Origin of the sequence: Streptococcus parasanguinis (assembly GCF_040908565.1) — a bacterium.
Lineage (GTDB): Bacteria > Bacillota > Bacilli > Lactobacillales > Streptococcaceae > Streptococcus > Streptococcus parasanguinis_AC.
Genome location: NZ_JBDGEA010000001.1, coordinates 1 through 208,569, shown reverse-complemented (window position 1 = coordinate 208,569; position 208,569 = coordinate 1). Strand labels below are relative to the sequence as shown.

The 208,569-nt window shown below is 40.2% G+C and carries 223 protein-coding genes, 4 tRNA genes, 4 pseudogenes and 2 riboswitches; of the genes and pseudogenes, 34 read left to right on the top strand and 197 right to left on the bottom strand.

The window, feature by feature from the left end:
• Nucleotides 1-16: 16 nt before the first annotated feature.
• Nucleotides 17-601, bottom strand: a complete 585-nt coding sequence (locus AB5Y61_RS01150; protein WP_070674102.1) for a thymidine kinase — start codon at nt 599-601, stop codon at nt 17-19.
• A 114-nt stretch (nt 602-715) separates the two neighbouring features.
• Here AB5Y61_RS01150 and AB5Y61_RS01145 point away from each other — a divergent pair, with 114 nt between their 5' ends.
• Entirely contained in the window at nt 716-898 is a 183-nt protein-coding gene (locus AB5Y61_RS01145; protein ID WP_001117401.1) for a 4-oxalocrotonate tautomerase, read from the top strand.
• A 177-nt stretch (nt 899-1,075) separates the two neighbouring features.
• Here the strand turns inward: AB5Y61_RS01145 and AB5Y61_RS01140 are convergent, their stop codons facing one another.
• From AB5Y61_RS01140 to nox, 17 genes are all read right to left on the bottom strand, one after another.
• Nucleotides 1,076-2,422: an MATE family efflux transporter gene (locus AB5Y61_RS01140; protein ID WP_368402723.1), complete on the bottom strand. Its 1,347-nt coding sequence runs from the start codon at nt 2,420-2,422 to the stop codon at nt 1,076-1,078.
• A gap of 113 nt (nt 2,423-2,535) precedes the next feature.
• The gene (locus AB5Y61_RS01135) at nt 2,536-3,795 is read right to left on the bottom strand and encodes a nucleobase:cation symporter-2 family protein (RefSeq protein ID WP_368402721.1); all 1,260 of its coding nucleotides are present in this window, start codon (nt 3,793-3,795) and stop codon (nt 2,536-2,538) included.
• A complete protein-coding gene (locus AB5Y61_RS01130) occupies nt 3,795-4,376 on the bottom strand; it encodes a xanthine phosphoribosyltransferase (RefSeq protein ID WP_049497932.1) in 582 nt (193 codons plus the stop codon). The genes AB5Y61_RS01135 and AB5Y61_RS01130 overlap by 1 nt, the downstream gene beginning before the upstream one ends.
• An 89-nt stretch (nt 4,377-4,465) precedes the next feature.
• Nucleotides 4,466-4,561: riboswitch (purine riboswitch) on the bottom strand.
• On the bottom strand, nt 4,551-5,534 hold the full coding sequence (gene guaC / locus AB5Y61_RS01125; RefSeq protein ID WP_368402719.1) for a GMP reductase: 984 nt from the start codon (nt 5,532-5,534) through the stop codon (nt 4,551-4,553). (Overlaps the previous riboswitch by 11 nt.)
• A 182-nt stretch (nt 5,535-5,716) precedes the next feature.
• Nucleotides 5,717-6,442 (bottom strand): alpha/beta fold hydrolase, encoded by a 726-nt coding sequence (locus tag AB5Y61_RS01120; RefSeq protein WP_368402717.1) that lies wholly within the window; start codon nt 6,440-6,442, stop codon nt 5,717-5,719.
• Nucleotides 6,443-6,474: 32 nt separating this feature from the next.
• Entirely contained in the window at nt 6,475-7,410 is a 936-nt protein-coding gene (locus AB5Y61_RS01115; RefSeq protein ID WP_368402715.1) for a hypothetical protein, read from the bottom strand.
• A 78-nt stretch (nt 7,411-7,488) separates the two neighbouring features.
• Nucleotides 7,489-8,133, bottom strand: a complete 645-nt coding sequence (locus AB5Y61_RS01110) for a DUF6572 domain-containing protein (protein WP_368402713.1) — start codon at nt 8,131-8,133, stop codon at nt 7,489-7,491.
• A gap of 65 nt (nt 8,134-8,198) precedes the next feature.
• Nucleotides 8,199-8,420, bottom strand: coding sequence for a hypothetical protein (locus tag AB5Y61_RS01105; protein ID WP_368402711.1), 222 nt, complete (start codon nt 8,418-8,420; stop codon nt 8,199-8,201).
• Nucleotides 8,420-8,926 carry a hypothetical protein gene (locus AB5Y61_RS01100; RefSeq protein ID WP_368402709.1) on the bottom strand — a complete coding sequence of 169 codons (507 nt, stop codon included), beginning with the start codon at nt 8,924-8,926 and terminating at the stop codon, nt 8,420-8,422. The genes AB5Y61_RS01105 and AB5Y61_RS01100 overlap by 1 nt, the downstream gene beginning before the upstream one ends.
• A 43-nt stretch (nt 8,927-8,969) precedes the next feature.
• Complete coding sequence (locus AB5Y61_RS01095) at nt 8,970-9,890, bottom strand: hypothetical protein (protein WP_368402708.1); 921 nt, start codon at nt 9,888-9,890, stop codon at nt 8,970-8,972.
• Between the two features lie 420 nt (nt 9,891-10,310).
• Complete coding sequence (locus AB5Y61_RS01090; RefSeq protein WP_368402707.1) at nt 10,311-10,508, bottom strand: twin-arginine translocase TatA/TatE family subunit; 198 nt, start codon at nt 10,506-10,508, stop codon at nt 10,311-10,313.
• Nucleotides 10,508-11,227, bottom strand: a complete 720-nt coding sequence (gene tatC, locus AB5Y61_RS01085; RefSeq protein ID WP_368402706.1) for a twin-arginine translocase subunit TatC — start codon at nt 11,225-11,227, stop codon at nt 10,508-10,510. Before tatC ends, AB5Y61_RS01090 begins: the two co-directional genes overlap by 1 nt.
• A complete protein-coding gene (locus AB5Y61_RS01080; RefSeq protein ID WP_368402705.1) occupies nt 11,214-12,899 on the bottom strand; it encodes an FTR1 family protein in 1,686 nt (561 codons plus the stop codon). The genes tatC and AB5Y61_RS01080 overlap by 14 nt, the downstream gene beginning before the upstream one ends.
• Nucleotides 12,877-14,082: an iron uptake transporter deferrochelatase/peroxidase subunit gene (gene efeB / locus AB5Y61_RS01075; protein ID WP_368402704.1), complete on the bottom strand. Its 1,206-nt coding sequence runs from the start codon at nt 14,080-14,082 to the stop codon at nt 12,877-12,879. Before efeB ends, AB5Y61_RS01080 begins: the two co-directional genes overlap by 23 nt.
• A 5-nt stretch (nt 14,083-14,087) precedes the next feature.
• The gene (gene efeO, locus AB5Y61_RS01070) at nt 14,088-14,960 is read right to left on the bottom strand and encodes an iron uptake system protein EfeO (RefSeq protein WP_368402702.1); all 873 of its coding nucleotides are present in this window, start codon (nt 14,958-14,960) and stop codon (nt 14,088-14,090) included.
• Between the two features lie 110 nt (nt 14,961-15,070).
• Entirely contained in the window at nt 15,071-16,618 is a 1,548-nt protein-coding gene (locus tag AB5Y61_RS01065; RefSeq protein ID WP_368402701.1) for a ClC family H(+)/Cl(-) exchange transporter, read from the bottom strand.
• Nucleotides 16,619-16,976: 358 nt separating this feature from the next.
• Nucleotides 16,977-18,353 carry a H2O-forming NADH oxidase gene (gene nox, locus AB5Y61_RS01060; protein WP_368402699.1) on the bottom strand — a complete coding sequence of 459 codons (1,377 nt, stop codon included), beginning with the start codon at nt 18,351-18,353 and terminating at the stop codon, nt 16,977-16,979.
• A gap of 224 nt (nt 18,354-18,577) precedes the next feature.
• Here nox and AB5Y61_RS01055 point away from each other — a divergent pair, with 224 nt between their 5' ends.
• Genes AB5Y61_RS01055 through AB5Y61_RS01045 form a run of 3 tightly spaced genes read left to right on the top strand, consistent with a single transcriptional unit; the run spans nt 18,578 to nt 21,397 of the window.
• On the top strand, nt 18,578-19,501 hold the full coding sequence (locus AB5Y61_RS01055; protein WP_301362322.1) for an FAD:protein FMN transferase: 924 nt from the start codon (nt 18,578-18,580) through the stop codon (nt 19,499-19,501).
• 24 nt (nt 19,502-19,525) lie between these two features.
• A complete protein-coding gene (locus AB5Y61_RS01050) occupies nt 19,526-20,131 on the top strand; it encodes an NADPH-dependent FMN reductase (protein ID WP_195487201.1) in 606 nt (201 codons plus the stop codon).
• A gap of 18 nt (nt 20,132-20,149) precedes the next feature.
• A complete protein-coding gene (locus AB5Y61_RS01045; RefSeq protein ID WP_368402696.1) occupies nt 20,150-21,397 on the top strand; it encodes an NAD(P)H-dependent oxidoreductase in 1,248 nt (415 codons plus the stop codon).
• A gap of 29 nt (nt 21,398-21,426) precedes the next feature.
• Here the strand turns inward: AB5Y61_RS01045 and AB5Y61_RS01040 are convergent, their stop codons facing one another.
• The 3 genes from AB5Y61_RS01040 to brnQ form a co-directional block, all read right to left on the bottom strand.
• Nucleotides 21,427-21,999, bottom strand: coding sequence for a TlpA family protein disulfide reductase (locus AB5Y61_RS01040; protein WP_368402694.1), 573 nt, complete (start codon nt 21,997-21,999; stop codon nt 21,427-21,429).
• A 22-nt stretch (nt 22,000-22,021) separates the two neighbouring features.
• Nucleotides 22,022-22,729 (bottom strand): thiol-disulfide oxidoreductase-associated membrane protein CcdA2, encoded by a 708-nt coding sequence (gene ccdA2, locus AB5Y61_RS01035; RefSeq protein ID WP_368402692.1) that lies wholly within the window; start codon nt 22,727-22,729, stop codon nt 22,022-22,024.
• Between the two features lie 156 nt (nt 22,730-22,885).
• Nucleotides 22,886-24,205, bottom strand: a complete 1,320-nt coding sequence (gene brnQ, locus AB5Y61_RS01030; RefSeq protein ID WP_368402690.1) for a branched-chain amino acid transport system II carrier protein — start codon at nt 24,203-24,205, stop codon at nt 22,886-22,888.
• A gap of 195 nt (nt 24,206-24,400) precedes the next feature.
• On the opposite strand from brnQ, the gene AB5Y61_RS01025 reads away from it, so the two are divergent.
• On the top strand, nt 24,401-25,423 hold the full coding sequence (locus AB5Y61_RS01025; protein WP_368402689.1) for a YdcF family protein: 1,023 nt from the start codon (nt 24,401-24,403) through the stop codon (nt 25,421-25,423).
• Nucleotides 25,424-25,470: 47 nt separating this feature from the next.
• Here the strand turns inward: AB5Y61_RS01025 and AB5Y61_RS01020 are convergent, their stop codons facing one another.
• Nucleotides 25,471-26,025, bottom strand: a complete 555-nt coding sequence (locus AB5Y61_RS01020) for a GNAT family N-acetyltransferase (RefSeq protein ID WP_049497917.1) — start codon at nt 26,023-26,025, stop codon at nt 25,471-25,473.
• A 95-nt stretch (nt 26,026-26,120) separates the two neighbouring features.
• On the opposite strand from AB5Y61_RS01020, the gene AB5Y61_RS01015 reads away from it, so the two are divergent.
• Nucleotides 26,121-27,464, top strand: coding sequence for an MATE family efflux transporter (locus tag AB5Y61_RS01015; RefSeq protein WP_368402687.1), 1,344 nt, complete (start codon nt 26,121-26,123; stop codon nt 27,462-27,464).
• 72 nt (nt 27,465-27,536) lie between these two features.
• Here the strand turns inward: AB5Y61_RS01015 and AB5Y61_RS01010 are convergent, their stop codons facing one another.
• Nucleotides 27,537-29,207: a formate--tetrahydrofolate ligase gene (locus AB5Y61_RS01010; protein ID WP_368402685.1), complete on the bottom strand. Its 1,671-nt coding sequence runs from the start codon at nt 29,205-29,207 to the stop codon at nt 27,537-27,539.
• A 273-nt stretch (nt 29,208-29,480) separates the two neighbouring features.
• Here AB5Y61_RS01010 and AB5Y61_RS01005 point away from each other — a divergent pair, with 273 nt between their 5' ends.
• The 5 genes from AB5Y61_RS01005 (at nt 29,481) to AB5Y61_RS00985 (ending at nt 33,586) form a co-directional block, all read left to right on the top strand.
• On the top strand, nt 29,481-30,158 hold the full coding sequence (locus AB5Y61_RS01005) for a phosphopantothenate--cysteine ligase (protein WP_368402683.1): 678 nt from the start codon (nt 29,481-29,483) through the stop codon (nt 30,156-30,158).
• A 10-nt stretch (nt 30,159-30,168) separates the two neighbouring features.
• On the top strand, nt 30,169-30,708 hold the full coding sequence (gene coaC, locus AB5Y61_RS01000) for a phosphopantothenoylcysteine decarboxylase (protein ID WP_368402681.1): 540 nt from the start codon (nt 30,169-30,171) through the stop codon (nt 30,706-30,708).
• The gene (locus AB5Y61_RS00995; RefSeq protein WP_368402679.1) at nt 30,705-31,265 is read left to right on the top strand and encodes an ECF transporter S component; all 561 of its coding nucleotides are present in this window, start codon (nt 30,705-30,707) and stop codon (nt 31,263-31,265) included. Before coaC ends, AB5Y61_RS00995 begins: the two co-directional genes overlap by 4 nt.
• A 148-nt stretch (nt 31,266-31,413) precedes the next feature.
• Nucleotides 31,414-33,129, top strand: coding sequence for a phospho-sugar mutase (locus tag AB5Y61_RS00990; protein ID WP_368402677.1), 1,716 nt, complete (start codon nt 31,414-31,416; stop codon nt 33,127-33,129).
• Between the two features lie 109 nt (nt 33,130-33,238).
• Nucleotides 33,239-33,586, top strand: coding sequence for a thioredoxin (locus AB5Y61_RS00985; RefSeq protein WP_368402675.1), 348 nt, complete (start codon nt 33,239-33,241; stop codon nt 33,584-33,586).
• 27 nt (nt 33,587-33,613) lie between these two features.
• Here AB5Y61_RS00985 and mutY read toward each other — a convergent pair whose 3' ends face one another.
• From mutY to AB5Y61_RS00960, 5 genes are all read right to left on the bottom strand, one after another.
• Nucleotides 33,614-34,768 (bottom strand): A/G-specific adenine glycosylase, encoded by a 1,155-nt coding sequence (gene mutY / locus AB5Y61_RS00980; protein WP_368402673.1) that lies wholly within the window; start codon nt 34,766-34,768, stop codon nt 33,614-33,616.
• A gap of 92 nt (nt 34,769-34,860) precedes the next feature.
• Nucleotides 34,861-35,835 (bottom strand): phosphate acetyltransferase, encoded by a 975-nt coding sequence (gene pta / locus AB5Y61_RS00975; protein ID WP_368402672.1) that lies wholly within the window; start codon nt 35,833-35,835, stop codon nt 34,861-34,863.
• Nucleotides 35,836-35,856: 21 nt separating this feature from the next.
• On the bottom strand, nt 35,857-36,750 hold the full coding sequence (locus AB5Y61_RS00970; RefSeq protein WP_368402671.1) for an RluA family pseudouridine synthase: 894 nt from the start codon (nt 36,748-36,750) through the stop codon (nt 35,857-35,859).
• Complete coding sequence (locus AB5Y61_RS00965) at nt 36,747-37,565, bottom strand: NAD kinase (protein ID WP_368402730.1); 819 nt, start codon at nt 37,563-37,565, stop codon at nt 36,747-36,749. Before AB5Y61_RS00965 ends, AB5Y61_RS00970 begins: the two co-directional genes overlap by 4 nt.
• The gene (locus tag AB5Y61_RS00960) at nt 37,549-38,220 is read right to left on the bottom strand and encodes a GTP pyrophosphokinase (RefSeq protein WP_023918039.1); all 672 of its coding nucleotides are present in this window, start codon (nt 38,218-38,220) and stop codon (nt 37,549-37,551) included. The genes AB5Y61_RS00965 and AB5Y61_RS00960 overlap by 17 nt, the downstream gene beginning before the upstream one ends.
• Nucleotides 38,221-38,315: 95 nt before the next feature.
• Between AB5Y61_RS00960 and AB5Y61_RS00955 the strand changes: the two genes are divergently transcribed.
• The 6 genes from AB5Y61_RS00955 (at nt 38,316) to AB5Y61_RS00930 (ending at nt 42,375) form a co-directional block, all read left to right on the top strand.
• Nucleotides 38,316-38,873 (top strand): CYTH domain-containing protein, encoded by a 558-nt coding sequence (locus AB5Y61_RS00955; RefSeq protein WP_155124926.1) that lies wholly within the window; start codon nt 38,316-38,318, stop codon nt 38,871-38,873.
• A 72-nt stretch (nt 38,874-38,945) separates the two neighbouring features.
• A complete protein-coding gene (locus AB5Y61_RS00950) occupies nt 38,946-39,902 on the top strand; it encodes a ribose-phosphate diphosphokinase (protein ID WP_070661397.1) in 957 nt (318 codons plus the stop codon).
• 9 nt (nt 39,903-39,911) lie between these two features.
• Nucleotides 39,912-41,024 carry a cysteine desulfurase family protein gene (locus AB5Y61_RS00945; RefSeq protein WP_368402670.1) on the top strand — a complete coding sequence of 371 codons (1,113 nt, stop codon included), beginning with the start codon at nt 39,912-39,914 and terminating at the stop codon, nt 41,022-41,024.
• A gap of 9 nt (nt 41,025-41,033) precedes the next feature.
• A complete protein-coding gene (locus AB5Y61_RS00940) occupies nt 41,034-41,381 on the top strand; it encodes a DUF1831 domain-containing protein (RefSeq protein WP_368402669.1) in 348 nt (115 codons plus the stop codon).
• 1 nt (nt 41,382) lies between these two features.
• Nucleotides 41,383-41,598, top strand: coding sequence for a DUF4649 family protein (locus AB5Y61_RS00935; protein WP_298617545.1), 216 nt, complete (start codon nt 41,383-41,385; stop codon nt 41,596-41,598).
• Between the two features lie 129 nt (nt 41,599-41,727).
• Nucleotides 41,728-42,375, top strand: a complete 648-nt coding sequence (locus AB5Y61_RS00930) for a redox-sensing transcriptional repressor Rex (protein ID WP_003015147.1) — start codon at nt 41,728-41,730, stop codon at nt 42,373-42,375.
• 52 nt (nt 42,376-42,427) lie between these two features.
• Here AB5Y61_RS00930 and radC read toward each other — a convergent pair whose 3' ends face one another.
• The 4 genes from radC to gyrA form a co-directional block, all read right to left on the bottom strand.
• Nucleotides 42,428-43,111, bottom strand: coding sequence for a RadC family protein (gene radC / locus AB5Y61_RS00925; RefSeq protein ID WP_368402668.1), 684 nt, complete (start codon nt 43,109-43,111; stop codon nt 42,428-42,430).
• 51 nt (nt 43,112-43,162) lie between these two features.
• A complete protein-coding gene (locus tag AB5Y61_RS00920) occupies nt 43,163-43,444 on the bottom strand; it encodes a porphobilinogen deaminase (RefSeq protein ID WP_368402667.1) in 282 nt (93 codons plus the stop codon).
• A 170-nt stretch (nt 43,445-43,614) separates the two neighbouring features.
• Entirely contained in the window at nt 43,615-44,358 is a 744-nt protein-coding gene (locus AB5Y61_RS00915; protein WP_368402665.1) for a class A sortase, read from the bottom strand.
• 13 nt (nt 44,359-44,371) lie between these two features.
• Nucleotides 44,372-46,828: a DNA gyrase subunit A gene (gyrA, locus tag AB5Y61_RS00910; RefSeq protein WP_368402663.1), complete on the bottom strand. Its 2,457-nt coding sequence runs from the start codon at nt 46,826-46,828 to the stop codon at nt 44,372-44,374.
• A 197-nt stretch (nt 46,829-47,025) separates the two neighbouring features.
• Here gyrA and AB5Y61_RS00905 point away from each other — a divergent pair, with 197 nt between their 5' ends.
• Entirely contained in the window at nt 47,026-48,012 is a 987-nt protein-coding gene (locus tag AB5Y61_RS00905) for an L-lactate dehydrogenase (RefSeq protein WP_368402662.1), read from the top strand.
• Between the two features lie 44 nt (nt 48,013-48,056).
• Here AB5Y61_RS00905 and AB5Y61_RS00900 read toward each other — a convergent pair.
• The 13 genes and pseudogenes from AB5Y61_RS00900 to parE all read right to left on the bottom strand — a co-directional run bounded on the left by AB5Y61_RS00900 (nt 48,057) and on the right by parE (nt 59,310).
• A pseudogene (locus tag AB5Y61_RS00900) lies at nt 48,057-48,451 on the bottom strand (NUDIX hydrolase).
• A gap of 56 nt (nt 48,452-48,507) precedes the next feature.
• A tRNA-Arg gene (locus AB5Y61_RS00895) sits at nt 48,508-48,579 on the bottom strand.
• Between the two features lie 76 nt (nt 48,580-48,655).
• Nucleotides 48,656-49,855, bottom strand: a complete 1,200-nt coding sequence (rpsA, locus tag AB5Y61_RS00890; RefSeq protein ID WP_009730966.1) for a 30S ribosomal protein S1 — start codon at nt 49,853-49,855, stop codon at nt 48,656-48,658.
• Between the two features lie 168 nt (nt 49,856-50,023).
• A tRNA-Gln gene (locus AB5Y61_RS00885) sits at nt 50,024-50,095 on the bottom strand.
• Between the two features lie 9 nt (nt 50,096-50,104).
• Nucleotides 50,105-50,185 (bottom strand) — tRNA-Tyr (locus AB5Y61_RS00880).
• A 52-nt stretch (nt 50,186-50,237) separates the two neighbouring features.
• Nucleotides 50,238-50,468 carry a DUF2969 domain-containing protein gene (locus tag AB5Y61_RS00875; RefSeq protein ID WP_003003589.1) on the bottom strand — a complete coding sequence of 77 codons (231 nt, stop codon included), beginning with the start codon at nt 50,466-50,468 and terminating at the stop codon, nt 50,238-50,240.
• A 169-nt stretch (nt 50,469-50,637) separates the two neighbouring features.
• Nucleotides 50,638-51,660: a branched-chain amino acid aminotransferase gene (locus AB5Y61_RS00870; protein ID WP_368402660.1), complete on the bottom strand. Its 1,023-nt coding sequence runs from the start codon at nt 51,658-51,660 to the stop codon at nt 50,638-50,640.
• 175 nt (nt 51,661-51,835) lie between these two features.
• Nucleotides 51,836-54,289 (bottom strand): DNA topoisomerase IV subunit A, encoded by a 2,454-nt coding sequence (gene parC, locus AB5Y61_RS00865; protein WP_368402658.1) that lies wholly within the window; start codon nt 54,287-54,289, stop codon nt 51,836-51,838.
• Between the two features lie 239 nt (nt 54,290-54,528).
• Nucleotides 54,529-55,029: a hypothetical protein gene (locus AB5Y61_RS00860; RefSeq protein WP_368402657.1), complete on the bottom strand. Its 501-nt coding sequence runs from the start codon at nt 55,027-55,029 to the stop codon at nt 54,529-54,531.
• Nucleotide 55,030: 1 nt separating this feature from the next.
• Nucleotides 55,031-55,843: an aminoglycoside 6-adenylyltransferase gene (locus tag AB5Y61_RS00855; protein ID WP_368402655.1), complete on the bottom strand. Its 813-nt coding sequence runs from the start codon at nt 55,841-55,843 to the stop codon at nt 55,031-55,033.
• Nucleotides 55,833-56,345 (bottom strand): hypothetical protein, encoded by a 513-nt coding sequence (locus tag AB5Y61_RS00850; protein WP_368402653.1) that lies wholly within the window; start codon nt 56,343-56,345, stop codon nt 55,833-55,835. Before AB5Y61_RS00850 ends, AB5Y61_RS00855 begins: the two co-directional genes overlap by 11 nt.
• A 1-nt stretch (nt 56,346) precedes the next feature.
• Nucleotides 56,347-56,847 carry a hypothetical protein gene (locus AB5Y61_RS00845; protein ID WP_368402652.1) on the bottom strand — a complete coding sequence of 167 codons (501 nt, stop codon included), beginning with the start codon at nt 56,845-56,847 and terminating at the stop codon, nt 56,347-56,349.
• A 513-nt stretch (nt 56,848-57,360) separates the two neighbouring features.
• Nucleotides 57,361-59,310, bottom strand: coding sequence for a DNA topoisomerase IV subunit B (parE, locus tag AB5Y61_RS00840; RefSeq protein WP_368402650.1), 1,950 nt, complete (start codon nt 59,308-59,310; stop codon nt 57,361-57,363).
• A 187-nt stretch (nt 59,311-59,497) separates the two neighbouring features.
• Between parE and plsY the strand changes: the two genes are divergently transcribed.
• Nucleotides 59,498-60,142 (top strand): glycerol-3-phosphate 1-O-acyltransferase PlsY, encoded by a 645-nt coding sequence (gene plsY / locus AB5Y61_RS00835; RefSeq protein ID WP_049474895.1) that lies wholly within the window; start codon nt 59,498-59,500, stop codon nt 60,140-60,142.
• Nucleotides 60,143-60,199: 57 nt separating this feature from the next.
• Here the strand turns inward: plsY and AB5Y61_RS00830 are convergent, their stop codons facing one another.
• The 22 genes from AB5Y61_RS00830 to AB5Y61_RS00725 form a co-directional block, all read right to left on the bottom strand.
• Nucleotides 60,200-60,571 (bottom strand): hypothetical protein, encoded by a 372-nt coding sequence (locus AB5Y61_RS00830; protein WP_368402649.1) that lies wholly within the window; start codon nt 60,569-60,571, stop codon nt 60,200-60,202.
• A gap of 98 nt (nt 60,572-60,669) precedes the next feature.
• Nucleotides 60,670-61,455, bottom strand: coding sequence for an L-threonylcarbamoyladenylate synthase (locus AB5Y61_RS00825; protein WP_368402647.1), 786 nt, complete (start codon nt 61,453-61,455; stop codon nt 60,670-60,672).
• A 99-nt stretch (nt 61,456-61,554) separates the two neighbouring features.
• Complete coding sequence (leuD, locus tag AB5Y61_RS00820) at nt 61,555-62,145, bottom strand: 3-isopropylmalate dehydratase small subunit (RefSeq protein WP_368402646.1); 591 nt, start codon at nt 62,143-62,145, stop codon at nt 61,555-61,557.
• An 11-nt stretch (nt 62,146-62,156) separates the two neighbouring features.
• Nucleotides 62,157-63,539: a 3-isopropylmalate dehydratase large subunit gene (gene leuC, locus AB5Y61_RS00815; protein ID WP_368402644.1), complete on the bottom strand. Its 1,383-nt coding sequence runs from the start codon at nt 63,537-63,539 to the stop codon at nt 62,157-62,159.
• A gap of 24 nt (nt 63,540-63,563) precedes the next feature.
• Nucleotides 63,564-63,842, bottom strand: coding sequence for a DUF1294 domain-containing protein (locus AB5Y61_RS00810; RefSeq protein ID WP_070505613.1), 279 nt, complete (start codon nt 63,840-63,842; stop codon nt 63,564-63,566).
• A 1-nt stretch (nt 63,843) separates the two neighbouring features.
• Nucleotides 63,844-64,881, bottom strand: coding sequence for a 3-isopropylmalate dehydrogenase (gene leuB, locus AB5Y61_RS00805; RefSeq protein ID WP_368402643.1), 1,038 nt, complete (start codon nt 64,879-64,881; stop codon nt 63,844-63,846).
• A gap of 12 nt (nt 64,882-64,893) precedes the next feature.
• Complete coding sequence (locus tag AB5Y61_RS00800; RefSeq protein WP_368402642.1) at nt 64,894-66,456, bottom strand: 2-isopropylmalate synthase; 1,563 nt, start codon at nt 66,454-66,456, stop codon at nt 64,894-64,896.
• A 509-nt stretch (nt 66,457-66,965) separates the two neighbouring features.
• Nucleotides 66,966-67,598 (bottom strand): YpmS family protein, encoded by a 633-nt coding sequence (locus AB5Y61_RS00795; RefSeq protein WP_134974481.1) that lies wholly within the window; start codon nt 67,596-67,598, stop codon nt 66,966-66,968.
• The gene (locus AB5Y61_RS00790; protein ID WP_368402641.1) at nt 67,567-68,409 is read right to left on the bottom strand and encodes an SGNH/GDSL hydrolase family protein; all 843 of its coding nucleotides are present in this window, start codon (nt 68,407-68,409) and stop codon (nt 67,567-67,569) included. The genes AB5Y61_RS00795 and AB5Y61_RS00790 overlap by 32 nt, the downstream gene beginning before the upstream one ends.
• Nucleotides 68,410-68,423: 14 nt before the next feature.
• Nucleotides 68,424-69,692, bottom strand: a complete 1,269-nt coding sequence (locus AB5Y61_RS00785) for a dihydroorotase (RefSeq protein WP_368402640.1) — start codon at nt 69,690-69,692, stop codon at nt 68,424-68,426.
• Nucleotides 69,693-69,703: 11 nt separating this feature from the next.
• Nucleotides 69,704-70,168, bottom strand: coding sequence for an NUDIX hydrolase (locus AB5Y61_RS00780; protein ID WP_368402639.1), 465 nt, complete (start codon nt 70,166-70,168; stop codon nt 69,704-69,706).
• Nucleotides 70,169-70,177: 9 nt separating this feature from the next.
• On the bottom strand, nt 70,178-70,831 hold the full coding sequence (locus tag AB5Y61_RS00775; RefSeq protein WP_009730942.1) for a uracil-DNA glycosylase: 654 nt from the start codon (nt 70,829-70,831) through the stop codon (nt 70,178-70,180).
• Nucleotides 70,832-70,961: 130 nt separating this feature from the next.
• Nucleotides 70,962-72,467 (bottom strand): glycosyltransferase family 39 protein, encoded by a 1,506-nt coding sequence (locus AB5Y61_RS00770; RefSeq protein ID WP_368402638.1) that lies wholly within the window; start codon nt 72,465-72,467, stop codon nt 70,962-70,964.
• A gap of 108 nt (nt 72,468-72,575) precedes the next feature.
• Nucleotides 72,576-73,547 carry a hypothetical protein gene (locus tag AB5Y61_RS00765; protein ID WP_368402637.1) on the bottom strand — a complete coding sequence of 324 codons (972 nt, stop codon included), beginning with the start codon at nt 73,545-73,547 and terminating at the stop codon, nt 72,576-72,578.
• A gap of 245 nt (nt 73,548-73,792) precedes the next feature.
• Entirely contained in the window at nt 73,793-74,290 is a 498-nt protein-coding gene (locus AB5Y61_RS00760) for a hypothetical protein (RefSeq protein WP_368402636.1), read from the bottom strand.
• Between the two features lie 25 nt (nt 74,291-74,315).
• A complete protein-coding gene (locus AB5Y61_RS00755) occupies nt 74,316-74,855 on the bottom strand; it encodes a hypothetical protein (protein WP_368402635.1) in 540 nt (179 codons plus the stop codon).
• A 46-nt stretch (nt 74,856-74,901) separates the two neighbouring features.
• Nucleotides 74,902-75,501, bottom strand: a complete 600-nt coding sequence (locus AB5Y61_RS00750; protein ID WP_368402634.1) for a hypothetical protein — start codon at nt 75,499-75,501, stop codon at nt 74,902-74,904.
• A gap of 298 nt (nt 75,502-75,799) precedes the next feature.
• Nucleotides 75,800-76,432, bottom strand: a complete 633-nt coding sequence (gene pyrE / locus AB5Y61_RS00745) for an orotate phosphoribosyltransferase (protein ID WP_003014772.1) — start codon at nt 76,430-76,432, stop codon at nt 75,800-75,802.
• Between the two features lie 509 nt (nt 76,433-76,941).
• Nucleotides 76,942-77,634: an orotidine-5'-phosphate decarboxylase gene (gene pyrF / locus AB5Y61_RS00740; RefSeq protein WP_003011715.1), complete on the bottom strand. Its 693-nt coding sequence runs from the start codon at nt 77,632-77,634 to the stop codon at nt 76,942-76,944.
• 179 nt (nt 77,635-77,813) lie between these two features.
• The gene (locus AB5Y61_RS00735; RefSeq protein ID WP_368402632.1) at nt 77,814-78,752 is read right to left on the bottom strand and encodes a dihydroorotate dehydrogenase; all 939 of its coding nucleotides are present in this window, start codon (nt 78,750-78,752) and stop codon (nt 77,814-77,816) included.
• 9 nt (nt 78,753-78,761) lie between these two features.
• The gene (locus AB5Y61_RS00730) at nt 78,762-79,568 is read right to left on the bottom strand and encodes a dihydroorotate dehydrogenase electron transfer subunit (protein WP_368402631.1); all 807 of its coding nucleotides are present in this window, start codon (nt 79,566-79,568) and stop codon (nt 78,762-78,764) included.
• Between the two features lie 185 nt (nt 79,569-79,753).
• Nucleotides 79,754-81,190 (bottom strand): DUF6688 domain-containing protein, encoded by a 1,437-nt coding sequence (locus AB5Y61_RS00725; protein ID WP_368402630.1) that lies wholly within the window; start codon nt 81,188-81,190, stop codon nt 79,754-79,756.
• A gap of 242 nt (nt 81,191-81,432) precedes the next feature.
• Between AB5Y61_RS00725 and AB5Y61_RS00720 the strand changes: the two genes are divergently transcribed.
• Nucleotides 81,433-82,341 carry a LysR family transcriptional regulator gene (locus AB5Y61_RS00720; RefSeq protein ID WP_003003594.1) on the top strand — a complete coding sequence of 303 codons (909 nt, stop codon included), beginning with the start codon at nt 81,433-81,435 and terminating at the stop codon, nt 82,339-82,341.
• Nucleotides 82,342-82,350: 9 nt separating this feature from the next.
• The gene (locus AB5Y61_RS00715; protein ID WP_368402628.1) at nt 82,351-83,292 is read left to right on the top strand and encodes a hypothetical protein; all 942 of its coding nucleotides are present in this window, start codon (nt 82,351-82,353) and stop codon (nt 83,290-83,292) included.
• 42 nt (nt 83,293-83,334) lie between these two features.
• Here AB5Y61_RS00715 and AB5Y61_RS00710 read toward each other — a convergent pair whose 3' ends face one another.
• Both AB5Y61_RS00710 and AB5Y61_RS00705 read right to left on the bottom strand, forming a co-directional pair.
• Nucleotides 83,335-84,285, bottom strand: coding sequence for a hypothetical protein (locus tag AB5Y61_RS00710; protein ID WP_368402626.1), 951 nt, complete (start codon nt 84,283-84,285; stop codon nt 83,335-83,337).
• Between the two features lie 212 nt (nt 84,286-84,497).
• Entirely contained in the window at nt 84,498-85,463 is a 966-nt protein-coding gene (locus AB5Y61_RS00705; protein ID WP_368402624.1) for a hypothetical protein, read from the bottom strand.
• A 273-nt stretch (nt 85,464-85,736) separates the two neighbouring features.
• Here AB5Y61_RS00705 and AB5Y61_RS00700 point away from each other — a divergent pair, with 273 nt between their 5' ends.
• A complete protein-coding gene (locus AB5Y61_RS00700; RefSeq protein WP_368402623.1) occupies nt 85,737-86,681 on the top strand; it encodes a hypothetical protein in 945 nt (314 codons plus the stop codon).
• Nucleotides 86,682-86,700: 19 nt separating this feature from the next.
• Here the strand turns inward: AB5Y61_RS00700 and AB5Y61_RS00695 are convergent, their stop codons facing one another.
• The 11 genes from AB5Y61_RS00695 to rpiA form a co-directional block, all read right to left on the bottom strand.
• Complete coding sequence (locus AB5Y61_RS00695; protein ID WP_368402621.1) at nt 86,701-87,657, bottom strand: hypothetical protein; 957 nt, start codon at nt 87,655-87,657, stop codon at nt 86,701-86,703.
• A gap of 50 nt (nt 87,658-87,707) precedes the next feature.
• The gene (locus tag AB5Y61_RS00690) at nt 87,708-88,721 is read right to left on the bottom strand and encodes a hypothetical protein (protein ID WP_368402619.1); all 1,014 of its coding nucleotides are present in this window, start codon (nt 88,719-88,721) and stop codon (nt 87,708-87,710) included.
• A gap of 123 nt (nt 88,722-88,844) precedes the next feature.
• Entirely contained in the window at nt 88,845-89,576 is a 732-nt protein-coding gene (locus tag AB5Y61_RS00685) for an NAD-dependent protein deacylase (RefSeq protein ID WP_368402617.1), read from the bottom strand.
• Nucleotides 89,577-90,344, bottom strand: a complete 768-nt coding sequence (locus AB5Y61_RS00680; protein WP_368402615.1) for a hypothetical protein — start codon at nt 90,342-90,344, stop codon at nt 89,577-89,579.
• Nucleotides 90,344-91,054 (bottom strand): purine-nucleoside phosphorylase, encoded by a 711-nt coding sequence (gene deoD, locus AB5Y61_RS00675; protein ID WP_134974493.1) that lies wholly within the window; start codon nt 91,052-91,054, stop codon nt 90,344-90,346. Before deoD ends, AB5Y61_RS00680 begins: the two co-directional genes overlap by 1 nt.
• Before the next feature lie 462 nt (nt 91,055-91,516).
• Nucleotides 91,517-92,230: a type 1 glutamine amidotransferase gene (locus AB5Y61_RS00670; RefSeq protein WP_368402613.1), complete on the bottom strand. Its 714-nt coding sequence runs from the start codon at nt 92,228-92,230 to the stop codon at nt 91,517-91,519.
• Nucleotides 92,227-93,459, bottom strand: a complete 1,233-nt coding sequence (locus AB5Y61_RS00665; protein WP_368402611.1) for a chloride channel protein — start codon at nt 93,457-93,459, stop codon at nt 92,227-92,229. The genes AB5Y61_RS00670 and AB5Y61_RS00665 overlap by 4 nt, the downstream gene beginning before the upstream one ends.
• A gap of 4 nt (nt 93,460-93,463) precedes the next feature.
• Nucleotides 93,464-94,273 carry a purine-nucleoside phosphorylase gene (locus AB5Y61_RS00660; RefSeq protein WP_368402609.1) on the bottom strand — a complete coding sequence of 270 codons (810 nt, stop codon included), beginning with the start codon at nt 94,271-94,273 and terminating at the stop codon, nt 93,464-93,466.
• A 12-nt stretch (nt 94,274-94,285) separates the two neighbouring features.
• Nucleotides 94,286-94,831: a DUF1697 domain-containing protein gene (locus AB5Y61_RS00655; protein WP_368402607.1), complete on the bottom strand. Its 546-nt coding sequence runs from the start codon at nt 94,829-94,831 to the stop codon at nt 94,286-94,288.
• 1 nt (nt 94,832) lies between these two features.
• A complete protein-coding gene (locus AB5Y61_RS00650) occupies nt 94,833-96,044 on the bottom strand; it encodes a phosphopentomutase (protein ID WP_368402605.1) in 1,212 nt (403 codons plus the stop codon).
• A gap of 93 nt (nt 96,045-96,137) precedes the next feature.
• A complete protein-coding gene (gene rpiA, locus AB5Y61_RS00645) occupies nt 96,138-96,809 on the bottom strand; it encodes a ribose-5-phosphate isomerase RpiA (protein ID WP_049472022.1) in 672 nt (223 codons plus the stop codon).
• Nucleotides 96,810-96,971: 162 nt separating this feature from the next.
• Between rpiA and mnmE the strand changes: the two genes are divergently transcribed.
• Nucleotides 96,972-98,345, top strand: coding sequence for a tRNA uridine-5-carboxymethylaminomethyl(34) synthesis GTPase MnmE (gene mnmE, locus AB5Y61_RS00640; protein WP_368402602.1), 1,374 nt, complete (start codon nt 96,972-96,974; stop codon nt 98,343-98,345).
• A gap of 295 nt (nt 98,346-98,640) precedes the next feature.
• On the opposite strand, the gene AB5Y61_RS00635 is transcribed toward mnmE, so the two are convergent.
• From AB5Y61_RS00635 to AB5Y61_RS00565, 15 genes are all read right to left on the bottom strand, one after another.
• The gene (locus tag AB5Y61_RS00635; protein WP_368402600.1) at nt 98,641-99,453 is read right to left on the bottom strand and encodes a PrsW family glutamic-type intramembrane protease; all 813 of its coding nucleotides are present in this window, start codon (nt 99,451-99,453) and stop codon (nt 98,641-98,643) included.
• Between the two features lie 115 nt (nt 99,454-99,568).
• Nucleotides 99,569-100,537, bottom strand: coding sequence for a DUF6287 domain-containing protein (locus AB5Y61_RS00630; protein WP_368402598.1), 969 nt, complete (start codon nt 100,535-100,537; stop codon nt 99,569-99,571).
• Between the two features lie 272 nt (nt 100,538-100,809).
• Nucleotides 100,810-101,097 carry a hypothetical protein gene (locus tag AB5Y61_RS00625; RefSeq protein WP_241672467.1) on the bottom strand — a complete coding sequence of 96 codons (288 nt, stop codon included), beginning with the start codon at nt 101,095-101,097 and terminating at the stop codon, nt 100,810-100,812.
• A 344-nt stretch (nt 101,098-101,441) separates the two neighbouring features.
• On the bottom strand, nt 101,442-102,155 hold the full coding sequence (locus AB5Y61_RS00620) for a DUF6572 domain-containing protein (protein WP_223324793.1): 714 nt from the start codon (nt 102,153-102,155) through the stop codon (nt 101,442-101,444).
• 174 nt (nt 102,156-102,329) lie between these two features.
• On the bottom strand, nt 102,330-102,752 hold the full coding sequence (locus AB5Y61_RS00615; RefSeq protein ID WP_223324781.1) for a hypothetical protein: 423 nt from the start codon (nt 102,750-102,752) through the stop codon (nt 102,330-102,332).
• A 69-nt stretch (nt 102,753-102,821) separates the two neighbouring features.
• Complete coding sequence (locus tag AB5Y61_RS00610; RefSeq protein ID WP_070505644.1) at nt 102,822-103,376, bottom strand: hypothetical protein; 555 nt, start codon at nt 103,374-103,376, stop codon at nt 102,822-102,824.
• A 20-nt stretch (nt 103,377-103,396) separates the two neighbouring features.
• Entirely contained in the window at nt 103,397-103,630 is a 234-nt protein-coding gene (locus tag AB5Y61_RS00605; protein WP_155167766.1) for an Imm74 family immunity protein, read from the bottom strand.
• 206 nt (nt 103,631-103,836) lie between these two features.
• Nucleotides 103,837-103,908: transfer RNA gene (locus AB5Y61_RS00600), tRNA-Arg, on the bottom strand.
• Between the two features lie 43 nt (nt 103,909-103,951).
• Nucleotides 103,952-104,299, bottom strand: coding sequence for a 50S ribosomal protein L19 (gene rplS / locus AB5Y61_RS00595; protein WP_021153086.1), 348 nt, complete (start codon nt 104,297-104,299; stop codon nt 103,952-103,954).
• Between the two features lie 123 nt (nt 104,300-104,422).
• Nucleotides 104,423-105,586, bottom strand: coding sequence for a chloride channel protein (locus tag AB5Y61_RS00590; RefSeq protein ID WP_368402727.1), 1,164 nt, complete (start codon nt 105,584-105,586; stop codon nt 104,423-104,425).
• A 46-nt stretch (nt 105,587-105,632) separates the two neighbouring features.
• Nucleotides 105,633-105,905, bottom strand: a complete 273-nt coding sequence (locus tag AB5Y61_RS00585) for a chorismate mutase (RefSeq protein ID WP_368402595.1) — start codon at nt 105,903-105,905, stop codon at nt 105,633-105,635.
• A gap of 63 nt (nt 105,906-105,968) precedes the next feature.
• Nucleotides 105,969-106,412: a flavodoxin gene (locus tag AB5Y61_RS00580; RefSeq protein WP_023917941.1), complete on the bottom strand. Its 444-nt coding sequence runs from the start codon at nt 106,410-106,412 to the stop codon at nt 105,969-105,971.
• A 163-nt stretch (nt 106,413-106,575) separates the two neighbouring features.
• Nucleotides 106,576-107,274: a hypothetical protein gene (locus AB5Y61_RS00575; protein WP_368402593.1), complete on the bottom strand. Its 699-nt coding sequence runs from the start codon at nt 107,272-107,274 to the stop codon at nt 106,576-106,578.
• A 97-nt stretch (nt 107,275-107,371) separates the two neighbouring features.
• The gene (locus AB5Y61_RS00570) at nt 107,372-108,076 is read right to left on the bottom strand and encodes a hypothetical protein (RefSeq protein WP_368402591.1); all 705 of its coding nucleotides are present in this window, start codon (nt 108,074-108,076) and stop codon (nt 107,372-107,374) included.
• A 13-nt stretch (nt 108,077-108,089) separates the two neighbouring features.
• Complete coding sequence (locus AB5Y61_RS00565) at nt 108,090-108,776, bottom strand: hypothetical protein (RefSeq protein WP_368402589.1); 687 nt, start codon at nt 108,774-108,776, stop codon at nt 108,090-108,092.
• Nucleotides 108,777-108,903: 127 nt separating this feature from the next.
• Here AB5Y61_RS00565 and AB5Y61_RS00560 point away from each other — a divergent pair, with 127 nt between their 5' ends.
• The 3 genes from AB5Y61_RS00560 to AB5Y61_RS00550 all read left to right on the top strand — a co-directional run bounded on the left by AB5Y61_RS00560 (nt 108,904) and on the right by AB5Y61_RS00550 (nt 110,931).
• The gene (locus AB5Y61_RS00560; protein WP_368402587.1) at nt 108,904-109,848 is read left to right on the top strand and encodes a bifunctional oligoribonuclease/PAP phosphatase NrnA; all 945 of its coding nucleotides are present in this window, start codon (nt 108,904-108,906) and stop codon (nt 109,846-109,848) included.
• Between the two features lie 94 nt (nt 109,849-109,942).
• Nucleotides 109,943-110,527, top strand: a complete 585-nt coding sequence (locus AB5Y61_RS00555; protein WP_049472034.1) for a DUF5336 domain-containing protein — start codon at nt 109,943-109,945, stop codon at nt 110,525-110,527.
• A 161-nt stretch (nt 110,528-110,688) separates the two neighbouring features.
• Nucleotides 110,689-110,931 (top strand): type B 50S ribosomal protein L31, encoded by a 243-nt coding sequence (locus tag AB5Y61_RS00550; protein ID WP_021153079.1) that lies wholly within the window; start codon nt 110,689-110,691, stop codon nt 110,929-110,931.
• 104 nt (nt 110,932-111,035) lie between these two features.
• Here AB5Y61_RS00550 and AB5Y61_RS00545 read toward each other — a convergent pair whose 3' ends face one another.
• Nucleotides 111,036-112,196 carry a tyrosine-type recombinase/integrase gene (locus AB5Y61_RS00545; protein ID WP_368402585.1) on the bottom strand — a complete coding sequence of 387 codons (1,161 nt, stop codon included), beginning with the start codon at nt 112,194-112,196 and terminating at the stop codon, nt 111,036-111,038.
• Nucleotides 112,197-112,259: 63 nt separating this feature from the next.
• Nucleotides 112,260-112,829 carry a helix-turn-helix domain-containing protein gene (locus tag AB5Y61_RS00540; RefSeq protein ID WP_368402584.1) on the bottom strand — a complete coding sequence of 190 codons (570 nt, stop codon included), beginning with the start codon at nt 112,827-112,829 and terminating at the stop codon, nt 112,260-112,262.
• Nucleotides 112,830-112,981: 152 nt separating this feature from the next.
• On the opposite strand from AB5Y61_RS00540, the gene AB5Y61_RS00535 reads away from it, so the two are divergent.
• The 6 genes from AB5Y61_RS00535 to AB5Y61_RS00510 all read left to right on the top strand — a co-directional run bounded on the left by AB5Y61_RS00535 (nt 112,982) and on the right by AB5Y61_RS00510 (nt 116,660).
• Nucleotides 112,982-113,260, top strand: coding sequence for a DNA-binding protein (locus AB5Y61_RS00535; protein ID WP_195189796.1), 279 nt, complete (start codon nt 112,982-112,984; stop codon nt 113,258-113,260).
• Between the two features lie 9 nt (nt 113,261-113,269).
• Complete coding sequence (locus AB5Y61_RS00530) at nt 113,270-114,094, top strand: phage replisome organizer N-terminal domain-containing protein (protein ID WP_368402582.1); 825 nt, start codon at nt 113,270-113,272, stop codon at nt 114,092-114,094.
• Between the two features lie 4 nt (nt 114,095-114,098).
• On the top strand, nt 114,099-114,581 hold the full coding sequence (locus tag AB5Y61_RS00525; protein WP_368402580.1) for a hypothetical protein: 483 nt from the start codon (nt 114,099-114,101) through the stop codon (nt 114,579-114,581).
• Between the two features lie 174 nt (nt 114,582-114,755).
• Nucleotides 114,756-115,937, top strand: coding sequence for a MobV family relaxase (mobV, locus tag AB5Y61_RS00520; RefSeq protein ID WP_368402579.1), 1,182 nt, complete (start codon nt 114,756-114,758; stop codon nt 115,935-115,937).
• A 10-nt stretch (nt 115,938-115,947) separates the two neighbouring features.
• Nucleotides 115,948-116,397 carry a hypothetical protein gene (locus AB5Y61_RS00515; protein WP_368402578.1) on the top strand — a complete coding sequence of 150 codons (450 nt, stop codon included), beginning with the start codon at nt 115,948-115,950 and terminating at the stop codon, nt 116,395-116,397.
• An 83-nt stretch (nt 116,398-116,480) separates the two neighbouring features.
• Nucleotides 116,481-116,660 (top strand): hypothetical protein, encoded by a 180-nt coding sequence (locus tag AB5Y61_RS00510; RefSeq protein ID WP_368402576.1) that lies wholly within the window; start codon nt 116,481-116,483, stop codon nt 116,658-116,660.
• A gap of 140 nt (nt 116,661-116,800) precedes the next feature.
• Here AB5Y61_RS00510 and AB5Y61_RS00505 read toward each other — a convergent pair whose 3' ends face one another.
• Both AB5Y61_RS00505 and AB5Y61_RS00500 read right to left on the bottom strand, forming a co-directional pair.
• The gene (locus tag AB5Y61_RS00505) at nt 116,801-117,679 is read right to left on the bottom strand and encodes a hypothetical protein (RefSeq protein ID WP_368402574.1); all 879 of its coding nucleotides are present in this window, start codon (nt 117,677-117,679) and stop codon (nt 116,801-116,803) included.
• A complete protein-coding gene (locus AB5Y61_RS00500; protein ID WP_368402573.1) occupies nt 117,679-119,286 on the bottom strand; it encodes an AAA family ATPase in 1,608 nt (535 codons plus the stop codon). The genes AB5Y61_RS00505 and AB5Y61_RS00500 overlap by 1 nt, the downstream gene beginning before the upstream one ends.
• Nucleotides 119,287-119,770: 484 nt before the next feature.
• On the opposite strand from AB5Y61_RS00500, the gene AB5Y61_RS00495 reads away from it, so the two are divergent.
• Nucleotides 119,771-120,697 (top strand): hypothetical protein, encoded by a 927-nt coding sequence (locus AB5Y61_RS00495; protein WP_368402571.1) that lies wholly within the window; start codon nt 119,771-119,773, stop codon nt 120,695-120,697.
• A 31-nt stretch (nt 120,698-120,728) separates the two neighbouring features.
• Here AB5Y61_RS00495 and AB5Y61_RS00490 read toward each other — a convergent pair whose 3' ends face one another.
• The 73 genes from AB5Y61_RS00490 to AB5Y61_RS00130 all read right to left on the bottom strand — a co-directional run bounded on the left by AB5Y61_RS00490 (nt 120,729) and on the right by AB5Y61_RS00130 (nt 185,507).
• On the bottom strand, nt 120,729-121,301 hold the full coding sequence (locus AB5Y61_RS00490) for a flavin reductase family protein (protein ID WP_368402569.1): 573 nt from the start codon (nt 121,299-121,301) through the stop codon (nt 120,729-120,731).
• A 39-nt stretch (nt 121,302-121,340) separates the two neighbouring features.
• Complete coding sequence (locus AB5Y61_RS00485; RefSeq protein ID WP_368402568.1) at nt 121,341-121,997, bottom strand: ABC transporter ATP-binding protein; 657 nt, start codon at nt 121,995-121,997, stop codon at nt 121,341-121,343.
• Complete coding sequence (locus tag AB5Y61_RS00480) at nt 121,984-122,775, bottom strand: ATP-binding cassette domain-containing protein (protein ID WP_368402567.1); 792 nt, start codon at nt 122,773-122,775, stop codon at nt 121,984-121,986. The genes AB5Y61_RS00485 and AB5Y61_RS00480 overlap by 14 nt, the downstream gene beginning before the upstream one ends.
• A complete protein-coding gene (locus AB5Y61_RS00475; protein ID WP_006596236.1) occupies nt 122,756-123,565 on the bottom strand; it encodes an ABC transporter permease in 810 nt (269 codons plus the stop codon). Before AB5Y61_RS00475 ends, AB5Y61_RS00480 begins: the two co-directional genes overlap by 20 nt.
• On the bottom strand, nt 123,562-124,500 hold the full coding sequence (locus AB5Y61_RS00470; RefSeq protein ID WP_368402565.1) for an ABC transporter permease: 939 nt from the start codon (nt 124,498-124,500) through the stop codon (nt 123,562-123,564). The genes AB5Y61_RS00475 and AB5Y61_RS00470 overlap by 4 nt, the downstream gene beginning before the upstream one ends.
• Before the next feature lie 143 nt (nt 124,501-124,643).
• Nucleotides 124,644-126,257: a nickel ABC transporter substrate-binding protein gene (gene nikA / locus AB5Y61_RS00465; protein ID WP_368402563.1), complete on the bottom strand. Its 1,614-nt coding sequence runs from the start codon at nt 126,255-126,257 to the stop codon at nt 124,644-124,646.
• Between the two features lie 10 nt (nt 126,258-126,267).
• On the bottom strand, nt 126,268-127,083 hold the full coding sequence (locus tag AB5Y61_RS00460; RefSeq protein ID WP_368402561.1) for an ABC transporter permease: 816 nt from the start codon (nt 127,081-127,083) through the stop codon (nt 126,268-126,270).
• Nucleotides 127,083-128,075: an ABC transporter permease gene (locus tag AB5Y61_RS00455; RefSeq protein WP_368402559.1), complete on the bottom strand. Its 993-nt coding sequence runs from the start codon at nt 128,073-128,075 to the stop codon at nt 127,083-127,085. The genes AB5Y61_RS00460 and AB5Y61_RS00455 overlap by 1 nt, the downstream gene beginning before the upstream one ends.
• Nucleotides 128,072-128,842, bottom strand: coding sequence for an ABC transporter ATP-binding protein (locus AB5Y61_RS00450; protein WP_368402558.1), 771 nt, complete (start codon nt 128,840-128,842; stop codon nt 128,072-128,074). The genes AB5Y61_RS00455 and AB5Y61_RS00450 overlap by 4 nt, the downstream gene beginning before the upstream one ends.
• Nucleotides 128,843-128,855: 13 nt before the next feature.
• Nucleotides 128,856-129,617 (bottom strand): ATP-binding cassette domain-containing protein, encoded by a 762-nt coding sequence (locus AB5Y61_RS00445; protein ID WP_368402556.1) that lies wholly within the window; start codon nt 129,615-129,617, stop codon nt 128,856-128,858.
• A gap of 4 nt (nt 129,618-129,621) precedes the next feature.
• The gene (locus tag AB5Y61_RS00440) at nt 129,622-131,157 is read right to left on the bottom strand and encodes an ABC transporter substrate-binding protein (protein WP_439145103.1); all 1,536 of its coding nucleotides are present in this window, start codon (nt 131,155-131,157) and stop codon (nt 129,622-129,624) included.
• A gap of 95 nt (nt 131,158-131,252) precedes the next feature.
• Nucleotides 131,253-131,864 carry a histidine phosphatase family protein gene (locus tag AB5Y61_RS00435; protein WP_368402555.1) on the bottom strand — a complete coding sequence of 204 codons (612 nt, stop codon included), beginning with the start codon at nt 131,862-131,864 and terminating at the stop codon, nt 131,253-131,255.
• Nucleotides 131,861-132,583, bottom strand: coding sequence for an adenosylcobinamide-GDP ribazoletransferase (cobS, locus tag AB5Y61_RS00430; RefSeq protein WP_368402553.1), 723 nt, complete (start codon nt 132,581-132,583; stop codon nt 131,861-131,863). Before cobS ends, AB5Y61_RS00435 begins: the two co-directional genes overlap by 4 nt.
• A complete protein-coding gene (gene cobU / locus AB5Y61_RS00425) occupies nt 132,580-133,164 on the bottom strand; it encodes a bifunctional adenosylcobinamide kinase/adenosylcobinamide-phosphate guanylyltransferase (RefSeq protein ID WP_368402552.1) in 585 nt (194 codons plus the stop codon). Before cobU ends, cobS begins: the two co-directional genes overlap by 4 nt.
• 10 nt (nt 133,165-133,174) lie before the next feature.
• Nucleotides 133,175-134,458, bottom strand: a complete 1,284-nt coding sequence (hemL, locus tag AB5Y61_RS00420) for a glutamate-1-semialdehyde 2,1-aminomutase (RefSeq protein ID WP_368402550.1) — start codon at nt 134,456-134,458, stop codon at nt 133,175-133,177.
• Between the two features lie 8 nt (nt 134,459-134,466).
• Nucleotides 134,467-135,435 carry a porphobilinogen synthase gene (hemB, locus tag AB5Y61_RS00415; protein WP_368402549.1) on the bottom strand — a complete coding sequence of 323 codons (969 nt, stop codon included), beginning with the start codon at nt 135,433-135,435 and terminating at the stop codon, nt 134,467-134,469.
• The gene (locus AB5Y61_RS00410; RefSeq protein WP_368402548.1) at nt 135,425-136,150 is read right to left on the bottom strand and encodes a uroporphyrinogen-III synthase; all 726 of its coding nucleotides are present in this window, start codon (nt 136,148-136,150) and stop codon (nt 135,425-135,427) included. The genes hemB and AB5Y61_RS00410 overlap by 11 nt, the downstream gene beginning before the upstream one ends.
• Nucleotides 136,135-137,058, bottom strand: a complete 924-nt coding sequence (hemC, locus tag AB5Y61_RS00405; RefSeq protein ID WP_368402546.1) for a hydroxymethylbilane synthase — start codon at nt 137,056-137,058, stop codon at nt 136,135-136,137. The genes AB5Y61_RS00410 and hemC overlap by 16 nt, the downstream gene beginning before the upstream one ends.
• The gene (gene hemA, locus AB5Y61_RS00400; RefSeq protein ID WP_368402545.1) at nt 137,045-138,301 is read right to left on the bottom strand and encodes a glutamyl-tRNA reductase; all 1,257 of its coding nucleotides are present in this window, start codon (nt 138,299-138,301) and stop codon (nt 137,045-137,047) included. Before hemA ends, hemC begins: the two co-directional genes overlap by 14 nt.
• 16 nt (nt 138,302-138,317) lie before the next feature.
• Nucleotides 138,318-138,749 carry a bifunctional precorrin-2 dehydrogenase/sirohydrochlorin ferrochelatase gene (locus AB5Y61_RS00395; protein ID WP_368402543.1) on the bottom strand — a complete coding sequence of 144 codons (432 nt, stop codon included), beginning with the start codon at nt 138,747-138,749 and terminating at the stop codon, nt 138,318-138,320.
• A 2-nt stretch (nt 138,750-138,751) separates the two neighbouring features.
• Complete coding sequence (locus AB5Y61_RS00390; RefSeq protein WP_368402541.1) at nt 138,752-139,336, bottom strand: cob(I)yrinic acid a,c-diamide adenosyltransferase; 585 nt, start codon at nt 139,334-139,336, stop codon at nt 138,752-138,754.
• On the bottom strand, nt 139,336-140,835 hold the full coding sequence (locus AB5Y61_RS00385) for a cobyric acid synthase (RefSeq protein ID WP_368402539.1): 1,500 nt from the start codon (nt 140,833-140,835) through the stop codon (nt 139,336-139,338). The genes AB5Y61_RS00390 and AB5Y61_RS00385 overlap by 1 nt, the downstream gene beginning before the upstream one ends.
• Complete coding sequence (locus AB5Y61_RS00380) at nt 140,820-141,635, bottom strand: energy-coupling factor ABC transporter ATP-binding protein (protein WP_368402537.1); 816 nt, start codon at nt 141,633-141,635, stop codon at nt 140,820-140,822. The genes AB5Y61_RS00385 and AB5Y61_RS00380 overlap by 16 nt, the downstream gene beginning before the upstream one ends.
• Nucleotides 141,636-141,639: 4 nt before the next feature.
• A complete protein-coding gene (locus tag AB5Y61_RS00375) occupies nt 141,640-142,329 on the bottom strand; it encodes a CbiQ family ECF transporter T component (protein ID WP_195347878.1) in 690 nt (229 codons plus the stop codon).
• A gap of 34 nt (nt 142,330-142,363) precedes the next feature.
• Nucleotides 142,364-142,648 (bottom strand): energy-coupling factor ABC transporter substrate-binding protein, encoded by a 285-nt coding sequence (locus tag AB5Y61_RS00370; protein ID WP_205011896.1) that lies wholly within the window; start codon nt 142,646-142,648, stop codon nt 142,364-142,366.
• Nucleotides 142,645-143,373, bottom strand: a complete 729-nt coding sequence (locus AB5Y61_RS00365) for an energy-coupling factor ABC transporter permease (RefSeq protein WP_368402535.1) — start codon at nt 143,371-143,373, stop codon at nt 142,645-142,647. Before AB5Y61_RS00365 ends, AB5Y61_RS00370 begins: the two co-directional genes overlap by 4 nt.
• A gap of 18 nt (nt 143,374-143,391) precedes the next feature.
• Nucleotides 143,392-144,096 carry a cobalt-factor II C(20)-methyltransferase gene (locus AB5Y61_RS00360; RefSeq protein WP_368402533.1) on the bottom strand — a complete coding sequence of 235 codons (705 nt, stop codon included), beginning with the start codon at nt 144,094-144,096 and terminating at the stop codon, nt 143,392-143,394.
• Between the two features lie 10 nt (nt 144,097-144,106).
• Entirely contained in the window at nt 144,107-144,874 is a 768-nt protein-coding gene (locus tag AB5Y61_RS00355; protein WP_368402532.1) for a sirohydrochlorin cobaltochelatase, read from the bottom strand.
• Complete coding sequence (gene cobA / locus AB5Y61_RS00350) at nt 144,867-146,327, bottom strand: uroporphyrinogen-III C-methyltransferase (RefSeq protein ID WP_368402530.1); 1,461 nt, start codon at nt 146,325-146,327, stop codon at nt 144,867-144,869. Before cobA ends, AB5Y61_RS00355 begins: the two co-directional genes overlap by 8 nt.
• Nucleotides 146,324-147,085, bottom strand: a complete 762-nt coding sequence (gene cobK, locus AB5Y61_RS00345) for a precorrin-6A reductase (protein ID WP_368402528.1) — start codon at nt 147,083-147,085, stop codon at nt 146,324-146,326. The genes cobA and cobK overlap by 4 nt, the downstream gene beginning before the upstream one ends.
• A complete protein-coding gene (gene cobJ, locus AB5Y61_RS00340) occupies nt 147,082-147,807 on the bottom strand; it encodes a precorrin-3B C(17)-methyltransferase (RefSeq protein ID WP_118094983.1) in 726 nt (241 codons plus the stop codon). The genes cobK and cobJ overlap by 4 nt, the downstream gene beginning before the upstream one ends.
• 26 nt (nt 147,808-147,833) lie before the next feature.
• Nucleotides 147,834-148,892, bottom strand: a complete 1,059-nt coding sequence (locus AB5Y61_RS00335) for a cobalt-precorrin 5A hydrolase (RefSeq protein WP_368402527.1) — start codon at nt 148,890-148,892, stop codon at nt 147,834-147,836.
• Complete coding sequence (locus AB5Y61_RS00330; protein ID WP_049472811.1) at nt 148,882-149,655, bottom strand: cobalt-precorrin-4 methyltransferase; 774 nt, start codon at nt 149,653-149,655, stop codon at nt 148,882-148,884. The genes AB5Y61_RS00335 and AB5Y61_RS00330 overlap by 11 nt, the downstream gene beginning before the upstream one ends.
• A gap of 4 nt (nt 149,656-149,659) precedes the next feature.
• Nucleotides 149,660-150,223, bottom strand: a complete 564-nt coding sequence (locus AB5Y61_RS00325; RefSeq protein WP_368402525.1) for a decarboxylating cobalt-precorrin-6B (C(15))-methyltransferase — start codon at nt 150,221-150,223, stop codon at nt 149,660-149,662.
• Complete coding sequence (locus AB5Y61_RS00320) at nt 150,201-150,827, bottom strand: cobalt-precorrin-7 (C(5))-methyltransferase (RefSeq protein WP_368402524.1); 627 nt, start codon at nt 150,825-150,827, stop codon at nt 150,201-150,203. The genes AB5Y61_RS00325 and AB5Y61_RS00320 overlap by 23 nt, the downstream gene beginning before the upstream one ends.
• The gene (gene cbiD / locus AB5Y61_RS00315) at nt 150,818-151,942 is read right to left on the bottom strand and encodes a cobalt-precorrin-5B (C(1))-methyltransferase CbiD (RefSeq protein WP_368402522.1); all 1,125 of its coding nucleotides are present in this window, start codon (nt 151,940-151,942) and stop codon (nt 150,818-150,820) included. The genes AB5Y61_RS00320 and cbiD overlap by 10 nt, the downstream gene beginning before the upstream one ends.
• A gap of 19 nt (nt 151,943-151,961) precedes the next feature.
• Nucleotides 151,962-152,639 (bottom strand): cobalt-precorrin-8 methylmutase, encoded by a 678-nt coding sequence (locus AB5Y61_RS00310; protein ID WP_368402520.1) that lies wholly within the window; start codon nt 152,637-152,639, stop codon nt 151,962-151,964.
• 7 nt (nt 152,640-152,646) lie between these two features.
• Entirely contained in the window at nt 152,647-153,339 is a 693-nt protein-coding gene (locus tag AB5Y61_RS00305; protein WP_368402518.1) for a cobalt-precorrin-8 methylmutase, read from the bottom strand.
• 13 nt (nt 153,340-153,352) lie between these two features.
• Entirely contained in the window at nt 153,353-154,300 is a 948-nt protein-coding gene (gene cbiB / locus AB5Y61_RS00300; protein WP_368402517.1) for an adenosylcobinamide-phosphate synthase CbiB, read from the bottom strand.
• Complete coding sequence (locus AB5Y61_RS00295) at nt 154,297-155,658, bottom strand: cobyrinate a,c-diamide synthase (protein WP_368402515.1); 1,362 nt, start codon at nt 155,656-155,658, stop codon at nt 154,297-154,299. The genes cbiB and AB5Y61_RS00295 overlap by 4 nt, the downstream gene beginning before the upstream one ends.
• A 234-nt stretch (nt 155,659-155,892) precedes the next feature.
• Nucleotides 155,893-156,339 (bottom strand): cupin domain-containing protein, encoded by a 447-nt coding sequence (locus tag AB5Y61_RS00290; RefSeq protein ID WP_368402513.1) that lies wholly within the window; start codon nt 156,337-156,339, stop codon nt 155,893-155,895.
• A 16-nt stretch (nt 156,340-156,355) separates the two neighbouring features.
• Nucleotides 156,356-157,450, bottom strand: a complete 1,095-nt coding sequence (locus tag AB5Y61_RS00285) for an ethanolamine utilization protein EutH (RefSeq protein ID WP_368402511.1) — start codon at nt 157,448-157,450, stop codon at nt 156,356-156,358.
• 16 nt (nt 157,451-157,466) lie between these two features.
• On the bottom strand, nt 157,467-157,745 hold the full coding sequence (locus tag AB5Y61_RS00280) for a EutN/CcmL family microcompartment protein (protein ID WP_003006905.1): 279 nt from the start codon (nt 157,743-157,745) through the stop codon (nt 157,467-157,469).
• 11 nt (nt 157,746-157,756) lie between these two features.
• Nucleotides 157,757-158,398: an ethanolamine utilization protein gene (locus AB5Y61_RS00275; protein WP_195347889.1), complete on the bottom strand. Its 642-nt coding sequence runs from the start codon at nt 158,396-158,398 to the stop codon at nt 157,757-157,759.
• A gap of 26 nt (nt 158,399-158,424) precedes the next feature.
• The gene (gene eutD, locus AB5Y61_RS00270) at nt 158,425-159,051 is read right to left on the bottom strand and encodes an ethanolamine utilization phosphate acetyltransferase EutD (RefSeq protein WP_023023508.1); all 627 of its coding nucleotides are present in this window, start codon (nt 159,049-159,051) and stop codon (nt 158,425-158,427) included.
• Nucleotides 159,052-159,067: 16 nt separating this feature from the next.
• Entirely contained in the window at nt 159,068-159,709 is a 642-nt protein-coding gene (locus tag AB5Y61_RS00265) for a hypothetical protein (protein ID WP_368402510.1), read from the bottom strand.
• 167 nt (nt 159,710-159,876) lie between these two features.
• Nucleotides 159,877-160,158, bottom strand: coding sequence for a BMC domain-containing protein (locus AB5Y61_RS00260; RefSeq protein ID WP_006596190.1), 282 nt, complete (start codon nt 160,156-160,158; stop codon nt 159,877-159,879).
• A 28-nt stretch (nt 160,159-160,186) separates the two neighbouring features.
• Nucleotides 160,187-160,474 (bottom strand): BMC domain-containing protein, encoded by a 288-nt coding sequence (locus tag AB5Y61_RS00255; protein WP_195487148.1) that lies wholly within the window; start codon nt 160,472-160,474, stop codon nt 160,187-160,189.
• A 31-nt stretch (nt 160,475-160,505) separates the two neighbouring features.
• On the bottom strand, nt 160,506-161,990 hold the full coding sequence (locus AB5Y61_RS00250; RefSeq protein ID WP_195347892.1) for an acetaldehyde dehydrogenase (acetylating): 1,485 nt from the start codon (nt 161,988-161,990) through the stop codon (nt 160,506-160,508).
• A gap of 11 nt (nt 161,991-162,001) precedes the next feature.
• A complete protein-coding gene (locus AB5Y61_RS00245) occupies nt 162,002-162,658 on the bottom strand; it encodes a BMC domain-containing protein (RefSeq protein WP_368402507.1) in 657 nt (218 codons plus the stop codon).
• 14 nt (nt 162,659-162,672) lie between these two features.
• Entirely contained in the window at nt 162,673-163,326 is a 654-nt protein-coding gene (gene eutL, locus AB5Y61_RS00240) for an ethanolamine utilization microcompartment protein EutL (protein WP_368402505.1), read from the bottom strand.
• A gap of 16 nt (nt 163,327-163,342) precedes the next feature.
• Entirely contained in the window at nt 163,343-164,266 is a 924-nt protein-coding gene (eutC, locus tag AB5Y61_RS00235; protein ID WP_049515131.1) for an ethanolamine ammonia-lyase subunit EutC, read from the bottom strand.
• A gap of 16 nt (nt 164,267-164,282) precedes the next feature.
• Nucleotides 164,283-165,653, bottom strand: a complete 1,371-nt coding sequence (locus tag AB5Y61_RS00230; protein WP_368402503.1) for an ethanolamine ammonia-lyase subunit EutB — start codon at nt 165,651-165,653, stop codon at nt 164,283-164,285.
• 26 nt (nt 165,654-165,679) lie between these two features.
• Nucleotides 165,680-167,110, bottom strand: coding sequence for an ethanolamine ammonia-lyase reactivating factor EutA (gene eutA / locus AB5Y61_RS00225; protein WP_368402502.1), 1,431 nt, complete (start codon nt 167,108-167,110; stop codon nt 165,680-165,682).
• A 107-nt stretch (nt 167,111-167,217) separates the two neighbouring features.
• Entirely contained in the window at nt 167,218-168,654 is a 1,437-nt protein-coding gene (locus AB5Y61_RS00220; RefSeq protein ID WP_368402500.1) for a sensor histidine kinase, read from the bottom strand.
• A complete protein-coding gene (locus AB5Y61_RS00215) occupies nt 168,641-169,219 on the bottom strand; it encodes an ANTAR domain-containing response regulator (RefSeq protein ID WP_368402499.1) in 579 nt (192 codons plus the stop codon). Before AB5Y61_RS00215 ends, AB5Y61_RS00220 begins: the two co-directional genes overlap by 14 nt.
• A 22-nt stretch (nt 169,220-169,241) precedes the next feature.
• Nucleotides 169,242-169,586 (bottom strand): BMC domain-containing protein, encoded by a 345-nt coding sequence (locus AB5Y61_RS00210; RefSeq protein ID WP_368402497.1) that lies wholly within the window; start codon nt 169,584-169,586, stop codon nt 169,242-169,244.
• A gap of 126 nt (nt 169,587-169,712) precedes the next feature.
• Nucleotides 169,713-170,912, bottom strand: coding sequence for an acetate/propionate family kinase (locus AB5Y61_RS00205; RefSeq protein WP_368402496.1), 1,200 nt, complete (start codon nt 170,910-170,912; stop codon nt 169,713-169,715).
• 141 nt (nt 170,913-171,053) lie between these two features.
• Nucleotides 171,054-171,767 carry an MIP/aquaporin family protein gene (locus AB5Y61_RS00200; RefSeq protein ID WP_368402494.1) on the bottom strand — a complete coding sequence of 238 codons (714 nt, stop codon included), beginning with the start codon at nt 171,765-171,767 and terminating at the stop codon, nt 171,054-171,056.
• Nucleotides 171,768-171,784: 17 nt separating this feature from the next.
• On the bottom strand, nt 171,785-172,276 hold the full coding sequence (locus AB5Y61_RS00195) for a heme-binding protein (RefSeq protein ID WP_368402493.1): 492 nt from the start codon (nt 172,274-172,276) through the stop codon (nt 171,785-171,787).
• A 26-nt stretch (nt 172,277-172,302) separates the two neighbouring features.
• The gene (locus AB5Y61_RS00190; protein ID WP_368402492.1) at nt 172,303-172,683 is read right to left on the bottom strand and encodes a glycerol dehydratase reactivase beta/small subunit family protein; all 381 of its coding nucleotides are present in this window, start codon (nt 172,681-172,683) and stop codon (nt 172,303-172,305) included.
• On the bottom strand, nt 172,664-174,523 hold the full coding sequence (locus AB5Y61_RS00185) for a diol dehydratase reactivase subunit alpha (protein WP_368402491.1): 1,860 nt from the start codon (nt 174,521-174,523) through the stop codon (nt 172,664-172,666). Before AB5Y61_RS00185 ends, AB5Y61_RS00190 begins: the two co-directional genes overlap by 20 nt.
• 26 nt (nt 174,524-174,549) lie before the next feature.
• Complete coding sequence (locus tag AB5Y61_RS00180) at nt 174,550-175,059, bottom strand: diol dehydratase small subunit (protein ID WP_368402489.1); 510 nt, start codon at nt 175,057-175,059, stop codon at nt 174,550-174,552.
• A gap of 15 nt (nt 175,060-175,074) precedes the next feature.
• Complete coding sequence (locus tag AB5Y61_RS00175) at nt 175,075-175,746, bottom strand: propanediol/glycerol family dehydratase medium subunit (RefSeq protein WP_368402488.1); 672 nt, start codon at nt 175,744-175,746, stop codon at nt 175,075-175,077.
• A gap of 12 nt (nt 175,747-175,758) precedes the next feature.
• Nucleotides 175,759-177,423 carry a propanediol/glycerol family dehydratase large subunit gene (locus AB5Y61_RS00170; RefSeq protein WP_368402486.1) on the bottom strand — a complete coding sequence of 555 codons (1,665 nt, stop codon included), beginning with the start codon at nt 177,421-177,423 and terminating at the stop codon, nt 175,759-175,761.
• Between the two features lie 18 nt (nt 177,424-177,441).
• Nucleotides 177,442-178,146 carry a propanediol utilization microcompartment protein PduB gene (gene pduB / locus AB5Y61_RS00165; protein ID WP_368402484.1) on the bottom strand — a complete coding sequence of 235 codons (705 nt, stop codon included), beginning with the start codon at nt 178,144-178,146 and terminating at the stop codon, nt 177,442-177,444.
• A 44-nt stretch (nt 178,147-178,190) separates the two neighbouring features.
• On the bottom strand, nt 178,191-179,333 hold the full coding sequence (locus AB5Y61_RS00160; RefSeq protein WP_368402482.1) for a 1-propanol dehydrogenase PduQ: 1,143 nt from the start codon (nt 179,331-179,333) through the stop codon (nt 178,191-178,193).
• 285 nt (nt 179,334-179,618) lie between these two features.
• Nucleotides 179,619-179,764, top strand: a riboswitch (adenosylcobalamin (AdoCbl) riboswitch).
• A gap of 290 nt (nt 179,765-180,054) precedes the next feature.
• Nucleotides 180,055-180,657, bottom strand: a complete 603-nt coding sequence (locus AB5Y61_RS00155; RefSeq protein ID WP_368402480.1) for a cob(I)yrinic acid a,c-diamide adenosyltransferase — start codon at nt 180,655-180,657, stop codon at nt 180,055-180,057.
• Nucleotides 180,658-180,678: 21 nt separating this feature from the next.
• A complete protein-coding gene (cobT, locus tag AB5Y61_RS00150; RefSeq protein WP_368402479.1) occupies nt 180,679-181,743 on the bottom strand; it encodes a nicotinate-nucleotide--dimethylbenzimidazole phosphoribosyltransferase in 1,065 nt (354 codons plus the stop codon).
• The gene (locus tag AB5Y61_RS00145; RefSeq protein WP_368402477.1) at nt 181,736-182,608 is read right to left on the bottom strand and encodes a GHMP family kinase ATP-binding protein; all 873 of its coding nucleotides are present in this window, start codon (nt 182,606-182,608) and stop codon (nt 181,736-181,738) included. Before AB5Y61_RS00145 ends, cobT begins: the two co-directional genes overlap by 8 nt.
• Nucleotides 182,608-183,693: a threonine-phosphate decarboxylase CobD gene (gene cobD, locus AB5Y61_RS00140; RefSeq protein ID WP_368402475.1), complete on the bottom strand. Its 1,086-nt coding sequence runs from the start codon at nt 183,691-183,693 to the stop codon at nt 182,608-182,610. The genes AB5Y61_RS00145 and cobD overlap by 1 nt, the downstream gene beginning before the upstream one ends.
• Before the next feature lie 50 nt (nt 183,694-183,743).
• Complete coding sequence (locus tag AB5Y61_RS00135) at nt 183,744-184,178, bottom strand: EutP/PduV family microcompartment system protein (protein ID WP_023023536.1); 435 nt, start codon at nt 184,176-184,178, stop codon at nt 183,744-183,746.
• Between the two features lie 9 nt (nt 184,179-184,187).
• Complete coding sequence (locus tag AB5Y61_RS00130; protein ID WP_368402473.1) at nt 184,188-185,507, bottom strand: haloacid dehalogenase-like hydrolase; 1,320 nt, start codon at nt 185,505-185,507, stop codon at nt 184,188-184,190.
• A 348-nt stretch (nt 185,508-185,855) separates the two neighbouring features.
• Here AB5Y61_RS00130 and AB5Y61_RS00125 point away from each other — a divergent pair, with 348 nt between their 5' ends.
• Nucleotides 185,856-186,275 carry an SP_0198 family lipoprotein gene (locus AB5Y61_RS00125; protein ID WP_368402472.1) on the top strand — a complete coding sequence of 140 codons (420 nt, stop codon included), beginning with the start codon at nt 185,856-185,858 and terminating at the stop codon, nt 186,273-186,275.
• 48 nt (nt 186,276-186,323) lie between these two features.
• Here the strand turns inward: AB5Y61_RS00125 and AB5Y61_RS00120 are convergent, their stop codons facing one another.
• The 25 genes and pseudogenes from AB5Y61_RS00120 to AB5Y61_RS00005 all read right to left on the bottom strand — a co-directional run.
• Nucleotides 186,324-187,088 carry a (S)-acetoin forming diacetyl reductase gene (locus tag AB5Y61_RS00120; RefSeq protein WP_368402471.1) on the bottom strand — a complete coding sequence of 255 codons (765 nt, stop codon included), beginning with the start codon at nt 187,086-187,088 and terminating at the stop codon, nt 186,324-186,326.
• 481 nt (nt 187,089-187,569) lie between these two features.
• A complete protein-coding gene (gene glpK / locus AB5Y61_RS00115; protein WP_368402469.1) occupies nt 187,570-189,081 on the bottom strand; it encodes a glycerol kinase GlpK in 1,512 nt (503 codons plus the stop codon).
• Between the two features lie 338 nt (nt 189,082-189,419).
• Nucleotides 189,420-190,215, bottom strand: a pseudogene (locus AB5Y61_RS00110) (CPBP family glutamic-type intramembrane protease).
• Nucleotides 190,216-190,276: 61 nt separating this feature from the next.
• On the bottom strand, nt 190,277-191,128 hold the full coding sequence (locus AB5Y61_RS00105; protein WP_368402466.1) for a CbrC family protein: 852 nt from the start codon (nt 191,126-191,128) through the stop codon (nt 190,277-190,279).
• A gap of 67 nt (nt 191,129-191,195) precedes the next feature.
• The gene (locus tag AB5Y61_RS00100) at nt 191,196-191,609 is read right to left on the bottom strand and encodes a hypothetical protein (protein WP_368402465.1); all 414 of its coding nucleotides are present in this window, start codon (nt 191,607-191,609) and stop codon (nt 191,196-191,198) included.
• Between the two features lie 3 nt (nt 191,610-191,612).
• Nucleotides 191,613-192,500: a DUF4300 family protein gene (locus tag AB5Y61_RS00095; protein WP_368402463.1), complete on the bottom strand. Its 888-nt coding sequence runs from the start codon at nt 192,498-192,500 to the stop codon at nt 191,613-191,615.
• Between the two features lie 209 nt (nt 192,501-192,709).
• Nucleotides 192,710-193,525 (bottom strand): Ltp family lipoprotein, encoded by an 816-nt coding sequence (locus tag AB5Y61_RS00090; RefSeq protein WP_368402462.1) that lies wholly within the window; start codon nt 193,523-193,525, stop codon nt 192,710-192,712.
• Between the two features lie 153 nt (nt 193,526-193,678).
• A complete protein-coding gene (locus AB5Y61_RS00085; RefSeq protein WP_368402460.1) occupies nt 193,679-193,990 on the bottom strand; it encodes a hypothetical protein in 312 nt (103 codons plus the stop codon).
• 281 nt (nt 193,991-194,271) lie between these two features.
• Nucleotides 194,272-194,715: an 8-oxo-dGTP diphosphatase gene (locus tag AB5Y61_RS00080; RefSeq protein WP_368402459.1), complete on the bottom strand. Its 444-nt coding sequence runs from the start codon at nt 194,713-194,715 to the stop codon at nt 194,272-194,274.
• Nucleotides 194,716-194,775: 60 nt separating this feature from the next.
• On the bottom strand, nt 194,776-195,315 hold the full coding sequence (locus AB5Y61_RS00075) for an RDD family protein (RefSeq protein ID WP_368402457.1): 540 nt from the start codon (nt 195,313-195,315) through the stop codon (nt 194,776-194,778).
• A gap of 86 nt (nt 195,316-195,401) precedes the next feature.
• Nucleotides 195,402-197,150, bottom strand: a complete 1,749-nt coding sequence (locus AB5Y61_RS00070; protein ID WP_368402455.1) for a glycoside hydrolase family 13 protein — start codon at nt 197,148-197,150, stop codon at nt 195,402-195,404.
• Nucleotides 197,151-197,353: 203 nt separating this feature from the next.
• Nucleotides 197,354-198,280 (bottom strand): DNA/RNA non-specific endonuclease, encoded by a 927-nt coding sequence (locus AB5Y61_RS00065; protein WP_439145104.1) that lies wholly within the window; start codon nt 198,278-198,280, stop codon nt 197,354-197,356.
• 248 nt (nt 198,281-198,528) lie between these two features.
• Nucleotides 198,529-198,996 (bottom strand): DUF6892 domain-containing protein, encoded by a 468-nt coding sequence (locus tag AB5Y61_RS00060; RefSeq protein ID WP_368402454.1) that lies wholly within the window; start codon nt 198,994-198,996, stop codon nt 198,529-198,531.
• Nucleotides 198,997-199,093: 97 nt separating this feature from the next.
• Entirely contained in the window at nt 199,094-199,534 is a 441-nt protein-coding gene (locus AB5Y61_RS00055) for a hypothetical protein (protein WP_368402452.1), read from the bottom strand.
• A 14-nt stretch (nt 199,535-199,548) separates the two neighbouring features.
• Nucleotides 199,549-199,887: a type II toxin-antitoxin system RelE/ParE family toxin gene (locus AB5Y61_RS00050; protein ID WP_368402450.1), complete on the bottom strand. Its 339-nt coding sequence runs from the start codon at nt 199,885-199,887 to the stop codon at nt 199,549-199,551.
• Entirely contained in the window at nt 199,880-200,173 is a 294-nt protein-coding gene (gene relB, locus AB5Y61_RS00045) for a type II toxin-antitoxin system RelB/ParD family antitoxin (RefSeq protein WP_368402449.1), read from the bottom strand. Before relB ends, AB5Y61_RS00050 begins: the two co-directional genes overlap by 8 nt.
• A 263-nt stretch (nt 200,174-200,436) precedes the next feature.
• Complete coding sequence (aguB, locus tag AB5Y61_RS00040) at nt 200,437-201,312, bottom strand: N-carbamoylputrescine amidase (RefSeq protein WP_368402448.1); 876 nt, start codon at nt 201,310-201,312, stop codon at nt 200,437-200,439.
• Nucleotides 201,313-201,321: 9 nt separating this feature from the next.
• Entirely contained in the window at nt 201,322-202,407 is a 1,086-nt protein-coding gene (gene aguA / locus AB5Y61_RS00035) for an agmatine deiminase (protein WP_368402447.1), read from the bottom strand.
• Entirely contained in the window at nt 202,404-203,531 is a 1,128-nt protein-coding gene (nspC, locus tag AB5Y61_RS00030; RefSeq protein WP_368402445.1) for a carboxynorspermidine decarboxylase, read from the bottom strand. Before nspC ends, aguA begins: the two co-directional genes overlap by 4 nt.
• On the bottom strand, nt 203,531-204,790 hold the full coding sequence (locus tag AB5Y61_RS00025) for a saccharopine dehydrogenase family protein (protein WP_368402443.1): 1,260 nt from the start codon (nt 204,788-204,790) through the stop codon (nt 203,531-203,533). Before AB5Y61_RS00025 ends, nspC begins: the two co-directional genes overlap by 1 nt.
• Nucleotides 204,787-205,647, bottom strand: coding sequence for a polyamine aminopropyltransferase (gene speE, locus AB5Y61_RS00020; RefSeq protein WP_006596119.1), 861 nt, complete (start codon nt 205,645-205,647; stop codon nt 204,787-204,789). The genes AB5Y61_RS00025 and speE overlap by 4 nt, the downstream gene beginning before the upstream one ends.
• Nucleotides 205,648-207,102 carry an aminotransferase class I/II-fold pyridoxal phosphate-dependent enzyme gene (locus tag AB5Y61_RS00015; protein ID WP_368402440.1) on the bottom strand — a complete coding sequence of 485 codons (1,455 nt, stop codon included), beginning with the start codon at nt 207,100-207,102 and terminating at the stop codon, nt 205,648-205,650.
• A gap of 599 nt (nt 207,103-207,701) precedes the next feature.
• Nucleotides 207,702-207,923, bottom strand: a pseudogene (locus tag AB5Y61_RS10600) (hypothetical protein); the annotation flags it as partial.
• Nucleotides 207,905-208,105, bottom strand: a pseudogene (locus AB5Y61_RS00010) (hypothetical protein); the annotation flags it as partial. The pseudogenes AB5Y61_RS10600 and AB5Y61_RS00010, both read right to left, overlap by 19 nt.
• A gap of 46 nt (nt 208,106-208,151) precedes the next feature.
• Nucleotides 208,152-208,569, bottom strand: a 418-nt coding sequence (locus tag AB5Y61_RS00005; protein ID WP_368402438.1) for an ADP-ribosylglycohydrolase family protein, incomplete at its 5' end; no start/stop codon positions are given.

The following is a 208,569-nucleotide window of genomic DNA, read 5'->3' as shown; positions in this document are numbered from 1 at the left end:
TCCTCTCTAAAACGTTCTAGACGCTTTCAGTTGGTATGTCCGGATTAAAATAATGCTTGCGGCAAACCGAGATATAGGTCTCGTGTCCACCAATCTGGATCTGCTCTCCGTCGTAGACAGGTTTGCCCGCTTGGGTGCGCAAGACCATGGTCGCCTTGCGGGAACAGTATTGGCAGATGGTTTTGATCTCCTCGATCTTGTCCGCTAACAAGAGGAGGTGTTTGGAACCTTCAAAGAGTTCATTTCGGAAATCATTTTTGAGGCCAAAAGCCATGACCGGCACATCCAGTTCATCCACGACCCTTGCCAAATCATAGACATGGTGGCGTTTCAAAAACTGAGCTTCATCGATTAAGACACAGTAAGGTTTGATTGCTTGGTTTTTAATAAAGCCAAAGATATCGGTTTCGTCTTCGATCGCAACGGCTTCCCGTTTCATACCAATCCGGCTAGAAACCACTCCAAATCCATCGCGCGTATCGATTGCTGAGGTCATGATGACGACGCTCTTACCTTGCTCTTCATAATTATGGGCCACCTTCAAAATCTCAATGGTTTTCCCCGAGTTCATGGTCCCATATTTATAATATAATTGTGCCATTTTCCTTCTGTTCTCTCTAAAATGTGTTTCATTATCATTTTACCATAATTTTGCTAAGCTTTGTATCCCAAAATGTGATAAAATAGTCCTATAAAAAATTTAGGAGGTGGCCCTATGCCATTTGTACGAATTGATCTATTTGAAGGACGCACTTTGGAACAAAAGAAAGCCCTCGCTAAAGAAGTAACGGAGGCTGTTGTCCGCAATACTGGCGCTCCTCAATCTGCTGTTCACGTTATCATTAACGATATGCCTGAAGGAACCTACTTCCCTCAAGGTGAAATGCGCACTAAATAAGAGAGTGGGACAGAAATCGGTCATTCGTTAGAATTCGATTTCGTCGTCCCACCTCCGCACAGTTGAGTAGGGCTGTAAAAGCTGATGAAATCAGCGTAGTAGAGCCCACTCAACCACTGCGTTTTGCTCGATAATCCAAAGACAATTGAGAGGCTAGGACTTTTGTCCCAGCCTCTTTTAGGATACCTGGTATTTTTTTTGAATCTGCCATAGTCGCATCTGGTAGCAAATACCGCTCACGACAAGGCTAGAAATTAGGCCAATCCAATAGGCATAGGGACCAAGGTTGGTCGCATGATCAAGGAAAAGCCCTAAAGGAATAGAAATACACCAATAGCTAAAAACTCCTAATAAGAATGGAACGGTTGTATCCTTGTAACCCCGCAAAATCCCTTGAAGTGGTGCCGCAAAAGTATCAGCTACTTGGAAAAAGAGACTGTAGGTCATGAAAATAGCAGTTTGCTGCACAAAGACTGGATCCTTGCCGTATAGCCCCGCCAATTGAAAGCGGAATGTATAAAGAAAGACGAGGGTGACAATCGCAAAACCAAAGGCTGTCAACCGTCCCAAACGGCAATATTGTTTGACCACTTCTGGTCTTCCTGCTCCCAGTTCGTAAGATACGATAATAGCCATGGTGCTCGAGATACTAACCGGGAAAGCATACATCAGGGTAGAAAAATTCATGGCCGATTGGTGACTAGCGATGGTGAGTGATGGGAATTTTGCCATTAACAGGCCAACTAGCGAGAAGATGATGACTTCTGCAAAAACAATTCCACCGATTGGAAGCCCAAGGCGTAATACTTCTTTCATCCCTTTAAAATCATAAGGTTGCGGCTTCCACAATTGGAAAGATGCTACCTTAGGGTGCTTGCACAAGATCAAAACTGCAATAGCCAGCAAGACCCAGTAGGCCAGAGAGGTTCCAAGACCTGCTCCTGCTCCTCCCATCTCAGGAAAGCCAAAAGCCCCATAGATCAAGATATAGTTAAAACAAGCATTCAAAGGCAAGAGCAAGAGCATCAAGTACATGGATAAACGCGTCATTCCCAACGTATCAAGGAAGGTCCTCACGATACTAAAGAGCAACAAGGGTAAGATTCCTAGAGAAAGGAAATATAAGTAGCGAATGGCTATTTGAGCAACAACATTTTCTAAGCCGATCTGCTTGAGAATCATGGGCGCAATCCCCCAGACAAAGCCTATTAAGAGAATGGCCATGCCAAATGACATATAGAGGAATTGGTAAAAATCGCCAGCAATCCGCTCTTTATTTCCCTTGCCTAAGTGGTGCCCGACAATCGGTGTCAGAGCAGAGACAATCCCGGTCAGGAAAGTAAAAAATGGATTCCACAGACTGGTAGCTGTAGAAACCCCAGCCAAATCAAGGGTCCGGTACTGACCGGTCATGGCTGTATCGACAAAGCTGGCTGAATAATTGGCCAATTGGTAGATCAAAATCGGCAAAAACAGACTCAAAAACAAGCGCAAGCGTTCTTTAAAGTGATAGGTTAAATACATGATTCTAACTCTCTTCTCATCAAATAAGATTTTCTCCTCTTCCACTCTACTATATGTTTTCTTAAAAGTCAAAAAAACCTAAGATCCAAGGACCTCCGGTAAATTTGAGATAATTATTTATTGCGGTTTAAAATCGCATTGAGAACGATCGCTAAGACACTGGCGACGACAATTCCGTTAGCAAAGAACATTTGGAATCCTGTTGGAAGGCCATTAAAGAGGGTACTGTTATTCAAGCCAACCCCTGCTGCAATCGATACAGCTGCGATGAGGAAATTGTGCTCATTGTGTTCAAAATCAACACGCGCAAGGATCTGCATCCCCTGAATAGATACGAAACCAAACATGACCAGCATCGCTCCACCAAGAACTGGGCTAGGGATGATTTGTGCTAAAGCTCCAAACTTTGGAAGGAGACCGAGTAGAACAAGGAAACCAGCCGCATAATAGATTGGAAGACGAGTCTTGATACCAGACAATTTCACTAAACCAACGTTTTGTGAGAATCCAGTGTAAGGGAAGGTATTGAAGATACCACCGAGAAGAACGGCCAACCCTTCAGCACGATAGCCATTACGGAGGCGCGTGCTATCAATCGGATCTTTGGTAATATCTGAAAGTGCAAGATAAACACCTGTTGATTCCACCATAGAAACCGTCGCGATGATACACATCATTAAGATTGAAGTGATTTCAAACTTAGGAGCTCCAAAGAAGAATGGTGTTGGAACGTGAACCACTGGTGCTTGCGATACAGGTGTGAAATCCACCAAGCCCATAGAAGCCGCAATAGCAGTTCCTACAATCAATCCAATCAAGATAGAGATAGACTTGATAAAGCCAGTCGTATAGATATTGACCACCAGAATGATGAGAATGGTGATCACGGCTAAAATCAGACTTTGCACCGTTGGTTTGGCTGCGTTATTCCCCATGTTCCCAATCGCTACTGGAATCAAGGTCAAACCAATGGTCGTAATGACAGATCCTGTCACAATGGATGGGAAGAGGTTGGCGATTTTCGAGAAGAATCCTGAGACCATAACCACGTAAATCCCTGAAACAATCAAGGCACCAAACATGGCCCCACTACCATGGCTAGCCCCAATCATGCTAAGAGGTGCCACGGACTGGAAGGCAACCCCAAGGACGACCGGAAGACCGATCCCAAAGTATTTATTGAGCTGCACTTGAAGGAAAGTTGCTACCCCACACATGAAGATATCTGTAGAGATGAGGTAAGTTAGCTGATGAGCATTGTAGCCCAAAGCTCCCGCGATCATGATTGGCACCAAAATAGATCCCGAATACATGGCCAATAAGTGCTGCAAGCCTAGAACAGCGGCCTGTGAATGGCTTTCTTGTTTTTGCATTAGATGTCTGCCTCCTTAAATACAACTTGACCATTTTCAAAACGGTCCAAACGCGCGAGGGATACAACTGGATATCCCAACTCTTCTAATAATCCCCGTCCATCTTGGAAGGATTTTTCAATGACGATCCCAACGGCTTCCACTTGAGCACCAGCTTGTTCGATGATCTGAATCAAGCCCTTAGCTGCCTGGCCATTTGCTAGGAAATCATCAATAATCAAAACCTTATCTGCTGGATCTAAGAATTTACCAGCAATTGAAACCGTACTGGTGACTTGCTTGGTGAAGGAATAAACCTCAGCTGTCAAAATCCCCTCATTCATGGTGATGTTTTTCGCTTTCTTCGCAAAAATCATAGGAACATCTAGTGCTTCTGCTACATAAAGGGCTGGCGCGATCCCAGATGCTTCAATGGTGACGACTTTGGTAATACCTGCATCTTTGAACCGGTCCGCAAAGGTCTGGCCAATTTCTTTCATGAGTTTGAAATCCACTTGGTGGGTCAAAAAGGAGTCCACCTTGAGGATATTTTCACCTAAAACGTTGCCATCTTTTAAGATGCGTTCTTCCAGTAATTTCATACTTCCTCCTACTTTCTATAAAATCCGTTACTTCTTCACAAAACACAAAAAGGCCTACAAAGCAAGCCTTGAATATCCTCTAACAAAAGGATTTATCTCGACTTACTTATTGTTAGGTGTTCCGGCACCTTGTAGAAACATCACGCCCATTCGTGAAATAAATAAGTAATTCAATTAGTGTGCATCGCCATTCCAGATGGAATTCTTAACGATCACATAGTCAACATGTTTCAAATCTGCTAATCTCCGGCCTCCAGCATAAGAGATCGAACTTTGCAAATCTTGTTCCATTTCTGTCAAGGTGTCTTGCAAATGACCCTTGGCAGGCAATAAAATCTTCTTGCCTTCGACGTTCTTATAAGCGCCTTTTTGGTACTCTGAAGCAGATCCATAGTACTCTTTGAAAGACTCTCCGTCGATTTCTACTGTTTTACCAGGACTTTCGATATGACCTGCAAAGAGGGAACCGATCATGACCATAGACGCCCCGAAACGAATCGATTTGGCAATATCACCATGAGTACGAATCCCACCGTCCGCAATAATTGGCTTACGCGCTGCTTTTGAGCACCAGCGAAGGGCAGCCAATTGCCAACCACCTGTACCAAATCCGGTCTTAACTTTGGTGATACAAACCTTACCAGGGCCGATCCCGACCTTGGTCGCATCAGCTCCCGCATTTTCTAATTCACGAACAGCTTCAGGTGTTCCAACATTTCCAGCAATGACAAAGGTATCTGGTAATTCCTTCTTGATGTGTTGAATCATCCGAATGACACCATCCGCATGACCATGTGCGATATCAATGGTAATGTACTCAGGTGCATCTGCCTTCAGTTGACTCACAAAGTCATATTCGTATTCCTTAACACCAACCGAAATCGAAGCGATCAAACCTTGATCATGCATGCGTTTGACAAAAGGAATCCGTCCCGCTTCATCAAAACGGTGCATGATGTAGAAGTATCCACCACGCGCCAACTGCTCTGCTACATTCTCATCCAAGATCGTCTGCATATTAGCTGGAACAACTGGTAGCTTGAAGGTATGTTTCCCGAATTGAATGGACGTGTCTGCTTCAGACCGGCTATTGATGATACATTTGTTGGGAATCAACTGGATATCTTCATAGTCGAAAATAGGAAATTCATTTAACATCGATTGTAAAATCTCTTTTCTAAAAACTGACCTACCTATGCGCAAGCGCATCGCTACGTCTCTTGACGTTTCCTTGATAGATTATACCAAAGATACGGACCTAATGCAATGGGAATGATTTTATAGGAAATAACGTTCGGAAATTACAAGACAAAAACCCGTTTCAAAAAGAGAAACAGGTTTTATTTATGAACATTTTGGAGCCAATTGTTCACTTCTCTAGCTACAATTTCAGGCGCCTCTGTATACAGTTCGTGCCCCAAACCATCTAGCAAGACTTGCTCGATCTGGGGATCTAGTTGCTTCAGAGCTTCTTTTCTCCATTCAGGCTCTTCTTGGTATCGAGGGCCAATAAAGAGGACAGACTGGTCCGTAAGTGGAATTTGGTAAGTCTTGATCTGACGCCGTAGACGCAATAAGGCCAAGACTTTTTCTAGATCTATATTTAATTCATATTGTTCACTCGCTGGATTCCAGCGATAGCTAGCCTCTACTGCTTTTCGCGCTATAGGCGTAGGATCTGCTCCATCACCGAATTCTGCTAACACGGCTTCTTCCAATGTCGAAAAGACTTGCTGCTGCATGAAGGACGACGTTCCTTCTAGTTCTTCTTCAAGAGGCAGGATCTTTTCCATATCCAGATAGCCCCCATCCAAGAGAATCAGAACTTGGATCTGACGGAACGCTGCAGCCAGATAACGAGCCAAATCTCCACCCAAGGAATGCCCCAATAAACAGATCTCTTCCGCCTGGTCAATCTGACCTTGAAACCAAGCACGAAGATCTTTTTCTGTCTGAATCATTTCCCTGTAGGGATCTAAAAAGGTTACCGGAAAGCCGAGCTCATTGCTAAGTGGTGCCAGATGGTAGCAATTGCCACCTAAACCGCCAATAAAATAATATTGCATGTGTTTTGTCCTAACTGTTAAAATTCTAAAAACTATAAGTGATCTCGATGTTTTTCGTACCACTCTCTGTATTCTTGATACGTATGGATCGGAGTTTGCTCATTTGTCTTTGGATCTGTCGCAATAACATCTAATATATCCTGACCAACTGGCGCAAACCAATGGCGCATATCTTGGAAAATAGCTTCCGGATCATTGTAGTCTCCTTTGCGAACTACAATCCGTCCTCCTTTTTCTAATTTATCAAAGATTTCTGGAAACTCTTTGATGAAATTGAAAGAGTCATTCTTCAATCCGTTTTTATTTTTATTATAGCTTAGATAAAACGACCCCGTAATTCCGTTTTTTTCTAAAATATCATCTAAATTAGTGTAAAAGAAAGAAAAAACTTTATTACTACTTTTTGCTTGTTCTTTTAACTTGTCTTCAGGAAGTGCCACTCCTATCTGCTCTGTATCAATATCTAAAGCAATCTCTTTCTTATCATCCTTGTTTTCCTTATTCGTTATGGAAAAAACTAAATAATCTATCCCGTTAACTGTATAATCTCTTGTCGAGTAAAAATCCAATTTATAATCCTGATTATATTTTTGTATAAGTTTAACAACATCAATTCTCTTCGGAGGATTGTTTATATGATTGAGATCATAGACGTTTACGGATAATTCAACTAACCGACTGTTCCCTATGCCAACAAATTTTGCATCATTTGTGACAAAGTGATTGGATAAAACATCTGCCGGAATTGAGTTCTTTGTTTTATAGTATACATAGCGATTCTGAGATCCAAAAGTTTCGATTCTTTCCACCTTTGTTTTAACAACTTGTACTTCGTGGTCTTCCTTCCACTGAACATATTTAGGCCAGGCGTAGGAATAAGCTGAGTAGGCAAAGAGAGCTAACAAAGCCAAACCTATAATCACCTTAGTTCGAAAGCTGAGGGCCTTTAGATATTTCATTCGATTCATATACTCCTATCTATTTTTAGCGATCAATCAATTCTTAGTTTTTTACACAAACTACTTCGATTAAACGAGAGTTTAATATTACTCCGGTAATTCTATCTTCAAGCTCATATCCGTCGGTTGCAATACTTTCTGAACAATTGTTAGAAAGGCTAAACCGTTGTCAGATGGAGAAGACTGGAAAGTGATATGGATGACTTTTTTATCAAAACTATCGTCATATCTATCCACATACTGCTTGCTTTCGAGGAAGTGAATATAATTGTTAATTTTTTCTTGTAGCATTTCCAGATGGAGTGCTTCTATCTCTTTCTCCCAGCCAACTGGATCCACCAGAAGAAGTTCTAAATGATTTTCAACTACACCAATAGAATCGAGTTCTGTTGGGGTTAGTTTTTCTGATATAGCCTTATATAACAATTCTTCAAATTCTTTATCAGAGAATAGCTCTTTAATAGACGACGGATTTACTAAAATACGAACAGGTGACGACCTAAAATAATTTTGTCTAGCTACATCCTTGCTTTTCTTTGTTACCCATTCTCCAGTCGCTAAGAATAGTTCTACCTCATAAGCATCCTGTTCTGACTTCAAAGCCTTATCTACCAACTCTTTACTAACTGGATAACTAACTTCTCTATCTTGCAAACCTCCTGTCATCCAGGACATCGTATAATTGCCATTTTCTTCAGTAATAATAAATCCATTTTCTTTTATTTGATTCATTTGATAACTAGCCCTTTTCCTTGGTATTAATAACTTCAATAAAAATATATTGCTACCTTTATATTCTATTCATTTTGTTTTATTATTTCACTTGAAATCTCAAATTCGATCATCCGATCATGATCACTCATGATAACACCATTGAAAAATAGAACCAGATAAAGCACAATCGGAACAATTAAGAATAGCCTCAATTGGACAAAATAAGCAAATAAGAATATTGGAAGAATGAAAACAAGGAATAATATTCCATAACCCAAGCCTTTTTGAAAAATTCGTTTCTTCATTACCAAAAATCCACTCCTTCTTTCGTTACTTTTAATGGGGTCAGTGTTTTAACTCTACCAATATACTTTAAGTCTGCCTTTTTCCCTTTAAGAAAGGCTTTTAATTTCATTTTCCTAAACACAGCAACAAACATAAATGCGAAAGTCACCGCAAAAGCCAAAGATAGTAAATGTACCATGCCTTGAAGATAGTTTGTCGCTTTAATGGTAGGGCCTAACCATAATTGATACGGAGTAAGTAAACGAATGAGTGCAGCGATCACAACAGTTGCTCCAAGGTATGATAGACCCTTACTGCTTTTTACATTTTGGTTATGTGTATGTTTGATAAATGAATAGTTTGTTTGATAAATGGCAAAAGATCTCTTTGTAGAAAGGCTGCAATTCCTTTTCACTAAGTATTCTTGATTTTGGTCTGTCACAATCAAATACCATCCTTTTTGAAGCGTCTGCTCATTTAAAGAGATATTGTAAACACGACCATTAATTTTTTGTTTACGAACCATAAAAACAACCATTCGAAGCTATTAAAACAATGATTGAGTCTACCTAATTTAAAACTTTGTTACCTTCTGGTATAAGTGGGGATAAATGATCAAGAATTTCTTTTGGGCTACGATCACTATTAAAAGTTGGATAATAAGCACTGTCCTTTTCTTTTAAAATTTTGTAAGCCTTTGGATATTCTTTCTGAATTGGTAGGTCTTTACTTTGTCCAAGTAATTCTTTTTTGATGTTTACAGTATTATAGTTTAAACCAAGACCATAATGTAATAATTTATCTCCTGGTAAAGAATCCCCTTGGTAATTTTCATTGATTGAATAATATAACCCCTCTATTTTTTTGCTGTCCTTCTGATAGTCAATGAATTTGCCCGTTTCCAAATCTAAATAAAATGGTTTAATCTCTGTCTTAGAAACCGGAGTACCATTCATCTTTTTTTCTGTATTCTTTTGAATATTGACTGACAACACTTCTTTTCCGCTAGGTAGTGTATTTAAATACGGACCAACTGTACTTAATCCCCAGCCATCACCTTTTTCGCGAAGCCATTTTAATACATCCACCTCCTTCTTTTTTAAAGTTTGATCTTTTGTATCATAGATTATTAAACGATAGGTACTTCCACCTTTTTTGCGAGACATCGTTTTAATATTCTCTCTAATGATAAAACGTTTACCAGCGATTATAACATCATTGTTATGATATTCGACTTTACTTTGTGGATCGTTCTTAAGGTGTTTACGAATTTGTTTATCTTCTTCCGGATCTTTACTAATCCACTTTGCTACGATGCCGTTATTTCCTAGAAATTCATAATCACCGATTTCGTAGTCACCACTATAAGTGTACACATTATTGTAATAATCTTCTTTTTCTTGTTTATCTTGGTAGTATTTCCAGACAAAAAATCCCAAAATTGCAACAAAAATCGCAGAAAATATTGCAATCTTTTTAAATTTCTTCATTCCTTCTCCTTGTTATCTACAGCCCCGTGTATATTACTCAGTCAGGCCTCACAAATGAACTTTCGTTCTACTCCCTACTATCATACCGAAATACAGTTTGAAGATCAAGTTCGTCACTAGTTAGCGGAATTAGATACACAAAAAAGAGCCCACAGGGTCTCTATCTGAATAAACAGGATAGAAAAAAATCCACTCACTTGTTGTGAAATGGATTGTTTCTTCATTAACGGTTCAACAAGAAATTGAACAATTTTTCGACAATTTTTACGACCAACCAGCATAAGAATCCGATATAGGTAAAATAGAAAATGAGTGACAAAATCGTAATAATCATGGTTTCCTCCTTCATCGATTGCAAGTCCTTGTCTTATTATACCTTTTTATGCAATCGAACTCAATAGAATTTTGAAAATTGTCTGATTATTCTTTTTCTTTCTTATCTTCTTTTACGTCTTGGTCAGCTTCTTCACTGCCTTTATTGACAGCTGTCTTAAATTCAGCAAACATTTTGCCGATAGACTGGCCCAACTCAGGCAGGCGTTTTGGTCCAAAAATCAAGAGGGCACCCAGGATGATGATGATCAAACCTGGTGCTCCAATATCACGTAAAATTCCCATTAGTTTCTCCTTTTTCTCGAATAGATGACTTTACTGATGGCGACACTCACTTCAAATAAGAGGATCAAAGGGAGTGTCATGGCCAAGTCACTGATAAAGTCTGCTGGGGTAAGCACGACGGCTAAGACCAGCAGGACAAAGTAAGCGTAACGACGATAGGTGATTAAAAACTGTGGTGTCAAAAGCCCAATCGAGGTCATAAAAGCGACCAAAACTGGTAACTCGAACAAAACCCCTAGAGGTAAGGTGGTGTGCCATAAAAAGGTTAAATAATTTTGCGCCGTCAATTGGGTATCAAACAGTCCTTCTCCCAAGCGCATCAAGACCTCTAAAATCGCTGGGCTGACAAAGAAATAACCAAATGCTAGCCCCAGCACAAAGCAAATAAAGCTAGCTGGGATGTAGGCAAAGACTGCACGCGCCTCCTTCTCCCTCAAAGCCGGTCTCACAAATTGCCAAATCTGGTAGACAATAAAGGGCAGTGTCAGACTAAAGGCTGTGAGATTGGCCAGCGATACATAGATCCAGAGGATATCATTTGGCCCCAATACCAGCAATTTTTGATGCAGGCTAGCGGTCAAGATCTGGTAGAGTTCTCCCCCAAATACAAAGGCTACGATGAAGACGATAATATAACACAAGACCACAGCGATCAATCGTTTTCGAAATTCGACCAAGTGCTCGACAATGGTCATTTTATCTGCTCTACTCTTTGCCATGTTGTCTCACCGTGATAAGGGCGATCAGGGCCACAAAAAGTAGTTGGGGAAGAAGAACTTCCCAGCTTGGATAGATCCCCGCCCAATCAATGGTAGGAAGTCCATTGACCAAATGACTCGGTAGGATATTGGTCAACTGAAGTGCGTGGATGCTGACACCAAGCATCTTGAAGGCCAAGGCGTAAATCAACCACGTCAGAATAAAAAAGATCCGATGAGGTTGGATGGCTTGACTGGCCTTGGTCATCGCCACTGCAATGATGATGAGAACGGCTATGGCAAGCCCGATTCCTAATAAGAAATTCGTGGTTGTAATCCGTGGAATGATTCCAACATAGAAGAGAATAGTCTCAGCCCCTTCACGAAAGACTGCTAAGAAACTGAGGGCAAACATAGAGACAAAACTTCCTGTAGCCGTCACCGTCTTCATCTGACGGTCCATGAAGGCATTCCACTGTTTGACAGAGGACTTGCTGTGTAGCCAAATTCCTACGAGGATCATCATGACCACAGCGAAAATCCCAACGCCACCTTCAATGATTTCCCGGTTAGACCCCGAAGTAACGGCTGGAAAAGCTACTTGCAGAACAAGAGCGATCGCTGCACTGGCAAGAACACCAGCAAGAGCTCCACCGTAGACCCATTTGAGTCCTTTCCTCATCTTAGCGGCCTTAAGGGTCGTCACAAGCGCCATGACGATCAGAAGCGCTTCTACTCCTTCACGCAGAAGAATCAACATAGCATCAAAAGCGTTGTAAGAAGCTGTCGTATCAATCGCAGACAGGTCCCTGATCAAGGCTTGTAATTTCTCTTGATAGGTCTTTTCTTTCCCCTTAACCATAATGACCGGGGATTCACTCTCTACGCGCGTGTAGAGACTTGGATTGGTCGTGCTGACATCCCCCTCAATGGTTGGCCAGATGGTGATGAACTGCTTCATAGTTGCTGCAGCAGATTTATCGTCGCCAGATTGGAATTGGCTTTGCGCCTTCTCCAAAAGCTTGATCCCATCTTTCAGTGTCAAATCCGTACTAGCACTGCTAATCGCTTCTCCTTTTACAAAGGCATCAATCCCATTTTTGAGGTCATCATAGGAGGACTGGATGCTGGTGAAGTCGGTAGGCTCTGTTTCAATGCTACTACGTAAGAGCGAAATGGCCGTCTCGATTTTGCCATAGTAGGCTGTGCTATGATCCCTTACCACTGCTTCATTTCGTGTCCAGGTATTATTGAGATCTGCATAGGTTTGACGGGTTTTCCCCAGATCCTTAGCTGTAATGGCATCTTGTAAGTTCTTAAAATAAGGAGCGAGGCGACTCACGAGTTTGTCTTTTTCCGCCTCTAAATCGACCGGATTTTGCTCTTTTTCAAAAGCTAGCAAGGCTGATGAGATCTTGGTGAGATCCTCTTTGGTTACCTCCCCTTTTATAGCTAGAGCTTGGCTAACTTTTTTTCCTGCCTTGGAATCATGGTGATCTTTGGATTCAAAATTATCCTGAATCTCAGCGATCAATTCCTTGGCCTTATCCTGGTTCTTATTTTCTACAGCGGTTGTTGCATCTGTGATCTTGATAAAGAGATCGCTATAAGATTCCGCAGCCACTGGATAAATCCAGAACAAGGCAAGAATGCCTAACAAGATCAAGAGTTTATTCAAAGAGTGCTTGACCAAGGTAGCCTCCTTTCTCTACGCCTGCAAAACAAGCAAAGAGTCCACTTCCGATATGGGTGATGTACTCGTTCATTTTATCCACCGCACCCAAGTTGGTTTGGATTTTGACAAAGCTGTTCGGATCCTTTTGAAAGGCGATAAAGATCAAGCCAGCATCAAATTGCCCAGTCTGTTCATTGATGCCATCCGAATAGGAATATGACCGCCGTAAAATCGGACGATCCACTTCTTTGGCCAAACGGACATGTGAATCAACTGGTAGTTTAGATAAATCTACTTCATCAAATTCGTTGGTTTTCCCAAATGGAGCACCGGACTCCTTGTAGCGACCAAAGGTATTTTCCTGCTCCTGCAAATTGGTCCGGTCCCAAGTTTCCAAGTGCATTTGGACTAGGCGAAGAGCCATGTAGGAACCACCCTTCATCCAGTCCTTGCTGTTAGTCCAGACGACTTTATCAAAGTCCTTCTCCGTCGTGACATTTGCTGTTCCGTCTTTGAAGCCAAAAAGGTTACGCGGTGTTTCTTTTCTGTCACCAATCGCCGCAAAACCGGACTTGCTCCACTTCATGGTGATGGTATTGCGACCTTTGCGGATGAGGTTTCGGACCGCATGAAAGGCTACTTGCTCATCGTCAGCACAGGCCTGAATGACGATATCGCCACCAGTGTATTTGTCCTGCAACTGCTCCTTTGGAAATGGAGGCAAATCACGAAAGAGCTTGGGACGTTTAGATTCCAAACCCAATTTCTTGAGAAAGCTGGCAGAGACACCAAACGTCAGACTTAAGCGATAGGGGTTGAGTCCCACTGTTTCACCTGTATCTGTCGGCGGCAAGAGGGCATTGGCGCCATCTTTTTTAACCAACTGCCCTTCGACTAATTTACTACTGTAATCGGTCCAGTTTTTAAAGAGCTGGATGACTTCTTTTTTGTCCGTCGTGTGAAGATCCAGCACCACCAAGTAGCAAGCCTTCTGCATGACCGTCGTAATCCCGGCTTGGTGCTTGCCATAAAAAGAGATATTTTCATCTCCATCATAGGCTTTTTTACTGGAACTGTCTTGATTAGCGAAAAAAGCAGATGCACCAGAGAGGCCTAGCGCTAGACCGGCCCCTCCAATACCTGCTTTTTTAAGAAATTCACGACGGTCCATTTTTTTATCTAAAAATTTTTCGTCAGCCATTTTTCTTATTTCCCATCTAAAATCACACCCATTTGAGACAAAGGTTCACCAAGTTTGGTCACAGCTTCAGCCAATTCCTTAGTATCTTCCTTGGTCAAATCTGTGTAAGACTTGTAATTTGTTTCATCAGTCATGTGTTTGTCCAATAAATCATTGACATTTTTGAATTCTGCTCCCAAGGTTTTAACCAACTTGGCATCTTTTTTCTCAATCAAAGGTTTAAAGAGAGAGAAAATCTTTTCAGCTCCTTCAATATTGGCACGGAAGTCGTACAGATCTGTATGAGAGAAGACTTCTTCTTCACCCGTGATCTTTTGCGTTGCCACTTCATTTAGCAGATCAACAGCCCCAGTTAGCATCACATCAGGAGTCACATCAACGGTTGCGATCTTAGCTTTCAACTCCTTGATATCGTTCACCAGTTGGTCAGCGTATTTGTCTGTTCCATCTGTGGTATTGTTTTCCCAAAGGATACGCTCAATCCGGTGGAAACCTGACCAGCCATCTTCTGATTTATTTTCATCCACATAATCCACCAAACGGTAGTCGATTTTGACATCCGATTCTCCGAAGGTTTCAGCAATCGGTTCTGAGCGTTCATAGGCCATGCGGATCAAGGGATATTGTTTTTTAGCTTCTTCCAAATTCCCAGCTTTTAGGGTATCTCGGAAACCTTCTGTATCCTTGAGCAATTGATCAATTTGCATTTCGACAAAGTCTTTGTATTCAGCTGTCGCATTGTCCAAGGTCTTCTGGTCAGCCTTTGACAACTTCACTGTCGAGGTGGTTTGCGTCTTTTGACTCGACTGTTTGCTACTGGAATTCGCACACCCTGCTAAAAGAGCAACACTCAATAAGAGTAGACTATATTTTTTCATGAAAGACTTCTCCTCTATTGTTCTTGGACTTATTTTACCAGAAGTTTTCTCATTTTTCAACAATTGTCTGAAAATTTAATAATAGAAAAACTTTTTAGAGAATCGGTCTTTTACAAAAGAATATCCTTGACCCGTCCGATTTCGGATTCTTTCACCACAACAAAGATGCTATCCCCTAGATACAAGCGGGTTGCACCATTGACCGTATAGCTCTTACCGCTTCGCATTTGCGTAGTAATCAAAATATCTTGGGGGAGTTCGAGTTCATGAACTTGTTTTCCTGCAATCTTTTCGGATACAGGAATCTCAATTAAGGTCAGTCCTCCTTCTTCTTCTTGCGCCTTATCTGGCAAGAGTTGCTCCAGCATGGCTTCATAGACTGGCGCACCATGGAAGAGATCCATAATCATATAAGCAACCAAGGTGACCATCCCTAGTGGCATTAAACTTCGAATATCGCCTACCATCTCTGTCACTAAGATCATCGCTGTTAAAGGAGCTTTCGAAATGGCCCCAAAATACCCACTCATTCCTAAAATAATGAAGAGAGGAAGCTGATTTTGAGAGATAAAGCCAATGTTTTGAAGGAAAGTTCCAACGATGGCCCCTAACAGCGATCCTAATGCTAGTATAGGCAGGAAGATTCCGCCAGGTAGACCACTACCATAGCTCAACATACTCCAGATAAAACGGATCGTAAAATAGAGAAGGATGGTCAGCACTGGATACGGTACTCGAGCTAAATCCAAAACCAATTGGTTCCCGCCACCAAGAATTTGTGGAAGGAAATAGCCGATTGGAAGAATCGAGACAAAGGCAAATAAGGAAGAGTAATGAGAGGGAACATGAAAAATCTTCTCAAGTAAACGATACAGGCGACCGATATTGAGGACCACTATTTCATAGACATACCCTGCTGCCCCTAAAAAGACACCAAGAAAAAGATAAATCCAGTACTGAGACAGATGGAGTGGCGGAATATTTTGCGGCATATGAAGTACGGGTGTTTGACCAAAGACATTGAGTGAAATAAAATTAGCCGTCAAACTAGCGGCCAAGGTCGAAATCCAAAAGAATCGAGAAAAATGATGGTAGACTTCTTCCACGACAAATAAAAGTCCTGCTATAGGTGCATTAAAGGCGGCTGCAAGGCCTGCAGCCGCTCCACTTGCAATCAAAGACCGCTCCTCAACTGGGCTGACCTTCAAATGATGGGCCACTCCTTTTCCACCCATAGCCCCTAATTGAATACTAGGACCTTCACGACCAAGCATCAAGCCACTTCCGATGGCCAAGACACCTAAAATATACTTCTTCCACAAGGTATCCCACCAGCTCACCGCCAAAAGACCCTTGAGCTCTGCTTCGACTTGCGGAATTCCCGATCCCTTGATATCCCGATTGGTGCTTATGAGACGACCAGCAATCAGTACGATCACCCCATACCCCAACAGCATCGCCAGCAAATAAAGTGGTTGACCAGACATCTCCTTGTAGACGCCTTGAACAAAATGAAAAATATGTTCGATTAAAAAGCGAAAACTAGAGACGACACAGCCCACAACGATCCCAACCAGAACACCTCTGACAATATGGGCCACAATCGAACTAGAGGCAAAACGAAATTCATTTTTTAAGGCTTCTTCTTTTTCAGACATTCCCTAACTCCTTCAAACTCTTATCCTATTCATTATACCTTATTTCACTGCCTCTGAATACATGAAAAAGCAGAAAAAAACAAAACTACCCTTGTTAGTTTTGTTTAGAATGTAGACAAACCATTTTATCAAGTAAAATAAGTTAAGAAATTCTACAAAGAAATATAAGTACATTCTATTTATGGAACGAATAAGGAAAAGTCGAAACTTTCCGCTGTGAGAAAAGAGCCTGAAACAATACAGTTTCAGGCTCTCGGAATTATTGAGACCTTAGGCTCAATAATTAGTCATGGAACTTCTACGAAGTTCGCTGACGTCCGTACTCACCTAAGGAAAGTTTTAATATAAACTTTAGCTATTATTCAGCAGTTAAAGCTGCCATTGTGATGTAGTTGTAAGGTTTGTTGAAGTGTGGCAAGAAGAACAAGTCTGTCAAGGCTAACTTATCAATCGTCACGTGTTCTTGAATCGCAAGTGAGAACATGTGGATGGCCATAGAGATGGAAATATCACGGGATACCATTTGAGCACCAAGAATTTTACGAGTGTCTTTATCATACACAATCTTAATAGCAACTTCATGGTTATCATGTTTAATAAATTCAGGTTTTTGAAGGTCGTTAAAACCAGTTTCTCCAGCATTGAAGCCAGCAGCTTTTGCTTTTTCAAGTGTCAAACCAGTTGAAACCATGTGAAGGCCGTAGATAGAGATACCGTTAGAACCTTGAACACCGATTCCTTCCAATTCATGACCGGTCGCATTGTAGGCACCAACAATACCTGAACGAACTGCATTGGATGCAAGAGCGATATAGCTCATTTCATCACGGGCATTGTCATAAATTGTTGCACAGTCACCAACAGCAAATACGCCTGGAATTGATGTTTCTTGTTTCTTGTCAACAAGGAAGGCACCGTTGCGGAAGAGTTCAATCTTACCATCTGCAAGAGCTGTATTTGGACGGAAACCAACAGCCAAGATGACCATGTCTACATCGAAGGTTTCTTTATCAGTTACAAGACGTTCTACCTTACCATCTCCTTCAACTGCTTGAACAGTTTGTCCAAGAGCCAAACGGATGTTGTGGTCTTCTAAGTTTTTCGCCATGATGTCTGTAAAGTCTTTGTCATAGTAGCCGTTTAAGACAGTGTCTACGATATCCACCAAGACAACGTCTTTACCAAGACGTTCGAAGGCTTCAGCAAGTTCTACACCGATGTAACCACCACCAACTACGGCGATACGGTTCAAGTGTTTGCTGTTGTCTTTCAATTTTTCGATCACTTCTTCAGCGTTTTGGTACAATTTAACGAATTGAAGATTTTCAAGAGTTGCTTTGAATTCGCGGTTACCAGGAACGATTTCAACTCCTTTAATTGGAGGAATGATTGGTGTTGAACCAGTCGCAAAGATCAATTTATCATATGTTTCTTTGTGTTCTTTACCATCTACTTCTGCTGTTACGACTTTTTTATCATAATCAATCGAAAGTACAGGTGAATTCATATAAACACGAGCACCTTTTGCTTCCAATTTTTCTTTATCTGAGTAGAAGAGACCTTCGGGACCATCGATTTGCTCACCGATCCAAAGTGCCATACCACATCCTAGGAAAGAAATGTTTGAGTTTTGGTCAAAAACTACAATTTGGTTTTCATTTCCAAAATTATCTAGCATTGTGTTGATACAAGCTGTTCCGGCATGGTTTGCCCCTACAACAACGATTTTACTCATAGAATAAATCCTACCTTTAATTTAATTTACCCCTTGAGTATATCATAAACTTGGTATCGTTTACAATGGATTTGCTCAGTATTTGTGATTTTTTTTTCAATTTTTTGAAATCAAATTTTCACATTCTTCAATAAATGTCAAATAATTTGCTTGAAAAGGATTGTGAAAACGGTCTCTTTCTGATATACTATAAGTAAGTGAAAATTGGAAAGGATAGATTTTTAGTGAACCTAAGCAGTCGATCCGAACGTCTGATGGGAACCACCATCACCGTTTCGATCTTTCACCCGCAAGCGGATGAAATTTTAGCACAATGCTTTGAACTTCTCCGTACCTATGAACATCGCTTTAGTGCAAATGATACTAGTTCCGAACTGATGGTGGTCAATCATCAGGCTGGTATTAGACCTGTTCAGGTCCATCCAGAACTTTTTGAACTGATTACATTAGGAACGATACATAGCCAAGCGAAAGATAGCCATATGAACATCGCGATCGGTCCTCTTGTACAGACCTGGCGGATAGGATTTTCTGACGCCAGACGGCCTGAATCAGAAGAAATCGAGCAAGCTCTCTTAACAATTGATCCCGAACAGATCCAACTAGACCAAGAAAGCCAAACAGTTTTTCTAAAGCGTCCTGGAATGAAGATCGATTTAGGTGCTTTAGCAAAAGGCTATAGTGCTGATTTGATTGCTACTTTTCTAAGAGAGAAAGGTATCTGTGATGCTTTGATTGATTTAGGTGGCAATATCCTTACACTAGGTCAACACCCTATTAAACAACAGCCTTGGCGGATTGGTATTCAAAACCCTGTTGAATCGAGAGGTCAGCATCTACTGGTTCTATCGATTGAAAACAAGTCTGTGGTTACCTCAGGGATCTATGAGCGCCATTTAGAAGTCGATGGTCAGTCATTTCACCATATTTTTGATAGTCAGACAGGCTATCCAGTCGAGACAGATTTGGCCAGTATCACTATCATTTCCGATCGATCTGTAGACGGAGAAATCTGGACCACACGGCTGTTTGGGGAAGCACCAGCTTCCATTTTAGACATTGTTAACTCACTGCCTGGTATCGATGCTCTTTTGGTATCGCAATCAGGCAAGATTGCCTATACCAATGGGCTTCAAACTTATTTATAATTTCGCTATCAGAAAGGATCTTCCATGACTAAACTTATTGCGATCGTTGGAACAAACTCAAAACGTTCTACAAACCGTAAACTACTTCAATATATGCAAAAACATTTTGCTGATAAAGCTGAGATTGAATTAGTTGAAATCAAAGATATTCCTGTCTTTAATAAACCAGCTGACAAACAAGTTCCTGAAGCTGTTTTGGAAATTGTTGCCAAAATCGAGGAGGCTGATGGAGTGATTATTGGTACTCCAGAATATGACCACTCTATTCCAGCAGTCTTGATGAGTGCTCTAGCATGGCTTTCTTACGGAGTCTTTCCATTGTTAAACAAACCGGTTATGATCACTGGTGCATCATATGGTACTTTAGGATCATCACGCGCCCAACTACAACTTCGTCAAATCTTAAATGCTCCAGAAATTAAAGCAAACGTCCTTCCTGACGAATTCTTACTTTCACATTCTTTGCAAGCATTTGACAACTATGGAGATTTGGTAGATTTGGACATCATTCAGAAATTAGATGCCATCTTTGATGATTTCCGTCTGTTTGTAAGGATTACAGACAAACTGCGTAATGCTCATGAATTACTTCGCAAAGATGCTGAAGAATTTAACTGGGAAAACTTGTAAGATAGGAGACTGAAAAGAATGAAATTTGTTGGACTTGTAGGATCAAACTATGATCAATCTTATAACCGTAAACTCTTGGAATTCATTCAACGCAAATTTAAACTCAAATTTGAATTGGAAGTTCTAGAAATCGACGAAGTTCCAATGTTTAACCAAGATGAAAAATGGGACGAAAGTTTCCAATTGCGTCTCTTATACAATAAAATTAATCGTGCAGACGGGGTTATTATTGCAACTCCTGAGCATAACCATACGATTTCTGCAGCGCTCAAGTCTGTCCTTGAATGGCTCTCTTTCGAGGTACATCCATTTGAAAACAAACCAGTCATGATTGTCGGTGCTTCTTACTATGACCAAGGTACTTCACGTGCTCAGGTTCACCTTCGTAAGATCTTAGATGCTCCAGGTGTGAATGCCTATACTCTTCCAGGCAATGAATTCCTCCTTGGAAAAGCGAAAGAAGCTTTTGATGCAGAAGGTAATATCATTAACGAAGGAACAGTTAAATTCCTTGAAACTTGCTTGGATAATTTTATTAAATACGTTGAGGTTGTGTCCAAATTGAAAAAACCAAAACCAATTGAACCAGAAGACTTGGATTGTAATCAACCAATTTCTACTACTGTCACTGAGGTTGATCCTGATGATCCAGATTGGGTTGAAAAAGTTGCAGAAATCACAGGAGCTGTGTCTGGTGATACCTATGTGAAACTAGACCATGGTATTCTAACGGTTAATCAAATTGATATGTTCTTGAAAGCTATGCCTTTTGAGTTAACCTACGCAGATGATAACAACCAATTCCTTTACTATAACAATGCCCATCAAGATCCAGATAGTATGTTTGCAAAACGCATTCCACCTCAATCAGGTAGCCGGATGTCAACTGTCCACGGATCACTTCCGCCAGCACGTATGAAAAACGTTGAATGGGTTATTGGTACTCTTCGCAATGGAAACCAAGAATATGTTCGGACCATTGTTCCAGGTTCACCTGAAGGGGTCATCAATACGCACAACTACCAAGCTATGTATTACGAAGATGGTTCATACGCTGGTATCAATGAGATTGTCTTCAACTTCAAACCATGGTTGGACTGGTATCTTCAAACAACTGGCCAACGCCTTGTAGGTGGTAGCGGACCATTTGCTCCTGCTGCTGGTGGACATGGGGATGCAGATGCAACTTCTGGTGCTTCTGATGCTGGAGGACATGGCGACGGAGGCCACGGAGATGCAGATGCAACTTCTGGTGCAAGTAACTAACAAAAAATGAAGCTTTATGCTTCATTTTTTTATTTTAAGTCTTTGATAATCTTCTTAGCATCTTCGTTTGAGATAGCCCCTAATTGAACATGTCCAATTTTTCCTTGGCTATCGATAAAGACTTCCGTAGGAATCGAACGAACTTGATAATTCATAAAAGCAGATCCATCTGGATTGTACAAAACAGGAACCGATTGATAGTCTTGTTGGGCAAACCATTTGACGAACTCTTCTTCTGTTTTTTCACCTTGCATCCCCGGTGCCATAACAGTGAGAATCTCAAAGTCCCTATCCTTTTCTTCGACCAGTTTATTCAATTCAGGCATACTTTGCCGGCAAGGGCCACACCAGGTTGCCCAGAATTTCAAATATACCTTCTTCCCTCTGTAGTCTGAAAGTTTAACCGTATTCCCCTTCATATCCTTTAGCTCAAAGTCACTGGCTTCTTTTCCTACCAAGGGATGTTTACTAGCGGTTGTGTTGGTCATTGGTTGATTATCCATGGATTGATTGTTCATGCCACTTTCGGACTGATTCATAGAGCAAGCAGTCAGGATGGATAGAGAAAGAAGCGAAAAACAGGCGTATTTAATAACTTTCATAATGAGTAAACCTCCATTTGATTTATGAAAAGATAGCAGACAAGCTATTCAATTGTCCCAAAAGTAACAAAATCCCCATAATGATGATGATCAAGCCACCTATCTTCTTTAGTAACAAGAGATGGGGTTTTAGACGATTAAAGTATGGGAGAACGATCCCAGATGCTAGAGCTAGGAGTAAAAATGGAATGGCCATCCCTAATGTATAAATGAAAAGGTAAACGGCTCCCATGAGGGCATCTTGACCATTAGATGCTGCTAAAGCAAGTACAGAGCCAAGAACCGGACCGATACATGGCGTCCAGCCAAAGCTAAAACCAAGCCCAAGAAGAAAGGCGGAAAATAACTCATTCTTCTGTTTGTTGGCTCCGAAATTCATTGTTTTTGGCTTTTCTAAGAAGCTAAAGTGAAAGACTTCCATCTGATGAAGGCCAAGAATAATGATCAGCGCTCCCATCAGGTATCGGAACCAGTTGGTGTACATGATTTGACCAAGCAAACCTGCCCCGAAACCAATAATGAGGAAAATAACAGAAATCCCTGCGATGAAACACAAGGTCTTTACAAGACCATGCCAGCGAATCTTCTTCCCAAAAATCTGAATGGATTTTTCCTGATCACTTCCTAGTAATACCCCGATGTATACCGGAAGCAAAGGAAAGACACAGGGAGAAAAAAAGGAGAGAATCCCTGCCAGAAAGACAGTGAAAGAGAAAATGATTTGATTCATAAAATGCTCCGTATATTGATATGTTAGAAATAGTATAACATGCCCTTCCTTAAATTAAAAATTTTTGCTACAGTTTGTATTTAAAGAAACTATTTAGGTACTAGTTTCAAAATAAAAAAACTCTAAAGCGGCGAACTTTAGAGTTTCTAGTAAATCTTATTCTTCTTCTGCACTTTGTTTATTGGGCAAGAACAGAGCAAGGACAATACCAACGACTGCTGGTAGTAACCATGGGAGGGATTGGGCAGCAAATGGTAAAGTTTTAATGATGTTTGCCAGTCCTGTAAGTTTAAAGGTACTTGCAAGAACATCTGCAATCGCCACCAAGCTAACTAAGAAAATAGTCAGTTGCATTCCTGGTTTTGATAGTTGAGTAAATTTGTTTACAATCACAATCAACACAATAGTAATAGTAATTGGATAGAGGATCATCAAGACAGGTAATGAATAGGCAATAATGGCGCTCAAGCCAAGATTGGCAATGGAGAATCCAATCAAAGTAAAGACTGTCGCATAAACCTTGTAAGAAATTTTAGGGAAAGTATTATGGAAGAATTCCCCTGTTGACACGATCAAACCGGCAGTTGTTGTAAAACAAGTCACCGTCACCATACCTGCAAGGAAGATTTGAGCAGCTGGGCCAAAGATAGCCTTGGTCGCTTCTGAAAGGACATAGACCCCTTTATTGGCATTAGATGCCATTACTTTTGCTGGAATTGGGAAATGATTTCCAAGGTAACCCAAGCCGATGTATAAAATACTGAAGCCAATAGCTACAACGATCCCAACGATCCAGATGGTTTTAATGTATTCCTTCTTGCTGGTGAAACCAAGTTGATTGAGGGTTGTTACCGCAATCACACTAAAGGCCACTGAAGCAAGGGCATCCAAGGTATTGTACCCTTCGAGGAAACCTTGCCCAAAGGCAGATGCTTGGTAGGCTTCTGTTGCCACTTGTGGCACGTGTCCGCTGTACTTGACAGCACCAAGGACAACCAGTACAACGATCAAAATTGCAAAGATCGGTGTTAAAATCCGACCAATACTATCTAAGATTTTAGAAGGATAGAGGGCAATCAAATAGGCTAAACAGAAATAAACCAAGGTGAAAATGAAGAGACCAAGTCCTCCATTGGCATTTCCTAACAAGGGAGCAATCCCAACTTCGTAGGAAACGGTAGCCGTTCTTGGAATGGCAAAAAAGGGACCAATAGAGAGGTACAAGGCTACCAGATAAACGATGGCAAACCAAGGCGCGATTTTACGCGAAATCTCGTGGATATACCCTTTAGGATTGAGTGTCCCAATAATCAAGGTGATAATCGCAATTCCTACTCCTGATAAGACAAATCCAGCAATAGCTGGCCAAAAATGGCTACCCGACTGGGCACCTAGCGCAGGTGGAAAGATCAAATTCCCTGCACCGAAGAAAATACCAAATAACAGCAAACCTGTTAAGGAACCTTTTCGTAACATGTGTTCTCCTTTACATTTTTCAATCTTATCCAGTATAACAGCTTTTATCCACCACGGCAATTCTTTTTATCTGGATTTATTGCTTTTCTCAAATGGCAGTTAAGGCTTTTAACAACATTGAACGATTGAGGAGTTCATAAGCACATTTTAGCCAATTGTGTTACAATTGAACTACTACTATATTTAGGAGTCATCATGTTTCTCTATCTATTCTGGTTGGTTCCAGCTACTATTTTTTTATTTTTCTTTATGAACGACCGCAGACGACTGATCAATGCTTACTTCTTTTCAATAAGTTTCGGCCTTTTCCTCCTAATTTCTGCCCTTCTACTAGTTGTTCGTACGGAGCTCTGGTTTAACCAAAAGGTTGCCATCATTATCTTTTCAGTACTTGCTATCCTTGTTTTACTCAGCATTATTTTCTCAACTGTTTTTCTTCTTTTTAACGGCCGTCAAATGATGTCTTTTGAAGGTAAAAGGTTGGCTAACCTCCTCTCACTCCTATATGGGATTTTTATTATCGGCACCTTGGCGCTTCATTTTCTTCCTGATTTACCAGGAAAAGATCTCTTGATTTATCCAACAGACTTTGCTCTCTTTTACTCGACTTTTCTTTATCTTTCTTATGTTTTATATGGGACTTTTTGCAATTACTTCCCCGTTCGTAAAGAGCCGGATGCTATCATTGTCCTTGGCTCCGGTCTAATTGGGGATAAAGTACCACCACTTTTGGCCCAGCGTCTCACTAAAGGAAAGGCTATCTATGAGCAGTTCGAGGGGCGACCAAAACTGATTGTTTCTGGTGGACAAGGTGCTGATGAGTTAACCTCAGAAGCGGAAGCTATGGCAAAGTACCTGATGGAACAGGGGGTACCACAGGAAGACATTTTGATTGAGAATCGTTCTCGAACGACTTTTGAGAATCTGACATTTAGTAAGGCTATTCTTGAAGCTCAGAGACTAGGAAAGAATGTCCTTGTGGTGACCAATTCTTTTCACGCTCTTCGGGCTGGTATCTTTATGAGACAATTAAAAATCCCTGGACGCAGTGTCGGTTCAAAAACAGCTTTTTATTATCTCCCATCGGCTTGGATCCGAGAAACTGTTGGGCTAGTTTCTCTCTATTGGAAATGGCATGCTGCTTTCTTAGCTTTTCTGTTTCTGCCTTGGTTCTTTTCACAAATCATGAATATCATAAACTATTTCTTTATTTACTAACCAAAAAAGTTCTCTGCAAATTAGCTGAGAACTTTTTTATATCATGTCTAATGATCACTAAAGCGTCGGTATTCAATACGGAAATCAAAGTAATTCTCTGCCTGCAGTTTATGGAAGATGTCCCGATAAGCCTCTTCATCAAATTGATCGCCTCGATAGAGAATTTCAAAGCTAAGTCCGTCGTATTCTAAAAAGGCATTAGCAGTTTTAAATCCATTTCGCTTATAGAAATCCATCCGAGACTGACGTTGCTCTATATTGTCGCATTCTTCATCTAAACGTTCCACTTCAAGAATCATGGTCCTTTGGTAAAATTCCACCAATTTTTCAATGATTTCTTGACCATATCCGTGGCTTCTTAAATGTGGCATAATGGCAAAAAAACTGACATAAAAAGCTTTCTGATTATAGATTGAAAAAGCAAATCCGACAAATTCTTCCTCGTTATAAAAAGCAAAGAAATTGGCATCGTCATTGTCCGTATAGCGTAAAAATTCTGACAAAGGAACACGCTCTTCTTCTGGAAATGCTTCGATATTCAGCCTTTCAACCTTATCCAGATCTGGAAACGTTTCAGTGATTAATTGGCTCGTTAAGCTCATATGGCCTCCTTTTCTGACACGATTATATCAAAAAATGTAAGGGGATTCAACAATCGATGCTTGTCGCCAGTTACTGAAGTTGGTATAATGGCACTATGAAAAGAATTCAACGTGTGGACCTCATAGATGGTCCTATTTTACCCGCTCTTTTAAGTTTTGCCTTTCCTATTCTTTTGTCCAATATATTTCAACAACTCTACAATACCTCGGATGTTATGATTGTGGGGCGTTTTCTAGGTCAAAAATCATTGGCTGCCGTTGGAGCAACCTCTGCTATTTTTGATTTGATCGTTGGTTTTGCTATCGGTGTTGGAAATGGAATGGGCATTATTATTGCGAGAAATTATGGAGCCAAAAACGAAGACCAATTACGAAAATCAGTTGCAGCAACTGCTGTTATTGGCGGCATCCTCAGTCTCCTTGTGATCTTCATTGGTGCTGTCGGACTTTATCCGCTGCTCCAGTTTTTAGGGACCCCATCAGCTATTCTAGCTCAGTCCTATCTTTATATTTCCACCATTGTTAATGGTGTGGCTGTGACCTTTGCCTATAATCTTTGCGCCGGACTTCTGAGAGCGGTTGGCGATAGCTTAGCGGCACTCTACTTCCTGATTATCGCTGCCATTCTCAATATTCTTCTCGATCTATATTTTATTACCCAACTCCATCTCGGAGTCCAATCTGCTGGAATTGCGACTATTATTGCTCAAAGCTTCTCTGCACTTCTTTGTTTCTTTTATATCCGCAAAAAGGTCCCTTTTCTTTTACCAAGTCGAAAAGATTTTGTCTGGGATCAAAGGCTGTATCAGGATTTGATTAGCCAAGGACTGACAATGGGTCTCATGTCTTCGATTGTCTCTATTGGAACCGTCATCTTACAATCAGCTATCAACAAGCTTGGAATGACCATCATTAGTGCTCAAATCTCAGCCCGCCGGATCATGTCCTTTGCCCTTCTGCCAATGGCTGCTATTTCTACAAGTATGACGACCTTTACCTCTCAAAACTTTGGTGCCAAACAATTCCGACGCATTCAAAAAGGTGTTAAACAAGCTTGTCTCATCTCTCTTATTTGGTCCATTTTTGTTGCAGTTTTCCTCTTCTTTACAAGCCCCTTCTTTACAAGCCTCATATCTGGATCTAGCGATCCTAAATTAATCGCAAATGCCAGTCTTTATCTGCAGATCAGCTCCTGCTTCTATCCGGTCTTAGGATGCCTCTTGATTTTAGGGAATTCCCTCCAAGGTATCGGCCGAAAATTGACCCCTTTGATTTCTAGCTTTATCGAGTTAACAGGAAAAATTCTCTTTGTTCTCCTGATTATTCCCTATACAGGCTATATAGGAGTCATTCTTTGCGAACCCTTGATTTGGGTTCCAATGACCCTTCAACTTTGGTTTACCTACCACAAAGCCAGTCATCAGCTTCTTGCATCATAACATGTTACGAGTACATAATAAAACAACTTCTGCTCTTTTGAACAGAAGTTGTTTTTTGTCATCAGGCGTCTATTAGAACAAGCCGATCGCTGTACCATCAGCAGCCACATCCATATTCAGAGCAGCTGGACGTTTTGGTAAACCGGGCATGGTCATCACATCCCCAGTCAAAGCGACAATAAAGCCTGCCCCCAACTTTGGAACCACTTCACGGATAGTGATTTCAAAGTTTTCCGGAGCTCCCAAGGCGTTTGGATTATCGGAGAAGCTATATTGTGTTTTGGCCATACAGATTGGCAACTTATCCCAACCATTTTTCACGATTTGGGCAATTTGTGTCTTAGCTTTCTTCTCAAAGTTTACCTTGCTACCACGGTAAATTTCCGTCACAATTTTTTCAATTTTTTCTTCTACAGAAAGGTTGTTATCATACAAGCGTGTGTAGGTAGCTGGACTTGTTTCGATGGTTTGAACCAAGGTTTCAGCAAGGTCAACTCCACCGTCCGCACCATTCGCCCATACACTTGCAAGCTCCACTGGTACCTCAATTTCAGCACACAATTCTTTCAAAGCAGCAATTTCTGCTTCTGTATCTGTGATAAATTCATTGATGGCAACCACTGCTGGAATACCAAACTTACGGATATTTTCAACGTGACGTTTCAAGTTGGCAAAACCAGCACGAACAGCTTCTACATTTTCTTCAGTCAATGCATCCTTAGCTACTCCACCATTCATCTTAAGAGCACGAAGGGTTGCAACAATCACTACTGCGTCTGGAGATGTTGGCAAGTTTGGAGTCTTGATATCAAGGAATTTCTCAGCACCAAGGTCTGCACCAAAGCCTGCCTCAGTTACTGTATAATCAGCTAAGTGAAGTGCTGTCGTCGTTGCTAGTACAGAGTTACATCCATGGGCAATATTGGCAAATGGACCACCGTGAACAAAGGCAGGCGTTCCATAGATGGTTTGAACCAAGTTTGGCTTGATCGCATCTTTGAGGATCAAGGCAAGAGCCCCTTCCACTTCTAAATCACGGACATAGACTGGACTACGGTCATAGCGGTAACCAATCACGATATTGGCTAAGCGACGTTTCAAATCTTCAATATCTGTCGCCAAGCAAAGGATGGCCATAATCTCGGAAGCAACCGTAATATCAAAACCATCTTCGCGCGGAATTCCGTTTAAAGGACCGCCAAGACCGACAGAAACATGACGAAGAGCGCGGTCGTTCAAATCCACTACCCGTTTCCAGATAATGCGACGTTGGTCAATACCGAGCTCATTTCCTTGATGCAAATGATTGTCAATCAAAGCGGAAAGAGCATTATTAGCCGTTGTGATGGCATGCATATCCCCTGTGAAATGAAGGTTGATGTCTTCCATCGGTAAAACTTGGGCATAACCTCCTCCCGCAGCACCGCCTTTAATCCCCATAACTGGGCCTAAAGATGGTTCGCGAATCGCAATCATCGTTTTTTTACCGATCTTATTTAAAGCATCTGCTAGACCAATGGTAATGGTGGATTTCCCTTCTCCAGCTGGAGTTGGGTTAATCGCAGTAACTAAGATGAGCTTCCCTACAGGATTTTTCTCAACTTCACGAATTTTATCGAAACTTAATTTCGCCTTATATTTTCCATACAATTCAAGATCATCGTTGTCCAAACCGATCTTCTTCACAACGTCCACAATCGGTTGAAGTTCAATACTTTGAGCAATTTCGATATCTGTTTTCATAAGGGAACACTCCTTTATATTTGATATGTCTATTATACTCAAAATTCGCTAAAATAGCACTGTTTTAGCATATATTTCTTTCAACGTTCGTCTTTCATGTACCTTTTTAAGAAATCATCTATTTTAAATCAAAACACCAAGCCAAATCAATAGTGGTGGCGGGAAGCTCTGTTTTTGGCTTCACAAAAATAAAACGATATCATTTGTATTAGACACCACCTTTTAATCCTTTCAAACCTTTACTTATGTATTTTTTTTTTGTAAAATAAGCGTATGCATATTTTAATTACATCCGGTGGTACTAGCGAAGCAATCGATCGGGTTCGCTCCATCACCAATCATTCAACTGGAAGTCTTGGAAAAATCCTTACAGAAACTGCTCTGGCCAAAGGTCACCAAGTCACTCTGATTTCAACTCCTTCTGCTCTGAAACCAGAAGCGCATCCCCAACTTCGGCTTATTTTGATCAACAATGTTGAGGAACTTCTCTCTCAAATGAAAAAGGAAGTTCCTTGTCACCAGGTATTAATCCATGCTATGGCCGTCTCAGACTACACACCTGTTTACATGACAGGCCTTGATGAAGTTGAGAACGCTCAGGATCTTCATACCTTTTTCCATCGCGAAAATCACGAAACCAAAATCTCTTCGAAAGAAGAATATCAGGTGCTCTTCTTAAAGAAAAATCCTAAGATTATATCGCTCGTCAAAGAATGGAATTCTGCGATTCAACTGATCGGCTTTAAGCTTTTAGTCGACGTTTCTTCTGAAGAGTTGATCCAGGTAGCACGTGAAAGCCTGGTTAAAAATCATGCCAGCATGATCGTTGCTAACGATCTGACCAAGATTCAAAACGGTCAGCATCAAGCCTATCTAGTGACAGACGATCAGGTCCTAGAAGCTTCTACGAAAACAGAAATTGCAGAGGCTATCCTACGTTATATCAAATAAAAAGGTACATATGACACAAATTACTTTAGCTGTTACCGGTAGTATTTCCGCCTATAAGGCTGCTGATATTACCAGCCAACTAACCAAATTGGGATTTGAAGTGAAGATCCTCATGACTCCTTCAGCCCAAAAATTTATCACCCCTTTAACCTTGCAAGTTCTTTCAAAAAATCCAGTAGGGCTAGATGTTATGGTGGAAGACGATCCACAGCGGATCGAGCACATCGACATTGGGAAAGAAACTGACCTCTTTCTTGTCGCACCGGCTAGTGCCAATACGATTGCTAAATTGGCCATAGGACTTGCAGATAATATGGTCACAAGCACAGCTCTAGCCTTGCCTCAGACCACAAAAAAATTACTAGCCCCCGCTATGAATACAAAAATGCTGGAACACCCAGCTACCCAACGAAATCTAAAACTCTTACAAGACTATGGTTACCAGATTATCCAACCTCGTGAAGCTCTACTTGCTTGTGGGTACAAAGGGTCTGGAGCTCTAGCGTCTGTAGAAACTATTGTAGAAACTGTTAAGGAGCATTGTTTATGAGAAAATCATCTTCTATTTCACGAATTGCCATCTTTTTTGCGGTTATGATCACTATTCACTTTGTGACGTCCTTCATTCTGCAATTTGTTCCATCAGGTATTCAACCAACCTTGGTTCATATTCCTGTTGTGATTGCCTCCATTATTTACGGGCCACGAATTGGAGCCACTTTAGGATTACTTATGGGACTCTTTAGCCTCACCATGAATACACTGGTTTTAACCCCAGCAAGCTATCTCTTTAGTCCCTTTGTCCCTCACGGAAATCTCTACTCCCTTCTCATTGCTTTAGTACCGCGTATTCTCATCGGGGTAACCCCTTACTTCGTCTATCGCTGGATCCACAATCGTACAGGACTTATGGTAGCTGGGATGATCGGTTCTATGACCAATACTGTATTCGTTTTAAGCGGAATCTACTTCTTCTTTGGTAACAGTTTTGGAGGGGGAATTCGAAATTTCCTTGGCTTGATTGTGTCTACTAACTCACTCATCGAAGTCATTGCAACAGTACTCATTACCAGTGCAGTCGTTCCATCTCTTGAAAAATTAAAATAATCTTCCAAGTCAAGACAGATTCGTCTTGGCTTTTTTAATGGTTAAATGTTTATTATTTTTGAAAAGATTTACAATTATAGCTAGAATTTTCTGAAAAAATCTGCTATAATGAAAGCGATTAAATATAACGCAAAAAGGAGACGCTTGCATGACCTATCAAGAAAACTACCAAAAATGGCTCGACTTTGCTGAATTACCAGCTTACCTTCGTGATGAGTTGGTCGCAATGGATGAAAAAACAAAAGAGGATGCCTTCTATACCAATCTTGAATTCGGTACAGCTGGTATGCGTGGGTTAATCGGTGCTGGTACCAACCGTATTAATATCTATGTTGTTCGCCAAGCCACTGAAGGATTGGCCCAATTGATCGAATCAAAAGGGGAAGAAGCTAAAAAACGTGGAGTTGCCATTGCTTATGACAGCCGTCACTTCTCTCCTGAGTTCGCTTTTGAATCTGCTCAAGTTTTGGCTGCTCATGGGATCAAATCGTATGTATTTGAAAGCCTACGTCCAACACCTGAATTGTCATTTGCTGTTCGTCACCTCCACACATTTGCTGGGATCATGGTAACAGCTAGCCACAACCCTGCTCCATTTAACGGATACAAAGTATACGGTGAAGACGGTGGACAAATGCCACCTGCAGATGCGGATGCATTGACAGATTACATCCGTGCGATCGAAAATCCATTTACTGTTCAATTGGCTGATCTTGAAGAAAGCAAAGCTAACGGCTTGATTGAAGTTATCGGTGAAAACGTCGACGCTGAATATTTGAAAGAAGTGAAAGGCGTTAACATCAACCAAAACTTGATCAATGAGTATGGTCGTGATATGAAGATTGTCTACACGCCACTTCATGGTACAGGTGAAATGTTGGCTCGTCGTGCTCTTGCACAAGCTGGATTTGAAGCAGTTCAAGTTGTTGAAGCTCAAGCAATTCCTGATGCAGACTTCTCAACTGTTAAATCTCCTAACCCAGAAAGTCAAGCAGCCTTTGCTCTTGCTGAAGAACTTGGCCGCAAAGTAGACGCTGATGTATTGGTTGCAACTGACCCAGATGCTGACCGTCTTGGTGTTGAAATCCGCCAACCAGACGGTTCTTACCTCAACCTTTCTGGTAACCAAATCGGAGCGATTATTGCTAAATATATTCTTGAAGCTCACAAAACAGCTGGTACGCTTCCTGAAAATGCTGCCCTCTGCAAATCCATCGTATCCACTGAGTTGGTGACTAAGATTGCAGAAAGCTACGGCGCAACGATGTTTAACGTCTTGACTGGTTTCAAATTTATCGGTGAAAAGATTCATGAATTTGAAACACAACATAATCATACTTACATGCTTGGTTTTGAAGAAAGCTTCGGTTACCTCATCAAACCATTCGTACGTGACAAAGATGCTATCCAAGCCGTTCTTATCGTTGCTGAAATCGCAGCTTACTACCGCTCACGTGGTATGACTTTGGCAGATGGTATCGAAGAAATCTATAAACAGTACGGCTACTTCGCAGAAAAGACTATCTCTGTTACCCTTTCAGGTGTGGATGGGGCTGCTGAAATCAAGAAAATCATGGATAAATTCCGTGGCAATGCTCCTAAACAATTCAATAACACAGACATTGCTAAGACAGAAGACTTCTTGGAACAAACTGCTACTACTGCTGACGGCGTTGAAAAATTAACAACTCCTCCAAGTAACGTATTGAAATACATCTTGGCTGACGATTCATGGTTTGCTGTTCGTCCTTCAGGTACAGAACCAAAAATCAAATTCTACATCGCTACAGTTGGTGAATCTGAAGCAGATGCTAAAGAAAAAATTGCGAATATCGAAGCTGAAATCAATGCCTTTGTAAAATAAGCAACTACAAAAGATGAGATCGACCAATCTCATCTTTTTTTCGTATCAAAATACAGCATTTTTTCGCCCTTTATGGCATACTAGATTTATAAGAAAGCGAGGTAATCTCATGGAACAATTTTTAGAAGATATTAAAGATCTTGAAGTAACCACTGTTGCGCGTGCGCAAGAAGCCATCGACCAAAAAGAAACAGCAACCTTCTTTATTGGACGCAAAACTTGTCCTTACTGTCGTAAATTCGCTGCTAAATTAGCAACTGTCGTTGCTGAAACAAAAGCTCATATCTATTTTATTAATAGTGAAGAAACAAATCAGCTAGACGCATTACAAGCCTTCCGCTCAACTTACGGTATCCCAACTGTTCCTGGATTTTTACATGTTGAATCCGGAGAAGTCAGTGTTCGTTGCGACTCATCCATGTCCGAAGAAGAAATCAAAGCATTCGCTCATTTATAAAAAAATTAGCTAGAGATCATTCTCTAGCTAATTTTCATTTTCCGTAAAAGTTGTCCAAATCTTCTGCTGAGGTTTAGCAAAAGGATAGTCCGAAAATTCTTCTGGTGTTAACCAAACAGTCGATTCGCTTGTTGGTTGCTCTCCTTCTTTTACTAGGCCGTATCGAATCTGAACCTGCCACTTGCGATGTGAAAAGACATGCTGGACAATAGGATACGATCTGTCCTGCCAATCAATGACCAAATCATAGTCCTGTTCAAAGGAAAGAGTTTCTGGGTTGACTTCTGCATGCCCCTGCCCATCCAATAGAGATAATTGGCCTAGGTTCTCAGATAGGCTTTCCACTTCGATCAAAGGAAAATGCCAGAAACCTGATAAAAGCCCTTCTCGCTCATTTTTCTCCAGTAAGTAGCGCCCTTGACTATCCTTAATAATAAAGGCTGTAAGATAGACAGGTACCGGTTTCTTCTTTGGAGTCTTGATGGGATAACGATCCATGGTCCCATGTTGATAGGCCGCGCTAAAATCCTTGACAGGACTCTCTTCCGGCCGCGGGTTGACTGGGGATTCAATATCTGATCCCAAATCCATCAAAGCCTGATTGAAATCACCAGGACGATCTGGATCAATCAAGATCTCCATCATGGCTTGGAAAATCTTGCGATTGGTCGGGACTCCAATATCGTAGTCCACCTCAAACAAGCGGGCTAGAACACGCATGACATTGCCATCCACAGCCGGCTCTGGCAAACCAAAAGCAATACTCGCAATGGCACCAGCAGTATAAGGCCCAATTCCCTTCAGTTGAGAGATAGCCTCATAACTTGATGGAAACACTCCTCCGTGGTTATCCATGATCTGCTGGGCAGCTTTCTGCATATTGCGGACACGTGAGTAATACCCCAAGCCTTCCCAAGCTTTTAAGAGCCTTTCTTCAGGAGCTTGAACCAAATCAGCGACCGTCGGAAACCAGTCTAAAAAACGCTCATAATAAGGAATAACCGTATCGACACGTGTCTGCTGGAGCATAATTTCTGAGATCCATATTTTATAAGGATCTTGCGTCCTTCTCCAGGGGAGATCCCGTTTATTGGCATCATACCAGGCTAATAACTTTTCTCGGAAAGAAGCAATTTTTTCCTCCTCCCACATGATAATCCCGTAATCTTTTAAATCTAACATATTCCTAGTATACCATAGAACGGCTTAGAGTTTAGAAATTCTGATTTTATAAAGAAAAAGGCTCAAGATCATCCTGAGCCTTTCAATCACTCTTATTGTTCTACTGCTTGTGCTGCTGTAATCAAGGTCAATTTGTACACGTCATCTGAATTACATCCACGAGAGAGGTCGTTCACTGGTTTGTTCAACCCTTGCAAGACAGGACCTACCGCTGCAAAGCCACCCAAACGTTCAGCCATCTTGTATCCAATGTTACCTGCTTCAATACCCGGGAAGATAAAGACATTGGCTTGCCCTGCCACCTTGCTTCCTGGAGCTTTCAGGGCTGCAGTTGCTGGGACAAAGGCTGCATCAAATTGCAATTCTCCATCAATTTCAAGGTCTGGACGAAGTTCATGCGCAAGCTTAGTTGCTTCCACTACTTTATCAACACTTTCACCGAAACCAGAACCTTTGGTTGAATAGCTCAACATGGCAATTTTTGGATCAATTCCAAACATCTTGGCTGTGATAGCAGAGTTGATGGCAATTTCAGCCAAGCCTTCAGCGTCTGGATTGATATTGATGGCACAGTCCCCAAACAAGTAGCGTTCAGTTCCGCGTACCATGAGGAAGGCACCTGAGGTTCGTTTGACATTTGGACGAGTTTTGATGATTTGGAGGGCAGGACGAACAGTTGCAGCTGTTGAGTGAATGGCACCTGACACCATCCCATCAACGATTCCCAAATGTACCAACATGACACCAAAGTAGTTGACATCGTCTTTCAAAATTTGACGTGCCTCTTCATCTGTCATTTTACCCTTACGGCGCTCAACTAAGGAAGCTACCATCTCTTCAAAACCTGAGTAAGAATGCGGGTCGATGACTTCGTATCCATCCAAGACTCCTTCAATTTCAAGATAAATACGAATCTTATCTGGATTACCAAGCAAGACAGGTGTTACGTCTGTTTCTTTAACAATGCGTTTCGCTGCTTGCAGAATACGAGGTTCTTCCCCTTCTGGTAACACAATACGAGCATTCTTACCAACGAGGTTGGCTTTGAGATTTTCAAAAACTTCCATGAGTTTTACTCCTTTTAATAATTAATAACTTGTTTGAAGCTGAGTTAATACAGCTTGAAAATCTGGAGGCAGTGGACTTTCTATGACCAACTCTTCCTCTAGAAATGGGTGATAATAGGATAGACGGTGGCAATGGAGTGCTTGACGTTCAATGCCATCTTCTAGACTTCCGCCATAGAGATCATCTCCCAAAAGTGGAAAACCAATATAGGAAAAATGAACGCGGATCTGATGAGTCCGACCTGTGTGTAACTGAATATCCACAAGGTGAATATCACCAAAAGATTGAACAACCTGGTAGCTAGTATGAGCATACTTGCCACCCTTAGCGACCTTTCGAGTAATGATCGACTCTTCATCACGCGCAATCGGAGCAATAATTTCTCCGACAGGATCAAGCTTCCCAGATCCCTTGACCAAGGCGTAATAGCGTTTCTGAATCGTTTTGGATTGCAATTGCTTATCTAAACGGGCATGGGCATAGCCATGTTTGGCAAAGAGCATAACGCCACTAGTATCCTTATCCAGGCGAGTGACAATGTGGACCTGCTGGTTCTCATAGCCTTGCTTCACATAATAGCCTTTTACAAAATTTGCCAAGGTATTAGAATGAATCGCACTTGGAATCGAGGCGATGCCAAAAGGTTTGTTTAAGACCAAAAAATGATCATCTTCGAACAAAATATCCAAAGGTCGATCGATAGGTTTTAGGGTTTCAAAACCTTCTTCTGCTGGAATGTCTATGACCAAGTGATCCCCAATATCCAACAAATAAACTGCATTCTCCGGACGTCCATTGACAAGGATCTGGCCACCACGAAACTTGATCTTTGCTAAGAGGCCCTTAGAAACCTCATGCTTTTTCAGGAAGGTCTTAACCTTGACATGCTCATCGACAATGAATTCAAATCTCATTCCCTATCATCTCCGATAAAGGCATCCTTGACCCGATTCCAGAAACTGGTATGACTGGAACTTGCCACAAAATGAATCTTATGGTTGTCAATCTGGTACTCCACCTTTGCAATGTTGCGATAGGAATAAGTTGAATTGTCAACAGAGATAATGTGGAAGCCAGGTCTCGTCGGTGTAATCTCGATCTTATCCTTTTTAGGGACAATGACAGAAGAACCCAAAGTCCGATAGACACGATTGTTGAGACTAGCAATCTCCGCAATCTGCAACGCCTCAATGGTCGGGTGAAGAACGGCTCCTCCCAAGGATTTGTTATAAGCCGTACTTCCTGTAGGAGTCGAAACAGTAATCCCGTCTCCTCTGAAGCGCTCAAAATCCACTCCATTGATGGTAAGATCGGCAACCATGGTCCGGTCGCTTCTCTTAATCGTTGCTTCGTTCAAGGCTCTCATGGTACGGGTTTCCCCATTGTCAAAAGTAATCTTGGCATTCAAAATAGGGTAGGAAACTTTAGCCCCTGTATCATACTTTAAATTCTCAACTAGCTTATCAATTTCACTATCCAAGTAATCCGTATAGAATCCTAAGTGTCCGGTATGGACGCCAACAAATCGTACCCGATCCAACTGGTGTTCATACTTGTGAAAGGCTGATAGCAACATCCCATCACCACCAATGGAAATCACAATATCCGGGTGCTTCTCCGTCAAAATAAAATTATTTTTCCGAAGTTTGTAGCGCAATTGCTGAAAAACCTCTTCACTTTGACGCTTTCGATTGCGAATAATGGATACTTTTTTACCTGTAGTCTTCATCTGTGTCATCACTATTTCCAACGCCATCATTTAACTTACGATGAAGTGGATCAAACAGGGCTTGAGCCTCCTGAATCGCATCCCGAATTGCCCCCATCTCTTCATCCAAGAGATAGGCCAGGTTTGCTGTCGTCTCTAAGCGTTTTTTGATCTCGTCTGGAAAGTCTCCTTTATATTTATAATTAAGCGAGTGTTCAATGGTTGCCCAAAAATTCATGGACAAGGTCCGAATTTGAATCTCTGCTAAGATCGTTTCATTTCCATCAATGGTATCGACCGGGTACTCGACCACAACGTGGTAACTCCGGTAGCCACTTGATTTCTTGTGGCGGATGTAATCTCGCTCTTGGACCACGCGCATATCCTGCCGTTGTCTCAGAACCTCTAGGATCTCTTCGACGTCATCCACAAACTGGACCATGATGCGAAGACCAGCAATATCTTGCATATCCTGAGCCAGATTTTCTTCAGAAATATTTCTTCGGATCATCTTTTCACGGATGCTCTCAATCGGTTTGACCCGTCCTGTGACAAACTCAATTGGAGAATGCTTTTGCTGTTTACGATATTGCTTACGAATCCCACGCAGTTTGATTTTTAATTCCCCAACTGCTTGGATATATGGATCTAAGAAGTTTTCCCAATCAATTGCCATCCTACCACCTTGTAATCTGAACCATTTTTGTATACAATAAACACATCTCCTATTATATCATGAATCGCTTTCGAAAAAAAGCAAAGGACTACAAAATGAACCATTTAGAAATTGAATACAAAACCTTGCTAGACAAGGAGGAATACCAATCCCTCCTTCCACTTTTTGCTGATACAGAATTGGTTGTCCAAACCAATCACTATATCGATACCCCCGACCAGCTCATGCGTAAGGAAAAAATGGCTTTGCGGGTGCGTACTTTCACAGATCAGGCTGAATTGACTCTCAAGGTTCCTGAAGCAGTTGGCCATTTCGAGTACAATCAAAACCTCAGCCCAGAAGAAACTGACGCGATCCTTCAACACCAACAGTTTCCTGACGGAGAAATCAAAAACCTCTTGATCTCTAAAGAAATCCCCGTTGAGCATCTCGCTGTCTGGGGAAGCCTTACAACAGAACGCTTCGAAAAAGAAACAGCTGCAGGCTTGGTGGCACTAGACCACAGTCTCTATCTAGACACTGAAGATTATGAATTAGAAATCGAGGTCGAAACTGCTGAACAGGAAGAAAATTTCCATCAGTTCATCAAAGAGCATGGAATCGTCTACAAAGCAGCAAAAAATAAAATCGCCAGATTGGCTGAAAGATTGTAAAATAGCTGAAATTATCGCAAATTTTTGCTAAAATAGTGCTAAGATCAAAAATCTAAATGAGGTTGGAATCACATGTCAGATAAAAAAAATATGAAGCTCTTCTCTCTCAATTCAAATCCAGAGATTGCGCAAAAAATCGCGGATCATGCTGGGGTTCCACTTGGGAAAATTTCATCCCGTCAATTCTCAGATGGTGAAATCCAAGTCAATATTGAGGAAAGTGTTCGTGGATATGATATTTATATCATTCAATCAACCAGTTTCCCTGTCAACAATCACTTGATGGAACTCTTAATTATGGTGGATGCTTGCCAACGGGCCAGCGCAAATACTGTCAATGTGGTCATGCCTTACTTCGGTTATGCCCGCCAAGACCGGACTGCTGCTCCTCGCGAACCAATTACTGCTAAGCTTGTCGCAAATATGTTGGTCAAAGCTGGGGTGGATCGTGTCGTCACTCTGGATCTCCATGCAGTGCAAGTCCAAGGTTTCTTCGATATTGCCGTGGATAACCTCTTTACCATTCCTCTTTTTGCAGAACACTACATCAACAAAGGTCTAACTGGTCCTGATGTTGTAGTCGTCAGCCCTAAAAACTCAGGTGTTAAACGGGCTCGTAGTTTAGCTGAATATCTTGATGCACCGATTGCGATCATCGATTACGAGCAAGATGATGCGAACCGTGATTATGGCTATATTATCGGCGATGTCAAAGATAAGAAAGCGATCTTGATTGACGATATCCTCAATACTGGTAAGACATTCTCAGAAGCTGCGAAAATCGTTGAACGCGAAGGAGCTACTGAAATTTATGCTGTTTCAAGCCATGGTTTATTTGTTAAAGGTGCTGTTGAATTATTAGATCAAGCTCCGATCAAAGAAATCTTAGTAACCGATTCTGTTGCTCCAAAAGGACCAACACCAAAAAATATTAACTATCTGACAGCTAGCGAACTGATCGCTGAAGCTATTGTTCGCATTCAAGAAAGAAAACCTGTTAGTCCTCTATTTGCCTACCATAAGAAATAAGGTCTTAATGTGATATATTTTGATAATGCCGCAACAACTCCCCTTCTACCTGAAGTCATTGATAAAATGTCTGAAACTATGAAGACCACTTTTGGAAATCCATCGAGCCTTCATGCTCATGGACGGATGGCTAGTAAACTTCTCCGAGAATCTCGCGAGCAAATTGCTCAGTCTCTCCATACTCTTCCAAATCGTATTTTCTTCACTTCAGGTGGATCAGAAAGTAATAATACCGTTATAAAAGGCTACTGCTTGAAACACCAAGCAGATGGCAAACACATCATTACGACCGCTTTGGAACACCATGCGGTTCTTGAACCCATCGAATATCTTGTAGAACGTTTCGGATTTGAAGTTACGATCGTCCAACCAAGAGATGGACGCATTCAGGCTAGTGATATCAAGGCGGCTCTTAGACCGGATACCATTCTTGTCTCTACCATGTTTGCCAATAACGAGACAGGCGATCTTCTACCGATTAAAGAAATCGGAGAACTCTTAAAAGATCATCCAGCTGCCTTTCACGTTGATGCGGTCCAAGCAATCGGAAAGGTCCCTGTCTATCCCGAAGAGTTGGGAATTGATTTTCTCAGTGCTTCTGCCCACAAATTCCACGGACCAAAGGGAGTCGGCTTCCTTTATGCAGCCGTACCAGATTTTGATAATCTCATCCATGGTGGGGATCAGGAAAGTAAGATGAGAGCCAGCACGGAAAATCTCATTTCAATTGTAGGGATGGCAACCGCGCTTCAGCAAGCTACACTTCATCAAGAAGAAAATTTCAACCAGGTTCAAAAACTCGGTCAAGAACTAGTTAATGGTTTAGCAGCCTACGACTACTACGTAAATGCGAGTGACGATCATCTTCCATTTGTTTGGAATCTTGGCTTCCCAGGCGTCCAAAACGATGTCTTGCTGATGAGACTGGACCTAGCTGGAATATCTGTCTCTACAGGATCTGCTTGTACCGCTGGTACAGTTCAACCCAGCCATGTCCTAGAGGCACTCTATGGAAAAGATAGCTCACGCTTGAAAGAATCCCTTCGAATTAGTTTTTCAGAACTCAATACCGTAGAGGAGGTTCAAGACTTCCTCGCAAAACTTAAAGAAATTTTATCATAGGAGAACAATATGGCTTTTGAAACAAGTGTTTCATTGAAAGACTGCAAATATACCTATAGTCTACACCCAAATGTTAAAAAATATACCTTACGTGACAATACATTTGCTGTCACAAAAGTTGGAAATTACGAGTTAAATCGTTTGCTCGAAGCTGTTCCAAATAGCGGTGAAGGCTTCTTGCTTAAAATTATTTTCAACAAAGACCTTACAGGTTTTAAAATCAATATTACAGACAAGTCTGGACTTCGTCTGGTTAATATCTTTAAAAATTCAGAAAATGACATTATCCAACAAAAATTTTATTTCCTAATGGATAGTCTTGTCGAAAGAGAAATTTTCAACAAAACAGAGGTCTAATATGGTAACCCTAACTTATATCGACGCTTACCAAGTAGAGCGAACGACTACTTATCCCGACCTCGCAGCCTGCATCCTAGCCTTTTCAGGCTGTGTAACCCTGCCTGACTCTTACTCAATTGTTTCCATTGAATACAAGGGTGAAAAACTCCCCTATAAGGGGAGGGTCGATGGACTCTATGCTTTTTTGAAAAAGGTAGAGCAAGCTGAAAACTAAGCTGATGCTGATGGAACTCTCCATCGCCATCAGCTTTTTCTTTAGACAAAAATATTTTTGAAAAAGCGTTCTAGATAGTTGATTTTTTCACAATCTTCCTATACAATAAGAGGGAAAGGTTGTGATATTGTGAAACATGATAAAAATACTCCAATTCCACGCGCAACAGCAAAACGCTTATCGCTATACTACCGCATTTTTAAACGCTTTAACTCTGAAAAAATAGAGCGCGCCAATTCCAAGCAAATTGCGGATGCAATTGGGATTGACTCTGCTACTGTTCGCCGAGATTTTTCTTATTTTGGTGAATTAGGAAGACGTGGATTTGGTTATGATGTAAAAAAACTGATGAACTTCTTTGCAGATCTTTTAAATGATAATGCTATTACTAATGTCGCTATTGTTGGGATCGGAAATATGGGAAGTGCCCTCCTCAACTATCGCTTCCATGAACGCAATAAGATGAAAATTGTCATGGCGTTTGATCTAGACGATCACGAACTGGTCAATACTAAAAGTAAAGACGGAATTCCTATTTACGGTATTTCATCTATTAAAGAGAAACTCAAACAAGAAGGCATTCAAACAGCCATTCTAACTGTTCCAAGTGTTAAGGCTCAAGAAGTTGCTAGCCTCTTGGTAGATGCTGGTGTCAAGGGAATTCTCAGTTTCTCGCCAGTGCATCTGACAGTCCCTAAGGATGTCGTCGTCCAATATGTCGATCTTACTAGTGAATTGCAAACACTCCTTTATTTTATGCGTAAAAACGAAGAATAAAGACTTATACTTCAACAACAAAAAGGTTGGAACAAGAAGGTTCCAACCTTTTTTATACCAAATAATCCGTTTCTTCTCGATAACTATAGTAGTTTTCTTCGGATACAATCAAATGATCCAATAGGGTCAACCCCATTACTTCACAGGCCTCTAAGACTCGCTGAGTGACTTCATCATCATTTTTACTGGGGAATACGGCACCAGATGGATGATTGTGAGCCAAGATAATGGAGGTTGCCATGTGCTTCAGTGCATAATGCAGGATTTCACGCGGCTCCGCGATACTTCGATTCACTGTTCCAATAAATATCGTCTGTTGATGAATAATTTCATTCTGTGTATTCAAATAGAGGGCAACCAGGTGCTCCTGTTTTTTATGGCCAATTTCCTGTTGTATTTTATGAGCCAATTTCTGACTACTCATGATTTGTTCAGAACTCATTAATTCATCTTTATGAATCCTTCGCCCAAACTCAATCACAGCCTGAAGTTCGATGGCCTTAACCCGACCAATCCCAGAGATTTCCTGAAGCTCCTCTATCGTTAATTGTCCTAACTCCTTTAAACTATTCACCGAGCTCAAAAGGCTTTGTGCGATCTCATAAACGCTATTCTTCTTATTGCCTGTTCGTAAGAGAATGGCTAACAATTCTTGATGACTCAGCTTGTCCACCCCTTCAGAAACCAAGCGTTCTCTAGGAAGCAAGGATGGTCCGATAAATGATATGTCGTACATAATTTCCTCCTCACTTATTAATTCGTAATAAAGTGATAAAATGAGGAAATTTTATATTTTACAAGCGATTTCTTGCCTCAAATCTTCTAACACCAAAACTTCATCTTTATTAAAGCGGATCTGATAACCTGTTTGAACTTGTTCAAGCTCCTTTAAAAACTGTTGAATTTCACAGCGGATCAAGTACTCCTGACTCTGAGGAATGGCTTCTAAGGTTTGGTAGACTTGCTCTACTTCGTAGATTCCTTTCGTAATTAATCCATTTCGTGGAAAATCATTTATTAAGAGATTATAGAAATGATGCAAGAGATGATAAATTCGCTCTTTTGTCACTATTCTACCTCCTTATCATACTCTTTCTCCTCTTATTATATACTGAATTTCCCTCAATATTATGACAAGTTCCTTACATTATATTACCAATCTCTTACAATTTTACAAGAATTTCTCCTAGCTTCCTACATAGAAAAAGCCCAAACATTTCTGTCTCGGGCTTTATTTTCTTAAAGTTGCATTTGATTATAAGACTTGCTGAATGAATCCAGGATGTCTTTTGGAGCCTTGTCATAGTCAACAGAGGTTTCCAAATTTCCTTTTACAATCGTACGGTAAGTCGCTGCAGCATCCTCACAAGTCACCAAGGTGATCTCATTGACACCTTCACGATCTTGAATGACATCTACACGGTCTGGAGTCACTGTCTCAACAGACGAGATGACATAAGTATAGATTTTTTCTTTATCCGTGATGTAGATCTTCATACCCGCCTTGGCTTTCTCTAATGGTGAGAATAACATGGCATTTGCTCCAGTTAGACCAAACACGTGGTGACTAGCAAGAGAATAATTGCCTTGCCCCATGATTTGGTTTTCCTTCATGGTCCCTGCTCCGTAGTAAAGGGTTACATTTTCAAGTCCCTTAAAGATCGGAAGGTTCATGTTTAATTCAGGAATCGAAATCCCCCCAATTACTGGTAGTTTTTGAGCTTGCCATTGGGCATTGATGACTGCTTCCGTCGAAAGTGACTGGACATGTTGAAAATCAAAGCTCGTCTTCACTTCTTTATTCTTGTCAATGGTTTTTTTATCGACCTTGCTAACCTGGTATTGGTTGGTATGCCAAACCATGATCATATTGCGGATCGGAGCATTGAAAATTAAGAGAAGCGAGAGAATAATCAAAAGTGTTGCAACGATGTTGATAAGAGTATTACGTAAACTCTTTTTCTTTTTTCTTTTGCGTGACATGCTGTCCCCTTATCTATTCGTTTTCTTCCACTACTTCTTCATCTTTTTCATCAGGTTGTACAGTTGTAAAGGTCACAATTTTCGCATCCTGATCCAGTCTCATGACTTTCACACCCTGAGTCGAACGACCCGTTTGAGAAATGTCAGCCACACCTGTCCGGATCATAATTCCGGTATCGGTAATGATCATCAGATCTTCATCCCCTTTAACGGTTAAAAGACCAGCTAACGGACCATTTTTCTCTGTAATATTGGCTGTTTTGATTCCTTTACCACCACGGCCCTTGGTTGGGTATTCGCCAGCTATCGTCCGCTTACCATACCCTTTTTCAGTAATGACCAATACTTCGTCCTGGTCGGTAATAACACTTGCCCCAACAACCTTGTCTCCATCACGGAGATTCACACCACGTACACCTGTAGCAGAACGTCCCATATTCCGAACTACTGCCTCATTAAAGCGGACTGAATATCCATATTTGGTACCGATAATGACATCAGTATTGCCATCTGTAAGGAAGACATTGATCAATTCATCCTCATCACGTAAGTTCAGGGCTTTCAAACCGTTCTGACGGATATTTGAAAATTCTGCTACATTAGTGCGCTTGACCAAACCTTGTCGCGTCGTAAAGAAGAGATAAGCCTCATCACTGCGATCTTGCTCCACATTGATAATGGTTTGAATCGATTCACCTTCGTCCAATTTTAGGAGATTGACAATTGGCAATCCTTTAGCTGTCCGGCCATATTCAGGAATCTCATAGCCTTTTAGACGATAGACACGCCCCTTATTGGTAAAGAAGAGCAAATGATCATGGGTGCTCGTAGAAACCAATTCACGAACAAAGTCATCATCTTTGACACCAGTTCCTTGAACCCCACGTCCACCACGTTTTTGAGCCGTAAATTCAGCTTGATCCAAGCGTTTGATGTATCCTTTATTAGAAAGGGTAATTAAGACATCTGTTTCTTCAATCAAGTCCTCATCTTCAAGAGAAAGAACTTCCCCTACCATCAACTCAGTTCGACGAGCATCGCCAAACTTGCGTTTGACTTCTTCCAATTCTTCCTTGATGATGGTCGCCACACGTCCTGGTTTCGCCAAAATATCAGCCAAATCAGCAATCAAGGCAACCAAATCATCGTATTCACTTTGGATCTTGTCTCGTTCCAAACCGGTCAAACGACGAAGACGCATATCCAAAATGGCTTGACTTTGACGTTCAGAGAGCTTAAACTTAGACATCAATTCAGCTTGTGCTTCAGCGTCTGTCTGACTATTGCGGATGATTCGGATTACTTCATCAATGTGATCCAAAGCAATAAGCAAGCCTTCTAAAATATGGGCACGAGCTTCCGCTTTTTCTTTATCAAAGATGGTCCGGCGAGTCACCACTTCTTTTTGGTGCTCAATATAAGAACTTAAAATCTGGCGAAGAGAAAGAATTTTTGGAACACCATTTTGAATCGCCAACATATTGAAACCAAAGTTGGTTTGCATTTGTGTCATCTTAAAGAGGTTGTTCAAAATAACGTTAGCCGAAGCATCCCGTCTTACTTCGATGACAAATCGAACTCCTTCACGGTTAGACTCATCACGTACGGCTGTAATGCCATCAATCCGTTTTTCTTGGACCAAGCGAACGATATGCTCGTGAACCTTGGTTTTATTGACCATATAAGGGAACTCAGTAACGACAATCCGTTCACGGCCACTCTTTGTTTCCTCAATTTCGGTACGAGAACGAAGAACGATCGAACCTTTACCCGTTTCATAGGCTTTATGGATCCCTGATTTCCCCATAACGAGAGCACCTGTCGGGAAATCTGGCCCTGGAAGGACCTCCATGAGTTCACGAGTTGTTACCTCAGGATTATCCATCATGAGCTTCACTGCATCAATGGTTTCTCCCAGATTATGTGGTGGAATATTGGTTGCCATCCCAACGGCAATCCCAGTAGCACCATTGACCAGAAGATTAGGGAAACGTGCAGGTAAGACCAAAGGTTCACGCTCGCTAGCATCATAGTTATCAGCGAAATCAACTGTATTTTTGTTGATATCCCGCAACATTTCAAGAGCAATCTTACTCATACGAGCTTCGGTATACCGTTGTGCAGCGGCGCCATCACCGTCCATAGAACCAAAGTTACCATGGCCATCCACTAACATGTAACGGTAACTCCACCATTGCGCCATCCGAACCATGGCTTCATAAATTGAGGAGTCCCCGTGTGGGTGGTATTTACCCATAACATCCCCTGTGATACGGGCTGACTTTTTATGCGGTTTATCAGGCGTGACACCCAATTCATTCATACCGTACAAAATACGTCGGTGAACGGGTTTTAAGCCATCACGAACATCAGGGAGGGCACGAGCAACGATAACACTCATGGCATAATCGATAAAACTCGTCTTCATTTCTGATGTTAAATTCACATCAATTAGATTCTTATCCTGCATTCAAAAAATGCCTCTCTTTACTTAATTCACCATACTATTATAACACATTTTAGCCTATTTTTCTTCTTAGGAACACAAACGTAAAAACGTTTACATCGCTGATTCTTACTGTATCAGATGACAAAGATCTATAAAAGTGGTAAAATGAATACGAATGAGAGATGATCTCAAAAAAAATGAAGGAGATGTTTAGATTCATGACTGCAACTAAACAACACAAAAAAGTTATCCTTGTCGGTGACGGTGCCGTAGGTTCATCTTACGCTTTTGCACTTGTCAACCAAGGAATTGCACAAGAGCTTGGAATTATCGAAATTCCTCAATTGCACGAAAAAGCTGTCGGAGATGCGCTTGACCTTAGCCACGCCCTTGCCTTCACTTCACCTAAGAAGATTTATGCGGCTGAGTACGCTGACTGTGCAGACGCTGACCTTGTTGTAATTACTGCCGGTGCTCCTCAAAAACCAGGTGAAACTCGCCTTGATCTTGTTGGTAAAAACCTTGCCATTAACAAATCAATCGTAACACAAGTTATTGAATCAGGATTTAACGGTATCTTCCTTGTAGCTGCTAACCCAGTTGACGTTTTGACATACTCTACATGGAAATTCTCAGGATTCCCTAAAGAACGCGTTATCGGTTCTGGTACTTCTCTTGACTCAGCTCGTTTCCGTCAAGCCCTTGCTGAAAAATTGGACGTTGATGCTCGTTCAGTGCACGCATACATCATGGGTGAACATGGAGACTCAGAATTCGCTGTATGGTCACACGCTAACATCGCTGGTGTAAACCTTGAAGAATTCCTTAAAGATACTCAAAACGTTCAAGAAACTGAATTGATCGAATTGTTCGAAGGTGTTCGTGATGCTGCTTACACCATCATCAACAAAAAAGGTGCTACATACTACGGTATCGCTGTTGCCCTTGCTCGTATCACTAAAGCAATCCTTGATGATGAAAATGCAGTACTTCCACTTTCTGTATTCCAAGAAGGTCAATATGGTGTTAGCAACGTCTTTATCGGTCAACCTGCCATCGTAGGTGCACACGGTATTGTACGTCCAGTGAATATCCCATTGAACGATGCGGAACAACAAAAAATGAAAGCTTCTGCTGATGAATTTCAAGCAATCATTGATGAAGCATGGAAAAACCCTGAATTCCAAGAAGCTTCTAAAAACTAAGAAAAAAACATCTCCTTATTAAAAGGGGATGTTTTTTAGTTGCTTTATTTGGATTTGTCAGCGAGAATTTCAAGCAAATAAGGCACAACGAGATTGCTCTCTATGTAAAGTCAGTATGCTCTTCTGGATCTAATATAAAATCACGCTCTTCCAAAATCTCGCCAGCATAAACTAGGCGTGTAAAGACAGTATCTTTGTTAGCATCAAATTGACTATCTTCGTGGATAATCTTATTAATCCGAAGCTTTGGATTAACCTCCTCCATAGCCTCACGTAGAGCAGCCTCTCTGGGCAATTCATTCTCTTCTACACTTCCACCTGGAATATCCCAATAAGATGGATAGACATTAGGGAGACCTCGCTTTATTTTCGAGCGTTTGATAAGGAGATACTTCCCGTCTTTCTCAATCAAGGTATGGGCGATTAATTTTACTGTCATTGCATGCTCCTCCAAGAAAGAGAAAAAAAGGCTCCTAGGAGCCTCGTTATGAATCATCCACCCTGAGGGAATCGAACCCCCATCTCAAGAACCGGAATCTTACGTGATATCCATTACACTAAGGGTGGCAACTGTTATAGTATATCAAATTTTTAAGTATATTACAAGTAAAAAAAGCTTACCAAAAGGTAAGCTTTAAAAATATTATAATTCGATATCACCAAACAAGTCAGCCATTGAGAATCCAGTTTGAGTTTCTGGAAGATCAAAGTCACGTTTTTCTTGTTTTGGACGACGTGGACGTTGTTGACGTTTTTCTTGTTTTTCGCCTTCTTCTTGAGCTGGACGTTCTTCAAGAGCTTTGATAGAAAGTGATACACGTTCATCTGCAGCATTTACTTCAAGAACTTTAACAGTAACTTCTTGTCCAACTTTAAGAACATCTTTTGGATTTTCAACACGTTTGTGTGAAATTTGTGAGATGTGTACAAGTCCGTCGATACCTGGCAACACTTCAACGAATGCACCGAAGTCAGTCAAACGTTTAACAGTTCCTTCGATGACATCACCAGCAGCTAATTTTTGTTCAACGCCATCCCATGGTCCAGGTGTTGTAGCTTTCAATGAAAGTGAAACACGACCTTCTTCTTCGTTCAAGTCAAGAACTTTCACTTCGATTTCTTCACCAACCGTTACAACTGATTTAGGTGATACGTTACGTTCGTGTGACAATTCTGTCAAGTGAACCAATCCATCAACACCACCAAGGTCGATGAAAGCACCGAAGCTTGTGATACGTGCAACTTTACCAGTTACAACATCACCAACGTTCAATTTTCCAAACACTTCTGCGCGAGCTGCAGCTGATGCAGCTTCAACAACTTCACGACGTGAAAGGATAAAGCGGTTTTCTTTTGGATCTACTTCTTTGATTTTAGCATCAAATTCTTGACCTACGAAACGTTCAGTGTTACGTACAAAACGAGTATCAAGCATTGAAGCTGGAATAAATCCACGAAGTCCTTCAAATTCTACTGAAAGTCCGCCTTTAACAGCGCGAGTTCCTTTAACAGTAACAACTTCTTCTTCACGTCCGACCAATTTGTCCCATGCTTTGCGAGCTTCCAAACGTTTTTTAGATACAAGGTAAGTTACTGTATCAGTATCTTTACCAACTACTTGACGAAGAACAAGCAATTCAAGTGTTTCACCTGGTTTTACCAAGTCGTTGATGTCCGCATCACGATCGTTTGTCAATTCGCGAAGAGTCAAGACACCTTCGACACCAGTTCCAGATATTGCAACGTTAGCTTGGTTTGCGTCAACTGTCAATACTTCGGCAGTAACAACATCACCTGGTTCAACTTGGCTAACACTGTTTAGCAAATCTTCAAATTCATTCATCTAAAAAATCCTCCAACAATCAAGTTTTCTAAAACTTGACATACTTATAATTATTTTTCCTAAGCAAGCACTCGCAATGAGATCAACTACAATCTTTAACGACTCATCCTATAAAGAAATAAAATACCTAGATAGATATTTTATCACTTATCTGATATTACCTAAGAACTGGGGTAGCTGGATTCGAACCAACGCATGAGGGAGTCAAAGTCCCTTGCCTTACCGCTTGGCTATACCCCATGAATAAAATGGAGAGAGAGGGATTCGAACCCCCGAACCCGAAGGAGCGGATTTACAGTCCGCCGCGTTTAGCCTCTTCGCTATCTCTCCATATAAATCAACAGGATCTATTATACCATTGATTTACTATGATTGCAAGCCCTTATTTGTTCAAATTATAATTTTCTATTAAAATTTCAACGGCTTTTTCAAGTTTTTTGTAAAGAGAATCCACATTTCCATTTTTGATAATGGCAAACTGACCCGCCATGTCTGCAATCTCACCAATCGTTTTCTTTCCAATGGACAAAGTGAATCCATCAAAAGTGTCTTTTCCGACAGTTACCTTACTATCAACGATTTGAATCTCAATTTTCTTATCTTTTTTACTCATTTCAACCCTCTTTTCACTTTTACTATTTTACAAAAATTCTTTTGATGACGCAAGAGAAAAGAGAGTGGGACAAAAAGAAATTAAATAATAATTCCTTCATTGTCCCACTCTCTGGAAAGGGCCATTCCCCTACAAGCTTATAAAGCGAATAAAGATATCCGTTCTTATTTTAATCGACTTTGACAATCCATCCTTCTGGCGCTTCAACATCGCCAAATTGGATACCTGTCAACTCATCATAGAGTTTCCGTGTGACAGGACCTACTTCTGTTTCAGAATAGAAGACATGGAAGTCATCCCCGTGTTGAACACCTCCGATTGGAGAGATTACAGCTGCGGTACCACAAGCTCCTGCTTCTACAAAGCGATCCAAGTCATTGATAAAGACATCCCCTTCAATTGGTGTCATACCAAGACGGTGTTCTGCCAAGTAGAGCAAAGAATACTTGGTGATAGATGGCAAAATAGACGGACTCAATGGCGTCACAAATTCGTTATTAGAAGTGATACCAAAGAAGTTTGCAGAACCAACTTCTTCAATCTTGGTGTGAGTCGCTGGATCAAGGTAAATCACGTCTGAGAAGTTACGATCATGGGCGATCTTCCCTGGTAACATACTAGCTGCATAGTTCCCACCAACTTTAGCTGCCCCTGTACCATGTGGTGCCGCACGGTCATACTCATCTTGAATCAAGAAGTTCGTTGGGACTAAACCACCTTTAAAGTAGTTACCGACGGGCATGGCAAAAATGGTAAAGATATACTCATCTGCTGGTTTTACTCCGATAATATCTCCAACCCCAATCAATAGAGGACGTAGATAGAGAGTTCCACCTGTTCCATATGGTGGGACATATTCTTCATTGGCACGAACTACTGCCTTACAAGCATCCACAAACATATCGGTCGGAACTTGAGGCATGAGCAAGCGATCAGCCGTCCGTTGCAAGCGTTTAGCGTTTTCATCTGGACGGAACAATTGGACGCTTTCATCTTTTGTACGGTAGGCTTTCAACCCTTCAAAGGCTTGCTGACCGTAATGCAAACTTGGAGAAGATTCGGACAAATGCAAAGTCGCATCTTCTGTCAATTCCCCTTTTTCCCAAGCTCCATTGCGATAATGTGCCAAATAGCGATAGGGTAATTTCATGTATGAAAAGCCAAGGTTTTCCCAATCAAGTGATACTGTCATGATAGTGCTCCTTTTAATTATTTCTATTCCTAGTCGATCCGATGCAGGTCGATTCAGTTTCTCAATCTATGTAGACTATTGTACACCATTTCATGAGAATTTCAAGCGAAATTTTCAATTTTCAGAAAATTTATTTTCAAAGAAAGTCAGTCCTATAATGGACCGACGTTTTCTTTTATTTGATAGTAGCTGAAAAAACTTCTTGATCCGAAATGGTATCATTGACAAAGGATCCATTGCTTGTTCTTTCAGAAATGCTTAATTGTGTCAAATCAACTTCTGTCACCTGACCTGTTGTGGAAGTGATCTGAAGAATTTGATCCTGTTCTGCCACTTCTTCTTGGCTAGTAAAGAGATCAAAATCTCCCTGGTCAGTGAAGACTGGCCCTGCCTTGAAGACACGGTGTGGTTTATTTTTCAACTCACGCAAGACCTGCAGTCCCCGTTTTGCCCGACTGGTCACAGGAATATCATCCTGGGACATCCGTTTAAGACTACCCCTCTGAGTCAAAATGTACATGCTTGGCGTCGTTGACTTAAAGACGGCTACCACTTGATCTCCATCTTTCAGATTAATAGCTTTGACCCCTGCTGCTTTAGCCCCAACTACTGGAACCTCTTCAATATTGAAGCGCAGACCATAGCCATTTTTGGTAATGATCATGATGTCCTCGAGGACAACTGGTGCAACAGCAACAATACGGTCCTCTTGGTCTTTCAATTTAGCATATTTAGTTGACTTAGAACGATAGGTCCGCCATGGGCTCAATTCCTTGCGTTCAAAGCGTTTGATTTGGCCTTGTTGAGTTGCTGCAAAGTAGGTCACGCCCTCAAACTGATCCACAATCTCCGCAAAGAGAATTTCTTCCTCTTGCTCAAAATTGGTCAAGGTTTGACTGAGGTGCTCTCCGATATCCTTCCACTTGGTATCTGTCAATTCATGAATTGGTCGATAAATGGCATTTCCAAAGTTGGTAAAGAGTAAAAGATGCTGGGTGGTCTTAGCAGGCTCTACGAAAATCAATTCATCGTCGTCCCGCTTACCGACTTCTTCCAGTGTTGAGGCATTGAAGGAACGAGGAGAGGTCCGTTTGATATAACCAGCACGGGTCACGCTAACAAAGGTTTCTTCTTCGACAATGAGACTAGCTGTATCAATCTCAATTGTTTTAGCAGTATCTTGCAGCTCACTACGACGCGGATTGCCAAATAGCTTCTTGACTTCACGCAATTCCTTCTTCATGAGATTGAACATGGTCCGTTCATCCCCTATGATAGCAGCCAAGGTCGCGATTTGCTCCTTGAGGTTAGCATGCTCTTCTTCCAAGGTGACGATATCTGTATTGGTCAAACGGTACAATTGCAAGGTGACAATGGCTTCTACTTGCTCTTCTGTGAAATCGTAGCTGACCTTGAGGTTTTCCTTGGCATCTGATTTGTTATCAGAAGCACGGATCAGAGCGATGACTTCATCAAGGATGGAAATGACGCGGATCAATCCCTCTACGATGTGGAGCCTTCGTTCAGCCTTTTCCTTGTCAAAGCGCGAGCGAGCGACAATGATATCTCGACGGTGAGCAATGTAGCTTGATAAAATCGGTACAATCCCAACTTGACGAGGGGTATAGTTGTCAATTGCCACCATATTGAAGTTGTAGTTGACTTGCAAGTCTGTATACTTGAACAAGTAATTCAAGATCAAATCTGCATTGGCATCTTTCTTGAGCTCAATGGCAATGCGAAGACCATCTCGGTCAGACTCATCCCGAACTTCGGCAATACCGGCTACCTTGTTATTGACACGAACATCGTCAATTTTCTTGACCAAGACAGCCTTGTTGATCTCATAAGGAATCTCAGTGACGACAATTTGTTGCTTGCCGCCTTTGAGTTGCTCGATTTCTGTCTTAGAGCGGACAACCACCCGTCCCTTACCAGTTTCATAGGCTTTCTTGATCTCATCGCGCCCTTGGATAATGGCACCGGTCGGGAAATCAGGTCCAGGAAGAAACTCCATGAGTTTGTCTACCTTAGCAGAAGGATGGTCGATCATATAGACCACCGCATCGATGACTTCAGCAAGGTTATGGGGCGGAATATCTGTCGCATAACCAGCAGAAATACCAGTTGCTCCATTGACCAAGAGGTTTGGAAAGGCTGCTGGCAAAACAGTTGGCTCTTTTTCTGTATCGTCAAAGTTCCAGGCAAATGGCACTGTGTTCTTTTCAATATCTTGAAGGAGATAACCAGCAATTTCAGATAGACGGGCTTCCGTATAACGCATGGCAGCCGGTGGATCACCGTCCATGGAACCATTGTTTCCGTGCATCTCAACAAGAATCTCACGATTCTTCCAGTCTTGAGACATGCGGACCATGGCATCATAGATCGAACTATCCCCGTGAGGGTGGAAATTCCCCATGATATTTCCGACAGACTTGGCCGACTTGCGGTAGCCCTTGTCATGGGTATTCCCATCCTTATTCATAGAATAAAGGATCCGGCGCTGAACAGGTTTCAAGCCATCCCGAATATCAGGAAGGGCCCGTTCTTGAATAATGTATTTGGAGTAGCGACCAAAGCGCTCTCCCATGATGTCCTCTAAGGACATATTTTGGATATTACTCATATAGGATACAAAGCCCGAAAAATACAAAGTGAAAATAGGAAATTCTTGCAGTGAGCGATGCTCACAAGAGAATTTATCTTTTTCACACAGTATTTAGGGCGTGTTCAACTCCTTTCAAAGAATGTAGAGTAGATTTTATAGAAAAGGATTTCAGTTACTTTATAGAACCAAACTATCCTCTCTGTAGTTTAAAGTTTTGAAAATTTTTATCAGGTAAAAACACTTTAGGTTGCTGAAATTTAGCTAGTAGGCACTTGTTCAACTTTTCTTTGTACAAAAAATAAATATATGGAAGGAAGAAATGAAATAACAGCGGTCCCAATAAGCAAAGCATTAAATACATTTTGATGTCCATGAAAAACTTCATTCCAATACACAGTATTAACAATATGGAAGGATAAACCAATTAAATAGCAGAGACTAATAACTATAATTTTCCACTTTAATAAAGAATAGATATTAGTTAATCGAATAGCCTGATAAACTACTGCTGTGATGAGCATTGGAAAACAAAAAGAAATTAGAAACAATTGGAATCTTAAAGCATCATCAAACAGCTCTGTTCGATCAATTGAAATAAGCCAACTATTACACATGACCATAATGATCGGGAAAAATAATCCATACACCCTTTTATGTAATTTATTTTTATGAAGAGCTAAAAAGATTGAAGACACCAATAGCAAAATTTGTATTCCTGGAAATCCCATAAAAAATAGTGCAAATACATTCCCTAACATATTAGTTCAACCTTTCCTCAGCATAAGCCATCATTTTCTCAGCTACTTCCCTATCATAGTTAAAGCCCATCTTTTGAGCAAGATATTGAGCTTCTTGGTGGAAAAGTTGTATGGTTGCTAATAAAGACTGAGTGATTTTCTCTATACTTGAAAAATCAAGGAGAGCAGAGAATTCCTTCTCTTTCTCTGTAGGTAAATACTGGAAAAGATACTTGTAGTTCTTTCCGATATCAACTGCTCCCCTATCGCTTGTCACCTGCCAAGCTAAGACCTTGAAAAGTTCTTGCTGACAAATGCCATAGAGGTGATCGGTCGCATAAATAAGCTGATTTCTTCGAATCCCTTTGACGACATAAGCCGATACCCACCAAAATTCATTGCAGGATGCTGCAAATTCCTCTTCAGTAGGTGGAGCGGTCCAATAGCGCTTAGAAATAGGTTGATAGGCTTCAAACAAGCCATTGTCGTCTTTTATAACTTCAAAATTTGCTTCGCTCTCCACCCACTCTTGGATATACTCCTTGGGGCAGAGGCTTAAATCAATACGATTCCCATCTTCAAAGAGCATGAGGTAAAGACGACGGTGTCCAAGGACATTGTGCTGTTCAATCAGCCGTATTCCAAACTGGTCTAGCCAAGATAAATCAGATATCAAGTCCTCCAGATTCTCAACAATATAGACCACATCATAATCTTGAAACTGATCTCTTAGAGAGTGGATATCGGCCCGCGAACCGGATAAGGCCACTGCTTCCACTTGCAAGGACTCAGCTATCTGCAAGATCAGGTCCATCATTTCTGTCTCAGTTCTCATCTTTTACTCCTTCATGGCTATGAGATACTTGGAATTGATGGTCTTTGTCTAAATATAGATAAAGAGATGGGAGAAAGAAACCAATCAATATAGCTACTTCTAGCAGTCGCAGGCCACTCAAATTAGTCATAAAGTGCTCACTAGGAATACAAAAAGCAACCCAACTGGCAATTAGATAATAGGAGACAATGCCAATTACTTTCCACACTCTATCCTTATAGACAAGATAGAGACGAATTCCACTATAAAGAAGCGCTATAAGCAACAAGGGATAACAAAAAAATAAGAGAACAAATCCAACTTTTAAACTGGTCTCAGTACCATGAAATTTTATTAAGCCATGTTCATATATCGTCAGACATAGCATAATAGGAAAAAAGAGACCAAAAAATGGTTGTTTTCTTTTATCTAATCGCCTTTCAATCAACACAGAAATAGCCAAAGCAATGACTGGGAGCATGAAACCAAGGGGCATACTAAGCATAAATAATAAATCGTTCATTTCATACCTTCCTGCGATTCTGGCTAATGATTAAAAATATGGCTGGCAGATAAGATAGAACAAGAGATAGGAACATTAACCCGATCATCTTGCTTCGGTTTTGCAAAAACTCTTCCGGTATACTAGCCATAACCCGGTAAAAAAGGACTGCACTTGCTAGATAAGTGAAGATGATCAGGATGATTTTCCATCCATATTTAGGAAAAACGGAAAATAATCGAATAACGTGATAAATCAAGGCAATCACGACCAAAGAAACACCTAGAACTATTACCATTAGTTGAACACCAACGGCAATTAGCATGAATGGAAGGAATCTCTCCGGAACGTCAAACGAATCAAATTGTACGACACAATAAGTCATGACTGTCAAACAGATTGGATAGTACAAGCCATAAAAATTTTTCTTTTTCCAATTCAGCCAAAAGGCAATGAAGATAGATAGAAACAAGACGATATACAATTGGTAAAACTGATTGAATGTAGAAATCAAAAAATCCATAATTTTTCCCTTCCTAGCTAAGTGCTACTGATCTCGCTCAAAATGATAGAGATAAAGAGGAGGAAGATAGGAAACTAGAATCATCAAAATAATGACTATGAATACGAACTGATGAATCTGAAATGTCATTACCACACACAAGCTAAGAAGAGCAATTAATAGGGGGCCTAAGATATAGGATAAGAAAATCAAAAGTCCCTTCCGCAGACTCTTCCTATAAACGAAACACAAACGAATCAGTGTGTAGACTAAGGCTCCTATTATCAAAGGAAAGCCAAATAAAAACATGATAAAGGTCGCCCCTAATGCAGCGGATTCTGAGCCCTCTAAATTAAAAATAAGCATCAAGATCATGAACAAAGTAAACACGATCGGTGCATAGAGTCCTAGTAAACTTTTTTTCCGATGATTCATAAAGAATGCAAAAATAGCTGAGGGCGATGAGACTAGGAGAATAAAACCTAAGTAAGTCCAAATAATCGAATGTCCTGAACTATCCATCACTCACACTCCTTAAAACGCAGTCGTTTCTTCCAGCGTAAACTTAACATTGTCTTCAATCCATTGTCGACGTGGTGCAGCCTTATCCCCCATGAGGACGGAGACACGGCGTTCTGCACGAGCTAGATCATCAATGGTGACACGGATCAAGGTACGGGTCTCTGGATTCATGGTGGTTTCCCAAAGCTGATCCGCATTCATTTCCCCCAACCCTTTGTAACGTTGGAGGGTTGCTCCACGGCCAAAGGTCCGACGCAACTCCTCTAATTCGCTATCTGTCCAAGCATAGGCCACTTCTTCTTTCTTGCCTTTGCCTTTGGACATCTTATAAAGAGGAGGAAGCGCAATGTAGACATGTCCAGCTTCTACCAAAGGTCGCATATAGCGATAGAAGAAGGTTAAGAGAAGAGTTTGAATGTGGGCACCATCTGTATCCGCATCGGTCATGATAATGATCTTATCGTAGTTGGCATCTTCCACAGAGAAATCTGCCCCAACTCCTGCACCAATGGTGTAGATCATAGTGTTGATTTCCTCGTTCTTGAGGATATCACTCATATTGGCTTTCTCAGTATTGAGAACCTTCCCACGAAGGGGGAGAATCGCTTGGAACTTACGGTCCCGTCCTTGTTTGGCAGAACCGCCAGCAGAGTCTCCTTCGACTAGATAGAGTTCATTTTTCTTAGGATTTTTAGACTGGGCTGGTGTCAATTTACCAGATAAAAGTCCTTTGTCCTTTTTGCTCTTCTTGCCATTTCGGCTTTCATCCCGCGCTTTTCGAGCTGCTTCACGCGCATCCCGGGCCTTAATAGCCTTACGAATGAGATTAGAAGCCAACTCTCCATTTTCCATGAGGAAGAAGGTCAATTTATCAGAAACAATGCTATCAACGACTGGACGAGCCAAGGGGCTTCCTAATTTATCTTTGGTTTGTCCTTCAAATTGCAAATGGGCTTCTGGGACCAAGATTGAAAGAACGGCAGACAAACCTTCGCGGTAGTCTGATCCTTCCAGATTTTTGTCTTTTTCCTTGAGAAGTCCTGTCTTTCTTGCATAGTCGTTCATGGCCTTGGTAATGGCTGTCTTCAGACCTGTCTCGTGGGTTCCCCCATCTTTGGTCCGGACATTATTTACAAAGGATAAGATATTATCTGAGTAACCATCATTGTATTGCATGGCTACTTCTACCTGAAAACCATCTGATTCTCCACTAAAGTAGAGAACAGGTGTCAAAGTTTCCTTATCTTCGTTCAAGTACTCTACAAAATCTTGGACACCATTTTCATAGTGGAAGGCCACATGGTTGTCTTCTTCTTTACGGAGGTCGGTCAGCGTCAGCGTCACGTCCTTAAGCAAGAAGGCTGATTCTTTGATCCGTTCCGCAATGGTATTAAATTTGAAATCCGTCGTTGAAAAGATGGTTGGATCCGGCATGAAGGTGACCTTGGTCCCTGTCTTAGACTTGGGAGCCGTTCCTATCTTCTCAAGAGTATTGACAGGCTTCCCGCCATCTTCAAAGCGTTGCTTGTAGACAGCTCCATCACGGGTAATTTCTACCTCAAGCCAACTAGAAAGGGCATTGACGACAGAAGATCCTACTCCGTGAAGACCTCCAGATGTCTTATAACCTCCTTGACCAAACTTCCCTCCGGCGTGGAGGACCGTAAAAATCACTTCAACGGTTGGTTTGCCCATAGCATGCATCCCTGTCGGCATTCCACGTCCCTGGTCTTCTACCGATAGAGAACCATCTTTATTAATCGTGACATCGATTTGTGATCCAAAGCCAGACAAGGCTTCATCGACCGCATTGTCAACGATCTCCCAGACCATGTGATGCAAGCCGTTTCCATCGGTCGATCCGATGTACATCCCTGGACGTTTACGGACTGCATCCAACCCTTCTAGTACCTGAATGGCATCGTCATTATAATTATTAATATTGATTTCCTTTTTTGCCACAAGGAACCTCCTGTTTGTTCATCTTTTCTATATTACAGTTTTTTAGGAAATTTTGCAAAATTTTTTCTCTTTATATGGAGATTTCTATATCTCAGTATAAAATACTGGCTGAGCACTTTCTTCAGATGTCACACTTGAACTCAAAAAATTGCTTTTTCTATTGATGGCTTTTTGTTATAATGAAAGTATGATAAAAGAAATAAGTGTTTTAATTTTAGCCTATCTATTAGGCTCCATTCCTTCGGGATTATGGATTGGGAAAATCTTTTTCCATATTAATTTACGGGAACATGGCTCGGGCAATACAGGAACGACCAATACCTTTCGGATTTTAGGGAAGAAAGCTGGGATCATCGTCTTTGCGATTGATTTCTTAAAAGGGACTTTAGCCGTTCTCCTTCCGACTTTCTTCGGAATTCAAGGGATCTCACCGATGGTCTTTGGTCTCTTAGCTGTTTTAGGTCACACTTTTCCAATTTTTGCTGGATTCAAGGGGGGGAAAGCAGTGGCGACAAGTGCTGGTGTCTTACTTGGCTTCTCGCCTATCCTACTACTAATTTTAGCTGTGTATTTTGTAGCCAGCCTGTATTTAACCAGTATGATCTCGTTTTCGAGTGTTACCGTTGCGCTACTCGCCATTCTATCTGTCCTCCTTCTCCCATTGACTGGATGGATCTTGCACGGTTATGATCCGCTTTTTACAGTCATTGTCTTGGCCTTAGCGACCTTGATCATTCTTCGTCACAAAGACAATATCCAACGGATCAAAGAGAAAAAAGAAAATCTCATCCCTTGGGGAAAGAACATTACCCACCAACAACCAAAAAACTAGAGCCTACGCTCTAGTTTTTTTGATTGGATTCTCCTTATACTTTTGAACAGATCCTCATTATAGAGCATCAACCAAGTCCATCAGTATTTCCATAGGAGTTTTTTTCTTCCGACCATTAACAGTTTCGATCATGTGATAAACTTTTAAACGATTGTCATTGCTAAAGACAAACTCAAACCGGAATTCGCGACCGTTGCATGCACCTACATAAAATCCAGTCTGATACTTCCTCTCGTCCTCTAGACCTTGCATTCTCCGGCCTTCTATCTCCCTACAAAGTGAAAGAAACAGCTGATAGAGTTGCTCCTCAGAGAGCCTTTTTTTCCAAACCAATACCTTGAAGTCTTTATACCACCACCATGGGATTTGGATGTTGAAGGAAAAACCTTCCTGATTTACTTTATCGATAAATGCTTTTCTGGAGATCATACCAATTCCCTTTCTATTGGAACATCGTTTGCCTCTATTATACCATCTTTTATCCATTAACAAAAAAGCACCCCAAATGGAATGCTTTTTTCGGTTTCTTAATAGTATTCCCCTTGGCGGTAGTTCCAAGAGTTGAAATGATCGGATAAGTGCATCATGATCTTATCGATATCCAATCCTTTACGGATCACGACTGGACAAGTATTGACAGAACGGCTGCCTGCTCCTTGTTCTGGGATGAGGGTTCCTTCTGCATCCACCATAGAAACCATCACACCTTGTTCATAGCGCGTTTCAATGGTCTTATCTGGTTGGATAGAAGCTACATAATCATCAGCTTCGATAACCAAGTCCACGGCACCTTCGATCCGCTCACCGATTCCTTCGACCTTACCTCGGTTTCCTTTACCAGATGGGTTAGCAGATGATGCGTAAACCATCTTGCCTTCTTTTTCCCACATTTCTTTGGCGATTTGCTCCCCAGCTTTACCAAATTTGATGACAAAACAGCTAGTTCCACGAACGTCTGTCATGAGTTCTTCACGTCCATCTCCGAAAGCTTGCAATTTTGCATAAGCATCTTCGCGCCAAGGAAGGATACAACCAAGCAAGATATCTTCATCCCAATGTTTTTGGTAGAAGGCTTCGATTTCAGGATTCAATTGAGCAAGAGCGCGGAGTTCATCCATGCTTCCACAAAGAACAACACCTGGTTTGTTGCGGTTGCGTTCTTTGGCTTCGAACTTCCGTTCCAATCCAGCCTTGTCGCTGGTCATGATGATGTAGCCAACTTTTGTAGGGCAGACGATACAGCCACCCTCTCCTTTCAAAATATCAAATCCTTCTTGTGAAAGTTGTCCGTCCCATTGAATGTGTTTTGTCATAAGTCTCTTTCCTTTTCTATTCTTTTTAGTATTGTATCAAAAACTAGTCTCAATTTCAATATATTTTCAGAAAATTCGTAATTAAGTATACAATTTTTATCATTGCCAGTAGGTTGGCCGATTCTTCTCATATGCTGCGATCAAGTCTTCGTACTGAAGTGTAATCCCAATATCATCCAAACCATTGAGCAATTTGTGCTTCCAATCCCCATCGATCTCAAAGCTAAACTCTCCTACAGGCGAGATGATCTTCTGCTCTTCCAAATCCACCGTCACTGGATCTGTCGGCTTCAAGCTTGCTAGTTTTTGACGAACCTCAAGCGGTTGTACAATAGGCAGCATACCATTATTGAGCTCATTATTGTAATGAATATCTCCGAAAGAGCCGGCGATAACGACTTTAAAACCATAGTCAGCTAAAGCCCAGGCTGCGTGCTCCCGAGAGGAACCAGCCCCAAAATTGTCACCAGTGATCAAAATGGTTGCCTTGCGGTATTCTGGCTTGTTAAAGATAAATTCTGGATCCTCAGTATATTGGTCATCCAAATAGCGCCAAGCATACATGAGGTATTTCCCAAAACCTTTTTTATCAATCAGCTTTAAGAATTGCTTGGGGAGGATCTGGTCGGTATCGATATTATCGTTCATCAAAGGAACTGTTGTTCCTGTATAAATGGTAAATTTCTCCATGCTTCCTCCTTTTACTTGACTTCTGGCATTTGGCGCACGTCGACAAAGCGACCAGCTATTGCTGCTGCAGCGGCCATTGCTGGGCTACAGAGATGGGTTTTAGCCCCAAATCCTTGGCGGTCTTCAAAGTTCCGGTTGCTAGTAGAGGCACAGTGGACCCCATCTGGAACCTTGTCTGGGTTCATTCCTAGACACATGGAGCAGCCTGGATCACGCCATTCAAAGCCTGCATCCATAAAGATCTTGTCTAAGCCTAATTTTTCAGCGGCTTGCTTAACTGGACGAGAGCCAGGTACCACAATAGCAGTTAAGTTTGGCGCAATTTTTTTGCCTTTCACAAACTTAGCTGCCAACTCCAAATCGCTGAGACGCGCATTGGTACAAGAACCGATAAAGATATAGCCTAATTCAATGTCTGCTGGTTTTTGGCCAGGTTCTAGATCCATATAATGATAAGCCCGTTCATCATTCATGTCGCGAATCTCTGGAAAAGGAGTCTCAAAGTCCACTCCCATAGAAGGATTGGTCCCCCAAGTCACCATGGGAGCAAGATCAGATACATCCATACGGATGACCTTATCATAAACGGCGTCATCATCACTAACCAGAGTCTTCCAATCTGCTACTGCAGCCTCAAAATCTTCCGGCACACATTCACGTCCTCGGAGGTAGTCAAAGGTCGTCTCATCTGGATTCATGATCCCCATTTTAGACCCGAACTCGATCGACATGTTACAGATGGTCATGCGTTCTTCCATGGTCAAGCGATCAATTGCTTCTCCCCGATACTCTACGACATAGCCAACTCCACAAGCAACACCGTAGCGCGCTATCAAAGCTAGGATGTAATCCTTTGAATAGATCCCTTTTTGTGGGGTTCCGGTGAATTCAACCAACATTTTCTTTGGTTTGACTTGCCAGATGGTTTGGGTGGCAAAGACATGCTCCACTTCACTGGTTCCAATCCCAAAGGCAATGGCACCAAAGGCTCCGTGGGTTGCGGTATGGCTGTCTCCACAGACAATAAATTTTCCTGGCTGGGTCCGACCAGTTTCTGGGCCTATCATATGCACGATTCCTTGCTTAGCAGAACCGTGACCTGCATGATCAATCCCAAAGTCCACTACATTTTCAGCTAATTTATCAATCTGGGCTTTTGAAATGACATCTCGGATATCAAAAATATTGACCGTTGGAACATTGTGATCAAAGGTTCCAAAGGTTAAATCGGGTCGTCGAACCTTGCGTCCTGCATCCCGTAATCCTTGAAAGGCTTGGGGACTCGTCACTTCGTGGATATAGTGTTGGTCTACATACATGAGTTGGGGTTGCCCTTCCACTCCTGTAATCACGTGGCGGTCCCAAAGTTTATCAAAGATAGATTTTCCACTCATCGTCTTTCTCCATTTATCTTCTTGTTAGGAAATCCATTGAAGGATTAGAAAGAGGACACCTGCTAAGAGAAGGCTACTCATCCACCAGGTGGCTTGGAAATACCATTTCCGTACCTTGTGGTGAAAGAGATGCCCACCTAGAAGAGCTCCAAATCCACCAAGTAACCAGCTCTCGAGCAAGAGGACCTTTTCAGGAATCCGCCATCTGTTTTGGATGGCTTTTCGCTTATCTAAGCCATAGGTCAGAAAGACCATACCATTCCAAAGAGCAATGACCATTAAACAGCGATCTCTCCAAGTCATCTTAGAGATTCCTTATGATAGCTGCTGTCATCTCTGCAGTCGAAGCCTGACCACCTAGATCTCGGGTTAAAATCCCCTGATTCAAGGTTTGATTGACCGCTTCTTCAATCATTTCTGCACCTGCTGTTTCTCCAAAACTGCCTCGGAGCATCATGGAAACAGAGAGGATCATGGAAATCGGATTGGCAATACCCTGACCAGCAATATCTGGTGCTGAACCATGAATCGGTTCGTACATACTTGGTCCTTGGTCAGAATGACTGGCAGACGGCATAACGCCGAGTGTTCCAGGAAGGACACTCGATTCGTCCGATAAGATATCTCCAAATAGATTTTCTGTTACGACGACATCAAAGCGAGCTGGATTGGTGATCATGATCATGGCTGCACTGTCTACAAGCTGGTGCTTTAAGGTCACATCTGGAAATTCTTTGGCGACTTCTTCTGCTACTTGGCGCCACAATTTAGACGTTGCAAGGACATTTTGCTTATCGATACTGGTCACTTTCTTGCCACGTCCTTGCGCAATCTTGAAGGCTTGGCGCATAATCCGACGGATTTCTTCTGCGCTGTAATCATTGATATCGCGCGCTGTATCTTCTTTCAAAATATGCTCTCCAAAGTAAATCCCACCTGTCAATTCACGCACAACCACGAAATCGACACCCTCGATACGCTCTGGTTTCAAAGGAGAAAGGTGTTTCAAGGCGTCAAAAATCCGTACAGGTCGAATATTTGCAAAAAGATTTAATTCCTTGCGAATAGCGAGCAAGCCTTGTTCTGGACGAACAGGAGCATGGTCATACTCAGGACTACCGATAGCTGCGAGAAGAATAGCATCCGCTCCTTTAGCTGCTTCTAGAGTATCTTGGGGAAGTGGGTGACCAGCAGCATCAATCCCAGCACCCCCAAAAGGTTTGTCTTCTAGGCTATAATCGAAGCCAATTTTTGGAGCAACGGCTGCGAGGACCTCTAGTCCAGCTGCCATGATCTCAGGGCCAATCCCATCTCCTGCAAGTGTTACAATTTTCTTTGTCATGTTTATTTCCTCTTAGGCTTGTGGAAGATCACGGTAAGAGACAGCTCGTCCCATTTCACCCGCATTCTCTTTTTGAACCAGCGTGTTGGCATTGATATAAGCGATGGCAGAGGCTTTTAATACGTCGAAGTCCAAACCAGAAGCATTGAAAATCGTATCTGTGTCGACATTTTCCACGGATACCAAGACACGGGCTTGAGCATCGATCCCATCTGTCACCGCATCGATATTATAAGAGGTCAAGCGAACAGTTTGGTTGAAGAATTTATCAATCGCATTAAAGATGGCTTCAACCGACCCTTGACCATTGGCAAGGAACTCAAGCACTTCCCCTTCTTCATTGCTGAGGCTAACTGCTGCTGTAATTGTTTCGTCTGCATTGGTGCTCAAGCGGAGGTCATTAAATTGGAATCCTTCTGGATTTTCCACTGCAGTACCGGCAACAAGGGCGCGGATATCGGCATCTGTGATTTCGTGTTTCTTGTCTGCCAAAGATTTGAATTTAGCAAATAATTGCTTGATGTCTTCTTCTGTGAATTCAAGTCCCAACTCATGCAATTTTTCGACAAAGGCATGGCGACCGGACAATTTTCCAAGAGGGAGGCTATTGCTCTTGACACCCACCAACTCAGGCGTGATGATTTCATAGGTAAGCGGGTTTTTAAGGACCCCATCTTGGTGAATCCCAGACTCGTGTGAGAAGGCATTGCCACCAACAACCGCCTTGTTTTTAGGAATTGGAATCCCAGAGTAACGAGAAACCAACTCAGAAGTATTGATGGTTTCATTGAGCACAATCGGACTCTCCACCTGGTAATAGTCTTCGCGAATATTAAGAGCGACCGCTACTTCTTCAAGCGCTGCATTTCCAGCCCGTTCACCAATCCCATTGATGGTCCCTTCCACACGGCGGGCCCCATTTTTGACAGCAGCGAGGCTATTCGCTACTGCCATTCCTAGATCATCATGGCAATGAGGTGAATAGATAATCTTGCGGTCCGTCTTGACATGGTCGATCAAGTATTTGAAAATCGCGCCATACTCTGCTGGTGTTGTGAAACCGACTGTATCAGGAATATTGATGTAGCTAGCCCCCGCATCGACCGCAGTCTGAACGACTTGCAAGAGGAAATCCAATTCGGTTCGTGTCGCATCTTCTGGTGAGAACTCCACAACCTCAAACTTTGAACGCGCATATGAAACGTGCTCTTTAATGGCTTCAAGAATTTCTTCCTTGGTCTTGTTGAGTTTAAACTCACGGTGAATAGGACTGGTTGCGATAAAGACGTGAACTTGCGGATACTTGGCATCCTTTAAGGCTTCATAACAAGCATCAATATCTGATTTGACAGAACGAGCTAGGCCAGTTACAGCTGTCTTGGTTAAGACCTTTGCAATTTCCTGTACAGCTGTGAAGGAATCCGGACTTGCTGCAGGAAAACCTGCTTCAATAGCAGAAATACCCCATTTTTCCAATTGTTTTGCAATGGCAATCTTTTCTTTGATAGAGAAATTAACTCCCGGAGTCTGTTCGCCATCCCGAAGGCTGGTATCTAAAAATTCAACTTTACGCATAGGGTCTCCTCATTTCTATGTAGTGGATATAAAGAAAAACATCTCACTCGGTCAACCAAGCGAGATGTTTTTGCCCGCTTGGTAAGCCAAACAGGACTAATGCTTCTGCACTAGCCCTTATACCTCAACAACAAAGCAAATTGAATAAACTTAGCTGTTTTCATGTTTGACTTTCTCCTTTGTTCAATGTCTTGTTTAGTATTTTAGCATAGGGAAAAAACAATGTCAAGAATTTTCTGTAATATTCTGAATTTTTTGAATAGAAACAAAATAAAGTTTTCAATTCTAATTAGACTATAGACAGCCTGTTTTTGTATAAGAAAACCTAGGTGCTATTAAAAAATTTATAATGACATATACTATTATGCTCACTCAAACACATCATGTAATGAAACTTTCCGCCGTGAGAAAAGTGCTAGAAACACGGTTGTTTCTAGCACTCGGAATTATTGAACCTAAGGAAATTTTTTAAGATGATTGTGAATTCAATTTGAATAGCCTCTTTCGCCCTACTTCTTCTGATACAAATCAAAAACGATCTTGTCATTATAGAGATCGATGGTATTGGCCTTGACATAGATTCCAAAGTCATTGTCAATTTCTGGCAATACAATGGTGATGGTAGACTGCTTGGGTGAGATCTGAACAAATTTTGGGATATTTTTATTTTTACTCAAGAGCTGCAAGACCATCCTTTGTGGAATTTGAAAGGTTCCAACTGAAAAATCCTTCACCGTCAAGAGAATATTCCCATTTTCCAATTTGGATGGTTGAAAGTAAATGTATAAGGGATAATCCTTCCCCAAGAGACTCAACTGCCCTTCTAATAGGATTTGCTGATTGTCTGCATAGACCTTGTAGTCGGACAGCTTATATTTTTTCAGAAGCGATTTGATGGTATCATTGAGTTGATCACGAGTCGTTGTCATAGTTCCAACTTTGACATCTTTGGTGCCAGCTGTTTGATGAAGCTGACTAACATCTTCTCTTGGCATCGCTAAGCGTCCTTGCACAACTATAGCGAAGGCTAAGAGAAGGCTGACCAAGCCTAAAAACAACCATTTCCAAATATTGATTTTTTGAAGGAAGGGGACCTTCTCTTTGATGGGATTATTTTTGACTCCAAGTTTTCTTCGTGGCATTGATTTTCTCCAATATTGCTTGTTTCATCTTTTCATAGCCCGTATTGTTAGGGTGGAAACTATCCTCTTCATACAGGGCATCATTGATAACGGTTGTCTTCCCGTCACTGATTTCTGATACGCCCATTTTGCCATCAATTCCTTTATAGAGCAGATCATTGATCGGGACGAAATAGACTTGATCATATTGCGCGATGGTTTCTTCCGTCGTCTCATTCCAACGATCTACAGCCGTCTGGATACTAGTTAATTCAGGAAAATTCAGGTAAAGAGGATTGTAGATCCCCACTACATAAATGGGAAGATGGGGATTGTCCTTTCTGGCCTTTGTAATAATTTCTTTGAGGTTCGCTGTATAATTCTTGAGCGGCTTTTGGATATCTGACAGAGAAAAATCACTCAGATGATCGACAACAACTTTGCGCAGATCATTTCCCCCAACCGTTAAGGTCATGACACGCGCCTTTTTGAGATCCTTCTGAAGATCTGTTTGCTTCTTGAGACGATCTAAGATCTGAGCGCTTGTATTTCCAGCTACTCCATAGTTGACAGGCTGATACTGGCCGTCATTTTCATTGGATAGGCTTTGGGCAAGGATGGGGACAAAGCCCCCTTGCTTGGTGCTATTCCCTACTCCTTCGGTCAGTGAATCCCCTAGAGCTACATAAGTATAGGTGATTTCTTTCGCAGCCGTTTTGGGCTTGGTCATACGAGGAGACGCAGTTGGTAGCAAAGCACGAAATAGAAAGACAAAGACAAGAAGGCTGGTTAAAAAGAAAACCAAGCCTTGCATCATTTTTTTAAGATTCATATGAATACGATCGCTTATCCTTGAAAAATCACTTGTCCATCACAGATAGTATAAGCAACTTTCCCTTTTAATGTTTCACCCACAAATGGTGAATTTCCAGCTTTTGAAGCGAAATGATCCGATACCAGACGATCTGCTTCCGGATCAAAGAGGGTCAAATCTGCTGGTCCATCCACAGCAATATAGCCGGCATCAAAATCATAGAGACGTGCTGGATTATAGGACATCTTTTCTAGCAATTGCATTAGGCTCAGATGTCCTGCATGGACCAAGTAGGTCAAACCAAGAGAAAGTGAGGTTTCAAGACCGGTCATTCCAGATGGTGCCTTGGTAATATCAGGAACATTCTTCTCATCCGCATGGTGAGGCGCGTGGTCTGTCGCAATCACGGAGATGACGCCTGACTTCAAGCCTTCAATCACTGCTAGACGATCTGATTCCAAGCGAAGGGGTGGGTTCATCTTGGCATTGCTTCCTTTAGTCAAGAGCAGACTTTCTGTTTTTGAAAAGTGTTGGGGCGCTACTTCTGCCGTCACATGAGCTCCTAATCCTTGGGCAAATTCCACAACCTTGACACTTTCTTCCTTGGAAAGGTGTTGGATATGAAGGTGAGCACCTGTCGCATGGGCAATCATGGCATCCCGCGCTGCCATTGAGTATTCAGCTACACCCGTCGCTCCACAGACATGGAAGTGTTCCTTGGCAATGTTTTCATTCAACCCAAGAATGCCATTCAACTCAGGGTCTTCTTCATGCAGACTAATAAAAGTTCCTAGACGCTTAGCTTCTTCCAAGGCTTGGCGGACAACCATGGTGCTTTGAAGGGGAATCCCATCATCTGAAAAACCTGCCGCACCAGCCTTGAGCAGGCCTTCAAAATCTGTCAAGTTTTGACCGTCAAAATTCTTGGTCACCGTCGCAACCGTATGAATGTGGAGATTTTCCTTGGCTGCAGAAGCTATGACTTCCTCTAAGGTAGCAATATCTGAAATGGTCGGATTGGTATTGGCCATCATGACCACTCGAGTAAAACCACCCGCAGCTGCTGCTAAAGCACCCGTATGGATATCTTCTTTATGGGTTTGCCCGGGTTCACGAAAATGCACGTGCACATCGATCAAACCAGGAGCTACCACTAGACCTGAGGCATCTAGCACCTCTTCTCCATCCGTTGGGAGATTCTCAGCGATCTCTACAATTTTCTTTCCTTCGATGCGAAGGTCACAGACTTGATCCAAACCGGTCTTTGGATCCATGACACGACCATTTTTAATGACAACCATTGCATTCTCCTTTATTCATAAAAATCGACATGGGTCTCTAGCAAGCGATCCCCATCATAGCGAAACATTGCTGAAAAGAAGGGTTTATCCTCTAACAACCACTCGACAAAAGTGTGGTCCCCTTCCCAGGTTGGTTTTGAGAGGACTTGATCGTAAGGTACCCACTCCAAGGTTCCCTCGTTACACTCGATGAGATCCCCTTCAAACTCAGTCACCTTGAAGACATAGGTGTACCAGTCTAGATCTGGAGTAAACTCAGGAAAGGTAATGATCCCTTTCAAGACTGGCTTGGCTCTAAGGCCCGTCTCCTCAAAAATTTCACGGGAAGCACACTCCTGTGGGGTTTCCCCGCGTTCTAATTTTCCACCCACTCCGATCCATTTACCTTCATGGACATCATTGGGCTTTTTATTGCGATGCAACATGAGAAATTCTTTCCCATTGTCGATATAACAAATCGTTGCTAATTGTGGCATTTCTTTCTCCTATCTTAACCAATCAATCGGCTCGCGTCCCGCCTCTGTCAAAAATTGATTGGTTTTTGAAAAGGGTTGGGTACCAAAGAATCCTCGGTAGGCCGATAAGGGACTTGGGTGAGCTGATTCAAGGACCAAATGTCGATCGTGGGTAATCAGAGGCTTTTTCTTACGAGCGTAAGATCCCCAGAGGATAAAGACAACTGGCTCCTCCAACTCATTGACCACCTTGATCACAGCATCTGTGAATGGCTCCCAAATTTGTCCCGCATGACCATTAGCCTGACCAGCAGGAACCGTCAAGCAGGCATTGAGCAAGAGCACCCCTTGCTCCGCCCAGGAGGTCAGATCATGGGACCGCTTCTCTCCGATATCTGAGCGCAATTCTTTGAGAATATTTTGCAAAGAAGGGGGAGCTGGGACATGATCTGGCACAGAAAAACTTAAGCCCTGCGCTTGATCCGGTCCGTGGTAGGGATCCTGGCCTAGGATCAAGACCTTGACCTGATCCATCTCAGTCGTCTGCAAGGCCTTGAAGACCTTGTCACGAGGTGGATAGACCACTCCTTTGCTATAGACCTCATTCATAAAGTCATTAATCTGATGAAAATACCCTTCCGGAAGATGGGATTTGATGGCTTCATGCCAGGGGGAATGTTGCATGGAAACTCTCCGCTATCCAATAAATTCTTATCTTTTATTATACCACATTTGATACAGATCCACTGGATAAAAAAGAGGCTGGACCATTTTATCCAACCTCTTTTTCTGCCTGTTAAACAAGCGAGAGTTTTTATGTATTTTCTTTCTTGCTGAATCCTGCTAGACCGATCGAAGCCACTAGCAAAATTTGTGGCAAGAATTGGATGAGGTAGCGGGTCTTCCCACCTTCAAAGATGGTTAAGAAGAGCAAACCGCCAAAGACCGCTAAGGAAAGGAAATTGAAGGCATCTGTATCTCGACGCTTGAGATAAGCCCCAAGCAAGCCAGCTGACAAGACGATCCAGATCAGCTGTTTCACAAACTCATAATACTTGTACTGCGGGCGATCCGTGCTGAGGAAATAGGTTCTCACCCATTTAGCCAGACCATTGTTTTTAGTCAGTGGCGCATAGAGAGGATTAATATAAGGTGTCTTCTCATACTCTACATCTCGGTAAAGCCAACCGAGGGTCCCTTCTGCTACCGTCAAAGATTGCTTGTAGTAGATATGACCGATCAAACCGACAGGTCCATACTCTTTGAGACGGCGCTTGATTTCTTTGATCACATTTTCTTTTTTAAAGAGGCCATTGTTGTAGTCTGAGCGTTTATCCTTATCAATATAAGCTAGCAAGCCATCTTTCATATCTTCTTGGTTATGCCCCATATCTGTCAAGCCCAGATTGATAAACAAGAGTGGTCCTTTGGCCAAACCTTCTTGTTTCAAGATTGGTACAACTGTTTGATGATTGACCGCTGTATTCAATCCTGCAAAGACAAAGCCCGTCATCATCACGGTCACCGTAGCAATCTTGCCAAAGGCCTTCCAGTTTCCTCTAAAGAAGAGCACAGCCCAAAAGGCAATCATGATAATAATCGTCGTTGGACGAATCAACATGGTCACGCCGGATAAAATCCCTAAACCAAACATCTTCTTCCAGGAGATTCCTGCTTGGTCTTCCTTTAAGAGATCCAAGGCCCACCACAATTGAAGAGCGATCAAAGGAAGCGGAGGAATGTCTGTATACATGGAATAGAAATAAGGCGAGTAACAGATCAAGCTGACATAAAAGAGATAAACTAGATCAGCTGTTTTCTGATTGAAATGATTCTGGGAAAGTTTGTACAAGAGGACAGCACCCAGATTGACATAGAGTATATTGAGAGCCTGCATAACCCACAAACCGCTAGAGCCGAATAAAAGATAGAAAAACTTTTCATAGAGAAAGAGTGGAATGTTATTGGGATTACGACTGAGGTAGTTAGTGATGGAAGATTTCTTAAGAAGATCAAAAGCTCCCTTAAAAACAACCGCAGCATCCCGACGGATCAAAAGCTCTGCACAAATCATAAAGATTAACTGACAGATGATCGCGCCAAGCAAAAAGCCTTTTTTATGACGGGTCAACCAAGCAATGGCTCTTTTTACCCCATCGCGTTTCAACCAGGCTAGCAGAAATAGCAATCCAGCACCTAAAGTGGCAAACCATGAACTCTCTCTCAGATAGGTCACACTGATCAAGAACCAGTGGACCATCACTAGCAACATGACAACATGAAGCATCTCAAATAGAATACGTTTACTTTTCAATAACATAGGTCCATTATATCAAAAAAACAGCATTTCTGCTGTTTTTGACTGATCTTATTATTTCTTAGTTAATCAGTGAATATAGACTTGGTTATACACACATAAGTATTTAAATTACCTATACTTGTAATAGCGGTAAAATTCTTCCTGGCTATTCACGACATGTTCCTTACCATCTACAGAATACTCTGCAGGAATTGCCACATCCGAAAATAAATTTTTTCCTTCTTTAGCGAAAAGTTTAAGAATTGATAAATATTCTTCTAAATCCGATTCCTTACCTAAAATGCCAATCATGGATTCTTTCTCAGACAATATTTCTGCTGCTTTTGGATACGTAGTCCACATTTTTGCTTCTGAAGGAAAATGATAATTAGATTTAGATAGATTTAAAATCGTTCTGTCTGCTATATGATAACGCGAATCAGGGCGTAATAAGCTTAATTGTCTAGAAATTTTAAAAGAGTTTTGCTGCTCTTTATTACTATCTTGTTCTTTTCCAGAATCAACCAGCTTCCCAGTATCTAAATTGATGGATTTTTGAAGGAGCGGGTCTGAACTTTCTAATTTCTGAATATAAATATCAAGTAAGGTCTCTCCACTACTCGTATATATGACGTTTCCTAATCTAATGGGAACGAAGTTTTTATTATATTCTCTCACCAGTTTAAAAACATTATAATCTTTTGAAGTCAGCTTTTGATTTTGAGTATCATAAACTGTAATCCCCCAATATTCCTGCCCTTGGGGATTAGAACTAACTGGATTTATATATTTAAGCTTTTTATATTCTTGTACAATTTTCTTCTCACCTATGAGACGAGTTCCTTGAAATACCTCTTTACTTGAAGTAGTTAACCAATGGTCAATTGGATTATCATAATCCCACTTGACTACAATCGCTTTTCCATCCTCTAAGAATTCATATTTACTTATCTTTTGTTTCAAGTATATTTGAGAATAGGGCTCTACAAAATAAGCAACATATCCTTTATAAGCAATAAAAAGTATACCTATAAGCACAACCAGTGCGATAAGAAACTTTTTTACATTTTTTGGTAATCTTTCTTTCACTAATTTGATCATAACAGCTCCAAATAAATTTATTTACTATGTTTTTTGGATGAAAATTACTTAAATTTGCAATCTTCCTTGAAATCAAACTCTATTTCCCGAGGCTCTGTGAATTCGAGTCCTCTAAAAAATAAGATCACAATTAAACATAAAATCAAGACCAAAAACAAGCGCATTTGAACAAAATACGCTAAAAATAGGACGAGTGTACTTAAACAAATAAGGGCAAACAATTGACGTTTTCGCATTTTTCGCATTCACCACACCTCAGTTCCATTTGCTGTTTTTTGAAGATACTCTACTGGTTTTATCTGACCTACTACTTCTAGCTTCGCTCCATTTTTTTCAACAAACCATTTCAACTGTACATATCTGGCAATAGTGACCAACCATAAAGTGACGATGACAGCAAGAAGAAATAGAAGAACGTTCACCACTCCTTCTCTAACATCCAAATCAAGATTCGGTTTTCCAAAGAAAAGGTCCATGGGAAGGATCTTTCTGAATGTTCTTGCTAATAACAAACCTAGTGGAACACCAATGACGGCCGAAAGATTGTTTGGTGCTTTCTTTAAAAAAATTTGATCTTTAAACGAATGGTTGGTCTGGTACACTTTTCGGTACTTGTCGAAAGGGATTTTACTATTGCGTTTGACGATGAATTCTTCTCCCTGATCGGTCACTAACAAAAAGAATCCCCAGAGAGGCCTTTTCCCATTCAAACTGATATTAAAACATGTTCCTTTTTTGAGCATTGAAAATCCTCTTTACTTTTCCAATTTATTTTTTGCGCGTGATCTTTCTCAATAATAAAAATTGTTTCAATAATCGACAGTGAATAATAGCCAAATAGAACCCACCAAAAGTAATCAATCCAATCCCATAGGAAGAATAATTTCCTGTATTTAAATAGTTTGTCAGCACAGTAACAGTAACAGGAACCATTGACAATCCTAAAAGAAGTTTCACACCAATATTTGTTTTTAGATGACCAATAAATAACTCTTTGAAAACTAATGTATTGATATCAAATTCTTTAAAGTCTTCCGTCTTTTTTTGATTTAACAACATTTCAAAAAGTAGAATCATCAAAATTAAGGCTAAAAGAATATAAATGATTCGACTGAAGCTACTACTATTTGGATTTAGATACGAGTTTAAATTTAATAAAAAGAGGCTCGCCATGGGAACAAAACTAGTAAAGTCAACTGCTTTTGAAGGAATCGCAGTTTGAACATATATATCGTTTGACCTCGTATCTAGATAGTAATCCCTTGCATCCAAAGAAACTAAATATACTAATGAATTTAACTTTATCAATTAAAATCTCCTATAAATCTATCAAGAATGTAAAGAAGAGGAATCCTTATTCTCCTCTTTTCAACCAATTTTGTTGCTGTGCCTTTTCAGCAAGATCTTTTGCTTTGTTGATATCCAGTGATGGTGAATCTGATGGTGTGTTTGATTCGATATCCTCTTTCAATTCTTGTAAGGTTTGAACATCCTGTGGTGTTAAATTAGAGACCGTGCTAGATTCTTTATCTGTTGAACTTTCCGGAACAGACTGAATCTCGCGATAGGTTTTGATTACTTCAGTTCCTGCATCTGTTGTCGGAAGAGGACGATAGAACATGAAAAAACCAATAATGACAATCAGAAGAGCTAGAGCTGATATGAGAATCCCTTTCTGCAAATCTTCCACAGGTATTTTAGAATCTTTAGTGGATAATTCCTTCCACTCTGGATGTGCTTCCTCAGCTTCTTTTTTAGCGTTGAAAGCAGGGGTAATTAAAACTTGATTCATTAAGGTGATTGCACCCAGAGACATCAGCAAAAACGGAATGTGGCGCGATTTACTAATGATCACTAAAATTCCTCCTGTAATAGCAATCAAGCTGATGATGATATTGACGGTAAACCAGACCCTACCCTGCTTCTTCATTTGCAAATAATGTTCTTTTGTCATCTTATTCTCCCTTAAAAATAGTTATTTCTTCATACATAAATACAATTACTACTATCATACCGGATTTTACTTTGGGTTTCAAGTTAACCACCAACTAGTGAAAAGAGTATAAAAAAGAAGCTGGGACAAAAGTCCTAGCCTCTCAATTGTCTTTGGATTGTCGAGCAAGACGCAGTGGTTGAGTGGGCTCTACTACGCTTATTTCATCAGCTTTTACAGCCCTACTCAACTGTGCGGAGGTGGGACGACGTAATCGAATTCTAACGAATTACCGATTTCTGTCCCACTCTCAGTTATATTATTTGTCTTGCCAAGTTTCTTGGTTTTCCTTGAAACGACGCAACAGTTCCAAACCTTCAGAAGTAATGTAGCCCTGTTCTTCTGCTAAATGAATCAATTCTGTGTAGTTTGACAAGGTTTCGAGTTGAACGCCAGCTTCCGCAAATTTCTTATCAGCTTTTTCCAATTGGTAAGTAAAGATCGCTACTACACCAAGGACGTCTGCTCCTTCACGTTTCGCAGCTGCGACAGCATCCAAAACAGAACCACCAGTAGAAATCAAATCTTCAACCACAACCATCTTTTGACCTTGCGGTACACGGCCTTCGATTTGGTTTCCAGCACCATGATCTTTTGGTTTGCTACGGATGTAGGCAAAAGGAAGGTTCATTTTGTCCGCAATAATGGCTCCATGAGGAATCCCCGCAGTTGCTGTCCCTGCAATCACTTCTACTTCAGGGAAAGCTTCCTTGATTTTATCCACGAATCCATTCTCAATCAAGGTACGAGTTTCTGGATAAGCAAGGGTCACGCGGTTATCCGTATAAATAGGGGACTTGATCCCAGAAGCCCAAGTAAAAGGTTCTTCTGGTTTCAAATAAACGGCTTCAATTTTTAGAAGATGGCTGGCAATATCTTTAGCTAATGACATGATAACTCCTTTTTACGATTTTAATCATATACGAATTAAATCCAAAACAGATTTAAAGAACAACTTTACAGGTTAGTGAGTAAGTTAGGGAAGGTCCCATAGGACTTCCCGTAGAGCTACAAAAGTTCCACTTTTAGTAGCGACACGTATTCCGACACTTAGTTGAAAGAAACGATATTTTTCTTTCAACTAAGTTAGTGAATAGTTTAGGAAAGGTCCCATGGGACCTCCCGTGAAACTACAAAAGTAAGACTTTTAGTAGCGATTGGTATTCCGACGATTTAGAGGATAAAACGATTATTTTTATCCTCTAAATCTAGTGAATGCGTTAGGGAAAGTCCTATAGGACTTCCCGTAGAGCTACAAAAATTCCACTTTTAGTAGACCATACTATTCCGACGATTAGAAGAAAGAAACGATATTTTTCTTTCTTCTAATCTAGTGAACTCGTTAGGGAAGATCCTATCGGACTTCCCGTAGAGCTACAAAAGTTTCACTTTTAGTAGCTCTTACGAGTTCCACTGCCTCTTAATTTCATGGTAAGCGTCCCATGGGTTTTCTGCTTGAATAATGGGGCGTCCAACAACAATATAGTCTGATCCAATTTTATGGGCTTCTTGTGGCGTCATAACCCGTTTTTGGTCGCCGATTTCAGCTCCAGCAGGACGAATCCCTGGTGTCACACAGACAAAATCTGATGAAGTGGCATCTTTAATCAAGGCTACTTCATGGGCTGAACAGACCACGCCGTCCAAGCCAGCTTCTTGCGCCTTACGGGCATAATTAACGACTGATTCTTGAACCGTTGTTTGTATGTTTTGGCAATCACGCATGTCTTCTTCACTGGTCGAAGTCAACTGGGTTACGGCTACCAACTTAGCTCCTTCACCAAGAGCTGCTTTGGCTTCGCGCATCATCTCTACACCACCAGCTGCGTGAACCGTCACCATATCCACTCCGAAAGTACCCAATACAGACATAGCTGATTTGACTGTATTTGGGATATCGTGCAATTTTAAATCAAGGAAGATACTGTGTCCAAGCCCTTTTAGGTAGTGTACAATTTCAGGACCTACTGCATAGAAAAATTCCATACCGATTTTTACAAATAGTTTTTCATCTTCTGGAAAATGCTCTAAAAAGTGTTTGACATCCTCGAAAGCTGGGAAGTCAAGGGCAATAATAGGACGTTCTTCACGCATGGTTTTCTCCTTTTGATGGGTGACATTTTTTCCACAAAAAAACCTTGCCCGAGGCAAGGTTACACGAAAATTAGGTAGGAAAAACTACCATGATTCACCGTCTAGACCTTAGGAGCCTCTCTGGACTGCTTTAAAGGTTTTTATTTATTGTAGTACGATATTTGGGAAAAGTCAAGGATTTAGAGTAGATTTTCCCGTACATGTTTTCGGAAGTTCTTAAGGGTGTCAATACCATATCGATCCATGACCTGTGGCAGGTCTTCGATAATAGTTGGACAAGCATAAGGATCGGTAAAATTAGCAGTTCCAACTCCAATTGCTGAAGCACCTGCTATCATCATTTCAATTGCCGCTTCGGCTGAATCGACACCTCCCATTCCAATAATGGGCAGGCTAGTGGATTGGGCTACTTGGCGGATGAGTTTCAAGGCTACTGGGAAGATAGCTGGTCCTGACATCCCTCCCGTACCATTTGCAATGATCGGTTTGCCGGTCTTGAGGTCGAAGCGCATCCCGACCAAAGTGTTAATCATGGTCAAACCACTCGCTCCTGCATCTTCAGCAGCCTTGGCTACTTGGGTAATATCAGCCACACTAGGAGTCAACTTAACATAGACAGGGACGGAGGAAGCATCTACCGCCGCTTTCACAGCCGCATAGGCTAACTCGGGAACCTGCCCGATTAAGAGGCCGTTGTTGCCATGGTCTACGTTTGGACAAGAGATATTGAGTTCAATCGCTTTGACATTTGGTGCTTGCGAGATCTTCCGAGATACCGTCGCATACTCTTCGTTAGAGAAGCCAGCTACGTTGGCGATAATCGGTAAATCTGGATAATGCTGGGCCAACCAAGGGAGTTTCTCTGCTAGGACAACGTCTACGCCTGGATTTTGGAGACCAATGGCATTAAGCATGCCTGCAGGAGTCTCAGCAACACGTGGTGTCGGATTTCCAAAGCGAGCCTCAGCAGTCGTCGCCTTGATCATAATGGATCCAAGCAGATCTAAATCATAGTATTTGGCGTATTCTTGGCCAAAGCCAAAACAGCCAGAAGCTGGAATAATGGGATTTTTCAAGTCTAATCCTGGTAAGGATACGGCTAGTCGATTTGCTGTCATACGGTCCTCCTACATCACAATTGTACCAGTTTCAAAGACCGGTCCGTCTTCACACACGCGCTTATTGGCTGCTTGGCTTGCATTTTCCAGATGCACCACGCAGGCATAACAAGCTCCCATCCCACAAGCCATGCGGGATTCCATGGAAATGTAGGCCCGAGGATGGTCATGGAATTTTGCATTTACATATTTGAGCATGCCAGGGGCCCCACAGGAATAGATGGCATCAAACTCCTGGTCCATCTGGTCAACGATGGTGGAGACATATCCCTTTGTGCCATAAGATCCATCGTCAGTTGTCACAGTGACATGAGCTACCTGAGAAAGCTCTTCTTCCAAAATGACGGCTTCTTTGGTCGCAAAACCAACAACCACTTTAACTTCCACACCTTGTTGGTGGAGTTGTTTGGCCACTTGGACCAAGGGAGGCACTCCAATCCCGCCACCGATGATCAAAGCACGCGCCCCTTGACCAAGATCTTTTAGGTCAAAGCCATTTCCTTGAGGCCCCATGACACTAAGGTAGCTACCGACAGGCAAGTGAGAAAAGATGGCCGTTCCGCCTCCTTCTACCCGATAAATGAGGCGACAGGTCTGGCTGTCTAGATCAATTTCTGAGATAGAAATGGGACGGCGAAGGAGCTTGGAGTCATCCGGTACACGGATATGGAGAAACTGGCCCGGCAACATCTGTTCCACCATTTCCCCCTTCAAGACCATTGAAAAAATCCGTGGCGCAATCTCTTCTTGAGCGATTAACTCCATGTCTTCCATCATAATTTTTCCAAACCGTTTCTTACAGCTGTCACTGACCATTGGTTTCCTCTTCTTTCTTCCAGCAAAAAAGACCTCGCAAAAGCAAGGTCCCACAAATGATCAGCTAGACTCGGTCCGCTGATCTTTTTTCTGTCTTTCCTTGCAGGCCTCTCTGGACCCCTTAAAGGTTAAATTTTTTTCATTATATCGCGCTACTGGTCGCTTGTCAAGTAGAAATCGGTGACTTAAGAAGCTTTCCTGGGATCAAAATCTTCTGGGATCGGTTTGATGTATTGCATGGCGATTCGGTTTTCAGGCTTGCGATCGACTAGATAAAGAACCAGTAAAAAGAGCCATTCCAAAGGTTTCATCAGGTAATAGATCAGGTCCATAGCCCATTTCTTCTTGATATGTTTGGCAAAGGGATAACCATAGCGGTCATAATTGCGACGCAAGAAGCGATGGAATCGTGGCGTCTTTTCTTCTAGTACCTGTTCAAAGGCATTGGCAATACAAAGCTGACGATTGACAACGACTGGATGACCGTGGCGGACGCCCATCCGCTGGGGCTTTACAACTTTTTCATGCCCACCAGCCGCAACCGTACAGAGATAGTGCTCATCAATGATAAGATTCTGAGGAGGGATCTTTTGAGAGAAGGCCCAGTCAGCTGTGTTCGTCCAGGCCTTGATCATGGAATCCGGTTGCTGCCCAAAGAGCATGAGAATAAGGACGACGAGAGCAAGGGTTGGAAGAGCGACAAGGACCGCTAACCAAGGCCAGTTACGCGACTTATTTAAGAGCTGATGGAGCCATTGAAGTAGACGATTCTCATATCCTGTCTCTGTTCGATCTTGCTGCCACTCCCTGATACGAACCCACAAGAGATGAATGGAATAGATCAATAAGAAAAAGGTGTGAAAACTTGCTACCTGCAGTTGATTATCGAAAACTAAGAGAAGAACCACACCTCCTAGAATGCCACTGATGCAGAAGACATTTGCTAACGGCGAGAGAGAGTTCGCATCCCGGTAGGAATAGATAATCAAGGCTAGTAAAGTAAGAGCTGCAAAGGTAAAGAAGGTTGGATAGGCACCTGACCAAATCAGGGCATGCTTCTGAGAATTGATCAAAGGCTCATTCCATTCGTAAAAGGTCATTTCCTTGACGATGTAAATGAAAATCGCTTCGAGAAAGCAACCAAAGAGACCAAACCAAAGAACAATTGTAGGCTGTTGCTTTTTCTTTTTGACAGGCTTAGGACTAGGTGATTCTTGCCTTTCTTTCATAAGGAATGCGTCATCTTCTCTTGTCCCTTCTCCTTCCTTTGGCCCTCCATCTTCAAACAAATCCGGATCTTTGAGAGCTTCTTCCTCTGCTTCTTTGAACTGGAGGCTAGACCACCGACCGATCCCATAAATGATGACAAAAATATTGGGAATAAAGAGTGCTACGGTTAGACCGTAGGGCAAGATCTTCATGGTAAAGGCAATGATCTCCCAAAAACTAAATTGGATAAATGGATCCGATAGAGCATAGATCGACTGACTAATGACCAAATAGATGTAAAAGGCTAATAGAATCAGAGCATTGGTCACAAAATTGATCTGTAACAGACCGGCTGTGAAATGCGTTTCCAAATCCTTATCCTTTTTCTTATACCAGGAAACTAGTTTTTTCATATGTTCTCCTCAATCAATTTTTTACCATTCTATCAATCAGCTCTCACCTTAAGCAAGGCAAAACTGTAATTTTCCATCAAAATCAGTCCTCAGATGGAGATTTTGTTTCCAATTTTCTATTTTTAATTATTCGATCTAGCCTACTTCCTATTACCTACCTCAGCCTGTCTTATTCTCTCATACAGTCCTTGAAAGACCACATTTTACGGGAAAAACGCGCTATTTTATGTTAAAATAAAAGCATGAGAATACAACAATTACAATACATTATCAAAATCGTCGAAACCGGCTCTATGAATGAGGCCGCAAAACAACTCTTCATCACGCAACCTAGCCTTTCCAATGCCGTTAAGGACTTGGAAAATGAGATGGGAATTGAAATCTTTATCCGGAATCCTAAAGGGATCACTTTGACCCGCGATGGGATGGAGTTCCTCTCTTATGCCCGCCAGGTGGTGGAGCAGATTGACCTCTTGTCCGAGCGCTATAAAAATCCTGTGGGTTCTCGTGAGCTTTTCAGTGTCTCTTCACAGCACTACGCCTTCGTTGTTGAGGCCTTCGTTTCACTATTGAAGAAAAGCGACATGGAAAAATACGAGCTCTTCCTACGGGAGACGCGGACTTGGGAGATCATCGATGACGTCAAGAATTTCCGAAGCGAAGTTGGCGTCCTCTTTTTGAATAGCTACAACCGGGATGTCCTCTCTAAGATGCTAGATGATAATCACCTGATTGCCACCCACCTCTTTACAGCGCAACCTCATATCTTTGTCAGCAAGACCAATCCTCTTGCCAAGAAAGAGATTGTCCACTTGTCTGATCTGGAAGATTTCCCATACCTTAGCTATGACCAAGGAACCCATAACTCCTTCTACTTCTCAGAAGAGATCCTCTCTCAAGAGCATCATAAGAAATCCATCGTCGTCAGTGACCGGGCGACCCTCTTTAATCTCTTGATTGGTCTGGATGGCTACACCATTGCGACCGGGATCCTCAACAGCAATCTCAACGGGAATAACATCGTCTCCATTCCCCTTGATATCGAAGACCCGATCGAGCTGGTCTACATCAAACATGAAAAAACAGCCCTCTCAAAAATGGGAGAAAAATTCATCGAGTACTTGCTTGAGGAAGTGAAGTTTGATAAGTAAGGAGGCGAAATGAAGATAAAGAAAATCTTAATCATTGCTGCTATTTCAATCGTTATTGGCCTCATTGCATTTTTTAATTTCTATCCCATACCTACTCTTTTTGAGTTTAGTCCTCATGTTTCTATAAAGTCTGAAATAAATGGCCATATGGACGCTAAACATCCAGCAAAAAATTTCAAAGAGGCTGAAAATCGTTATTACGTCGAGTTTTCAATTGATGACGTTCACTCTATATCTAGTAATGAACTTAAAATTTTAGATCAGAATAATAAAAAACAAGCCATCTTAGAATTAGAAGATAAACGAGATGATAAATACGGCTTCTGGTTTGCCGGTAAGCCGGACACAAAATACAAGTTAGTCTACACTGATATTTATTCGGATACCAAAGCGGAGTCTAATTTCACTACTCCTTCTAACAATTCCAACTTCTCAGAGGTCAATAAGGTTGGTCAAAAATTATTAAAAAAGAGGGTGGAGGAAAACATCAGAGACCGTTTGATCGAAAATATCAAGGATAATTGGAAGTATATAGATATTTATTATACTCCAACAGAAAAAGAGATAAAAGCCATTGCAGATGCATATTGGGATACCATGATAAAACCTTGGTATGATCATTCTCAATTTAAACTATCAGCCGCCAATGATTCCTCCTATGAATTTGAAATGGATTTTCAATGGTCGGCTCCTGATATGGATGAACTGAATAAAATCATCGACCAACGAGAATCTCAATTAAAAAATGAGTTCAAAAATGATCCTAAAAAGGTTTACCAAACAATTATTTCTGAACTACCAACAATGATCAAAGAAATGCCAAGGTTTAAGAAAACGGAAGATAAGGCAACTTTACACTTTGATCGTGCCGACATAGATTCTGAAATTCCTACGGTAGACATCGATAATTTCAGGAAAACGACAGATCCTCTCGAAGATCTCATGGTATAATCAACAACAAACTCCAACTAGTATTACTAGCTGGAGTTTTGCTTATTTATTAAGAATTTCTGAAGTATATTCTGTTTTATCTGTGTAAGTTTTTGATTTTGACGCTACTCTTACACCTTCACTATTTCGATTTTCATCTGGTAAAATATAGGTATCTGTGATCGTAGTTTTAAATGTATTTCCTGTTGGGCTGACTCCTAGTGGAAGATTGCTTAATTGATCAGTATAAAATAATTTATAAAAATAATAATTTTGTGAAACAGATAAATTATCATAACTAGAATAAAAACTTCTATCCCAATAATTCTTTTGAGTGGATTGGTTATAAGCATCAAAGAATTCTTGTTTTTCCTTGGATGAACTTGATTTTGTTTGTAAAAAGAATACAGGGCGGAAATAATCAAAATCAGGATCACCACCATACTGATAGTAAGTTTGGAGCTTGCCGTTCTTTGGATTTTTCACTTGGAATTGTATAACCGTATTTGCCTCAGGAATTTGAAACAAGGTATCCCCTTGGTATAGCATTAGAAGAGTAGAGAGTGTATCACGGTGCTTTTCACCTAGAAGCTGTAATTTAGGGAAGCGATATGATAGTTTTTGATATAATTTACTGTCCACATTCATCTGACTAAATGCAGGACCAATTCGACCTGTTACTAAGGGAATATCAGCCTTAGTCTTGTCGGTAAAGGTCACATGTAATATTGGGTCATTACGATATCTGTCTATATCTGTTCGTATGGTCTCTTTCCATTTTCCATCTGTAGGCCTTTGCTCTTTTGTATCGTGGATAATTTCAATATTAATATCTTTGATAATCTTTTTCTGGGGCTTGATTTTACTAACTTTGTATTTATATACTTTGTGATAAGTAAACTCTGAATCAAACCACTCTGGCTTGATATAATACCGAAGCCCCATGTAGATAATCGTCAAGGCCGCTATCAAACTAAGTACGATAGATCTCTTTTTAAGTTTTAACTTCTTCATCTTCACCTCCTGAAAAATGATGTGATAATAATAGAACTCCATTCCATTAAACCATAATCACTTGCTTTTTTCAAAGTTTAGACTAAGTTTTGAAATGAAACAAATTTGAATCAATACATATTGGAATACCTTTATATACCACTATAGATTTCTTAAGAGAAATATAACCTAAAAAAATAACTCCAGATCGTGTTTGTGATCTGGAGTTGGTTTTACTTCTGGTTAAGAACTTCTTTTACAAATTGGTCTTTGTTTTCCTCTGTATAAGTTTTTGATCTAGATTGAACTCGAATTCCCTTTTTAGTGTCGTTCTGACCATCTATAACATAGGTATCTGTGATAGTCGTCTTAAATTTATTACCTGTCATCCTAAGATAAATTGGTAGGTTCTCGAACCGTTCAGAATAAAATAATTGAGACTTATACCACTCTGCCTCAATATTTAACCGATTATTAAATATGCTATCAGAATTATAAAGACTTCGGTTCCAAAAATTTATCCTATCATTAGGTCGATAGTCATCAAAAAATTCTTGGCGTTCTTTTGCTGAATTTTTCTTATCTTGTAAAAAATATACTGGTGGAAAAACATTAGACTTTGGTGCAACACCGTATTCATAGTATGTTTGAAGTTTATGAGTTTTGGGATTTTTTAACTGGAAACTTGTAACTACATATTGATTATCAATATTTTGATAGATCGTATCTCCCTGATACATCATCAGATAGCTTCTAAACCCTCTACCATCACCTTGCTCAATTCCTGGAAAACGAAGTGATAACTTTTCAAATTGTTTATAATTATCGTTATCCGATTGAAACAGATAACCAGTTTTATATTCATCAAATAAAATATCTAATTTAGTTTTATCACTAAAGGTTAGATGTAAAATACTATAATGCCAATTCCCATCAGTTTTTATATCTGTTCTTGTAGATTCTTTCCATTGACCGTCCACAGATTTATTTTTTCCAAAATGAATAAACTCGATATGAATATCCTGTAAGGTTTTCTTCTGGCTCTTTTTATAAGCAACTTTTATATTGTATACTTTATGATAAATATGTTCTGAATCAAACCATTCCGGCTTGATATAATACCGAAGGCCAATATATCCAATAAACAAACTGACCAACGCAAAAAAGATTTGTTTATCATTAATCTTTAACTTCTTCATCGTCACCTCCTGAAAAATGATGTGATAATAATAGAACTCCATTCCATTAAACCATAATCATACACTTTTTTCAAAATTTAGACTAATATTGAAATGAACGATCTTGAATCTCTATTCTTTTAAGTTCAAGACAATGATTCAGTTGCACGTGAGGTTTCAAGGTAACGATAGCTATTCTGCATCACCTATGATAAAATAGAGTTTAATCTGCTGCTATTAAGGTGCTGTTTAAACAGATACCTATTAGAATATCACACTGTTATTGGAGGTTGGATGAGTAAAAAAGTTAAGAAAAGACTGATATGGATTTCATCGATTCTGATTCCTATTTTGCTTCTTATTTACTTTTTAAGTCCATCTATCAGCGTTGAAACGGTTGGTAATGGTTTATTTGAAAAAGAGCAAAATACCTCAAATTTTCAAAAATCAAACGAGATGTATTTTGTAACTGTTTCAGAAAAAAATCTTGAGGATTACTCTACTGAAAAAATAAGCCTTGTGGATGAAAAGAATCAAGAAATCACCATTCAGAAGAAAGAATGGTCTTCAGAAGGAAAAAACGTCTTATGGTTCTATGGTAAGCCCCATTCCAACTATAAGCTGGTTTATCTCATTCAAAAGAATGATGAAACTGATAAAACCGTTCTTCAAAAGACCTTTACGACTTCTGATAAACCGTCTAATCTAGAAGATGTAAACCAAATTGTTGAGAAGAAAGTAAAGGATGAATTCAACAAGAAAATAAAAAATAGTATTCTTAATAAGACAAAGGAAATGACTAAATCTATAAACCTATACTACACCCCTAGTCAAAAAGAATTAGAATCCATTCAACAGGCTTACACGGAAACTTTTATCACTGATTTATCTGATTATAAAATACATATGGATACTGCTACTTCTGACGGTTATTCTTTCACAGTTACTTCTAAATGGTCTGAACCTGACATAAATGATCTCAATCGAAGAATCGATGAGCGGGAAAATCAATTAAAACAGGAAGTTGGTCACGACTATACCCAATTATACAAACGAATCATTGACGAACTACCAGATTTGATCAGACAAACACCTAAAACTACCACTATAAAGGAAAACAAAAGCATCTTTAAAGTTGGAAGAATCTATCCAAAAGCTATCGCCAAGAGTTATAATTTTTCTGAACTCAATCTTCTTGACAATGACTTGGGAGATCCTATCTTAAAAATCCTTCTGTAAAAACAAGTCCAAATGATTTTCATTTGGACTTGTTTTGATTTGGTATTAAAATTTCAGTAATATATTCATCTTTATTCGATTCGGTGTAAGTTTTCGAAGTGGACCAAGCTTTATAAACACCATCATCATCTCCATAGTCTACCATAGTGTAAGTGATTGTCATATTTAACTGGTTACCAGTTGGCATCAAATTTAATGGTAGATTTGAGAATTCATCCGAATAATAAAGCCGGTATCCATAATTATCTATATGAGCGTCTAATTCAGCACTAAGATAGTTTAACCAGTCAACATAATTTCTATTTTCTCTTTTCTCAGCATCCTCCAAAAGCTCTGTCATATCTGATGTTGCATGCTGAGTCTTCTGTTGCACAAAAAAAATTGGGAAAATACTTTTTTGTGTTTCTGTGCCATATTTATAATAGGTTTGATTGGTCTTAATTATTGGATCTTCAAACTGAAAACTAACTATTTTTTGCATATACGTATCCTGGTAGAGAGTGTCATTTGGATAAATCATCAACACTGTTTCAAGTACTTTATCTTGATGACCACTCTGAACACCAGGAAATCGGGAGAGCAGTTTTTGGTACAAGTCACTTTTTAACATATTGTCACTAAATGCTGGACCCTCATTAGAAGTTTGAATTGGGATATCAGCCTTCGTATTATCTGTGAAAGTCACATGCATGATGGGCGTTAATTTTCTGTCAATATTTTTTCTAGTTGACTCAACCCAGTTGGCTTCCCATGGGATGGAAATATCCTTTCGATAGAAAAATTCAATATTGATAGACTGAATGATCTTCTTTTGTTTTTTGAGTTCTTTCAGCTTATAATTTTTTATTCTATGGTAGATATGTTCTGAATCAAACCACTCTGGTCTCAGGTAATACCGAATACCAATATAGCCAATAAACAAACAAACTAAAGCAAGAAAGATGTGCTTATCTTTAATTAGCTTTTCTTTCTTCATCGTCACCTCCAAAAATTGATTCTCCTATCAAAATAGATCTCACCTGAATCTTACTTATGTTCCTTTTCATACCTTGCTAGATCATTAATATCTTTGAACTCCCTTAGTTTACCAAGGACTTCTTGCACGTATTCCTCTTTATTTTTCTCTGTATAGGTTTTTGTGGCTGTCCGCACTTTCATCTGATCATTTTGATCAGGTTTTATCAGCTGCGTACGAGTGACGGTTGTTTTAAATTCAGAACCTGTGAGATCTATTTTCAGAGGGAGATTTGATAGAGAATCTGAATAGAACCATTTATAATAGTGAAATTGATATGGGTAGGTGCTCGTCAACTCTTTAGGGAAGGGATCGACTCCCCGATCCCAGTATCCCTTCCAACTGTTATGGTAATCATCATAAAAAGATTGCATGTCTGCTTGACTCACATCTTTTTTAGTTTTTACAAACACTGGAGAATCTGTTTTCTCTGGCAAATAACCATATTCATAGTAGGTTTGTAACTTTCCTGTTTTTGGATTCTTTAGGTCAAAACGCGTAACAGCTTCTGTTTCAGGAGCTTGATAGAGGGTGTCCCCGACATACATCATTCCACTAAAATAAGCAAAGGAATAATTTCGATTATACTCTGTACTGAATTTCGGGAATCTAGGGAGCATTTTCACCTCAAATTTATCATTGCGATCTAAATCCCGACTAAATGTTGGACCTAAACGAAAGGCCTTTTGTAGCGAGATTCTGATTTTTGAGCCATCTTCTAACACGGCATGTAAAATAACGTCTCCACCGTCATAAGGACCAATATCAGACCGAAGATCTTCCGACCAAGTTAATCCATCAGGAACAGCAGCCTTATCGTCGTATATAAACTCAAGATTAATTTCTTTCACTTTTGCTTTTTTGGGCTTGATCGTCTCTGATTTGTAGTTGTAAACTCTAATATACTGATAATTATTATCAAACAAACCAGGATCAACAGATGTTTTCAAATAGTGATAAAGTCCAAAAAAGGATAGTCCTAAAACTACCAAAATAAGTGGTAATATTTTTTTAAACTTCTTCATCTTCACCTCCTACGAAAATTTATTTTATTATATCATAATCAACTACATTCTTATAGCTCTAGTCAAAAGGGAGACATAAAAACACCTGAAACAAGTGGATTACCACTTATCTCAGGTGTTCTTTTATTGTCTTAATTGTGAAAATACTTCCCCAATCTTTCCTTCGATAACCAGGTCTGCTTGCTTGTCTTGTGGGATACTGGTTTTATTGATGACAACCAGCTTCTTCCCTTGGAAATACTGGATCAAGCTGGCTGCTGGGTAGACCACAAGTGAGGTCCCGCCGATAATGAGAAGATCGGCTGCCTGTATGGCTTGGGCCGCTTGGCTAAAGACCTCCATATCGAGAGGCTCCTCGTAAAGAGTCACATCTGGTTTGACCACCTTACCACAGTCCAAACAGTGTGGAACCGGGCCTTCCAAAGCTAGAAAGGCCTCTAAATCATAAAATCGCTGGCAACCCGTACAGTAATTACGGTCAGCACTACCATGGAGTTTCAAGACTTTCTTAGACCCCGCCATTTCATGGAGACTATCGATATTTTGTGTCACGATTGCCTTGAGCTTACCGGTCTCTTCAAGCCGAGCCAGATACTGATGGGCAGCATTGGGCTTGGCATCTGGGTAGAGTAGGTATTTCTTGTAAAAGTCGAAAAAGTCCTCTGGATAGCGCTCAAACATGGTATGGGAGACCAATTGCTCAGCTGTCAAATGCCGCCCTACCTGAACGCTATAGACACCGTCTGAGCTTCGAAAATCTGGAATATTTGACTCCGTGGAAACTCCTGCACCACCGAAAAAAACGATCCGTTGACTCTGGTCAATCATCTCCTGTAATTGAGCAATCTTATCCATCTACTTCTCCTTTAGTAGCTCTTCCATCACAGCATTGGCCTGATCAAAATAAAAGTTAGCTTGATCATAATGAATTCCTGTGTAGCTTGCAAGGTCAATCAAATTCTTCATAAAATCCTGAGAAGAGAAACCCGTCGTCCGATGGAGCTCTTCTTCATCAAAGGGCTTGATCAAGTGGGCCAGGGGGTTGCGAACTGATTTTTCTAACTCCCGCAATTGTTGGGCCGCAACTTTGACGCTATCTGGCAAGTCCAACTGGACAATCAACTCCGTTAAACTGGATGAATTGACCACACTTTCGCTGTGGAATTGCTGCAGGATAGGATTGTCTGACGCATGCAGACTCTCAAACTTCCAACGGTCATAACTGGATTCCTTGGAGTTATGGATATAGTTGGTAATATCAGGAATTTTCAACTGAATCAATCGCATAAAGATCCGGTAGATGGCAGGGCTAACGGCACGAACAAAGTCAATAATCTGTTCATTTCTCAACTTCGCTTCGAGATCATAAAGGTAGTTGGCCAACTGTTCATCTTCTTGATCTTCATGCCAAAAAAGCTGAAAACCAGTCGCTTCTAGCAACTCGGTTCTCAACTTTTGATTCATGACGGGTTGGATATTGAGCTCTCGACGCTCCGCCATTAACTGCAGTAAGCTCACCAACAAATCCGGTACTTCTTCCTGCTGCTTGATAGAGCGCAGAGCCCGGCTGTAGTGATAAGTTTGGAGATCGTAGAGCCACTCATCATGAAGGTATTCTGTCATTAGTCTGCAATCAAGGTCTCAAGACCAACTTTCATCATGTCTGTGAACGTATTTTGACGTTCTTCAGCAGTTGTATCCTCATCTGGATTAACCAAACTGTCTGAAATCGTCATGATAGCCAGCGCATCGACATGGTGTTGGGCGGCAAGATAGTAAAGAGCCGCTGCTTCCATTTCTACAGCTTTCACACCCCATTTACCAAGCTCGATGTTCTTTTCACCATAGTTTGAATAGAAAACGTCTGATGACAAGACATTTCCGACGTGGGTTGTCATACCGAGGTCTTTGGCAATGTGGTAAGCCTTGTCCAAAAGATCAAAGCTAGCGATTTGAGGAAAATCAAATTGAGGCCAGTCATTGCGAATGATGTTGGAGTTGGTTGCGGCTGCTTGCGCCAAGACCAATTCACGGACATGGACATCCTCGTTCAAAGAACCAGCAGTTCCTACACGGATCAATTTCTTCACGCCGTAGTCGACGATCAACTCACGCGCATAAATAGAGATCGATGGCATCCCCATCCCAGTTCCCATGACAGAAACACGGTGACCCTTGTAAGTCCCTGTGTAACCAAACATGTTACGCACTTCGTTAAAACAAACAGCGTCTTCAAGGAAATTCTCAGCAATAAATTTCGCACGAAGAGGATCCCCAGGAAGAAGAATTTTATCAGCAATTTCGCCATGCTTAGCAGCAATATGGATAGACATAATTAAGATATAAAGGGCGACAGAGAACAAAGTAAAAATAGGAAACTGACGACGCATCGTAGATGCTAGACAGTTTATCTTTTTTACACAGTTCTCCGCCCGTATTCAGTTCAGCGAATACGGTAAACCCATCCTTTCTTTTTTTATTGAGTAATTTGGAGAGCGACCAGAAAGCGACTGAAAATTAGGAATCTGACGAGAAATCCTGATTTCTCAGTCAGATTATCTATTTTCCGAGCTTTCCGCTCGTGTTCAAATCAGAACACATGCTCTACCTTTCTATAAGATACCAAGCCCGTAAAAAGCAAAGTGAAAATAGGAGATTGTCGCGGAAAGTACTGGACTTGCAAGACAATCGATCTTTTTCACACAGCTTTTAGGGCGGGTTCAATTTAATATTGTTTTGAAAGTCATGGCTTGCCCGGGTTCAATTTAAACCCGAACTAGCCTTCCTTTCATTTTTTATTTTGTTAATGAATCCAAAAACGCATAGAGTTTGGCATTCATTTCTCGATAAGAGTAAGCACGAATGGCTTCAGTTTTTTGAACAAAGGTCAGTTTTTGACTTTGTTCTTCCAAAACATCTTCACCGTCTGCAGCAATCAAGAGATCGACTGCTTCTGGATCAAATTCCAAGTGAGCTTGGAATGCATAGTGTTTCGGACTGAAGCGAATAATCTGACGTGGACAACCTTGACTGGTCGCAAGAACGACAGCATCCTCTGTCAATCCTGGCATATCGCCATGCCAGTGGCCGGTTTCAAGAGTTTCTCCCAACAAGCGGACATGCAGATCTGTTAGACCATCTGGTGTCAAGGTCACAGGATAAACCCCAATCTCACGTTCCGGACTGTGCTCATACTTCGCTCCATAAGCAACAGACAGGAGCTGCGCCCCCAGACAGACCCCAACAATGTAACGATCTGCCTTCATGGCTTTTTGAATCAACTCGATCTCTGCCTGAGGATCGTAGTATGGAAAAGCTTCCCGATCTTCATCTGGCGATTGAGGTCCTCCCATTACGATCAAAAAGTCGATCTCATCCACAGTCTCAGGTAGGACTTCATTCTCATAGACTTTGGTCGTGGTCACCTGATGACCACGCTCCTGCGCCCATTTTAGATAAGCGCCCGGCACTTCAAATGTCTCATGCAGTACAAAATGTACCTTCATCATCTCTTCTCCCATCTCATTCGAATCACGTAAGACACACCTGTTGCAAGTACAAGCGGAATAGACAAATTCCAAGTTTGCCCTGTAAATCCAAGGCTCAGCGCAATGGCTGTCAGAGGAGCTTCTAGGGTCGTCCCTAAAAAGACGGTCGCTCCAAGTAACATCCCTAAAGCAGGATCCAGATGAATCCCAAGGACTGTCAAAAGTAAGGTCACTAGGTAGCCAGATCCAATCCCTAAGGCAAATGATGGTGTCAAGGTCCCTCCATAGGCACCATTGCGCAAGAGGAGATAAACCAGAAGCCCCTTCACTGCAAGAGTCAGTGGAAGATAAGGAATCGACTGGCTAGACAAGAGAGCTTGCGCTAGTACCTGGCCATTTCCCATAAAGATAGGGAAAAAGGCTACTAGGCTCCCCAGCACTAGAAAGGCTAGAGGAAGAGCCCAAAGAATCGTTCTATCCTTCCGCCGTTTGTGACTAGCCCGCTTGGCGAGGAAAGCAAAGACCAGAGCCAAGGGAGTGACCAAGAAAGCAATCACAATAGCCTGTAAGAAGCTGCTAGCCGACCATGAAACTGCGGACAGGTGATAAATGGCCTCCTGACCAACGATGGACTGAGCGACCCAGGTGGCCAGATAAGTGCTGGTCAAAACCAGTAGAAAGTTCTGCCAACTGTAGGCGAGTCCTAAGGTCTCAAAGACAAATAAGCTACTGGCAAAGGGGACCTGATAGACCGCAGCCAAACCAGCTCCAGCCCCACAGGCGATCAAGACTTTTCGCTCTTTAAGAGCTAGAGAAAAACCTTTCGCCAAACGACCAGCTAGAAGAGCCCCGACCTCACGTGGGGCTCCTTCTTTTCCGACCGATGCACCTGCTCCGACAATCGCCACCTGCATCCCTGCATGAAGGAGGTGGGGGAAGGGCGCTGGATCCCTGTCTCCAGCTAGGTCAATTTGCTGGCGAATAGACAGGATCTTATAACGCCTTTGCAGGACATACCAGAAGCCAGCTGCCAAGCACCCAGTCACACATAAGACCAAAAATCTACGAAATCCTCCAGCTTCTTGGAATTGCTGGAGCAAATCCGAACTAGCTTGGCCAAAGGCCAGTCCTTGCACCCCTTCTAGTAGATAATGGCAGGCAATGCCGACCAGACCCGTCCCTATTCCCAAGGATAAAGTAGCTAGAAGCAACCTCAGCCCGTAGGGCAGCCTTTGGAGTCGCACTTTCATTGGATTAGAGTTCAGCAAGAATCGCTTTTAGCAATCCTTTGAAGTCGCCTTTGACGCGCTCTGTCACTTCTACTACTTCTTCGTGGTTGAGCTCTTCTTGGAAACCAGCCGCAAAGTTGGTAATACATGAAATACCAAGAACCTTCAAGCCAGAGTGTGCTGCAACGATGACTTCAGGAACAGTTGACATACCGACAGCATCTGCACCAAGAGTCTTAAACGCACGGATTTCAGCTGGAGTTTCGTAGGTAGGACCAGTCACACCGATATAAACCCCATCATCCAATTTGATACCCAATTTGTCTACTACTTTATGAGCAGTCTCACGATATTCTGGAGTGTAGGCTTTCGACATATCTGGGAAACGTGGACCAAAGTCATCCAAGTTTTCACCGATCAATGGGTTTTGACCAGTCATATTGATGTGGTCTGTGATAGCCATCAAAGTACCAGGACCAAAGCCGATACCACCGGCAGCATTTGTAACAAGAACCCCTTCACATCCCAAAACTTTCATGACACGAACTGGGAAAGTCACCACTTCTAGTGGGTTTCCTTCGTAGAAATGGAAACGTCCTTGAAGGGCCAAAACCTTACGTCCAGCAAGATCACCATAGACCAATTTACCAGCATGGCCGACAACCGTTGAACGACCCCAGTTTGGAATTTCAGAGTAGTCTACTACGACTGGATTTTCGATTTCTTCAGCCAGTTCTCCAAGACCTGATCCAAGGATCAAGCCAAACTCAGGTGCTTCCATTCCTTTGCCTTTCAAAAAAGCAGCTGTTTCATTGATTTTTGCTAATAATGTCATTGCATATCTCCTTTATGATTTCCTTAAAAATTGGCCAATTTTGTCAAATGTATTGGCATTGCGAATGGTCAACAGGCGGTAATCCGGCATCTTGAGGACTTGTCTGTGGTAAGCGGTCTTTGTGTAGGTCTCTTCTGAGTATTTGCCCCAGTAAATCCCTAGATTCCCACGATGGATGATTTCATCACCGAGCGAAAAAGAGGAAACCAGCTCCCAGACAGCATCCTGATCAAGGCCTTCTGTGTAAAAGAGAACATCCTTGCGGGCCAGATTCTCCTGCCACCAGGCTGGTAGAGCAGCGAGATCTTGCGCATAGTCCTCAGCTGAAAAGAGAGAAAAAGACTGGATAAAGGGATAGCGATCACGAAAGAAATGTCCCAGCAAATCCACCAATTCTGCTTTAGAACCAGTAGATTCAAAGAAGATATTGCCACTATTGATGTAGGTCTCTACCCCATCCAGCCCGATCGTTTGGAGCTCCTCTCGAAGCTCTGCCATTACGACCTTGTTTTTCCCGCCAACATTGATCCCTCTTACGAGGAGAGCGAAGCGTGTCATCTTAGTTCAATTTGTCTAAGAAGCTTTCACCGATCATGGCTTTTTCAACACCAAAGTTCTCTGCAATTGTCGCAGAGATATCAGAGAAATGTCCGACTGGAATCACACCATTGCCCTTGAAGGATGGGCTATAAGCCAAGAATGGGATGTATTCACGCGTATGGTCTGTACCAGCGTAGGTTGGGTCATTCCCGTGGTCTGCTGTGATCATCAAGAGATCGTCTTCACGCATCGCTGCGATAATTTCTGGCAAGCGTTCATCGAACTCATGCAAGCAATCGCGGTAGCCGTGCGCATTGCGACGGTGTCCGTAAAGAGCATCAAAGTCTACCAAGTTGGTAAATGAGAACCCTTCTTGGAACTCAGGAAGTCCCATGGTCTTAATCAAGGTATCCATACCGTGGCTATTTGATTTGTTGTGGCCCATATCGTGGTTGATACCAGCACCGTTGAAGATATCGTTAATCTTACCAACTGCATAGGTATCGATGCCTGCTTCGTTCAACTTGTCCAAAACAGTTGGCGCAAATGGTGAAACAGCCAAGTCACGACGGTTAGCTGTACGTGTGAAATTGCCTGGTTCTCCAACATAAGGACGAGCAATGATCCGACCAAGAAGAGCCGGACGTTCCAAGGTGATCGAACGAGCGTATTCGCAGATACGGTACAACTCATCCAAAGGAATGATGTCTTCGTGAGCTGCGATTTGAAGCACAGGGTCTGCTGATGTATAGATAATCAATTCGCCTGTTTCCATTTGGCGTGGTCCAAAGTCATCGATCACCGCTGTACCAGAATAAGGTTTGTTGGCTTCGCGGATGACCTTACGACCGGAGAATTCTTCGATTTTTGTCAAGATTTCTTCTGGGAATCCATTCCAGAAGGTATCAAAAGGTTCTGTAATGTTGAGCCCCATGATTTCCCAGTGACCAGTCATGGTGTCTTTTCCAAGAGAGACTTCTTCTAACTTCGTTGCGTAACCAGTTGGATTGCTCTCAGCTGGAACAGTCTTCAAGGCTTGTTCACGCGGAATATTTCCAAGACCGATTTTCGCCATGTTTGGTACATTCAAACCGACTGCTTTTGAGATGTGTCCAAGTGTGTCAGATGCTCCATCTGGAACTCCTGCATTGACAAAGTTATTGGCATCTGGTGCAGCACCGATCCCAACTGAATCCAGCACAACTAAATGCATGCGTTTAAATTTTGACATATACTGCCTCTTTCCTTTATTAAACTAGCTATATTATACCATATCCCTATAAGAAGAGAGCCGTTGTTTGATCCGGCTCCTCTTTAGAGAAACCTATTTTTCGATGATGACAGGACCATCTGGTGTCCCTACAATCACTTTTGAAATCATATTCAAGAACAAACCGTGCTCTACAACGCCTACGGTGTGATCTAGTTCATTAGCCAAAGCATCCGTATCCTTGATCACCTTGAGATCCAAGTCAATGATAAAGTTGCCTTGGTCAGTGACAAAGCGTTGATCATCCGCAAGACGGAATGCAGGATGGTAGCCTTTTTGCTCAAAATGACGGAAGAGATTTTCAGCTCCGTATTGCACTACTTCCACTGGTAGTTTGAAAGCCCCAAGGGTTGCGACTTGTTTGGATTCATCCACAATCCAAATGCAGTCTTTTGAATTGGTTGCGACGATCTTTTCCATGAGGAGAGCCCCACCGCCACCTTTGATCCCGTTTAATTGAGGATCCACTTCATCTGCGCCATCTACTGTCACATCGACCACTTCGACATCGTCGATGGCCTTGAGCGGGATGCCTAAACTTTCAGCCTGATCATAGGTCACACTCGAGGTCGTAACTGCTGTGATCTTCAAGCCTTCTTCTTTGATGCGACGACCCAATTCAGCCACAAAATAATAAGCAGTTGACCCTGTACCGAGACCGACAATCATGCCGTCTTTGACAAACTCAGCCGCTTTAATTCCTACCTGTTCTTTTAGGTTTACCATCATAGACCTCCTTTTATATTCTCTTACAGTATAGCATATTCTGTAAGAGATTTCACTAATTAATTGAAAACCTTTCCAACTTTTAGTTCTAAAAGCAAAACCTTGCCCGTCTGCTTACTTTACGATAGAATAGAGATGAATCTACAGGAAAAGAGAATTGACATGATTACTAAAGAATTTGATACCATCGCTGCCATCTCGACTCCTCTCGGTGAGGGGGCTATCGGGATTGTCCGCTTGAGCGGAACCGACAGCTTTGCCATTGCGCAAAAAATCTTTAAAGGAAAAGATTTAACTAGCGTGGCTAGCCATACCCTCAACTACGGCCACATCGTGGATCCGGATAAGGACGAGGTTCTCGACGAAGTCATGGTTGGAGCCATGCGCTCACCTAAGACCTTCACCCGCGAAGATATCATCGAGATCAATACCCACGGAGGGATCGCTGTGACAAACGAAATCCTGCAGCTGGTCATCCGAGAAGGGGCTAGATTAGCTGAGCCAGGTGAATTTACCAAGCGGGCCTTCCTCAACGGCCGGGTCGATTTGACCCAGGCTGAGGCCGTCATGGATATTATCCGCGCCAAGACCGACAAGGCTATGAATATCGCCGTCAAACAGTTAGACGGCTCCCTGTCTGACCTCATCAACAACACGCGCCAAGAGATCCTTAACACACTTGCTCAAGTCGAAGTCAACATCGACTATCCTGAGTACGATGATGTCGAGGAAGCTACCACTGAGATCATTCGAGAAAAGACCACCGAGTTTGAAGCCCTCTTGACCAATTTGCTGAAGACAGCTCGCCGTGGCAAGATCCTCCGAGAGGGAATCTCTACGGCCATCATCGGTCGACCAAACGTCGGCAAGTCTAGTCTTCTAAACAACCTTCTGCGCGAGGAAAAAGCCATCGTGACCGATATCGAAGGAACCACCCGGGACGTCATCGAGGAATACGTCAACATTAACGGCGTTCCCCTCAAACTGGTCGATACGGCTGGGATCCGGGAAACCGAGGACATCGTCGAGCAAATCGGTGTCGAACGTTCGAAAAAAGCCCTCAAGGAAGCGGATCTGGTCCTCCTGGTCCTCAATGCTAGCGAACCCCTGACCGATCAAGATCGCCAGCTCCTTGAGATCTCTCAAGATAGCAACCGCATCATCCTCCTCAACAAGGTCGATCTCCCAGAGAAGATCGAAATTGACCAACTGCCGGAAGATCATATCAAGATTTCCGTTCTGAAAAATCAAAATATTGACCAAATCGAAGACCGGATCAACGCCCTCTTCTTCGAGAATGCCGGCCTGGTCGAGCAAGACGCTACTTACCTCTCTAATGCGCGTCACATCTCTCTGATCGAGAAAGCCGTTGAAAGCCTTCAAGCCGTCAACGAAGGCTTGGCCCTTGGCATGCCGGTTGACCTGCTTCAAGTCGACCTCACCCGCACCTGGGAAATCCTCGGAGAAATCACAGGAGACGCTGCACCAGATGAGCTCATTACCCAACTCTTCAGCCAGTTCTGTCTTGGTAAATAAATCTATTTTAAGATCCTATACTCTTAGAGACTTTCCTTAGGTGAGTACGGACGTCAGCGAACTTCGGAGAAGTTCCATGACTTAGTTTTGAATCTAACGTTTCAAAACTCCCGAGTGCTTGAAACAACAGTGTTTCAAGCACTTTTCTCACGGCGGAAAGTCTCAAATACTTCTTTCAAAATAGAATTTAGTTTACAGCTATAGGATCACCCAGTTTATACAAAAGCAGTAAAACAGTTTGTCCAAAATAAGAAAAATGCGTATGTGTGCAAACATACGCATTCTTTTTTTGTTTTTATTTTCCTTGTTCTAATCGCTCGATGGTTTGATAAGCTTGGTAGATTAGGAAGAGCCCAGTTGCATTCAAGACTGGAATCGCAATCGGCAACTCGGTCACGATTTGTGAGAAGGGTGAATTGCCAACAAAATGGAGTCCAAAACCAGCTACTAAGTATCCCCAGCCTGCTAGAGTTAGGTCCTTACGTCCTCTGCTTGCTTGGACAATTAGGAAGAGCCCTAGCATAACAAGACCTGTGTAGACCCAATGAGACATGGGCGCATTGGCCACACGGCCGAGAATCCCTGACACCGTGTAAGAGAAACCTCCCGGCAGGTCCTGACGAATATAGGCAAAGTCCTCGACGATCTGGAAACCAAGACCAGAGGCAATCGCCAAGAGGAAGATCGACTTGATGCGACGGACACTGAACAAATAGAGGACAAAGAAGATTGGAATCAACTTAAAGGGTTCCTCAAAGAGTGGCGCAGCGATGGCACTCTCGTACTGGTTCCAAAAGTCGCTATTTGGAGCGATCGCTTGAATCATGTCATGGAAATAGGTATTGGCAAAGCTAGACAACCAACCGGCAACAAAGCCTCCACCTAGTAGAGAAAAGAGCACCGGTACCCATGACAACTTCCACTTCTTAGCAAAATGAAAGAGAGCCCAAACAGCAGGAAGTGCATAAACCAAAAGGATGAGGGTAGAAAGTCCCACAATCCCGTACTGACTACCAGACATCCAGCCTTCTGTCAGTGACTGGGTCTCATAGGCCAGCCCGATCGCTAGCAAGAGTATATAGAGAAACAAAATCGATTTGCGTTTCATAAAAGACCTTTCTATGGTGAAATGAAAAAGGCTGGAGGACCAGTCTTTTCCGTGTAGTATCATTGTAACAGGATCAGCTTAAAAAAACAATAAACTGAGCCCTCAAATTCAGATTTTACTTCAGTACGGCAAGAATCTGACGAATCATATCTGGATCCCCATCTGGCAAAGTCACCGTCTCCGCATGATCCAAGATTCCTTGGGTAAATTGCGTCATAAACTCCTCACTATTGAGCTCATCCGCAGACTGTTGCCAGTGGCTCGGTACAGGATAGATCGTCACCGTCCCATCACCGTTGGATGCATAAGTTACATGACCTTCTGCAGAAATAGGTGTAAACAACTGACGAACATCTTTAGGATAGTCAACTCCTAACCCACCAAAGTAAATTTTTGTACCAGCACTCTTTTCATTAATACTCAATTCTGTCGGTACAGACTTGATCACATAAGCCCAGACACGAGCAACTTCAACCTGAGCAGAGGTGTAGCCTGGATAATCATTCTGGTCTGCCTTCTTCGAAGACTTGACCTCACCATCCGAGCGAGTATTCCACTTCTTGGCCTTACTCATCTTAGAGGGACTACTGCTATCGTCTGTATCAGCTTGTTCCCGATCTTTCGGCTGCTCTTTCTTGCGATAGTAGAAATTGTCATTATCGCCATATGCCGGTGACTGACCAGCCCAGATCCGATCCTTGGACTTATCCGAAGCATCATCTTTGCCAGCTTTCTGACCTTTTGGAAGGAGCAAGAGACCGTATCCTCCAATACCCGACTTGGCACTGACCGTCATCTCTGCGATCTGGTCCTTCTGCTTAAAGCTCGATGCATCAAGCTCAACATCCTCGCTGACCAAGCCCTTGTCATCAAAGACCAGCTCATTGCCACGACCATCAATCCAAGTTCCCTTGATACTCGTGTAGTCCTTAGCCTTGATGGCTTTCAAGTCCATGCCAGATTGTTTCTTTTCTTCAGTGCTTGTCTGCTTGGTATCCGAACTCTTAGGCATCACCGTCCTCTGAGGACGACCACACGAAGCCAAGACCAAAGCAGAAAGCACAATCAAAAAACCTTTTTTCATATCAATCTCCCTTCACACACCTACTATTTTAGAAAAATAAGAAAGGAGAGTCAAAGAAAAAGAGGAGGGGGCATAAAAGTCTGTAAAATTATTATTTGAATTTCTAAAGAAATAGAAGTTCAATGTATCGAGCTCCTAGACCATCATTTTTTGTTTTTCTTGTTTTGGGATCATTCGAAAGAACACAGCTCTAAAACAAGGAAACATTGATACTATCAACTCCACACATCCTACATAGACAGTTTCCCTTATTTTTTTAATATGCTTCAAAACTATATTTTAAACAATTTATTTAATCTTTCTAACTCTGATACATTCATATATATTTCTACTCCAGTAACTACCCCCTTACTATAAATAATTCCACAAGAAAACACAATCCTCTTCTGACTCAAAATATTTGACAATATTACAAATGATTCCAAAACATAATCCTCTATAGTAATAAAACAATTATTTTCATCTTTAAAAAACTCTATAAATCCAATATCCTTACACGTATCACCCAAATGAAACCTAAGTGATTTTAAAAAATAATCAAAAAACACATCATTTTCCATAGAAAGCCCTTTCATTTTTAAAATATTATGTTATATCATACAAAAAATAGTTTTGGGACCATTCGAAACAACACGGCTCTAAAACGTCAACACTCTGTCATAAGTGAACTACTCCCCAAAAGTTAGACAGAAAAAATCTAACTTTTGGGGTGCAGTTCAACTGTCAGTGTTTTCTTTTCTATCTCTGTCCCCTGCCGAAATATAAAATATGCTTAGAAAGCCTATTCTAATGGGCTTTTAGAAAATTTTGTCTACTTTTTAGCTATCTTGTTTTTTGACTGACCTTCGCTTTAATACTTTTAATCCCTCATAAATTGATTAATTTTATTCTTCTTAGTTGTTCTTTACTCCGGCAATTCTACCTTCAAGCTCATATCCGTCGGTTGCAATACCTTCTGAACCGCTACGAGGAAGGCTAAGCCGTTATCCGATGGAGAATATTGGAAGGTGATATGGATGATTTTCTTATCAAACTTATCGCCATATCTCTCCTCATATTGCTTGCTTTCGAGGAAGTGAATGTAATTGTTAATTTTTTCCTGCAGAATTTCCAGATGGACTGCTTCTATCTCTTCCTGCCAGCCGACTGAATCCACCAGAAGAAGCTCTAAATGATTATCAACTATACCAATAGCGTCAAGTTCGCTAGGTTCTAGTTCTGAAACAATAGCTTTTTTTACAAGAGCTTTAAACTTTTCAACATCAAACAACTCACGTTGAACTTCTATACTTGGTAGCATAGTTTCAGGATGATTACGTATATAGTTTCTATCAATATCATCTTGCTTACTTAAGGGCCAGTTCCCTGTTTCGGCATAAATCATCACCTCATATGCTTCCCTAGAAGATTGAAATGCTTTATCCATTAGTTCCTTAGTAATGGGGTAGCATACTTCTGGGCCCATAGCTCCTCCAACTTCTTTAAAGAAGCTAATTTCGTAATAACCATCTGTTTCATATACAACAAATCCATCGCCTCTATGTACAATCGTATTGGAATGATTATAATCATCTAACTCATCTTTCTTTGGCCAACGATGATGTTCACAATAAAACATTACTTCTAAAGCATCTTTTTCTGATTTTGAAACACGTTCTGCTAATTTTTGGCTAATGGGAAAGTTAAGCACTTCTTTCCCTCTACTCCACAGAATCTGATAATCATTATTGTTTTTTAATACCGTACAATTTTTGTATTGTTGAATTTCTGTTGTCATACTATTTCTTTTTGTCTATTTCAATGGTGACACATAATCATCTGGAAGTTTGCCTCTCCAGTCAATCCATTTTTGTTCAGCAAGTGGAATTAATGTCTCAAGCTCTTCCTGAGTAAATAATTCCCAACTCTTAGGATTAGCTATTAAAGGAGTTAAGCCTTTTAATACAAATTGTTTCTCACTAGCCTTCTTTTCTTCTTCCGTCGGTGGCCAAGAATCGTGTTTAATCTTCCAAGATACTTCGAGTAGTGATCTCTCTCCACTATCTAATAGAGAGAATAATTCTTGGGGTAAATCATAGACTGCTAACCAAGAAGCCACAGTTCCCTCTTCTGAAACTAAAAAATATTTATCCTCATTTTTCCAAATTGACTTCCCGTATCCTTTTACTTCTTCAAACTGGATAACATCTTCCCATTTTAGGTTTGTTGGTTTCATTTTATATCTCCTAGTGCAGGTTATTTTCTCAACCAGAATATCATAAAATCAGGCTTCTTTTTCTCCTCCTCAATAGGCAATGCCATCTTTTACCCATTTTCTAGTTTCTAACTCCAAATTAAAATAGAAATCACTTCGACCAAATTTATCAAAGGAATCTTCTTTAAGAGCCTCGCATACAATTCTCAGTTTCTTCTTACTTATCTCAGAAATATATAGCATAGTAAACCCTGCAGGAGATTCAATTTGGTCAATTTTCTCACCTTCTAAATTATAAATCTCTAATTCTGAAGGGAGTCCAAAGTCACTTGATGAGCGAAATATACTGAAGATACGCTGATATTTAGGGCTAAAGCGAAGATGATGTAAATGATGAAAAACAATCTGGTGTTGACCATTATGATTCCAATCTACGGTTCCTTCTAGTAGATTTTGTTGCCCTAACAATTTTCCTTCTAAGCTAAAGTAGAAAATGATTTTACTTACAAAGTTTTCTCCACTATAGACGATAACAATGTTCTCATTTTTATTATATTCCGCATGAATGATATCTGGTAGTTCTATCTTTATTACACAACCATCCCACTCCCATGTGACCATCTGTTCACTGTAATCGATTCTCATCATCCTTCTCCTACTCTAACTCAGATAAATTCGATCTGTATTGTTTGCTCAGTCATCATGGAATCCACTTCCTCAACAAGTTTATCTATCTCGCTCTCTGTGATACGAATGTGGTTGTATGGTGGCTCCCAATTCTGTATACTTGACCTATATGCAGTAAAACTTCCATTGGTTAACAATTCTCCCTTTGCTTTTAAAACATAACCATTTTCATAGTCAAATGTGATGATAGACTTTGTACCAGAAATTTTCATTTTCTCACTTTTCTTATATCCCTTTCAGATTAAACTTTTAGAGCACTCATAATTTTTTTAATTTGGTATTCAAAAAAGGTAGGACTACCTTAAAATTCAGTGTCTCTTTTTCCACTATTATACCATACAAGAACTTTCCCTAAGATCCATCCTTGTATAAACCAAAAAAAAAAACACTGGCGAATCAGTGTTTTACTTATCTATATTGTCCCCTGCCGGAATCGAACCAGCAACTACTCCTTAGGAGGGAGTTGTTATATCCATTGAACTAAGGGGACTTATAAAAAAAGAAGCGAGATCACTCCCGCCTCCTTGTTCGTCTTAACGACGGATTTCTTTAATACGAGCTGCTTTACCTTGCAATGCACGAAGGTAGTACAATTTCGCACGACGTACTTTACCGTAACGTACAACTTCAATCTTGTCTACACGTGGAGTGTGTACTGGGAATGTACGTTCAACACCGACACCGTTAGAGATTTTACGAACAGTGTACATTTCAGTGTGTCCTTGACCTTTACGAGCGATAACAACGCCTTCAAAGATCTGGATACGTTCACGAGATCCTTCGACAACTTTCGCGTGTACACGAACAGTGTCACCAGGACGGAATGCAGGGATATCAGTACGAAGTTGACCTTCAGTCAAGCTTTGGATTAATGGATTCATTTTATTCTCCTATCTTCGTCAATCTTGAGGGACCTCCCTCAGCGGATAAACTGTATTTTTGTGCTTCCATTACGCACAGAAACTATCATATCAGATATTTTCAGGTTTGTAAAGCTCTTTTCTCTACTTTTTTGCAACTTTTTGGCCGGAATAAATGCTCCACTCTTTTGGTAGGCAATAGGCGATGGCGCAGGCGATCACAAAGAAAGGAAGGTTGGCATAGCCAAAGACTTCTCCTCCGATCAAGATCGGTGCGAGCAAGGTCGTGGTCGCACTACCAAAGACACTGGCATAACCGATAGCAGCCACCACTAAGACGGGTAAGCCCAGCAGAGGAGCGAGAAAAACGCCAAGTGTAGCTCCGATCGCAAAGAGCGGTGTCACTTCTCCTCCTTGGTACCCAGCAGAGATGGTCACCACAGTAAAGAGGAGCTTGAGGATCCAGTCATAACTCTGCGCACTACCCTGATGAAAAGCCAGATCAATCAGATTGGTTCCGAGTCCGCTATAAGTGCCGACCTTGGTCAGCTGGAGGGTCAAGAGGACCAAGCTGAGTCCAGTCCCTATAAGGGCAATCCGGATATAAGGATTAGGCAGAACTTTCGCGACAGTTTGTTTCAACCAAGAAAGGCTAACTGCAAAGAGCTTCCCAGCGAGGCCAAAAGCTAGGCCAAGAAGGGCGACTTTGATCAAGGTCTCTGGTGTCCAGCTCAGCGTTTCCTTGAGTGGCACAGCAAACTTCTCCAAGCCAAGAGCATGAGAGGTAAAGCTCGCCACGATCGAGGCGATGAGTGCTGGATAGAGAGCAATCAACTGCAACTCCCCAACTGTCAAGACTTCCAGGGCAAAGAAGGTTGCTGCTAGTGGTGTCTGAAAGAGCCCCGCAAAACCTGCTGCCATCCCTGTCATGAGAAAGATACGCGAAGCATCTTGAAACTGGAAATAACGGGCAAAACGATGCGAAAGGGTTGCTCCGATCTGGACCGCTACGCCTTCCCGACCAACCGAACCGCCGAAGAGGTGGCTCATCCAGGTCGTCAGCATGATCAAGGGCACCAAGACCAAGGGGATTTTCTCCTCACGTGCGTGCCCGACATCAAAGATCAATCCCATCCCTTTTGAAGCCTTCCCACCAAAACGTTTATAAAGATAAACGATGACAAGCCCCGCTAAGGCCAGAAAAAGAATCAAGGGCCAATGCTGGCTTCGGAAATCTCCGATCAGGAGCAATCCTTGACCAAAAATCATGTCAATGGCACCGACCAAGAGACCGATGAAGAGGGCCATCCCTGTTAGGACCACATATTGCTGTGCTTTTTGCTTGATAGATAGACTAGTCACGCGCCCTCACCTCCTCTTGGAAGTCTCTCGAGCGCTTCATCATATCTTGAAACTGAGCTTGAATAGTCGCACGATACTGATCATCCGTCACGAGAGAGCCGACTTTCTCAAGCACCTCTCTTTCCCTTCTCTGATCGAGTACAGGTAGGCCCTGCTGCTCCTTATATTCTATAATCTGACCGACACAAACCATCCGTTTTTCCAGCAAGGCTACAAGCTCTTGATCGATCTGGTCAATGTCCTTACGAATCTGATCTAAATCCATGTGTCTCCTCTTTATTTTGGATATAAATCGAGGCTGTAATCCATCGATCCAGCCTCTTTGTCATTAATTTGCTTTGGCTACGAGTTCTTCCGCAAAGGCTTCTAATTTTTCAATGTCTTCGTCTTCTGCAGACAAATCAACTTTGACATTTTCAGAACCTTTTTCAGCACCCGTCGCAGCGAAGCAACGGTCGAAATCATCAACTGCTTTACAGAATTCATCGTAGAAGGTATCCCCTGATCCTACAACACCGTAAAGTTTGCCTTTGAGATCAAGGCCAGCCAAATCTTCGTAGAAATCTTGAATCTCATCTGGAAGCTCTCCATCACCGTATGTATAAGTCGCTACCACCGCGATATCTGCTTCAAGGAAATCCTCCGCATCCACAGTTGTACACTCATCCACATCTACTTCGACACCAAGATCACGGAATTTATCCGCTACGATATCGGCGATTTCTTCAGTATTTCCAGTCATACTAGCAAAAACAATTTTCGCTACAGTCATAATTTCCTCCCAAAATCTATTTTCCGTATTATACCACTTTTTCAAGCATTTTGCACGAAACCTTTCCCGAGAAGATGAAAGCCATGGCTTATTCAAAGAAATTGGTCCGATGGAATCTAATCACCCTCGTTTTCTTTTTGAATTTCTTTAATAGTTTCAATTATTATCCGTTTTCCTTCTCCAACTCGTACTCCTCTTTAATATCTTTAATACGCTGGATTTCTTCATCCAGTTTTTTATTAAATTCAGATTCAGTCTTATATGGATATGAAAAACGGCTCCAGGTATACCACTTCAGCCCTTCATCGCCTTTAAAATACCATTCAAGTTTTACTGGTAAATAATCTTTATTATAGGTGATCCGAACTTTCGAAAATTTGTCAGTTTTATCTAAAACTCTAGCCTCAAATTCAGGTGTCTTTTCATCTTTCACTAGCGATTTAGTAATTAGAGGTTTCGGATCTCGCTCAATGATATAGTTTGATTTCTCGATCTCATCTTTTGAAACCTTTAAATTCAGAATTGCGGAGGTGACATTTCGGTATAAGAATAAATGATATCTGTCATCAGGCTTTTCATCTGAACTACCATCATACATCTTCCCATTTTTTTCAACTACCTGAGTTATACTATAAAAATTATTACTCTTTAAATCATAGCCATTCTCAAAATTAAATTTATATAAATTTTCATTTTCCGAATCATCTACAACAATAAATCGTTGTTGTTCTAATATCGATTTTGAATTTTCTTGAGTCTTACCTCTTTGAACTACTATGAAAATTCCAGCAACAACTACAAGAATCAAAGCAACTAGAAATACTTTGAAATATAATCGCTTCTTTTTAACTTCTTTCATCATATCCATCTCATTCTAGCAACATATCCAATCCAAAGGAAATGTCTTCCTAACAATACATTCGGGCCTTATATAAGCTCAGCTTCATTTCAATAAGAGGTTAATCACCCTCGTTTTCTTCTTGAATTTCTTTAATAGTTTCAATTTCTTCATCAAGCTTTTTATTAAAATCAGTCTCGTTTTTGAATGGATATGAATATAATTGCCAAGTATACCATTTAAGTCCTTTATTTCCTTTATAGTACCACTCAATTTTAGTAGGTAGAAACTCTTTATTGTATGTGATGCGGACTTTTGAAAATTGATTCTTTTTTCGATATTTATATTGCAACTCAAATTCTGGTGGGTATTTCTCTTTTAGAAATTTTTGATTTATTAAAGATTCTGGAGATCGTTCAATCTGAAAATGATGCTTTTCAATCTCTTCTGGCGTAACTTTTAAATTCAATAATATTGATGATATTCCACCATTTAGTGCACGTTCATAAAATCCTTTAGTCGTATAGACTCCACTTTTACCATATAATTTATTATTTTTAATCACAGTGCTATAAGACACAAATAAGTTCTCTGCTTGCAGATCAAATCCTGCTCCCGCATTGTTTCCTTGATCTAAATCATCTTGATTTTGCACAAAAACAAATCGCTGTTTCTGTAAAATAGCATAAACATCCTTTGGTTGCTGTTGAATATGATTAACTATTTGGAAGCTTAAAACAGCAGCTATTATTATGACTACCACGATTAAGAGAAGATGCTTCTTCGATAGAGCTTTTAACTTTAATGAATTTTTTAATACTTTCATATCACTCTATATCCTAATCTCCTTCTTTTTCACTTTCAATCTCTTTGATCAGCTGGATTTGCTCCTCTAATTTCTTATCGAAGTCAGATTTGTTTTTAAATGGGTAAGAATAGGTACGCCAGGTGTACCATTTGAGGCCTTCCTCTCCCTTATAGTACCATTCGATTTTAGTGGGTAACAATTCATTGTTGTAGGTGATTCGAACCTTAGAAAATTGACGATTTTTCTTTAAATAAATCGCTTCAAATTCCGGGGGATATTCTTCTTTCATCAATTTATCGTCCACAAATCTTTTCGGTGAGCTAGTAATTTGATAGTTCGATTTCTTAATTTCATCAGTAGTAATTTTCTTACTTAATAGAACTGATGATAATTCGTTATTTACTGCAGAACTGAAATACTTATTTCTAACACGATCTACATTATAACCACCGTATACTGTATCGTCTTTTACTACTGTTTGAGCATTATTATAAAATTCTTGTTCCTTTAAATCAAAACCAACCACAAATTCCTTATAGCTAGGATCTCCATTTTCAACCAGGACAAACTGTTTATTTTTTAAAAGACTCCATGAAGATTGATTGTTACTGCAACTACTTAGGAATACTACAATAAGCATTACGACCAACACTATCACAATCATTTTAGGAAATTGTAACCATCGTTTTCTTTTCATTGATTGTTTAATTTCTTTCATCATATTCATCCATTCTACCAAAATAATGAAGTTCTGTAAAACCGCTTCCACTGCCCCTACATAGTGATAAATGCTTGCTGGATGGGCCTTTTTTATGTTAAAATTGACAGAGAAAATGAGGTAATGTATGAACGTAATGAATGACATTCTTGAAAAGATTCAAGCTTATGACACGATTATTATCCACCGTCATCAAAATCCGGATCCGGATGCGATTGGGAGCCAGGTGGGCTTGCGGGATCTCCTGCGTGCGCACTTCCCTCAAAAGCGGGTCTTGGCAACTGGCTATGATGAGCCGACCTTGACCTGGCTTTCCGAGATGGACGAGGTCAAGGATGAGGATTATGAAGGGGCTTTGGTGATTGTCTGTGACACGGCCAATACTCCCCGCATCGATGACAAGCGCTATACGTCTGGTGATTTCCTAATCAAGATCGACCACCATCCAAATGACGATGCATATGGCGATCTGCTCTGGGTTGATACAGACTCAAGCTCTACCAGTGAGCTGATTGCACTTTTTGCTAAGGAATTGGATCTCGAACTCCCGGTTAGTGCTGCGCGTCTCCTCTATGCAGGAATCGTCGGCGATACGGGTCGCTTCCTTTATCCTGCTACTTCGACTCGGACTTTTGAGATCGCTGCAACTCTTCGGAGCATTCCTTTTGATTTTACAGCCCTTGCTCGTCAAATGGATACGATCAATCTCAAGACGGCTAAGCTTCAAGGCTATGTCTATGACCATCTTGAGATCGATGAACATGGCGCTGCGCGTGTGACCTTGACACAAGAACTCTTAAAGAAATTCGATCTACGGGATTCCGAGACTGCTGCAATTGTCGGAGCTCCTGGACGCATTGATACCGTGTCTGTTTGGGCTATCTTTGTAGAGCAGCCTGACGGTCACTTCCGTGTTCGGATGCGCAGCAAACGAAAAGTGATTAACGAAATTGCCAAACGACATAATGGTGGTGGCCATCCACTAGCTAGTGGAGCTAACTCCTACTCCCTTGCGGAAAATGACCAAATCTACCAAGAGCTACAAGATGTGGCTCGCACAAACGAAGGCTGAGAACTGTTTCTTAGCCTTTTTATCTTGACATGGGGTTTTCATATACGTTCACTTGTGGTAAAATAAAGCTAATAAAATTTTAAGGAGACTTATTATGGAAAAAAATCGTTTGTTTATTATTATCTCTGCTGCGGTAGCATTTCTTAGCTCTTTCTTGCCATGGGCAAGCCTGAACGCCGGTGCTTTTGGTTCATACAGCTGGAATGGCCTTCGCGGAGATGGTTGGTTCGTTATTATCTTTGCAGTTGTTGCGATTGTCCTTGCATGCTTGAGTGATATAAAATCTTCACTTCCAAAAGGTTTTGCAATTGGTGTTATCGTATCAGGGGCTCTCTCAACTATCGTAACATTGATCGATGTCTTCGGTGTGAACAAGTATGCTGCTGATTTCAATGGCTATGGCGTTTCAATCGGCTTTGGTTTGATCCTCGCTTTGATCGCATCTATCGCTATTGTTGTGACTGGTCTCTTAGCGATGTCAGGTGGTAAAATCACTAAAGGAACATTCGAAGAACTTGCTGAATCTGGAAAAGGATTTGCCCAATCTGTTGGACGCGTAACATCTTCTACTGTAAAAACTGCTGTAGATGAAATCAAAAAAGAAACTCACGAACACACTGAGGGACAAGCTGATCAACCGGTTGAAGCACCAAAAGATCCAAATCAATCTGAACAATAATAATATCAGAATCGCCTTGGTCCTGCCAGGGTGATTTTTTTGATCATTAATTTAAATAAAATTAGTGAAAATACTTGTCAAGATCCTGGAAATTTGGTACACTAGCTAAGTAACAATCTATGGCTCGGAAAGAGACCATGGCAGAAAGGAAATATTGCAAAATGAAAAAAGATATCCATCCAGAATATCGCCCTGTTGTCTTCATGGACACTACTACTGGTTACAAGTTCGTCAGCGGTTCAACTAAGTACTCTAGCGAAACAGTTGAATTCGAAGGTGAAACTTACCCATTGATCCGTGTTGAAATTTCATCAGACTCACACCCATTCTACACTGGACGTCAAAAGTTCACTCAAGCAGATGGACGTGTGGATCGTTTCAACAAAAAATACGGTCTCAAATAAGAAACCGTATAACGAACTTAAAAACGTTGAAAATAAAGCCTTTTCCAAGAAATTGGAATTGGCTTTTTTCTTTTTAGTACCGTTTTTTGTACCGTCTTGGAAAATTAGTCTTTCCACCCATTCATATAATTTGCAAACTTATTAATAGCTTTTACTTCACCTACTACTGTTGTATGACTATATGTATCTAAAGTCATTTGGCTACTTGCATGACCTAATCTTTTCGCTGTATTAACTGGATCAATACCGATTTCAATCATTAGTGTAGCATGAGTATGCCTGAAACCATGAGGTGTGATTTTCTTTAAACCATGTTTATCAATAATTCTTTTTAAAATACTATTTATATAATCCTGATAAAGCGGTTCTTCCTCACCGTTTCGATTAATAAAAGTAAACATATACGATTCACCAAGATTTAAAGGAGTGACCATTAACTTTCCTTTTTCTCTTAATGATTGTCGCTTCCATTCAGAAAGTATATCTACTGTATCTTGATCTAACCTTATCTGACGCACCGAGAATTTGTTCTTGGTGCTTTTTTCTAGTGCTTTTCCATTAATTCTACCTAGGTTCTTACTCACTGATAGTATCTGATTATCAAAATCTAAATCAGACCACCTCAATGAATACAATTCCCCTTTTCGTAACCCACTATAAGCTAATAATCTGAATAAAGCATAATTTTTGTAGGGTTCTTCTTCTTTTACAATTTTTAAAAATTGATGAAGCTCTTGAACTGTAAAATAATTCTGTGATTCTATCTTCTCCCTTTTTGGAAGAACCACTCCTTTTACTGGATTATCACTAATCAATTTCATCTTAATAGCAAATTCAAATATCTGACTAATGTATGACTTGATCTGCTTTATATTCCTAAAAGTCTTACCTTTTTCAGTAATTAGCTCTTGACATTGCCATGGTGTAATTTTGGAAATTTTAAATTCACCTAAACTCGGAAGAATATGAAGCCTAAATAAATCATCCGTACGCACACTTGTAGTCAACTCAACAGTATCCTGATATGTTTTAAACCATTCTTCAAAAACATTTATAAAGGACTTATTTGAAGCACTCAGGAGCTCTGTGAGTTCCCCTGAGTATTTCTTTTGCATCATCAATGTTTCATACTGCTTCGCTTCCCTAAGTGTCTTAAAACCGCTTTTAAAATAGTCATGACGCTTTCCATCTATTACTCTATAAATTCTAACTTTATAAAGATAGCCTGATTTTGATTTTTTAGCTTTGTATTTAATAATTGACATCTTAATTTCCCCTTTATTTTATATGGTTTCGGAGCTTATAAAATAAAGAAATTAGATACTCAACTATTTTTTCTTAATTGCTTGCTTGTATTCGTCAGTATTTATCCAAGCTTCCCATAAATAATGATATGGAGAATTAGAAGTACTACTTGTGTTGAAATCATGTGGGATCTCATCACTTATTTTACTGAGTTTTTGTTTAAAATATTTTACAAATTCAGGTGGATAGTTGTCATTCAATAATATTTTAGAAATACTATCTACTGTTTCAGATTTTAACACAGCCATAAATCCAGGAACATAATCATTAAAAGGAGTCCAACTAGTTAATTTATCTAAATTTGATTCTCCCTTTGCTTTTTTAATGAACGCTTCTAGTAAAGATTCTTCACTAGGGTTAATTAATTTTCTATTGTCATCTACTCCCATCAGATAGGGTATTGAAACATTAAAATAATCCGATAAAATCGTTGCGTTATCTCTTTTCGGAGTACGTACTTGTCTTTTATATGCTGACAACGTTTCATAATTTATTCCAGTTTCTTGGCTTATTTGTTTTAATGTTTTATTGCTTTCTTCAATTAATTCACCAATTCTATTTGGTATTTTCTTAAAAGGATCAATATTTTTCATATAAATCACTCCTTACTTTTAAAAATATTTTATCACATCTATACAAATTTGTACATCTTTTTTGTTGACAAGGTACATTTTTGTATGTTATATTATATATACGTACATTTTAGTACGAACAGGGGCTTATACAATAAAGAAAGAGGTACCATATGTCAGATCAATTTACTATCAGTTTACCTAAAGCAACTGAGAAAATGTTAATTGCAAGATACAATAATATGATTCAAAAAGCCGTCGAAAAAGCATTTGAAGATAAGGAACTATATAAACCTATGGTTCGTATGGCAGGATTGAGTCGTTGGCTAGATGTTTCTACTACTACTATAATTAAATGGCAAAGAGAGGGGATGCCTCATATTGTTATTGATGGAGTCACTTTATATGATAAACATAAAGTGACTGAATGGTTAAAAAAATATGAAAGATGAGGATTCTGTATGTCTGATTCGAAAAAATATTATTACATGAGGTTGAAAGAAGATTTTTTTGATACTGAAGAACTACTTCTCTTGGAAAATCAACCTGATGGCGAAAAGTACTCAAATATCCTTTTGAAGTTATATTTAAAAAGTTTGAAGAATGAGGGTAAATTGATGTATAGAGATAGGATCCCCTACAATCCATGGTTAATAGCTACTATGACAAGGCAACCGGTTGCTGTTGTCGAAAAAGCATTACATTTATTCCAGGAGCTTGAGTTAATTGAGGTGTTGGACAATGGTGCAATCTATATGATGGATATTCAAAACTTTATAGGGAAAACAACAACAGAAGCCGATCGCAAAAGAGAATATAGAAATAGAATTGCTAACGAAAAACAAAATATTTTATTATCTGGACAAAAGTCCGACAAAAGTCCGACAAATCTCCACCAGAGTCTAGAGATTAGAGATAAGAGATTAGAGAATAGATATTTAGTTCTAGAAGAGCCTAAAAATAATCCTCCAAAAAAGAAGAATTTTATAGGTGAAAATTACTATAACTTAGTTCAGGTCATTGCTGATAAATATAATGATCGTTTTATGTATCCCCAAGGTTTTGTTTTAAAACACTCTCAAAAAATGAAGATTGGAAAATACCTTGAATCAAATTATATACAAAGTAATGAGATCATGGATTTAATTGACAGGATTCCTTCAACCACAGAAAGTCCATTAGCTTATTTGTTTAAGATGATAGAAAATCTCATTCAAGAGAGAAGACAAGAAGAAAAAATAAGAGCACATAAGATTGCTTCTGATCATTACAAAGAAGGATCATAACATCATGAATATAAAATGCAATGAATTAATCGAATTCTTAGTTAATAAGTCACTACAGTTTTCCAATAACAATTCAATTTGTATTGAATTGCAAGAAATTAAAGAAATATTGTTTTTCTCAAATGAATCTATTTTTGATTTGGTATTCCAAATGAAACGAAAGAAATTTTATTACCCAGTTCATTTTGGAAACAAATTAGTTATCTCGGAAAGAAACATTTTTGATTATGTAGATATCTATGATAATGATTATTTAGGTTATAGATTATCTATCGATTTTGAATCACTTATTAACGGAGGTACAAATATGATCGAACAGTCCATTACACATTCAGTTAATGAAAACAATTATCATAAAACGGAAAAGAAAAAACAATACCAGTTTATTATAAAACCATCAAATAGAGATAAATTAGAAAAATTGGTAAAAGAAAACAATTTTAAATCTGCTTCTTCTTTCCTGGATAGTCTAATAGAATCTATGTGATTCTCGACATGCTTGCATGTGTAACGCACTTTTACCATTTGGTAAAGTATAGTGCGTTATACTTCACTTGGAAGTATGCTGGATCTTAAATAGATTTCTGATCTTAAATAGCTGTTTATTTTAATTTATATAGTCTATTTAAATTCTTATAAGATATTTAAAAAGGAGCAAAAAATGAGCCAAATTGTAGCACGAATGCAAAAGCTAAAAAGTTCTAATTTAGGTGGAATCTACTATCATAATGAACGTATATTTAAAAATCATAGCAATAAAAAGATTGATCCTTCAAAAACTCATCTAAATTATGAACTAACTGATCGTAACAAAGAACTAACATATAAAAAGCAAATCACTGATTTCATTGATGAAAATAAAGTAAGCAGTCGATCTATTCGAAAGGATGCGGTAATGTGCAATGAATGGATCATAACATCTGACAGTACTTTTTTCAAAAAATTAGATAATGAAGAAATTAAATGCTTTTTTGAAACCTCTAAAGATTTTTTTGAAAAGAAATATGGCAAGGAAAATATTGCATTTGCTAGTGTTCATATGGATGAAAGTACACCTCATATGCACTTAGGTATAGTTCCAATGGTAGAGGGTAAATTATCTTCTAAACAGATGTTTAACAGAGAAGAACTTCTTAAAATTCAAAATGATTTACCAAAATATTTAAATGAAAATGGATATGATATTCATAGGGGGAAAGAAGGTAGCACTGCTAAACACCTTACAGTAAAAGAATATAAAGATTTACAAAGTCAGTTAGAAGAAAAAACAGAAAAAGTAAATGATGCTAAACATGAATTAGCAAACATACAAAACGAACTCGTAAAAAATAAAAGAGAGCTTGGGGAACTTAGCAAGGTACTAGAATCAAATGATAAGATTCAGCAAAATTGGGATAATGAATTAGCTATAAAAAAGAAAAAACTCCCCTTTGGTAAAGAGCAGATTGTAATGGATCCTGAATCCTATAATAAGATTAAATCAAGTTATTTGGACAAAGAAATGAAAGTAGCCAAACTTGAACAAGATATATTTAAATTAAGAAATGAGATGATAATAGAGAAATCAAAGGGAGAAAAATATAGAAATATAGCAATCTCAAAGGATCGGCACATTTCTGAACTTACTAAAAAGCAACAAGCTTTACAGAATAAGTATAAAAAGCTTCTGGAAAGATTTAGAATAATGTGTGTCAAATCAAAACGGTGGCGGGAATTCGCAAAAAAACATACTTCTACTCCTCTTTTCAAAAGCCAGTTACTCATAGTCAATTCACTAAATCCAATTAAACTAATAGTTTCAGTTGTTCAACAAATAAATAAGGTTATGGATAAAAATATGTAAGGAGAAAAAAATGACAGAAAATAAAGGTTTTAAACTGACTTACTCCGGAGAACTCACTGGTAAATACATTTCCGCACTACTCATCTCAATTGCAAAACAACTAAAAGTTGAGAATGCTAATGAACTTCCACAAATTTTATTAAATAATTCAATTTATAGACAGTTCCTAACAAAACAAATCTATATAAAAAACCTAAAAGATCACCTTTTCAATCAACTAGGGGTAAAAATTACAATCAAAAATATTGATAATAATACTAAGAATCTATATTTAATTGTAACTGATGTTACTAGATTTCGTGAGAATATCTCATTCTATCTACTTGATACATTTACTACCAAAGAACTAGTTGATCATTTAGAATTAACTGAAAAAAGATTAAGCCTTAAAGAAAGAATAGAAAAACACAAAATGGCTATGAGGGCAGAAATCGAAGAACTAAGATCAAATAGAAAATAGTTTTAAAATTTGTAATTTTTTTCCAGTTTTTTATCACTTTAATGGCATACTAATATTAGTAACAAAGAAAGGAGGATTTTACGATGTTTAAAAGTAAAACATATTCGACTGTAAAATTCTACAAACAGGGTAAAATCGTTGATTATGAAGATATCGCACTTCCGGGAAAACTTACTAAACAAGAAGTTAAAGCAATCGTAACAGATCAATACGGTTATGAAGTAATCAGCGTTCCTCATTGTATTTGTCAAACACCAAAATAGAATGTTTGACTTTTAAGGATGCAAATAGCATCCTTTTTCTATTTTCAAGAAACTGATTGAAATGAAAAAGAATGCTGATAAATTAACATTCTTTTAAATATTTTTAATAAAAGATATATGATACTAAAAATTTATCATTTTTAAACAATCTTTAATATACTTGACTCGTCTATTATGTATCGTGCAAACAACTTTGGTTGGTTTTTAATAGCATCCTTTAGTTTTATTACAATCATTTTTTCAGTTTCTGTTTTTAAAATATAATCCGGAAATACCTTAAAAAATGATTCATTAATAAATTGACTTAATTTTTCGTATTTATCTTCTAAGGATAATCCTATCAATAATCCCTTGGTAATATTTTCTATTGATGAAATAGCCATATTAATAAATTGCATAATAAAATTTCGGTATCTTTTATGTAATTGAAACACATCATTTATAAAATAAAAGTAATCATTATTGCTTTCGTCAATCTTTACTTCAATTTCTACTTTAAATTTTTTTCTCAAGCAAAATTTTATTTTTGGTTCACTGCAACATTCGATTTCAGAAAAAAGTGGATGAAAAATTTTGCATCCATTAACTATATCACTCTTTTTACGATTACAGACATTGCAGAAATAGACTAAATTTATTGGAGATAAGATATATTGTTGATACTCACTCTTAGGGAATACATGTTCTATAGATTTTTTATAATTAAAAAGATTTAAATAAGACAAACCACAAACAGGACACTCTTTAGAATCTTCAAGCATTCCTTTTAATACACTTTTATGTTTTTCCCAAAAAGCCCCATAGTTATTACCAACTATCTCTTTATTTTTTGTTATTATAGTTTCGTTATATGTATAGTTAGCAATAGCATTAGAATAGTAGGTTGTTGCTTCATTAGATATATATTCCTCGAGCTTATTTAAAATCTCTCTATCATCATCTGAAATTCTTTCCAAAGCTATATAATGTTGAAATTGGCATTGATAATCTTTTTCTTCCCTACATATACTATTTAGCATCAATCTTCCTCACTTCCATATACTTCAGAAAGTAAAAGACTCTTATAAAGCATTCCATCTCTACCAAATTCTAAAACTTCAATATCTTCCTTTGAAAAATTATATTTTTCAGGATTACTTATAATATCTTTAATCAATCTATAGAATCCTGATTTATATTGGTTAAGATTAAAAATTGTATTTGTTAATGTTGATAAGTTTTCACCGAAAGTTTCATACTCAGGTTCACACATCTTTATACCACCCTTATCATTGGGTTGAATAATTTTCACGCAATCCCTAGGTATCTCCTGGACTATAATTGGCGAGTGAGTAGTTAAAATACAAAGACCGTTTTTCTTTTTCATGATATCCGAAATACTACGAATATAATTTGAAATCATAGGAGGGTGTAAAAAAAGTTCAGGTTCATCGATAAGAACTAAATTAAATTGTTCTACTTCTGTTATCAAAGTAGATATAGATAAAAGTATTATTTTTTGACCTGCACTCATTTGCCAAAATACTTTCCTATACGCTCTTTCCGCTTCTTCAGCCGTTGTCTTCTTTTCAATTTGTTTTTCTATCTCATTAACTATCGGTAAAATATCGCCATCAAAATCCTGATTTCCCAATATTTCTTTAAAAAACAACCAATTATCCCTGTTATCTATCAATCGTTCAATCAAGCTATGAAATAGTGAAAACAATTGATTAAAATTTAGAGGTTCATTACCATTTTGGTATTGTCCAAGATACTTTACATTCCCATTTTTCCCTATTGGGAGACCATTTTTCAAATACATACTATCAAACGGACTAAAGGAAATTAATATAACCTTTGAAAAATAGTCCTCTGGAGAATCAACTTTAATATCTTGAATAGAAGAAAATGAAATGTCTAATCTTTCATCATTCTTTTTAAAGTTAGATTTTACTTGTAATTTTTGTTTAATCGCTAATAACAAAATATCTTTTATAAAAGTTGTTTTCCCCGATCCATTGTTTCCTATAATAGCATGGACATTCTGTGGAAATGCAGTTTCTGAATCAGCAGCAAAATTAATTTCAGAAAAAACTTCATCATTTAATGAATACGTATAGGTTATGTTATATCCTTCTCTACTTCCTTCATCAGCTAAAGGTTTTAATGTGAATTCGACTAATCTAATTGCGTTATCATAAGAATAGCCTCTAAAAAAGGAATTTTTTACTACTTCATGATGGTGATAATGAATATTTTTTTGTTTCTTATCATAATTAACACATAAATCATTTAAATCTTGTAAAATCTCTTTACAAATCCTTTTGTTATAATATCTATGTAAATTAAAATAGAAGTCACTATTACCAATACTCACAAATCCATCTGGTAATTTTTCATATATTTTGCTAGTATCAAACTCATTAAAAGCTATATATTTCCCATTTTGGAGCGAAGCATTCAATCTTGCAATTCCTATTGAACCTACCTTCTCTACTTTGCCATTATCATCAGGCTTATATACCTCAAATACTGTTTCGAAACCATAATCATCCCAATAATTTTGTTCAAAAAATAAAAAATCTTGAAATTCTTTATAAGATACAGAAGTATCTATATATCTACTAAAAAACTTATACTTCATTTTATATCTATACCTCTTTAGAAAAAAAAACCATAAAGATCAGAAAAACGTTCTGAAGCTTTAGTTAAATACCAATATAATTATATCAAAATAGTAATAAAAAATCTATAAGAAGCATAAAATGTCTTGATTTACGGAATTAAATATACGAAACAACTCTATATAATTTTAAGTGATCTTAATGAATTTTGTGAAATTATTTTAGTCTTATTTTAAGGAGGTAAATAGCATAGTCTTTTCTTTATTTTATAAGCTCCGAAACAAAATATTTAGTACCTTTTTGGTACCCATTCAATTATACATAATATAGTACACGTAACAATTCTGGAAAAACCTCCGTTTAAAATACGCTATCTAATAGGTATTTAAGCATATAATGGAAGCTCCTTGTAAAATACGGTCTCAAATAAGAACCAACACAGAACCACTTCCCTTTCGGGAGTGGTTTTTTTGAGTTCTTCCTTTCTTATGTTACAATAGAAAAATGCATTATATCACAGAAACATTGGGGACTTATCTTGCCTTAAAGCCCTACCACCATTATTCTTCCATTCCGTTGGTTCGTTTTGAGAAGGAAACAGCGGATACTTTCATTCTCCTCTTTAAAAGAGAGATGCAACTGTTTGTGATTGATCTAGAACAAGATTCTGGGCAAAGCCTTTTATTTGCCCATGCTAGTCTCATCGACCGTCAGGAGCTCTTAGAGGGCATCGCTGCTGTCCCTCTTGAAGCGCTTCATACTCTTTACGTTTTGGCTTTCCCCCGAGATCTGTACGAATTTTCTGAGGAAGCGCGGTTAAAGAACATCGTTGCTCTCTATCAGGCTCACGAGGACGTCCTTTCTTTTCTAAAGTCGACACGTACTATAGGGGACCAGGTCACGGCTTATGAACTCGAATGGAAAAGAACAGCAAAAAGCCTGGCAGACTTTGATCCTTTTCGTTATACGAGCCGTTCTGAGGTGGGAGCTCCTGATGATCTATCGGTTGTCTCCAGCAAAGACTATGACTTCATTCCCGATTTTCATCCCTTCTTATATAGTAAACGTGGGGGCAAGGTCTTCAGCATCCCAGCTGACTATCTGGACCCTAAAACTGGACAAAGGGCCAGCCTTGAAATCATGGGCTGGTACTTGCGAGATCAGCAGCTAAAACTTCGATGGAAACCCAAACACACGCGCAAGAGACGTTGGCGTTCTTCGCAACTCTCTATCGACATTGTCAGCAAGAACTACTTCTTTCAAGGAGAAATCTATAAAGGGACCAGTGCTCCTGTCTTTCTGGATCAGTTGGAATTTAAGGTCCCACAAGGATACCAAGCTGACCTAGAAAAAGCCTACCAAGAGTTTCTAAGCATGGTAGAGGAACGAAAACGCAAAGCCCTTCTTAGAAAAGTGGCGCTTGGAAAGTAAAAAGGCTAAGGGGTCCCCTAGCCTTTTTCTGCTATTCTTCATTTTCTCTGATTTTCTTGATGATGCTTCCCATTTGAACGCCACCATCTTTATAGTTTCTATAATAACGGCCAGCTCCATCTCCAATATAGCTGATCGGTGAGAAAGTATCGCTCTTGAAGGTACCATCTTCGTCAATCAAGTCATCTTCTACTTCACGACGGGTTACACGAGCGATAATATTGGTCAATGCTCCACATTCGACAAATTCAACAACTTGGCATTCAATGGAAACTGGACAAGCCGTTACCATTGGAGCGTCTACTGTTTCCCCAATTGTATAGTCTAGACCTGTAAGAGCAAACTTGTCCTTGCGGCTATTAAAACCAGCAATTTCAACCTCTGTTAAGAGCTCTTCTGTAGGGATATTCACGGTGAACGATCCGTGTTTTTTAATTTCTGTGACGGCATTTCCTTTGGTTCTCATAGCGACCACCATCATACTACCGAGAGTATAGGCTGAACTAGAGGTCGAAATATTATATCCATGCGCATCATCCTTGTATCCTAAGAAAAATACAGGAAATCCAAAATATAATTTACGTGTTTCAAATGTTTGTTTCACACTTTTCTCCTTTTTATTGCTTCTTGTTCCCTTGGAAGATCAGGTCGCTTCCGATAGATCCTGAATTTCACGGGTAAATTGACCATTTTCTAAGATCAGGATGCGATCACAAATGGCCCGGCACAATTGCTCATCGTGGGCGATGAAGATAAAGGTATTCTGATACTTACCATGAATCTTATAAAGCAATTGTAAAATCTGAACCTGGGTTTTGGGATCCAAACCACTGAGAGATTCATCAAAAATAATGACATCTGGGTTTAGGAGCAAGGTTCTGGCAATGCAAACTCTTTGCAACTGGCCACCACTTAATTCTCTTGCTCTTTTTTCTAGTGCTTCTGATGGTAAACCTACCTCTTTTAAAACAGTGTCGACCTGCTCCATCGGAAAATCTTTGGGAAGAGCTTCTAGCAAGATTTCTCTCACAGTAAATCGTGGATTGACTGAGTGAAAGGAATCTTGGAAAACGACTAAGATGCGAACGCCATCCTCTTTGATGGAATAGGTTTTGCCTTCTAAGAGAACCTGTCCTTGAGTTGGCTTTTCAATTCCTAAGATGACTCTTGCCAGCGTGGACTTGCCACTCCCACTTTCTCCCATAATTCCGACAATTTCACCTTTTTTGATGGATAGATTGCAATGGTCTAATACAGTTTTTCCTTGATAGTTGACCGTAATATCTTTACATTCCAGCATTATTTCTGATCACCTGCTTCAAATCTTGTTCTAAAAATAATTCCTTGGTATAGCTTTCTTTTGGAGCTGTCAAAAGATCCTCGGTTTTTCCAAATTCAACGACTTTGCCCTTCTCCAAGACCAACATATTGCCCCCGAGTTCCCTGGCTAAATAATAGTCATGGGTAACGGTAATAACCGTCTTGTGCTGAGCCAGTAAGTCTTTGATCAAGCTTAGGATCATCTCACGATTCACCCGATCGACTGCTGAGGTTGGTTCGTCTAGTATAATCGTTTCGGGATCTAGACATAAGATCATGCCTAACATAATCCGTTGGAGCATGCCTCCACTTAGTTCAAAGGAATACTGATAAAGAACTGATTCTGGATTTGCGATCCGAACCTTTTCTAAAACGTCAAGAGCTTTCTTGCGGCATTCACTTTTGGAAAGAGTTGAATGACTTTTTATGGTTTCATAGAAATGCGTCCAAATCGTTTGAAAGGGATTAAACATGGACATGGGATTTTGAACCAAATAGGCGATCTTCTGCCCTCTAAAGGCGTTCCAGTCTTTGTCTGAAAAAGAATCTAGGTGGAGTTCTCCATAATGAATCGATCCGGTCTGTTTCATGTTCCGAGGAATAATCCCTATTAAAGCCTTAGTTAAGAGCGTTTTTCCAGATCCACTTTCTCCCACCACTAGCAGGGATTCTCCCAAGGGATGGGTGAAGGAAACCCGATCCAGACGAGCCTCCTCCTGATCGACAAGAGAAAGATCTTTAATGATGAATGATTCCATTCTTCTCTCCTTTCTCTTCGATATATTCACCAAATAGGTTAAAGGAAATGACGGTTAAAAAGATAGCTAAGCCTGGTGCGATCATCATCCAAGGTGCCACTCGGAAGTAGGCCCGCGCATCATGCAACATTAAGCCCCACTCCGAAACATTGGGTTGGACTCCAATTCCTAAGAATGAAAATCCTGAAATCATCAGAATGATATTCCCAATGTTCATGAGAAGAATCACCAGTACTGGTTTGTAGATAAAGGGCAAAATATGGTTTTTGAGGATATGAAATGATCCCATTCCCATGATCTGGGAACTAATCACATAGGGCTCTTGTTTGGTAGAAATGACCAGATTTGTCACAATCCTTGCATAGTAGATCCATTCGATAATGACAATGGCAATGATCATATTGCTCATCCCTTGTCCCAAGATTCCAACAGTAGCAAGTGAAAGAAGAAAACTCGGAAAGGCCATCAAAACATTGGTCAGCCAAAGAAAGGCACCTTCCATTTTTCCTTGATACCAACCTACAACCAAACCTACGATAAAGCCGGTCACTACTTCTAAGACACTAATTGCGACAGCTAAGAATAGGGAATAGCGTGCACCATATAAGAGTCTCGAAAAAACATCTCTTCCCAATTGGTCTGTCCCTAAAAGATGTTGGGGACTTGGACTTAAGAGCTTATTAGAAACATCTACATATTGCGGATCATAAGGCGCTATAAAAGAGGCAAACAAAGCAAGGAAAACCAAGAGACCTAATATGAAAATGGAAAACATCACACTTTTTTTCATGATCCATTACCTCTCTTCCTTACTCGTGGGTCAATCCAGTGATTGACCGCTTGCGTCATGCCATTGTTTAATAAGAATAATAAGCCAAATAACATCATACATCCTTGAATTAAAGGTGTATCGATCGAACGAATCGCCTCTACAAACAAACTGCCTAATCCATTCCAGGAGAAAACTTCTTCAACAATCAAGGAACCCGTCATCAAATAGACAAAGGTTAGACTTAAACCAGTCGCAATGGATGGCAAAGCATTTCGAAGAATATGATTGGGTAAAAGATAGCGTAGTTTAACCCCTCTCATGCGCGCATTTTCAACATGTGGACTCTCCAACTGGGTCGATACAGCCTTTCTCACCAAGGCAATATATTGGCCAATCAGCGAAAAGCTTAAGGTGATACTTGGTAAGACGATGCTGAGAGGTTCATTTTTACCAGATACAGGCAATAAGCCTAATTTCACAGAAAAAATAAAAATCAACATGTATCCCAACCAAAAGGCAGGCATGGATACCGAGGTAAAGCCAAGGAAGCGCACGCATTTGTCAAAGAAGGAATTGGTCTTCAAGCCACTGATAACCCCAATGGGAATAGAAACGACAATAATCAGAATAAAGGAAGTCACTCCTAAATAAAAAGTGGATAGGAAACGACCAGCAATTAAACTGACAACGGATTCCTTCAGTAAATAAGAGGTTCCAAAGTCCAGGTGAAGAACTTTTACGAACCAAGATAGATATTGTTCAATCCAGGATTTGTCCAAGCCCAAATAGCTTCTTGCATTTTCAAGAGCTGTTGGAGTGATTGGCAAATGCCGAATTCGCAGATAATTCTCTGCTGGATCCTGTGACGTAAATTTGGTCAGGATAAAGGTAATAATAGAGATAACAAGTAAACCACTTATAAAACTAATAATTTTTTTTAAAACAGCTTTCATATCATATAAAACGTAGATCCTAAAACAATGTAATCCGCTTTAAAAGATCAACATTGATCCTCTAAAGCGGAGTCCCATATCAAAATAAAAGGATTGTCACTTTGATGGAGGCCACATTGTCTACTTCATTCAAGACCTTGTCCTTATTTGTTCACTTTTTCGATATAGCGAACTGGAAGGGCATTTTCTTCTGGAGCAAAACGAACATTTTTCAACTCACCTGTACGATAAACAGAGATCACTGACTGATAAGTCAATGGGATATAAACTGCTTCTTCATGGAGCAAGGTCAAAGCTTTCTTATAGCCAGCATCTACTTTATCTTCGTCAGCTTCTGTCAAGGTTTGTTTGATGGTTTCATCCAATTCCTTCTTAATTGGAAGGGCTTCAAGAGAAACATTTTCTGGGTGACCATGTGCAGACTCAGCTGTCAATGCTGTCATCCAGGCATGAGGGTCCCATGGAGCTCCCCAAGAGAAAGTGAGCATCATATCAAAGTTTCCTGTTTTCGCATTTGCCCAATAATCGTCTTCTTCCATGGCCGTCAATTTCACTTCGACACCAATTTTCTTCAATTCGCCTTGGAAATACTCTGCAAGATCTTTATCAGTTGCTTTTGTAGAAATGTAAGGGAAATTCAATTCCATCTTCTTGCCATCTTTGGCACGGATTCCATCAGAACCCTTCTTCCAACCAGCAGCATCCAACATTTTTTCTGCTTCTTTGTTATCAAATTTATATGGTTTTAAGCCAGCATCTGAGTGAGGAGTTGATTTAGAGAAGATGGTATCGGCAGGAGTTTCTGCCCCCATGAACAATTTCTCTGCAATTTCTTTTTTGTTAATGGCATGGTTAATTGCTTTACGAACATTCTTATCTTGAAAGACTTCTTGTTTGGCATTCAAAAGCAACAAGCGAGTAGACATTGGTTGCGAAACATCTGTTGTATATTTCTTATCTTTCTTATATTGAGCGAAGGTATTTAAACCAATCACACCATTTCCATACAGCAAATCTACTTTTCCAGATTCAAATTCTAGGGCACGTGTTTGGGCATCTGGAATAATCTTGATGGTCACTTCTTTCAGTTTTGGTTTTTCACCCCAGTAGTTTTCATTCCGTGCAAAAGTGATGTATTCGTTGGATTTTTTATCTTTGACCACCCATTGACCAGTACCAATAGGAGATTTGATTTTATTCTTAGTTGTATCATCACCATCCGGGAAGCTGGCATCTGCTAAGAAACGAATTGGACGAATCATAGAAAGATCGTAAAGTGTGGCACTGTATGGTTCTTTAAGGGTAATTTCAAAGGTATGATCATCAACAACTTTGTAACTATCCAAAACATTGGTAAAGTTAAACCATTCATGGTTTCCTTTGTTTTCTTTTGAGAAGATCGTATCGAAATTCCGCTTCACATTAGCTGCGTTGAAATCAGAGCCATCTGAGAATTTGGCTTTTCTCAAGTTGAAAGTATAGGTTTTCCCATCTTCACTAACCTTCCAGCTCTCTGCTAAGGCAGGCTCAATTTTCCCATTGTCTCCGTAACGGACAAGACCTTCATACACCAAATCTTGGATAATAAATTGATCTGGATTGTATACGTGAGGATTGACATCTCCGAAGTCTTCTCCCCAAGCAAGCGTGATTTTATCTTTTTCACCACTACTGTCTGAAGACTTGCCATTCTGCTGGCAAGCAGCTAAACACAAAACTGCTAAACTCGTAACAGCTAATTTCCAAAATTTCTTCATTATAAAAACCTCATGATTGATTATTTTTATTAACACTAGTATGTAAGGCATCTCCAAATTTTGTAATCAATAAAATGACCCCGATTAAGAAGATGCAAGGAAAAGCGACGATCCAGGGAGCCTCCTGGATATAGGTGCGACCATCATTCATCATGGCTCCCCATTCTGGAGACGGGGCCTGCGCGCCTAGTCCAACAAAACTAAGGCCAGCAATCTCCATGATGATCGTTGAAACATTAAAGATCATGGTGGTGACAATTTGTGGAAATAGACTAGGAACATAGTAATGTTTGATGGTCTTCCAAAAACTATTTCCATACATTTTTGCTGACTGAATGTAGAATTCATTTTTTAAACGCAGGGTCAGCGACCGCGTGATATAGGCATACTTGGTCCAAGCCGTTAAGCCAATGGCTATGACCGTTTGTTGCAATCCCACTCCTAACAGGCTCACAATAGCAATCACTAAGACGATGGATGGCAAGGACTGAAAAGCCGTAATGAACAAGAAAATAGCACGATCCAACTTCCCGCCTATCAAGGCACTGGTCACTCCAATCAAGGAACCAACAAGGGTTACAAAGAGGAGGATCCCGACTGCAGGCACAATGGTTTGTACTCCACCACTCAGAGTTCGAGCAAATACAGACCGGCCCACAGCATCTGTACCAAACCATTCTTGACTATTGGGTGCTTGGAGGGCATTTTCTAAATGGACCTTGGTGATGCTGTCTCCTAAAAAGAAGGGAGACAGACAAGAAACTACTAGAACCAAGAGAAGGCAGCCAGCCAAGAGATAGAGGTTACGGTGACTAACTTTTTTCATCACTTAGCCCCTCCATTTCCTTTAGGAATGACCTCTTTTTTAAAAAGAAGGAAGGGGGTTGGTTGCGATAGACGGGCCTTCGGATTTAGCCAGGTAATCAAGGCTTGGGTGGTAAAATTGACAAGCAATACCCCAAGTGTAATCACCAGAACAGCACCTTGGACTAGAGGATAATCCCGATTGACCACAACTGCAATCAGCATTTTTCCAATTCCTGGCCAAGAGAATAAATACTCTATGATAGCAACACCTCCTAACAGAGAACCCAGTGACAAACTCACCAATGTCAACAAAAAGGGAAGGGTATTATACAAGACATCCTTAAATAGAATGCGACCTTCCGGTATGCCACGTCCTCTGGCCCCTTCGACTGCTGGTGACTGCAGCTCATCTATGATGGCCGTTCTTAATTGAGGAATATAGCGTGTAGACATGGTCAGGGCCATGGTAGAAATCGGTAAAATTAAGCCCCATTCATTTGCGGTTGACTGAATAGGAAACCAGCCAAGCTTGACCGAAAAGACAAGCATTAAGAGAATTCCAATGACAAAACTAGGAATGGCATTTAAAAATGCGCAAACCGTCATTATACATCGATCCAGTCCACTACCGATATGATAGGCTGCATATATCGCGAGAGGAAGGGAAATGGCAAGCGTTGCTAACAAGATATGGATCCCTAGATAGATCGTATTTGGAAAGTAAAAGACCAATTGATCCCAAACTGGAGCTCCTGTACGATAGCTGATCCCAAAATTCCCTTGGAGGATGTTTCCTAACCATCTCAGATATTGCAGTATAAAACTATCATTAAAGCCCATCTCAGCTCGTTTTATCTCTAGTAGTTCTTTGGTATAAGGAATTCCTTGCGCATTTAAGATACTTTCTGCAGGGTCCCCTTTGGCTAGATACACTAACAAGAAAGAAAGAAAGCTAACACAGAGCAGAATCAAAACCATTTGAAACAGTAATTTGATGAAATATCTTATCATAGCTCCCTTCCTTCTTCCTGATATGGTTTCATCAACATTTTGGTGTAGTCTGATTGAGGATTTCGCAAAACGTCTGACATCACCCCTTTCTCTTGAATTTTTCCATCTTTTAGTACCATGATTTCATCACAAAATTGGCTGACCAGCGCAATATCGTGTGAAATAAAGAGAAAAGAAGTTTGGGAGCTATTCTGAATCTCTTGTAGAAGGTCCATCACTCCCTCTTGGACAGTCACGTCTAAGGCACTGGTGATCTCATCACAAATCAATAAGTCAGGCTGGACCAAGAGAGCTCTGGCTATAGCCATCCGTTGACATTCTCCGCCACTTAATTGGTGGGGAAACTGCTGCGCCAGATCCGGATGCAAGCCAACCCTTTCCAAGAGTTGGTGAATCTGCTCTTCCATCTCCTTCTTAGTCTTACAAATCTTAAAATTCTGACAAACCTCTTCTAAACTGGCTTGTAAGGTCCTTTTGGGATGAAAGGCTTCTTGGGGCTGTTGAGAAATGTATTGCACCTTTTTGTAAAACTCAAAGTCTGTATAAGTCGTCAGCGATTGCCCCAAGAACTGAATACTTCCCTCTTGCAGATTCAGGAGTCGACTCAGAATTTTGGCAATGGTGCTTTTACCCGAACCGGATTCTCCAACCAAACCAAGCCGATGCCCTTTTTCTAGCGTAAAGGAGACATCAAAAACACCTGCTAGATGATGAAGCGGATCATTATAATGATGAGTGAGATCTTTACATTCGAGTAAATAGGTCATTTGGTGACTCCTGCTACAATTTTAATTTTGGAATAGCCCTTAGTAACTTCTGGGTGTAAGAATGTTGCGGATTTTGGAAAATATGATCGCGACTTCCTTCTTCCACAATCTTCCCCTCCTTCATAACCAAGATCCTATCTGCCAACCTTTTTGCAACACTCATATCATGAGTAACAAATAAGAGGCTAGATTCTTCGGTCCTTAGCAATTCAATCAAGGTTTGAATAAACGATTCCTTGGAGAGAACATCCAGGGCACTGGTCGGCTCATCTGCTAAGAGCAATTTAGGATGACTGGCTAAGGCCAAAGCAATGGCCACTCGTTGCATCATACCTCCACTGAGTTCAAAAGGGTACTTTGATGGAACCTGTGCTGGATCTAAGCCAACCATCTGGAGGCATTCCTCTAACGATCTCATCTTTTCTACTTGAGAGCCATGACTCTTGACGAGATCCTCGTAATGGTGCTTGATTTTACGGTTATTGTTAAAACCGAGACTGGACTGTTGGGTAATCCAGGCCAGTTCTGTCCCCACAAAGGGATAAGAAACCCGCTTCTTTTGTGGGCTGATGGCCTGATCCCTATAAGAAATCCTGCCTTGGGTAAAGACTAAGTCATTCAAGGGAAGACCCAAAAGCAGTTTTAAAATCGTTGTTTTGCCACTTCCGCTTTCTCCGACGATTCCGACTGCTTCACCTGCCGAAACGGTTAGAGAAAGTCGATCTAAAATAACCTTTGACGGGGAAGAAACCGTGACATTCGTCAGTTGCAACATAGCTTTACTCCTTCGAGAGTTTGTTGGTTACATGATAATAATCTGTTGGATGGGATTCCAAATGAGAGATGGATTTGTCCATGACGATAGCAACTTTATAAAATCCAATGATCGTATACCCATGATCCTTATCCATAAGGGCTTGAATGTCCTTGCTCAATTGGATCCGTTTTTTCTGATCGGTCTCAGTTGCTAGCGCTTCGATCTTCTGATCAGCTTCCGCATTGCTATAATGACCGACATTTCCTACTCCCCCAGTTTTGACAGCTGAGTTAAAGTAAGCATATGGATCGCCAATCGGAGCAGCTACGACGGCATAAGGCGTGAAGGCGTAATCTTTCTCCGTTGCGACAGCACTCACTTCCACCTTACGAATCTTCGCTTCAATTCCTACCTCTTTTAATTGTTGTTGAGAAGCTTCAATGGCTAACGGCATTTCTGGTAAACGGGTAAAGGAGAGCAATTCAATCGTGACTTTCTTTCCATCTTTTTCACGGTAGCCATCGCCATCGGTATCCTTGTAGCCAGCCTCATCTAACAGTTTCTTAGCTTTTTCTACATTAAACTCATGAACACTTTTATCTAAGGCAAAATCGGAGCTAGAAGGGAGCGGTCCAGTAGCTGGTACGGCCGCACCTTTAAAGAGGGATTCTGTATAAGTTTTCTTGTCGACCAAGGTATCCAAAGCTTGACGGAACTGATCATCTGCTACATAAGGATTTTCAAAGTTGTAGACATAGCTTAAGTAACGGCCACCTTCTTTTTCAGAAATTTTATACTGGCTGTCCTTCTTATAGCTTGCTAAATTAGCATATGGGAGCCCATAAACAGCATCAACTTCTTTGGATTGAAGGGCTGCAGAAATGGCTGTCGGATCAGAGAAATATTTAATCTGAACCTGTGCGACCTTCGCTTTACCACCCCAATAGTTTTCATAGGCCTCTAAAGTAGCTCCTGTTTCTGGCGTATATGTCTTGATGAGAAATGGTCCTGTCCCTACTGGTGCTTTATCTGAGGCAGCTTTTCCATCTACGTCTACAATAACAGAGTAAGGCTCTGCTAGTAGATTCTTCATAATGGGCTGTTCTGATTTTGTTTTGATGGTCACAGTTTGACCGTCAGATTTGATACTCTCTACTCCAAGGTCAGCAGCCGCGCGCTTACTCTTTTCAATCAGTCGTTTTAGAGAGGCTTCCACCTTAGCACCTGTCATCTTTTCCCCATTTTGGAAAGTGACATCATTGCGAAGGGTGATTTTCCACTCTAATTGAGAAATTTGTTCGATTTTTTCAGCTAGCCAGGGTTGAGGGACTAATTGATCATCCATTTTAAATAAGGTTTCTCCAACTCCATAACGAACAGTAAACCAACCATTATATTCATCTGCCGGATCAATATTGGTTGGGAATTGGGTATAACCAATCGTCACCGTTTGAGCATTTTTAGCTGCTTCTGGTGATGAGGGTTGATTAGCTTTTGCACAACCCATAAGGGCTAGACTCATGAGAGTCGCTCCGATCATAAATTTCCATTTTTTCATTTGTATCCTCATTCTATTAATATATTTTCCTTCAAGAAAATAAGAACAAAAGAAAATTTCTCTTACCTTCTTGACTCACCCAGTTGCCATCTTCATCAGCTTTCGCTTGCATGATCCTTCTCGCCACATTCTGTAAGTAACGTTTCTTCCCAAGGATCCTTGTCTTCTAGGAGTAAAACAGTACCTTGAGGGATATCAATCGACCAAAAGTCAGCTTCCGGATCTACTAAAAATTGATAAATCAAGCGCAAAACACCTAGATGCCCAACTATCGCAATTTCATCATCATCTGTTTCACGAATCTCTTCGACAATGGATTGGACCCGATCTTTAAATTTTTGAAAGGGTTCTGCCTTAGATGGAGTTACGTCAAAGGGACTTTCCAACCATTCTTCCCAAACTAAGGGAAAGGCAGCTTGAATTTCATTGGCTGTCCTTCCCTCCCATAAGCCGAAATCTCTTTCGTTCAAGGCTTTATAAGCCGTTGGTTTCTGATCTGGGAAAATGATGGCTGCTGTTTCTTGCGTTCTTTTGAGCTGACTAGTATAAACCTGCGAAATGCTTTTTCCTTTCATCAATTGATGAAGGAGGGCAGCTTGTTCTTTTCCCGTCTCATTGATGGAGACATCCGCTTTTCCATAGAAAAACCGTTTTTTATTAAAGTCTGTTTCTCCATGGCGAATCAGGTACCACTTTTTTACTGTCATATGATCATTCCTATTAAAAATAATATCTGGGCTACTTCTACTGATGCTCCTAAGGTATCCCCTGTCTCCCCATCAATCTTTTGGTAAACGAACCAGCGAAAGGCAAGAGACCCTATGATGACCAAGCTATAAGCAAGGAGCCCTTTGAGCCAAAAGCCAGCCATAAGAACAGCCAGTGGGACAATCTGAGCTAAGAGGATGGAACTGGTCTTGGTTCCGGAAAAGAAGTTTCCAGAGCCACCAGATTCTCTAGCATAGCGCATCTTGTAGAGCTGAATGGTCAAACCAACCTTTCCAATCATTGATAAAGAAGCGACAATCAGCCACTTGGGCTGGGGAAGATATGGTCCCATGGCGATCATGAGGCCGTAATAGAAAATTAAGGCCAAGACACCGTTACTACCGATACGGCTGTCTTTCATGATTTCCAACATCCGTTCCTTGGAACGAGAAGAGAATAAGCCATCAGCTGTATCAGCAAGACCATCTAAATGGAAGCCTCCCGTTAAAAGAACATCAAAGAACAAGGTCAAAATCCAGGCAATGGTGTCAGGAAGTACCAAAGATGTCAAAACAAAAAATAAGGAGGAAATGAGCCCTAATAAGAGACCAAAGAGCGTTAAAACGGGAACTCCTTTTCGCACATAGGAGAGATCAACCGCTTTTGGAATCACAATCCGACTAAAAAATTGTGTATAGATAATCAGTGCTGAAATCATTTTAACTGCTGTGCTAGTCCACAAATAACTAAGTAGACTTCACTTGCCTCCTTTGCAATTAATTGATTGACCCGACCTTGAAGATCTCTAAAGTAACGTCCTAGACGCGTGTCCGGAACAATACCCAGACCCACTTCATTGGTGACAATCCAAAAAGTAGCTTCGCGTTTCTTCATAGCAGAAAGAATCTGAGACCACTCGGCTTCCATGGCTTCCAAAATTCGGGCTTGTTCGGCTTTACTTAAAAACTGCTCATCTGATAAGTAGCCTTTCTCGGGATACCACTCATTGACCAAATCAAAGAGCCGATTGGTCGTCAACATGGTCGCACAGTCTACTAAGTAATCACCGTGTTCGTCTTGTTCAATCCATCTAGCTAAGTCCCGGTATTGCTCAAGCGTATCCCAGCTTTGTGGACGTCTTTGTTGATGGAGCTTGACCCGTTCCTGCCACTCTGGATCCTCTTTCATCACGAGACCAGTTGCGATATAACAAACCCCTTCCTTCTGGATGAGTTTTGATTCAGCAAAGGAGGATTTGCCACTACGAGCGCCACCCGTGACTAAAACAATCTTCCCCATAATCTTCCTTTCATGACAACTGGCTAAAGGCTTTGTCAAAAGCAGCTAAAGTACGGTCCAGATCTTCAAAGGAATGGGCACTGGATAAGAAGTTGCTCTCATACTGAGATGGTGCAATATAAACACCTTCTTCTAAAAGCAAGCCATGAACCTTGGCAAAAAGCTGATGATCTGCTTCTTTGGAATCTTCAAAATTCAAAACTGGTTTTTCTGAGAAGAAAAATCCAAACATGGTTCCAACAGAGACTACTTGAAGGGCTACGCCATGTTTTTCTGCCAACTGGCGAAGCCCCTGACAGAGATAGTCTGTCTTTTCAACCGTTTGATCAAAGACTTCCTTGGTTAATAGGCGCAAGTTTTCATAGCCAGCTGCCATGGCAATTGGATTTCCTGATAAAGTACCCGCTTGATAAATATCTCCTAAAGGAGCAATTTGGTTCATGTATTGAGCTTTTCCACCAAAAGCAGCAACTGGGAATCCACCACCAATGACTTTTCCTAGACAGATCAAATCTGGATCGACTTGATACAAGCCCACTGCCCCTTGGTAATGAGCCCGAAAACCAGTCATGACTTCATCCATGATAAAGAGTGAACCTGCTTCTGTTGTGAGACGGCGAATCTCCTCGATAAATTCTTGGTGGCCTGAAATCAAGCCCATATTGCCGGCAACAGCTTCTACGATCACACAGGCAATTTCTGCACCGTGTTCTTCAAAGCAGGTCCGTAAAGCCTCTAGATCGTTATAAGGAAGGGCAATGGTCTCACGCGCCACCTCAGGAATCACACCTGCTGAATCAGCAATACCAAAGCTTGCTACACCAGAGCCAGCTTGTACCAAGAAAGAATCACTATGTCCATGGTAGCAACCAATAAATTTCACTACTTTTGGTCGTTTGGTAATCCCACGCGCTAAACGGATGGCACTCATGGTTGCCTCTGTACCAGAATTGACCATTCGAATTCTCTCTACAAAAGGGAGACGTTCTTTAATAAGCTTGCCTAGTTTGATTTCACGTGGACTCGGTGCACCATAACTAGTACCTTCCCATAGGGCATCTTGTACTTTTTCAAGAACATCTTTAGGAGCATGACCTAAAATCATAGGTCCCCAAGAGAGCACGTAATCCACAAATTGATTCCCATCTACATCATAGAGATAAGCTCCTTGAGCATGGTCTATAAAGAGAGGATTGCCACCGACTGCCTTAAAAGCTCGTACAGGGCTATTGACACCACCTGGGAAAATGGATTCTGCTTCTTTGAAGTAATCATTTGATTGTGTTCGTTTCATCTTTCATCCTAGCCTTTCAAATATCCTGCTACATCCTTGGCAAAATAAGATATGATTAAATCCGCTCCTGCTCGCTTCATTCCGATAAGACTTTCCATGACAACGGCACGCTCATCAATCCAACCTTGGGCAGCAGCAGCCTTCACCATACTGTATTCCCCACTGACATTATAAGCGACTAGAGGAAGATCACTTTGATTTCTTAGATCTCTCAAGACATCTAAGAAGGCAAGAGCTGGTTTTACCATGAGGAAATCTGCTCCTTCTTCTTCATCACTTTGAGCCTCCCGCAGAGCTTCTAAACGGTTTGCTGGATCCATCTGATAGGTTTTTCTATCCCCAAATGCCGGAGCACTCTCACCAGCATCACGAAATGGTCCATAAAAACTAGAAGCAAATTTAACCGAATAAGACATAATGGGTACCATGTCAAAGCCAGACTTGTCTAGGCCTTCTCGAATCGCTGTAACATATCCATCCATAGCATTGGACGGTGCAATGATATCTGCCCCCGCTTCAGCTTGACTAATCGCTACTTGGACTAAGCGTTCCAAAGAAAGATCGTTCACAACCGTTTCACCATCTAGAATGCCACAATGGCCATGATTCGTAAATTCACAGAGACAGGTATCTGCTACAAGAATGAGATCTGGATAGTGTTGCTTGATCAAGCGAAGGGATTTTTGAACAATTCCATCCGGATTAGAAGCTTCTGAACCAACTTCATCTTTAAGAGCTGGAATTCCAAAGATTATAAAAGATTTAATCCCGAGTTGTACACAGGATTCGACTTCTTCTAGAAGATCTGCTAAGGCAAATTGATAGGCTCCTGGCATGGAAGCCACTTCTTCTTTTTGCTCTAGATTCTCCTTTACAAAGAGTGGTTGAATAAAGTCATTGACACTTACAGTCGTTTCTCTGACCAAATCTCTCATAAGAGGATTTTTTCTTAGTCTACGATGTCTTTTAAAATTCATGTTCTTTAATCTCCTTTATGATCAGCTCAACCAATTTCACCATTGATGGACTTGAAGGAATATAGTTTACGGAAACACCACAATCTAAAACAGCTTTTGCTGTAGTCTCTCCAATAACGCCAATTTGGTGATGTTTTGGCAAAGAAAGCCCTTCTTGATAAAAAACATCCCAGGCTGATGGACTAGCAAAGGTCCATACACATGGTTCTTTTAAGGATAGAAGCTCTCTTATTTTAGCGATTCCCTCTTGATTGGCAACAGTTTGATAGAGGGGCCAAGCATAAACATCATGCCCCAATTCTTGTAACATTTTTGGATAGGTTGGATTAGCAAGATCACTGTGTGGGAACAAAATAGCTTGATGATCCCCGTATCGACTTGCCCACTCCTTGATAAAATCCACTCCATACTGGCTACTAGACTCAAAAGTGACATCAATATCTTGTTCTTTTAATAGCTTACTAGTCTGGCTTCCAATCGACGCAATCTTCAAATCAGGTCTCAAATAGGGAAGAAATAATTGGACGGTATTGGCACTGGTAAAGAAGACCCAATCAGCTTTGTCCAGTTTGTCATCCAGCATTGGTGGAATCGGATTGCCTTGCGTGCAAATCAATGGTGCATGCATCCATCTTACTTGGTTCTGCTCCAATAGGGTTTGTAATTCGACAGAAGGTTTCTGTTCCCTTGTAAAAATAATTAAGCTTCCCACCATTTGTCTGTTAAGGCTCCTTCTTCCATTAATTGCTCCAGAGCACGTTTGGGTAGGTCGCTTCCATCCTCAGACGCGAGAGCTACATGCAGGCAACGGTCTTTGGCATCTGCTAGCATAGCTTCTAAATGATAGTGACCATCCGTGAATTGAGCATGAGCTCCAACTGGGAAGGTACAATCCGCATTCATCAAGCTTAAGAAACTTCTTTCCAATTGGATGCAGTTTTCTACTTCTTTATCATGGATAGAAGCCAATATTTCCAGGACGTCCTCATCATCTTCCCGACATTCAACGGCTAATGCCCCTTGCGAAACAGCAGGAATAAATGTATGAGGATCTAAAAATTCTAAGTTGAGAGAGGGCGACTGATCTAAATACCCGATCCGTTTTAGGCCAGCAGCAGCTAACACGATAGCATCGCATTCGCCTTCTTGTAACTTGCGGATGCGCGAATCAATATTTCCACGTAAAGGTTTGAATTGGAGATCACTTCTTAGACTCTGAAGTTGGACCTGGCGTCGAATACTACTGGTCCCTACAACGGCTCCTTGAGGAAGAGTGGCCAAGGTCATCCCTTCTTCTCTATAGATCAGACAGTCTCTGACATCTTCTCGCTCCGGAATGGCACCAATGGTACATCCGTCCACAAGGATAGAAGGAACATCTTTTAAACTATGGATGGCGATATCGATGTCTTGATTTAAGAGCGCCTGTTCAATTTCCTTGACAAAAACGCCTTTTCCACCAATGGTTTGCAGAGAAACATGAACCAACCGATCTCCTTGGGTTTTATAAGGGACCAATTCAAACTCCACATCAGGATGGCATTCTTTTAAACGCTCTACCACCATTTTGGTCTGGGTCATGGCCAACTGGCTTTTTCTGGTTCCAACTTTAATGCTTCTCATGGTTTACTCCCTTTCCACTATGTAGATCGAAGATTTTTGCAATCAAGGCAATATCATATTCTGAATTTTCACCCACAGACATTTCTTTCAATTGCAACAAAGGCTCTTTCAAGATCTGATTGATAATGCTCTTCATATGCTTGGAAATTTGTTTCTTTTCTCGATCAGTAAGATCTGGAAGTTTGCGTAATAAGCTTTCCATAGCTGACTGCTGAGCCTGGATGGCTTTTTCTCGAATCTCTTGAATCAGGGGAATAATGCCTAACTGCTGCTTCCACTCTTCAAAACTCACTAGTTCATTGGAAATCTCTGCTTCGATATTTTTAGCAATCTCATTTCTTTCCTCAAAAAAAGCTTGCAATTCACTGGTAATATTTTCGATATTGTGAATGGTAATGGCCGAATTTGGATGGCAGGTCCGTGGTAAACACAAGTCGAAAACAATTGCTCCTGCTTTCACCATATGCGGATAGAGAATATAGCCTTCAGACTTGATAGCAGTGAAAATAATATCCGCATCTTTCACGGCTTCTTCTAAATCATCCCAAGAATAAGCCTGAATACGATCTTCTGTTAAATAAGGGTTAGCCTTGGAAAGGGTGCGATTGACCAAGCGGATAGACTGAAAAGGACGTTGTAGAACATACTTGGTAACCAATTGGCCAATTTCCCCTAATCCAATGACCACGATTTTGGTATTCTCATAATCAAGGTCTTCCTTATCCAACATTTGTAAAGAGGTCAAACCGATGGACATGGGACGGGCATTGATGCGGTAAACATCGTGCATTCTTTTAGCAAAGGTCACCGCTTGCCGAAAAGCTTGATTGAGGACGATTCCTGTCGTACCAGTTTCTTGGGCGCTCAAAAAGGCCTGCTTTAATTGACCGAGAACTTGTGTTTCACCTACAATCTTGGAATCTAAGCCAATAGATACCCGAAATAAATGTTCTAAGGCCTCATTGCCTTCTTTAAAGGTAAGATAAGGCTCCAAATCTTCAATATCTATCTGAAACCAATCCGCTAGAAAGTGCTTGGAATAATACCGACCAGTATGTAACTGATCAACCACTAAGTACAACTCTGTTCGATTACAGGTTGAAAGGATGACATCCTCCAGAATACTTTTTTCTGCTTTTAATTTTTTGAGCGCAGCAATTTTTTCCTCATCAGAAAAATGTACCCGCTCTAAAACTGATAAGGGTGCTACACGATGTGTGACACCAACATATAATAAATACATTCTATCCGCCTCGTTCTTATAATTGATCTAAAAGTTGTTCTATCTTTTTTCTAACTTCTTTTGAGCGTGATGGAGATAAACCATTGGTAGAAATCATGACGGATAATTCATTATTTGATGCAATTGCAACATTATAAAAGTCGGAATTTTTCTTATCCCCTGTATTATTCACGAACTGACTAGGGTGAGCCTCTTCCATTACTTTTTTATTGACTTCCTGGTTATCTGTGCAGGCAAATACCAATTTTGCCCCTTCCAAATCCCCAGTTTGGTAGTTTCTTTGAATCCATTCAACCTGCGATTTGGGAATCGCTTCATTGATTTCAGGACTAATGACTGTAACCTTGGCCCCTTCTGACAACAAGGTCTTAATTTTACGAGCTGCCACTTTTCCTCCACCAATCACCACTACTGGTTTATTTTGGATATTCATCATGACAGGATACATGGCTATTTCTCCTCTTTTCTTTCTCTAAAAATCTTAGCGCTTCGTTTATAGACTGTATCTTTGACATCTAAACGATGGTTGACCAAACGGGCCACCACGAAAAAGTAATCTGACAAGCGATTAATATAAATCAGTCCAACTTCGTTAACTGTTTCATCTGCTTCAATGACAGCTACCATTCTTCTCTCTAAGCGTCGTGTCATAGTACGAGCTACATGAAAGAGACTGGCGACCCGATGGCCGCCAGGAATAATGAAGCGATCAATCTTTTCTGGAATGTGCATATAAGCATCCATTTTTTCTTCTAGGAAGGTAATATCTGATTCCTTTTGTTTGTATGGTCTCAATTCTCTAGGAGTAGCAAGATCGCTTCCACAGTCAAATAAATGTTGCTGAATCTCTTCACATTCCTCTCTGATATCATCTAATTCTTTGTATTCCTTCATTTCAGATACCAGGTAGCCAACTTGAGAGCACAATTCGTCCATGGTCCCGTATGCCTCCACACGAATATGTGTCTTAGACACACGATCCCCACCATATAGTCGGGTAAACCCTTTATCCCCATACTTTGTGTAAATTCTCATTAAAGCTCTTCTCCGTTCATAATCTGGTAAATCTTTTTCATATCGACTGCATCACGAATAATTGCTGCCAGTTTATCATATTGCAAATCTTTGAATTCTTTGAGATCAATCGCCTGATCTGTGATAGGTTCCAAGCCCTTTTCAATTCGAATTTGGTTCAAATAATCGCGAGTCCATTGAGAGTTATCAAAAACTCCGTGAAGATAGGTTCCTTGGATTCGTTTATCTGGTGAAACGGCACCATCATACCTACTAGTCTCTTCGCCATTCTGAAGAACAATGCGAGAAAAAGGTGATACCTGATCAGAAATTTCAGTTTCTCCCATATGGATTTCGTAACCTTCTAGAATTTGTCCTTCGTGTTCTGCCTGGACTTGAGTTGTCCGTTTTGTACCCTGCATCTGCGTTGCGATATCCAGAAGCCCTAGCCCTTCAATTTCATCCAATTCAGACTCGACATGATTAGGATCAGAAATCGTCTTGCCTAATAACTGGAAACCTCCACAAATGCCAAAAATGCGAATACCTCGATCAGCGCACTGACGGATTTGATCAACAATCCCTGAATCTTGGAGAACTTTCATATCTTCAATCGTATTCTTACTTCCAGGTAGAATCAAGAGATCCGGATTCCCAATCTCATCCCCTGGCATGACATAACGAACCGAAACATCCGGTTGAATTTCCAAACTATGAAAATCTGTGAAGTTGGAGATGCGTTTTAGGGTGATAATAGCCACATCCAGATCTTTGTCATGATTAAAGCTGCGTCCTTTACTGCCTAAAGCGACACTGTCCTCACTATCAATGTCGATGTCAGCATATGGGATAACTCCTAATACCGGTACTTGAGTGAGCTCTTCAATCATATCAATACCTGATTGAAGCAGGGCTACATCCCCCCTAAATTTGTTGATCAAAACCCCTTTGATCCGTTTACGATCCTCTTCTGGCATTAATTCGATTGTACCATAAATAGAGGCAAATACTCCTCCCTTGTCAATGTCCGCTACTAAAATGACAGGCGCATCGACCAAACGCGCCATTCCCATATTGACGATATCGCGTTCGTTTAAGTTGATTTCTGCTGGACTACCCGCACCTTCTAGGATAATGGCGTCGTATTCCTGGTCTAGTTCTTGATAGACTTCTTTGATTTTAGGCAGTAACTCCTGCTTAAATTCATGGTAATCCACCGCATCCATATCTTTAAGGACTTTGCCCATAAAAACAACTTGGGATTTACGATCCGAAGTTGGTTTCAGTAGGACAGGATTCATGCGAACATCTGGATCGATACCTGCGGCTTCTGCTTGTACGACCTGAGCTCTCCCCATCTCAAATCCTTTTTTGGTGATAAAGGAGTTCAAGGCCATATTTTGAGATTTAAAGGGAACAACCGTGTAACCATCTTGTTTTAAAATACGACACAAACCCGCGGCAATTAAACTTTTACCTGCATCGGAAGCCGTCCCCTGAATCATTAATGATTTTGCCATAGATATCCTTCTTTCAACTGTTCAAACAGAATTTCTTCATTTTCAACAAGGGGCGTCTGGATTGCCTGATGAAGTTTGACAATCCATGGCACAGAAAGTCCAGCATCTAACAACAATTTTTCTTCCTGGAATACTTCATATTTTGTTCCTTGGGTCATAATCTTGCCTTTTTTGATGAGGTAGGCATAGTCACAACAGTCATACATGAGATCCATGTCGTGGCTGGTAACAATAATGCTGGTTCCATTGGAAACTAGTTTTTTCATAATCATGGCCATTTGGTCCCGCCCTTTAGGATCCAATCCAGCAGTCGGCTCGTCTAACAATAGAAAACGTGGTTTGAGAGCTAACATCCCCGCAATGGCTACTTTTTTCTTTTGGCCGTAACTCAAATATTGCACCGGTCGATCCTGCAACTCTTCGATGTCCATCAGTTCAATGGCTTCTTGAACCCGTTTCTCACACTCCTCTTTGGAGTATCCTAAATTCTCTAATGCCATGCCAATATCATCTTTGGCAATGGTATAAAACAATTGCTGCTCCGGATTTTGAAAGACCATATTGACTTCTTGCCGGTAAGCAAACAAAGCTTTCTTCTTATCTTGAATGACCTGATTATCCAAACTCACACTGCCTTCTTGGGGCTTGAGCAGTTTGGTCATGACCTTCATCAGGGTAGATTTCCCGGAACCGTTGGTTCCAATAATTCCAGTAATCTTTCCTTCCATGAATTCCATATTCACATGGTCCACAGCTTTCAAATCATCAAATAAAACTGTAATATTCTCTAATTTTAACATATTTTTATTCCTCTTCATCAATTTCTTTAGCTTGAGCAAATTTCAGGGTTAAGACATCATTTAAGCGCTGATTATCTGCCAATAATTTGACAAATAAGGTATTGGCTAATCTTCCCCAGCCAAGATAACTTTTTTTCTTATTTACAAATGAAAACTTCAAATCTAAGGTATCTCGAATGGTTAAAAATTCGATTAATACTAGAAAGATAAAGCGATACATAAGAACGATTAATTCCATTAAGATAGCCGGCAAATGAAGGGTTTTACAAAGCTTCATCATCTGGTTAAAGGGAATGGTTAAAGCCATAAAATAGGTTGAAATTAAAGAACAGTAAATTCTCATAACAATCGGTCCAACTTGTTTGGCAGAAGAATGAAAAACTCCTAAATAGCCATGACTTCCAACTGGAATGGCCATTAAAAACTGATGACTATTTTCACCATAGCTAATGACAAAGGTCGCCATACTTAATAAAATGAAAATAGACGGATAGCGAAACCAGCTCAAGTATTTTAAAATAGGAAGTCTAGCAATATAACACGTCAAGGGGACCATAATAGCAATTAGTAGAATTTGTAAGGGGAGGAAACCAGAGAAAGAAATAATCATTAACAAAATATACAAACTGAACTTATGCAGTTCTGGAACTGCAGTCCAACGGTTATTATACGCATAGCGATCAATTACAAACATAGTTTCCTCCCATACAAATACTTACTAAACTAAATTATTTTTCTTGATGTTTTTTTCCTCTTTGGTAACCGATGACATAGAAGATAATCCCCGCACCGATACTACCTTGAAGGGTAAAGAGCAAGCTTTCAACTTCTGATCCTGGTGGTTCAAACAAAGGTGAAAACCAAGGTTTATAGTCCTTTTGAATAGTCGAAATAGCATTTTCTGCAGCATCATCCGTACCACTATATTCTACTCCTTTAGGAGCAAATAAGAAAGCACCGACAATAATCACAACAATGGCAGCTAATAACAAAAGATTCTTGTGTTTTTTCATAGGAATAAGCCCTCTCTTTCACTAGCATTTTCAGAAATCAAGTTGTAGAAGATAACAGTAAGCAATCCTTCTACAATGGCAATTGGAATTTGCGTAATCAGAAAGACACCCAAGAATTTAATGGTTGAACCCACAAATCCAGTGGTTGGATCCGGGAAGACCAATCCAAGTTGAAGGGAAGTTGTTGCATAAGTCGCTAAGTCAGCAATCATCGCACACAAGAAGAGTGAGACTGGTTTAGATAGTTTCAAAGAACGACTGAATTTATAAACTGCAAATCCGACAAAAGGACCTACGACTGCCATTGAAAAAGCATTGGCACCAAGGGTTGTCAAACCACCATGGGCTAAAAGAAGAGCTTGGAACAACAAACAAATGGTTCCTAGTACACTAATAACAGATGGCCCAAACATAGCAGTTCCCAAACCAACACCGGTTGGGTGAGAGCTAGATCCTGTTACTGAAGGGATCTTCAATGAGGATAAGATAAAGATAAAGGCACCGGATAAGGCCAACATAGTTTTAGAGTTTGGATCTTTTGAAACAATCTTCTTAATCTTGATCAAACCGAAGATGAAGAATGGTAAAAATAGCAAGAACCAAACAATACACCATACTAATGGGAGATAGCCTTCCATAATGTGCATAGCAGACACAGGTTGCGGTCTAAAGATAAGTAGCAATACCAAAAGAGCAATTGCTAGCATTTTTTTATTTTTTTTCATAATTGCACTCCTTTTTCATTACCCCAATGGATGTTTCTTAACCAATAGGGTTGTAAAATAATCCAATTTGTCATTCACTGTTAATTCTGATACTCCGTAAAGGATCTTCTGCTTATCTGTGGAAGCATGGCTCACTAGAAATGTTTTTTCAATCAGGTTGTGTTTTTCCAACAAAGGAAGAACGACATCCAAATGTCTAGCCACCTTCATAATGACGACAGTATCATGAATTGCCAAGGCTTGGTCAATCTTATCAGCTTCTGCTGTAGCAGGTACCACTGCAAAGGACTCCTCATCCATGGTCAACGGTTGGCCCAAGACAGAAGCCATACTACCAAATGAGGTAATTCCAGGAATTGTTTGGGTATCGATGCTATCTCCAATTAATCTCAACAGGTAACTATAGGTACTGTAGACCATTGGATCTCCAAGCGTGATAAAACCAACATTTTTCCCAGCCTTCACATCTTCCACCACTTCAGTAGCAATTTGTTCCCACTGAGGTTCTTTCTTTTCTAGCGAACGAACCATCGGAAAATGACGTTGTTTAATTTCTAAGTGGTCACTGACATAGGGACTCGCAATCGTCAAAGCCACACTTTTAGCGCCACGTTTGGCTTCTGGCGTATATAAGATATCCAATTTATTCAGGATATTCTTTGCTTTAACGGTAACGAGTTCACTATCACCTGGACCAATCCCAATTCCATAAAATGTTGCCATGATTGACCTCCTATTGAATGATTTGTTCTAAGTGTTGAACATAGAGTTCTTGAACACTTGGGTATTCCCCAAGTCCAATCAAGTGTGTTTCCACTTGATAGCCTTTTTCTGTAAAAAAGTGTTTCCATGATCCTTCTTCATCCGAGCACAAATCATTGGTAGCATGATCCCCAGCCACTAACATAAAGGGAGCAAGATGAACTTTTTTAACGCTTTTTGCTTCCAGACGTTTTTCGAGTAACTCTACCGGAGGATAAGACTCGACACAGCCGATATAGACAGCTTCATCCGTCAACATATGATCCAATGCAGCATAGGCAGTAAAGGCATAATGCTGACTACCATGTCCCATTAGGATGGTTGCTTCATCTACATTATTATTATTGTATTCTTTTACAAGGATATTTGCAACATTTTCATAATCTTTTTCACTAAAAAGAAGAGGTTTTCCAATTTTTAGAATGTCAAACTCATGTTTCAATTGGTTGGCTTGATGAAGGACTTTTTCATACTCACTTCCTAGAATAACATGAAGCGGTTGAATGTATACTTCCTTTACACCATCCTTTTTCAATTGTTCCAAAAGTTGATTAACCGTTGGAACTGTGATTCCTTCATTTTCCTTAATTCTCTTAATGACAACATTCGAAGTGAAGGCACGATGTACTTGAAAATCAGGGAATCGTTTTTGGATGGCCTCCTCACAGGCTTGAATGGTTTTCTTCCGTGTTTCAGGATAGGTGGTTCCGAAACTAACGACAATAATCGCTTTACTCATTTTCACTTTCCCTTCTAAAAAATGTTTGGCAAGCTTCACAAACCGATTTTAAGGTTCTCTCTTCTGTTTCGATCAACTGATGATAGCCAGCTTTTTCCAATACAGATCTAGTATTGTCTCCCATGATAACAATCGGTTTCTCTTTCCAATTCTCTTGGGTTTTCTCTGCCATCAACACAAAGTGGTAAGCTGCAGCAGAGTTTGGCAAACAGATCAGCTGGATATCCTCTGCATGATAAGAGAATGATTCACTTTCAAAGTCAACAGAATGTGTGGTGTGGATCGGGAAGTTCAAAACTTCTGCTACTGCTTTTTCCTTAATATCTGAAGTGAGGATGATCCAGTTTCCTTCTTGCTCACTCATCCGCTTCACAAAATTGTCTTCTGCAACATCATTGATTTGATCATACAGGCGAATTCCTGCTTCTTTAATAGTCTTGATGGTATGATGTCCACTTGCTACAATCTTCAGATGACTGAGACTCCGAATATCCAGATTTTCTTGTTGCAAATAGGCAACAAAGTAGTTCCAAGAGCTTGGGTCTGTTACTACTAAACCGTCAATGTCAGAAAGTTGAGGAAGTTGCAATTCTTTTGCAAGCAATTTACTTGGTGACTGAAAAGCATACACTGTCGCCCCAGCATCCTTCAACAATTTAGGAAGCTTGGCATTAGGTGTTTCTTGCACCAAAACGGTTCGACCAAACAAAGGCAGTTTTTCATGGTAATTCAATTCCTCACGGAAAGCAACGACGTCACCAATCACAATTAAACTTGGTGCTTTCATCTGGTGTGCTTCAGCCAGTTCAACAATGGTCTCTAATTTTCCATCAATGGAACGTTGTTGAGGGTGAGTAGCCCATTCGATAATCGCTACTGGAGTTTCCTTATCGTAACCACGAACCATCAATTCCTCACAAATGGTCTGTAAGTTTTTCATTCCCATAAGGAAGACTAGAGTTCCTTTTAAGTGGGAAATCGCATCCCAATTCAATGCTTCACTGGCATCTTGTAGATGGCCAGTGAAGACATGAAAGCTAGTTGCGATATTTCTAAAAGTCATGGGAATGCCGGCATAAGCAAGGCCAGCAATCGCAGAGGTGATTCCAGGAACTACTTCAAATGGAATTCCTTCCTGGATGAGAGTTTGTGCTTCTTCTCCTCCCCTACCAAAGATATAGGGGTCGCCACTTTTTAGGCGAACAACTTTTTTCCCTGCTTTGGCTTTTTCAACTAGGACTTCCTCAATTTCTTCTTGGGAGACACAGGGTTGATTAGGAATCTTACCAACATAGATCTTTTCACAGTCCGATTTTGTGTAAGACAGAAGCATGGGATTCACTAAACGATCATAGATCAGAACATCTGCCTCCTCTAGTCTGCGAGCTCCTTTTACAGAGATTAATTCCTCATCACCTGGACCTGCACCAACTAGACTAACAAAGCCACTCATTCTGCCACCTCTTTCTTCAAATAGGCTTCCAATTCTTCAATAGTTGAAACCACTTTAGGATAATGAACGATTGGCCGTGAAATAATCACACAATCCATTCCTAGTTCTTGGCAACCTTCAATCTTTTCTCGAATACCACCAATATTTCCACTTTCTTTAGAAACAAATACTTCTGCTTTCGAGCGTGCTAATAATTCTTTATTGCATTCTTTAGAGAAAGGAGCTTTGATGGCATCAATTTGATCCGGAACAAGTCCTAGCTCTTCACAGCCCTTAAGGACTTCTGAAGTCGGAAGAACTCGGACCACAATGCGAGAGTCAGGCAAACCATGTACGAATAAGGGCAAAGTTTTACTTCCTGTCCCTAAGTAGACAGTTTTGTACTGCTTCTCTTTCATGTATTCAATGGCTTCTTCTGTCGAGTGAACAACCGTTGCTCCAGATAAATCATTTGTAGCTTGTCTCTCGAAGCGTACATAAGGGATGCCAGCCAGATTTGCTGCTTTCATTGCTTCCTGAGAAACAATGTCAGCAAAAGGATGGGAAGCATCAATAATTTCGTCAACTTCATTTTTTTTGATGAAATCAACCATATCTTGAGCAGTCATTCTCCCTTGAACTACATCTTGTCCAAATTTAGATGCTAAATGACGTCCATAATCCGAAACAACAGAGGTCGTGACAGGAATATTGTTTTGTGAAAGAAATTCAAGGACTTCCGTACTTTCAGCAGTTCCACCGAAAAGCAGTTTCATCATAGTGTGTATCCTCGAGGTGTGATCATGCGTCCATTTTTCACATAAGTTTCTTTGTTTCCGACAATGACAATCGTTGTCATATCTACAAGAGTTTCATCCAAGTCTTCAATCGTCGTCAAAATAATTTCTTCGTCCTTACGTCCAATATCTTTTCCGATTCCGACAATCGTATCTTTGGCTTTGTATTCAGACATAATTTCGAGTGCTCTTGACAAGTGCTCTGGACGACCTTTACTTCTTGGGTTGTAGAGACAAACTACAAAGTCCCCTTGTGCTGCTGCATGAAGACGTTTTTCAATCATTTCCCAAGGTGTCATCAAGTCACTAAGTGAAATATGGCAAAAGTCATTCATCAAAGGCGCTCCCATCACTGCAGCGGCTCCCAAACTTGCTGTAATTCCAGGTACAACTTTTACTTCAAGAGTATCGTTCTCTTCCAACAATTCAAGAATCAAACCAGCCATTCCGTACACACCTGCGTCACCACTAGAAACAACACCGACATTTTTTCCAGTTTCATGAGCTAGGTCGATGGCTTTTTGACAACGTTCAATCTCATGACGCATACCAGTCGCAACCATTTCTTTATCTTTTACAAGATCCTTGATCAAACGCATGTAGGTAGAATAACCAACAATAATTTCACAATCTTTAATAGCTTCCAATGCTTCTTGAGACATCAATTCTTCTTTACCTGGGCCAAGTCCAATAACGTATAACATATGTATTTCTCCTTAAATTTAAATATTTAATAATTGTTACCTAATTTACCAAGTGCAAATGTTGCACCATTTTGTGCGAACCGTTGGGTCAGCACATTTCCTTTACTTGCAAGGTCCGCACTAGCAAGTGCGACACTTCCCACACCTACAGTTTTCTTCACAAATTCCGATTGCGGATATTTATCAGCCACAACTTGTAATTCTTCATTAGAATATGTGACAAACGGACAATCTAGGTGTTGGGCTAATGCTAGTATAGCTTGTTCATTTTTTTTGACATCAATACTAGCTATTTTAGCGATTTCTGAACTGGAGATTTCCTCTTGTTCACAAAACGCTCGGAATGATTCCATAAAAGTTGAAGGTGGAAGATCCTTCTTTGCCCCAACTCCTAAAACATAGGGTTTTGGATGAATCAGGGCTACCACTTCTTCGTCAACCTCAACTGCTTGAGAGGTCAACCAAATAAATGGGCTCTTATTAGCAAGTACTTCCTGTATCTGATTTTCCTTAATGACTGTTAGCCCTCTCAGGTCAGAAACCCAAGACTTTTCTTGATAAAAATAGACACAGTCCTTATTCGCTAAATAAGAATTAAATACTTTCACTAAGTGGCGCAATTCTTCCCGCCACCCATTTACTTCTTTAGCAATATTATCCAAGGCTACAACATTTTGTGTATCTGTCGCAGTCGTGATCACTGGATTTGAATCTAATAATTCAGCGATTTTAAGTGTAACTTGATTGGCCCCACCTAAGTGACCACTCAATAAACTAATCACATGATTGGCTTTCTCATCCATAACGATCACAGCAGGATCGGTTGTTTTGTCTTTAATAACAGGGGCAATGCCTCTGACAACCGCACCAATCGCCATGATACAAATCAAGACATCCACCTCTTGGAATACTTTCCGAAGTCCTTCAATGACACGTCCTTCAATCGGTACCGTTCGAGAGTCAGCGATTTTCACAGTGGTATAGACTGGACAATCAATCCCAAGTTTTTCCTTGAGCTCTAGTCCTAAATTTTTTGCATTGTTAGTAACCGCCACAATAGCGTATCGAGGGGAATCATTTAGCATGCGAACTCAATCCTTTACGGAATTCATGGTGGAAATCTTTGTGATAGAGTTTAGAGTAGTAAAACTCTTCACCCAAGAAATCTCCAACTAAAATCAAGGCAGTTTTTCTAATTTTAGCTTCTTTGACCTTCTCAGCAATGGTCTCCAATGTCCCAAAGACCTTGCGTTCATCTGGCCAAGTTGCCTTATAGATTACTGCGACAGGTGTTTCTATTGGATAACCACCCTCAACCAATTCAGCCACCACTTTTTCAATGCCTTGTACAGATAAGAAAATGGCCATAGAGGTTCTGTGCTGAGCATAGCTTCGGAGGGATTCTCGTTCAGGAACTGGGGTCCGTCCGGCCATGCGAGTGATAATCACACTTTGAGAGACTTCAGGGACCGTATATTCTGTTCCAATACTTGAAGCTGCACCTAAGAAAGAGCTCACTCCAGGAATACAGTCAAATTCAATGCCTCTCTTCTTCATCTCTTCTGTTTGCTCACGAATAGAACCGTAGATAGAGAAATCCCCTGTCTGCAAGCGGACGACGTCTTTTCCAGCTTTAACAGCTTCTTCCATGACATCGATAATTTCCATCAAATGCATAGAAGCACTGTCATGAATCTCCGCACCTTCTTTACAGTATTGAAGGAGATCTGGATTTACAAGAGAACCCGCGTAGATAACTACATCTGCTTGGGATAATTTGCGGTAACCTTTTAGAGTAATGAGATCCACATCACCAGGTCCTGCACCGACAAAATGTACAATTGACATATATTTAATTCCTTTCTGGTTTTACAGCTGAGACAATGATCGTTGGGTTTTGCTGTTTAAAATAGTGGCCCTTGCCCAAAGCAGACCATCTACTAGCTTGAATAGATACAACATCTAAGTCTTGCCATTCCAATTTTTCAGCAAGTTGAATAGCTTCCATAGCATTTTCCAAGAGGATAAAGTTTAGAACAAATCGTCCTCCAGGTACCAACAAACTTTCACACCACTCAAAGATTTCTGCCATATTGCCACCGGTTCCACCCACAAAAATAGCATCAAACTGTCCATCTAGGTCAACAGGGGCTTTTCCTTTTATCAGATTAATATTTTGACAACCAAAGTAATCAATATTTTCCTGTGTCAGTGTAACTGCGTCTTCATTTTGCTCAATTGCAACGACTTCTAAGTTCGGAAAAGATACAGCTGCTTGAATGGTTACACTGCCTGTACCAGAGCCAACATCCAGCATTCTCTTTGCCTTGTGTAAGTCCAATTTATCAATACTGATAGCCCTGACCTCTTCTTTTGTCATTGGGACCTTTGCCCTAATAAATGCCGAATCCTTCATCTAAAATCACCACCACATTCATTTCATATTGTCGATTGACAACTTGATCTTCTGCTAAAATTTCGATGTTTTCATCTTCATAACTAAGATTTTCACCGATGACTAAGACTTTTTTCAAGCCTCGTTTTTTAACTTCTTGAGCAATTTCATATGGACCAATTTTTTTATCGGTTACCATAAATACTTTTGGTAAAGAAAGAATGAAATCAAAATTAGGAATTTTTGCGTGACTACTTGTCAAGTAGGCTTCATTCATAGGCAACGATACCTTGCTAGCCAAATACTGGAAAGACGAAATTCCTGGCTGAATAAGCACGCGCCCTTTAAATTTCTCAGACAACCATTTTCCCAAACCATAAATCAAGGGGTCCCCTGAAGCCAAATAAAGTATGGTCGATTCTTCCGGATAAGACTCTATTAATTGAGCTAATTCTGAAAGTTTTTTTGGAGGTACGACACCTTTTGACTGAAAGGCAGCTGGAAGAATTTCCAAATGACGCTCACTTCCAAGAATATAGTCTGCATTTTCATAAATCTCTTCACTTCCCAAAAGTCCATAGGAAGGGGCTCCTGGCCCTATTCCAATTACATAGATCACGTCCATTCCTCCGCTATTTCTTCTAATGTTTGGGTTGAAGCTAGATACCCAGCTTCTGTCCCAAAGGTTACTACATCAATGCTCACTTCCGGCTTCCGGTTTCTAAGCAAGCGTTCCGAACGGAACTTCATTTTGTCAACCAAGACCTGATAAACTTCCTCATAATGATATTCCTCAATCAGAGTTCCGGCTGCATCTGTTGTAATGCATTGATCCACTTTTTCAAGAAGTTCAACTGGGGCACCTAACAAGGCTAGGTTAGCCATGATGATCTCCATTCGCGCATCTGAGTCTTTACTGTGAGTTGAGAAAATCCCACCAGCGACCTTTACAAATTTCCCCATATGTCCAACCATCAGGACGCGAGTAAAGCCAATCCGCTGGACTTCTTTAAGGACATGCCCAACAAAGTTACTCATGTTCACAATTCGATGAGGTGGAATCCCCAGCACATTGGTCGCAAAATCCTCGCCGTAATTCCCAGGAGCTAAAACAACTGAACGATAGCCTTGATTGTACAACATGGTTAACTCAATCGTAATCGAAGCTTTCCAACTATCCTCAGACATTGGGTTAACAATTCCTGTCGTCCCCAAAATAGAGATCCCTCCTACAATGCCTAACCGAGAATTATAGGTTAACTTGGCTGTTTCTTCGCCCCCAGGAACTGAAATGATAATTTCGGCTCCGCAGTCTGGCCCCAACAATTGACGGGCTGTTTTTTCAATCATCGTTCGAGGGGTTGGGTTGATTGCTGCCATTCCAACATCACATTTCAGCCCTTTTTGAGTTACTCGGCCAACTCCTTCCCCACCATCAATGATAATTTCAGTTGAGTCAGGTAAGAGAGTTACAGTCGAATAAATAAGGAGACCGTGCGTTGCATCGGCATCATCACCACCATCCTTTTCGACAGCGGCACTAGCAGTCAGTTCACCAAAAGAAGGATTTTTGATATCCATCGTTACTTCGACTCCATTTGCTGTAGAAACGGTAACTTTTTCTTCGATATCTTGATTTAAAATCATACTAATAGCCGCCGCAGTTGCTGCAGTTGCACAAGTACCTGTAGTAAACCCTTTTCTTAATTTCTTTCCATTAACATATGAGTACTCATCCATAGTGTTCCCCTTCCTTACATTATTTATTTGGGACTACAAAACGTTGGTAATCATCCATTTCTTGTTTGTATTGGTAGAGGATCGCATTCACTACTGCTGCTGCAATCGTACTTCCACCTTTACTTCCCAATGCAACGATGGAAGGAATGGAACTCTCATGTAATTTTTGTTTTGATTCTGCAGCTCCTACAAAGCCAACTGGAACGCCAATAACAGCATCAGGGACTAATGTCCCTTCTTCTACCATATCTAAGACTTTAAAGATAGAAGTTGGTGCATTTCCAAACACAAATAATTTTGGTCCTAATTCATTAGCTGCATGCTCTACTGCAGCCATAGAACGCGTAATCCCTTTTGCCTTGGCTTCTTCAAAGATCGCTGGTTCATTAACCAAGCATCTGTAGGCTACACCAAGCTCATCAAGGATTCTTTTATTGAAACCACCTAGAACCATGGTCGTATCGGTGAAAATAGTTCCTTTATTTTTAATAACATCTAAAATATGGTCGATAGCATCATTTGAAAATTTAATATTGTAAAGGTAATCAAAGTCCGCACTCGCAAAAACAACTCGTTTCCAAACTGCTTCATGAAATGGATTATCAAAAACAATATCTGGGTGCTCCTGATCAATGATTTCTTGAATTTTTTTAAAACTAGCTTCTTCAATCTGATTTGATACTTTTATATAACTCATAAATGCCTTATCCTTTTTTATCATTTAAAGCTGTAGAATAACGAACATAGTCATCGGTCACAATCGTTTGCATTTGATAAATAATCGCATTAATAATCGCTACGACAAGGGTGCTTCCCCCCTTACGCCCTTCATTTACCATAACAGGCAAGTCAGTCGCTAATAATGCTTCCTTAGATTCTAGGACATTGATAAACCCAACGGGAACACCGATAATTGCATCTACTTTAACATTTTTCTCTTTGATTAAATCAAGGAGGTGGAACAAAGCTGTGGGTGCTCCTCCAAAAGCAAATACTTTAGGTCCTTCTATCCCAGTTGCTTTTTCAACAGCTGCCATGGCTCTAGTAATATTTTTTTCCTTAGCAAGTTGGATGACATCTTCATCGTTAATTAAGCAACGGTAGGAAACGCCCATTTGATCAAGAACTCGTTTATTGATCCCATTTAAGGAAATGCTGGAATCAACAATGATTGTCCCTTTTTTTTGAATCACATCAACGATTCGTTCATTAACATGGTTGATAAACCTCATGGTATAGAGATAGTCAAAATCACCAGTGGTATGAATAGCGCGTTTAATAATGGCTTCTTCCATATCTTCATGGAATTCATAATCTGGATGATCCTGATCGATCACCGATTGAATGATCTGAAAACTTTTTTCCTCGATTGAGGAAGGGTTTTTAATATAGGACATATATACTCCTCTTTTAATAATTTACAACGATGAGATAAATAATTGACAAAACGAAAGCTGAAATCGTTGTTGTCATATAGAGCATAGAAATGGATGTTAAAATATCATCCGGCTCTACATTTCTTGTAGGATCACCAATAGTTGGTTTTGTAATCAACTCACCATGATAGATATGAGCTCCACCTAATTGAATCCCCAGGGCACCTGCCACGACCGACTCAGGGAAAGCACTATTTGGACTCGCATGTTGGTAGCGATCTCTCCAGCCAATTTTTATGGCATTTCTGAAATCCAATTGCAGGACTCTGGCACTTGCCATCATAAACAACCAAGTTAAACGGGCAGGAATGAGATTGACCAAATCATCTATTTTAGCCGAAACATATCCAATCTTTCGGTATTTGGCTGTTTTATAACCGACCATTGAATCTAGCGTATTAACAGCTTTGTATCCCATTGCTAATACGGGCCCGCCAATAAATAAGCACAATAAGGGGCCGATCACTCCATCACTAGCGTTTTCTGCGACGGTTTCAATGGTCGCATGACAAATTTCAGGTATGGTAAGCTGATCTGTTTCTCTCCCTACGATCATTCCCACTTGATACCTAGCCTTCTCAATGGAACCAGACTGAATAGCTTTATATACTTTGAGAGCTTCAAAAGCTAGAGATCGAGTTGCTAAACAGGTGTAGGCTAAATAAATCCACAAAATCCAATAAAGAATCGGGTGAAGCTGACTAGCCCCCCACAAGATTCCATACGTGATGGAAACTGTCAAAGAAACGGTCCATATCCAAAGGAATATTCCGAACAGAACAGGATATCTCGTTTTTAAGTTTTCCATCCGTAAACAAGCATAAATAAAATTTCCAATTAGTTTGACCGGGTGTGGCCACGAATAGGGATCTCCAATTAACCAATCAAGAAGAAGAGCAATAAAGAGTGCAATAACTATCATTTTTTAGACTCCAGTATATAATCGATCCAACTCTTTAGGAGTTGCTCATTCTGATATAAATGAACATGGAGGTAACTGGCAAAGGTTTTCCCTTTCTGATATCCCCCTGTCCAATTCGAAACCACTTCTCCATCTCTTTCTTTTCTCAGATCTAAAACTGTTTTTTCAGAAGTATTGAAAATTGAATGATGGAACTCATGGCCTCGAATTTCCGTACCAGACGGACCAAATAAAGAATCTTCATTGGTAGTTGCAAAACAATAGCCAAAACGTTTTAGCCCATTCGTCATCACACTAGTCCCATCAAAGATACCAACCATTTCGTAGACCTGATCTTCTATCTCAAGATTTTTTCCAAGATACATCAAGCCTCCACATTCAGCGTAGATTGGGATTCCCTTTTGATGAGCATCTAAAACAGATTGTTTAAAGGATAGATTTTCCGATAATTCTTTAGCAAATAGTTCCGGATACCCCCCACCAAAATAATAAGCATCGGCTTCAGGTAACTGTTGATCCTTCAAGGGGCTAAATGGAATCAGGGTGACTTCAGCATTTTTCAATAAATCCAAATTATCTTCATAATAGAAATGAAAAGCATCATCAAGAGCATAAGCAATCGTTAATGGAATGGTATGTTGAAATTTGAATGGAGAAGACAATTCCAGTGATGCTCCGTCAACTTTTTCCAATAAACGATCAAACTGGATCGTTTTTTTAGCCTGCTCTCCAAGAATAGCAAATTTTTCTTCAAGATCATCCATCTCTACATCAGGAATCAATCCCAAATGTCTAGATGGGAGTTCAACCTGAACATTTTTTGGAAAATAGCCTAAAACTTCTATATCTGTATAGCGTTCAATTGCTCCCTTAATCAACTGGTAATGCGTTTCTGAAGCAACACGGTTCACAATAACCCCAACGATGTTGACACCAGGGTCAAATGAAGAAAAGCCATGGACAATTGCTGCTGCTGAAGTTGAAGTCGATTTCCCATCAATAATCAATACAACAGGTAGATTGAGCTGTTTTGCAACAGATGCCGAAGAAGCACAATCTTTATCTGTTCCTAATCCATCATAAAGTCCCATTACTCCTTCTACAACTGCTACATCACTATTTTGATGCCAACGATAATAGGACCACTTTAGATAATTGGAATCAGGGATTAAAAAATTATCCAAATTTCGGGATGAATTTTTTGTAATACGACTATGATATGATGTGTCAATATAATCCGGGCCTATTTTATACGGCTGAACCTTATACCCCATATCTGTTAAAGCTTTTAATACAGCTAGTGTTACGGTTGTTTTTCCTACACCACTTGATACACCAGCCAACATAAACTGCTTCATGCTAACACACCCCTAACTTTGAAAAAAATAGAGCTACAAAAAATACACTATTTTTTGTAGCTCCGTTGCTCTATTTTATTACTTAGCACCTCGTTGTGCTCTTCTATATCCTTAAACACTAAAGATGCTTTTATTCTAATATAAATTATAGTATTTGTCAATAAAAAATTGGAAACGCACTCAAAAAAGAGCACACATACGGTGCTCCTTATAAAACATTCTATGTAAAGTTGATTAACCTTGCCAATCTGCTGGATAAGTCACATAAATAAATCGAGCCTTATCTTTAACAGAGAATTGAATATCGCTACCTTTTGGAATAAAGATGACTTCACCTGGACCAGCACTCATGACTTCATCACCAGAGATAACATCCAATCGACCTTCAATAACGTAGTCTACTTCATCATAATCTAAGTGCCAAGGGAAGGTTGTCTTGTCCATGGTCATCAACCCTAAGCCAAGACGAGGACTTTCTTCTAATGTCAAGAGATCTCGAGTGTATACTTGGTGTTCTGGATTTCCTGTATCCAAACGATCTTCAGGACGAACATCTAGACTTGGTAGTGAAATAGAGGTTACACCAGCTTTACTTACACGTTTAGCAGAACCTTTACTCGCTAATTCTTCTAAAAGAATTTTTCGAACTAAAGATTCAATATCTGTACGATTATAATCCATTTACCAATACCTCCAATTAGGCTTCTTTCTTAGTCAAGAAGTAGGCAAGTAATACAGCGGTAACCCCACCTACAAACTTACCAATCATCATTGGAACAATCATCTTAGGAGCTTGACCAGCAGTAAATCCTAAGTGGTCCCCAATAACGAATGAAGCAGATACAGCAAAGGCGATATTCAAGATTTTACCACGTTTATCCATATCTTTTAACATTTGGAACATGGCAATGTTGTTTGCCAAAGAAGCAACCAAACCAGCAGCTCCAACTTCGTTCATTCCCAATGATTTACCAATTGCAGAAAGAGGTTTATTAGCTACTTTGGTAAAGACTGCCACTAAACCAAAGGCACCAGCCAAGGTTACTGCGATTGAACCAACAACAACAAATGCTTCTTTTAGGGTTTCTGCACCTTTTGGATACAAATTAATCAACCATTCATTTCCAGTCAAGAGTTGTGCAGCACCAAATGCTAAACCTAATGTTGCAATCACAACAATAATTTGACCAAAGATTTCAAATCCTTTAATCATTCCATTTGGAATAAGAAGTAAACCTAGGAAAATAAGAGCAGAGACGATTACGATAGGGATCAAGTTGATTAACAAAGTACCAAATGATAAACCTGGAACTAGAAGTCCACCAACTAAACATCCGACAGGTACGGTTACCAATCCGTACAAGATACCACGGGCTAAGAATGGACGATCTGATTTTTCAATAATCCCTAAAGCAACAGGTATCGTAAACACAATTGTTGGTCCCATCATAGAACCTAAAACATAGGCTGCAAAATCACCAACAGCTTTATCTTGTGCCAAACTTAAGGCTAAAGGAGCTCCCCCCATATCATTCGCAATAAAGGTAGTCGCAAAAATAGAAGGATCCGCACCAACCATTCCATAAAGTGGAACAATTACAGGTTTCAATAAATCTGCAAGCAAAGGAGCTACAACCATGATCCCAGCCATTGACAAAGCCAAGGCTCCCATAGCCATAATACCTTCTTCAAACTTTTCACTTAATCCTAGTTTCCCACCGATACATTTATCAACTGCACCGACAAGCATAAACAGAACCATAATGTAAATGATAATTTCATTTATACTCATAAATTAATCCCTACTTTCAATAATCATCCAGTTGATACTCAACTTTATCAATGATACCCACTATGACCATATCTACTGGGACATCCTGTCTATTCAAACTCACACGAGCTGAACTTCCTGTAGTGACCAACACTTGATCACCTTCACCAGCACCAATACAATCAGCAGCAATGACTAAGGCAGGATCTGTTTGATGGTCATCCAGTTGTCGTTCGACCACTAAAAACTTTAATCCATTAAGTTTTTCATCTTTTCTCGTAGCCCATAGACTTCCTTTCACTTTCCCAACAAACATCTCGCTACTCCTTATTCTTCTATTATAATATTGTGACGTTTCAAATAGTCTTTCGCAAGAGCGGTCACAATCATTCCTTTTTTAATCCGAATCCTATCATGATCAGATAGGTTCATTTCAATTAACTTTTTTTCAGTTAATAAGCCAACCTTTTCAACAGATTTCGGTTGAGTTTCATTCTTTGTCACATCATTTAAAGGTTTATTGTTTTCTCCACCAGTAGATTCTTCTAGCAATGATAGCAATTCTTCTTTTTTATAGAATTGAACACCATATCGAAGAAGTTTTTCGTACTGTTCTTGAAGATCTTGAAACAATAAGGCTTTTGAGGTTTGTTTAAACTGATGGAAGTCAAATGATTCTACTGGAACCAAAACTTTCTTTCCTTTCAACAAACTTTTAATGACAACAGCTTCATCAGCATTTAGCGGACACAAAGAAGCGATTCGCATCATTGCATCAAAACCAATTGATTCTACTAGAATGATGTCAGCACTACTTGATTGTTTCACAACTTGATAACCTTCTTTCGTTACGATTTCAGGAATATCAAATGCTCCGATAACAAATATTGATGCCTTATGCGTTTCAACCTGTATTTTATCCATTAAACGGTCTGTAATCAAATCTACGATCTTATCTAGATTCTCCATTTTTGACCTACCTCCAACAACCAATACTAGTCTTTAATAATCCGACCACGGATTCCTTTGCTAAAACCACAAGCATTGGCTTCATCGTAATCGATATGCATATAAGTTGCAAATTTTGGACTCACACGAATCACAACGTCGTCAAAGATTAAAGGCCTTGCTCCTTCAACTTTAACTTTTACAATATCATGATTTTTTACGCCCAATTTTTCAGCATCTTCAGGTGTCATATGAACATGGCGTTTAGCAACAATCAAGCCTTTGTCCAAAGAGACAGACTTATCACCATTTACTAAGACAATACCTGGAGTACCTTCGATATCACCACTTTCTCGAATAGGAGCTTTAACACCTAATTGCAAGCAGTCCGTAAGTGATACTTCAACTTGTGATTCTTTTCTAACAGGACCTAAAATAACTACATTATGATAGGCTCCTTTTGGTCCCACTACCGTTAATCGTTCCTTTGAAGCATACTGACCAGGTTGAGATAAGTCTTTCGCCTTTGTCAATTCATATCCTGTTCCAAACAGTGCATCTAATTCCTTACGACTTAAATGGACATGTCTACCACTAGCTTCTACTTCAAACGAACCATCAAGTTCATTTTGAATCCTATCAATAACTTTATCAATTAAATTTTCTAATGACATTGTTATTCTCCACATTCTATTCTAAAGTAAGCCATACTAATACTTCAATCGATTTCAATAATGCGATCAGTTTCTCAGCATAAATATCCTGAGTACCGGATACTACAAGAGCTAATTCCTTTCGAATATTAGCAATCTCAATATATAACTCATAACACGAAAGTTTCCAACTCTCACATTTGAAATCAACTTGTACACTTCCTTGATCCAACTGTTTAATCACCCGAACAGATTGTAACTCTTCATTCGTACCAAGATTTTGATTATAGTATGATATATCATCTTCAATATAACAACCTACAATTTTTTCTATAATATGGAGAAGATTTCCTAATTGTTCTACTTTGTCATCAAGAAAAGCAAGGTGGAGTTCTTTTTGGCATCTTAGAAAATACGTATATAGTTTCGTTAGCTTGAAAAGTAGTGGATACACAGCAGACTCTTCTAGAGACGAAACAGTCTTATCAAATGTTATGCTAATCTCTGTTTGAGTTTTTATTTTCGAATCAGTATAAGCTATCTGAATATGGCGATCATGCAAGAAACCTCTTGCTGCTGGAGTCAATTTATCATCACTCGAGAGTTTGAGAACGTTTTGCTCACTAACCTGTCCATCTTTCATTAGCTTTCTAATTCGAGATTCAGTATAAACTGTCATGCATTCACATCCTTCTACCACAAATTAACTACAGGGATACAACGAGGTTGAGATGTAACTTCCCAACCTCGCTCAGCTATTAACATGAATGAATATTCTTTACATCAAAATGCTTATTCCTATCAAAACATTAATTGCTGATTACCTGCATGAGAAATTTTGAAAATCTACTCTTTATGAGGTAGGATTACTTCTACTTCTGAATGTGGACGTGGGATGACATGTACTGAAATCAATTCACCTACGTTTTCAGCTGCTGCTGCACCTGCATCTGTCGCAGCTTTAACCGCACCTACATCACCGCGAACCATTACAGTTACCAATCCAGCTCCGACTTGTTGTTTACCGATCAATGTAACGTTTGCTGCTTTCACCATAGCATCTGCCGCTTCGATAGCACCTACTAAACCTTTTGTTTCAACCATTCCTAATGCGTTTGCGTTTGACATATTCTTTTCCTCCTATTATAAAATCTAATTATTCAGCTGATGGATGTGGTAGAATGACTTCTACTTCTGAATGTGGACGTGGGATCACGTGAACTGAAATCAATTCACCTACGTTTTCAGCTGCTGCTGCACCTGCATCTGTTGCAGCTTTAACCGCACCTACGTCACCACGAACCATTACAGTTACCAATCCAGCACCAACTTGTTGTTTACCAATCAATGTAACGTTTGCTGCTTTCACCATAGCATCTGCTGCTTCGATAGCACCTACTAAACCTTTTGTTTCAACCATTCCTAATGCATTTGCGTTTGCCATTTTAATTTCCTCCAATTATGAAATGAATAAGTTATTTAGTTAATTTTGATAACACACGTTGAACAAGCAGATCAACTAATTGTTCTTCATCTACTTGCTTATCAACTTCACAGCGTTGACAGTCAAGATTTTCTTGATTTTCAGCCTTTCTCAGATCTGACAATTCTGCAGTACCATAAGCGACACGGCGAATATTAATCAAATTCAACGGGCTGACATTATCAGATGTTGCGCTTCCACCTACAGCTCCACAACCTAAAGTAAAGGCTGGGAACAAACCTGTTGTAGCACCAACTCCTCCTAAAGCAGCAGGAGTATTGACCAAAAGTCTTGAAACAGGTTTTCTTAAGGCAAATTCTCGAACGACACTTTCATCTTGGGTATGGATAGCTAATGTGTGTCCAGCTCCTTCATGATGAAGAATTCGAATACTCAACTCACAAGCTTCTTCCCAATTTTTAACAGTGTAGAAACCAAGGACAGGAGCAAGTTTTTCCATAGAATATGGATATTGTTTTCCAACTCCTTCACCGTCAGCAATCAAAACGCGGGCATCATCTGGAACAGAGATTCCTGCTAGTTTAGCAATCACTTGAGGTGTTTTACCTACCATTTTTGGATTCATTGCTCCACTAGGTAGAATAATGAAGGAACCAAGTTTCTTAGCATCTTCTTTTGGAACGAAGTAAGCACCTTGACGTTTAAACTCTTCAACAACCTTATCTTTTGTTTCTTCTTCGACAATGATTGATTGTTCAGAAGCACAGATCACACCATTATCAAACGTTTTTGAATCTAGGATTTGACGAACTGCTTTAGGAATATCTGCAGTTTTTTCGATAAAGGCTGGACCATTACCAGGACCTACCCCAATAGCAGGTGTTCCTGATGAATACGCAGCTTTTACCATCGCATTCCCACCGGTTGCCAAAATTAGGTTTGTATCTTTGTGTTTCATCAATTCATTGGTTGCTTCAATAGAAACACGTTGAATCACACCGATAGCACCTTCTGGACAACCTGCAGAAACTGCTGCTTTTTTAATAATATCTACAGTTTCATTGATACATTTTGCTGCGTGTGGGTGTGGAGAGAAAACAATACTGTTTCCACCCTTTAAAGCGATAAGAGCTTTATACATGACTGTCGAAGTCGGATTGGTTGAAGGAATTAGCCCTGCAACAACCCCAACTGGAACTCCAACTTCAATAACTTTATTTTCCTTATCTTCGCTCAAAATTCCTACTGTACGCATATCCTTGATTTCTTCAAGAATACCTTTTGAAGCAAGGGCATTTTTTAAAACCTTATCTTGCCACTTACCAAATCCAGTTTCTTCAGCAGCCATTTTGGCTAAACGTTCCCTTTGATCATAACAAGCTTTAGCTACAACTTTTACGATCGTATCAATTTGTTCTTGACTCATCAATGCGAGTTTTTGTTGAGCTACTTTTGCTCGTTGAATCAAATGGCGAACTTCTTGAATAGATAAGAGATCTTTATCTTCAATATACATTCAACTTTCTCCTATGATTTCAATTTTAGTAAAGCTTGAATTAGTAATTGTTTGTTCGCAAATTTAATTTCTTTCTTAGATAGATTGATTTTATTTTCCCGATAAGCAATACTTCTTAATTCAACAACTTTGAATTTATTTAATTCTTCCTCAGAATATTTTTGTTTTCCTTCTGTCGAAATTTCCTCTTCCGTCACAATATCAGAAACAATCCCTTCAACGATGGCTTCTTCAACATCAGAAACTATGTCTTCAACAATGACTTCCTCAATAGCTGATTGCAATGGTTCTGTAATAACCTCAGCTTCTTCAACTGGGTCAAGTGATTCCAAAACACTTTCTTCTTCTAATGAGACACTTTCAACTTTAGGAACTTCTTTATTCTCTTCCTTACGGATTGGGTTGAGGATTAAATCAGTTTGTGAGTCTAACCGTGCAATCACGTGACTATGAAGATAGTAAGGTTGATCCTGTGCAATTTCAACTGCGGCTTCTACAGCTGATCTTACTGCACTAACGTCGCCTACTAACTGAACTGTGTTCAAACCTGACTTAACAGTTTCTATATTTAATAGTGAGACATTTGCAGCTTTCAAAGCAGCATCTGCTACAACAACTGCTCCAAGAAAACCTCGCACTTCAATTAATCCAAGTGCTTTTTCTACCATGAGCATACCTCATCTTAATAATTCTTTGGATTATCTGCAATACTTAGAACAGTTCGCGCAAATGCATCGCAAGCAGCACGACAAGCAGATTGAGATCCAGTTAATAGACCACCCGCAAAGTTTGTTTCACTTGGTGGACCATAAAAGGCTCCAACCGATACATCTGCAGCTTTCAAAGCAGCATCTAGCGCAACCATAGCTTCAGCAGGAGGTGCAATCAAATAGGCAATTGCTGTACCTTCTTCTGCATTGGCACCTTCTGAAAGATAGCTACCTGCTCTAGAAATACAATGAGCAAAATATGGAATGCTATCATCGTCATTTGCACTGTAGAAACTTGCCCCATTTTCAATTTCATATACAACAACGTCTAGGCCACTGCGAACTTCTTCTGGATTAGGTCCGGCAAGGATACCAATAACTTCACCTGCTAATTTTGTTGAGGCATTAACAGCTCCAGCATACATACTACGAGCATAAACAACTTCAACATCAGCTGCTTTTGTTGCTTCATCTAAAGCAACATAGGTTACATCATCGCAGTCAGAAGTAACAATTCCTAAACTTCTATGATGTGGTTTCAATTCCAATGATGCTGCTAACCCTGCATCTACATTAGAAATTAATAATGCACTTAATACGTTAGCGCCAAGTCTATCATTTCTCAAAATCTAAACCCCATTTCTATTTTAATTCTACACCTGACTTCTTATTATCAAGAATCTTCTTGATAATTTCAGCCACGTAGGCACCAGCTTCAACCGCTGGAGTTCCACCCTTATGGATATTGGATACAACTGTACGACGAGATTCAGGCATACCAACTGTTGGTTTGTAAGCCATATAAGCACTCATTGATTCTGCTGTTACCAAACCAGGCCGTTCACCCACTAGCATACAGATGACCTCAGCTCCTGTAAGTTCAGCAATCTGGTCCATAGCCGCTACCCGAGCATGTTTGATGAAAAGAACTTCATTATAGTCAAGACCAAACATTTTCAACCCTTGTTTTAAAGCTGGTAAGAAATCTCTTACGTTCGCTTCAATGGCTGATGAACTCAATCCATCTCCTACAACAATTTGTACTTTTGGATTTGGTTTGCAAGATTCTTTGATAATTTTTTGTTGATCTTCTGGGAAGAATCTACCGTAATCTGGTCGAGTTAAGTATTCATCTTTTGTTGAAGCTTTTGTTTGAACTGGAATGAATCCCATTTCTTTAACAAAATCATCAGAAACATAAGAGAATACCGCATCTTGCGCCGCTGCGTGGTCAGCACGGAAGCGAAGAACTGTTTCAGTCTTGTAACGATTTCCTGCTCTCCACAAGCCCAAACGAGCTGGTGTGAATTTTTTAATTTTACGATAAGCTTCTTCGTTAATGGCATTTGGAATCAAAAATTGTTCCTGAATATCCACTTCTGTAATATCTGGAATAATTCCATCTTCAATAGTAGTCTCTTCCTTATCTGGTTGAACACTTGGACTTTCTTTCGTCTTCAAATTGGAATCTACTTTTTGCTCCTCTTTTGTTGACTCTGCAATGGCATCTGTATCCAACTCACTTAACAAAGAACGAATCATTTCTTTTAAATCTTGTTCATTCACTGTTAATACCTCCTTACTAATTTTGTTTCATAAAGATAGATCCGTCTCCACCGATTTCAGTAAGATGACCATCTTTCATCAATCCCATTTTTTCCATCCATTCTTCAAATTCTTTGATTGGACGTTTGTTCAATAGATCACGCATTGTAGCAGTTTCATGGTAACCGGTAGTTTGGTAGTTCAACATGATATCATCACCATGAGGAATTGCCATGATGTAGTTTACATTCGCTGCTCCAAGAAGAACCAATAGGTTTTCAGCGTCATTTTGATCAGCTTTCATATGGTTAGTGTAGCAAATGTCACAACCCATAGAAATACCAGTCAATTTACCCATGAAATGGTCTTCCAAACCAGCACGAATAACTTGTTTTGAATCGTACAAATATTCTGGACCGATGAAACCAACTACTGTATTTACCAAGAATGGATCGAAGCGTTTTGCAAAACCATAACAGCGAGCTTCCATTGTTACCTGGTCGGCACCATGGTGAGCATCTGAAGATAATTCAGACCCTTGACCAGTTTCAAAGTACATTACGTTTGGACCAGCTGAAGTACCAACTTTTTGAGCAGTATCTTTAGCTTCCTGAATAACCTTTGCGTCAAAACCAAATGCAGCATTTCCTTTTTCAGAACCTGCGATAGATTGGAAGACCAATCCAGTTGGTGCACCTTGGTTCATTGCTTCAATTTGAGTAGTAACGTGAGCAAGCACACAGTGTTGAGTTGGAATCTTATACTCTTCGATAAAGTCATTAAATTTATGAAGAATTCGTTTTGTACTTTCAACAGAATCATCAACCGGGTTGAGCCCTAGAAGAGCATCTCCACATCCATAAGCAAAACCTTCCATTGTAGAAGCCATGATACCATCAGGATCATCTGTCGTATGGTTTGGCTGCAAACGAGAAGAGAATGTTCCAGGTTCACCAATTGTTGTATTAGCACGTTTGGTAATGATAATCTTATTAGCAGCGACGATCAGGTCGAGGTTTGTCATCAACTTCGCAACCGCTGCGACCATTTCTGAAGTTAATCCACGAGATAGCCATTGGATATCCACATTTTGGTGATTGTTATCCAAAATCCACTCACGAAGTTCAGATACTGTCCAATTTTTAATCTTTTCGTATGTTCGAAGATTAACATCATCGATAATGATACGTGTTACTTCATCTTCTTCGTATGGTACAACTGGATTATTAAACAAATCCGAAAGTTTCAATTGAGATAAAACAACCTTAGCTGCCACGCGCTCTTCAGAAGATTCAGCAGCTACGCCTGCAAGTTGGTCACCCGACTTGTATTCATTTGCTTTGGCTAGAACTTCTTTTACTGATTTGAATTCATAGACTCTTCCAAATAATTTTGTCTTTAAAATCATTTAAAGTCTCCTCCTTTAATAATTTCTTAATTAAAAACTAACGTTTTAACAACGACCGGTAAGACCGATCCCTCAACCACAGGATTTCCGATATCAATGTAGTCGCCGTTTTGAACATCAACAGAGTCAATACATACAAACGGATAATCTTTAGGTAATGAAGCAAACAAACATTGCCCCAATACCTTGGCCATATCTTCTCTAACAACTACTATTAATGGAATATTCTTTCGAATACTTTCCTCCATTCCTACAGTGATAGCGCTTGCATATTCTTGTACTCTAACAAAACTTGGACTTTTTTCTCCATTAATCGCTAAAGCAACCTGTTGAACTTCATTTTCCAAGGTAAACCATTCTAATTTATCGCGAATAATTTCAGTTAATTTTTCGCAACTTTCTAGCTCGTCGTCTTTGGCTAATTTCAATACAGGTATATTTCTAATCGGTAACGTCTTAGAAATATAAGTGATCGTACTACCACTGACCTCTGTTGTATGACTTCCAGCTCCAACCACAGTAGCCCGAATTGTCTCAGCAGATTCAATCACTTTCTTTTGTTCAAAAATTTTCGAATGATAAATTGCTCGTCCTAGTATGATTCCAATATCGCCATAGGCAAAATCACTTTTATCGGAATTTTCACAAATAGCATCCGCTACTCCACCGGAGAACGAAACACATTTTAATTCATAATCGAGTCGCAATCCATGGTTAGTTTCTAAGAACTCATAATAGGGAGCATCTACTTCGAGTCCCACTGCCTTCTCCAAAACTCTCACCAAAATTTGGATCAATTTATTCAATTCATCCCTATTGACGATTTCATCTAAAAACAGTCGTAAATTTTCTTGTTTTATAATCTCTTGTAGTTTCGGTGATATATATTTAATTTTCAGAGTACTAGGATCAACCTTTATTAAACGACCGCCAATATCAAAGCAACCTGTATCAATAACATCTCCTTCGCGAAAAGCCGCAAAGTTTGAAGTTCCACCTCCAATATCTATATTTACAACTGAAGTATGGTGTTCCTGTGAATACTGGTGTGCACAAGCTCCCTTGCCTGCAATAATACTCTCTAGGTCAGGACCTGCTGTCGCAACAACGAAATCTCCAGCGTATCCGCTTAAAGCCTGTAAGACTTGACTAGCATTTTCCTTTCTAGCAGTTTCACCAGTAATGATGACTGCTCCCATTTGAATATCTTGTTTTTCAATTCCAGCTTTTTTATACTCTTGGATAACAAAGTCTTTTATTTGATCCACTTCTATTAAAGACTGATGTGAAATGGGAGTAAAAATGATATTACTCTTATAAAGGACTTTCTTATCCGTTATATATACCCGCGGAATTGTAAATACAGAAGCAATATTCTCAATGGTAAGTTCTGACAGGACTAGTTGAGTGGTCGCAGTTCCGAGGTCTAACCCAACACTCAAAATTTTTTCCGACATAGGAAACCTCCAAAAAAGACGCTTAAAGAATGCACTGAAACATAGGTTTCTTGCATTCTTTAAGCGTCATTGCTTTTCGACTGACTTCATTGTTAGTCTTGAATTATTTACATTTTAAAAATTATCTTCACTTGCGTCCCCTCATGATTTGAGTTGATGACCAGCCTTCCAGATAATTTACTCTCTACAAATCTTTGAACTAGGATTAAGCCAAGATGCTCTTGACCTACGGTTTCGACATTGTAACCGCTACCATTATCAATTACTTGTATACGTATTATATCATCATTCTTTGTGATTTGCAAACGAATACATTGATTTTTTTGATTTTTTTTATGTTTTTTTGAAACAAAAGCATGCTCATATGAATTTTGCAACAATTCATTTACTACTAATGCTAGCGATGATGCTCTATTATGATCCAAATAGATATCCTCACATACATTCAATCGTAATTGAACATCTGTTCTTTCAGCAAAACATCGTTGAATGTTAGAAGATACTGTTTCTATCAAGGGTTTTAGTGAAATTTTTTCATGCTCTTGATTAGAAAGAAGTTCATAGGTAGCTGCAATAGAGAAAATTCTATTAATACAATCTTCAAAAGCAACCTTGGTTCCCGAATCTTTGACCTGTGCACCTTGCAAACGTAACAAAGAAATAATAGTCTGAAGATGATTTTTAACCCGGTGATTAATTTCTCGTGAAGCAATCAGATTTTCTTGAATTTCTTTTTCTTTACTTTGGAGCTCAGTGACATCCCTTATGGTAAGAATCGTTTGATGGTTTCGAGCATTGGGATAGCACTTGACTTGAAAATAATGTTTCCCATATTTGATAGCTTTATTCCTATCAGAAAAATGATCTCCTATTAATTCAGAAAAAACCGTCCCATCTAAAGAAAGATTATCATAGTGCATTCCTTGGATGCTCTCCAAGTAGCCCAATTTACTTCTATATAAAAGAACTGCTGATTGATTACAGTGAAGCAAAAATCCTCCCTGATCAAATACTAATACTGCGTCTTCTACATAATCCAATAAGGATACTTCATCTTCTCTGACTGATTCTTTCGGTGCCTGAAAAATATAAGAATGATCACCCTTAGATTGTTGGAGAGAAAAACTGGATGAGAAACTATTTGAAAAGTCACTTTCAACAATTAAAGTAGCAATGACTTTTTCCCCTCTAACGATTGGAAAAACTGTCTGTTCGATGGCTACTCCTTCTTGCGATTGTCCGCGGAGACCTACTGAAGGAACACCGGTTTGAAGAGTTCTGAGTACTCCTGGTTCGTTTTCTAAAAAAGCAGATTGCCCGATAACTGTCTTTTCATATAAGCTCTCTTTTGTATGAGGTTTTCTATGAAAAACGACGATTGCATGATCAGAATAAATATTTTTGACATCAATGAAGACATCTTTATCCATAAATTCTTTGCTGGATAAAACGGCCTCTGATTGACGAATTAAATAATCAATATCGGCCTCATTTAAATCCGTTTTATCTTCACAAAATTTCTTTATTTGATTATTGTACTTCATTATTTAATAACAGCAATTTTGCAATTTCAATCATTGGAACACGTTTTTGCATACTAATTGTTCGAATCTGTTTAAAGGCTTCAGGCTCAGAAAGATGATCTCTTGTCATCAAGAGTCCTTTTGCTTTTTCTAAAATAATTCGATCATCGAGTTTTTTACTAATTTTGATTAATTCCTTGGAAAGTAATTGCTGTTGCCGTCCCTTCTCTATACAAACTGCTATTGTAGGAATTAAGGATTTTGCATCCAATGGTTTCACTAGGTAGGCACTCGCACCTGTCAAGCTTGCCTTTTGAACATAATGATCATCATTATACGCGGAGAGGATAATCACCCCGTATGCTAATTCATCATCTAGAATTTTTTTTCCTGCGGATAACCCATCTAGTAATGGTAATTTTATATCCATTATCACTAAATCGAAAAAATGTTTTTGGCAAAGTTCAATAGCTTCAAAACCATCACTTGCTTCTGCAGCCACTTCATAATCTGACTGTTCTAGAATTTGTTTGATATCCAAGCGAATAATCGGATCATCATCACAAATTAGTATTCTGCCTTTCATGAAATCCTTCCCTCGTATGAAATTATGTTCTTGTTACAATTGTACTTGAAAAGCCTAGAATTTCTTCTAAACCATTCAATACCGCATGGAGTGATGCATCTACAGATGCAACATCACCCGTCATGACAACCGATCCACTAAAGCGATCGACAAAACCAATCTGAACTCCTGCTGCTTTCGTTGCAATATCAACAGCAATAATTGCGGCCTCACTTGGAGTGATAGTCAATATTCCAATGGCATCTTGAAAATCAGTCTGTAAACCCAATTTTTCAAAAATAACTGGATCAGGACTCGCAATCAAATGAGCTAATGTGACTTGTTTCCCAGGAACATATTCCTGAATCATTCTTTGTTTTTCTGTCATTTATTACCACCTCTAGATTGGTTTTACAATAAATATATTTCTAAATAATTTGATTATACACTATTTAGTACGCGCTTTCAACATAATTCATCAAATCATTGTTACAATATTCTTTCAGTTTCTATATTATAACTGTGATATCAAGCGATAAACCTCTCGAGCAATCATTAACTCTTCATTTGTTTGGACGACAAGGATTTTACAATTGGAATTGGAATCTTGGATATACAAACTGCTATTCTCATTTAGCTCTTTGTTCATAGACATTCCGAACACCTCTAATTTATCAACGATCAAGGAACGGATTAGGGCTGCATTCTCTCCAATTCCTCCAGTAAATACTAAGGCATCAAGTCCATCAAGATCTACTATATAGGAAGCGATCGTATGGGCCACACGATTCACAAACATCTCAATAGCTAATGTTGCTTTTTGATTCCCTTCCGTCGCTGCTTGAATCAAATCACGCATATCATTGCTCATTTCGGAAATTCCAAGGAGACCTGAAGCTTCATTCAGTAGTTTCTTAACTTCATGGATTGGAATCTTCTGTCTTTCAACCAAGTAAGGGATGATCATTGGGTCAATACTGCCACACCGCGACCCCATCATTAATCCATCAAGAGGGGTAAATCCCATGCTCGTATTTATGGACTGCTTGTTTTTGATAGCACAAATACTGGCACCATTTCCTAAATGACAACTAATGATTTTTACATTTTCCTTAGCATGCTCTTCTTGCTGAAAGATCTTTTCTACCGTTTCTGCAATATAGGCGTGGCTGATACCATGAAAACCATATTTTCGAACATGAAATTTTTCGTACAAACTATAAGGCAAGGGATAAAGGTAGTGAACCGGTTCCATGGTCTGATGGAAAGAAGTGTCAAAAACAGCAACATTTTTGATGCTAGGAAAATGAGTTTTAAATGACTTGATAACAGAAAGACTGATCGGATTATGACTCGGTGCCAAATCTCCTAAATCTGAAATGATCTCCTCATTTTTTTCATCTACCAATACAGATCCTTTAAAACTCTCTCCACCATGGGCAACCCGATGACCAACTCCAACAATCTCTTCTATTGAATGAATTTCCCCACTCTCTACAAGAGCCCCTAGCAAAACTTGAACAGCAAATTCATGGCTAGGAATACAAACATTTTTTTGAACTTGGTTTCTTTTAGTTTGATACTTTACTTTACCATCTTTAAAACCGATTCGATCAAAAATCCCTTTAGCTATAACTGCTTCACTTGGCATTTCTAGTAACTGAAATTTCAAAGATGAGCTTCCTGCATTGATTGCTAATATTTTATTCGACATTTTTTCACCTTCTAAATAAAGAAGTAGGACAGACCTCATTTCAATAGCTTCTGTCCTACAATCTATTATGTACAACTTTTTAAACAATCATGCTTGTTCTCATCAAGTTGTATATTTTCTGCCTTTTTCCGTATTCCACGATTACATGATATTGACAAGTAGGACTGCTAAAATCGCTCCAATAGTAGGACCTACGATTGGAATCCAGGCATAAGACCAATTTGCATCCCCTTTATTTGGAATCGGTAAAATAGTATAGGCTAAGCGAGGACCGAAATCACGGGCTGGATTGAGGGCAAACCCTGTAGTTGAACCCAAAGATAGACCCACTGCCATGAGTAATAAACCAACTAGTACAGGTGTTAGTCCAGGTGTTATTTCACCGTGAGTAATCATCAGCAAAGCAAAGATAAAGAAGAAAGTCGCAATAATTTCACTTAGTAAATTATAGAAAGGATTTGGAATCGCTGGACCCGTTGCAAAAATGCCCACTGAATTTCCTTCTTCCTGACTTGTTTCCTTAAAGTGTGTATGGTACATCACAGTTATAATCGCAGCACCAACGAAAGCTCCTGCTACTTGCGCAATGATGTAACCAAACACTTGATCCCAAGGGAATGATCCGCCAATCGCAAATGCAATGGTAACTGATGGATTTAAATGGCCACCTGAATTATAAAATCCTGCCGTATAAATGCCTAGAGTAACTGCTAAGCCCCAAGCAAAGACTGCTGTGAACCAGCTAGGAGCAAAATTTTTAGCGATTGCCTTGTTCAAATTGAGAGATGCTCCAAGACCATTACCAAAGACTATCAGGACCATTGTTCCTAAGAATTCACCTAAATATTTTTCCATTATGATACCTCTACTTATTATCTATCGATGGCATATAACGCAATTTCTTGGTCTTGTATAGAATTTCCACCACTGACTCCAATGGACCCCAGTAGATGTTCTCCCTCAAAAATTGGAACCCCACCAGAAAGACTGACAATTTTATTGTCCAACATCATTTCCAATTGATATAACCATTGTCCTGGTTGAGTTAATGGTTTTAAATCTTTTGATTCCATTTTCATTCCTACAGCAGTATATGCTTTTTTATAAGCCATCTCATCACTAACTAATAACGCATTTTCCATTCTATACGTCATAATGACTCGAGCACTTGAATCCAGAATGGTAATGACCACTTCAACTTGTAAATCTTTTGCTTTTTTTACTGCTCTTTGTACGATATCCCACGCTTTTTGATAGAGTGGATTGGAACAACTCGAATGATTCGATTCAACAGGATAACGATTCAAAATTTCTTTAATAATCTTTAAAGCCATTTTTTCAATTTTATCCTCATTAATCGTCACTATAACCACCTCCTACTCATCTTGAATTAAAATGTAACATCAAAAATCGAACTTGTATTAAAGGGAACGCCTTTAACTAACCTAGCGGCATTCGTGCCCAATAAACGTAACTCACGATTTCCTACACGTTCATATTGTTTAATTCTATAAACATATTTTTCTTCCGGTAAATTCCTATAATGAAGTACGACGTCACTTTTATCAGCTGCTATCCCTACAAGTAATGCCGATTCATGAGAAGCACGATGTGCCGTTACAATCACATTTTCAATTATGTCTGCTTGAATGTATTCAAAAGGGATTCCCTCTTCCTCAATACCGAAACCAATTTGATCAAAAACAGCTGTTTTACTATCTTTTGGGATATAGAAAATGATCTTTGGTTTATTAGATAATTGAATAGTCATAACGGCCACCTTTTGCCTCTCTAGCATAAGTCAAAATTAAACCAGTGGCTACGGCATTTCTTGGTCCTTCATTTCCTCGAACATTCCCTCGACCTGCTACAATTGCATGTTGTGATAACGCCTCTGTGACTAACTGTGGTATTTCAAAGTCTAATGCAGAACCACCAACAATGACAACAAAAGGAATATCACGAATATTTTCTGTTGGACTAACCCGTTTCAGCGCACGTATCGCATTAGTGACAAAAACACGCTCTTTAGCAGATTGTCGAACTAGTCGAATTTTTTCTATCGAATAGTCCTGGTTATTCAATGGGACAAATTCTTGATCTCCTTTTACAATCACTACTCGAGCAAATAAATCACTAGATAAGGGTTGATCAAAGAATTGAACAGTCCCATCTTCATGTCGAATATGAAAGAGACTTTCCACTTTCGCTAATGGGTATTTTTTTATATCCTCAGCCAAATGACGGTTCTCAAGACCAAGCTCTGAATTTATCAGCATGGTGACCATATCTCCCGCTCCTGCTAAGTGAATCGCATGGATTTCCCCGTTGTTATTAATAATAGAAGCATCTGTGGACCCAGCTCCCAAATCCAAAATCGCAAGCGGAGTATCCGATCCAGGGGTGGTCAATGCTCCTAATATAGCTGCTTCTGCTTCAGAGCCACCAATTTCTACTGGAATTCCCAACTCATGTTCAAGTTCTTGGGCAATAATAGACATCTGAAGCCTGTCCGAATTGACCATTGAGGCAATTCCTACGGCCTGTTCCATAGAAAATTCACCTGCCAGTCCACCTTGAACAGAAATTGGTACAAAGGTATTAACTGCCAAAAGATCTTGAATGGCTATCTGGTCTTGACTTTTATCTGTCAATTTAGCCATAGTTTGACGGACTTTTTCAAGCATCCCACCAACGTTTGTTCCTGCTTCTCCAATTACATTTTTGATGTTTTTGGCAAGAACTACTTGTTCCATGATTGCTTCAGATCCCTTGGAGACGTCTACTCGTAATATTTGGTTCTCACCAATAATTTGAATCGTACCAGCTGGAATTTTACGTGCTTTAACATCTCCTTTAGGAGTTTTAATCACAACTGCAGAACGATTTCCAATTAAGGCACGCGCAATAGGAACAATACTCTTTGTTTCTTCAGGATTCAATTCAAAAACTGTTGCAATTCCATAAGGATTTGATAACTGTGTGATGACCTTTCCCTGTTCCACAACTTCAACAGCGGCTAACATACCCAAGGGTACCTTGTCGATGTACAGAATTTCATCTACAATTGGAATTTTAGAGTTTAAGCGATTATTAACTAAGACTCCATCATCTGCTTGAAGAACAGCTCCTCTAATATTGTAACCGTTTACAAAATAAGCATTGATTAATTGAGCTACTAGATCAAAATCGATTTCCTTTGGAACAACCACAATATATGGTTCTGTTTTCACTTGATTAATTAGGTCAAGAATATGAACAGTTTTCCCTACACCTAATCCAAGACCTCCAGGAGTCCTAGGATTATGCCCAATCATGGTAGATTCTGTAATGACCGTTTCCGTTATGGTCTCCATTGCTACATCCCCAATAACTGGGGTTGCCTCATTAATGCGAATCAAATCAATATCTTTAATATCTAAAGACGTTTTCGCCATCAATTTACGAATAGAGTCATAAATGCCATGAACATTTTCTTTTGTTCCTTTTATACCAGTCGTATCAGAAATTGCTGATGAAAGAAAATGAAGTTTGTTTTGGCTTTTATCGAAGCCTGCAAGTGCAGTTTCTGTTGAGGAATTCCCAATATCAACACCAATGATATATTCCACTGTTTTCCTCCAATTCTCTTTTGCTTCTAATTGTCACCTTTCAATTTCTTACGACGTTCATAATGTTCCGCAGCTTCTCTAATAAATCCTGCACAAATCTTTGCTTGATATTGTGTTTCCAATTCTTCTGCAATGGATAAGAGTTCCTGTTTAGAAGAACGATAAGGACGTAAGGCATTATAGATTTCTAGAACACGTTTATCAGGAACTCGTGTTAATTCAGCTGCCCGTGTAAAGTTATATTGAATGGCCTCACGACCAGAGTTTTTCGCGATTTCACCTTGCTTAATTAAAATCTCGGGTTTAATCCGTAAATCTTGAGAAGATATTTGTCCTGAAAGTACATTTTCCAATGTAACATCTTCAAATTTTTTGTTATCTCCAATTTTAATCCAATCTGGATGCTTTTTTGAAATTGGATAATCATTAGCCGTAGCTTCGTCTTGATTAGCACTTGAAAAGCTTGGAGCACTTGTCTCAGAACGATTCATTTGTTCCAAGATTTGTTTTACTAATAATTCAACTGATTCTGCCATTTTGGACCTCCTACTTTAAATTAACACACACTCATCTGCAGGCTTACCTTTTACGACTAATTTTGTTTCTTTAATGTGAAGCAAAGCTGAGTAAGCCTGATATTTAGGACGTGCCATTTGGTCATTCAAGGTAGGAACAGGATTTGGTGTTTCACCTTTCGCATATTTGGCAGCATTTTTTCCGATTAGGCGATAGGTTTCTGGTGTCAATAGTGGTGCTTGAGGGAAGAGTTCGAGATTACTTAACGGTGGTAAATCACGTTGGTGAATCACAGTTGTTCCTTTAGATTGCACCCCAATAGAAATTCCAGAACCAGAAAGGTGGTCCCCTTCAACAGCCACGAAAGCCACGTCAGATGAACGATAGACTTTAACAATCCGAGCTTTCAATCCTTCTTCTTCAATCCCTGCAACTAATTGTCTAAGAACCTCAGTGTGCGGAATATCCACCATCGTTTTAACCTGCTGTTCTCCAAAGGCTGGACCAACTGCAATCACAACTTCATCAACAGATTGACTTGGCTGTGCAACGCCAATTTTCCGAATTACAGCTCCCTCATTGATGGATGCCGTAGCTGTAGCATCTACCTGATGAGGCTGTTCTACTTTAACGTCTGATTCCGCTTGTACTTCTTTTAATACACTCTCGATGATCGAGCGCAACAACGTTTCATTTATTTCTGTCATCGTTCGTTCCTCCTATATATCACGAGGGTCAATCGCAATTGGAATATCCTTTACTTTTTCCCAATCTTCACCAACTAAGCGATGTCCAGTACCGACACCAACATAATCGTTTGGAGAATTAATCGCTGAAATAACATTCCAATCTTTGTCGAAAATAGCAGATGTTTGCAAAAAGTCACCCGCAGCACGTTGTTTAAACAAATTCAAGAGTTCATTGGCAATTTCTGGGAAGCCATTGTTGGCCAAAGCCTTAATAAGATCCACACCTTGAACACCACGTTCAAGGATACCTTGAGCCGCTTTGATGTCTTCAACCTTATCACGGTCAGGCATATCTTTTGAACCATGTGCATAAGTTGCTGCTTCCACTTCTTCATCTGTGATAGCTGGCAATCCCAAACCTTTAAATAGAGCTTGCATCACGCGCGCCGCTTTATTCCGAACCTTGATAACTTCTTCTTCACGAACAGGGCGCAAACCACCGTCTACACGCAAATCACGTTGGATAACATTGTAGTCATCATAGTCATCTGCATCCCAGTTAGATCCTGCAAACATATTGTCATAGTTCGGTGTCGCAGAATAACCTGAGTTAATAAAGTCTGTACCTGGAGCCAACTGCATCAAGGTACGTACAGAACGCCGCAAATCTGAGTGAGTAAATGTTTGATCATTTGAAGATGCACATTCAAGGTCCAGCATCGTCGCAATTAAGTTTTCAGCAACGACTGCACGAATACCACTTGGAACTGCTGCAGGAATACCAATACAACTAACAGATCCATTCTGTGTTCCCTGAACACCTGCTGCTTTTGTAATATATAGACAGCGAGCTTCCAAGTAAAGCATGGACTTGCCTTCTGCTTGTCCCATTTGAACTTCTGAACCAGTACCTGAAGTAAAGCGCATCTTCAATCCACGAGAAGCGTAAGCAGATGCCAAAAAGGCTTTTGACCAAGGTGTGTCATCACCATCTGTAAATACATCTTCTGTACCATAAACAGAGATTGTTTCAGCATAAGCTGTGAAACCACGCATACCAAATTCAAGTTCTGTCGCTTCTTCCAATGAACATTGAGTCAAGACTCCAGGACGACCAACTTGAGAACCGATCATGAGAGACAAGGCATTGAATGGTGCATAACGAACAACGGCTACTGTGGTTTCCTGTTCAGCAAATCCACGTAGTGCTCCTTCTGCAGCATCCGCAGCAATTTGTACTGGATTATCGTTCACATTTGTAACGTGTGCCTGTGTTGCTGTTTGTTTACGTGTCCGCATTTTTTGCAAACACATCATGATTTCAACAACATTCATGTGGTTTACGACTTCACAAATTTTTGCTGGAGTCATGGCTTTGGTTAATCGAACAATTTCAGAACGTGGTACATTCGGAGTTAGAATTTTATTTGCAATCTCTTTAGAATCCATTCGAACAACTTCTTCTGCATGTTTCAAATCAATTCCATAAGTCGCAATAAACTGATCGATTAAATCAAAATCTTCTCTAGATTTCCCATCTAATTCAACCACAATACCATTCTCAATTCGAATACTAGGCTTTGGATCGTTAGGGCTATCCATAGCCACTAATCCTTCTTCAACCCACTCTTTTACAAATCCATCCTGATTAATAGGACGTTTACTAAGTACTTCAAACCGTTTTGATTTTGTCATGATTCATTCCCCCATTCTCTAAATGTAGGATGGTTGATCATTCACTGGTGTATCACCGAGACTTCCTAGCAACTGAAGTCCGATTTCTCTTGCGGAAATGACAGCCTGTCTAACCGCTCCAGAGTCACCACTGATAAACAAAATGACCTCATTTGAATGGCTCGTTCCACCGTTACCTGGCGAAGCATAACCAACAACATCAACTGTAGCTGATTTAACCGCAGTATCCGCCATAACTACTCCGATAGCTGCCGGTGCACCTACAATTAAACCAAAGGCACGACCAACTTCAGCACCGAAAGCTGTTTCAATAGCATGACTTGCTCTAGCTGTATATTGCAATTCAATATGTCCTGCTTCATTCGCATAGACATCTCCAAATGTTCGAGTTACTTCTTCTAAAGTAACTTCTACAGCCCGACGAACATCTGACACATCTTCTCCACCGAAGATAATTAAGCTACCATGACCTGCTCCACCTTTTGTGTCACGAGGCAATTCAATACTAACGATCTCAGTATTAGTTGCTTTCACGGCTTCATCTGCAGCCATAATATGTGGCCCAGCACCAGTACGTGCACCAACAATACCAATAGAACGATAGTATTTAGTCAACTTCATAGCATCTAACAATTGTTGATCAACATTGGCAATCACTAGACCAATGGTATCTCCAATTGGATTTGCTCCAACGAATTCTGTTACATTACAATTATTTGCCATTTTATTACTCCTTTACGTATGTTAAAAAAACGACTGTAACGAATCTAAAAAGCCTGTTCTACAACTTTCAATAATTCTTCAGCTGTTGGAACTCTTGGATTTGTAATCGTACATTTATCCAATACAGCTGCTTCTGCAATCTCACGCTTATTCGCATTAAAGTCTTCAATTCCTACTCCATAAGCGCTCAATGAAGTTGGATGATCCAATTTCTTCTGAAGTTTTCGAACAGCATCTACTAGTTGTCTGACACCAAGAACAGGTGTAGAAGCACTCAAGCCCAATAAACGAGCAATTTGTTGGTATCTTTCAGCTGTTTCTTTATTCAAATTACCTGTTCGAACACCATTTGCAGCGACATTCGCATTATACTGAATGACATGTGGCATTAAAATGCTGTTCAGACGTCCATGAGGAATATGGAATTTAGCTCCTGCTGCATGGGCGATACTATGGTTGACACCCAATGAAGCTGAGTTAAATGCCATCCCTGCTAAGGTAGAAGCTACGTGCATTTTTTCACGTGCTTCCAAGTCATGCCCGTCTTTATATGCTCGAGGTAAGTATTCAAATACTAATTTGATAGCCTTTTCTGCCAAAGCGTCTGAAAAATCAGTTGCTTTCGTTGAAACATAGGCTTCAATCGCGTGTGTCAATACATCCATTCCAGTATCTGCAGTAATATTTGCTGGACATGTCGCTACCAAATTCGAATCCAAAATTGCGACGTCTGGCAAAATATCCCAATCTACGATCGGGTACTTCTGTTCCTTCTCAGCATCTGTAATAACAGCGAAGCTTGTAACTTCAGATCCAGTACCGCTAGTAGTAGGGATAGAAATTAGTTCAACATCGCTAAATATTCCTTGTTTCTTAGCAAAGTAATACATCGCCTTAGAGGCATCAATTGCAGATCCTCCTCCAACAGATAAAACGATATCGATAGATTTTCCTTCCGTAGCATGAATTCCTGCTACAATAACATCAATCGGAGGATCCGGAACGATATCTGTAAAGGTGATAATCTCATTGCTAGAATCCAAGTGAGTGAGAATATGATCTAATTGTCCTGATTCTTTAAGAAACGGATCAGCAACAACTAAGAAGGTTTTATTATGATAGTCTTCCAACTTAGCTAGAGCACCTTCTCCAACATAAAGTTTGGTTTTGTAGTATATGTTATACATTCTTTCTCCTTTCTTTTTTGAGTTTCATATTTTACCTCCTTTACTAGTCGAAACTCTTAAAACTGCATAAAAAGAAGCCACATGAAATACTGCCAAAGTGAATTGAAATTTGGCATATTTCATATAGCTTCATTGCTTAAATTTGTACCTCTTTGTACTTTACCAAGAGTATAACATAAAAACGTTTTCAACGCAAATAAATAAGCATATATTTTTGTATTTTTTAATTTATTTAAGTCATTTCACTTGCAGATTCCTTCAGAACATGATATCATTAAAACATAGAAATGATTTTGGTACTTTTAAGGGTATGGAAGCTTGGTGAAAATCCAACACGGTCCCGCCACTGTGATAAGCTTTGCTTTAAGTCAGGTCTTTATTCTTAAATTTTAGTAGATTTCACGCCTCGATGTAAGGTGGTGATGTCAGATAGGAAATACACCAAAATAGTGCTTTCCCCTATTGACTCTACGTATGAGTACGTATCATTTTCTAAAGATGGATTTTCCATCATCTGCAAAGGAGCAGAGTCAATATTTGGAAAGCTACTGTTAACCAATGAAGCTTAACATTAGATTTGTACGCTGTTGTACATCCAGCTTTCGAATTTGGACCTTGTCCTTCCCTTTAGGGGAGACAAGGTTTTTTTATTTTCTCTATTTAAAATGATTAGACTTGAAAAAGCACTACCCCTATATTTGGTAAGGGTAGTGCTTTTATTCTAGTTATTGTTTTGTTTTGCCCAACGCTCCACATCTGCTTTGGTAATATTATGGAACACCTTAGCTCCTCTTTCATAAGGAATATCCTCACGATGTTTTCGATAATTAATAACCCGTGCAAGTGCAAAGAAATAGTCAGACAAACGATTAATAAAAATCAAGACTTGGTTATTGATTTCATTTGTCCACATGGTTGCAACCACCAGACGTTCTGCACGGCGAGCAATGGTTCTTGCCACGTGAATCATCGAAGCAATCTCATCACCACCAGGTAAAATAAATCTTTCTAGAGCAGGCGGGATATCCGCATACGTATCAATACGTTCTTCAATCCATTTGACGAGGCTTTCATCCACCTTATATGGATATACACCATGTGGAGTAGATAAATCTGAGCCGCAATCAAATAAATAATTTTGTAACTGATACAATTCGTCTCTCAATTCATCATCAGGATCCATTTTACTAATGGTATAACCGATCCAAGTGTTTAATTCATCTACGGTACCATAAGCATTGACACGCTCTGAATCTTTTGCAATGCTTTGGCCACCTACTAATTTTGTAAGACCTTTGTCTCCGGTTTTTGTATATAATTGCATATTTTCCTCCTTTATTAGCCTTTATCTAATGTCGACGTAGTCATCCCGGTGTAGTTTTCCTTCTTCAAAAGTAGGCATATGCTCTATAGTATATACCGAACTTTCCATTAAAAAGAAAGCTAATGGGCATCCGGAACCTTCACCTAAGCGCATATCCATTTGAAGCATAGGGGATAATCCTAGGTAGTCAGAAACAATCCGATATCCTGGTTCTGTTGAACAATGTGATGGGAAACAATAATCTAAAACCTCTTTCTTTAATCGAGAAGCAATCAAGAGTCCCGTTAAAGAAATCAGTCCATCGATGACACAAGGCAGTTGGTATTGGGCACAGGCTAAATAAGTACCAACCATCCCCAACATATCCAGGCCACCAACTTTGGAGGCTAGATCAATGATATCACTATAAGGCGCATGACTAGTTACTGCCTTTTGAATGACCGTTGTTTTATGAGCCTTCATCTTTTCCGTAACTCCCGCTCCATATCCCGTCACCTCTTGTGCAGGAAGCCCCAAAGTTGCGGCAATAACTGCTGCGGAAGTCGTGGTATTTCCAACCCCCATCTCACCAGTTCCAAACAAGGTATAGCCCTGATTAATCAATTCAACTGTTCTTCTATACCCAACCAAAATCGCTTCTAGGGCCTCCTCCCGAGTCATGGCAGGTTCCTTTAGCATATTTCGTGTTCCATTTAGAATATGGTCTGGATTATCAGGATCGATTGGGCTTTTACAACCAATATCAATGACGCAGATATCTGAACCTGCATGTTCAGCAATATTAGCCACCCCTGCTTTCCCATTTCTAATATTATTGGCTACAATAAATGTTGTTTCGATAGGGTTTGAGGAGATTCCTTCATCGCAAACTCCATTATCCGCTACATAAATCATGACCATTTTCTTCGTCAGTTGGATATTGTCAGGGAACATCGCATGTAATCTAGCATACATTTTTTCCATTTTCCCTAATGCACCCAAAGGTTTTGCTAATCGATCACAATAGCTTTTTCCCTCTTCTAATGCTTTAGCATCAATTGGGACAATATTTTTTAGGATGTGATTTAATTCTTCTTGCCTATCCAAAGATCTCCTCCACCTTCTTCACTTCTAGCCCATCATATATAATTCTGCTTAGATTCCTTATAGAATAATAGCTTGCCAGAGGATGTTGGGACAGTCGTTCTTCTAACTTATACAAGTGACGGAGCTGATCTTGGGTCAGCAGAATACCAACAATGCTACCACTATGAGCAACATTAACTCCTAGTAAACCTAATTCAGTTGTAATTTCTATAATATCTTCTAAATAGGGTTTGGGCAGCCGTTTGTTATTCAATAAAGCACTTCTAGTCGCCACCTGGCCTAATCGCTTTACATTTTGTGTATCACAAGCCGTTTGGAAATCAGTTAGCAATTTCTCGGACTGCTCAGCAGGATACAAAGGACTTTCCGTCATTCTTATGAAACTCGTTGTATCAACGATTTGATCTGGCTCTAGCATATAAACATATAGATTTGGTTTCCATTTTGTCTGCCATTTAATCTCACCATTAAGCGGATTCATCACAGTCCAGTCCGAAAATCCTACGGAATCACTTGGTTCAACCTTTGAACAGAGACTCGTTAGTAGAGACACTGACACTTCTTTATGCTTATAGGCAGAATAAGCTCCTAAGATCGAGAGCATATCCGCTGTACTACTAGAATAACCCTTTCCAATAGAAATATCTGTTTGAAATGAGAAGTCGAAATCTATTTGATCTGTTAGTTCATTGATGACTTGCAGCATTTTAGGCCGCAGCCCTTCTTCCATGACACCTGTTTGAGGGCCAATCACCACTTGACTTTTCTTTTCAATGCCATAAGACATCAAAAACTCTTCACCATCTACCACACATTGAAACAATTCTCCGCAAGAGCCTGGACAAGATGCTTTTATCGCCCCCATCACTCTTCTTTTCCTCCAAGAATCGCTTCCAAGGCAGCTAATAAACAGCTATTCTCCTCTCTACTACGAACCGCAATGCGGTAGTAATCACTCGTCAAATTGCGATAGTTCACACAGGAGCGGATAAAAATGTTATGGCGCCATAATTCTTCGCGTAAATCCTTAGATCCCGTATACTGAAAGAAAATATAATTGACACTTGGTTTTAGAACCCTTAATGCAGAAAAAGTTTTCAAGGATTGATAGAGGAAGTCTTTTTCCTTCTGTAGCCATTTTAAAGTTTGAGTTTGATAATCTCGATCCTTTAAAATCACCGGCAAGGCTTGAAGAGCCAATGCATTGATCGTCCATGGAGCCCGTCGTTCATTAATTTTTGCTAAACAAGGATGAATCCCCAGAGCGTAGCCTAAGCGTAAGCCTGGTATAGCGTAAAATTTCGTTAGAGAGCGAACGACAATCGCATTTGCAAAATCACTCAAGTACGGAACAAAACTATATGCTTCCTCGTCTTCTAAAAAGTCAATAAAAGCTTCATCTAGAATAAAATGAATATTCTGTTCCAGCAATTTTTTTCCGATTTCTAGCAAGTGACCAACTGGAGCAAGGGAGCCAGTTGGATTGTTAGGATTACACAATAGGACAACATCTCCAGCTTCCAGATCTTCTATAGCTGTTTGAAGCTCTTCCACCGTCCAATCAAAATGAGGAGCTGTTAAACGATGATATAGAATCTCGGTTCCTTCTTGATAAAAAGCCTTTTCATATTCCATGAAGGTGGGACTTAAAATCAGTAATCTCTTGGGTTTTAAGGTCTGAGCTAGTTCATAAAATAATCCCACTGCACCATTTGATAAAAGGATTTCTAGATCATGATTGCCATGATGATCCCTCAGCAAATCCTTTTCATATTGGTTTGTGATATCCGGATACTCTGTAATTCTATCAATACTGTCCACTAAGACTTGACGGAGGTTTTTAGAAACTCCAAGCGGATTGATATTCGCACTAAAATCAATCCACTTTTCAGAAGAGTTTCCATTCTTTTCAGCTAATAGACGTCCATTCCCTCCATGTTCAACAATCATACACATCTCCTTCTTGAAAGCTAAAATAGTCCACTTAGATTATATCATGTTTACTCAGTCTCAAGAAAGTCTTTTAAAGCATCGATTCCAGTATTCTCAGTAGAAGAAATCTCAAAAATCCTTGTTACACCCGCATCTAACAATTGTTTGCGTGCAAATTCTAATTGCTCCTCTGAGTCGACTAAATCAATCTTGCTAATGATTCCAATCACATCTTGGGTAAATAATGAAGAAAATCCTTGAGGAAAAGTTTGCATGGTTGAATTCCCTGCAATTAAGAGTCCAATGATTTCAGCTTCTGCTGCAGTCACTGTTAAAGCATTGTAATAGCGTCTGTGTTGTAAAAATTCCCCTGGCGTATCAATAATACTATCGTGGAATTGAACAGCCTGCGTTTTAAAATACTCAATATCTAATCCTTTTAATCGTTGGGTCAGAGTTGTTTTCCCTACTCCCACTGAACCAACAAACATGATTTTCTTCATAAATCTCCCCTATTTTTTAATTAACTGCGCCTCATCAGTTCCTAACTTGATTGTTTCTCTACTCTTAACTAAAACACCTTTGTTTTCATCACGACCTTGTAGGAAGTATTTGGCATCTTTGCTATCATATGTATCTACTGCAGTCTGTGAAAGTAAGCCAATTCCTTTGGATGGATCCCGTAATAGGTTAAAGATGATTCCCATCTGTAATCCTTCAAAATCTTTCAACATTGCATAGTCCCCATTACTATCTCCAGCAATTAGAATAGGATCTTGGTTCCCATGTTTATCTGCTATGAACTTCTTAATTGTTTTTGTTTTTCCTTCACCTTGTGTTTGGAAGTAGTCGTTATTGTATTCTGATTGAATGACACCAGAATCATTTTTAACAAGTTCCATTCCATAGACATGGTCTTCAGTAATATTATATCCAAATTTTTCCTTAGTAGCAAAAGGAACAATAACATCACGGAAGGAAGCAGAAACAACATAAACATCTATGCCATTATCTTGTAGTGTTTTATAAAGATTTTGCATCTCTTTTACTGCGCGAACACCACGTTTAAATTTGATTTCTACTTGACCAGCTTCACCCTTCAAGCTTTCTGGACTTTCCCATGTTTCATAAACCAAATCTTCTTTCAAAGCACGTTCAATTGATTTTTCCGATACCGCTTGAACTTCTTTAGATGTCATACCAGTAAACAAGTAAGTTACCCAAGGATAAGAAATATCTGAGCTGAAAGTTCCACCAATTGCTTCGTAAAGATAACGTAATTTAGCACTGAAATCTTTATATTCGTCTAATTTTTTTACTTCTTCGAGGCTCTTAGAACCTTTGAATCCTTTGTATTCATTATAAATAACAGTATAATCAGATACGATATCCTTGGCGATCTTATCTATATTAACTGGATTTCCTTCTTTGTTGTTATGTTCTTCTTTGAAGTTGTCTTCTGGAATATTGGTCCGAATGGCCTTATCCAACTCTTCTGGGGTCATCTTAAATTCTAAGTTTTCGATTTGATAGGTGAAAGTTGCTTCACCAATATCATTGATGACAGTTGTGTTATCCCAGTCAAATACAGCATATGGTTTTGCTGATTCATCATATTTTGAACTAGTTTTGCCATTTTCTTTAATGACATTACTTAATTTCTTATATAGTTTGTCCTCCCACTGACCACGTTCAAGGACTTGATCTTCTTTCTTCACGCTTGTTTCCTGACTAGCTTTACTAGACTCAGTTGTTTTAGACGACTGAGAAGCCTGACAACCAACCATAAATAAGGCTAGACCACAAACTAAAAAGAGACGATGTTTCTTCATGAGAAAACCTCCAAAAAAAATTTTTAATTAGAAAAAAGGCAACAAAGAACCTATGATTTGAAACGGTTGCGCCATTGCAATCATAGGCCTCATTGCCTTTTATATTATTCCACACCCATTATACTAATTAGCTGATTGAATGTCAACCGAAAACGGTTACATTTTTCATTTGTTTGTAAAATTCTTTCATTTTATTGAAAGAAATATAAGAAACTATCTAACGACGATTACTAATATAATATAACTCCTTTTCGAATCCTACTTTCCTAGCTTTCAGAAAAGTCATTTTCATTGAGTTCTCCTTCTTCCTTTGCTATACTTGGGATATCAAAGAAAGGAGACAAGCCTATGACATTGTCCAATAAATTCACACTTTCTCTTGCCTCACTGGCAGTTCTTGGTCTTTTAGCAGCCTGCTCGAACCAGACAGCTCAAACACCTGCAAGCTCTGCTAGTTCACAACAGATCGCATCAAGCGCTTCAAACTCTAAGGATTCTCAAACTGCTAGCCAGGGTGAAAATCTTGATGGTACATACAAAGGGACTGATGAAACTGATCAGATCACTTTGACCCTCTCTGGTACAACTGGCACATGGGAAGAGGTTGAAAGTGATGGCGAGAAAGAAAGCAAGCCTGTAACCATTCACGCTGATAATCATACTCTTACTGTAGGAGATGATCTCAAATTTTACAAACTAGAAGGTAACCAACTCACTATTGAAGATGACGATCGCGATCCTTCTGATACCATTGTATTAATGAAATAGTATAAAAAATAAGAGGTTAGGATGTTGATCCCACCTCTTTTTTTCAACTTAATGGAACTGCATTCCACCATCCACGATAATGGTTTGGCCTGTGATGTAGTTTGAATCAGGTCCAGCAAGGAAGCTGACCGCTGCTGCTACATCTTCTGGTTCTGAAAGACGTTTCAAAGTGATATCTTTAGCGAATGTTTGCATACCCCATTCGTCATCTTTACCTGCATTCTTCCCAACTTCATGGGCAATATCAAACATCATTGGAGTCTTAACGATACCAGGTGCATACGCATTGACAGTGATGCCTGAATCTGCCAAGTCACGTGCCAATGTTTGCGTGATTCCACGAACAGCGAATTTAGTACCACCATAGACAGTCAGATTAGGGTTACCAACGACACCAGCCTGTGAGGTGGCATTGATGATTTTTCCTCCATGGCCAAGCGCTTTGAATTGAGCTTGTGCAGCTTGAGCACCCCAAATCACGCCACCAACGTTAATGGCAAAAGTGCGCTCAAATTGTTCTTCTGTAATCGTATCAAGTGGTGTAGTTGGTGCAACACCAGCGTTGTTGACGACGACGTTTAAGTCTCCAAAATGGTCAACAACCTTTTGGAAAGCCGCAGCCACTTCTTCTTGTTTAGACACATCAGCTACGACTGCAAAAGCATTATCTGCTGATAACTCAGCAACTGCTTTTTCAGCTGTTTCAGCATTGTAGTCCAATACTCCAACCTTAAAGCCATCTTGCACCAAACGTTTTGCAATTGCAAAACCGATTCCTTGACCAGCACCTGTGACAATAGCTACTTTAGACATATGATTCCTCCTTGGCATCAACGATACCAACAAACGTTCCTATAAGAACAGCAAGGGTTGACAACTAGTTTTGAGTGAATCTATCATAAGTTCCTTCCAAAACTATGCTAACAGTATACTCCTTTGTGAAAAAAGTGTCAAACTTTGGCCTGTTATTTTTTAAAAAAATTTATTTATATGATATTTTTATTTAGTGATAAATGAACTAAAGCGTGAAATAGAATATGGCTTTTAACCAAAACGGATCACTATTCTATTCTGTAAAAACTACATAAAAAGAGATTAGGACAAAAGTCCTAGCCTCTTAATTGTTTTTGGATTGTCGAGCAAGACGCAGTGGTTGAGTGGGCTCTACTACGCTGATTTCATCAGCTTTTACAGCCCTACTCAACTGTGCGGAGGTGGGACGACGAAATCGAATTCTAACGAATGACCGATTTCTGTCCCACTCTCTCATAAACTATTCATTTGATGAGTCCCTTTAGTCATCAGACTCCGCAAATACTTGAGTGGCTTTGACAGCTTTCTTCCATCCCTTGTACAGCTCTTCTTTCCGGGCTTCATCCATCTTGGGTTCAAAGATTTGAGCTGCTCCATGAAGAGATTTTAATTCATCTAAGTCCTTCCAATAGCCTACTGTCAGACCTGCTAAGAAGGCGGCACCTAAAGCTGTCGTCTCCAAGTTTTTGGCACGAGCAATCGCAATCCCAAGAATATCTGCCTGAAACTGCATTAAATAATCATTTTTCGCTGCTCCTCCGTCTACTTTTAGGACAGGGATAGGAGTTTTGGCATCTACCTCCATGGTGTCGATGATATCGCGAACTTGATAAGCAATGGATTGAAGGGTTGCTTTGATAAAGTCTTCCTTAGTCGTTCCCCGAGTAAGGCCAAAGACAGAACCACGCGCCTCTTGATTCCAGTATGGGGCTCCAAGACCCGTAAAGGCAGGGACCACATAGATTTCATCCTGGTTCTGGGACTTCAGAGCATAGACTTCAGATTCAGGAGAACTGTCGATCATACGCAGACCGTCACGAAGCCACTGAATGGCACTCCCAGCGATAAAGATAGATCCTTCAAGGGCATAGTAGACCTTGCCATTGATCCCATAACCAATCGTCGTCAGCAAGTTATTTTCCGATAACTGTAGCTCCTCACCCGTATTCATAATGATGAAGGATCCAGTTCCATAGGTATTTTTAACCATACCAGGTTCAAAAGCCAATTGGCCAAAGAGGGCAGCTTGCTGGTCTCCTGCCATCCCTGCAATCGGTACTTGTCCACCGTAGAAATGGAAAGGAGCTGTCTTGCCATAAATCTCAGAGTTTGAACGCACTTCAGGAAGCATGGCTTTAGGAATGTTGAGAATTTCTAAGATTTCATCGTCCCATTTCAGTTCCTTGATATTGTAGAGCATGGTCCGGGCAGCATTGGAATAGTCTGTCACGTGGGCTGCTCCATCCGTCAGCTTCCAGACCAGCCAAGTATCAATGGTCCCAAAGAGTAATTCGCCTTTTTCAGCTCGTTCTTGTGCATCTTCTACATGGTCCAAGATCCAACGAACTTTCGTTGCTGAAAAGTAAGCATCGATGACCAAACCTGTCTTTTGGTGGAAGGTTTCTACATAGCCTTGGTTTTTTAGCTCTTCAGCCAGTGGAGCAGTTTGCCGTGATTGCCATACAATAGCATTGTAAATGGGAAGACCCGTATTCTTATCCCAAACAACTGTCGTTTCCCGTTGATTAGTAATGCCGATCGCCTCGATTTGATTGGGCTTGATGCCACTTTCAATAAAGACTTCAGCGATCACCGACTGAACAGAGTTCCAAATCTCATTAGCATTGTGCTCCACCCAACCAGCCTGCGGAAAAATCTGAGTGAATTCCTTTTGACTAGAGCTAACTTGCTCGCCTTTTTTGTTAAAAATGATAGCCCGTGAACTAGTGGTTCCTTGGTCAATCGCCATGATGTAAGTAGTTTCTTGTGACATAAACTGCCCTCCTGAATTAGGTACTTAAAAATATTGGTCTTACACAAACTAGTATACTCTATTTCATCCCTTTCACGCCACTATTTGTGCAATATTTAAAAAATAAATTTTACACAAATTTTTCTACTCCTTCTAACTCTATCTGATCAAGTTAAAAGAGCCCTGAGGCTCTTCAAACTAGTATTTTAAATACTTATCAAGATCAGTTTTGATCCAATCGATTTAAAAATTCCATGGTTGGGCTGTCGTTTCTGTCCTTCTAAAAGATATCTGTCCCAAGTTTCAACATTTTCTCAAAAACCTCCCACCGAAATTCAGTGAGAGGTTAACTTCTATTTCTATAATTTTCTACTAGCCACTAGCCAAGAGGCTACTAGGATTTCGAAACTAACCAGAAGGATAATCTGAGGAAGAGAACTCTGAACCAGCATGAGAACTGCTAGACTATCGATCAGCATATGAGCGAGGATACAAGGAATAGCTCCTTTCGAGTACTCCTTGAGCGCTCCAAATAGGAAGATATTCCCTAGGATCATCAGGTAAAAGATGAGATAGTTGGATGAACCCGCTGTAATCCAAGGGAGTTGATAAATAGGGATATGCCAGAGGAACCAGACAAGGGAAAGAACCATCAATGTAGAAGTAAAAAAGATGCCAAATAGACCAGGCTAAAAAGGTGATCAAAGTAGCTGAAAGATAAGATCTTTTTTCATCCAAAGTTGGTTGAAAGAAATAACGCCAGCCAATTTCTTCAATCCCACCAAAAAGAAGAGCCTTGAAAAAGAGCACCACTGGCAAGACCAACGATTGAGTGGTAATCTTACCACCTAAGATAAATGGGAAAAAGTCGAGCAGCAAGAAAACAAGCACCAAACAATAATTTGCTAAACTGTCTTTGACTTGAAAAAAAACTTTGAGAACTTGTTTGAAACTAGATTGATGGTAACTAATGCTTGCAAGACTGCCCCACAAAGCTGATGACAAACCACCTACAATCATAGTGATGATCCCAATTGGTGATGTAAAATCAACCTTGACTCCTCCTGCTCTTAAAAACCAAACCAGAAGGCTGACACCTAATACTTGACCAAAGGTTCCTAACAAATACATAGATAGGGCTTGCTTTCTACTCATTCGTGATTCCTTTTCTATTCTTTCATCTAGTTCATGGCTCTATTAGATTTGGAGCATCCCCCTAATCCGCATCGACCCAAAGATGGTATTGTTCACAGTGTAGACATCGAAAGAGATAGCCACACATAGAACCATCCTTGACTAAGTATTCAGCTACATCCTGAAATTCATCACGCGCCTCATATTCTTCCAAAACTTGCTCAACAATGCCCATCTCTTCCAGTTCACGAGTGCCAACTGTCCCCAGATAGGCACAGTAGTCTTGGCAACAAGAGAGCCAATATTCGCCCTGCCAGCTAATATAGCCTGGAGTTTGACTGAAGAGGACCTGGTCTTTTTCCTTATCCATGACCCCTTGCCAATCAGCATCTTGGATAAAGTCTGCTTCAATCTTTTGGGCAGCACGACCAGTAGAAATACAAGTTGGACAGAGATGTCTTAACTCTTCTACACAATAAGGTCTCAGTGCATAGTAGATGGTGTGGTCTTCCCCACACGAAGGGCAGGTCTTGGGCTCCCCTTCCTTAAAGGCACCCGTCGCTAGTGGGTCCGGATGATATCGAAACTGGGGTAAATCTTTTACTTTCTCTCGGTGAGCCTCTTTTTCTTTTTCGGTCAAGGGACGAGAGAGCGCAAAGCGATCTCCATGACTTAGACTCATCTTTTCTAAGGTGAAAAGTTTCTTAACTTGCTTGCGATCAGACTTGTCTACTAGCTCTGAGAAGAGAGCAAAGGCACTGGCATACAAGCCCAACTCCTGATACACATCCACCAAGACCTGCTTAGCTTCTAGAGTTTCCACTAAGGTCAGCCGATCCGCAAATTCATAGAGAGCCAGCACGCTGGATGAATCCTTATCTTGCGCTTGGAACCGCTTTTTTAAGTGGATATATTCTTTCATAGAATCGTTCATAGAATTGCTCACTTTCGTTTTTACAGAGAATCAAATCTTAGTTTTGTTTCCTTCAGGTGATTGTATTCTACCGTTGAAAATGTACTTTAAACCCATACTTACCAGCATTTTGCTTGAGTTTTTCAACCAACAGTTCATTCTGTTTACTTTTACCAAAAAAGAAGGGAATGGTCTTTCCATTTCTGAGTTCGATATAGAAAGCATAGCGACTCCCACCACCAGCGCGACCACGAAAAATTGCGTACGTGATTTGCTGGATCTCTTTCAATGGGATCCTGCGACGGCTGAAACACAGAGACACATGAATATAGAAGATGCCACGGTTAATATGGAAGGGAGCAAAGAAGGGACCACCACTACGCCTCGCGATTGCCCTTCTTCTCAGGAAAAGGAGAAGACTGAAAAAGAGTAAGAAAACGAGCACATATATAATTGGAGTATACATCATCATCTTTCTAAACTCTAACACGCTACCCTTCATCCTCTATTTCATTTCAACCCATTTTTCATTGTCCATGATAAAGGGCTTTGCTAGACCTTCACCGGTGTAATCTTGGTATTTGGTCTCCAAGTATTTGTAGACATCTTCCTTGGTCGCAAATTTGATGGCTTGGTAAGGCTCTTCAAAGGTTAGCTTTTCAACAAAGAGATAGCCGTCCTTTGCAGGAACCAAGACACCGACGTGCCCGACAAAAAGGGTATTCCCGTCTAGGTTATCATGAACGATAACGGAAAGCATGCGGGCATTTTCATTGAACTTGAAGTGAGAAAAATACTCTTCCATCTTCTTGGCATGGACTTTGACATCCGTTGTCGCCTCTGTCGGAACCCGTGAATACAGAATGTTAAAAGCTTCCTTGTCTGACTCATCGAAGATCTTCCCTTTGTCAATGGCATCATTGTCCACGAACAAGAGTTCACTATCCGCTTTCATCTTAGGAATCCCGATGCGATTCTTCAGCAAGGTATAACTATTGATCCGGCAGTTGGTCCCGACGAAATCGCCCTTCTGCTTGGTCCACAAGTCACTGATCTTCTCGACATTGTAGTCTGTTTTCTTGAACTTGCTGAAGTCACCCGTCAAACCGACCGAGCCGACAATGCTATCATAGTCCGTTACTAGACCAAGAAATTTGTCTACACTTTCCTGATCCAAATAAGCAGACAAGAGAGCCCGCACTTCTTCGACACTAGCCTTGCTATTGAGGTTGCTGTAAGTTCCCTTGTAGAGCTCCTTGTCTGAACTAGATTTCTGCACAGTGGAAGTTTCCTTCTTTTCCTTGGATTGCTTTTGGTTGGTCCCACAAGCCGCTAAAGCAAAGATCGCCAAGGCACAGCTAGTAAGGAGCATGATTTTTTTAGATGGTTTCATAGATTAGTTCCTTTTCTCTATACTAAGATGTTTTGTAACATGATACATTTCTTTTTCCTATCGAATCTCCTTCTCCTATATTATAGTTTAAAACTGACTTAGCTCCAACTATTTTTCACGAAATGAGGAAACTTTATAGGTAGCAAAAAAGAGCTGGCAGACTGTCCAGCTCTTCAATGTGTTACAAAAATCAAAATTAAAACTATTGTTTAATTCAACCAATCTATTTTGGCATGTTCTATTGCATACTCAGCTTCTTCTTGAGTAAATTTTCTATTTTCAACAAGTATTTCTAATATCTTTTCTTTCGAAATGTTGCTACCATTTGCATAAGATTCCGCTTCTTTCACAGCGTTCTCCCTCCAATCGAAATGAACTTGTTCTGCAGCATAGTCAGCCTCTTCTTGAGTAAATAGTTCAACATTTATAAGTTGCCAAACTAATTTTTCTTTTGAATAACGATACCTTTGAAGTGATTTTGCTGCTAAAACAGCCTGCTCTTTCCAGTCTATATTAAGCTTATATACAGCATACTGGTTGGCTCCGTCTGAATAATTATAAATCTTTATTTTATTTTTGATAGCCTCCTTCGAAATAGGAGAATCCTTTGACAGTTGCTTAGCTGTTACATATGCCCTTCTAAATTCTTTTTCTACTAAAGCTGGATGAAAAAGCTTTATCACAAGCAAATTAAATAATAATTCTAAATCGTCCTTATTTCCATCACTTGAAGAAGCATATTTTTTATAATCATAATTCTGCGTACTAGAACTTGAAGAAGCGTATTCTTGTTTTGATGATTCAAAATCATCCTTATTTCCATCACTTGAAGTAGAGTATTTTTCTTCAGAATCAGTTACTAATGATCCTGAATATGAACTTTTCCATTTATTATAACTTATTTGATACTCAATTGCCATCAAAGCTAGCATTCCCGCAAATAATCCAAAAATTGTAAAAATAAATATCAAAAATTTTTTCATAATGAATACCTTTACTTGTTTTTCTCCAATGGAATCTTTCATCTCTATGAAACTGCTTTCATTAGTATTATATCATGAAATATTGTTCATTTTTATTTACTAGTGTAAAAGTCTTTATGCTAGTGAATAAAAAAGTGACTGCAATCTTTCAACTGCAATCACTCGTTCAATGTGAGATAAAAAAATAACAAAAGATTATTTAATCTTGTGTTTGTTCATCTTTTCTTCAAAGATAGCTGTCATAATCTTGCGGAGCTCTTCTCCTTCTTTTTCAGGAAGTTCTCCTTGACGCTTGGCCACGGCATAGTGTTCAGGATATTGCTTTGCTACACGCTCAACTGTCTTGGTCGTCGCATGCCCTCTGACAAAGAAAGGAATACGCTTGATCCATTCTTGCGGGACTAAAGCGAGCAACTTCTTCGCTGCTTCTTTATCAGAAATCTCAGCTGTACTCAAACCTTGGTTGATCTGTTCTTGTTCTTTTTCTGTAAAATCTTTTAATTCCATAGTAAATTCCTCATTTGTTTATCTAAGGACACATTATACACCTATGTAGGATAAAGTACAACTATAGGAACCGAAAAATAGACCAAGGGTAAGCCACACTTATTTGTGTTTTTCTATCTCAGTTTCAAATAGACTAAGCATGCTACCATGGTGAGATCTAACACAGTTATTATCCCAATTCCAATCATATTTTTTGACTAAGTCACTCATCACTTTTAATTTGGGACTTTGCTCTATTACATTTGGATCAGGTTATTTTTTTTAAGAATCAGCATTCAATTTTACTTTAAATCGTAATTCCAGTCTTCTCCATCTTGGTAGTAAAAAAATTCAGACAGGTCTTCTTCAAGAAAGATACGAAGCATATCCTCCATATCTAAGGAGAGGTCTAGATTTGGCAATTCTTTCAGGTCCTCCCACCAGACTCCCCCCTCTTCAGAGGATATTAATTCTCCGTCAAACTTTTCTGTCTTATAAAAGTGAACTACATAACGAATGCCGTCTTCTACCCAATCTTTCATTCCACAAATCTGGGGAGAAGCAATCCTTAAGCCAGTTTCTTCCTTCACTTCACGGATTACTGCTTCCGTAAATGATTCTCCCGCTTCGACATGACCTCCAGGAAAGGTTATGCCTGGCCAGTCCTCTTTTTTACGATCCATAACAAGAACTCTATCGCCGTCTCTTACCATACAAAGATTTGTAAACTCAACAGTCTCATTCATACAAATACTTCCTAACTATGTTTGTCTTTTTCTTTAAGGATAGGATAAACAATCTCTACCCTATTCTTCTTTTAGTTGCACTTGCGTATGGGCTAGCAGGTCACCTAGGTGCCTCTTATCTTTCCTAAACATCGTCATTACCAGTAGCAAAACTGCGAGGAGAGTCGCCGAAATAGAAAGGCTAATGGATAATCTATCAAAATTACTATAGAAGCCATGAATTGTGCCCATATGACCGAGTTGCCAAGGTAAAAATTTAATGGTATTTCTGATCAAGCTAGCCTGAACTGTTTTTTTCTGGTAGACCAGCTCAAGTCCCGCTTTTACCTTCCCAAAACTGCCATCATTTTTATAATCCAAGAATGTGAACAGGAGCGTGATTGGTAGAACAGAGGTGACAAATACAAGCCACTGCGACTGAATTTCTGTAAACTCTGGGACGCCATTAAAAAAGATGATGTAAATAAGCATCGAACCTAAAAACAGAAGAACTAAATAAGCTAAAATGAAAAGATAATCAAACAGAAATTCTGTCATTCTTTTTTTAAACGAAATAGGATTGATAGCTGACATCCTCATCACTGTCTCCCCCTTTCTCATCTCCCATTATAATATAAGGGCACGAATAAAGAAACTATTAATAAAAAAGAAAGACTGCAATCTTTCGATTCCAGTCTACTTCATTCCTAATTTTCCCTATAAATAACAAATCCATTTGGTTGGATAACCAATTGATCATCAGAGATGCTCCCAAGGCTGATCAGATCTGCCTGTCCTCTTTCTAAGACAACGTCTTTCTTCGACTGGTTAAAGTAGGCTTTGAGAATCTGACCCTCATGCTGCCATTCTACTGCTACCACATCCGGCTCCACTTCTTCCAGACTCACTTTACCATACTGAATCATGCCCGCTACTTCTTTTCGGAGCTGGATCAATTCCTTCATAAAGTTGAGCATGTCATTGTCCGCTGCCACGCGCTCCCATGGCATGACACGGCGGCAATCTGGATCTGGACCACCGATGAGGGCTAGCTCCGTTCCATAATAAATACAGGGCGTTCCTCGTTGCAGATAGAGGAAGGCGAGGGCAGACTTAACGGACTGGAGATCGCCTTTAGCCGTCGTCAGGATGCGCTCTGTATCATGCGAGTCCAAGAGGTTGAACATGACCTCAGAAATCTGCTGCCTGTAGTACATAGACTGGCTATTGATCTCCCAAATGAAGCGTTGCGTCTCCTTATGCCCCCGCAGGAAATAATCCTTGATACTTTCAGAGAGGGGATAGTTCATCACCGCATGGAACTCATCGCCCTTAAGCCAAGGTTGGGACGAATGCCAGATTTCCCCGAGGATATAGAGGTCCGGATTCTTGGCTAAGACCGCCTTACGGAAATCCCGCCAGAATTGATGGTCGATCTCATTGGCCACATCCAGTCGCCAAGCATCAATATCAAACTCTTCAATCCAGTAAGTCGCCACCTTCAAGAGATAGGCCTTCACCTCAGGATTAGCCGTATTGAGCTTAGGCATAAAGCCTGCAAAGGCAAAAGCATGGTAAGATAAGTCGCGACTATTCCACAGATTTTCTGAGGAGATAGGGAACTCTTTGATATGGAACCAGTCCTTGTAAATCGAATCCTCCCCGTATTTGACCACATCCTGCCATTGGGGTGAATCATAGCCAATATGGTTAAAGACGGCATCCAGCATAATCTTCATCCCACGCGTATGGGCCTCTTTCACTAGCTGGCGGAAGGTCTCCTTATCTCCAAAATGTCGATCAATTTCAAAATAATCAATGGTATCGTACTTGTGGTTGCTCGGAGATTCAAAAATCGGGCAAAGGTAGAGCCCTGTAATCCCTAACTCCTGCAAGTAATCTAAGTGATCGATAATCCCTTGCAAATCACCACCAAAGAAATCCAAGATTTGAGGGTCAATAGAGGCATCCCAAGGACGAACACCTTTTGGCGAAATAGCTGGATTCCCATTGGCAAATCGCTCAGGAAAGATTTGGTACCAAACCGTCTGCGCCACCCAATTTGGAACAGCACACCCATCAATCTCATGGATAAAAGGAAGCTTAAAGCCGTTCATGACGAAGTCCAGGTTCTGCCTGTTGTAGGCTGCTACACCTCGATCTCCGTATAAGGTCTTCTCTCCCGCTGTGTCCTCTAATTCAAAGAGGTACTGGATCCGGGCATGGCGGACAGATACCGACACTTGCCAATAATCAAAGAGGTCGTCTGTCGTCACCTTGTCCATTTCCTTAGTTGCCTCATAAAGATCCTCTATAAAAATAAAGGGATCCCCATAGTGCAAGACAATCCGTTTGATATCCTCTTTCTTAGTCCGGATGCGAATATGGAGCTGGCCATCCTTATAAAGATAGGCGTACTCCGATTCAGGCCGGTGATAAATCGCTGTTAATTCCATCTGTCTCGTCTCCTACTATACTCTCTTTTCATCATTTACCGCTTTATACAAACGATTACATAAAATCATTTATTAGTATACAACTTTATGAAAAGGTTTGCAATATGTTGAGAGAGATAATTTTAGACTACTAACTTTATAAGATTGTAATGCACACAAAAAGCCCAGTATTTGGGCTTTTTCATTAGCAGAATAACTGATCCTCATTCCTTACTTGTATGCCGCTTTCCAAGACTTAGCGCTTGCTCTTCTGACATTTGAACAACCTTAGAAAAATTAGTATTGCGAGGCATATTATCTAGTGAGTACCAATAGACATCCGCACTCCCATTTCTGGCTACATAAACAACTGGAGCCAGTTGAGGAGTTGGTGCTGCAGGCTCTACAGGTTGGACTGGTGCTGCAGGCTCTACAGGTTGAACTGGCTGTGCAGGCACTGCTGGCTGACTCGGTTGAGGGGCTTGACTTGGTTGCGTCTCTACAGAAGGACTAGCAGATTGTGGTTGACTACTTGGTTCTGTCGGCACTAAAGATGGCTTGGCAGTTCCCTTCAGATAATCAATAGTCGCATTCTTAGAGTAGTTGTCCAAGGTAACGGTGGTGATTCCATAAGCATCTACTGACTCTTTGGGACTACTTAGATGGATAGGTAAAAGGTTGCCATCTCGATCAATTCCTACATATTGCAAGGTCACCTGCCGAGGAATCAATTCATCCCCCGTGTAGACAGGTATCACCTTATAGTCTAACCAGTAATTTGGGTGGGTAGCCAGCCAGCTATCGAGTCGTTTCTCGTAGTAGAGCATGCCCTCCACATTGCTATCCGCTGTCCCTTTATAATTCCCCGTATTGGTCCAAGCAGTTAGAGGAACCAGATTTTTCCCTTCATTGGTCAGACCGCTAAACTGATAGCCAATCAAATGCCCTCTGTGGAACAACCAGGCCTTCTTTCCCTTGTTTCCATAAGCGATCTTATAATTGTGCCATCCAACCGGATTATAGCTGAGCCGTGGTTCTCTTTTTTTCTTTGGCTCATCCTTGTCCTGCAGCTGAATATGAGCGGAGGTCGCACGACCTAAATGGTCAAACTCCCCTAGAACGAGTTGTTTGTTACCAGTAAAAGGTAGCAGGTTAAGACTTTGATAGTCGAGTCCAGTTTGCTGGGCTTGAACCCCTTAAACAACGGCCATGGACATAAAAACCGAGACCATCGCAACAATAACATTTTTCAAAAATCGTTTTGTAACCATGATTGAAACTCCCACATTTCTATATAGTGATATTATAGCAGAAAAAACGGTTACAGATATAGAAGATCTGTTTAGATTTCGATTTTTTGTTTTATTAAATAAAACGATGGATCCCCTGCACTAAGTTTTTACAACAAGTCCACCGCTATGCCAGATTCCTTAAAAACTGCTTTGACTTTGTCGAAATTGCTGGTCATGATAGTTGCTTCTTTCAAGTTCGGAAACTGGTTCAATTCTTCCATACTTACTTCATTGAGATCAAAAATCTCATCTTCGCCATCCCACTGAGGAATCAGATTCATATAAATCTCATTACCACCGTCCATATCAATCTCTTGGACATGCTTGGCGTACTCCCTAGGGATTTGGAGTTTTTCAAAATACTCTAAAGCTGGTTGAATGATCTCCATGCTTTCGGTATCAATATCCAAGTCGCTAAACTCTTCTGCGAAATCAAAAATATCAAAAGCAGGCTTTAGAAGCTCTTCTTCATACATCAAGACTTGAATAATGGCTAGTTTAAAGTTCAAATGATCAAAGTAAAGAAATTCTTCAGAAGTTTGATTAGTGTTGTTTTTGCCTTCTTCAATAGCCATAGTATTTTCCTGTAAGTCTCTTGTATGTTTTTTAGCTACTTTTTTCTTGAAAAAACGAAACATCTTTTTCTCCTTATTCTATGTAAACTGACAATATTCAATCCTTAGTATGGTCTTCTGATTCTTCAATCCTTTCCACAAACCAATTGGCCATCTTTTGGTTCTTGCTTTTATAAGGGTTAGGGTGAAACAAGGTGAAAGGGGGGATGCTGGCATCTGGGAAGAATAGTTCTACGCTTATCGTTCGCTCGCGATTATGATTGACGTAGGCTGTAAAATAGATATGGTAATGTCCACTCACATCACCACCATTATCATACTCGCCCCTAGCAGTATTTGGCAATAAGGTCACAGATTCTATGCCCTGCTTTTCCCGAGCTAAGTTTGCGATGATCTCACGCTTAATAGCAGTCTCATGATTTCTGACGAAATTCCCATCATCACTATATCCAGGATGCTCACTAAGAGAATAGAAAACAAGGACCATCAGAAAGGGTAGAGAAATTAAAAAAATGATTAGCTTATTTGATTTTAACATGGAGGTTCCTCAATCTACTTATAAAAAATCTTGACCAAATCCTGCTTTGCACTGAGGATACGAGCAACATACACCCTATGCTTCTCCATATAATAAAATGCGAGATAGTTCTCTATTGGCATATAACGATAGGGTTTTCCATCATTCGTCATCTCACCATAGCCCCGGCTTGATACCAGAGGACAGGCTTCTGGAAACAGTTCTAGGGTCTCAAGAGCACTTAATAGCAAATCAACTTTGCCGTCTGCAGCTTGCTGGCTATAAAAATCCACAAGAATATAGTCGTGAATGTCACGCAAGCCCTGCTTAGCACGATCTGAAAGAAAGACCTGATAACGTTTCAACTTAGTCAAGACCAAATTCCTTTCTCACATCGGCTACAGAAGTAACTTTTCCTTGAGCGATTTCCTGGTGCCCCACTAAAATCTCCTTCTTCAAATCCTCAAAGGCCACTTGATACTGCGTGTTCTGTAAATCACTTGAAACAAATTCTTCTGGATCCACAGTCCCGTTGGCAACTTTTCGAAGTGCCGCATTCAGGACATCTGACACAGAAATTTTTTGATCTGCAAGCACCTCTTTTGTTTTTTGGTAAAACATCGCATCTGCGCGAAAATTCACTGCTTTCGTGTTTGCCATTTCTACCTCTCCTTTGTACATACAATTTGTATATACATTCTACCATACAAATGAGAAGGGATTCAAGTGAAAAATGGATTCCTCTTTCACTAAATAAAAGTTGTAAGAGATAAGAAATTTGAGTGCGTAATTGGTGATAAATAGTTTTAAACTGAAAAAGGTGATAGATTGTTCTGTCTATCACCTTGTGTTTTGTATTTACGAAGTTCCTCATTTCCCCTATTATACGAACTTCCAAAAAGAAAAGCCTACGATAGGCTTTTTCATATGACAATATCTTTATACATATCTGGTCTTCTGTCTCTAAAGAGACCCCAATTCAGGCGCTCATTCGCTCCCTTGTCAAGGTCATAAGTAGTTAACAAGATAGCTTCGCCTTGTCGTTCTGCTTGACTTAAAATAGCTCCTGTTTCATCAGTCATAAAGGATGAACCGTAGAAATTAAGACTAGAACTTTGCCCCCCATTTTCCTCACAAGGAGTGACTTCTTCTAAACCATAACGATTGGCTGCAATAACTGGTACAATATTTGCTGCTGCGTGTCCTTGCATGGTACGTTGCCAATGACCACAACTATCTGTATCCAAAATAGGCTCTGAACCAATGGCTGTTGGATAAAAGAGCAATTCTGCGCCATTTAGTGCCAGGCAACGGGCTGTTTCTGGGAACCACTGATCCCAACAAATGCCAATACCAATCTTGGCATAGCGAGTATCCCAGACCTTGAAACCTGTGTTTCCAGGAGTAAAGAAGAATTTTTCTTGATAATAATGGTCATCTGGTATGTGTGTCTTCCGATAAACGCCTAGTACTTCTCCATCTGCATCAATGACAGCAATGGAATTGTATAATACATTGCCATCTTTTTCATAGAAACTGATTGGTAAAACGACCTTTAGTTCCTTGGCAATCTCTTTAAAATGCTGAATAGCCGTATTTTCTGTCACCGACTGGGCATACTGGTAGTAGTCATACTGACGTTCCTGACAGAAATAGGGACGTTCAAATAATTCAGGCAAGAGAATAATTTGGGCTCCTTTGTCTGCAGCTTGTCGAACTAAGCGTTCAGCTGTTTGGATATTGGTTTCCACATCCTTAGCGCATTGCATCTGAATAGCTGCAACCGTTACATTTCTCATCTTTTTCTCCTATTCTGGAATTTGTTGGGTAATACAGTGGATATTTCCACCACCTAAAAGAATATCTCTTGCAGGAATTCCGACAACTTCACGGTCTGGAAAACACTGGCTCAGAATATCCAAGGCCACTTGGTCGTTTTCATCCCGAAATTGTGGAACCAAGACAGACTTATTAGCAATGTAAAAATTCACATAGGAAGCTGCTAAACGTTCACCTGCATAGCGTTCTTCTTCACCTTCTTCATAAGTATAGCCCGGCAAATCCTCCTCTGTAACTACTTGATGAATAGCTGGGATTGGGAGTTTATGAATAGTGAAACTCCGGCCTTTTGCATCAGTTTCCTTCTCTAAAAGAGCTAGATCTGCTGTAGACATGGCATACTGAGGATCGTCTTGGTCGTCCGTCCAAGCTAAAACAACCTCAGCAGGACCAACAAAGGCTGCAACATTGTCGACGTGTTCATTTGTTTCGTCTTGATAAATACCATAAGGCAACCAAATGACTTTTTCGGCACCGAGGCTCTCTAGTAAGGTCTTTTCAATCTCTTCTTTAGTCAGCTGAGGATTGCGACCAGGACTGAGCAAACAACTTTCAGTCACAAGTATAGTTCCTTGACCGTCACTATGAATAGCTCCGCCTTCCAGCACAAATGGTTTGGCATCGTAAACAGGTATATCTAAGACTTCTGCAAAGCGACTGGCTACTTGGTCATCTGCTTCATAGTCTTGGTAAAGACCGTCAACAGCACCACCCCAGGCATTGAAAGACCAATCTACCGCTAACTTTTCCCTTTGATCATTGAGGAGAATAGTTGGACCAGTATCACGTGCCCAGGCATCATTTGTCTGAATATCTAGATAAACAACATAGTCTCCAAGATAGGATTGTGCTTCAGATAGATAGTCCTCCTCAACCAAAAGGTAGACTGTTTCCCCCTGAGCAATCGTTTTGATAATCTTGCTAAAAGCTGCTTTAGCAGCCTTTCCTTGAAAAGGCCAAGAACCTGGTCGAGTAGGCCATATCATGAGAGTCCCATGATGGGGTTCATACTCTGCAGGCATCCGATAACCTAATTTCTTTGGGCTGTCCATCATGATAATCTCTCCTTAAAGTCTTGGTAGCCAAATGCTTTGACTAGACTGCACTCACCCTCTTTATCCATGAGATACAAACTTGGAAGCCCAATGCCGTTAAAGGTATTATTTTTGACAAAGGAGTAAATAGCCATGTCTTCAAAATAGAGGCGATCACCGATTTCAATCGTTTTTTCAAAGCTGTAATCCCCAATGATATCCCCTGTAAGACAAGTATTTGAAGAGAGTCTATAAGTATAAGGTTTTTCTTGCGCTTCAAAACCATCTCTCAATGGAGGGCGATAAGGCATCTCAAGAACATCTGGCATATGGCAGCTTGCTGAAGCATCTAACACCAAGGTCTCAATCCCGTTTTCAACAATATCTAAGACTTCTGTCGCTAGATAGCCCGCATTAAGGGCAATAGCTTCTCCTGGCTCGATATAGATGTCAAGGTTATAAGTTTCTCGAATGCGTTTAATCTCAGAAATCAGTAAGTCCACATCATATTCATCTCTCGTAATATGATGACCACCACCCATATTGAGCCATTTAACTTGATGCAAATAGGCTCCAAACTGCTCTTCTACTGCTTTCAAGGTTGTCTCTAAATCATCTGCCCCCTGCTCACAAAGGGTATGAAAATGAAGCCCGTCAACCAAGTCCAGCAAATCACTAGGTATCTTGTCTGAAGTCACTCCAAAACGAGAGCCAGGAGCACAAGGATCATAAAGCGCGTGGTCACCCTGCGTTGAACATTTAGGATTGAGGCGTAGACCGACACTGATACCAACTTCACGACAACGTTGACCATATTTTCGTAATTGTCTCTCTGAGTTAAAGACAATATGATCAGATATTTTAAGCAACTCTTCCATATCTGATTCCTTGAAAGCTGGCGCAAAAACATGGACTTCCCCAGGGAACTCTTCTCTAGCTAACTTAGCCTCATAGAGTCCACTAGCCGTCGTACCTGACAGATACTGACTAATCAAAGGATAGGTTTTATAGAGGGAATAAGCCTTTTGAGCCAGTAGAACCTTACAGCCAGTTTTTTCTTGAACCTCTTGTAAAATGCGGCAATTCTCTTCTAATTTTCCTAAGTCAATGATATAAGAAGGTGTTGGTACTTGTTCTAACTTCATTAGTCCACCATTTGTGGATTTTCAAGCACAACCCATGGCAAACCGTATTTATTCAAAGCTTCCATGAATGGGTCTGGATCCAATTCTTCAAGGTTATAAACTCCTGGTTGTTTCCAAGTACCATCCATCACTAATTTTGTCCCAATCATGGCTGGAACACCTGTTGTGTAAGAAATGGCTTGTGAACCAACTTCTGCGTAACATTCTTGATGGTCGCAAACATTGTAGATGTAGATGGTCTTTTCAACGCCATCTTTGACACCTGTAAAGATACATCCAATATTAGTTTTACCAACAGTACGTGGGCCAAGGCTGGCAGGATCTGGAAGCAAGGCTTTCAAGAATTGGATTGGTACGATTTCTTGTCCGTTAAAATTAATTGCATCTGTACGAAGGAGACCAACGTTTTCCAAGCATTTCATGTGAGTTAGATAAGATTGACCAAAAGTCATAAAGAAGCGAATTCGTTTAACACCTGGAATGTTCTTTGCTAATGATTCGATTTCTTCATGGTGGAGGAGATACATGTCTTTTTGACCAACTTGAGGGAAGTCATACTCACGTTTGATAGACATGGCTTCGACTTCTACCCATTTTCCATCTTCCCAGTAAGAACCTGGTGCAGAAACCTCACGTAGATTGATTTCTGGGTTAAAGTTTGTCGCAAATGGATAACCGTGGTCACCACCATTACAGTCTAAAATATCGATATAGTGGATTTCGTCAAAGTAATGTTTGAGTGCATAAGCTGAAAAGACGCTGGTTACCCCTGGATCAAAACCAGATCCAAGCAAGGCAGTCAGACCTGCTTCCTTGAATTTCTCTTGGTAAGCCCATTGCCATGAGTAGTCAAAGTAAGCTGTAAAACCAAGTTCCTTACAACGTTTCTCATAAATAGCACGCCATTCAGGGTCTTCTGTGTCCTCAGCCTCATAGTTGGCAGTATCGATATAGTGGACACCTGTTGCCAAACAAGCATCCATAATAGTTAAATCTTGGTATGGTAGAGCTACGTTCAAAACAGCTTGTGGTTTGTAGCTTTCAATCAAGGCAATCACTTCTTCTACCTTGTCAGCATCAAGAGCAGCTGTCTCAATCTTAGTATTTGTTTTGCCTTCTAATTTAGCCTTCAAGTCATCACATTTTGACTTGGTACGGCTTGCAATCATAATCTCTTTAAAAGTTTCGCTGTCTTGACAAATCTTTGAAATAGCAACCTGGGCAACGCCCCCACATCCGATAACTAATAAACGACTCATTTTCTTCCTTCCTCTTCTTCTAAAATGTCTTCTACATACTTAGGCAACATAAAGGCACCAATATGTAGGTTTGCAGTGTAGTATTCTGTGAAAAGCTGGCGTTTTTTCCAACCTTCCTTGTCAAAATCTTTGACAGGGTGGTATTTTTTAGATGCAAACCCAAATAACCAATAGCCTGCAGGACTGGTAGGGATATGTGCCTGATAAACTCGACTGATTGGAAAGGCTTGATTAACCTTACGGTGCATGCTTCGACAAGCTGACTCATCTTCGTCAAAGAAGGGACTACCATGCTGATAAATCATGATTCCGTCCTCTTTCAAGGCTCTATAGCTATTGCCGTAAAATTCCTTGGTAAAGAGCCCTTCCGTATGGCCAAATGGATCAGTCGCATCGTTAATGATAATGTCGTAATCATTTTCACAGTTTCTCAAAAACCTAAGTCCATTTTGGTAGTAAATAGTAACACGAGGATCATCTAGCCCAGCAGCAAAATCTGGAAAATATTCTCGACAAACCTCAACCAGCATCTCATCTGGTTCCACGATATCGATTTGTTCCAATTCTGGATAGAGAGTTAATACTTGGGCAACACCACCGTCACCACCTCCAATAACCAAGACTTTCTTTGGATTGGGATGGACAGCCATAGGAACGTGAACTGTCATTTCGTTGTAGACAAAGTCATCTGCATCTGAAAATAAGACATGCCCATTTAAAATCAAAATCTTCCCAAAAGCTGGAGTATCTAATACTTCAATATCCTGCCACTCACTTTTTCCAGCATAGAGTTGTTTAGCAGTTCTAAGCGACAATTTCACATCTGGAGTATGAACTTCAGAAAACCATAAATCCATCTAGTTCTCCTTTCTCTTAATAACGTTGATATGATTGACCTCTGGATCTTCCGTTCCTTGGAGGGAACAACCACGTTCCTTTGCAAATTTGATATAATCGACAAGACCTTGTGTAATCCGTTCACCTGGCGCTAGGATTGGAATTCCTGGAGGGTAACACATGACAAATTCCCCACATACCTGGCCAATGGACTCGTCTAATGTTAAGCTTCTTCTATCTGCATAGAAGGCTTCCTGAGGAGATAGCACCAACTCAGGCTGGATATATTCGCCAGCGATCAAGTCCTTTCCATCTCGCGAGTAGAGTCTCTTGATATCAGCCAAAGCACCTACCAAGCGTTCAATGTCTTGAATGCGGTCACCAATTGAAATGTAGGCCAAGATATTGCCGATATCACCAAACTCAATTTGAATGTCATATTCATCCCGTAAGAGATCATAAACTTCAATCCCTGTTAGACCAATACCCTGAGTGTAAACTGACAGCTTGGTTACATCAAAATCACAAACCGATACACCATCTACTAGCTCTTTTGAGTAGGCATAGTAGCCACCGATGGCATTGATTTCACGACGAGCGTACTCAGATAGCTCAATGACCTTCTCAAATGACTCTTTACCACGAAGAGCCAAATTGCGGCGTGAAATATCCAAACTAGACATTAACAAATAGGATGCTGATGTTGATTGGGTCAGGTTAATGATTTGACGCACGTACTCAGGATTCATCTGATCGCCAACTAAAAGAAGGGAACTTTGAGTCAAGCTACCACCGGACTTATGCATAGATACAGCTGACATATCTGCTCCTGCATCCATAGCGGATAGAGGAAGTTTATCTGTAAAGTGTAGATGAGCACCGTGAGCCTCGTCTACTAAGACTTTCATTCCTGCAGCATGAGCCATCTCTGTTAATCCCTTAAGATCTGAACAGATTCCATAGTAGGTTGGATTGTTTATTAGGATAGCCTTGGCATCTGGATGTTCCTTGATTGCTTGGGCAACACGGTCATTCTCAAGCCCCAAAGCAATACCGATTTTGGGATCCACACTCATCTCGATATAGATGGGAATAGCACCGCATAAAACGAGTGCATTAATAGCTGATTTATGGACATTTCTAGGAAGGATGATTTTATCACCGGATTTACAGGTGGAAAGAATCATGGTTTGCACGGATGAGGTTGTCCCGCCAATCATTAAAAAGGCATGGGCAGCTCCAAAAGCCTCTGCTGCTAGCTCTTCTGCATCTCTGATAATCGAAATAGGATGCCCAAGATTATCCAAGGGCTTCATAGAATTGACATCAATACCAACGCATTTTTCCCCTAAAAGTTCAACTAACTCTGGATTCCCACGGCCACGCTTATGACCTGGTACATCGAAAGGAACAATCCTTTTCTTTCGTAACTTAACTAACCCCTCATAAATGGGAGCTTGGTTCTGATTTAACATTATGAAGACATACTCCTTTACTTTATTTTCTACACCTGAGCTAAAATCAGGTGTTATAGGAAACTTATGAAAAAAGAGCAGGTTGGCACCTGCTCTACAATCTACTGACGTGTTTATGCTTGTTTCTTTTGAGTATGTCTGTTCCTGATGTTTCCTAACTCTCTAGTAGCAAATATTACGTACTTTATTGATCGTTTCACAAGATGACGTGTGCTTTCACCACACTAACAAATGTATACGAATTAGAACTAATGTCCTAACATCAACTTATAAAAGTAGGCTTTTAACCCTATCAATAATGTGGCTTTTCAACCACGCTTCGGCATTCAACCCTGCCTGTCCGTAGGCATTTTTTACTCGGGTTTATATTTGCTAGAAAACATCATCTCATTTTCTAAGCTTCATCAATATATCATGTTTTCAGAGACTTGTAAAGTATTTTTCGAACTTTTTTTAAAACCATTTAATATTTAGTTCGTGTAATTTATTCAACCCAGAAATAGAAATCGTTTTAAATTTAAATCAAAAACAAAAAAACGAACTAAATAAATTAATTCCTTTAGATAGGCATAAGCGAATTCAACTATTCAAAATCGTATTTACTCATCACGCGCTACTTTGGCAGCTAGTTTAAAATCAGTCATCAAATAATTTTCATCTAGACGGATAAGACTATAATACTCATTCCAAAATAGAGAGTCACTGTTACTTGACCACTGTAATCCATACCATAATTGAGTGGCATCACTTGTATTTGATGGTGGGATTGACCATAGATGCTTTTTGAAAGTTTCTTGAACACGTGGAACATCAAGTCGAGTTCATCCAATTTCAAAGTGATAGCCGGTAGATTTTTTGGATTAAAATACTCCACATCAAAACTATCTTCTTTTTCTAAAGTATATTCCGGGATTTGCGCTACAAAGGCTCTTCCCTCTTCTAAAGAATCAAACACGACTAAATCTTTTTTATAATCACCTTGATACAATTCCAATATAACCATCGATAACCCTCCGTCATTCAGTATCGGTCCGCATAACGCCTATCTATTATTTTATTACAACCGTTTCTTCCCATCGTCTGAGCACATCTTTCAAAGGCTCATCGAGATAGCTATAGGCCTTGTCTTTTATCCAATCAGGGATTCCATAAGCTGCTTCGGCGATACTTCCTGTGATAGCAGCAAGAGTATCACTATCCCCACCAAGAGAAATCGCATTTCGAATAGCATCTTCAAAATCTGTACTTTCAAGAAAGGCAATGATGGCCTGAGGTACCGTATTCTGGCAAGTTTCATTAAAACGATAAGTAGGACGAATTTCATCTAGTGTTTGAGAAAGATTATATCCATACTCTTGTTCTATGTATTCCTTGATGAGTCTCTTACACTCTGTAAGATTATCGTTGGTCGGTTTTCCATAGTCGCCACTGTAACCTCCAAAGTAATAACGACACATAAAGATAGCA

Bases quoted from the DNA above. Each gene is read 5' to 3' on its own strand.
- AB5Y61_RS01150 (WP_070674102.1), bottom strand. From the start codon at position 601: ATGGCACAATTATATTATAAATATGGGACCATGAACTCGGGGAAAACC.
- AB5Y61_RS01145 (WP_001117401.1), top strand. From the start codon at position 716: ATGCCATTTGTACGAATTGATCTATTTGAAGGACGCACTTTGGAACAA.
- AB5Y61_RS01140 (WP_368402723.1), bottom strand. From the start codon at position 2,422: ATGTATTTAACCTATCACTTTAAAGAACGCTTGCGCTTGTTTTTGAGT.
- AB5Y61_RS01135 (WP_368402721.1), bottom strand. From the start codon at position 3,795: ATGCAAAAACAAGAAAGCCATTCACAGGCCGCTGTTCTAGGCTTGCAG.
- AB5Y61_RS01130 (WP_049497932.1), bottom strand. From the start codon at position 4,376: ATGAAATTACTGGAAGAACGCATCTTAAAAGATGGCAACGTTTTAGGT.
- guaC (WP_368402719.1), bottom strand. From the start codon at position 5,534: ATGTTAAATGAATTTCCTATTTTCGACTATGAAGATATCCAGTTGATT.
- AB5Y61_RS01120 (WP_368402717.1), bottom strand. From the start codon at position 6,442: ATGCAATATTATTTTATTGGCGGTTTAGGTGGCAATTGCTACCATCTG.
- AB5Y61_RS01115 (WP_368402715.1), bottom strand. From the start codon at position 7,410: ATGAATCGAATGAAATATCTAAAGGCCCTCAGCTTTCGAACTAAGGTG.
- AB5Y61_RS01110 (WP_368402713.1), bottom strand. From the start codon at position 8,133: ATGAATCAAATAAAAGAAAATGGATTTATTATTACTGAAGAAAATGGC.
- AB5Y61_RS01105 (WP_368402711.1), bottom strand. From the start codon at position 8,420: ATGAAGAAACGAATTTTTCAAAAAGGCTTGGGTTATGGAATATTATTC.
- AB5Y61_RS01100 (WP_368402709.1), bottom strand. From the start codon at position 8,926: ATGGTTCGTAAACAAAAAATTAATGGTCGTGTTTACAATATCTCTTTA.
- AB5Y61_RS01095 (WP_368402708.1), bottom strand. From the start codon at position 9,890: ATGAAGAAATTTAAAAAGATTGCAATATTTTCTGCGATTTTTGTTGCA.
- AB5Y61_RS01090 (WP_368402707.1), bottom strand. From the start codon at position 10,508: ATGGGAATTTTACGTGATATTGGAGCACCAGGTTTGATCATCATCATC.
- tatC (WP_368402706.1), bottom strand. From the start codon at position 11,227: ATGGCAAAGAGTAGAGCAGATAAAATGACCATTGTCGAGCACTTGGTC.
- efeB (WP_368402704.1), bottom strand. From the start codon at position 14,082: ATGGCTGACGAAAAATTTTTAGATAAAAAAATGGACCGTCGTGAATTT.
- efeO (WP_368402702.1), bottom strand. From the start codon at position 14,960: ATGAAAAAATATAGTCTACTCTTATTGAGTGTTGCTCTTTTAGCAGGG.
- AB5Y61_RS01065 (WP_368402701.1), bottom strand. From the start codon at position 16,618: ATGTCTGAAAAAGAAGAAGCCTTAAAAAATGAATTTCGTTTTGCCTCT.
- nox (WP_368402699.1), bottom strand. From the start codon at position 18,353: ATGAGTAAAATCGTTGTTGTAGGGGCAAACCATGCCGGAACAGCTTGT.
- AB5Y61_RS01050 (WP_195487201.1), top strand. From the start codon at position 19,526: ATGACTAAACTTATTGCGATCGTTGGAACAAACTCAAAACGTTCTACA.
- AB5Y61_RS01045 (WP_368402696.1), top strand. From the start codon at position 20,150: ATGAAATTTGTTGGACTTGTAGGATCAAACTATGATCAATCTTATAAC.
- AB5Y61_RS01040 (WP_368402694.1), bottom strand. From the start codon at position 21,999: ATGAAAGTTATTAAATACGCCTGTTTTTCGCTTCTTTCTCTATCCATC.
- ccdA2 (WP_368402692.1), bottom strand. From the start codon at position 22,729: ATGAATCAAATCATTTTCTCTTTCACTGTCTTTCTGGCAGGGATTCTC.
- brnQ (WP_368402690.1), bottom strand. From the start codon at position 24,205: ATGTTACGAAAAGGTTCCTTAACAGGTTTGCTGTTATTTGGTATTTTC.
- AB5Y61_RS01025 (WP_368402689.1), top strand. From the start codon at position 24,401: ATGTTTCTCTATCTATTCTGGTTGGTTCCAGCTACTATTTTTTTATTT.
- AB5Y61_RS01020 (WP_049497917.1), bottom strand. From the start codon at position 26,025: ATGAGCTTAACGAGCCAATTAATCACTGAAACGTTTCCAGATCTGGAT.
- AB5Y61_RS01015 (WP_368402687.1), top strand. From the start codon at position 26,121: ATGAAAAGAATTCAACGTGTGGACCTCATAGATGGTCCTATTTTACCC.
- AB5Y61_RS01010 (WP_368402685.1), bottom strand. From the start codon at position 29,207: ATGAAAACAGATATCGAAATTGCTCAAAGTATTGAACTTCAACCGATT.
- AB5Y61_RS01005 (WP_368402683.1), top strand. From the start codon at position 29,481: ATGCATATTTTAATTACATCCGGTGGTACTAGCGAAGCAATCGATCGG.
- coaC (WP_368402681.1), top strand. From the start codon at position 30,169: ATGACACAAATTACTTTAGCTGTTACCGGTAGTATTTCCGCCTATAAG.
- AB5Y61_RS00995 (WP_368402679.1), top strand. From the start codon at position 30,705: ATGAGAAAATCATCTTCTATTTCACGAATTGCCATCTTTTTTGCGGTT.
- AB5Y61_RS00990 (WP_368402677.1), top strand. From the start codon at position 31,414: ATGACCTATCAAGAAAACTACCAAAAATGGCTCGACTTTGCTGAATTA.
- AB5Y61_RS00985 (WP_368402675.1), top strand. From the start codon at position 33,239: ATGGAACAATTTTTAGAAGATATTAAAGATCTTGAAGTAACCACTGTT.
- mutY (WP_368402673.1), bottom strand. From the start codon at position 34,768: ATGTTAGATTTAAAAGATTACGGGATTATCATGTGGGAGGAGGAAAAA.
- pta (WP_368402672.1), bottom strand. From the start codon at position 35,835: ATGGAAGTTTTTGAAAATCTCAAAGCCAACCTCGTTGGTAAGAATGCT.
- AB5Y61_RS00970 (WP_368402671.1), bottom strand. From the start codon at position 36,750: ATGAGATTTGAATTCATTGTCGATGAGCATGTCAAGGTTAAGACCTTC.
- AB5Y61_RS00965 (WP_368402730.1), bottom strand. From the start codon at position 37,565: ATGAAGACTACAGGTAAAAAAGTATCCATTATTCGCAATCGAAAGCGT.
- AB5Y61_RS00960 (WP_023918039.1), bottom strand. From the start codon at position 38,220: ATGGCAATTGATTGGGAAAACTTCTTAGATCCATATATCCAAGCAGTT.
- AB5Y61_RS00955 (WP_155124926.1), top strand. From the start codon at position 38,316: ATGAACCATTTAGAAATTGAATACAAAACCTTGCTAGACAAGGAGGAA.
- AB5Y61_RS00950 (WP_070661397.1), top strand. From the start codon at position 38,946: ATGTCAGATAAAAAAAATATGAAGCTCTTCTCTCTCAATTCAAATCCA.
- AB5Y61_RS00940 (WP_368402669.1), top strand. From the start codon at position 41,034: ATGGCTTTTGAAACAAGTGTTTCATTGAAAGACTGCAAATATACCTAT.
- AB5Y61_RS00935 (WP_298617545.1), top strand. From the start codon at position 41,383: ATGGTAACCCTAACTTATATCGACGCTTACCAAGTAGAGCGAACGACT.
- radC (WP_368402668.1), bottom strand. From the start codon at position 43,111: ATGTACGACATATCATTTATCGGACCATCCTTGCTTCCTAGAGAACGC.
- AB5Y61_RS00915 (WP_368402665.1), bottom strand. From the start codon at position 44,358: ATGTCACGCAAAAGAAAAAAGAAAAAGAGTTTACGTAATACTCTTATC.
- gyrA (WP_368402663.1), bottom strand. From the start codon at position 46,828: ATGCAGGATAAGAATCTAATTGATGTGAATTTAACATCAGAAATGAAG.
- AB5Y61_RS00905 (WP_368402662.1), top strand. From the start codon at position 47,026: ATGACTGCAACTAAACAACACAAAAAAGTTATCCTTGTCGGTGACGGT.
- rpsA (WP_009730966.1), bottom strand. From the start codon at position 49,855: ATGAATGAATTTGAAGATTTGCTAAACAGTGTTAGCCAAGTTGAACCA.
- AB5Y61_RS00875 (WP_003003589.1), bottom strand. From the start codon at position 50,468: ATGAGTAAAAAAGATAAGAAAATTGAGATTCAAATCGTTGATAGTAAG.
- AB5Y61_RS00870 (WP_368402660.1), bottom strand. From the start codon at position 51,660: ATGACAGTATCACTTGATTGGGAAAACCTTGGCTTTTCATACATGAAA.
- parC (WP_368402658.1), bottom strand. From the start codon at position 54,289: ATGAGTAATATCCAAAATATGTCCTTAGAGGACATCATGGGAGAGCGC.
- AB5Y61_RS00860 (WP_368402657.1), bottom strand. From the start codon at position 55,029: ATGTTAGGGAATGTATTTGCACTATTTTTTATGGGATTTCCAGGAATA.
- AB5Y61_RS00855 (WP_368402655.1), bottom strand. From the start codon at position 55,843: ATGAGAACTGAGACAGAAATGATGGACCTGATCTTGCAGATAGCTGAG.
- AB5Y61_RS00850 (WP_368402653.1), bottom strand. From the start codon at position 56,345: ATGAACGATTTATTATTTATGCTTAGTATGCCCCTTGGTTTCATGCTC.
- AB5Y61_RS00845 (WP_368402652.1), bottom strand. From the start codon at position 56,847: ATGGATTTTTTGATTTCTACATTCAATCAGTTTTACCAATTGTATATC.
- plsY (WP_049474895.1), top strand. From the start codon at position 59,498: ATGATAAAAGAAATAAGTGTTTTAATTTTAGCCTATCTATTAGGCTCC.
- AB5Y61_RS00830 (WP_368402649.1), bottom strand. From the start codon at position 60,571: ATGATCTCCAGAAAAGCATTTATCGATAAAGTAAATCAGGAAGGTTTT.
- AB5Y61_RS00825 (WP_368402647.1), bottom strand. From the start codon at position 61,455: ATGACAAAACACATTCAATGGGACGGACAACTTTCACAAGAAGGATTT.
- leuD (WP_368402646.1), bottom strand. From the start codon at position 62,145: ATGGAGAAATTTACCATTTATACAGGAACAACAGTTCCTTTGATGAAC.
- leuC (WP_368402644.1), bottom strand. From the start codon at position 63,539: ATGAGTGGAAAATCTATCTTTGATAAACTTTGGGACCGCCACGTGATT.
- AB5Y61_RS00810 (WP_070505613.1), bottom strand. From the start codon at position 63,842: ATGACTTGGAGAGATCGCTGTTTAATGGTCATTGCTCTTTGGAATGGT.
- leuB (WP_368402643.1), bottom strand. From the start codon at position 64,881: ATGACAAAGAAAATTGTAACACTTGCAGGAGATGGGATTGGCCCTGAG.
- AB5Y61_RS00800 (WP_368402642.1), bottom strand. From the start codon at position 66,456: ATGCGTAAAGTTGAATTTTTAGATACCAGCCTTCGGGATGGCGAACAG.
- AB5Y61_RS00795 (WP_134974481.1), bottom strand. From the start codon at position 67,598: ATGCCACGAAGAAAACTTGGAGTCAAAAATAATCCCATCAAAGAGAAG.
- AB5Y61_RS00790 (WP_368402641.1), bottom strand. From the start codon at position 68,409: ATGAATCTTAAAAAAATGATGCAAGGCTTGGTTTTCTTTTTAACCAGC.
- AB5Y61_RS00785 (WP_368402640.1), bottom strand. From the start codon at position 69,692: ATGGTTGTCATTAAAAATGGTCGTGTCATGGATCCAAAGACCGGTTTG.
- AB5Y61_RS00780 (WP_368402639.1), bottom strand. From the start codon at position 70,168: ATGCCACAATTAGCAACGATTTGTTATATCGACAATGGGAAAGAATTT.
- AB5Y61_RS00775 (WP_009730942.1), bottom strand. From the start codon at position 70,831: ATGCAACATTCCCCCTGGCATGAAGCCATCAAATCCCATCTTCCGGAA.
- AB5Y61_RS00770 (WP_368402638.1), bottom strand. From the start codon at position 72,467: ATGTTATTGAAAAGTAAACGTATTCTATTTGAGATGCTTCATGTTGTC.
- AB5Y61_RS00765 (WP_368402637.1), bottom strand. From the start codon at position 73,547: ATGATCAAATTAGTGAAAGAAAGATTACCAAAAAATGTAAAAAAGTTT.
- AB5Y61_RS00760 (WP_368402636.1), bottom strand. From the start codon at position 74,290: ATGCTCAAAAAAGGAACATGTTTTAATATCAGTTTGAATGGGAAAAGG.
- AB5Y61_RS00750 (WP_368402634.1), bottom strand. From the start codon at position 75,501: ATGACAAAAGAACATTATTTGCAAATGAAGAAGCAGGGTAGGGTCTGG.
- pyrE (WP_003014772.1), bottom strand. From the start codon at position 76,432: ATGTCATTAGCTAAAGATATTGCCAGCCATCTTCTAAAAATTGAAGCC.
- pyrF (WP_003011715.1), bottom strand. From the start codon at position 77,634: ATGCGTGAAGAACGTCCTATTATTGCCCTTGACTTCCCAGCTTTCGAG.
- AB5Y61_RS00735 (WP_368402632.1), bottom strand. From the start codon at position 78,752: ATGACAGCAAATCGACTAGCCGTATCCTTACCAGGATTAGACTTGAAA.
- AB5Y61_RS00730 (WP_368402631.1), bottom strand. From the start codon at position 79,568: ATGGTCAGTGACAGCTGTAAGAAACGGTTTGGAAAAATTATGATGGAA.
- AB5Y61_RS00725 (WP_368402630.1), bottom strand. From the start codon at position 81,190: ATGAAAAAACTAGTTTCCTGGTATAAGAAAAAGGATAAGGATTTGGAA.
- AB5Y61_RS00720 (WP_003003594.1), top strand. From the start codon at position 81,433: ATGAGAATACAACAATTACAATACATTATCAAAATCGTCGAAACCGGC.
- AB5Y61_RS00715 (WP_368402628.1), top strand. From the start codon at position 82,351: ATGAAGATAAAGAAAATCTTAATCATTGCTGCTATTTCAATCGTTATT.
- AB5Y61_RS00710 (WP_368402626.1), bottom strand. From the start codon at position 84,285: ATGAAGAAGTTAAAACTTAAAAAGAGATCTATCGTACTTAGTTTGATA.
- AB5Y61_RS00705 (WP_368402624.1), bottom strand. From the start codon at position 85,463: ATGAAGAAGTTAAAGATTAATGATAAACAAATCTTTTTTGCGTTGGTC.
- AB5Y61_RS00700 (WP_368402623.1), top strand. From the start codon at position 85,737: ATGAGTAAAAAAGTTAAGAAAAGACTGATATGGATTTCATCGATTCTG.
- AB5Y61_RS00695 (WP_368402621.1), bottom strand. From the start codon at position 87,657: ATGAAGAAAGAAAAGCTAATTAAAGATAAGCACATCTTTCTTGCTTTA.
- AB5Y61_RS00690 (WP_368402619.1), bottom strand. From the start codon at position 88,721: ATGAAGAAGTTTAAAAAAATATTACCACTTATTTTGGTAGTTTTAGGA.
- AB5Y61_RS00685 (WP_368402617.1), bottom strand. From the start codon at position 89,576: ATGGATAAGATTGCTCAATTACAGGAGATGATTGACCAGAGTCAACGG.
- AB5Y61_RS00680 (WP_368402615.1), bottom strand. From the start codon at position 90,344: ATGACAGAATACCTTCATGATGAGTGGCTCTACGATCTCCAAACTTAT.
- deoD (WP_134974493.1), bottom strand. From the start codon at position 91,054: ATGTCTATCCATATTGCTGCTAAGCATGGCGAAATTGCTGATAAAATT.
- AB5Y61_RS00670 (WP_368402613.1), bottom strand. From the start codon at position 92,230: ATGATGAAGGTACATTTTGTACTGCATGAGACATTTGAAGTGCCGGGC.
- AB5Y61_RS00665 (WP_368402611.1), bottom strand. From the start codon at position 93,459: ATGAAAGTGCGACTCCAAAGGCTGCCCTACGGGCTGAGGTTGCTTCTA.
- AB5Y61_RS00660 (WP_368402609.1), bottom strand. From the start codon at position 94,273: ATGACATTATTAGCAAAAATCAATGAAACAGCTGCTTTTTTGAAAGGC.
- AB5Y61_RS00655 (WP_368402607.1), bottom strand. From the start codon at position 94,831: ATGACACGCTTCGCTCTCCTCGTAAGAGGGATCAATGTTGGCGGGAAA.
- AB5Y61_RS00650 (WP_368402605.1), bottom strand. From the start codon at position 96,044: ATGTCAAAATTTAAACGCATGCATTTAGTTGTGCTGGATTCAGTTGGG.
- rpiA (WP_049472022.1), bottom strand. From the start codon at position 96,809: ATGGTAAACCTAAAAGAACAGGTAGGAATTAAAGCGGCTGAGTTTGTC.
- mnmE (WP_368402602.1), top strand. From the start codon at position 96,972: ATGATTACTAAAGAATTTGATACCATCGCTGCCATCTCGACTCCTCTC.
- AB5Y61_RS00635 (WP_368402600.1), bottom strand. From the start codon at position 99,453: ATGAAACGCAAATCGATTTTGTTTCTCTATATACTCTTGCTAGCGATC.
- AB5Y61_RS00630 (WP_368402598.1), bottom strand. From the start codon at position 100,537: ATGAAAAAAGGTTTTTTGATTGTGCTTTCTGCTTTGGTCTTGGCTTCG.
- AB5Y61_RS00625 (WP_241672467.1), bottom strand. From the start codon at position 101,097: ATGGAAAATGATGTGTTTTTTGATTATTTTTTAAAATCACTTAGGTTT.
- AB5Y61_RS00620 (WP_223324793.1), bottom strand. From the start codon at position 102,155: ATGTTTTATTGTGAACATCATCGTTGGCCAAAGAAAGATGAGTTAGAT.
- AB5Y61_RS00615 (WP_223324781.1), bottom strand. From the start codon at position 102,752: ATGAAACCAACAAACCTAAAATGGGAAGATGTTATCCAGTTTGAAGAA.
- AB5Y61_RS00610 (WP_070505644.1), bottom strand. From the start codon at position 103,376: ATGAGAATCGATTACAGTGAACAGATGGTCACATGGGAGTGGGATGGT.
- AB5Y61_RS00605 (WP_155167766.1), bottom strand. From the start codon at position 103,630: ATGAAAATTTCTGGTACAAAGTCTATCATCACATTTGACTATGAAAAT.
- rplS (WP_021153086.1), bottom strand. From the start codon at position 104,299: ATGAATCCATTAATCCAAAGCTTGACTGAAGGTCAACTTCGTACTGAT.
- AB5Y61_RS00590 (WP_368402727.1), bottom strand. From the start codon at position 105,586: ATGGCCCTCTTCATCGGTCTCTTGGTCGGTGCCATTGACATGATTTTT.
- AB5Y61_RS00585 (WP_368402595.1), bottom strand. From the start codon at position 105,905: ATGGATTTAGATCAGATTCGTAAGGACATTGACCAGATCGATCAAGAG.
- AB5Y61_RS00580 (WP_023917941.1), bottom strand. From the start codon at position 106,412: ATGACTGTAGCGAAAATTGTTTTTGCTAGTATGACTGGAAATACTGAA.
- AB5Y61_RS00575 (WP_368402593.1), bottom strand. From the start codon at position 107,274: ATGATGAAAGAAGTTAAAAAGAAGCGATTATATTTCAAAGTATTTCTA.
- AB5Y61_RS00570 (WP_368402591.1), bottom strand. From the start codon at position 108,076: ATGAAAGTATTAAAAAATTCATTAAAGTTAAAAGCTCTATCGAAGAAG.
- AB5Y61_RS00565 (WP_368402589.1), bottom strand. From the start codon at position 108,776: ATGAAAGAAATTAAACAATCAATGAAAAGAAAACGATGGTTACAATTT.
- AB5Y61_RS00560 (WP_368402587.1), top strand. From the start codon at position 108,904: ATGAACGTAATGAATGACATTCTTGAAAAGATTCAAGCTTATGACACG.
- AB5Y61_RS00555 (WP_049472034.1), top strand. From the start codon at position 109,943: ATGGAAAAAAATCGTTTGTTTATTATTATCTCTGCTGCGGTAGCATTT.
- AB5Y61_RS00550 (WP_021153079.1), top strand. From the start codon at position 110,689: ATGAAAAAAGATATCCATCCAGAATATCGCCCTGTTGTCTTCATGGAC.
- AB5Y61_RS00545 (WP_368402585.1), bottom strand. From the start codon at position 112,196: ATGTCAATTATTAAATACAAAGCTAAAAAATCAAAATCAGGCTATCTT.
- AB5Y61_RS00540 (WP_368402584.1), bottom strand. From the start codon at position 112,829: ATGAAAAATATTGATCCTTTTAAGAAAATACCAAATAGAATTGGTGAA.
- AB5Y61_RS00535 (WP_195189796.1), top strand. From the start codon at position 112,982: ATGTCAGATCAATTTACTATCAGTTTACCTAAAGCAACTGAGAAAATG.
- AB5Y61_RS00530 (WP_368402582.1), top strand. From the start codon at position 113,270: ATGTCTGATTCGAAAAAATATTATTACATGAGGTTGAAAGAAGATTTT.
- AB5Y61_RS00525 (WP_368402580.1), top strand. From the start codon at position 114,099: ATGAATATAAAATGCAATGAATTAATCGAATTCTTAGTTAATAAGTCA.
- mobV (WP_368402579.1), top strand. From the start codon at position 114,756: ATGAGCCAAATTGTAGCACGAATGCAAAAGCTAAAAAGTTCTAATTTA.
- AB5Y61_RS00515 (WP_368402578.1), top strand. From the start codon at position 115,948: ATGACAGAAAATAAAGGTTTTAAACTGACTTACTCCGGAGAACTCACT.
- AB5Y61_RS00510 (WP_368402576.1), top strand. From the start codon at position 116,481: ATGTTTAAAAGTAAAACATATTCGACTGTAAAATTCTACAAACAGGGT.
- AB5Y61_RS00505 (WP_368402574.1), bottom strand. From the start codon at position 117,679: ATGCTAAATAGTATATGTAGGGAAGAAAAAGATTATCAATGCCAATTT.
- AB5Y61_RS00500 (WP_368402573.1), bottom strand. From the start codon at position 119,286: ATGAAGTATAAGTTTTTTAGTAGATATATAGATACTTCTGTATCTTAT.
- AB5Y61_RS00495 (WP_368402571.1), top strand. From the start codon at position 119,771: ATGCATTATATCACAGAAACATTGGGGACTTATCTTGCCTTAAAGCCC.
- AB5Y61_RS00485 (WP_368402568.1), bottom strand. From the start codon at position 121,997: ATGCTGGAATGTAAAGATATTACGGTCAACTATCAAGGAAAAACTGTA.
- AB5Y61_RS00480 (WP_368402567.1), bottom strand. From the start codon at position 122,775: ATGGAATCATTCATCATTAAAGATCTTTCTCTTGTCGATCAGGAGGAG.
- AB5Y61_RS00475 (WP_006596236.1), bottom strand. From the start codon at position 123,565: ATGAAAAAAAGTGTGATGTTTTCCATTTTCATATTAGGTCTCTTGGTT.
- AB5Y61_RS00470 (WP_368402565.1), bottom strand. From the start codon at position 124,500: ATGAAAGCTGTTTTAAAAAAAATTATTAGTTTTATAAGTGGTTTACTT.
- nikA (WP_368402563.1), bottom strand. From the start codon at position 126,257: ATGAAGAAATTTTGGAAATTAGCTGTTACGAGTTTAGCAGTTTTGTGT.
- AB5Y61_RS00460 (WP_368402561.1), bottom strand. From the start codon at position 127,083: ATGAAAAAAGTTAGTCACCGTAACCTCTATCTCTTGGCTGGCTGCCTT.
- AB5Y61_RS00455 (WP_368402559.1), bottom strand. From the start codon at position 128,075: ATGATAAGATATTTCATCAAATTACTGTTTCAAATGGTTTTGATTCTG.
- AB5Y61_RS00450 (WP_368402558.1), bottom strand. From the start codon at position 128,842: ATGACCTATTTACTCGAATGTAAAGATCTCACTCATCATTATAATGAT.
- AB5Y61_RS00445 (WP_368402556.1), bottom strand. From the start codon at position 129,617: ATGTTGCAACTGACGAATGTCACGGTTTCTTCCCCGTCAAAGGTTATT.
- AB5Y61_RS00440 (WP_439145103.1), bottom strand. From the start codon at position 131,157: ATGAAAAAATGGAAATTTATGATCGGAGCGACTCTCATGAGTCTAGCC.
- AB5Y61_RS00435 (WP_368402555.1), bottom strand. From the start codon at position 131,864: ATGACAGTAAAAAAGTGGTACCTGATTCGCCATGGAGAAACAGACTTT.
- cobS (WP_368402553.1), bottom strand. From the start codon at position 132,583: ATGATTTCAGCACTGATTATCTATACACAATTTTTTAGTCGGATTGTG.
- cobU (WP_368402552.1), bottom strand. From the start codon at position 133,164: ATGGGGAAGATTGTTTTAGTCACGGGTGGCGCTCGTAGTGGCAAATCC.
- hemL (WP_368402550.1), bottom strand. From the start codon at position 134,458: ATGAAACGAACACAATCAAATGATTACTTCAAAGAAGCAGAATCCATT.
- hemB (WP_368402549.1), bottom strand. From the start codon at position 135,435: ATGAATTTTAAAAGACATCGTAGACTAAGAAAAAATCCTCTTATGAGA.
- AB5Y61_RS00410 (WP_368402548.1), bottom strand. From the start codon at position 136,150: ATGGTGGGAAGCTTAATTATTTTTACAAGGGAACAGAAACCTTCTGTC.
- hemC (WP_368402546.1), bottom strand. From the start codon at position 137,058: ATGAGAAGCATTAAAGTTGGAACCAGAAAAAGCCAGTTGGCCATGACC.
- hemA (WP_368402545.1), bottom strand. From the start codon at position 138,301: ATGTATTTATTATATGTTGGTGTCACACATCGTGTAGCACCCTTATCA.
- AB5Y61_RS00395 (WP_368402543.1), bottom strand. From the start codon at position 138,749: ATGTATCCTGTCATGATGAATATCCAAAATAAACCAGTAGTGGTGATT.
- AB5Y61_RS00390 (WP_368402541.1), bottom strand. From the start codon at position 139,336: ATGAGAATTTACACAAAGTATGGGGATAAAGGGTTTACCCGACTATAT.
- AB5Y61_RS00385 (WP_368402539.1), bottom strand. From the start codon at position 140,835: ATGGCAAAATCATTAATGATTCAGGGGACGGCTTCCGATGCAGGTAAA.
- AB5Y61_RS00380 (WP_368402537.1), bottom strand. From the start codon at position 141,635: ATGTTAAAATTAGAGAATATTACAGTTTTATTTGATGATTTGAAAGCT.
- AB5Y61_RS00375 (WP_195347878.1), bottom strand. From the start codon at position 142,329: ATGTTTGTAATTGATCGCTATGCGTATAATAACCGTTGGACTGCAGTT.
- AB5Y61_RS00370 (WP_205011896.1), bottom strand. From the start codon at position 142,648: ATGAAAAAACACAAGAATCTTTTGTTATTAGCTGCCATTGTTGTGATT.
- AB5Y61_RS00365 (WP_368402535.1), bottom strand. From the start codon at position 143,373: ATGAAAAAAAATAAAAAAATGCTAGCAATTGCTCTTTTGGTATTGCTA.
- AB5Y61_RS00360 (WP_368402533.1), bottom strand. From the start codon at position 144,096: ATGGCAACATTTTATGGAATTGGGATTGGTCCAGGTGATAGTGAACTC.
- AB5Y61_RS00355 (WP_368402532.1), bottom strand. From the start codon at position 144,874: ATGAGTAAAGCGATTATTGTCGTTAGTTTCGGAACCACCTATCCTGAA.
- cobA (WP_368402530.1), bottom strand. From the start codon at position 146,327: ATGAGTGGCTTTGTTAGTCTAGTTGGTGCAGGTCCAGGTGATGAGGAA.
- cobK (WP_368402528.1), bottom strand. From the start codon at position 147,085: ATGATGAAACTGCTTTTCGGTGGAACTGCTGAAAGTACGGAAGTCCTT.
- cobJ (WP_118094983.1), bottom strand. From the start codon at position 147,807: ATGTTATACGTTATTGGACTTGGCCCAGGTAAAGAAGAATTGATGTCT.
- AB5Y61_RS00335 (WP_368402527.1), bottom strand. From the start codon at position 148,892: ATGCTAAATGATTCCCCTCGATACGCTATTGTGGCGGTTACTAACAAT.
- AB5Y61_RS00330 (WP_049472811.1), bottom strand. From the start codon at position 149,655: ATGTCAATTGTACATTTTGTCGGTGCAGGACCTGGTGATGTGGATCTC.
- AB5Y61_RS00325 (WP_368402525.1), bottom strand. From the start codon at position 150,223: ATGAAGGATTCGGCATTTATTAGGGCAAAGGTCCCAATGACAAAAGAA.
- AB5Y61_RS00320 (WP_368402524.1), bottom strand. From the start codon at position 150,827: ATGGACGTGATCTATGTAATTGGAATAGGGCCAGGAGCCCCTTCCTAT.
- cbiD (WP_368402522.1), bottom strand. From the start codon at position 151,942: ATGGATGAGTACTCATATGTTAATGGAAAGAAATTAAGAAAAGGGTTT.
- AB5Y61_RS00310 (WP_368402520.1), bottom strand. From the start codon at position 152,639: ATGAGTTATATAAAAGTATCAAATCAGATTGAAGAAGCTAGTTTTAAA.
- AB5Y61_RS00305 (WP_368402518.1), bottom strand. From the start codon at position 153,339: ATGTCCTATATTAAAAACCCTTCCTCAATCGAGGAAAAAAGTTTTCAG.
- cbiB (WP_368402517.1), bottom strand. From the start codon at position 154,300: ATGATAGTTATTGCACTCTTTATTGCTCTTCTTCTTGATTGGTTAATT.
- AB5Y61_RS00295 (WP_368402515.1), bottom strand. From the start codon at position 155,658: ATGAAGCAGTTTATGTTGGCTGGTGTATCAAGTGGTGTAGGAAAAACA.
- AB5Y61_RS00290 (WP_368402513.1), bottom strand. From the start codon at position 156,339: ATGGATTATAATCGTACAGATATTGAATCTTTAGTTCGAAAAATTCTT.
- AB5Y61_RS00285 (WP_368402511.1), bottom strand. From the start codon at position 157,450: ATGAGTATAAATGAAATTATCATTTACATTATGGTTCTGTTTATGCTT.
- AB5Y61_RS00280 (WP_003006905.1), bottom strand. From the start codon at position 157,745: ATGTTTGTTGGGAAAGTGAAAGGAAGTCTATGGGCTACGAGAAAAGAT.
- AB5Y61_RS00275 (WP_195347889.1), bottom strand. From the start codon at position 158,398: ATGGAGAATCTAGATAAGATCGTAGATTTGATTACAGACCGTTTAATG.
- eutD (WP_023023508.1), bottom strand. From the start codon at position 159,051: ATGTCATTAGAAAATTTAATTGATAAAGTTATTGATAGGATTCAAAAT.
- AB5Y61_RS00265 (WP_368402510.1), bottom strand. From the start codon at position 159,709: ATGACAGTTTATACTGAATCTCGAATTAGAAAGCTAATGAAAGATGGA.
- AB5Y61_RS00260 (WP_006596190.1), bottom strand. From the start codon at position 160,158: ATGTCAAACGCAAACGCATTAGGAATGGTTGAAACAAAAGGTTTAGTA.
- AB5Y61_RS00255 (WP_195487148.1), bottom strand. From the start codon at position 160,474: ATGGCAAACGCAAATGCATTAGGAATGGTTGAAACAAAAGGTTTAGTA.
- AB5Y61_RS00250 (WP_195347892.1), bottom strand. From the start codon at position 161,990: ATGTATATTGAAGATAAAGATCTCTTATCTATTCAAGAAGTTCGCCAT.
- AB5Y61_RS00245 (WP_368402507.1), bottom strand. From the start codon at position 162,658: ATGGTAGAAAAAGCACTTGGATTAATTGAAGTGCGAGGTTTTCTTGGA.
- AB5Y61_RS00230 (WP_368402503.1), bottom strand. From the start codon at position 165,653: ATGATTTTAAAGACAAAATTATTTGGAAGAGTCTATGAATTCAAATCA.
- eutA (WP_368402502.1), bottom strand. From the start codon at position 167,110: ATGTCGGAAAAAATTTTGAGTGTTGGGTTAGACCTCGGAACTGCGACC.
- AB5Y61_RS00220 (WP_368402500.1), bottom strand. From the start codon at position 168,654: ATGAAGTACAATAATCAAATAAAGAAATTTTGTGAAGATAAAACGGAT.
- AB5Y61_RS00215 (WP_368402499.1), bottom strand. From the start codon at position 169,219: ATGAAAGGCAGAATACTAATTTGTGATGATGATCCGATTATTCGCTTG.
- AB5Y61_RS00210 (WP_368402497.1), bottom strand. From the start codon at position 169,586: ATGACAGAAAAACAAAGAATGATTCAGGAATATGTTCCTGGGAAACAA.
- AB5Y61_RS00205 (WP_368402496.1), bottom strand. From the start codon at position 170,912: ATGTCGAATAAAATATTAGCAATCAATGCAGGAAGCTCATCTTTGAAA.
- AB5Y61_RS00200 (WP_368402494.1), bottom strand. From the start codon at position 171,767: ATGGAAAAATATTTAGGTGAATTCTTAGGAACAATGGTCCTGATAGTC.
- AB5Y61_RS00190 (WP_368402492.1), bottom strand. From the start codon at position 172,683: ATGACTATTCAATTATCTAATAAACCAAAGATCATTTTCTATATCCCA.
- AB5Y61_RS00180 (WP_368402489.1), bottom strand. From the start codon at position 175,059: ATGGCAGAATCAGTTGAATTATTAGTAAAACAAATCTTGGAACAAATG.
- AB5Y61_RS00175 (WP_368402488.1), bottom strand. From the start codon at position 175,746: ATGACAGAAATAAATGAAACGTTGTTGCGCTCGATCATCGAGAGTGTA.
- AB5Y61_RS00170 (WP_368402486.1), bottom strand. From the start codon at position 177,423: ATGACAAAATCAAAACGGTTTGAAGTACTTAGTAAACGTCCTATTAAT.
- pduB (WP_368402484.1), bottom strand. From the start codon at position 178,146: ATGGCAAATAATTGTAATGTAACAGAATTCGTTGGAGCAAATCCAATT.
- AB5Y61_RS00160 (WP_368402482.1), bottom strand. From the start codon at position 179,333: ATGTATAACATATACTACAAAACCAAACTTTATGTTGGAGAAGGTGCT.
- AB5Y61_RS00155 (WP_368402480.1), bottom strand. From the start codon at position 180,657: ATGCAATTATATACAAAAACCGGAGACAAAGGTCTTACAAAATTAGTA.
- AB5Y61_RS00145 (WP_368402477.1), bottom strand. From the start codon at position 182,608: ATGGGGGCGATAAAAGCATCTTGTCCAGGCTCTTGCGGAGAATTGTTT.
- cobD (WP_368402475.1), bottom strand. From the start codon at position 183,693: ATGATTGTTGAACATGGAGGGAATGGACGTCTATTAGCTGAAAAGAAT.
- AB5Y61_RS00135 (WP_023023536.1), bottom strand. From the start codon at position 184,178: ATGAAGAAAATCATGTTTGTTGGTTCAGTGGGAGTAGGGAAAACAACT.
- AB5Y61_RS00130 (WP_368402473.1), bottom strand. From the start codon at position 185,507: ATGAAGAAACATCGTCTCTTTTTAGTTTGTGGTCTAGCCTTATTTATG.
- AB5Y61_RS00125 (WP_368402472.1), top strand. From the start codon at position 185,856: ATGACATTGTCCAATAAATTCACACTTTCTCTTGCCTCACTGGCAGTT.
- AB5Y61_RS00120 (WP_368402471.1), bottom strand. From the start codon at position 187,088: ATGTCTAAAGTAGCTATTGTCACAGGTGCTGGTCAAGGAATCGGTTTT.
- glpK (WP_368402469.1), bottom strand. From the start codon at position 189,081: ATGTCACAAGAAACTACTTACATCATGGCGATTGACCAAGGAACCACT.
- AB5Y61_RS00105 (WP_368402466.1), bottom strand. From the start codon at position 191,128: ATGAACGATTCTATGAAAGAATATATCCACTTAAAAAAGCGGTTCCAA.
- AB5Y61_RS00100 (WP_368402465.1), bottom strand. From the start codon at position 191,609: ATGAAGGGTAGCGTGTTAGAGTTTAGAAAGATGATGATGTATACTCCA.
- AB5Y61_RS00095 (WP_368402463.1), bottom strand. From the start codon at position 192,500: ATGAAACCATCTAAAAAAATCATGCTCCTTACTAGCTGTGCCTTGGCG.
- AB5Y61_RS00090 (WP_368402462.1), bottom strand. From the start codon at position 193,525: ATGAAAGATTCCATTGGAGAAAAACAAGTAAAGGTATTCATTATGAAA.
- AB5Y61_RS00085 (WP_368402460.1), bottom strand. From the start codon at position 193,990: ATGGAATTAAAAGATTTTACAGAAAAAGAACAAGAACAGATCAACCAA.
- AB5Y61_RS00080 (WP_368402459.1), bottom strand. From the start codon at position 194,715: ATGAATGAGACTGTTGAGTTTACAAATCTTTGTATGGTAAGAGACGGC.
- AB5Y61_RS00075 (WP_368402457.1), bottom strand. From the start codon at position 195,315: ATGAGAAAGGGGGAGACAGTGATGAGGATGTCAGCTATCAATCCTATT.
- AB5Y61_RS00070 (WP_368402455.1), bottom strand. From the start codon at position 197,150: ATGGAATTAACAGCGATTTATCACCGGCCTGAATCGGAGTACGCCTAT.
- AB5Y61_RS00060 (WP_368402454.1), bottom strand. From the start codon at position 198,996: ATGGCTATTGAAGAAGGCAAAAACAACACTAATCAAACTTCTGAAGAA.
- AB5Y61_RS00055 (WP_368402452.1), bottom strand. From the start codon at position 199,534: ATGTTAAAATCAAATAAGCTAATCATTTTTTTAATTTCTCTACCCTTT.
- relB (WP_368402449.1), bottom strand. From the start codon at position 200,173: ATGGCAAACACGAAAGCAGTGAATTTTCGCGCAGATGCGATGTTTTAC.
- aguB (WP_368402448.1), bottom strand. From the start codon at position 201,312: ATGAGAAATGTAACGGTTGCAGCTATTCAGATGCAATGCGCTAAGGAT.
- aguA (WP_368402447.1), bottom strand. From the start codon at position 202,407: ATGATGGACAGCCCAAAGAAATTAGGTTATCGGATGCCTGCAGAGTAT.
- nspC (WP_368402445.1), bottom strand. From the start codon at position 203,531: ATGAAGTTAGAACAAGTACCAACACCTTCTTATATCATTGACTTAGGA.
- AB5Y61_RS00025 (WP_368402443.1), bottom strand. From the start codon at position 204,790: ATGAGTCGTTTATTAGTTATCGGATGTGGGGGCGTTGCCCAGGTTGCT.
- speE (WP_006596119.1), bottom strand. From the start codon at position 205,647: ATGGATTTATGGTTTTCTGAAGTTCATACTCCAGATGTGAAATTGTCG.
- AB5Y61_RS00015 (WP_368402440.1), bottom strand. From the start codon at position 207,102: ATGTTAAATCAGAACCAAGCTCCCATTTATGAGGGGTTAGTTAAGTTA.